Consider the following 223,276-nt stretch of genomic DNA (forward strand, 5'->3'; position numbering starts at 1 on the left):
GGCGGAGGTATTCGTCGTAGAGGCGCACGGCCCAGTCCGCGAGGTCGGTGGCGTCGATCGGGACGACGTTCACGATCCGCTCCAGCGAACCGAAGAAGATGGCGTCGAACAGCCCTTCCTTGCTGCCGAAGTAGGCGTAGAGCTGCGCCTTGTTGGTGCGTGCGGCGGCCACGATCCGCTCGATGCGCGCCCCGGCGATCCCGTACTCGGCGAACTCCCGGGTCGCGACGTCGAGGATGCGACCGCGCGTCGCGACGCCACGGGAGGTCAGAGGCTGATCGACCATGCGGCCAGGCTATCAAACAGAACAGTCGGTTTGCTTAGCGGTCGGCCCATGGCTAGTCTCAAATAGACCGAACAGTCTGTTTAAAGGAGTCGACATGAGGACCACAGTGGGCTGGCGAGCGGACGGCCCCGCGACAACGTTGCGGCGGGTGTCTCTCGAACGGCGCGACCTGCGTCCTGACGACATCGCGGTACGTGTGGACTATTGCGGCGTCTGCCACACCGATCTGCACGCCGTTCACGCCCATACCGGTGAGAGCAACGCGGTCCTGGTGCCGGGCCACGAGTTCACGGGGGTGGTGACCGAGGTCGGGTCCGAGGTCACCCGTTTCACCGCCGGCGACCCGGTCGCGGTCGGCAACATCGTCGACTCGTGTGGCGTGTGCGCCATGTGCCGGGCCGGCCAGGAGAACTTCTGCCACGAGTTCCCGACCCTGACCTACGGTGGCACCGACCGCCACGACGGATCGACCACTTTGGGGGGCTACTCCCGCGAGTACGTCGTCCGCGACCAGTTCGCCTATCTCCGCCCCCCACGATCTCGGCCCCTACCTGCGACTCGTTGCCATGGACGGGACGCTCAGCCACGTCGGCCACCTCGGACCGGTCACCGTGCAGATCACCGAACTGCTCGTAGGACGTAAGAAACTCAGCTCCGCGGGCAGCGGTGGCCGGCCCGCGACCGCCGCCATGCTGGACTTCTGCGCCGAGCACGGCATCACCGCCGACATCGAGCTTCTCCCCTCAGCGCGAGTGAACGAAGCCCTCGACCGCCTCCAGCGCAACGACGTCCGCTACCGCTTCGTGCTCGACCTGTCCGACCTGTCCTGAACGGGCTTGTGGGCACACGCTTTCTGCCAGAAGATCGATTCCCTGAACAGCTCCACCGGCTCGTCCGTCCGGAGAGGAAGCGCTGTGGGCATCGATCGACATCCGCTGAGTGATCTGGAGAGATCTCTCGTCACCGTCGCCGGCGAATACGGCTTCCAGCTCACGCACGTGGTGAAGTACTACTGCGAGCTGGAACAACCCGACCGAGGCATAGTCGTCTACCTCGACCGGAAACGCACGCCGTCGAACGTGATCGCGGTGCTGATCCATCCGGAGACCGACCTGGCCCGGCTGTTCGACCTGATGGGGGCGACGATCCCCGCCGACTTCAGGCATGGCACGAACATGCGCCGATTCCCGAAGAGGCTGCACACCGGCAAGCAGCCGATCACCTACGGATACTCCATCGAGTGTGATGATTCAGGCGTCTTCGGCCGCCTGCTCCATCGTCTCGCTTGACGCCGGACCCGCCGGCGACATGGCACCGATGCTCTCCGCGCCCTCCTGCCTTCCGGCGCGCAGGGCGTCCAGCAGGTAGTTGAGCAGACGTTCGACCTGATCGGCGTCCAGGGCCGCCATGGCCGCACCGTGCGCGGCGACCAGGACGTCCAGTGGCTCAACGCCCTGCCGGAGTAGGCCGTCCCGTACCCCTGCGTCGAGGAGCCGGCTCACCGCGTCGAGCGCACGGACCCTGGCGCCCGGGAAGGCGACGGCGTTCGCGCCGGTCGCCGCCGTGGCACCGCGGCTTGGGCCGCATGGCCTGGCCGGCGGGGTCGTTGCGCGCCGCAGAGCCTGCGCGAGGCCGTGCTTGGCGGTCAGGTAGTCCACCCATCGTCCGAGCCAGAGGCGTAGCGCCTCGTCCGCGGGCATCGTGCCGAGCACCTCGTCCGCCGAATCGCAGACCCGCGCGAGCTCGCTCGCGTGCGCGGCCTCGATGAGGTCCTCTCGCGTCGGGAAATGCCGGTACAGGGTGCCGATGCCCACGCCGGCCTCTTTCGCGATGCCTTTCAGCGAGGCCCCGGGACCTTCGCGGGCAAAGGCGCGGGTCGCGATCCGCAGGAGCCGTTCACGGTTCGCCCGGGCATCGGCTCGGGGCTGTCTGGGGTCCTTCGCGGCCATTGATCGCTTCCTGGGAGTATGTAACCGGAGCCGGGTCCGCTTATAGTGGAGCTAACCGGACCCGACTCCGTTTAATCCTATGCGAAGGAACATCCGCATGAACACCGACCACGTCACGACCCCTTTCGGACCGGCCACGACCGCCGAGGAGACCGTCGAGGGCGTCGACCTGTCCGCCAAGAAGGCCATCGTGACGGGAGCGTCGTCGGGAGTCGGCGTGGAGACCGCGCGGGTGCTCGCCAAGGCCGGCGCCGACGTCACCCTCGCGGTCCGCGACACCGCCCAGGGCGAGAAAGTCGCCGCCGGCATCATGGCGTCCACCGGAAACGCGCGCGTGCACGTCGCGTTCCTGGACCTGTCGGCCCGCGACTCGATCGACGCCTTCGTCGCCTCATGGCGGGGTCCGCTCGACATCCTGGTCGACAACGCCGGCATCATGGCCACCCCCGAGCGGCGCACCGCCGAGGGCTGGGAGCTGCAGTTCGCCACCAACCATCTCGGCCACTTCGCCCTCACTGTCGGACTGCACGACGCCCTCGCGGCCGCCGGGCACGCCCGCGTCGTCGTGGTGAGCTCCGTGGGCCACGTCAACGGGGACATCATCTGGGACGACATCAACTTCGAGCACCACCCGTACGACGAGTGGAAGGCCTACAGCCAATCCAAGACGGCGAACATCCTGTTCGCCGTCGAAGCCGCCAGGCGCTGGGCCGGCGATGGCATCGCGGTCAACGCGCTCAACCCCGGCCGCATCTGGAGCACCGGCCTGTCGCGGCACATGTCCGCCCCACCCGCATCATTTGAGCCCGAATCCAGCGACGGCGTGACGGTCAAGAACATCGCCCAGGGTGCGGCCACCTCGACCCTCCTGGCCGCCTCACCCCTCGTCGAAGGCGTGACCGGACAGTACTTCGAGGACTGCCGACCGGCCGCTCCGCACACACCCGGACTCCGGCGCGGCTTCGCGTCATACGCCGTCGACCCCGACGCCGCCGCCCGCCTCTGGCAGGTGTCCGTCGCCATGATCGGCAACGCCTGACGCTCCCGCTGCACCGGCGCTTGTCGGTGTCGGCTGGCATGATCTGCCGATGACGGAAAACAGTGCTTTGATCGCATCGTTCTGGGATGCTTCCGCCGTTTCCTTCGACGAAGAGGCCGATCACGGCCTTCGGGAGCCCCATGTCCGAGCGGCGTGGGCAGAACGCATGCGCTCGTGGCTGCCTCCTTCACCCGCCGATGTCCTGGACCTGGGGTGCGGCACCGGCTCGTTGTCCTTGCTCCTCGCCGAGCAGGGCCACCGGCCGATCGGGGTGGATCTGGCGCCGCTGATGGTCGAACAGGCCCGCCACAAGCTCACGGAGGCCGGCTTCGATGCCGTGATGATGGTAGGCGACGCGAGCAGCCCGCCCGCGCAGGCGGGAACGTCCTTCGACGTGATCCTGTCCCGTCACCTGCTGTGGACCTTGCCCGCCCCCGAAAAGGCGCTGCGCCGATGGGTCGATCTGCTGCGTCCTGGCGGGCGCCTGGTGCTCATCGAGGGCCGCTGGGCAACTGCCGAACCGAGTGAGGACCACTCCTATCCAGGAGAAACCGCAGGGATGCCGTGGATGGGCGGGGTCGAGGCCGAGCGGCTCATGCAGGCGCTGCGACCGATGGTACGGACTTCGCGCGTCGAGCCACTGCTCGATCCCGCTCTGTGGGGACGGTCCATCCAGGACGAGAGAAATGCCGTTGTCGCCTTCGCGTAGCCACCGCGTTTCTATCGCAGATGGCTCACCGAAGCGATCTCTATTGCGAGGTCCAGGAGGCCGCTCGGCCTGCAGAAGCCCGAGCTCCGTCAACCCGGGATCACCCGGTTGTCGCGTCTTCTCACCATGCTGGACCAGATAGAAGACCGGATCACGTCCGTGGCGGCCCGCGCGGTGTGCGGGCCGCCCGTGACGAAGGGGTCAGCGGCCCGGCAGCGTGAGGCCGAGGACGAGCGGGTCGTGGTCGGAGGAGCGGAAGGCGTCCGGCTTGTACAGGGACGGCGGGTTGTACTCGGTGTTGTAGTCGAGGATGCGCGGCTCGTCCGAGTTGATGTGCCAGATCGTCGCGCTGGTGACCCGCTTGAGCAGTTGCCGGCCGACCAGTGCGTGGTCGAGCTCTCCGGCCAGTCCGTCGAACAGGTAGCTGTACCGCAGCGGTGCCGGCACGAACTTCTTGGTCACGCTGGTCAGCCCGCCCGCCTCCAGCGTGTGGATCGGGTCCTCCTCGCCGTAGGCGTTGAGGTCGCCGAGCACCACCGGGTTCGGCAGGTCCTTCACCAGCGCGAGCAGCGTCTCGGCCTGCTTGACGCGGGTGGCGTTCCAGCAGCTCTGCCCGTCGCCCTGGTTGGCGTCGGGGCCGCTGGACGGGCAGGTGCCCTTGGACTTGAGGTGGTTGACGACCATGGTGAACGACTGGCCGCCCGCCGTCCGGCGGAACGTCTGGATCAGCGGCGGCCGGCTGAACACCGCGTCCTGCGACGCCTGCGGCGCGCCGACGGGTGTGAGCTTGGCGGGCTTGTAGATCAGCGCGACCTGGATGGCGTCCGTGCCGGGGTACGGGTGCTGGAGCGCCGCGTACGTACCCGCGCCGACCTCGGCGTTGACCGCGTCCACGAGTGCCTGGAGCGCCGTCTGGCCGTTGTTCTCGACCTCCATGAGGGCGACGGCGTCGGCGTTGAGGCCCTTCAGGGCCGCCACCAGCTTGGCGAGCTGCCGCTTCTGCTCCTCGGCGTTGGTGGCGCCGCGCGAGCCGAGGGTGGTGAACCAGTTGAGTGTGTTGAACGAGGCCACCTTGACGTTGCCCACGACCGGGAACGGCCGGGGCAGCCGCGGGTTGGTGTTGTGGTAGTTGATCGGCTTGGTGGGTTGCAGGCGGTAGGTGCCGAATCCGTAGCCGAGCACGCCGGTGATGCCCACGGCCAGGTCGCCGGTCCGTACGATCGGCGGCAGGGTGGCCGGGTTCTCCCTGCTGGAGCCGTCGTCGATGAGCAGCGAGCGGCGCGCGTTCAGCGCCGCGTCCACGCCGGGCCGGTCCGTCGGCTGGAACAGCCGCCCGCCGGAGGAGACGGTGACCTCGCCGTAACGGCCCAGGTTGTAGTGCTCGCTGACGGTCAGCGGCTGCGGGAAGGTGAGCAGCATGTTCTCGACGGGCTCCCGCCCGTCACCCGGCAGTTTGTACGGCTGAGCCGCCACCGACCCGGTGCCGCAGACGTCGACCGCGGTGACCGGAGACAGCTCCGTCCACCCGTTGTACTCCGTCACCTTGCCGGTCACGAGCACCCGGTCGCCGACCGCGACGTCCTTGAGCGTGTCGCGGGCGTAGGCGAACAGCCCCTCGGAGGTCTTCGGGTCGGCGTCCGGCTTCGAGTCCTGGAAGAAGAAGCCGCTCAGCTGGTCACCGCGCTGGAAGTCGCCGGTGACGACGCCTTCGACGGTGACCGTCTGCCCGGCCAGCGGGCTGGCGTCGCCGTCGCCCTGCACCTCCGCGATCCGCCGGCTCGGCGGTGTGTCACACGCCGTGGCCGGTGTGGCGAGCGCGGGCGTGGCGGGGAGGGCGGCGGCCACGACGAACGCGACGAGAAAAGCTCGGCTTAAAACATGCATGACCGGCACTTTAGAGCTAATTGCGGTCACATATTTCCACATGAAAGTGGCCAGAACATTAAATCATCCAACCTTGACATTGGGTGCTACCGGGTATGAGGACTGCATGGACTGGGTCACCTGCGCCTCTTCGGCAGCCTGCATGGGAATCGCCCGCCAGCCGTACGACCGATGCCTGGCACACCTGCAACCAGACGAAGTCGCCGTGACACTCGACGAAATTACCCCCGGACGCCTGCTGGACCTGCGCGGCACGCCGATCAACGGCCCACTGCTCGCCAGGATCATCGAGGCGACGGGCGGCAGACCCGGCCGGGCCCGGCTGGACCGGGTCACGTTCACCGGTGACGTGCGGCTGTCCGGCGTGACGTTCACCGGTGACGTGTCGCTGGACGGCGCCAGGTTCGAGCGGCTGGCATCGTTCTTCGGCGCCCGCTTCGAGGGCAACGTGTCGCTGGCCGGGGCCGGATTCGCCCGCGAGTTGTCGTTCCACGGCGTCCGAGTACGCGGCCACCTGTCACTGGACCGGGCGGTGATGTCGCGGGACGCGCTGTTCAGCCAGGCCGTGTTCGGTCACGGGCTGTCGTGCGAGCGGGCCAGGTTCGACGGCTACGCCACGTTCGACGGGGCCATGCTGGGCGACGGCGCGAGTTTCCGCAGCGCCAGGTTCGGCCGGACGCTGTCCTTCCGCAAGGTCACCGGCCACGCCAGGTTCGACACGGCGCACTTCGCGGCCGACGCCTATCTCTCGGCCACCGGCCGGCTGTCCGCCTCGCGGGCGCGCGCCGACGGCGCCTTCGACGTGGCCGTCGCGTCCGGCCGGGTGGACCTGCGGCGGATCGAGGTCACCGGCGGGGCGACGATCCGGCTCACCGACTCCCAGGCCGACCTGGAGGGCGCGGTGCTGCGCGGGCCCGCGATGGTGACCGGGCGCGGCTGGTCCACGCTGACCTCGCTGCGCCACGTCGACGCGGCCGACCTGGCGCTGTTCGGCCTCGACCTGTCGGGGTGCCGGTTCGCCGGGCTGGCCCGCCCGGCCGCGGTCCGGGTCAAGAACTGCACGTTCGCGCTGACTCCGCGAGGGGTGCGGGTGAGCCTGCGCTGGCCGATGCTGCGCTGGTTCTCCCGGCGCAGCGCGCTGGCCGACGAGCACACGATGCGCGGCTGGACCACCCCCGGCGACAGCCCTGCTCGTCATCCGGCCGCGCACGACCGTCCGACGGCGCTCGATCCGCCCGCCGGGCCCGATCGGCTGACGGCGCCCGACCGGCTGGCCGCCCTCTACACCGGGCTACGCGCCCAGGTCGACGACGTCGACACCTCGGCCGACTTCGCGTTCGCGGCGATGGAGATGCGCCGCCAGGCGGGTCGCCGGTGGCTGTTGTCGCTTTCGTGGCTTTTGTGGGGGTACGGCATGCGGATGGGCCGGGCGGCGGCCTGGCTCGCCCTGCTGATGGCGCTCACCGTCGGCGCCGTCTTCTGGACGTCGACCTCGCACGCGGAGCGCGCCGCCGACCCACCGCCCGCCGTACACCACTAGCTCGCCGTACACCCCTAGAGCGTGTCGAGGACCTCGGCGATCGCCGCGAAATGGGAGGAGCGCCAGCCGGCGTCCATGATCTTGCGGGCCAGCTGCTGCATCGCGTCGTCCGGGTCGAAGCCTTCGTGGTCGAGGAAGAGCCTGGTGCCCTTTCCCTCGGGCTCCAGGCGCCAGGTGACGGTCCAGTCGGCGTTCTTTCCGTCGGTCCAGCTGATCTTCAGTCTCTTCTCCGGCTCCAGCTCCAGCACCTGGCAGTAGACGACGCCCTCGAAGTCGGTCTGCTTCACGGGTTTGGTGGTGAAGGTGAACCGGTGCCCGACCTCCGGCTTGAAGTCGTTGGGCATGAGCCAGCGGGCCACCAGCTCCGGCTCGGTCAGGGCCCGCCACACCTTCGCGGGCGGATGCGCGAGGAACTGGTCCATCCGGATCGCGCGCCGATCGTGCGTCGTGGGTTCAGGCATCGTCGTCTTCCATCTCGTCCAGCAGGGAGTTCAGGTTGGTGAGCCGCTCTCTCCAGAAGCGTTCGTACGGCGTGAGCCAGTCACGGATCTCCATGAGCGGCGCGGCCTCCAGCCGGTAGAGCCGTTCCCGGCCCCGCCGGGTCTCGGCCACCAGGCCGGCGTCCTTGAGCACCTTGAGATGCTCCGAGACGCTGGGGCGGCTCATGTCGAAGCGTTCGGCCAGCCGCCCGGCCGGCTGCGTGCCCTCGTCGAGCAGCAGGCGCAGCAGCTCTCGCCTGGCCGGGCTGGCCAGCGCGGTGAACACATGGTCGGCGGATATGTGCATGTCGGCCACTATACGTAGGAATTTCCCTACATATCAAGGCATCGGGGGGATCCCTGATTACACAGGAGGATCTCCCTCCGTAAGATAAGGGGCATGCAGATCGACGACTACGTGGCCGAACTGGGCGAAGCCCTGTGCGGGCCGCCGGGCCACAAGCGCGACCTGGTCGTCGAGGCGCACGACAGCCTGACCGACACCGCCGACGCGCTGGAGGCCGAGGGTCTGGCCCGGGCCGAGGCCGAGCGGCTGGCGGTGCGGGAGTTCGGCGCGATCAGCGAGATCGTGCCGAGCTACCAGCGGGAGCTGACCGCCGCGGCCGGCCGGCGGCTGGGCCTGCTGATGCTCATCAGCCTGCCGATCATCGTGCTGATGTGGGCGGTGGTCTGGCGCTTCTACCCCACCACCGCCCTGGCCGCCTGGGTCGCCAGGCCAGACTGGTACGACACCGCCTCGCGGGGGCTCGACATCCTGCAACTGTCCACGGGCCTGTACGGCGGGCTGTCGCTGTTCGCGCTGGGCCGGGGCACCCGGTGGATCCGCAGGCCGCAACTGGTGACCAAGTGGCTGGGAATCATCGTCTGGCTGATGCTGCCGGTGACCGTGGGGCTGGGCCTGCTGCTCTCCTACGGGGCCGACATGCAGGAGAGCGCCCAGACCTTCCTGCCCGCCGTCCTCGCGAACCTCGTGACGGCGGCCTTCTGGGGCCTGCAGCTCTACGGCGCGACCCGCTGCCTGCGCGTCAGCCGGACTGCCTGACCCCCGGCTGCAGCACGCCACCGATCACACTCGCGAACTCGGCCCAGGCCGACCGCTCCCCTTCCAACTGCTTCCGCCCCGAATCGGTCAGACGGTAGGTGCGCCGCCTGCGCCCGCCGACCGTGGCCCACTCGCTGGCCAGGTAGCCGATCCGCTCCAGCCTGCGCAGCGCCGGGTAGACGGTGCCGGTCGGCACGTTGAGCGCGCCCCCGCTGCGTTCTTGCAGGGCCTCGATGATGGCGTAGCCGTGCAACGGCTCGCGCTCCAGCACGGAGAGCAGCAGAGCGTCCATATGGCCGCGCAGCGCGTCGGGGTTCATGGCTCCGATCCTAGATAACGCTTCATTGAGTAGCCAGTCTACAGGTAGGCCGTCTATATGTAGACTGTCTATAGGTAGACAGACACAATGAAGGGGGTCGGCGCATGGAAGCGCTGGAACTGGCCCGGTTGCAGTTCGCGGTGACAGGAAGCCTGCACTTCCTGTTCGTCGTGCTGACGCTCGGGCTGGCGCCGCTGGTGGCGATCATGCACACGCGCTGGGTGCTGGCGGGCAAACCGCTGCACGAGCGGCTGACCAGGTTCTGGGGCCAGATCTATGTCATCAACTACGCGCTGGGCGTGGTCACCGGGCTGGTGATGGAGTTCCAGTTCGGGCTCTCGTGGAGTGGGCTGTCCCATTACGCGGGCGACGTCTTCGGTGCTCCGCTGGCCATGGAGACGCTGGTGGCGTTCTTCCTGGAGTCGACGTTCCTCGGCCTGTGGATCTTCGGCTGGGGGCGGCTGCCCAAAGGGGCGCACCTGGCGTGCATCTGGCTCGTGACGCTCACCGCGTACGCCAGCGCCTTCTTCATCATGGCGGCCAACTCCTTCCTGCAGAACCCGGCCGGAGCCCTCGTCAGCGGCGACCACCTGGAGCTGGTCGACGTCGGCGCGCTGTTCACGAACAAGACGCTGGTCTTCTCCTTCCCGCACGTGATCGGGGCCGGGCTGTTCACCGGGGCCATGGTGCTGGTCGGGGCGAGCGCCTACCAGCTGCGCCGCCGTACGTCCGAGGTGGAGTTCTTCACCAAGTCGCTGCGTACGGGCGTGACCATGGCCTCGATCGGCATCTTCCTGACCATCGGCTTCGGCTACGCGCAGTTCGCCGGCATCCAGGACGGCAAGTTCAAGGGCGACTCGGGGGCGGTGCCGCTCGGGTTCATGATCGAGATCGGGCAGCTGCTCGCGCTCGTCGTGCTGTTCCTGATGCTGCCGCTGATCCGCTTCCTGCCACGCTGGCGGTGGACGCATCCGCTGCTCATGCTGATGACGCCGCTGCCGTTCGTGCTGGCCATCATGGGCTGGCTGGCCAGGGAGCTGGGGCGGCAGCCGTGGATGGTCTGGGAGAAACTCACCGTCGCCGACGCCATGACGCCCGGCCTCACCCCGCCGATGATCACGGGGTCGCTGGTCGCCTTCGCGGCCGTGCTGGGGCTGCTGGCGCTCGTCGACTACGTCCTCATCGCCAGGGTGGTCCGGCGCGGGCCACGTGACCTCGACCTCGGCGCCGTCCGCGAACCCGCGCTGACCTACTAGGAGTGAGATGGAACTGATCTGGTTCGCCTGCTTCGCCCTGCTGCTGGCCGGATACTTCGCGCTGGAGGGCTTCGACCTGGGGGTCGGGCTCCTGCTGCCGGTGCTGGGCAGGTCGGTCTCCGGCCGGGACCGCATGGTGGCGGCCATGGCCCCGTTCGTGCTGGCCAACGAAGTGTGGCTGGTGGCGGTCGCCGGAGTGCTGTTCGGTGTCTATCCCTCACTCGAGGGCGAGGTGCTGTTCGGGCTGTATCCGGTGGTGGTGGCCATGCTGCTGTCCTGGATCCTGCGGGACACCGGGCTGTGGTTCCGCCGCAGGGCCGAGGGCACGGCCTGGCGGGGCTTCTGGGATGCGATGATCACCCTCGGCTCGCTGGGGCTCTCGTTCGGCTGGGGCGTGGCCCTGTACGCGGCCGCCACCGGGTTCGGCTCGTCCCTGCTGAACCCGGTGGGGTTGATGCTGGGCGTGGTGGTGACGTTGCTGTTCGCCTTCCACGGCTGGACGTTCCTGGCCTGGCGCTCCCCCGGCCTGGCCGGCGCCACCCGCTCGGGCCGCTCGCTGGCCCTGTCGGGGGCGGTGGCCGCGCTCCCCGCTGCCGGGGTGCTCCTGGGCAGCATGCCGTACCTGCTGGAGCACACCGCGCCGGCCGGGACGCTGAATGTGCTCAGTGTCATGGCGCTGCCGTTCGCGCCGATCGTGGTCGCCGCGCAAGTATGGGTGTGGCGCACTTTCCGTCCTGGTAAGAACGCCGTCCGGATCCCGTCGTTCTTTTGAGGGCTCGTGCACAAAGATCTCCTGCGGCTCATGCGGGCCGAGCAGTCGGTACGCCGCCACCTGGCCGTCACCTTCGCGGCAGCGATGGCGGCCGGGCTGCTCGTGCTCGTGCAGGCGGAGCTGCTGGCCGGGGTCCTGTCGGGCCGGTTCACGGTCGTGGCGCTGGCGGGCCTGGCCGCCGTGGTGGGCGTACGCGCGCTGCTCGCCTGGACGCAGGGCATCTTCGCCGGCCGTACCGCGACGGGCGTCAAGTCCGCCCTCCGGCACCGCCTGCTGGCCAGGCTGCAGGAACTGGGCCCGGCCCGGCTGGCCGGCCACCGCTCGGGTGAGCTGGTCACGCTCACGGGACGCGGCCTCGACGGGCTCGACGCCTACCTGACCGGCTACCTGCCCGCGATCGCCGTCGCCGGGGTGGTGCCGGTGGCGGTGCTCGTCCGGCTGTTCGCCGCCGATCTGGCGAGCGCGGTCATCGTGCTGGTCACGCTGCCGCTGATCCCGCTGTTCGGCGCCCTCGTGGGGATGACCACCAAGGCCGTCACGGAGCAGCAGTTCCGCGCGCTGTCGCGGCTCGGCGGGCACTTCCTCGACGTCGTACGCGGCCTGCCCACGCTGCGTGCCTTCGGCCGGGCCCGCTACCAGGCGACGGTCATCCAGCAGGTGGCCGACGCGCACCGCGCCGCCACCATGCGCACGCTGCGGGTGGCGTTCCTGTCGTCGCTGGTGCTGGAGCTGTGCGCGTCGCTGTCGCTGGCCCTGGTGGCGGTGCCGATCGGGCTGCGGCTGCTGGGCGGGTCGCTGGACCTGACGACGGCGCTGCTGGTGCTGCTGCTGGCTCCGGAGGCGTACCTGCCGTTGCGGGCCATGGGCACCCGGTTCCACGCCTCCATGGAGGGGGTGGCGGCGGCGGACGCGGCCTTCGCCGTCCTGGACCCCGCCCACTCGGACCCTTCCGCCGGCCCCGCGTCTTCGGCCCCTTCCGCCCTCGCGCCCGACCTGGCCGCCGTTGGCGCGTCCGCGTCGCCGCCGGGTTCCGGGGCGCCGTTGATCCGCCTGGAGGACGTCACCGTCCGCTACCCCGGCCGCGACGACCCCGCGCTCGAACACGTCTCGCTCACCATCGAGCCCGGCGAACGCGTGGCCCTGGTCGGCGAGAGCGGCGGCGGCAAGAGCACGCTCCTGCACCTCATCCTGGGCTTCATCCAGCCGACCGAAGGCAGAGTCCTCGTCGACGGCACCGACCTGCGGGCCCTGGACCTGACCGCCTGGCGCGACAGACTGGCCTTCGTCCCGCAGCGCCCGCACCTGTTCACCACCTCGGTCGCCGACAACATTCGCCTCGGCGCCCCGTCCGCCTCCCTGGAGCGGGTACGCCAGGCCGCCACGGCCGCCCACGCGGCCGACTTCATCCAGTCCCTGCCCGACGGCTATGACACAGAGGTGGGCGAACGAGGCGCGAACCTGTCGGCCGGCCAGCGGCAGCGCGTGGCCCTGGCCCGGGCCTTCTGCCGCCCGGACACCTCGGTCCTGCTGCTGGACGAGCCCACGGCCCGGCTCGACGGCCGCAGCGAGGCGGCCGTGGTGGCGGCCACCGCGGACCTGGCCCGGGACCGTACCGCGATCATCGTGGCGCACCGGCCCGCCATGATCGACCTGGCCGACCGGGTCGTCCGCATCCACGAGGGCCGGGTGCTCGCCGACCACTCTGTTCGTACGGCTGTCAGGGGAGAGAGATGAACCGGCGAATGGGACTCCGGCTCACCTGGGCCGTGCTGGCCGGAGCGGCGGCCGATCTGGCCGGGCTCGGCCTGATCGCCGCTGCGGCGTGGCTGATCACGCGGGCCGCCGAGCAGCCGCCGCTGGCCGCGTTGAGCGTCGCCATCGTGGCCACCAGGGCGTTCGCTACCGGCAAGGGCGTGTTCCGCTATGCCGAGCGGCTCACCGGCCACGATGTCGCCCTACGCGCCCAGGCCGGCACCCGCGAACGCCTCTACCAGGCGCTCATCCCGCCGCAGCGGCCCAGGCACGGCGGCGCCGACCTGCTCAGCCGGATGGTGGACGACACGGAGGCCGTACAGGACCTCCTGGTGCGCTGCCTCCTGCCCGCGACGGCCGCCGCCCTCGCGGGCCTGGCCGCCGTCGTCATCGGCCTCACCCTGCTGCCCGTCGCGGCGCTGGTCCTGGTGGCGGGGCTGGTCGTGGCGGGCGTGGCGCTGCCCGCCGGTACGGCCGCCGCCGCGCGTCGCTGGTCGGCCAGGATCGCGCCCGCCAGAGCCGCCCTCGCCGAACGGGTGGCCGACCTGGTGCACGGCTCCGCCGATCTGGCCGCGTACGGCGCCGGCGACCGCGCCCTGGCCCGCGCCCGTGCCGCCGACGAGACCCTGGCCGCCCTGGAACGCCGCCAAGCCCGCGTCCACGCTCTCGCCCTGGCGGGCGGCACGCTGGTCCAGGGCCTGACGGTGGCGGCGATCGTGCTGCTCGCCCAGAGCGCGGGGACCGACCGCGTGGCCACGGCGGTCCTCGCCCTGACCGCACTGGTCGCCTTCGAGCCGGTGCTGCCGCTGGCGGCGGCGGGCGAACGCCTGGCGGGCATCATGGCCGCGCTCAGGCGCCTGCGCGACGTCGGCTCCGCCCCACCCGCCGTCACCGAGCCGGCCACCGCGTCACCTGCCCCGGCGTCGCCGCTGACAGTCGAGATCAACGACCTGGTGGTACGGCACGCGCCCCGCGTCCTGGGGTCGGCCGCCGCGGAGCACGCGTCCCGCGCCTCGGAGCCGGTCGAAGCGGCCACGGAGCCGGTCGGCGGGCGGGAGCGGGCGGCCGTCGACGGGGTTTCGCTGAGCCTGACCCCCGGCAAGCGGGTGGCCCTGGTGGGGCCGAGCGGGGCCGGGAAGAGCACGCTGCTGGCCGCGCTGATGCGCCTGGTCGAGCCCGAGTCCGGAACCATCCGCCTCAACGGTGTCGACGTGCGGCGGCTGGCCTCGGACGACGTACGGGCCATGATGACGGGGCTCACCCAGGACCCCTACATCTTCCAGACCACCCTGAGCGCCAACCTGCGGCTGGCCGGCCCCGAGGCCGACGACGAGGAGCTGCGGCAGGCCGTACGGGAAGCCAGGCTTGAGGAGTGGGTCGAGCGGGCCGGGTGGGATGCCGAGCTGGGCGAGGACGGCAGGACCGTGTCCGGCGGGCAGCTGCAGCGGCTGGCCCTGGCCAGGGCGCTGCTGTACGACCCGCCCGTGCTGCTGCTCGACGAGCCGGCCGAGGCGCTGGACGAGGAGGCCGCCGACGCGCTCATGGCCGACCTGCTCGACGTGACGCACGGCCGCACCACCTTGCTGGTCACCCACCGGCTCAAGGGCCTGGAGCAGGTGGACGAGATCGTGGTGCTGGAGGAGGGCCGGGTGGTGCAGCGCGGCCACCACGACGAGCTGGTGACCGAGCCGGGCTACTACCGCGACCTTTGGGAATCGGAGGTCCTCACCCGGCGGTGACCGTCGGGAGAGTCCGCTCGCGAGGGCTCTCCCAACGGGTGTCAGCGCACTTCGACCTCGACGATGCGGGTGTAGTCGTTGGCGCCGTTCGAGGCCAGCGCGACGATGCGGACGGCGTCCGCCGTGACGGGCGTGAAGTCCGAGCGGGCGCTGCCGGCGGTGTTGCCACGCACCTGGGCGACCGTCTGCCACTGGCCGCCCGACTGGACCTGGACGTCCCAGTCGCGCAAGCCGAAGGTCGAGGCCGGGTAGCGTTCGGTGTTCAGCGTGTAGAGGTCCACGCGGGAGACCTGCTTGGCACCGCCCAGCGCGATGGCCGCGGTGTCCGGCCAGGCCCTGGCGGTGGCGTCGTTCCAGCCGTTGCCGCCGGCCCAGCCGTTGGAGCCGTTGTCGCCGTCGGCGATGCTGCAGGGCGGGTAGTTGGCGTTGACGTGCTGGGAGGAGGCGGTGACCTGCCGCCGGAGCGCGAGGTTGCCGCCGTTGTCGAGTTTGTCCGGGGTCACCACCTCGACGGGCACGGCCAGCGTGCGGTCTCCGGCCTTCAGGCGCAGGCCGTACGAGCCTTCTGGGGTGTTGGGCGGGACGGCGACCAGCAGTTTCGCGCCGAGCTCATAGCCGGGCGGCAGGTAGCTGGACAGCATCGAGCGGGAGGCGCTGAGCGGCTGGTCGATCTCCACGGACAGGTCGGCGTACCCGGCCTTCTTGGCGTCGCTGCGCATGCCGATCTCGATCTTGGCCGGGCAGGCGGGGTCCACGCCGAGCGGGGCGATGAGCTTGTCGGCGCCCGCGATGGGGGTCAGCCGGCCGGTGCCTTTGGACTTACCCGGTCTGACCTTGATCGAGGTGACGGAGGCGGGTTCCTGTTCGGGTGGCTGGGCGGCGGGCGAGGGGTCCTGCTTCGAGGCGACGGCGTGCGCGCCCGGCCCGGTCAGGACCGTGACGGCGGCGGCGACGGCCAGCGCGGCGGTGAGGTGACGCATGATCATTCCTTCCGGGGTTCAGAGTGCCTGCAGGCCGGGGGTGCCGTCGAGGGTCACGAGGCTGGCCCGGGTGGAGACGGGCGCGCCTGGCTTGTCGACGTACGGGACGACCTTGAAGTCGGCCCGCCACTGACTCCGGGTGACCTCGCAGGAGACGTAACCGCGCTGGTAGCTGGAGAACCTGAGGTGCGGGTTGGTCGGGTCGCTGCCCCCGGCCGGCAGTCCGGTGGTGGCGCTGCCGTTGCCGCCGCTGCTGACCGAGGTGCCGACGAACTCCACGCCGACCGTGCGCGAGGCCGGGTCGTCGAAGTTCGCCTTGAGCTCGCCGGCCAGGTTGTAGTGGATGTCGCCGGTGAGCACCACGGGGTTGCTCACCTCGCGGTCGATCATGCCGTTCAGCACGCGGTCCTTGGCGGCCTTGTAGCCGTCCCAGAGGTCCATGCTGAGCTTCTGGGCCGGTCCGGCGTCGTAGTCGAGCTGCATCATGGCGATCTGCTGGGCCAGCACGTTCCACTTGGCGCGGGACTCGCCCAGGCCGTCGAGCAGCCACTTCTCCTGCTCGGCGCCGAGCATCTGCCTGGCCGGGTCGAGCCGGTCGGCGCAGTCGACCTGCTGCCCGTCACCGCAGACCTGGTCGTCGCGGTACTGCCGGGTGTCGAGCACGTTGAACTCGGCCAGGTCGCCGAAGGTGAACCTGCGGTAGATCCGGGCGTCGGGGCCCTGCACGGCGGGCACCCGGATGGGCAGGTTCTCCCAGTAGGCCCGGAAGGCGTTGGCCCGGATCACCAGGTAGTCCTGCTCGGTCACCTCGCCGCCGGGGCCGTACTTCCCCGCCCAGTTGTCGAGCACCTCGTGGTCGTCCCAGGTGACGATCCACGGCGCGCGCTGGTGCGCCGCCTGAAGATCCGGGTCGCTCTTGTAGAGGCCGTACTGGATGCGGAAACGGTCGAGGGTGTCGCACTGCACCCGGTACTGCTCCGGCACGGGGGTGTTGCGCAGGCCGCCGGTGGGCACGATGCCGTACTCGTAGATGTAGTCGCCGAGGTGGAAGACCACATCGGGCTCCTCCTCCGCGAGGTGGCGGTAGGCGCTGTAGTAGCCGTCCTGCCACAGCGCGCAGGAGGCGAAGGCCAGCTTCAGGGCGTCGGGCCTGCTCCTGAACGCCGGGGCGGTCTTGGTCCGGCCGACCGGGCTGATCTGGCCGCCCGTACGGAACCGGTAGAAGTACTCGCGGCCGGGCCGCAGCCCAGTGGCGTCCACGTGGACCGAGTGCCCGTACTCGGGGGTGGCCCACGCGGAGCCGTGGCCGACGCGGCGCGTGAACGCCTCGTCCTCCGCGATCTCCCAGTCGACCTTGATCCTGCCGTACGGCATGCCGCCGAGCGGCTCCATCGGCTTGACGGCCAGTCGCGTCCAGAGGATCACCCGGTCGGGCAGCGGATCTCCGGACGCGACGCCGAGCTGGAAGGGGTAGTCGACCCTGGCGGTGGCCTGGGCCGTCCACGGGTCGGCCAGGTTCGTGGTGAAGGCGAGAGCGAGCGCTGAACCGCCGATCCCGAGGAAGGATCGGCGTGAGGGACGGTGCATGGGCTTCCTCAGAGCTGGGGGGTCGAAAGCTCTCACTTTTTAGCAACCAGCCCAGCTCTTAACAAGACTTAGGTTAAAACTCACAGACAGTTGCGTTAAATCACACGCACAAGCCACCAAAGCGCTTCACTATTCACTCGATGTATGAATCGCATGTATAGTCGCGATCATGTCGACTGGACATGTGATGCTCGGGCTGCTCGTGGAGCGGCCCAAGCACGGATATGAGCTCAAACGCGAGCACGACCAGCGCCTGCCCGGCGCCAAGCCGCTGGCGTACGGCCAGGTGTACGCGACGTTGCAGCGCCTGCAGCGCGACGGATTCGCCGAGGTCGCGGAGACGGTGCAGGAGGGCGGCCCGGAACGCACGGTGTACGCCATCACCGAGGAGGGGCTCGCCGAGCTCACCCGGTGGCTGGACGGAGTGGAGCCGCCCGCGCCCCACCTGTCCAGCGTCCTGCTGTCCCGCGTGGTGGTCGCGGCCGTGGCCAACGGCGCCGCCGACGGCTACCTGTCCCGGCAGCGGGCCGCGCATCTGGCGCGGATGCGCGAGCTCACGGCGGAACGCTCGGCGGGCTCCCCCGCCCAGGCGCTGGCCGCCGACTACGCGCTCCAGCACCTCGATGCCGACCTGCGCTGGATCGAGACGGCCATGCGACGGCTGGCCGACCTGAAGGAGGAACCTCTTGCTTGAGGCACGCGCACTGCGCAAGACCTTCGCCCGCACCGTCGCCTTGGACGGTGTGTCCCTGGAGATCGGCGCGGGCGAGATCGTCGCGATCACCGGGCCGAGCGGCTCGGGCAAGTCCACCCTGCTGCACTGCCTGGCCGGGATCATCCGCCCGGAGTCGGGCGAGGTCCGCTTCGACGGCAACCGGATCGACACGCTCGGCGAGGCCGAGCGCACGGACCTGCGCAGGCGGAGCTTCGGCGTCGTCTTCCAGTTCGGGCAGCTCGTCCCTGAGCTGACCGCGGCGGAGAACGTGGCCCTGCCGCTGCTGTTCGACCGGCACGGCCGCCAGGAGTCGCTGCGCACCGCTCGCTCCTGGCTGGAACGCCTGGACGTGGCCGAGTGCGGCGACCAGCGGCCCGGCGGACTGTCCGGCGGCCAGTTACAGCGTGTCGCCGTGGCCCGTGCGCTGGTCACCGGTCCGCGGGTGGTCTTCGCCGACGAGCCGACGGGGGCACTGGACTCGCTGGCGGGTGAGCGGGTGATGGACGTGCTCACCGGTGCGGCCCGCGCCGACGGCATCACCTTGGTGATCGTCACGCATGACAACCGGGTGGCGGCGTACGCCGACCGGGAGATCGTGCTGCGCGACGGCGTGCTCGCGTCGGAGGTGGCCGCGTGAACGCCGTTCTGCGCGCGTTCTCGGCGGAGGTGGGCGGCGCGATCGCCGCGATGCGCGTGCTCATGACGGAGGTGGCCGCGTGATCGCGGTGATGCGCATGCTCGCCAGGGGCGGGTCGCGGCGCGAGCGGGTTCGGGGGCGTCTCATGGCCGCGGGGGCGGCGCTCGCGACCTTCCTGCTCTGCGTGGCGGTGAACCTGCTCCAGGCGCAGGTCGCCCGCCTCGGCCCCTTCTTCGCCGGGGACCGGCGCGCCGTCACCTCGCTGGCGCTGGCCCTGCTGGTCCTGCCGGCGGTGGCCTTCCTCTATCAGGTGAGCCGCCTGGCCGCTGCCACCAGGGAACGGCGGCTGGCCGCCCTCCGGCTGGCCGGCGCCACGCCGCGCCATGTACGTCTGCTCGGGGCGTACGAGGGCGGGTGGCAGGCGTTGCTGGGCGGGCTGATCGGCATCGCGGTGTTCCTGGTGATCGACCTGGCGCTGTCGTGGCCGCTGCCACTGACCTTTCCCGTTCTGCTGCCGGGGATCCTCGCCGCGGTGACGCTCAGCGGCGCGCTCTCCGGGGCGATGGCGGGACGGCACGTGGTGTCCTCTCCCCTGGGCGTGCTCCGGCGCGAGCGCCCCACCGGGCCGAGGGTGCTCGACCTGGTACTGGTCGCGGCGGGCGTAGGGGCGCTCGTCGCCGGACTGACCGGCAAGGGCCGCTTCCCGCTGGGCGGGCCGTACGGCGCGGCGCTGGCCATGACCATCGGTTCGGTGCTCCTGCTGTTCGGGCTGGTTCTCGCCACCACCTGGCTGATCAGGGCGGCCGCACGCTGGGTGGGGCAGCGCGCTCGCGCGGCCGAGACCCTGCTCGCGGCCCGGCTCGTGGAGGCCGACCCTCGTGGCTGGGCCCGCGCGCTGTCAGTGGTGGGGCTGACCGTGTTCTTCGGCGCGGCCGTGGGTGCCCAGCAGGCACCCGCCTTCACCCGAGGTGACGTCAGTCCCGACAACCTGACGGCTTACCTGCTGATAGAGGTCGCTCTGCTGGTCTCGCTGGCCACCTCGGCCGCCGCCCTCGTCGTGCATCAGGCGGAGGCGTCGCTCGATCATCGACGGTCGTTCGCGGCGCTGGCCGCCTCGGGCACGCCCGTGCCCGCCCTGGGCCGCGTCCTCATCCGCCAGGCGCTCACCACGGCGATCCCGGTGTGCTTGGTCGCCGCCCTCGCCGGAGCGGGCGTTGTGGTCGCCCTGGTCTCGGACGTTTTCCTGGGAAACCTCGGAGCACTCGGCTGGACGGTAGCGCGCGCGACTCTCATGGCACTGATCGGCGTACTGGCGGCCGTCCTGGTGGCCAGGGCCGCCCGCCCCCTCCTCCGCCGCACCCTCGACCCGGACGAACTCCGCACCGAGTGACGGTGTCGTGGCCGCGTTCGCCAGGGTGGAAGGTTCGCCGGGCAGTGTCGGCGTTGTGGGCGGTGTAGTAAACCGCGACCAACGCGGCCAAGCCGGTAGCGACCGCCAGAACGCGGCCGCGGACCGCGTCGACAGCGGACGCGAGCTTCTCACCCTTCGGGCCAGTCACGCCGCCGACGTGTTCCAGCCACCTTGAGGGATGGCCGACGCGTTCACCACGGCCATGGTCTCCAACGTGCCCCCTGCGTCCAGCCTCGGATCAACTGGCTGGCAGAGTCCACTTTCCGCCTTTGCAGGCGGGCGGGCCGAAGGTGAAACGCCGTCCACTGACCGTCTCGGCCACGATCACGTCTTCGGCTCCGTTACGTAGGCATCCTCCGGACACGACCGGAATCCGGTCCCATCCACCAGGGGGAAGCTGCCGACTGTAGATCGTGTCGCCGAGCCATTTCACCGACACGGTCTCACCTGTGCGGTTCTCGATGTCCACCCACCGGCTTGGGCGCGGCTGGCAGGCGGTGAGGGCGGCGATCAACACCGCGAGTGCCGCTGACCAGATGATTTTTCTCACGCGACTCCCTTGGCCGGCACATGCTTGTCATCAGGGTGATGCGGTGCAGTAACAGTTCTCGGCGTCGGGACGAAGCATGCCGAGCGCTGGTTCGGGAAGCCGGTTGCGCGGCTCCGATGCCTTCCGCGCTTCTTGCTGAAGCGCCTTCACCGTCAGTGGTGCCGGAGCGATGTAGCGGACCCTCATGGGCGCCGAAGGTGCCGCTTCAAGCGAGCCGTTGGCCGGGATGACGCGGAAGCTGTAGTTCTCGGCCCCGCTGAAGAGATAGCCAGCGGTGAATCCGGGTTGTGCTCGGTGTCATCAAGTGCGATTCTCTGCGCCGCCCCCTGCATGGACATAAAAAACGCCCGATCGTCACACAGGAGACTGGGCGTTCTTCTTCGACTGACGCCTTTGCTCAGGCGGATGGCAAGTCGAATTCACCCGCCTTGGCTCCATCGACGAACGCGACCCACTCGGACGCGCTGAACCGAAGGTGCAGTCCTTGAGGGTCCTTGCTGTCACGCACAGCAGCTCCACCTCCCGGCAAAGTGGCGACCTCTACGCAATCGCCGCTGGCGTTGCTGAACCTCGACTTGCGCCAGACGAGGACTGCGCCGTCATTGTCGATGCTGGGGGTGTCGCTCATCAGGCTTCCTTACCTAGCTTCGCGATGAAGCTCCGGCTCTGTCCCGGATTGAGAGCCTTTGCCATCAAATGGTCATAGACCAGGTTATACCTGTCTACATCGACCCGTTCTTCAAGGTAGAGACCACTGACCTCGTTCTCGATGTAGACCACGTCAGGATCAGGGGATGTGAAGCTCAGGAGGACGAAGCCGCCACCCATTCCAGCATGCATGGCGGCGCTGAACGGGAGAACTTGCAAGGTCACGTGGGGAAGCTGTGGTACCTCAGCCAGACGCTTGAATTGGGCCTGCGGACCCATGTTGGCGGCAGCGACCCGCCGCAGACTTGCCTCGTTGAGGACGAAGGAGAGCTTGCGGGCGTCGTCTTGGAGCATCCGCTCCTGTCGGGCCATCCGGAACGCGATTTTTCGGTCAATCTCATCATTGCCGAAACTGGTTGGCTGGGTCGCGAGGTATGCGCGGTAGTAATCGGCAGTCTGAAGTAGGCCGGGAATTAGCTCCACGTCGTAAGATCGCCGACTTTCCGCCTCGGCCTCCAAGCCGATCAAGACTTGGAACCACTCCGGAACGACGTCTCCGCAGGTGTGCCACCATCCCCGCTGGCGGGACTGGCGCGCGAGAGTGAGCAGTTCCTCTACCTTGTCGCCGCCAACGCCGTATATCTCAAGACGCGCCTGTAAAGGAGTAGTCTCATGGGCTGGAACGACAAGATCCCCGGCACGGCACGTACCGGGGATCGTACAAGTCGTTAGCGCCGGACTTGTTCGTCCTGCAGCAGCCAACTTGCAATTCGCCGTTGCCAGTTTAGCTCGCTGCGGACGTCTTGGCAGGTCCGGCGCTGAATCCCACCAAGCAAGATCAGCGACGGAAGGAGCGAACGTGATCAACATTCGGATGCTCGGGCTCTGACGTTCCCGGTGGGGCGGCCGGGATGCCGGGCGCCCCACGTCGCCTCCACGGTGAAATGCCGACGGCACAGAGAACGGCGGGCCACGTGGAGCCATCCGCCAGCGCCTGGGGCCGAGGCCCTTCGCCGCATGCGCTGCTGGTCGTTTGTGCACCGATTGGCGATCAGCATGGCTTGTCCTCGTCGGTGTCGTAGACGTCCTCATCGGTATCGGGGACGTCCTCGTTGCGCTTCCCCTCATACCGTGGGGACCGAACCTAAGGTGAGGTTGGGTCATGGGAGTGACCAGGAGCAGGTTTGATCCGGAGTTCCGGGCGGGCGCGGTGCGCATCGTCAAGGAGACCGGTGATTTTGCTGATGAGTAGCAGCAGCCAGGCCGGGAGTTCCAGGGTTTCGGGCGTTTCCCACGCCGTCAGATGCCGGCCGGGGTCTGCTTCCTGCGCGAACTGGTTGATCAGCTCGGCGAGGGTTCGCCGGTCCTGCTCGGACAGGGTTTGCAGGGGTCGATCACCGGCTCCAGCAACCGCATCGAGGGCTCGGCGATGGCGTCGTCCTCACCGAGATCAAGCCTGATGAGGATCTCCGTAAGGGGCTTTGGCGAGAGCGCGTTGGGGTGCCGTTAACCGACGTGTCATAGGCCGCCAAACCTCGAAGATCCCTTGCCTGACCTTCTGTAATGCCTAAGGGCCCGGCGCGGATCTATGGGGATGGAACGTCCGCCGCTTGGCATGGATGAACTCATCGAGCACTGGACTGCCTTGCCGTCCTCGATGTGGCTCTCGCTGACCGTGCCCGGCCACCAGGTCGCGAGGCCGTTGAAGTCGCGTGCCACGGCCCAGACCGTGGCGGTGTCGAAGATCGTGGTGAATGCCGATTGGGACATCGTTGGCCCTTCCTGAGGAAGCGGAGCACGGCTGGCTCATGCACTGTCGCATCGCGAGGCGCTCGGGTGATGGGTCAATCGCTGAATATTGGCCACCCGCCGACGCACCCCCGATACGGGTACGCGAAGAAAACCTTGGGGTCGGTGTTGGGGCTGCTCCCTAATGTTCGGGCGCCGCCGAACCCCGAATCTCAATAGTGGAAGGCAAATCCCAACCCTGATGGAGAGAACACGATGTCTACAACGTCAACGACCCGACGCCGTGCTGCCCGCTCCGGCTTCGGTCTCGCTGCCGGCCTGGCGCTCGCCGGCGCCGCCGTCCTGTCCGCCACTGCCGCCGACGCGGCCAGCACCGTGACCTTGGTATCCACCGCGAATGTGTGTGTCGACGACCCGGCGATCGGCCAGGTCGGTACCTGCACTACCAGCACCGTTACCGACCACTTCGGGGTCGGCTCGTCCAACGACCACACTGTGACCGTCCCGGGCACCCGGTTCGACGTCAAGGTCAAGTACCGGGTCCTCGGCCCAGCCTCCGGCCCTCGGACGCTGATCGTGCGCCAGGAGCTCATCTACAAGGCCAACGGACTGACGGCGAACTCCGTCCTCAAGCCGGTGGGTCAGCCGTCGGCAGGCGTGGACCTCAGCACGACCACCCCGTACACCTCGGTGTTCTCCGAGGACCTCAACGTCGGCAGCGGGGACCTGTCCACTCAGCCAACCCACCCGGCCAGCGGCAGCGTCGCGATCACGGGCTCCATGACCAGTCCGTGACCGCCTGATCGAACTACGCCACAACTCAGGCCGCGTCCGAAGCCGGCGCCGGTGCGAAGGCCGCGCAACTTCCCAGCGGCGCGACTAGGAATGGCCTGAAGATCTTGATGGGTGAGTCGGCATGAGCTGGCTCACCCTTCTGTTATGGAGTGATCGGGGCGAGAGTCCAGGTGCCGCTGGTGTGAGTGAGTCCGAGGTTGATCAGGCGGCGGAGGTTGAGGGCGGCGGCGCGGTGGTGGAGCCGGCGGTCGTCATCGTGGAGGGCACGCACGAGGGCCTGGCCGCCGCCCGCGCCCGCGCCCGTGGCCAGCGCCTGGGAGGACCGCCGACGATGACTGCCGAGCAGATTCGGCACGCCCGCGACCTGCTCACCCCGCCGGAGAACACCGTCTCCTCCACCGCCCGGCTGCTCGGCGTCAGCCGCGCCACGATCTACAAGTACGTTCCTGAACTCGCGACGCGGCGACCTGCCGTCGAACCGCCGACGGCGCGAGCCGAACTGGGCTCGGCCAGGAAGCCCATATAGCTCAACTGATCGCGGGGGGCGGCGGCCAGCTCGACGAACTGGGAACGGATGGTCGGCAGCCGCAACCGCTGGCAGGACTGGTAGATCGAGGCTTCGGCCGCTTCCTCGGTCAGGGCGCGGCGGTGAAAGGTGGTCATGGGCGGCTCTCCCTCGGATGCGGGCCGGCCGCCCGGGTGGCGGCGCAGTAGCTGGTCATAAACGGCCACCGACGGCGGCGGCCGGGTGTCGGGCGGCAACTGGGCCAGCCGCCGGATGGTCAGCGACACCACCGCCGGTTCATCCAGCCAGGCCAGTCGTTGCGGCCGGGCCGGCGGCGGATCCGACGCGGGCAGGTCGTCGACCTGGGCGATCTTGCGAGCCTCCACTGCGACGCCGTCAGCGGTCAGAGCGCCCGTCTGCGGTGCGGCGGCGATCCCGGCCACCACGTGCCGATGCAGCACCTCGATCAGCGCCCGGGTGCCGGCCGCGTCCCCGTGTTTGCGTCGCGCCGCGGCCAACCAGGCCTGATGGGCGCGTCGTCGACAGCGATCCCACGTGGCGGGGTTTTGGTACCGACCGCCGCTCGCATGGATGTGCCTCGTCCGCCTCCTCACGGAGATGGACGGGGCTTCTCTGGGTTCTGTGACGATCTCGGCTTTGCTCGCTGGGGTGATGTCTCGGCAACCGGCCCGCTGGTCGCCGGATTTGCATCAGGCGCGTCCATGGATCCTCTCGCGAGCTGGCCGCCATGAGTGCCAGGAATCGCAGGGTCGCGAACTGGATCACACTGGCGTACCTCGCCGACACAGCGATCACGGCCTGGGTGTTCTTCGCCATCTCGCTGTCCTTGTTGATCTCACTTGGTGGATGGGCGTGGGGCCGGCTCGCCAGTGCCGTGCTCGGCTCTTGTAGTCGCAAAAGGTGACGAATGCCACCGCGTCTCCTTGAGTGCGGTCATGCGCGCTGCCCTATCTTTGTACTGACTGGTCAGTTTAAAGAGGGGTGGTTACGGTGATCATTGCGGAAGGGCTGGCGATCGAGGGGGTGTACCCGGAGGTCTCGTTGAAGGCCAGGGCGGGCACGCTCACGGTGGTCGCGGGATCGGCGGGAAGTGGGCGGACGAGCCTGCTGTTGACGCTGGCCGGGCGGATGAAGCCCACGAAAGGCGCCCTGAAGGTCGCCGGACACGCCAGGGGCCGGGCCATCCGCAAAGCCGTGGCGTTGGCGCTGATCGACGGGGTGACGGATCTGGACCGGTCGCTGACGGTCGGGGAGCATCTGCGGGAGCGACGGCGCCGGCCGTACCAGGAGAGTCTTGGCCGGGTCGGGCTGGCGGGCCAGGAGCGAACACTGGTGCGGGAGCTGGATCGCGAGCAGCATGTGCGGCTGGGTCTCGCGCTGGCGCTGCTGGACGAGCCCGAGGTGATCGTCGCCGACAACGTGGACGCGGGTCTGCCGGTCGAGCGGCAGCAGATGCTGTGGAACCTGCTGCGAGACCTGGACCGCACGGTGGTGGCCTCATGCGTGACGCCTCCCGCCCGCTTCGACCAGTTGGTGGAGCTGTCATGAAGGGCATGTTGCGGTCGCGGCTGACGAGGGTGGCGCTGGTGGCGGTGGTGGTGCTGCCGCTCCTGTACGCAGGCCTGTATCTGTGGTCATTCTGGGACCCGCAGGGCAATCTGGACCGCGTACCGGTCGCCTTGGTCGTCGAGGACCAACCTGCCCAAGCCGCCGGCAAGACCCTGCACGCGGGCCGCGACCTGGCCGGCGAGTTGCTGAAGCGCGACGTGCTCGGCTGGCACGAGACCACCGCGAAGCAGGCGGCCGACGGGGTCGCGGACGGCACGTTCTACCTGTCGCTGACCGTGCCCCCCGACTTCAGCGCCAAGCTGGCCTCACCCGGCGACGACGACGCCGTACCGAGCCCTGCGCGGCTCGGCCTGCGCGTGGACACGGGCCGCAGCTACATCATGGGCAGCATCTCGGACGCGGTGTTCAACGAGGTCCGGGCGGCGGCCGAGCGTACGGCGATCCACGACTACTTCGACAACGTCTTCGTCTCGATCGGCGACATCCACGACAAGACCGCGGAGGCCGCCGAGGGCGCGGACAAGCTGCACGACGGCGTCGTGCGACTCGGTGACGGCGTCTCGCAACTCAGCAGCGGCCTGGGCACGGCCGAGAGCGGCGCCCGGCAGCTCTCCGCCGGCCTGAACACCGCCAACTCCGCCACGGGCCGGCTGAGTGACGGCTCGGCCCAGGTCACGCAGGGCCTCACGCAGGCGCAGCAGGGGATCGGGCAACTGCGCGACGGCCTGCACAAACTCCATACGGAAGGAACTTCTCCCCTCAGTTCCGGAGCGAGGCAGGCATACCAGCAGGTTCACGCTCAGACTCGCACGGTCAACCAGCTCGCCGACACGTACGTCCCCGTGCTGGACGAATGGGGCCCCAAGATCTCCCAGGCCGCCGAGGCGGTCGCGGCCGCCGCCGACAAGGTCGCCGACAGCGGGTCGGCGACCGGCGCGACGCAGGCGAGCGCGGCGGCCGACAGCGTTCGCGAGGCGAACGCCCAGGCGGGAAGCGCGGCCGACAGCGCCAGGGAGGCGAGCTCGCAGGCTCAGGCCGCGCTCGACCGCCTTGGCTCGGACGCCGACCCCGAGGTGCGCGGCCTGCTGCGGAACGCGGCAGCCGCCGCCCGCCGGGCCGCCACTCAGGCGGGCCAAGCCCAGGACGCCGCCCGGACCGGCGACAGCGGCGGTGTCGGCAGCGGTGCGGGAACCGGGACCGACGGCGTCGCGGACCTGCGAAACCAGGCGCGGGAGCTGGCGAAGCAGGCTCGCAAGATCGCGGCTGCGGCGCCCCGACTCGGCTCCAGGCTGGACCAGGCCAGAAACCAGCTCAATGCCCTGGACACCGGCCTGGGCAAGCTGGCCGACGGTGCTGCGAAGGTGAACTCGAGTCTGGGCACGGCCGCGACCGGCGCGGACCGGCTCTATCAGGGCGCGACCCAGCTGGCCGACGGTTCCCGCCAGGTCACGAACGGCATCGGACGCCTGGGCGGCGGGCTGGTCAGGCTGAGCGACGGCGCGAGCGCGCTGAGCACCGGTGTGGACCGGCTCCACGACGGCGCGGGCCAGGCGGACAAGGGCGCGACCAAGCTCGCCGAGGGATCGAAGGAGCTGTCAAGCGGGCTCGGCGACGGCGCCACCCGGATACCCGACTACGACGACAAACAGCGCGACGACCGCGCGGACGTGATGAGCGATCCGGTCCGGCTGGCCAAGACCGTCGACAACGAGGTGCCCAACTACGGCACCGGCTTCGCGCCGTTCTTCCTGCCGCTGGCGCTCTGGGTCGGTGCGATGATCGCGTTCATGGTGCTGAAGCCGCTGAACCAGCGGCGGCTGGCGGGCACGACGGGCGCGGTGCGGATCGCGCTGGCGGGCTGGCTGCCGGGGGCGGTGCTCGGGGCGGCGCAGGTGGGCGTGCTGGTGGCGGTCCTGCGGTTCGGGCTCGGGCTGGAGGCCGCGCACTGGGCCGGGCTCACCGCGCTGCTGCTGCTCGCGACCGCCGCGTTCATGGCGGTCGTGCAGGCGGTGAACGCGCTGCTCGGCCCGCCCGGGCGGGTCGTGGCGCTGGCGCTGCTGATGCTGCAGCTCACCTCGGCGGCCGGGACGTATCCCATCGAGACGTCGCCCGGATTCTTCCAGACGATCTCGCCCTGGCTTCCGATGAGCTGGGTGGTGTCGGCGCTGCGCAGGCTGATCAGCGGTGGCGATCCCACCGTGGTGTGGCAGGCTTGCGGCGTGCTGTCGGCTTTCCTCGTCCTTGGGCTCGCGCTCACCACGCTCGCCGTGGAGCGCGGCCGCATCTGGTCCGTCCAGCGCCTGCACCCGGAGCTGGCGCTGTGACCCAACGAAACGAGCGCACCGCCAGGCGCGGGAACCGGCAGGACACCCGGCAGAAGGTGTTCAGGGCGGCTGTGGAGCTGATCGCCGAGCATGGGTACGCGGCCACCACGGTCGACGCCATCGCCGAGCGGGCCGGGGTGGCCAAGGGCACCGTGTTCTACAACTTCGGCAGCAAGGAGGGGTTGTTCGAGGCGCTGCTGGAGCACTCGATCAACATGCTTGCCGAGGCGCTGTCCGACGCCGACACCGGGGAGAGCGCGCTGGACGCGCTCGACTCGGTGGTGCTCGGCCAGCTCAGGTTCTTCGAGGAGCACGGGGCCTTCGCCCGGGTGCTGCTGGCCGAGATGTGGCGGACGGTGTGGCAGGAGGCAGTGGCGCTGCTGCGCCAGAGCGCGCTCGGCGTTTACGCGAGCGTGCTGCGCAGGGCCGCCGCGAACGGCGAGATCCGGGCGGACCTGGACGTGGAGACGGCGGCGACGGCTGTGTTCGGCATGGTCCTGACGGTCGCCATCGAGCGTCGCGCGCTGTATCCGGACCGGCCCCTGGAGCGGACGCACGCGACGCTGGTCGAACTCCTGCACGGCCGCATCAACTAAGCCTTACCGCCTCCGCGAGCTGACGGCCTGGCAGGCCGTCAGCTCGCTCCCCGTACCGGAAACGTCTCAGCCGGCGTGTGGCCGCAGCAGCTCATCGATCTGCTCCATCTGCGCCTGGGCCAGGGGCCCGTGCCGCAGCGCGCCGGCGTTCTGCTCGGCCTGGCCGACCGTCCTGATGCCGGGGATCGGCACCGTGCGCCCGCTGCGGGCCAGCAGCCAGCCGAGGGCGCCTTGGGCGAGGGTACGGCCGTCGGAGGTCAGGATGTCGCGGATCGCGTCCAGCTTGGCGAGGAACTCCGGGGCGGGCCGGCCGTCCTTGAAGAAGGTCATCCACGCCGGAGAATCGCCGCGTACGTCGTCCATCGGCAGCCGCGAGTCCGGGCCGTACTTGCCGGTGAGCAGCCCCATCGCCAGCGGCCCCCGGTTGACGGAGGCGAGCTCGTGGGTGTCGCACACCGCCAGCATCGCCGGGGCGTCGTGCAGGACGTTGATCTCATGCTGCACGGCGGCGCAGTGCGGCCCCTTCGCGAACGCGGCCGCCCGTTCGGGGTCGTCGGTGCTCCAGCCGTAGGACCGGATCAGGCCCTCATCGACGAGCTCCTCCAGCGTGGCGATCATCTCGTCCACCCGCTCCGGCGGTGCGTCCCCGATGTGCAGCTGGTAGAGGTCGATGTGATCGGTGCCCAGCCGCTCCAGCGACGCCCGGCAGGCCTGCCGGATGTACCCGGGCGAGATGTCCTGGCCGGTGAGGGTCCGCGTCGCCGCGTCGAAGGTGTTGCCGAACTTGGTCGCGATCACGACCTCGTCCCACCGTCCGGACAGTGCTCTCCCGAGCACCCGCTCGCTGTGTCCGGTGCCGTACACGTCGGCCGTGTCGAAGAAGGTGACCCCCAGGTCGAGCGCCCGATGCACGGCCGCCACCGACTCCTCGTCGTCGACCTGCCCCCATCCGGCCGGCTTGCCACGGGCCATGAAGGGGCCCCCGATCGCCCATGCCCCGAACCCGATCGCACTCACCCGCAGGCCGCTACGCCCCAAGATCCGGAACGAATCTTTCATCTCGTGCTCTCCCTGACTCGGCGGAAATGGCTCCGGGGAAGACGCTGCCATCTGGAGTGGGCTCCAGGTCAAGCTCGAGTTTGCCGGTTTCCCACCCTCGAAGGTCGCGAAGCGTTCACCATCCCCTTGGCGTGCATTGCCTTGATTTGACCAGAGATGACGGCGACCATGACGATGTCTGTCACCCCCTTAGGAGGCTTCGTGCACACTCAGCCGCGCCCCCGCCCTTCCTGGCCGGTACGACTCACCGTCGTCCTCGCCGCCATCACCTCCCTTGTCGGCCTGGTCGGCATCACCCCCGCCAACGCCACGGTCTACAACTCCTGCACCATCTCCCGATGCTCCGACGCCCGCTCGACCAACGCGATCTGGGCGTCCAAGGGCTACCCCACCTCCGCCGGTTGGTACTCCTGGCCGGACGGCAGGTACAACTACACCGGCGGGCGCTTCTACAACCGTGAAGGGCAGTTGCCCAGCGGCGCGACCTACTATGAGTACGACGTGTACTCCCGGGCGCGGGGTGCCGCACGTGACGCGTACCGGATCGTCGTCAACCGCAGCACCGGGGTGACGTGGTTCTCGCCCAACCACTACACCGACTTCTACCGGCTCTAGGACCGCAATGACCTCCGCCGCGCATCCGCTGCCGCACTGGCTGACGGTGTCCACCGACCCAGCGCCGGCGCTGGTGGATGGGCGGTCCTGCCGGACCCGTGCCGCCTTCTTCGAAGAGGTGGCACGGGCCCTGCACCTCCCCGACCACTTCGGCCGCAACTGGGACGCGCTCACCGACTCCTTGCGCGACACCGGCGCCACCACCCTGATCGTGGCGCACGCCGAGGAACTGCTCAACGCCGAGCCCCCCGACCAGCTCACGACCCTGCTGGCCGTCCTCGCCGACGCCGCCCAGAACGGGCTGACCGTCACGCTGTGCACCGACCCCGGCCACGAAGCCCTGCTACGGCAACGGACCGCCGCCGCACTGACCTGAGTTCACCGCTGGCGTTCCATGGAGAGAGCCTGCCGCCAATGCTGGGCCGCCTGGCCCATGTCGTGGGCGAGGAGTTCGAAGAACTGGCTGGTGGTACGGAGCCGGTCGCCGGTGGGTGTGTCGGTGCCGAAGATCCCGGCGCCGTGCCGGGTGGTGTCGGCCCATATCGCTATCGACCTGGCACTGGCTGCCCAGGTGCGGTACCAGACGTCGACATCGACGAAGTACCGTACCCGGCGCGCCTCACGCTCCCGGGCGACCATCCCTCTCTGCCCGAGCCACTTGACGGCATTGGAGATCGTCGCCGGACTGACGTGGAGTTGCTGGACGAGTTCCGTGGCGGTCAGGCTGCCGCCCTCGCTGAGGAACAGCGCGGCGAACACCCTGGCGGTCATGGGTGCCATCCCGCCCTCGATCATCATGGCGACGAACCGTTCTTCGAACTCCCGGGCTGTAGGGACGTCAGGGTTGTCGGTGGTGTGCGGAACGTCGGCCTGGGGGGCGCGCTTGCGGCGGCGGGCGCGCCAGCTCGTCGCATGCTGCGCGCGGGCCGCCCGGTAGCCGTGCGGGCCGCCGTTCCTGGCGATCTCGCGGGTGACGGTGGACCTGGACCGTCCCAGCCGACGGGCGATCTCCGCGTACGCCAAGCCGGCCGCCAGCCCTTCGGCGATGCGGCGACGGTCCTCGGCGGTCAACCGGTCTCCTGGCATGCCATCCTCTCCCCGGTTGCACTCAGCTACAAGCTCATTGCACCAATATATGGCAGTCTACCTGCGCATATGAGTTTTGCGAGTTGTCTCGTCTCGGAACTCAAGCCTAGCGTTCACCCAGACCGAAGAGGAGATTCATCATGGAAAAGGTCGTTCTCGTCACGGGCGCCTCCGCCGGCATCGGCAAGGCCACCGCCCTCGAACTCATCCGCGCCGGCCACGTCGTCTACGGTGCCGCGCGCCGCGTACACAAGATGGACGACCTCCGCGACGCCGGCGGACACGTCCTGGCGCTGGACGCACGCCGGCCCGAGGACCTGGAACGCGTTGTCGCCGCTGTCGTCGAGGAGCGGGGCCGCATCGACGTCCTGATCAACAATGCCGGCACCGTCCTGCACGGTGCGGCCGAGGACATCCCCATCGACCTGGCGCGCGACCAGTTCGAGGTCAACGTCTTCGCACCGGCCCGGCTGGCTCAGCTCGTCCTGCCGTACATGCGCGAGCAGGGGTCCGGCACGATCGTCAACGTCTCCTCCATCGGAGGCGAGATCGCGCTCCCGCTCGGCTGCTGGTACTACGCGAGCAAGCACGCGCTGGAGGCCTACTCCGACTCCCTGCGCATGGAGGTGGAGCCGTTCGGCATCGACGTCGTGATCATCCAGCCCGGCATCATCAAGACCGAGTTCGAAGACCGCACGGCACAAGAGCTCCGTGAGATCTCCGGCGCGACCGCGTACGGGGTGATGGCCGAAGCCATGGCCAAACGCGCCGAGACGCAGCTCGGCGAGAACACCCAGGGCAGCGACCCCAGCGTCGTCGCCATCACCATCCGGCAGGCCATCGAAGCCGGCAAGCCCGAGACGCGCTACGCGGTCGGCTGGACGGCCGACAAGCTCCTGGAGCTCAACAGGACGTTGCCGGACCGCGAATTCGACAAGCTCATCATGAATGCCGCGAAGTAGGTCCCCGCCATGTCGCACCAACCTGACCCACGCAGATGGTGGGCGCTCACCGCGCTCGTGCTCACGTCGCTGGCCGTGGGTTTCGACGTGACCATCCTGAATTTGGCACTACCGAGCATGGCCAAGGACCTGCATGCCGACAACGCCCAGCTGCAGTGGTTCGTCATCGTCTACACGCTGGTGCTCGCCGCCGGCATGATCCCGGCGGGAATGCTGGGCGACCGCTTCGGCCGCAAGAAGACGCTCCTGGTCGCGCTGGTCATCTTCGGTATCAGCTCGCTGGCCGCCGCCTACGCGCCCTCGACCGGGATCTTCATCGCGGCGCGTGCCGTGCTCGGCTTGGGAGCGGCGCTCATCATGCCCACGATGCTGGCGCTGATCCCGACGATGTTCACCGCGAAGGAGCGGCCGAAGGCGATCGGAACGCTGGCGGGCGCCTCGATGCTGGCCTTTCCCATCGGCCCGATCCTGGGCGGCTGGCTGCTGAACCACTTCTGGTGGGGCTCGGTCTTCCTGATCAACATCCCCGTGGTCGTCCTGGCGATCCTCGCGGTCGCCGCCTGGCTGCCCGAATCGCAGCGGGAGCGCGGCAAACGAATCGACGTGGGCGGCGTGGTGCTGTCGAGCGCGGCGCTGACGGCGTTGACTTACGGCCTCATCGAAATCGGTGAGCGAGGCTGGACGGACGCCGCCGTGTTCGGACCGATCCTCGCCGGAATGGCCGCGCTGGTGCTGTTCGTGGTCTGGGAGCGACGGGCCGACGAGCCGCTGGTGGACCTTTCGCTGTTCACCAACGCGCGCTTCACCGTCGGCACCGCGCTGGCCACGGTCGTCAACTTCACCATGTTCGGCGTTCTGTTCGTGCTGCCGCAGTATTTCCAGGCGAACCTGGGCACGGACGCGATGGGCAGCAGCTTGCGGCTGTTGCCGCTCATCGCCGGGATGCTCATCGGGATGTCGGCGGCAGGCAGGCTGAGCGGGATGATCGGCCCCAAGCTCGCGGCCGCCCTGGGGTTCGTCCTGCTCAGCGGGGGCCTGTTCTGGGGGGCCAGCACTGGTACGGGCAGCGGCACCGTGTTGGCAGCCGCGTGGACGGCCATGTACGGCCTCGGGCTCGGCTGCGTCCTGCCCACGGCCATGGACGCGGCGCTGGGCGCTCTTTCGCCCGGCAACGCCGGCGTCGGCGCCGCGGTGACCCAATCCATCCGCACCCTGGGCGGCAGCTTCGGCGCGGCGATCCTGGGCTCGATCCTGACGTCCGCTTACCGCGCCGCGGTGCCGCAGCAAGCACGCGAGAGCGTCTTCGCGGGGCTGGCCGCAGCACGATCTGCTGATTCCGCGACCTTGGCAGATACGGTCCGCTCTGCCTTCGTCCACGGTCTGGACCTCGTCCTGGCCACCAGCGGCGGCCTCTGCCTCCTCGGCCTCATCCTCGCCCTGGCTTGGCTGCCTGGTACGCCCGAGCATCCCCGGCCGAGCACGGCCCCGGAACAGCGGGTCCACGTACCAGATATCGAGTGAGTGCTTGATCACGGGAGTTTCGCCTGCTCGGATCCGAGCAGGCGGAAGGGCGCGGTGCGACTACTGCGCGGAAAGGCGACAGGGTCAGTCGCAGGCCTGAGTGCTGACGGGTTTGGTGGTGCGGGCGGCGCGTCGGGCGTCGGAGGCGACCTCGGAGGCGGTGAGCACGTACCCGGTGTCGTCCTTGCCGACGACGGCGGCGAAGATCACGCCCAGCACCCGGCCGTCGCGGGCCAGGAGGGGGCCGCCCGAATTGCCTTGCTGGACCTTGCCCCGGATGAGGTACACATCCCGCGTCACCTTGGTCGTCCGGTAGATGTCGGGGATGGAAGCCCGCTGCCGCGCCGCGACCCGGGCCGGCTTCGAGGTGAACCCCTGGTTCTTGGGATACCCCGCGATGATGGCGTCATCGCCCCTGTCCGCCTCGCCGTCGAAGGTCAGGCTCGGCAACCCGAGGTTCGGCACGTTCAGCACCGCCACGTCCCGTCGCGGGTCGTAGTGGACCACCGCGGCGGGGTGCGATCGGCCTTCGTGATCGACGACGAGCAATTCTTCGTCGACCCCGGCGACCACGTGCGCGTTGGTCATGATGTGATCCGGCGCGTACACGAATCCGGTGCCGGTGATCTGTTTGCGGCAGGAGCTGGCCACCCCCTGCACCTGCACGATCCCTGTCCGTGCCGCTCGCAGGCCTGCGCTGTCGAACACCGCCGCGTCCGGCGGCGGAACGTTCACGGTCGGTTGGCCGGCGATCGCGTCCAGCACCGGCGGGAAGTCGGAGCGGTCGATGAACTGCTTGAACGGTTTCTGCCAGTCGCGTGCCGCCTGGGGGATCGCCTGGTCGACCGTGGCCAGGAGTAGCGAGCCGCGGATCTGCTCCACGATGGTGGTCAATGAGCTGGACAGCAGCACGCTGCCGACGAGCCAGGCGATGACCAGTACCGATAAGCCGGACACGAGCGTGCCGCCCAGCGCGTCCAGCATCCGCCCCGGCTCGTGCCGTACGTGGGTTCGGATCAGCACGCCCGCGGTGGAGGTACCGAATTGGGCGATCGACGCAGTCAGGAGCACGATGATGAGCGCCAGCAAGGATTCCGGGACGTCTCCATCCACGATCAGGCCGGCGATAGGCGGCGCGATGCAGATCCCGACCACGCATCCGCCTACGAAGCCGACGAAGCTCGCGGCCCCCACGATTAATCCCTGGCGATAGCCGGAGACGCCGAAGACGATGAGCAGGGTCAGCAAAACGAGGTCAAGAAGATCACCGGGCACCAGACAAAGGTAAGCACAACATCAGCCCCGGCGTAACAAGGATAGATCTGGTCGTATTGTGGTATTTCAGATTTCCTGACTGGCCTGCTGGATCTTGGACAAGAGCTGTGTGAAGATAAGTCCGCCCTAGAACTGTTACCGCACCACATCACCCTGAGAACAAGCCTGTGCCGGCCAGGGGAGTTGCGTGAGAAAACTCATCTGGTCAGCGACACTCGCGGTGTTGATCGTCGCCCTCACCGCCTGCCAGCCACGCACCAGCCAGTGAGGTGAAATGGCTCGGCGACGCGACCGCCGACCGACAGGTTCCCCCCGGAGAATCGACGCGGATTGTGGTCGTGTCCGGAGGCCCGCGTGGCTACCTGGTTACGGCGCCATTGACATACTCCCGGCACAGGATTACCACAATTACTCCGTAATTGAATTTCGTGTCGCGGATTATTCTCGGATTCTGGAACAGGAACGGATGTGCTGGGCACGTACAGGATGGGCGGGCTGGGCCAGCGGGCGGAGGGGTGCCGGGCGGCTACTGCGCGCGCACCACCGGCACGCCCTCGCTCGCCTGTACCAGCACGAAGCCCTGGCCCTGGAACGCGAGCTGCATCGCCTCCCCGCTCCCCCGGCCGATCAGCGCGCCCACCTTCATCGTCCGGTTGACGCCGACGTGCAGGCCGGTGCTCCAGCAGACCGCCGCCTGCCCGTCGGCGTACGTCGGCATGGCCGCCGCGTCCAGCAGCACCGGCGTGCCGTGCGTGGTGACCGCCACCCACCCGCTGCCGGTGAGCGTGGTGTTGAACAGGCCGCCCGCCGCGACACCCGCGCCCTGCACCCGCTGGATGTCCCAGGTGAGCTGCGGCTGGAAGGCCAGCAGGTTGCGCCCGTTGACGGTGAGGCCCTCGTTCTCCAGGTAGAACAGGTGGATGTCGTCGGCGTTGTCCGCGAGGTAGAGCAGGCCCTGACCGCGTACGCGCATCAGGGACGCGCCCTCGCCCGTCATCGCCTTCTTGAACAGCTTGCTGATGCCGCCCGCGCCCTCGTAGTCGAAGTCCATCTGCCCCTGGAAGGCGACCATCGAGCCCTGCTTGGCCAGCACCTCGTCGGGAAGCTGGACGCGGAGCATCTTGCCGTTCTCCAGCGTGAAGCCGGCGGGAAGCTGCCGCGGATCGAGGTTGCCGAAAACTGAGCTGCGCATGATCGACCTTTCGAAAGAGCGGTCCCGCCAGCCTAGATCACTTCGGTTCAGGCCAGCGGCTTCTGGTAGGCGCGTACCTGATCCACCACGAGCCGCGCGGGGAACACCGTATCGGCGTCGGGGTCGCCGACCCAGCCGTCGCCACCGCCCACGGCCAGGTTCAGGATCAGCGTGTGCGGGTGGCGGAAGGACTGCGCCCAGGCGGCACCCGCCGCGGCGGCGGTCAGCGTACGGGTGACCACTCCGTCGATCGACCACTTGATGTAACCGTTGGCACCGGCGTCCCAGTCCACGGCGTAGGTGTGCCAGTCGTCGATGCCCTCGCCTTCGGGCAGGGGCGTGCTGTCGCCGAAGTTGATGTCCTCCAGCCCGCCGTGCGCGTGCTGCTCCACGAGCGTGGGGTGGTCGCCGAGGGTCTCCATGACGTCGATCTCGCCACTGGCCGGCCAATCGACCTGGGCGTTGTTCCCGCCGACCGTCCAGAACGCCGGCCACAGCCCCTTGCCGAGCGGGGCCTTCATCCGCGCTTCCAGGTGACCGCCCGCCTGCGTCCAGGTGGGCAGACCGTCATTGCCCTCCCAGTCGAGCATGGTCAGCCGGGCCGTGGCGTACCGGCACGGCAGGTCCGGCTCCTCCCCGTGGTCCGTTCCCGGCTGCCAGCCGCACATGGCGCCGGGGGTCACGTTCTGGTCGGCCGTCAGTACGAGATGGCCCTGCCCGTCGAGCTGGGCGTGGTCGAGCTTGTACTCGGCGATGCTGCCGGTGCACGCCTGGTGCCAGCAGGGGTCGTTGAACCACACCGGGGCGGCCAAGCCGGTGTTCGGCCCGCCGCCGGCCGCGCCGGAGAAGTCCTGGTCGAACGTGATCGGGTTGGCCGCGACCGTGAACGTCTTGCGCGGCGTCAACTCCGTCCAGACGTTGCCCACCTCATAAGCGACGAAGTACGTGTAGGTGCCCGCCGGATAGGCCCGCGCGTCAGTCGTGAACGTCTTCGTGGCCGTCGTGAGCGTGGTCGCGATCGCGCCGGGGAAATCGACGACCTGCCCGGCGGAGTCGCGTACCGCGATGGTGAGCGCCTGGACGGCGAGCGTGCCCGACGCGCGCACCTTGGCGGTGGCGGTCATCGGGCGAGCGGCGACCGGGGCGGAGTTGCCGACGGCCAGCGCGTCCACGGTGACGGTCACCGCGGCTGACGCCGGGGACGCGGTAAGAGTGGCCGCGCCTAAGACGGCCGCGGCGACCAGGACGCGAAAGCGAGCAGCCATGATGCCCTTTCTGCGCTGTCTTGAAGATCGAACTCGACGCATCGTATAGGTGGGAGGTCGTGGTCTCCGGCGACTTGATCAGGATCCATGATTTTCTGAATTCAGGACTTCATGTATCGTTGGAGGCATGTTGACGATCGCCCCCGAGATCGAGGTGCTCGCCCGGTTCGGTCGCGCGCTGGCCGACCCGATCCGCTGCCGGATCCTGATCGCACTACGTGAAGCGCCGGCCCACCCGGCCGACCTGGCCGAACTGCTCGGCATCTCCCGCACCCGGTTGTCGAACCATCTGGCCTGTCTGCGCGACTGCGGCCTGGTGGTCGCCGTGCCGGTCGGCCGGCGTACCCGATATGAGCTGGCCGATCCCCGGCTGGGCCACGCCCTGGACGACCTGCGTACCGCGGTGGTGGCGGTGGCCGCCGACCGCACCTGCGTGGACGCGGCCGAGAAGGGCTGCTGCTGATGACCGTCCTGGGCGCGGACCGCCGCGTGACGCTGACGCGGCGGATCCGGCTGCTGGTCGCCGCCACCATCACCTACAACGTGATCGAGGCGATCGTCGCCATCACCGCGGGGAGCATGGCCTCTTCCGCGGCGCTGATCGGGTTCGGCCTCGACTCGGTGGTGGAGGTCGCCTCGGCGACCGCCGTCGCCTGGCAGTTCTCGGCCGCCGACCATGCTCGGCGTGAGAAGGCCGCGTTGCGCGTCATCGCCGTCTCGTTCTTCGTTCTGGCCGCCTACGTGAGCGTCGACGCCGTCCGCGGGCTGCTAGGCGTCGGCGAGGCGGGGCACTCCACGCCAGGTCTGGTGCTCGCCGCCCTGTCCTTGGTGGTCATGCCGTTCCTGTCGGCGGCGCAACGCCGCGCGGGCCGCGAACTCGGCTCGGCCTCGGCGGTCGCCGATTCCAAGCAGACGCTGCTGTGCACCTACCTGTCGGCGGTGCTGCTGGTCGGGCTCGGGCTGAACAGCGCGTTCGGCTGGTCGTGGGCGGATCCCGTCGCCGCCCTGGTGATCGCCGCCGTGGCGGTCAAGGAGGGCCGCGAAGCCTGGCGCGGGGACACCTGCTGCGCCTCGCCCCCGCGCACCGCCGCCGACCCGCCCGCTCGTACTGACGACACAGCCGCTTGTGCTGACGGCTGCTGTCGAATCGGCGAAACGGCGACGAATTGATCGGCCGCCGCCGGATATCGTGCCGCGCCACAGACCACGTACGTCGGCCGGCTGAACGCGGCCCGCGCCGCCCACGGCGGTGCGGTCGGACAGCGCAGATCAGAGATCGATGCTGCTCGTGGTGGTCGTCGTAGCGGTGTTGTCGTCACGGACAACACCGCAGGCCCTCTCGAATATCTCAAGCGCCTCGGCGGCATGCAGCGGGTCCAGGCGAGCCGCGAAGCCGTCAAGACTGAACGGCTTCTTCTCGTCGAACGGCGGATGGACGGCTGCTGTCGCGACCTTGTCGTAGAGCGGTTTGATGATTCCTTTGAAATAAGCGTCGGCCAGCTCGTCTCGGGTCACCTGCGCGTGTGCGACAAGCGCCTCGATCGCCTTGTACTGGGCGCTGTACTGCTGATCGCTCCTGACCAGCTTCCCGTCTTTTACCAGGCCGGTCACGAGCGAGCGGGTGAAGTACTCGGTGAGGCCTTCGCCGAACCAGTGGCCGAGGACGTGCTCCAAGGCCGGATGGGAGAGTTTGTGCATCGCCTCGTGATACTCCGTTCCGGTGCCGAGCTCGTTCAGCTGGACGTAGATGTCCGCACCGATTCGCAGGCCGGCCGTGCCCCTGCCCTCGTTGAAGACACTCTCGTTCGCCAGCTCCGCGGCTTGGACCTCATCCTGGCTTTCGGGCACTCTCTTCAACACGAAGACCGCACCCATCTGCTCCGGGGTGACGTAGTGTATTTGATCGTCGCTGAGCCAGTCGGGCGTGGAAAGATATGGCCTGAGCCAGTCGTCCGCATGGAAGACATCGAGGATTTCCCGCGCGGCCAGCTTCGCGTTGAGGTTCAGTTCTTTCGCCTTGTCCACATGGCCTCTTTCGACTCCCCACGACAGGTCGGGAGAGACGACCACCTCCATGCCGCCGACACTTATGACCACGCTGAACGGGGCATACTGGCCGTGGGCGACTGTCGTGTTCGGCATGAATCCGACAATGTCATACTCCGCAGCCGGAACCGTGACGTGGCCTCCCTCCTCGACCTGGCGGTCTTTTATCGCCTTCGTGTTGATCCCCGGCACGCTCTTCTCGAAGCTGATCTTTCCGACAGCTTGGAGCTCTTGCCTCTTTTGCTCCCAGAACCCGCGGCGGAGTTCCTTGGCGTTCCGCCCTGCGAGATCGTCTATTATCGCCGTCGTTGATTTATACGTCGACTCGACGAGGTCGGCGCGGTCGATGAAAACGCGGTCGCCTACCACTGAATTCCTGCCCATGACCATCGGCCGACCGTCCGCATGGTAGACCCACTTTGTGTCATCGAACTTATAAAGTACGAAAGAATCCGGGCCTATCGCACCGGAGATTTCCTGGCCGATCGTGTCGTCCGCCTGCACCCGATAGACTTTTATTTCCTTTGGATCGGAGTTGAACTTTGGATTCCAGGTGAGCCCGACTTTCGGCGTCGCGGGCTTGGCGAACACCTCGGCGCCGGACTTCAGGAAGCCGTCTCGCTTTCTCTTGGTGAAATCCTCCGGTTCTCCTTGCTCGGGCTTTTTCAGTTCACCCATCAGTTCTTCCAGCGTTTCCTTCGGCTTGGGTTCTTTTCTGACGCTCGGCGATGGGTCCGGGAGCTCTTCCAGGTCGAGCATTAATCGTTCCAGGTCGGCTATTGAGTCGGCCGTGTCGTCCCGCTCGACGTCGCTGTCCTGCTCGACGTCTTTGCGCCGCTCGATGTCCTTGTCGCGCTCGTCGTCGGAACTGCCGCTGCTGTTGCGAGATGTGGCGGGGGCGCTGCCGTCAGTCGATTTGCGCCGTGGCGATCTGGTCCTCTGGCGTCGCGGCATCCTGACTCCTCAGAAGGTGGCGCACCATGGTGTCACCGCACCGAGGCCCAGTACATGAACACCAGGGTGACGTTCCGCACGCGGACGTAGGCGCGCAAGGTGGCGTCGTTGCCGGCGACGCCGGTCGCGTCGACATATCGTGATCGGCGGGCTTTGTCGCCTTATGCCCGTGCGTACTCGGCCATGTCCTTTTGGGACCTCGGCAGCCCGTAGTGCGTGACGAACTCCAAGAAGTTACCCAGCTCCCAGACGCCCCGCGAGTCCGCGAGGCCCCGGAGGAGCCGCTGCTGACGGTCGTCCAGCGCGCTGAAGGGTGTGCCGGTCGGCAACGGTTCGGGATAAGCGATCCGCAGGGCGATGACGGCCACCGGCAGCGCCTGCGTTCCGGACAGCGCGGGCAGCCGAGCCAGCAGCGCCGCGAACAGGGCGTCGGCATGGGCGTCGCCGAACTCCCGCAACGCCAGCGCGGCGTACCCGCGGAGGTCGCCGTCGTTGAACGGGATCGCCTCGTACGACGCGTCGTCGCGGGTGATCCAGCCCAGCAACTCGTCCGCGACCCGGTCCCCCGCCTCCGGACCCCGCAGCCGGGACTCCGCGATGGCCGCACCCCAGCGCACCACATCGCGAGGACCGTCCAGCGCGGCACCCAGCACGACCGCCGTCTCGGAGGCCGTCTCGGAGGCCGTCTCGGAGGCCGTCTCGGACGCTGGTGTCGCGCCGGACGGGCCGCCGAGCAGGCCGATCGCGACCAGGGCGGTGGCGGCTACCGAAGGCTCCTCGTCCACCGCCGCCCTGAGCAGCGATGGCAGGCTGGCGGACCGCTCTTCCGGGTACCAGGCCAGGGCGTACGCGGCGGCGGCGCGCAGCCGGGCGTCCTCGTCGGCGAGCAGGCCGCGGAACACCGGCAGCCCGGCACCGACCGCGTCGTACGCCTTCAGCGCGAAGTACGCGAAGAGCCGCTCCTCGTCCTCGGGCTCAAGCGTCTGCAGGTAATTGAACAGACCGGGATCCTCGTCCCAGTCGTCCTCTTCGTCGTCTTCATCGTCATCGTCATCGTCGTCGTCCGCGAACTCCTTGCCGGCGGCCAGCAGCAGGTCCCCACCCGCGGCCGTAGCGCGATGGTCGTCGACGGGATAGCCGGCCGGCAGGAGCTGCTCACCATGACCAATGGCCAGCTGGGTCAGCAGCCCCAGGACGGCCGCCCGATCCGGCGTCTCGGGATCGGCGACCAGCTCCAGCAGGAACGGCACCGCGTACGCGCTCGCCTCGAAACGGGTGCCTTGGTGGAAGATGTTCCCGTACAGGCTGTGCAGCGCCTTGTCCCGGATGCCGGGATCGGCAGAGCGCAGGGCCCGAATCTGGTCCGGTACATCCGTCGCGCGGCCATAAGCGTGCGTCAGGTCAGCCCAGTCGATCACGTCGAGACTCGCCAGCATGCGGACATGTTGGCATATGGCCCACGCCGTCACCCGGTAGTTGGCACAACAAGGGTCCGTGACACCGCACCCGCTGAGGGCAGATGTCGAGTACGGCACCGACCAGTACAGGAGGGCATCATGCAGAGCAAAGAGTGGACCGTGCACATCTACATCAGCGAGGACGACACGGACAAGCGCACGCTGGCCCGCGCTGTCCTGTCCGCACAGGACAGCGAGTGGCATGAGAGCGTCGGCATCGCCAGGCGCAACCCCGACGACCGTGCCGTACCGGAGATCGGCGACGAGCTGGCCGCGGGCCGGGCGCTGATGGACCTGGCCGACAAGCTCCTCGGCGACGCCGCCGAGGACGTGGCCCGGCTCGGCGGCCCGGTCGAGGCACGTTGACCGCGCGCCGCGAGCACGCCGAACGAGTCGACGAGCACCGCGCGAAGGCGCCCGGCGGGAAGGCCGCCGGGCGCCCTCGTGCTCAGCCCGGGTCTCGCCCGTCTACTCCGCGCCCGACGGCTACGCGACCTGTATTGGATCTCCTCGCCGGCTGCCGGACGACGAGTTCGAGCAGCACGTGGACCACGCTTGCCGCGCCAGGTTCCCCGAGCAGCAGGTATTCCCCCGGGATCAGTTACGGGCACCCGCGTCGCTCCGCCTTTACCGGGCACTCGGTTCACGTCAGAGGCGGCGACCCTCTCCACGGCAAGGGTGTCGACTCCCGGCTCGTCGTGGATCTGAGGTAGTACCGCCACGGGCGCTCAGCACCTCATGCGCCCTGCTCAGGCGAATCACCGACGATCCGCGCTGAGCAGGGCCGCGATCGTGCTCAGGGACAGGTCGGCTCGCCGCTCTGCGCGGGTACGTTCACCCCGCTCCAGGCCGCCTTGATGACGTTGAACTCGACACAGCCGGTGTACAGCGTCTTGGCCGCCCGCAGCGTGGCCACGCGCGCCTTGGCGTGTGTCCACGGCGACGTCTTCATGTTCAGGCCGGTCATGAAGATCTGGCCCGCCTTGCGGACGCCGACGCCGGTGATGGCCGCGCCGCCGTCGCACCGGCTGCTGGCCGGCTTTCCGCTCGGGTTCGTGCCCTCGGCCAGCAGGTAGAACCAGTGGTTCTGCGGTCCGGCCGCCGCGTGCACCTCGGTGCTCGGGATGGAGGAGCTGTAGCAGTTCGGGTGACCCAGCGCCGACGGGTTGTACATGTTCCTGATCGCGCCGCTGCCCACCAGGTTGACCTCCTCGCCGACCAGGTAGTCGGGCGGGTCGAGGCTGGCCGGCTCGTTGGCGTACGCCTCGGTCAGCGCGCCGAAGATGTCACCCGTCGACTCGTTCAGGCCGCCGGACTCGTTGCCGCTCCCGCCGCTGCCGCCGGAGAACTGGAAGACACCGTGGCCGAACTCGTGCCCGACGACGTCCATCGAGGTGGCCTGCCGGGTGCTCGCGGAGTTGCGGCCGAAGGAGGCGTACGACCCGTTCCAGAAGGCGTTGGCCTGGTTCAGCCCGACCCTCGCGGGGTAACCGCGGCCCGAGCCGTTGATGCCGTTGCGACCGAGCCAGTCGCGGAGCATGTTCCACTCGTGCTGCTCCGCGAAGAGCGCGTCGACGCAGGCCGTCTCCAGGTTCGTGCCGCTGCCGTTGCCCCAGCTGTCGGTCGTTTTGGTGTACACCGCGCCGTTCTGGCCGCCGCACTGGACGCCGGTGCGCGTGGGGTCGACCATCCGGTACGACGGGGAAGTGTCGATGGTGACCGGGTTGCCGTTGTAGTAGCTGTTGCCGGTGCCGTCGACTACCTGGTCCCACTTGTCGATGACCTGGCCGTCACGCGCGTCCACGTACACGTGCAGGATGCTGGACTGGTCGTCGGTGGCGGCGACGACCTCCCACGCCAGGCGTGGCGTGGGAGTGGCGGCGTGCACCACGAGAGCCGGTGTGCTGATCGAGGTGGCCTTGGGCGCCACGTTGCGGGCCGTGTCCGCCGCCGCCTGCGCGGCGATCTGCGGCTTGGTGTCCAGGGCGATCTTCGCCTGCTGGCCGGTGTCGATCGTGCTGACGGCCTTGCCGGACTTGTCGGTCGTTACGACTACCTCGCCGCCGAAGACGGGCAGGCCGGCGTAGGTACGCGTGTACGTGAGGTGCTGTATGCCATTGACGCCGGCGATGGCCGACGACAGGGAGAAAGCGTCCTGGTCGGCGGCTAAGAGCTGCGTCCGGCTGGCGGCGATGACGCTCTGCGCGCTCGCCACCGCGGTGCCGCGCTCCGAGGATGAGGGCGGGTCGGCCGCCTGGGCGTTCGCGCTTGTGACGCCCGCCGGGGCGGTGATGGTCAGGGCTGACGCGAGTATGGCGGCAGCGCCCAACCTGAGCTTGGGGTTCACGCTCGTTGCTCCTCAGGGGGGTGGAGTGGACGAGCCCCGGCCGGCTGGGGTGCACTCAGACTGACATTCGAGTGACCTACGTGATACCTCCCAATTTGCCCATAACGCCGTGGTATGGATCGACAACACGCCCCCCGCATTCAGGAGCCGGCGTCGGCGCGTGAGACGAGGTCGGCGATGCGGGCCCACATGCGCAGCGGGTTGGAGTACATCGGGAAGTGGGCGCAGTGCTCGATCTCAGCGAGTTCGACGCCGCGTTCGGCCAGGGCGGGGAGATAGGACAGGGCGTTGTTCTGCCTCCCGTACATGAACATCTTCGGGGCGGGGAGCCGGAGGAATCGGTCCAGGAGCTTGCCGTGGTCGGAGAGGTCGACCATGGACTCGAAGATCGCCCTGACCGCTGCCGCCCGGACCTTGTGGGGAAGGCTGGAGGCGTACAAGGCGCCGCCGTAGAAGCGTGAATTGCCGACGCGTTCGGCGAACCGGGCCAGGAACTCGTCGGGATCGTCGTGGGAGTGGGTGAGGATCTGCCGGCTGAGGAAGCAGTCCTCGGGTGCGACGTTGCCCTCGATGTTGGTGAAGCTCGCGATCCTGCCGGGGTCGCTGTCGGCGAGTAGGAGCGCGGTCAGGCCGCCCATCGAGTGCCCGACGAGGTGGAACCGGTCGATCTGCCGGGCTTTGAGTACCTGCTCGGCGACGGAGACGAGGAAGGGGATCGAGACGGCGGCGAGGTCCGCGCAGGTGCTGCCGCCGCAGCCGGGTGCGTCGTAGGCGAGAACGGGGCGGTCGGCGAGCCGTTCATGCTGGATGACGTCCGCGTAGTCCTCCTTGGTCGAGCCGAAGCCGTGGAGGAACACCAGGGGTGTGCCGGTGCCGCCTCGGTGGAGGCCGGACACCTCGATGCGGGTTGCGTCGACGGTGAGGGGAAGCGTGAAGCGTTCGAGTTTCCTGACGGGGCTCATCGGGCCTCTCCCAGCTGCTGTACTGCCGGCTCGTACTCCCGCCCGGCCGTTTCGAAGTTGTTGTACAGGTCGAGGGTGCTACGGCCTTCCCGCAGCCGCTTCATCAGCGCGTTCTCGTGGATCACGCGCGCGTCGGCGCGGTCGAGGATCCGCTCGGTGTCGGACGCGGGAAGGGCCACGACTCCGTCCACGTCCCCGACGACGAGGTCGCCGGTGTGGACCGTGACGCCACCGACCTTGACGGGACGCCCGAGAACGCCGCGGAAGTCCTTGCGGGTGCCGAGGATCGCGTTGTTGCGCGAGAAGACCGGGAAGCCGAGCGCCTCGGTCTCCGCGGCGTCCCGGACGCCGCCGTCGATGAGCAGGCCCGCGATCCCGCGTTGCTGGGCGGCCACGGTGAGGATCTCGCCCCAGTGGCCGAAGCGGGCGCCGCCGACGTCGGCGACCAGGACCGACCCGGGCGGGGCCGGTAGTACGGCGTGGTGCAGGGCGAGGTTGTCGCCGCCGGCGCCCTGCACGGTGAATGCCGGGCCGCACAGCCGGGCACCGGCCCACAGCGACCGGATCTCCGGGGACAGGGCCACGGCGAGTCCGGACGCCTCGGACAGGGTCGCGCTGGAGTGGCCGCGGGCGAGGTCGGTTGAGCTCACGAGGGGTCCTTCCGGGCCTGGAGCGAGTGGTAGCCGTGCTCGGCCCGCGCCTCGGCGAGCGTGGCGCCGCACCGGACGGCCTCGATGACGGCCTCTTCGACGCGGTCGATACGCCGGGCGATGTCGGCGACCTCGTCCCAGCGTGTGGCCGGGACGACCACAGCACCGTCGTCGTCGGCCACGAGGATGTCGCCAGGGCGGATGGCGACACCGTCGATGGCGACGGCTGTCTGTACCGCGGCCACCCGTACGCGGTCCTTGCCGGTGCGCATGAACCGGGAGACCGACCAGATCGGGTATCCGGCGGCGGTCGCGACGGCGACGTCACGGCAGGTGCCGTTGATGACGGTGCCCGCGACGCCGCGCTGGTGGGCGGTCTGGCTCATGATGCCGCCCCACACCGTGCAGTCGGTACGGCCGGCGTTGTCGATGAGGATCACCGTGCCGGCGGGCACGTCGTCGAGGAAGTCGCCCACCGTGCCGCCGGCATCGTCGACCGGCTCGTAGGTCACCGTGAAGACCGGCCCGACGACCTGCTGGCCCTGACGCAGCGCGCCGATGCCGTGGAGGGATCCGGGGAGCCCGAGCGAGTCGAGGGCGTCGGAGACCGACGCGGTGGACAGGCCGGTGGCGGGGTTCGAGGTGGCGGTGGGGTCGCTCATCGGACCGGCTCCTTCTCTCCGGCGAGGCGGGCGTCGTGCATGGTCTGGGAGAGGGACGCGCCCGCACGCACCTCGTCCGCGATGGCGCGCTCCCGGGCGACGATCGCGGTGGCGATTTCCGCGACTTCTTCGGCCCGGTCCCGTGGGACGACGACGAGACCGGTCTCGTCGGCGACGAGGACGTCGCCCTGCTCGACCGTGAGCCCGGCGACGCTGACCGGCTCGCCGGTGGAGCGCTGCCGCAGCCTGCCCCGCGCCGTGACCGGGATCGAACCCCGCGAGAACACCGGGAAACCCAGCTCACGGGCCTCCGCCACGTCGCGGCACACGCCGTCGGCGACGACACCGCGGACCCCGCGCTGGGCCGCGCCCAGGCTCAGGATGCCGCCCCAGCACGACACGTCGGTGCGGCCCTGGTTGTCGACGACGATCACGCTCTGGTCGTCCGACCTCTCGACGGCCGTAGTGGCGATGTGGGCTCCGGCTGGGCCGTCAGTGCGCGGTTCGAGCCCCACGGTGACGGCGAATCCCACGACGGCCGCGGGGCCCCACAGCGGACGGATGCCGCCGACTCCGGAGGGAAGCCCGAGCTGGTCGAGCGCGTCGCTGACCGCGGCGGAGTCGAGCGCCGTGAAGCGGTCCAGGAGAGATGAGTTGCTCATGCTTCCACTTCAACAGCCTGCAGATATATTCGGAAGGTCTGATTTCATCTCTCAGTAAGAGGCTACGCGAATCATGGTCGAGATCCGGCAGGCCCGGTACTTCGTCGCGGTCGCCGAAGAACTCCATTTCGGCCGCGCGGCACAACGGCTGCAGATGTCCCAGCCACCGTTGTCCCAGGCGATCAAGCAACTTGAACAGCAGCTCGGCTGTGAACTGCTGCACCGTACCCAGCGGTCGGTCGCCCTCAGCCCCGCCGGAGCCGTGTTCCTGGACCACAGCCGCGCCCTGATCCGGCACGCCGAGGAAGCCGAAGCCGCCGCCCGGCGAGCCGCCACCGGGCGCGGCGGGCGACTGAGCCTGGGCGCGGTCGCCTCCGCCTTCTCCTGGCCTCTGCCACTCGTACTGGAGCGGTTCCACGAGGCCCTGCCGGACGTCGAGATCCGCACCCAGGAGATCGACACCCACGAGGCCGCGGCGGGGCTCCTGGACCGCTCGCTCGACTGGGCGATCGTGCGCCAGACTGCCCCGGTGCGCGGCACCACGGCGACCTCGCTGTTCGCCGACCGGTTCGTCGCGGCTCTGCCCCTGCTCCACCCGGCCGCCGAGGCCGCCGGCCCGCTGGATCTGGCGGACCTCGCGGGCGGCCCGTGGGTGTGGCTGCACCGCCTGATCTCCCCCGACTATCACGACGCCATGGCGGCCATGTGCCGAGCGGCCGGATTCAGTCCTGTCCCGGCCCACTGGGCCCGGTCGGTGACCTCGCAGATCGCCATGGTCGAATGCGGGCTCGGCGTCACCATCGTGCCCGCCGCGGCATCCGCGTCACGCCCCGCCGTCCGCTTCAGACCACTCCGTCACGCGACGGCGACCATCGACCTCACCGCCATGACGAGATCCAACCCCGATGCGCTGGCCGAGCGCCTCACAGCCATGGCGACGCAACTGACCACGGCGCAGGCACCACCGCCGCACGACTGACCATCAGGCAGGCAGGAGCAGCCGGAATTCTGTCCCGCCCGGACCGCTCCGTACGTCCACCGAGCCGTCGTGGGCGGCCACCACGGCCTGGACGATCGCCAGCCCGAGCCCAGCCCCTCCGGTGGCCCGCGATCGGCCCTGGTCGGCGCGGGAGAACCGTTCGAAGATCTCCAGGCCGGGCGGTATACCGGGGCCGTCGTCCTGGACGGTGATCTCCACCGCGGTAGGCAGCCTCCGTACGGCCACCACGACCATGGTGCCGTCGGGCGTGTGGATGCGGGCGTTGCTCAGCAGGTTCGCGATCACCTGGTGCAACCGGAGCGGGTCGCCGGTCACCGTGACGGGGTCCTCCGGCAGCTCAAGCTGCCAGCGGTGGCCGGGTCCTGCGGCCCGCGCGTCGCCGGTGGCCTCGATGGCCAGGCGGGACAGGTCGACCTCCTCCCTGGCCAGCGGCCGTCCCGCGTCCAGCCGGGCCAGCAGGAGCAGCTCGTCGACCAGCTCGCTCATCCGTGCCGACTCGGCGTCGATCCTGCCGAGCGCGTGCCGTACACCGTCCGCCATCGGCTCGTCGCCGCGCAGGGCGAGCTCGGCGTGGCCGCGGATCGCCGCCAGCGGGGTGCGCAGCTCGTGGCTGGCGTCGGCGGCGAAGGCACGCAGCCGCTGCTCGACGGCGTGCCGGCGGCCGAGGGCCGACTCCACGTGGCCCAGCATGCGGTTGAAGGCGGCGCCGACCTGGCCCGTCTCGGTGCGCGGGTCGGTGTCGGGTACGCGTTCGGCCAGGCTCACCTCGCCGCTGGCCAGGGGCAGTTCGGTGACCTTGCGGGCCGTCGCGGCGATGCGTTGCAGGGGGCGCAGCGCCAGCCGTACCCACAGCGCGCCCGCGACACCCGCGACGGCGAGCGCGACGGCGAACATGGCCAGCTCGAACAGCTGCATGCGGTGCATCGTCTCTTCGACACCGTGCAGGGACAGCCCACTGATCATGACATCGCCGTCCCGGCCCGCGGTGGCGACGAGCCGGTAGTCGTCCAGGGTGGACAGGTCCACGGTCTGCGGGGGACCCCCGACCGGCAGCGCCGCCAGCGTTTTGTCGTCATCCGAGCTGAGAGTGGGGTGGGAGCCATCCCGTTCCGACACCACGGCCGCGTGAGTGACGTGCCCGTCGACCAGCCGCGCGCCGAACGTGCCCCGCGCCTGCCCCCGTGTGTCCTCGCCGTGCTCCAGACTGGCGGCGAACCGCCCATGGTCGGCGGCGAGTTGCTGGTCGATGGGGCCGAGCAGGAAGCGCTCCATAGCCACCGACGTGGCCACGCCGACGGCCGCGCACGACAGTGCCAGCAGCACGAGCAACCCGGCGATCAGCCGGGCTCTGAGGGTGCGCGGGAGGAGGTTCACGGCTTGAGCACGTACCCGACGCCGCGCACGGTGTGGATCAGCGGCCGGCGGCCCGCGTCGATCTTCTTGCGCAGGTAGCTGATGTAGAGCTCCACGACGTGGGCCTGACCGCCGAAGTCGTAGGACCAGACGTGGTCGAGGATCTGCGCCTTGCTCAGCACCCGGCGCGGGTTGCACATGAGCAGCCGCAGCAGCTCGAACTCGGTGGGCGTCAGGTCGACCGGCGTGCCGGCCCTGCTCACCTCCCTGGCCTCCTCGTCCATGGACAGGTCGGCCACGACCAGCCGGTCTCCGGTGCCGGGCCGCGCCATGCCCGCCCGGCGCAGCAGCCCGCGCAGCCGCGCGAGCACCTCGTCCAGGCTGAAGGGCTTGGTCACGTAGTCGTCGCCGCCCGCCGTGATGCCCGCGACCCGGTCCTCGACCGCGTCGCGGGCGGTCAGGAACAGCACGCACAGCTCGGGCCACCGCGCCCTGAGCCTGCGCATGAGCTCCAGGCCGTTCAGGTCGGGCAGCATGACGTCCAGGATCGCGGCGTCCGGCGCGAACTCCTCGGCCGCGCGGATCGCGGCGGCCCCGTTCGGCGCGCTGCGGACCTGCCAGCCTTCCTGGCACAGCGTCTTCTCCAGCACCTCCAGGAGGTCCGGTTCGTCGTCCACGACGAGCACGCGGATCGGCGTACCGTCTGGGCGCAGCAAACTGCTCATTTAAGCAAAATACGTGCTTCGTCTGAGAAACAGGTGAAGTGCTCCGTTCATAGGGAAAACAGAAGATTGCCTGGCACGGTGGGCCCATGACCACTCTTCACGCTCCGGCACGGCGAGCCGCCGTCACGGCGCCGCCGCGCCACCGGGTCCGTCCCGGGCTGTTGCTGTGGGCCGTGGCGGCCGGCGCGCTCGGGGTCATCGGCCTGTGGTGGCGCGGCACCCCTTCCGTGTCGGGCCTGGACGGCTGGCTCACCGAGAGCGGCCGCATCACGGGCCTGCTGGCCGGGTACGGCATGGCCGTCCTGCTCGGGCTCATGGCCCGCGTTCCCGCTCTGGAACGCGGCGTGGGCAGCGACCGGCTGGCCCGCTGGCACGCCATGGGCGGCCGGTACGTCATCGGACTCGTCGTGGCGCACGTCCTGACCATCGTCTGGGGGTACGCGGTCGCCGACCAGGCCGGGGTGGTGGACGAGGCGGTCGCGATGGCGCTGTCGTTCCCGGATGTGCTGAAGGCGACCGTGGCCTGCTTCCTGCTGCTCGGGGTGGCCCTGGTGTCGGCCCGCGCCGCCCGCCGCAGGATGCGCTACGAGACCTGGTTCTACCTGCACTTCTACACCTACCTGGCGGCCTGGCTGGCGTTCGGGCACCAGCTCGCGACCGGCGCCCAGTTCACCGGAGACCGCGTGGCCCAGGTCGCCTGGTACGTCCTCTACCTCGGGGTGGCCGCGCTGCTGGTCTGGTACCGCTTCCTCGGCCCGGTCCGGGTGTGGGCGCGGCACCGCCTGCGGGTCGCCCAGGTCACCACCGACGCGCCGGGCGTCGTCTCGATCCACCTCACCGGCCGCCGCCTGGCCCGGCTCGGCGCCGAGCCGGGCCAGTTCTTCCGGTGGCGCTTCCTGACCCGCGACCTGTGGTGGTCGGCCAACCCCTACTCGCTGTCCGCCGCACCGGACCGTGGCGGGCTGCGCATCACGGTCAAGGCGCTGGGCGACCACAGCGCGGCGCTGGCCCGGCTGCGGCCGGGCACCAGGGTGATCGCCGAGGGGCCGTACGGCGGATTCACCGGACGCCTCGGCCGGAGCCCCCAGTCGGTGCTGATCGCGGGCGGCGTCGGCATCACCCCGCTGCGCACCCTGTTCGAGACGCTGCCCGGGCAGCTGACCCTGCTCTACCGCGCGCGTACGCCGGAGGAACTGCTGTTCCGGGACGAACTTGAGGAGATCGCCAGAGTACGCGGCGACGCCCGGCTCTACTGCTCGGTCGGCCCGAGATCCCCGGACCTGTTCACCGGGCTCGACCGCCTGCTGCCCGACCTGCGCGAGCACGACGCCTACGTGTGCGGGCCGCCCGAGATGACGCGGTCGGCGATCCAGGCGCTGCGGTCGGCGGGCGTGCCCGCTCATCGGATCCATCACGAGTCTTTCGAGTTCTAGGGGTTCCTCGCATGAAGAGAGCACTGCTCGCGGTGGTCACCACCGCCATCGGCCTGGTGCTGCTGCTGTCGTTCAAGCCGCACGACGTCACCGGGGCCGCCCAGCCACCCGCCGCCCTCGCCCAGACTCAGACGTCCGCGACGCCGGCGCCCACCTCGACCCAGCAGTCCGCGGCCACCAAGACGTTCGACGGCGACGCGGCCGACACGCGCTGGGGGCCCGTGCAGGTACAGATCAGCGTCACCGGCGGCAAGATCTCCAGCGTCCAGGTGCTCCAGGCGCCGAACGAGAACCGGCGCGACATCGAGATCAACAACGAGGCACTGCCCATCCTCCAGCAGGAGACCATGTCCGCCCAGAGCGCCCAGATCGACTCCGTCTCGGGCGCCACCTACACCAGCGACGGCTACGTCCAGTCCCTGCAGAGCGCCATCGACCGGGCCGGGCTGTGACCCGCCACGTCGAGCACGCGATGGGGACGGTCTTCTCCTTCGACGTACGCCACGACGCGGCCGAGGCGGTGGCGCGGGCGGTCGCCTGGCTGCACCACGTGGACGCGGTCTTCTCCACCTACCGGCCGGACAGCGCGATCAGCCGGCTCGGCCGGGGCGAGATCGACGTGTCCGCCTGCCCGCCCGAGGTGGCCCAGGTACTCGCTCTGTGCTCACAGACAGAGCACGACACGAACGGATATTTCACCATGTATCCCGGCGGGCGCCTGGACCCGACCGGCCTGGTGAAGGGGTGGGCGATCGAGGAGGCGTCCCGGCTGCTGTCCGAGGCGGGCGCGCCCCACCACTGCGTCAACGGTGGCGGCGACATCCAGCTCGGCCCCGGCCCCTCGCCGTGGCGGATCGGGATCGCGCACCCAGCCCGGCCAGGCGCCCTCTGCACCGTGGTCACCGGCCACGACCTGGCCATTGCCACCTCGGGCAACGCCGAACGGGGCCCGCACATCATCAATACCCACACCGGACGCCACGCCGCCGCGCTGCTCTCGATCACCCTCGTCGGCCCGCGCCTGACCGCCGTCGACGCCTTCGCGACCGCGGCGTACGCGATGGGCGACGCCGCCCGCGACTGGGTGGAGGAGATCGACGACCTTGAGGCCTTCGCGGTGACCGCGGACGGCGGCTGGCAGAGCAGCGGCTTCGGCGCCCTCACCGCCCAGAACTAACTTCTCCCCATCCCGCCATAGAGTTGGCGGTGCAAGCTGGTTTAAGATACAAACCAGTTTGACGGTAAGAGGAGTTGTGATGGTAGACGACGGCGAGCGGGTCCCCAGCCCGGAAGAGACCCTGCGCCTCATCGAGGAACAGCAGGCCGCCACCGTGCGACGCTTCAGGGGCGACCCCCTGTTCATGTACGTCCCCTGGGGCGTCGCCTGGCTGGTCGGCTTCACCTGCTTCTTCCTGCACTACGGGCTCGACGGCAAGCCGTACGCGCCGATCTCCCAGACGCAGGCGCTGACCGTCCTGATGATCTTCCAGTTGATCGCGGGCTCCCTGTGCGCGTACGAGATCACCAGGATGAACATCGGAGTCCGGGGCGACACCACGGCCAAGGGCGCGATGTATGGCTACGCGTGGTTCGCCGGGATGGTGGTGATGTCGGTCATCGCCATCCGGGTCTCCCCGATGCTGCCGGAGTCGGAGTCCGGCCTGCTCTGGGCGGGCATCTCCCTGCTGGTGGTGGGCGTGCTCTACATGACCGGCGGCGCGATCTTCCTGTTCTGGCCGATGTTCTTCATCGGCATCGGCATCAGCGCCGTCAACGCCCTGGGCGTGCTGCTCGGCCCCGGCTGGCACGCGCTGCTGACGGCGGTGCTGCTCGGCTTCGGGCAGATCGTCGTTGGCCTGTGGCTCCGGCGTAGGCGGTGCCCGTGACGGCCGGCAACGCCGTTCCTGAACTCGATCCGGTGATCCACGCGCAGGCCAGGCTCCGCGTCGTGGCCGCGCTGAACACGATGGGGTCGGGCGACGAGATCACCTTCCCGGCGCTCAAGGACCTGCTCGGCATGACGGCCGGCAACCTCTCGGTCCATCTGACCAAGCTTGAGGACGCCGGCTACGTCCAGATCACGAAGACACACAAAGGCCGTACCCCGGTCACCTACGTCGCACTCACCAAGCGCGGCCGGCTGGCCTTCGACGACTACACCAAGGCGATCCGCGCCCTACTCGACTCCGCAGGAGGCACACCATGACCATCCTCGCCAGAACGGTCGACGCCACCCGCCGCTACGGCGACGTGCTGGCCCTCGACCGCGTCTCGCTCGACATCAGGGCCGGCGAGCTGGTCGGCCTGCTCGGCCCGAACGGCGCGGGCAAGTCCACGCTGATCAACCTGTTCGTGGGCCTGCGCCGGCAGACGTCCGGCACGGTCGAACTGCTCGGCGGCTCCCCGCAGGATCCGCTGGTACGCCGGGGCATCGGCGTCACGCCCCAGGAGACGGGCCTGCCCGAGTCCCTGCGGGTCGGCGAGATCGTCGACTTCGTATCCTCACATTTTCCGGAAAAAGCGGATAAAGGGGAGTTACTCGCTCGGTTCGGCCTCGACGACCTCGTCAAGCGGCAGATCGGCGGCCTGTCCGGCGGCCAGAAGCGGCGGCTGGCCGTGACGCTGGCCTTCGCCGGCAACCCGCGGATGGTCTTCCTCGACGAGCCGACCACCGGCCTCGACGTGGAGGCCAGGCGCACGCTTTGGGACGGCATCAAGGACTTCCACGACGGCGGCGGCACGGTCCTGCTCACCAGCCACTATCTGGAGGAGGTCGAGGCCCTGGCCAAGCGGGTCGTGGTCGTCGGCCACGGCCGGGTGCTCGCCGACGACACCGTCCAGGCCGTACGCGACATGGTTAGGGTGCGGCGCGTCTCGCTGGTCGCCGAGAACCTGCCCGAACTGCCCGGCGTACTCGCCAGCAGCCATGAGGACGGCCGGATCAACCTGGTGACCACCGACCCCGACCGGCTGGTTGTCGAGCTGGTGCGGAGCGGCACGCCGTTCTCCGGGCTGGAGATCAGGCCGACCTCGCTGGAGGAAGCCTTCCTGACCATCACCTCGAACTCGAAGGAGAACGCACATGTCTAGCCTGATCGTGGCCCACACCCGCTACCAGATCCTGGAGCAGATCCGGGTGCCGATCGGCCTGGTGGCCAGCGCGTTCTTCCCCGCCGCGTCGATGCTGGCGTTCGTGGTGCCATTCACCGGGGACGATCCGGTGGCCTCGACTCGGGCGACGGGATCGATGATGCTCATCGGCGCGATGTCGGCGGCGCTCATGGGGCTCAGCATCACGGTCGCCCAGGACCGCGAGCAACCGTGGAACACCTACGTGCGCACCTTGCCCGCCGGGCCGTTCCCCCGCTTCGCCGGGCGGATCCTCACCACGATGGCCACCATGCTGGTGGCGACGATCCCGGTGCTGCTGATCGCGGCCCTGTTCACCGCGGCGACCATCACGCTGCCCAAGCTGCTCATCGGGCTGGTCGCGCTGCTCGGCGGGGCGGTGCCGTTCATGCTGCTCGGCCTGTTCCTGGGCTACCTGCTGGCCTCGAAGGCGGCCATCGGTGTGTCGCAGGTACTGTTCTTCCCCATCGCGATCCTCGGCGGGCTGTTCCTGCCGCCGCAGATCATGCCGGACTTCGTACAGGCGGTGTCGCCGTTCGTGCCGAGCCGCGGAGCCGGGGAGCTGATCTGGGCCGTGACGACGGGAAGCACCCCGAACACGGTGGCGGTGATCATGCTGGGCGTGTGGACCGTGATCGCGGCGCTGGCCGCGGGCTGGGCCTACCGGCGCGACGAGGGGCGCCGCTTCTCCTGACGGGGGGTGTGCCGCCGAGTCCGCAGCGATCTCGACGGCACACCCGTCCGTGAGGGGGTCCGGTGTTACTTCTTCTCTTGGAGGGTGACGGTGACGTTACTCGACTTTCCGTCCCTCATATAAGTGATCTGAACCTGTTGGCCCACTTTGAAACCTCTGACCTGGCCAACAACCGTATCTCCGCCCTCCACCGGCGTGTCGCCGATCTTGGTGATGAGGTCGCCCTGCTTCAGACCCGCCTTGTCTGCGGGGCTTCCGGAGGTGACCTGCCGGATCAGCGCGCCGGGCACGTCGCCGCTGGCGTCGGTGACACTCACGCCCAGGAACGCGTGGGTCACCTTGCCGCCGCTGATGAGCTGGTCCGACACCTGCTTGGCGGTGTTGACCGGGATGGCGAAGCCGACGCCGATGTTGCCGCTGCTGCCGCCGTTGGTGGCGATCGCGCTGTTGATGCCGATCACCTGCCCGGCCGCGTTGACCAGCGCGCCGCCGGAGTTGCCCGGGTTGATGGCCGCGTCGGTCTGGATGGCATCGCCCAGCGTCGTCGTCTCGCTCTCCTGGCCCTGCTGCTGTTGCTGACCCCAGCCGGGCGGCATCTGCTGCTGCTGTTCCTGCTCGCCGCCGACGGTGACCGTGCGGTTGAGCGCGCTGACGATGCCCGCCGTGACGGATCCGTCGAGGCCGAGCGGGCTGCCGATGGCCAGTACGGAGTCGCCGACCTGGAGCTGGTCGCTGTCGCCGAGCGAGGCCTTGGTCAGGCCCGAGACGCCGTCGGCCCTGATGACCGCGAGGTCGGTGGACGGGTCGGTGCCCACGACCGACGCCTTGGCCGTCTTGCCGTCGTTGAACTTGACGGTCATCTGCCCGCCCTGTCCCGCGCCGACGACCACGTGATTGTTGGTGAGGATGAGCCCGTCGTCGGACAGCACCACGCCCGACCCCTCGCCGGTCTGCCCCTGGATCATCACGACCGACGGCTGCACCTTCTGCGCGACCTGGGCCACGGTGAGCTGGTTGGAGGCCTGCTTGAAGACCGGACTCGGCGCGGAGACGACACGGGTGTCCTGGAACGACGTGGCGGCGACGGCCCCCACAGCGCCGCCTCCCACTGCCATGGCCGCCAGGGCGAGCCCGGCGATCGCCTTCCGCCCGACGGAGAAGCCCTGCCTGGGCGGCTTCGGAGGTGGAGGCTGGTTCATTATCACGGTGTCTCGCCGGGGAAAGCCCCCGGCGGAGGGCGGCTGGTCGCCGAACTGGCTCCAGCCGCCGGCGCCCTGCTCGCGAGGCTCGTTCGCGTTCATCGTCATCTCCTCAAGTACCGATGACTCAAGAGTGCCAAGAAGCCCGTAAGTGCAGGTTAAGCCGTTGATCAGAACTGTATGAGAGGGTTGACGGCAGCCTTATCACCCCTGGTCGGGGGCCGCTTACGTGGGTGGAAACCGCTCAGAAAAACCTTCTGAGTATGATCGACGCTTCCCAGCATAAGAGGCGCGTGAGCCACCGAGGTTGGCTACCGTCGAAACATGACCCTCTACTGCTACGTCTGCCTGGGGCAGAAGCGAGCCACCGAGGCATACACGATCATGCGAGGGTACGCCTTCTGTTTCGAGCACGCCCAGCAGATCTTGGGCGACAAGAGGACGGGTCATCCCAGCCTCGAAGGCTCGGCGTTTCGCAGAGACCTCGCGAGGCTCATCGATCTCGGCTGACCTGATGGGCCGGCTCATCTGTTCGCGTCGACCACTCCCGTCCCCCTGGCGATCCCTGCTCTAGGCTGTCGCAGTGACCACCGAACGCACGCATGACGATGCGCCGCAGCACGTCCCGAAAGTCGGCGACCGGCTGCGGAAGATCGCCTGGGGGGCGCTCGCCTTGTTCCTGGCCGCGTTCGCGGTTTTCGAGAGCGCCAAGTACGGCCTGCCGACCACGGCCGCCACGCTGGCGTTCTTCGCCCTGCCCGATCTGGCGCGGCTGGCCGGAGTCCGCCCGCCTGGGCCGCTCCACCAAGTGGTGCACCGCGTGTGGATCCCGTTGGTGCTGCTGGTCGGCTACAGCCTCGGACCGATCGTGTGGCCGCCACTTTTCACCGCGGGCCTCGGCTGGCTCACCCGCATCGCCGTCGACCGGGCGTTCGGGCGTGGGCTCGCCCGGAGCGAGGAGTAGCGGCGAAATCCCGTCGACAACGCTGCTCCTGGCCACCTATCGTGCGGATCATGGTGGACAGCCCTGTCGTGGGTCAGTGCGAGTGCGGCGCGGTCGCCGGCCCGTTGGGCACATGCGTGGACTACTACCACGCCATCCTCTCCGAAGAGCAGACCGATCCTCGGATGTACAGGTGGCACGCACTGGTGGTCTGTGCATATCTCCTGCAGCATCCTTCCAGAGCTCATGAGAAGTATCTCGATGCTCAGTTCCGCCAGCTGCAGCTTTACGTGGATCAGGGCCTTGACGCGCTGCTTCGCGTGGGAGCCCGTCAGGTAGCGCGGAACAAACACGGGGCGCGGTCGAACCACGGCATGGAGCCATTGGCGGCATACGCACCACTCCCCCAGGGCGGACCGCCCGGGTACTTCCGCGCTACGTTCTGCGGTCTCCCGGTCAGGGACGGCAGTTTCGTGTCTGACGGGCATCTGGCATACGGACAGCGTGTCGAGACCATTGCCGAAGCGACTGTGGAGTCCTGGAGATCTGTGGCACCGGGAGCATTGTGATGATCGTCGAAGGCGTTCTCACTCGGGCTTTGCGGCCACGATGATCGCGTACCCCACTTCCGGCGTTTCGATGAGCTGGGTCACGAACGGAGGCGGCTCGACGGCGCCGTCGAACTCCCCGAAAAGGTCGCGGATCCCGGCGATTCTGTCGACGATCCGACCCAGTGTCGGAGCCATCGTGTGCGGGGAGATGTCAGTGATCTCTCTCAGCACGAGTCCGCTTGCCGTGATGAAGCCGGGGTAATTCCGCAGCGGCATGATCGAGTGGATGTGAGACTGGTCGTAGGAAGCCTCCAGTTTGACGCGCCGCTCGTCGCTGAGGGGGGCGCGCTCGACCAGGTTGGCGATGACCAGCAGCCCGCCGGGCCGCAGTACGGAGTGCACCTGGCGGAGCACGCGTGCCTGGTCCGGCATGTGCAGCAGTGACTCGAAGAGCCATGCGCCGTCGAACGAGTTCGGCTCGAAAGGTAGTTCCAGCGCGTCGGCCACCTGGAACGTCACCCGATCCGCCAGCCCTTCGTCCTTCGTCCGGCGAGAGGCCAGTTCCACTTCCTTCTCGCTGATCGTCACGCCGACGACATCCACGCCGGCCGACCGGGCCAGGGCCAGCGCCGGTCTGCCCGTGCCGCATCCGATGTCGAGTATCCGTTGGCCCTTGCTCGTGTCCAGCTTGTCGATCATCAGCTCGGTCATGCGTTCCGAGGCCGCTTCCAGCGAAGCTTCACCCAAGGGGTCGTCCCAGTAGCCGTTGTGCAGGCTTCCCCCCATGATGTGCTCGATCAGCTCTGTGGTCCGGTCGTAGAGCTGCCCGATGGTCTCTTGGTGATGGCCGGTCATGGAGGGATCCCTTCATGCATCAGACTGCCTAAAAGTGATGAGCTTCTGTTGTCTGTAAACTTTAGGGAGTACTCTCGGAGAGTCGCAGATGCACATACCCCCGTCAACTAGGTTCCATAGATCGGGAAGATCTGAGAACATAGTTGATGAACCTAAGTGGTGAGTGATGACGGATGAGAACATGTCTGATCAGTTGACTGGGCAGTCGCAGGGCGAGCCGTCCTCGCCATCCCTGGCCGACAAGATCGACTTTCTGTTCCGGACGGTCTATCCAGCGGGCCGGGGACCCTACTCCTACGCGGAGGCGGCGGCCGGCATCGAAGAGCTCACCGGCGAACAGGTCTCCCACACCTCGTTGTGGAAGCTGAGCACCGGGCGCGCCACCAACCCGACCAAGCGCCTCATCGAGGCGCTCGCCGCCTTCTTTCAGGTGTCGCCGGCTTATTTCTTCGACGACGAGGCCTCGAAGCAGATCGGCGATCAGGTCGAGCTACTCGCACTGCTGCGTGACACGGGCATGAAGGGCGCTCAGCTACGCGCTTTCTTCGAGCTCTCTCCGGAGGCGCGCGACATGGTGGCTGAGCTGATCGAGAGAACGGCCCGGCTTGAGCAACGTCACCGCGAAAAGTAGGAGGAAAAGGAGCGAACGGCGGGGGGATTCCGCGAACCCCCTGCGTGCCATGAGCAACGACATCCGCACCGAGCGAGGGTACCGGACGGCATGCTGTGAAGAGGGAGCAGCGGACACCGCATGAGGTGTTGATCGAGGAGCTGGAAGCCGAGGGAGTCATACCCGACCCCTTCGACCTCGAGCTCTTCATTGAACGACTTGAAGGGCGACGAGGCCGCCCCATCCATATGATCCCCATCTCGGCACGCCGCGATGCTCCGTGCGGCCTCTATATCAAGACCGGCGGCGCCGACTATCTGTGTTACGTGCGCAGCTCGTCGCCTCTGCATGAGTGCCACATCCTGCTGCACGAGCTCGGCCACCTCGTGCTCGGCCATCAGGACAGCGGATGGCGGAGCGAAGAGCTCCAGCGCATGCTGCTGCCCGATCTCAACGCGGACATGATCCGGCGCGTGCTGTTCAGGACCGGTTACGCCGATCCCGCCGAGGACGCGGCGGAGGATTTCGCCGACCTCATCTTGGCGCCGCGGGTTCTGGGCTCGGGCAGATACACCGTCCCAGCCGCGAAACCACCCCCGGAAATAGCCGAGATAGTGCGGAATCTCGAACAGGCGTGGGGGTCCGGAAGGGGATTTTGACGTGGACGATGTGATGTATTGGAGGGAGGCTTCGATCATATGGACGATCGCCGCACTTGCCGCCGTGCGACTCGTCCGGAGACGTCGATCGCCCGTGGATCTCGCCTATTCGGCCCATATCGTCACGCTCAGCCTCAGCGTGCTGGTGCAGTTTCATAATATCCAGCCGAGGCTCGACGCCATCACCCATGTCAACGGGCTCGGGCGATGGCTGGTGTTCAGCTTCTCCATCGCCTCCATGTGCGCGTTCTGGATCGTGGTGACCTACCTGACGTCACCGGCGGACGTCCGGTCGGCGGGCGCTCGCGCGAAGATGGCATGGGCCGCGGGGGACATCACCGTGATGGGAGCCCTGCTGCTGGGCTCCGGAGTTCCGGACGACGCAGGCGCGGGTTTTCTCGTCGTGCACGGCGAGAACCTGCTCATCATTGGGGCCTACCTGGCCTTCCTCGCCTATATCGCGGCCGGTCTTTTCGACACGCTGCGCCGAACCTGGCGATACGTGAGATACACGCATCAGCCATATCTACGGCTGGGGCTGCGGCTTGTCGCGGCAGGTGACGCCGGCGGGCTCGTCTATGTGAGTTACCTGGGCGCCACCGCGCTGACCAGCTATTTCTCTCTGCCGACGCCTCCGGGCGCGTCCACCCACGCTGTGACGTATCTCGGGCTCGGCTGCACCACGCTGATCCTGGCCGGTCCCACCATCGGCGTCTGGGGGCCGAGGCTCGCCACGCCGCTGCGGTCCGCGGCCCAAAGGCGGGCGCTGCATCGTCTTCGCCCCTTGTGGACGACGCTGACCGCGGCCATGCCGGAACTCAGACGAGAACCGCCCAGGGTCGGCGACTCCGTGGGGTATCAGCTCTATCGCTACGTCATCGAGATCCGTGACTGTCTGCTCGTCCTCGAGTCCTATGCCGGAAAACCGTTTCATGACGGCATGAGCCCGGCCCTGCACGCCCAGACCGTGGCCCAAGCCCTCCATGCGTTCGCGGCCACGAAGAGACACGCGGCGTGGCCGAACATTTCTCCTCCTTCCGCGGCGGACCGGAAACCCGCGGTCACCCGTGACGTCACGTCCGGCGAACCGGTGCTCAGCCCTGGATTGCCGGCCATGAAGGATGAATTGTCGCACCTGACGCGGCTTTCACGCGCCTTCGCGCGGCTCTGAGAAGAGCATAAGAATCCGTGTGAGGTGGTTTTCGCGCGCGCCTGAATGGCTGCGCTGAATTCCTCATTTCACCACTTGAAACACGTCATAATTTGGCCGATAGGGGCAATAGGGGTGGTTTTAGGGGTTGTCGCTTTTATGCCTCGCTGAAAGCCTTGGATTATCACCGGAGAATATGTCTACGAGAAAGGTTCGCGGGCATGCACATCGAAGAGCTCGACATAGAAGGCTCCTTTTTGATCGAGCAGAAAATCTATCCCGACACACGGGGGATCTTCCTCGAACCATTCAGCCAGCCGACGTTCCAGAAAGCGGTGGGCCATCCGCTCTGGGTGGCCCAGGTCAACTGCTCGGCCTCCCATCGCGGCACCATACGCGGCCTCCATGTGGTGCAGCTGCCGGGCCAGGCCCGCTACTTCAACTGCGCGCACGGGGCCATGCTCTGCGTCGTACTCGACACCAGGATCGGCTCGCCCACATTCGGCGAGCACGTCGCGGTCGAGTTGACCGCTGAAAGCAGGAGGGCCCTTTATGTCGCGGAGGGTCTCGCCGCCGGATTCCTCGCGCTGACCAAGGAGGTGACGGTCTGGTATCTCTGCTCAAGTCTCTACGCGCCGAGCGCGACCGTCTCCATCAACCCGCTGGACCGCGACTTGAACGTGCCCTGGCCGCGGGAGCACGAGTTCATTCTGTCCGAGATGGACAGGACCGCTCCTTCCCTTCGGGAAGCCGCGGAACAGGGACTGCTTCCGCTCTATCGCGATTGCCAGACCCGATACGCGGAACTCGACGCGATGGCCGACGCTACTTGCGGCGGTTGACGGCCATCACGAGGAAAACAATTGCCGCGATGACCAGGATCACGGCCAGAATTATGAGCAGCTCGATAGGGCCGAGGTTCATCATGGGGCTCCAAGGTGAATGGGGTGACTACGTTCTGGCAGGCCAGTACTCGTCCTTCAGCAACCGCTTATACAGCTTGCCCGTGGGATGGCGCGGGAGCTCCGCGCGGAAGTCCACCGACTTCGGGCACTTGTAGTGGGCCAGCCGCGCCCGGCAGTACTCGATCAGCTCCGCCTCCAGCGCCGGCCCCGCCTCGGCCATCGACACCGGCTGCACCACGGCCTTGACCTGCTCGCCCATCTCCTCGTCCGGGATCCCGAAGACGGCCACGTCAGCGACCTTCGGGTGCAGGCACAGGACGTTCTCCGACTCCTGCGGGTAGATGTTCACACCGCCTGAGATGATCATGTACGAGCGGCGGTCCGTCAGGTAGAGGAAGCCCTCGGCGTCCAGGTAGCCGATGTCGCCGAGCGTGGTCCAACCCCTCCCCTGAGGGTCCTGGACGGAGCGGGTCTTGTCGGGGTCGCCGTGGTATTCGAAGCGGGCGGGGCTCTCGAAGAAGATCGTGCCGTGCTCGCCCGGCGGCAACGCGTTGCCGTCCTCGTCGCAGATGTGCACGGTGCCGAGCAGTGAGCGGCCGACCGTGCCCGGGTGCGCCAGCCAGTCCTGTGAGCCGGTGTAGAGGAAGCCGTTGCCCTCGGTGCCCGCGTAGTACTCGTGGATGATCGGGCCCCACCAGGCGATCATCTGCTCCTTGACGGGCACCGGGCAGGGGGCGGCGGCGTGGATGGCGCACTGCAGGGACGACAGGTCGTACTTTTTCCGGATCTCGTCGGGCAGTTTGAGCATCTTGATGAACATGGTCGGGACGAGCTGCGAATGCGTCACCCCGTACTTCTCGATCAGTTCCAGATAGCGTTCGGGGTCGAAGCGTTCCATCACCACGATCGTCGCGCCGAGCCGCTGGAAGGTCATGCAGTAGCGCAGCGGCGCCGCGTGATAAAGCGGCGCGGGCGACAGGTAGACGCTGTCGGGCGTCGGCGCGAACAGGGCTTCGACGAGCTTGAGCAGCAGGTTCGGCTCCGTCAGCGGCGTGCGCGGCAGGGCGGGCTTGACGCCCTTGGGCCGGCCGGTGGTGCCGGAGGAGTAGAGCATGTCGGAGCCCTGGCACTCGTCGTCGATCGGCGTGGGCGGCTGTCCGGCCACCGCCTCCTCGTACGACTCGAAGCCCGCGGCGGTGCCGTCCAGCATGAGGCGGAGCTCGACGCCGGGCGTCGCGGCGGTGATCGAGGTGGCGACCTCCGCCAGGCTCGCGTCCGAGAGGAAGACCCGGGCGCCGCAGTTGTTCACGATGTACGCGAGCTCGTCGGTCCCCAGCCGCGAGCTGATCGCCGTGTAGTAGAGGCCCGCGCGGTTCGCCGCCCAGGCGATGGCCAGGTAGAGCGGATGGTTGGCGAGCATGAAGGCGACGTGGTCACCCGGCCCCAACCCGGCGGCGCGGAACAGGTGAGCCAACCGGTTCGACTCCTCGTCCAGCTGACGGTAGGTGACGACCCGGCCGGAGCCCGCCATGATCACAGCGGGCTTGTCTGGCGTGACGGCTGCGATGGCTCCCGGATGCATGACCGAACAGTATTCGGCGAAGCGCGCGCGGCGCCAGGGAATGATGATCGAAAAGTACGGCGAAGCCGCGATCTCATCGTCGAGATCGCGGCTTCGCGGTCCGCTCAGGCGGCGGCGTGATACACGTCCTGCCAACCGGAGTGGAAGCCGGTCGGTTCGTGCCTGTTGCCTCTGCTCACATCCACGTAGATGTGAGCCGCGTTCTTACCCGAGAACGAGTAGTCGGCGGGGTGCTTGCGGCAGTTGGAGAAGGAGTTGAAGGTCGCGTGCCCGTCGTTGTCGACGACCTTGAAGGTCTCCCACGCGCACTTGTCGCGGCCCCACCACTTGTAGGTGGTGAGGGTGCTGTCGACGGTGTAGAAGTAGTTGAATCGCCACTCCCACACGTGCTTCTTGATCTTCTTGACGACGAACTCGCAGTGCTTCTTGTGGCTCTTCTTGTCGAAGGAGCACACTTTCTCCTTGACGAAGAACGTCTTCCAGTACCAGAACTTGAACCGCTTCTTGTCCACGGTCACGTGGCCCTCTGCCTTGGCCTTGTGATCGCTGGAGAAGTAGGGTCCCCAGTCCGCGTCGTAGAAGTGCGACGAGGTGGTGGTGACTGGAGTGACGGGTGTCGCCGTTGTGGCATTGGCCGATGCCGGTGCGCCGATGGCCACCATAGTGGTGGCCGCGACGCCGATCATGATTCGTGAGACGAATCGCACTGGGTCCTCCTCGGGAGAGGTATTGCTGACCCAGTCTTGGTACGTCTGACCGATTGCCGCCCGCTTTCAACCCACTTAACACCACAGGTGGCGAGATAAGAGGACTTTCCCGATCTTCCGGATTTGTCAGCTTATTCTCCGGCAGGGATCACGGAACCGGCGTACTTCTGCTTGATGAATTCCTTGACCTTCGGGTCCTGAAGGAGCTTGCCCAAGGTCACGATGTTCGCGTCCTTCTCGTGCCCGGCAGCCACGACCAGCCCATTGACGTACGGGTTCCCCTCGGACTTCTCCAGCGCCAGGGCTTGCGAAGCGGGCTTGAGCCCGGCCTCGATGGCGTAGTTGCCGTTGATCACCGCGGCGTCGACGTCGTCGAGCGAGCGGGGCAGCTGCGCGGCCTCCAGCGGCTTGAACACCAGCTTCTTCGGGTTGTCGGTCACGTCACGCTCGGTCGCCGCGGTGCCGGCGCCGTCCTTGAGCTTGACCAGGCCGTTGTCGGCGAGCAGCTTGAGCGAGCGGCCCAGGTTCGTGGCGTCGTTGGGCACGGCGACGGTGGCGCCCTGCGGCAGGGCGGCGAGCGTGGTCGCCTTCTTCGAGTACAGCCCCAGCGGCTCCAGGTGCACCGGGGTGACGAAGCTCAGCTTGGTGCCCTTGGAGGCGTTGAAGTCGTCCAGGTAGGGCTTGTGCTGGAAGAAGTTCGCGTCCAGCTGGCCTTCACTGAGCTGTACGTTCGGCTGCACGTAGTCCGTGAACTCCACGACCTCCAGCTTCAGCCCGGCCGCCGGGGCCAGGTTCTGCTTGACGAAGTTCAGGATCTCGGCGTGCGGCACCGGGCTGGCGCCCACCTTCAGCACGGTGTCGGCGGACTCGGCGGTCTTGCCGGTAGCGCCCTGCGACGTTCCGCATGCGGCGAGCAACAGGGCCAGGGCAGCAGCGCCCACAATGTTCCGAAATTTCATGATTTTTCCTTATCTATGTGACAAGCGGCGGGCGACCAGGTCGCCCAAGCTCTGGATCAGCTGCACCAGCACGATGAGCAGCACGACGGTGACGATCATGAGCAGCGTCTCGAACCGCTGGTACCCGTACCTGACCGCGAGGTCCCCCAGCCCGCCCCCGCCGATGGTCCCGGCCATGGCCGAGTAACCGATGAGCGCGACCACGGTGACGGTCACCGCGGCGACGAGGCCGGGCAGCGCCTCGGGCAGCAGCACCTTCCGCACGATGGTCGTACGGCCCGCGCCCATGGCCTGCGCCGCCTGCACCACGTCGGCTCCGACCTCGCGCAACGCCGTCTCCACCAGCCTGGCGAAGAACGGCACCGCCCCCACGGTGAGCGGCACGACCACGGCCGCGGTGCCGATGGTGGTGCCCACGACCAGCCGGGTGAAGGGGATGATGGCGATCATCAGCACGATGAACGGCAGGGACCGCCCCACGTTCACCACGACACCCAGCACCGACTTCACCGCCGGCAACGGCCGCAGCCCACCGCGATCGAACACGACGAGCGCCACGCCGAGCGGCAGACCGAACAGCACGGTGAACAGGGTCGACCAGCCGACCATCTGCGCCGTCTGTCCGGCCGCCTCCCAGAGCAGCGGCCCCATCTCATCCCAGGTCATAGCTGTTCCTCCCCCGAACGGTCTGGCGATTCCCGCCCTGAACTCCGACCCGGTGTCGCGGGCGGTCTGCCGATTCCGCCCCGAACACCGACCCGGCGTCCCGGACGGTCTGCCGATTCCGCCCCGAACACCGACCCGGCGTCCCGAACGGTCTGCGCCCTGAACGCCGACCCGGTGTCCCGGACAGCCGGCCGGGCGTCGCCCGCCGCGCCGAGACGGCGGGACGTCGGACGGTGGAGACCGGCGCGGAAGTCACGGTGGTCGGCCAAAGCCACGGATCGGGGCCAAGAAGACGCACGTCACGGCGCTCAGCCAGGTCCACCGGAGGAGCGTGCCCCTGGACAGGGCCCGGCCACGGACGGTGGGTGGGGCCCACCGTGCTGTGCCGTACAGCAAAAAAGGCTTTTCGCATCAGAGCACCACCCCCCGCGCGCGAAGGAAGGCCAGCGCGGCGGCCTCCTCATCGCCCGACAAGGACACCCGCAGGCGGCCGACCGCTCCCCCGGCGAGGTTCTCGATCGAGCCGCCCAGGATGCTCACGTCCACGTCGAACTTGCGCACCACCTCCGACACCACCGGCTGATGCGGGTCGCCCGTGAAGGTGAGCGTGATCGAGCCCGTGGGCGCCGGCTCGGGCAGGGGGAAGATCTCGCGGGTCAGTCGCGATCCCGGCGTCCTGATGAGGCCGGCGATCGTGCCCGACTCCTCGACGCGGCCGTCTGACATGATGGCGACCGAGTCGCAGATGCTCTTGACGACGTTCATCTCGTGGGTGATCAGCAGGATCGTCAGGCCGAGCTCGGTGTTGAGCCGCTTGAGCAGGGACAGGATCGACTGCGTGGTGGCCGGGTCGAGCGCGGAGGTGGCCTCGTCCGACAGCAGTACCGACGGGTTGCCCGCCAGCGCCCTGGCGATGCCGACGCGCTGCTTCTGGCCGCCCGAGAGCTGGTTCGGGCGGTCGGCGCCCCGGCCGCCGAGGCCGACCAGGTCGAGGAGTTCGGTGACGCGGCGTTCCCGTTCGGCCCTGGGCACGCCCATGACCTCCAGCGGGAAGGCGACGTTCCCGGCGACCGTGCGCGAGGAGAGCAGCGCGAAGTGCTGGTGGATCATGCCGATGCGCTGCCTGGCCCGGTTGAGGTCGCCGCTGCGCAGCGCGGTGAGGTCCTGCCCGGCGACGGTGACGGTGCCCGCGGTGGGGCGTTCGAGCAGGTTGACGCAGCGCAGGAGCGTGCTCTTGCCGGCGCCGCTCTGGCCGAGCACGCCGTAGATCTCGCCTTCGCGTACGTGCAGGTCGACGCCGTCGAGGGCGACGGTGTTCCCATACACCTTGCGCAGGCCGGACGCCTGTATCACCAAAAATCCCCACCACTAAGAGCGGCAGTACGCCGCTGGAATCGACATCGTCATCGTCGGAGGGCCCGCGGGCGGGCGGTCTAACGCGTGCCGGGGTGGAAGGGCAGGTGGCTCAACCTGCGCAGCACAAAACTGGGAGAAATCATGGGTGACCTTCGAGGTGGGGACGTCTGGCTATCGGTTCTGACAGTCCATGGCGAACATTCGCCCCATACAGCAACACCTGGCGCCGCTACCGGCGCTCTGGTCTGTCGCGTATGCCTCGTTCACGCCATTGCTAACGTCTACCTGACTTCCCGCTATTCCCTACCTCCTCGGTGACTTGGATCACGATGCTCCAGCCGTGCGCCGGAACGACGGCCGGGTCGGTCACGCCACGCTGCGGCTCGGCCACGTCGACCTGGCCGATCGGGAACCGGTGCGGCTCGTCGCCGAGGTTCAGCAGGGTGACGATCTCCGTCCCGCCACCGTCGCGGGGCCGGGAGCGGAGCGCCACGGCCGTGTTGGTCAGGTGTTCGGCGGTGGTGTGGGCTCTGACCAGCCACGGGTGACGCCGGCGCAGGCCGATGAGCCGCTGGTGCAGCCGGTAGACGTCGGTCCCGTCCGGGGCGAGGCCGCCTGGCTCCGCGGGGAACGCCGGCCTGATCGCGTCGTCACCGCCCGCCCGCTCCTCCTTCACTCCCCGGAACGCCTGCTCGTCCCCGTAATAGACGCTCGGCAGGCCGCCGACGGTGAACAGCACGGCCAGGGCGTGGCCGAGGTGCCGAGGGTCCTCAAGCCGGGTGGCGATCCTGGTGACGTCGTGGTTCCCGACGAACGTGAGGGGGACGAAGGTGTCCAGCAGCCCGTCGTGGCGGTCGAGGGCCCAGGCGAGTTCGAAGAGGTTGCGGTCGTTGAGCGAGCTCCAGATGGCCTTCCACAGCTCGTACTGGGTGACGGAGTCGAGCCCCGACTCGGCGACATATGTGGCGTAGTCGCCGTGGATCACCTCACCGCCGAACCACGCCTCCGGGTGCCGCGCACGCACCTCGGGCAGGACCTCCCGCCAGAACGACGCCGGTACGGCATAGGCAGCGTCGAGCCGCCAGCCCGCAGCGCCACGGTCGAGCCAGTGGTTCAGTACGGCGGCGACGTGGTGCCGCACGGCGGGTTCGGCGTGGTCGAGCGCGACGAGCCCATGATGCCCCTCGAACACCTCGTAGCCCTCGGTTCCTCTCCTGAACCATCGCTCGTCCGCCTGGAACGACCGGCCGACGTGGTTGAACACGCCGTCGAGGATGATCCGCAGCCCGCGTCGCCGCGCCTCGGCGACGAGAGAGTCGAAGTCGGCGTCGTCACCGAGGCGGGGGTCGATCCTGAAGTGATCGACGGTGTCGTAGCCGTGGGTCTCGGAGGCGAAGATCGGACCGAGCTGGAGCCCCGAACAGCCCAGCTCCACGACGTAGTCCAGCCACGCCTCCAGGTGGCGCAGCCGGTGCCGCACCTCCGGTTGGGCGGTGGCCGGTGCCCCGGTGAAGCCGAGCGGGTAGACCTGCCACCAGATCGCATGGTCAGTCCACGATGGCACGTGTGCTCCTCTCTCTGCGTACTGCCCAGGGCAGGTATCCCAAGCCCAGGGCCAGTACGCACCCGATGGCCGTGTCGGCCAGCCGGTACCCGATCGTGGCGGGGGCCACGCGTCCACCGCCCTCCATGAGCAGCAGGACGAGCGGCGTCATGACGGTCGCGTACAAGGTGTAGTCGCGATCCTTGAGCACCGGCCTGACCGCGGCCAGCCCGGCGACGAGCAGCACGAACAGCCATGGCGCCGGCACCCACAACAGTACGGCGGACCCCACCAGCACTCCGGCGCCGGTACCCGCGGCCCGCTCGATCGCCCGCCGCAGCGCGCCGTCCAGTTGCCGTCTGACGACGATCACGACGGTGACGGCGATCCAGGAGGCGGTCGGCTGCCGCCACACCAGGCCGATGATCTCGGCGGCGGCCAGGCAGGTGATCAGGCGGATGGGGTACTGCCAGCCTCGCACGGTCCCGAGCGTCCGCCACCAGCGGCGCAGAAGCGCTCTCTTGGTGGGTGCGGGGCTCGCCGGCGGAACGGCGACGGGCCGCGGTCGTTTCGTGCGTGACTGTTTTGTGTGGGCGCACAGCTTTGTGTGGGTGCACAGCGCGGTGACCAGTAGGCCCCAGATCGCCCCTTCGGCGAACAGTACGGCCGCGGCGACGGGAGCGGCGTGCTTGGCCAGGCCGGTCGAGATGACCATGAAGACGATGAAGCGCGTGGTGTGCTCGGCCATCGGACGGCTGAACCCGCCCACCACCGCCGCCACGGCCGCGACGAGCACGACGGTGACCGCCGTGATCCAGCCCTGCCCGCCGACGGCAGCACCGACGAGCCCCGCCACGGTCGTGGCCGCGACCGCGCAACCACCTCGCCCTAACCCTTCCGCCAAGGACGCGACCTTTGCGACCACGCCATCGACGGGTGCGGCGGCCCTGGAGACGCTGTCGGCGGATGTGGTGCCCGCGGGGACGCCACCAACGGGTACGGCGCCCACTGACCCGGCACCGGTGGGCCCAGCGCCCGTGGAGACGCCGCTGACGGCGAGGGCACCGAGCGCGGCCAGCGTGCCGAGGGCCGGGTGCCCGGAGGCGACACCCCAGGCGACCGGCCCGCCGAGCCCCAGCCCGGCGGCGATCATACGTCGCGTCTCGATCCCCACATCGGCACCTCCCGACGCCGGACCCTACCACCTTCCTACGCATTGCGTAGTAAATTTTCCGCTAACTACCTGGATATACAGACATTTAGTAAGTGCTACCGTAATAATCATGGACGACGAGGAACTACGAGCCACGGCCGTATCGCTCCGCCGGGCGGCCGTCGGCCTGGCGCGGCGCCTGCGCGAGGAGCGCCCCGCACACGGCCCCGGCGCCCTGGCCCTCTCCCTTCTCGGTCACCTGCACCGACGCGGCCCCATGACCGCAGGAGAGCTGGCCACGGCCGAACACCTGCAGCCGCAGTCCGTCACCCGCGCCCTCGCCGCACTGGACGAGCAGGGCCTGATCCGCCGCTCACGCGACGAAGACGACCGCCGCCGGCACCACATCGTCCTCACCGAACGAGGCACCGCGATGCTCACCGAACAGGCCGGCACCACGGACCTGTGGCTGGCCCAGGCGATGGCCCAGCGGCTCACCCCTGCGGAGTGCCGGATCCTGGCCGTGGCAGCCGACTTGCTGGACCAACTGCACGCGTAGCTGGGGTCAGCCCTACGGCGACCCGGTAGATCTGATTAGGCCAGCTTGATCTGGAACCTCACGACGGACGCACCATGAGCAGCGTCAGGCGATGATCGACAGCTCCCGCATCCGGACGTTCAAGGGCGGGAATGCGCCACCAATCACCTCGGCCTGCATGCGACGGGTAAAGCGGTTCGATGCCACAGGTGTGGAAGTGGCGAGGGTATGACCCAGCTCATCGCCCATGGGGCAGCTGAGGCATTCGATGTGGCAGCCCAGTACGGCATCGACGAGATCGCACAGGCCGTTGAGCACGCGGTCCGCCCGGGAAAGACCGGCACCGTCCTCGTCACCATCCCTTGACCCACGCCGCGCCCCGCCACAAGAACCCCCAACGCCGAAGGAGAGCCGTCAGACCGCCTACCTCCTACCGGCAGGGGTCGCGCAGCGGGGTCACGCGTTCGGCGAAGTCGGCCTTGATCCTGGCCATGCGCGGGCCCGGGGCGTAGAAGCGGCCCTTGGTCTCGCCGTACGGCTGGAGCCACCCCTTGGCCGCGAGGTCGCGCAGGTCGCGGGCGGCCTGGCCCTGGCTGAGTCCTTCGTCGGCCTGGTAGCGACTCCTGCGCAGGCGCCTGTTCACGAACACCTCGTAGAGGGCGGAGACGCTCCGGTTGTTGAGGCCGTCGGCGTCGACCTGCTCCTCCAGCAGCATCCAGATGTCTCCGGCCTCGGCGAGCCGCTGACTCACCCGCTGCGCCTGCATGTGATGGGCTTTCAGGCAGAAGCGCACCCACGGCAGGGTGTCCCCGTGCGGGCCCCACTGCCGGCCGCCCACCAGGCCGAGCACGTCGTAATACTCGATGGTGGTGCGCTGCTGGCCGAGCCACTCCTCGATGGAGGAGAACTCGGGCAGCATGATCTGCTCCCTGCCCAGGACGAGCGTCTGGAGCGCGCGCGACATCCGGCCGTTGCCGTCGCGCCAAGGGTGGATCTTGACCAGGTTGAAGTGGGCCATCGCCGCCCGGACATAGCTCGGGCAGTCTCGATCGCCCTCGTTGAGCCACCCGACCAGCTCGTCCAGGAGGCCCGGCACCAGGTCGGCGTCGGGTCCCTCATAGACCACGGCACCCGAGTCGGAGTCGCGGATGTAGATGCCGCCGGGCCTGATCGCGCCTGGCGACTTGTCGCGATGGTGACCGATGACCATGAAGTTGAGCCCGTGGAGCAGCCCCACGTCGAACCGGAACACCGGCACCCGCGAAAGCACCTGGATATAGGTCAGCGCCTGCTGATATCCCGCGATCTCCCGCGCCACCGGCACCGACGTCTCCAGCGGCTCCTCCCCCGCCATGATCGACTCGATGTCCTCCACGCTGGCCCGGTAACCCTCGATCGAGTTGGATCCCTGGATCGCCCGCGCCCGCAACTGCCTGCGCAGTTGCCCGTCCCAGCGATGCGTCTCGGCCAGCCGGTACTTCAGGTCCCGCCGCATGTCCTCGATCTCCGCGAGCACCGCCTTGTCGGCGGCTTCCAGCGCGGGCGTGCCGTACAACATGAGGCTCAGAAAAGCATGAGCGAATCATTCAGTCAAACGAACGGATGATTCGCCCAAAACGCCAAAAGCCCCGCCGTACCGGAGTACAGCGGGGCAGCTGGTCGGTCAGGCCGCGACCGGGGAGGCGACCTGGGCCGGGGACAGGGCGATGTCGAGGACCTCGCGTACGTCGCTGACCGGGTGGATCGTCAGCTCGTTGCGCACCTCCTCGGGCACGTCGTCCAGGTCCGGCTCGTTGCGGGCCGGGATGAGGACCGTGGTGATGCCTGCCCGGTGCGCCGCCAGCAGCTTCTGCTTGACGCCGCCGATCGGCAGCACCCGTCCGGTGAGCGAGATCTCGCCGGTCATGGCCACGTCACTGCGTACCGTACGACCGGACAGGAGCGAGGCCAGCGCGGTCGTCAGCGTCACGCCCGCCGAGGGGCCGTCCTTGGGCACGGCGCCCGCGGGGAAGTGGACGTGGACCGAGCGGTCCTTGAACGCGGTGACCGGCAGCTCCAGCTCCGCGCCGTGCGAGCGCAGGTAGGAGAGCGCGATCCGGGCCGACTCCTTCATCACGTCGCCCAGCTGGCCGGTGAGCGTGAGCCCGGTCTCGCCGGTCTCCGGCTCGGCCAGGGACGCCTCGACGTAGAGGACGTCGCCGCCCGCGCCGGTGACCGCCAGGCCCGTCGCCACTCCGGGCACCGAGGTGCGCTGGGTGGCCTCGGGCAGCGACGACTCCGGCACGAACCTGGGGCGGCCGATGTAGCCGACCAGGTCGTCCTCGCCGACCGTGACGGGCAGCTCGTTCTTGGCCGCGACCTTGCGCAGGATGCGGGCGACCGAGCGCTCCAGGGACCGTACGCCGGCCTCCCGGGTGTATTCGGCGGCCAGCTTGCGCAGCGCCGCGTCCTCGACGCCCACCTCGTCGGCGGTCAGTCCGGCGAGGTCGAGCTGCCGGGGCAGCAGGTGGTCGCGGGCGATGGCGACCTTCTCGTCCTCGGTGTAGCCGTCGAGCGTCACGACCTCCATGCGGTCGAGCAGCGGCCCGGGGATGGCCTCCAGGACGTTGGCCGTCGCCAGGAACAGCACGTCGGACAGGTCCAGCTCGACCTCGAGGTAGTGGTCGCGGAACGTGTGGTTCTGCGCGGGGTCGAGCACTTCGAGCAGGGCCGCCGTCGGGTCGCCGCGGTAGTCGGCGCCGACCTTGTCGACCTCGTCGAGCAGGACGACCGGGTTCATCGACCCGGCCTCGCGGATGGCGCGGACGATGCGGCCGGGCAGCGCGCCGACATAGGTGCGCCGGTGACCGCGGATCTCCGCCTCGTCGCGGACGCCGCCGAGCGCGACGCGGACGAACTTGCGGCCCATCGCCCGCGCGACGGACTCGCCCAGCGAGGTCTTGCCCACTCCGGGAGGACCGGCGAGCGCGAGTACGGCGCCGCTGCGGCGGCCGCCCACCACGCCCATGCCCTTGTCCTGACGGCGCTTGCGCACGGCCAGGTGCTCGATGACGCGGTCCTTCACGTCGGCGAGACCGGTGTGGTCGGCGTCCAGCACCTCACGGGCGCGGGTGATGTCGTAGTTGTCCTCGGTCCGCTCGTTCCACGGGAGGTCGAGGACGGTGTCGAGCCAGGTACGGATCCAGCCGGTCTCGGGAGACTGGTCGGACGTACGCTCCAGCTTGTCGACCTCCTTGAGCGCGGCCTCGCGCACCTTCTCCGGCAGGTCGGCCGCCTCGACGCGGGCCCGGTAGTCCTCTTCCTCGGTCTCGGTGGAGTCGCCGTTGAGCTCCTTGAGCTCCTTCCGGACCGCGGCGAGCTGCTGGCGCAGCAGGAACTCACGCTGCTGCTTGTCCATGCCCTCCTGGACGTCCTTGCGGATCGTCTCGGCCACATCCAGCTCGGCGAGGTGCTCGCGCGACCACTCGACCAGCTTGGCCAGCCGGTCGGCGGGGTCGGCGGCCTCCAGCAGCTCGACCTTCTGGGCCGTCGTCAGCCAAGGCGTGTAGCCGGAGCTGTCGGCCAGGACCGAGGGGTCGTCGATCTGGTTGACCTGGTCGACGACCTGCCAGGCGCCGCGCTTCTGCAGGATCGTGGTGGCCAGGGCCTTGTACTCCTTGGCCAGCTCCTGGGCGCGCTCGCCGGCGGAGACGGCCTCGATCACGATGGCCTCCACCCAAAGGGCGGCGCCGGGGCCGGTCGTGCCAGTGCCCACGCGAACCCGGTTGACGCCTCGCACCACGGCGGCGGGCTCGCCACCGGGCAGCCTCCCGACCTGCTCGACAACGGCCTGCACGCCGACCGCGCCATAACGGCCGTCGATCCGGGGAACGAGGAGGACCCGCGGCTTGTTGCCACCAGATGCCTGGGCCGCGTCTATGGCCGCCCGCACCTCGGAGTCGGACAGGTCCAGCGGAACCACCATGCCCGGCAGGACGACCTCGTCGTCCAGCGGCAGGACCGGGAGGATCAAGCTCTCACTCATACGAACTCCAAAGGGTTGAGTTATACCGACTCAATTCATTAGAGCCGCCGATTGTTCCCAGGCTTGCCGATGTTCGCTCACGGCGATCGTAATCATGTAAGCCAGTCATACCTGAGGATGACGACCCAGGGTTGATGCCCGCCCGGCCACGCGCCCGTAGGGTGGTCGCGTGTTCTCGGCAGTGGTGCGATCCGTCGCGCTGGCGCTGTTCCAGGGCGACGCGGACCCGTCGCCGCCCCGATCGCGCTGGCTGCGCTTCCGGCCGCCCCGCTGGCAGCCGCTGGCCGGCCATGTCGACCTGGTCCAGGTGGCGGACATCCTGGTGGCCCTGCTCCTGTTCGGCAGCACGTTCTCCCAGTTCGTCGGCTGGAACGACGAGGCCAAGCTGCCGGTCGACGACCAGCTGCTCTTTCTCGCCTCCGCCGCGTTCTCCCTGCCCGTGGCGCTGCGTGACCGGTGGCCGCTGGGCGCCTGGCGGGTGGCCGTCGTTCTGCTGCCCTCCGCGTTGTGGGTGATTGAGACGATCAGGCCGGGCCCCGGCGACCCGCCCTACACGGCCGCCATGACGGTGATGTACGTGCTCGTGGCCTACTCGGTCGCCGCGCGTTGCGATCGCCGGATCACCATCGTCGTGTGGGTGGTGGGCGCCCTGGCCGCGTGGATCATCCATCCCGACTCGATGGCCGTGGTCACCGTCATCGTGACGGTCGCCCTGCTGTTCGGCTACAACGTGCGCGTACGGCGTAACGCCACGGCGAGGCTCGTGGAGGAGGAACGGCGCACACGGCTCGCCGAAGGCGCCCAGGCCGTGCTCGAAGAGCGGGCCAGGATCGCGCGGGAGCTGCACGACGTGGTCGCCCACCACATGTCGGTGATCGCCATCCAGGCCGAGGCGGTGCCGCTCAAGGCGGCCGGCGATCCCGTCCAGCTGGAGGCGGGACTGGCCGAGATCCGCAGCTTGTCCCTGGAGGCCATCGCCGAGCTGCGGCAGGTGCTCGGCGTGCTGCGCGACCAGGACGGCCGCACCGACACCGCGCCGCAGCCCGGCCTCGACCGGCTCGACGAGCTCGTGTCCAACGCCCGCGCCGCCGGGCTCACCGTGCGGGTGGGGCGACCGGAGCCGCTCGGGCCGCTGCCACCCGCCGTGGGCCTGTCCGCGTACCGGATCGTGCAGGAGTCGCTGAGCAACGTGATGCGGCACTCGCCCGGCTCCACGGTCACGATCACCGTCGAGCATGACGGCCACGCCTTACGGCTGCGCGTCGCCAACGCCGGCGGCACCGCGCCGGGCGGCACCGAAGGAGCCGGTCAGGGGTTGGTGGGCATGCGCGAACGGGCGGCGCTGCTCGGCGGCACGTTGGAGGCGGGACCGGTCGACGGAGGCGGTTTCCAGGTGACCGCCACGCTGCCGATCGCGGTGGCGGCGACGGAGGAGACGACGTGATCCGGGTCCTGATCGCGGACGACCAGGGGATGGTGCGCACCGGGTTCACGGTGTTCCTGAGCACGCAGGCCGACATCGAGGTGGTCGGGGAGGCGGCCAACGGCGAGGAGGCGATACGGCAGGCGGCCGAGCTGCGGCCCGACGTGGTGCTCATGGACGTACGCATGCCGGTCATGGACGGGCTGGAGGCGACCAGACGGCTCCTGTCGGCGGGCGACGGCCCGAAGGTGCTCATCCTGACCACCTTCGACCTCGACGACTACGTCTATGAGGCACTGCGGGCGGGGGCGAGCGGGTTCCTGCTCAAGGACGCCTCGGCCGTCCAGCTCGCCGAGGCCGTGCGGGTGGTCGCGGCGGGCGACGCGCTCATCGCTCCGGCGGTCACCAAGCGGCTGATCCACGAGTTCGCCCGGCTGGGCGCGCCCCGGGCGCCGACGGTGCGGCGGCTGGCGGAGCTGACCGAGCGCGAGACGGAGGTGCTCGCGCTGGTCGCGCAGGCGATGTCCAACCAGGAGATCGCGGTGAAGCTGGTGGTGGCGGAGCAGACGGTCAAGACGCATGTGGGGCGGGTGCTGATGAAGCTGGGGCTGCGCGACAGGGCGCAGGCGATCGTCTACGCGTACGAGACGGGGCTGGTACGACCGGGCGAGTGAGCGTCCTCTGCGCGGACAGGCGGGGGTGACCGCGTGCGTGGACGGAAGGCAGGATCTACCGTCTGAGAAATGGATCCGCTTGCGCTTTTCCGTCAGGTGGCCGCGTCGGTGCCCGCGTATGGGGAGTTCCTCGCCGAGCATGGCGTCGACCCGGGCCAGGTGTCCACCATGTCAGACTTCGCGCGGTTGCCGCTGCTCACCAAGGACGGCTACCTCAACCGCCACCCACTCCCCCGGCTCTGCCGCGACGGCGTGATCGGCGACATGATCGCGGTCTCGTCCGGTTCGACGGGCACGCCGTCGTTCTGGCCGCGTTCCGCGTCCGACGAGCGGGTGATCGCGTCGCGGTTCGAGGAGGTGTTCCGGGACTCGTTCGAGGCCCAGGAACGCAGGACGCTCGCCGTCGTCTGTTTCGCGCTCGGCACCTGGGTGGGCGGGCTGTTCACCCTGGCCTGCTGCCGTCACCTGGCCGAGCGCGGCTACCCGATCACCGTGGTCGCCCCCGGCAACGACAAGCGGGAGATCCTTCGCGTCATCCCGCAGTTGGCCCCGCACTTCGACCAGGTGGTGCTGCTCGGCTATCCGCCCTTCCTCAAGGACGTCATCGACGCGGGGCTGCCCTGGGCCAGGTGGAACGTCAAGCTCGTCACGGCCGGCGAGGTGTTCAGCGAGGAGTGGCGCGCGCTGGTGGCGGACAAGGCGGGCATCGCCGACCCGGTGCGCGGCATCGCCTCCCTGTACGGCACGGCCGACGCGGGGGTGCTGGGCAACGAGACTCCCCTCTCCGTGGAGATCCGCCGGTTCCTGGCCGGACGTCCAGGGGCGGCGAGGGAGCTGTTCGGCGAGTCGCGGCTGCCGACCCTCGTCCAGTACGACCCCGAGGTCCGCTTCTTCGAGGAGCATGAGGGCACGCTGGTGTTCTCGGGCGACAACGGCATCCCGCTGGTCCGCTATCACATCGCCGACGAGGGCGGGATCGTGCCGTTCGAGCGGATGCTCCGTTTCCTAGGGAAATGCGGCTTCGAGCCGTCGGCGACCGGTCCCTCCCGGCCCTTCGTGTATGTGTTCGGGCGCAGCCACTTCACCGTGTCCTACTACGGGGCGAACGTGTTCCCGGAGAACATCTCCATCGGACTTCAGCAGCCGGCGGTCAGTTCGCTGGTCACCGGGAAGTTCGTCATGGAAGCGGTGGAGGACGACCGGCGCGACCGGAATCTCACGGTGACGGTGGAGCTGATGCCGGGCGAGAAGCCGTCGGAGGAGACGGCCCGGCTCGTGGGCGAGTCGATCCTGGCGCAGTTGCTCCGGCTCAACAGCGAGTTCGCGGCCTATGTGCCGATGGCTCGGCAGGCGCCGTTCATCCGGCTCCGGGAACTGGGCGATCCCGAGTACTTCCCGCCCGGCGCCAAGCACCGCTACACGCGCTGACCACCTCGTCCGCCAGGTGCCTGCCGATGGCGCTGTCACCGCCAGACATTTGCCTGCGGATGCGTCATCCCCGGGCATTTGACTTCGGCCGTGTCACCCCAGGCGCTTACCGACCGCCGCATCAACCCCAGGTACTACCGGAGAATTCAAACCCAGCGGTGACGCGGTCGACGGCCTCCCTTCCGTAACTTCTGATCATGCTCAGAATGCTCACGCTCGCCGGAAGTCTCGCGTTCGGCGCGGTCCTGGCACTGCCCAGCCAGCACAGTGGCCGGCTCGTGAAGGTCTACGGCGATCTGGCCACCGCCGATCGGGTCGCCATCGTGGTGCCGGGTGCCGACACCACGGTGGCCACCTTCGAGGCGAGCACGAAACGGCCGGGCGGCGCGGCCCGGGCGCTGCTGGCCGAGGCCGCCAAGGTGAGCCACGGCGAGCGACTGGCCGTGATCGCTTGGCTCGGCTACGACGCGCCGCCAACGTGGAGCCTGGGCGCCATCACGGACACGGCGGCCGTCGAGGGAGCGAAGGCGCTTCGCCGTACCGTCACGGAATTGCACGCGCGGACATCCGCGCCGATCGCCTTGCTGTGCCACAGCTATGGGTCCGTGGTGTGCGCCAAGGCCGGACCGGACCTGCCCGTGGCCGATATAGCACTGTTCGGAAGCCCGGGAATCGACGCACCATCCAGCCACACGCCATCCGACCCCACACTGCCCGACCCCACACTGCCCGACCCCACACCGTCCAACCCGACGCTGCCCAACGCCACGCCATCCAACGCCACATCCGACGCCGCGCCATCCGGCCCCACGCTGCCGGACCCCACGCTGCCGGACCCGACCCTGCCCAACGCCACGCCATCTGACCCCACGCTGCCCGACCGCGCGCCATCCGACCGCGCACCGTCTGCCACCAGAGTGTGGGCGGGTGTGGGTGGGAGCGACTGGATTAGGTTCGTGCCAAAAGTGAAGCTCGGGCCGCTCGGTTTCGGGGCCGACGCGCTGAGTCCCGGGTACGGCGCGCGGGTGTTTGAGGTCGGTCCCGGCGGGCACAGTGACTACTTCGCACCCGGCACGCCGTCGCTACGCAATCTCACGTTGATCGCCTTAGGTCGCCCCGGCGACGTGGTGGCTGCCGCACCAGCAGGACAGGGTCGGGTTTAATGACAGTGTGTCGTCATCAACTTGACGCGCCCATCCAGGGTTTGTGACACTTTGTCATGAAAGACCCGGCCACACATTGGGGTGAAGCGTGACGTCGTTCTCCGAGATCTTGAAGAACGCCACCTGGGGCGACCACGAGTCGGCCGAGGACGAGAGCTACCTCAAAGAGCTGATGAGCGGCCGGCTGAGCGAGCAGGACTACGGCGAGCTCGTCGCGCAGCACTACTTCGCCTACCTCGCTCTCGACGGCGCCGCCAAGACGCTGGTCGACCACCCGGTTGCCGGGCGGTTCGTCTTCCCGGAGCTCTATCGGGAGCCGGCGCTGGAGCGTGACCTGCGGACCGTCTACGGAGCCGGCTGGCGCGACCGGATCGCCCCCTCGAAGGCGACCCGGACCCTGGTGGCGCGGATCGAGCAGGTGGCCGACTGGCCGGGCGGCTACATCGCCCACCACTACACCCGCTATATGGGCGACCTGTCTGGCGGGCAGTTCATCCGGATGGAGCTGCAGAAGATCTACGGCTACCAGAAGGGCGGCGGGGTCGACTTCTACCTGTTCGACGAGGTCGGCAGCCTGCCCCGGTTCAAGAACGAATATCGCGCCCGCCTCGACACTCTGCCCTTCGGCGAGCGGGAGCAGCAGCGCATGATCGGCGAGGTCAAGCTGGCCTACCAGCTCAACACCGAGGTGCTCGGCGAGCTGCTCCACGTGATCAAGGCAGCCGCATAGGACGCCCTGCCGGCGAAATACGAGTGGCCGCGCCGCCACTGACCGATCGGCGCCCATTTCGAATATCGCCCTCTTTCCCGCACGGCCGACACAGGCGTTGACGCTGGTCGGCCGCATGCCGGGTCGCGAAGTACGCGCATTCGCCAACATTTACAGGAAAATTGAAATCGTGGCTTCGCCGCCGCGTGCGCGCTTATATTTGCTCGCGTCGCACGAAATTCTCGCACGTTTCAGGCGCGTTATTCACGCCTGACCGCACCGCACCGGAAGGCGAACCGTGACGCAGCCGACCACGTACCAGCAAGGAAGTCAGCAGGACGCGGCCACGCGCGCGCTGACCGCGCACGAGCACATCACCCAGATCCACAGCAGGCTGCTCCAGATCCCCGAGCAGCTCGGCGGCGCGTGGAAGGGCGAGTCGGCGACCGTCTACGCGCAGGTTCTCAACGAGTGGAACCCGCAGTTCAAGAAGGTCATCGACGCCCTTCACCTGATCGCCGAGAACCTCAAGGGCTCGGGGATCGAGTACGAGGAGGCCAGCACCTCCACGCAGGCCGTCACCCAGAACCTCATGGCCGCGCTCAACGGCGGCAAGCTCTGAACACCGACTGCTAAGGAGGGGTGGCCATGGGCAACCCGGACATCATTCTCGCTAATTTCGACCAGATGGAGGAGATCGCGGCCGAGCTCGGCCGGGCGTACGGCAGCCTGGTCGGCGAGCTGACCGACCTGGAGAACGACCTGAAGGTCCTGGAGACCTGGGACGGCTCGGCGAAGGGCGTCTATCTGGAGGCCAAGCGCAACTGGAACGAGGCCGTGGTGACGATGGGTGACACCATGCAGCGCTTCGGCCCGGCCCTGCATGACGCCACCGGGATCATGCGGGACGCCGAGCAGGCCAACGTCCGCCGCTGGGGCACCTGACCGCGGCGCCGTCCAGAGCGGCTCCGGCCTGACGCACCTTTTCCAGCACGTCGTCTCGACGCGCCTTTCCAGGACGTCTGAGGGGATTTTCCAGATGTATGCGCAGGCTGGAGCGGCCCCCACGTTCGTACGCCATACCAGACCTCCTGCGCACGAGTCGGCTTAAAGACGGATGACCACCGCCCTTCGAGCCCCCGGCCTACCATTGGACCCATGCCCCGCATCTCCGCCGCCACGATCGGTGAGCACCGAGCCCAGACGCGCGATCGCATCCTGCAGGCCGTCGCCCGCCTGTCGAGGGTGCAGGGGATCGACGCCATCTCGATGACGGACGTGGCGAACGAGGCCGTGATCACCCGGACCGTCCTCTACAACTACTATCCGGACAAGGCCGCCCTGCTGCTGGCCTTCACTGAACGGGTCACCAGCTACTTCATCGAAGACTACGAGCGGGAGTTGCCGGCAGGGGCGTCTCCCGCCGACCGGTTGCGTGTGTTCGTGAGGCTGCAGCTGACCGGTCTGCTGGCGCACCCGCATCCGGGAGCGGCCGATCTCAGCGCCGCGCTCGGTCCCGACGCCTACCAGCAGCTCGCCGAACACGTGGCGCCCATGCAGCGCATCCTCGTGGAGATCCTGGAGAGCGGGATCGAATCAGCCGCTTTCCAGGTACTCGACGTCGAGGCGACGGCCCGCATGATCCTCGCGGTGATCGGCGCGGAGCGGGTGCCCCTGATCAGCGGCGCGGTCACCGTCGAGACGGCGGGGGAACTGGTGACGGGCTTCGTGCTGAGAGCCCTGGGCAACACCGCTCCGTAACCCATGTGCGGCGCGGGTCAGCAGGGCGCGCTGTTGCCGGGCCCCACACCGGTCAACATGCCGGGAGCCATACCGGTCAGTACGCCGGACCAGGTCGGTCAGTACGTCGGGCGCCACACCGGCCAGTACGCCGGACCAGGTCGGTCAGTACGTCGGACCAGGCGACCACGTACGGCTCAGGCAGCCCCGGGCGCTCCAGAGCGGCGGCGAACAGCCGAAGCCGCCGCCGCTCCCGGGAAGGAGTCCCGACGACGACGAGGGGAGGCCCGCTCCCTCCGAAACCGCGATAGAACGCCAGTCGTCGAAGGTGGCGCAGCGCGGGCAGCCGGTCGGCGCGGGCAACGCGGGAAGCGCGGGCAACCGGTCGGCGGCTGCGGCCAGCGCCTCGACCGCCATCTCTGCCAAGGTCAAGGCCGCAGGCGGCAGTAGTCGAGCCCTCGCTGGCCGACCACGATCGCGCGGATGCGCGGGCCATCGACCCGGCTCAACAGGTCGTCGAGGTCTTTCTTGGGCTCAGCAGGTCGTCGAGGTCCTTGAGTGAGAGCGCGTCCGAGTCCCCGTACGAGGACATGGCGGTGATGCGCCAGGCGGCGTCGGCGGGCAGTCGCTGCACGGCCTCCCGCCTATAGACCGGTAAGTCGTAAAGGGACGGGAGATGTTCGTAGAACGAGAACATGGCTGCTTTTGTCGGGGGGAGCCCAGATGTGCCAGAAGGCGGTGACAAGATTGACTTCATGGACGACGATCACGTAGCGCTGAAATCCGCCCGTGGGCACTGGATCCTGGCGGCGACCGTGCTCGGCTCCGGCCTGGCCATGCTCGACAGCACCGTGGTGAACGTCGCGCTGCCCTTTCTCGGCAAAGACCTCGACGCCGACATGGCCGGGCTGCAGTGGACGATCAACGCCTACACGCTCACCCTGGCCGGGCTGATCCTGCTGGGCGGCTCGCTCGGGGACCGCTACGGCAGGCGGAAGGTGTTCCTGATCGGCACGGTCTGGTTCGCGCTGGCCTCGGCGCTGTGCGGGCTCTCGCCGAACATCGAGTTCCTGGTGGCCGCCCGCGGGCTGCAGGGCGTCGGCGGCGCGCTGCTCACCCCGGGGGCGCTGGCGATCATCCAGGCGTCGTTCATCAGGGACGACCGGCCGCGCGCGGTCGGCGCCTGGTCCGGGCTGGGCGGGGTGGCGGCCGCGATCGGTCCGCTGCTGGGTGGCGCGGTGGTGCAGACGGCGGGCTGGCGGTGGGCGTTCCTGATCAACCTGCCGTTCGCGGCGATCGTCGTGCTGGTCACGCTGCGGCATGTGCCCGAGAGCAGGGACGAGCAGGCCGCGGGCCGGTTCGACGTGCTGGGCGCGGTGCTGGCGGCGCTGGCCCTGGCCTGCCTCACCTATGGCCTGATCGAGAAGGGGGCGCCGATACCGCTGGTCGTGGGGCTGGTGCTGGGCGCGGCGTTCGTGGTGCTGGAGGTGCGCAGGTCCCCCGACGCGCTGGTGCCGGTGAGCATCTTCCGGGACTCGGTGTTCACGGCCGTGAACGTGGTGACGCTGTTCGTGTACGCGGCGATGGGCGTGGTGTTCTTCCTGCTCGTCGTGCAGTTGCAGGTGGTGTCCAAGTTCCCGCCGACGGCGGCCGGGCTGTCGCTGATTCCGGTGACGATCCTGATGCTGCTGCTGTCGGCGCGCTCCGGCGAGGTGGCCAAGCGGTACGGCCCGCGCTGGCCGATGACGATCGGCATCCTGGTGGCCGGGCTCGGGTTCCTGTGGATGAGCACGATCGGCGTCGGCGCCTCGTACGTGCTGCAGGTCCTTCCCGCGGTGACGGTGTTCGGGCTCGGCTTGACGGCGGTGGTGGCGCCGCTGACCGCGACCGTGCTGGCCACCGCGAGCGAGCGCTACGCAGGTACGGCCAGCGGCGTCAACAACGCGGTGGCCCGCACCGGCAGCCTGCTGGCGGTGGCCGCGGTGCCGCCCCTGGTCGGTCTGGTCGGCGACGCCTTCAAGAACCCGCCCGTCTTCAACGCGGGCTTCCACTCCGCGATGCTGATCAGCGCCGCGCTGATGGTCGTCCCCGCACTGATCACCTTCCTGACGATCAGGAGGAACGTCCTGGCGCCTGAGGAGCAGCTCAGAACGTGAACCCCTGGCTGCGGACGCTGTTGTCGAAGTTCGACAGCAGCAGGTCCGGCTCGCCGACCGCGCGGATCTCCGGCAACCGGGTCAGCAGCACCCGGAACATCGTCCGCAGCTCCTGCCTGGCCAGGTTCGCGCCGAGGCAGAAGTGCGGCCCCGGCCCGCCGAAGCCGACGTGCGGCTTGGTCTCGCGGGTGATGTCGAAGCTGTCGGGGTCGGGGAAGACCGTCTCGTCGCGGTTGGCCGAGCCGTAGAAGAGGACCACCTTGTCGCCTTTCTTCAGCTCCAGGCCGCGCAGGGAGTAGTCCTGGGTCAGCGTGCGCCGGAACTGCATGATCGGCGACACGTGGCGGACCATCTCCTCGATCGCGTTGCCGATGCGGCCGTCGAAGTCCTCCATCAGCAGCTCGCGCTGCGCGGGGTTGTCGGTGAGCAGCTTGATGCCGTGGGCCATCGTGTTGCGGGCGGTCTCGTTGCCCGCCACCAGGAGCAGGGCGAAGAAGGAACCGAGCTCGCGGTCGGTGAGCTTCTCGCCGTCGGGGTTGGCGGTGACCAGCAGGGACACCAGGTCGCCCTGCGGCTCGGCGGCCCGTTCGTGCCCCAGCTTGATCACCATGCGCTGGAGGGCGAGCAGTGCCAGCATGTTCTGGCCGGCGAGCTGCACGCTGCGGACCAGGCTGGGGCGTACGCCGGTGTAGGCGGTGGAGACGTCGACGTGTTCGTGGACCTTGGTCCGCAGGTCGTCGGGGATGCCCATCATGTCGCAGATGACGTGGATGGGGAGCCGGGCCGCGACCTGGTGGACGAAGTCACGCGGGCCCTGCTCGACAACGTCGTCGACGATCCGCTCGCAGGCGGCCTCGATGTCGTCCTGCAGGCCGGAGAGCATGCGCGGGCTGAACGAGCGGGTGACGATCCGGCGCAGCCGGGCATGGCGCGGGTCGTCCATGTTGACCATGGACTCACCGAACACCTGCTTGACCCAGCCGGGCGGCTCCGGATTGGTGACGGCCGGCTCGCTGGAGAAGACCTTGGCGTCGCGGCTGGCCTCGACCACGTCCGCGTGCCTGACCAGGGCGTAGAAGCCGCTTCCTGACCGGAGGAAAGGCACCTTCTTCTCCGGGAAGAACACCGGATGCTCCAATTGCCGGAGCCTGGCGAACGCCTCGTGCCGCTCCTTGAGGGGCCGGCGCCAGAAAGCCAGATCCGCGAGGTCGATGTCCACCCGCCTATCCTGGCACGTTCCCATGGCGTTAAGACCTGGTTCGGGCGGGGCGGACATACCTACCTGTGTCAACTACCACCGGTTGAAGCTGGTGGTTTGCTCTCACGGTCCCGTCTGGGTGAAGGGAGGCCGGTAGCGTGTGGCTGGTTGATGGCAGCCCAGCCCGCTGCGCCGCGTGTGGCGATGTTGCGGGCTGCGATGTGGTCGGCGTGCCCAGCGAGGCCGCACCGGGTGCAGGCGAACCGGCCCCGCGCCGGCCGATTCGCCCTGGCCACGTTCCCGCACTCCGGACACGCCTGCGAGGTGTACGCGGGGTCGACCAGCACGAAGGCGACCCCGGCGCGGGCGGCCTTGTAGCGGGTGAACGCGATCTGCTGGGCGAACGCCCAACTGTGCAGGGTGCGCCGCTGGAGCCGGTGAGCCCTAACCCGGCCACGGATGCCCTGCAGATCCTCCAGGGCGACACCACGGCCGGTGCGTTCGGCTTCACGCACCACATGCTTGCTGATTTGGTGGTTGAGGTCGGTCATCATCCGGTGCTCACGCCCGGACAGGCGGCGCAGCACCCGACGCGCCGCCGACGTGCCCTTCTTCTGCAGGCGTCGGCGTTGGCGGTGCCGCCGTTCCCGCAGCGCGCGGACGTGGCCGTTGCCACTGATCGGGCCAGGGAGGGCGGGGCCGGGCAGCACGACCCGGTCGGAGGTGAGCGCCAGGTTCGCCACCCCTTGATCCACCCCAAGAAAGCCGCCGACCGGCTCACGCACCGCCGGCTTGGGCACGGTGAGAGCGACCTGCAACAGCCACACCCCGCGCCGGCAGATCAGGTCCGCCTCCCCCATCGGCAGCGTATCCACCGCCTTGAGGTCTTCTGGGCGGCCGGTGTAGGGCACGGTGACGCGGCCGGTGGGAGTCCACAGCGACACCGTGCGGGCGTCACGATTACAGCTCATCAGGCGGGCGTCATAAGGGACGGCGCCGTGCGGGCGGAAGATGTGCGCGCGTTTCTTGGTGGCGCGCCGGTTGGCATACGCGCCGGCGACCCGGGCGATCGCCCGCACCGCCGCTTGCGCGCCGAGCCCGGCCACCTGCGCCCGCACCTCGTAGTAGGCCAGCCGGTGCAACTCCACCACGGCGAAGGTGCGATGCTGCCAGGCCAGCCGGGACACGACAGTGGCCGCCTGATTGCACACCAGCACCGCCGCCGCCAGCGCCTCAGCCTGGACCGGCGTCGGCGTGAGCCGCAACTGTACGACCGTGGGCAGGCCGTGGCGTTTGGTGACCGAGCGGCGGATCGCCATCGCGCACCTCCTGTCACAGCGCCCTCACCCACCGCACATATTACCGAACGTGACCGAGTCTTTCCATACTGTTTTCGAAAGGAGGGGTGGCGCTTCCTTCCGGCCCTGAAGGACCGGGTCCGCGCCACTATTTAGATGAACGCTCTGCTAGCCGCCTGCCTGGTTCTCCCCCTGGTTTCGGGTACGACCCACACCGCGGCTCCGTCATGCGGCGGATCCCCTTCCGACTTCGACGGCGACGGCCGTCCCGATCTGGCGGTGGCCGCCCCGTACGACAACCGGCGGGCCGGTTCTGTGACGATCGTCTACGGCAACGGCCACAAGGTGAAGCTGACCCAGGAGGGCGCCGAGCCGGGCGACTCGTTCGGCTCCGCGCTCGCGGTCGGTGACTTCGACGGCGACCGGTGCGCCGACCTGGCGGTGGGCGTGTCGGAGGAGTTCGCGGGCGAGCGCGTGCCGGGGGCCGACGGCAACGGCGTCGTCGAGCTGTTCCACGGCTCGTCCGCGGGCCTGCGGCCGGGCAAGGAGCTGGCGCCGGCCAAGCCGTCGAGCGACCGGTTCGGGGCGTCGCTGGCGGCCGGCGACCTCGACGGCGACGGGCGCGACGAGCTCGTGGTGGGCGCTCCCGGCCACCGTACGGGCGGGGGCGTCACGATCTACTGGATGAAGGGCCGCAAGCCGTACCAGATCACGCAGAAGACGCCGTGGATCCGGCAGGCGGCGAACGTGACGGACCAGTGGGGCGCGGCGCTGGCGACCGGCGACTTCGACGGCGACGGGCGCGACGAGCTGGCCGTGGGCGCGCCCGCCGACAGCGTCACCCAGGACGGCCAGGGCTCGGTCACCGTCGTCGACGTGCGGGCCAAGCGGGCCCGGCTCCTGACGCAGAGCAGCTCCGGGGTCAAGGGCGCCGCCGAGAAGTGGGACGCGTTCGGGGCGACGCTCACGACCGGCGACTTCGACGCCGACGGGCACTCCGACCTGGTCGTCGGCGTACCCGGCGAGGGGCTGAGCGCCAACCAGCGGGCGATGGACTACGGCGACGGAGCCGTGCACGTCCTGTACGGGAACGGGAGCGGGCTGCTGCGCGGCGCGCGGTCGGAGATGTGGACGCAGCGGCTGCTCAAGGGTGAGCCGCGCTACTACGACAGGTTCGGCGCCGCGCTGGCGGCCGGGGACTTCAACGGAGACGGCGACGACGAGCTGGCCGTCGGCGTACCCGGCGAGAAGGGGGTCCAGGTGCTGGCCGGAGCCAGGAAGGGCGGGCTGACCAAGGACGGCAACCTGCTGATCAAGGGCAAGGGGCGGGACTTCGGCGCGTCGCTGGCCGCGCTGCCCGCGCTCGGCGGGCGCTACCGGTCGCTCACCAAGGAGCGTCCGCTGTTCGGGCTGGTGGTGGCGGCGCCGGACCAGGGCAAGGTGCTGTACGTGCCGGGCTCGCGCCAGCCGGGCACCCGTCCCGGACTGCGACCGGGAAAGGTCCGCGAGCTCAGCAGCGGCCCCGGCCTGTACGGCTACGCCTTCGGCTGAGGCCGAGGCTGAGCGATCGGCCGAGGCTACGCGTTCGGCTGAGGCCGAGACTCAGGCTGGGGCCGAGCGATCGGCCGAAGCTACGCGTTCGGCTGAAGAGAGCCCTTCACCCGAGGTGGAGCGACCTGGGACGGGGCGAGCGGGAGCGTGACGCGGAAGGTGGCGCCCTTGCCCGGCACGCTCGACGCGGAGACGCTGCCGCCGTGCGCCTCGACGAGCGTGGCGGCGATCGACAACCCCAGCCCGGCACCGCCGGTGCTGCGCGCCGGATCGGCCCGGTAGAACCGCTCGAACACCCGCTCGGCCACCTCCGGCGAGAACCCGGGCCCCTCGTCTGTCACCTCGACGACGGCCTGCCCGTCACGAGCCCCCACCCCGACGGTGAAGGCCGTGCCCGGCGGGGTGTGCGAGAGCGCGTTGCCCACCAGGTTCCCCAGCACCTGCCCGAGCCGCAGCTCGTCACCGGTCACGAGCACCGGCCCCTCGCTCCCATACAGCATGACCAGCTCGATCTTCCGGTCGGGCGCGAGCGTCTGGGCGTCGATCACGGCGGTGGCGGCGACGCTGAGCACGTCGACGGGCCGCGCGTCGAGCTCGCGGCGCTGGTCGAGCCTGGCCAGCAGCAGCATGTCCTCGACCAGCAGGCCCATCCGCGCGGCCTGCCCCTCGATCCGGCTCAGCAGCCGGGTCGCCTCCGTCAGGTCCTTGTCCATCCCGAGCCGGAACAGCTCGGCGAACCCCCTGATCGAGGTGAGCGGGGTCCGCAGCTCGTGCGAGGCGTCGGCCATGAACCGGCGGGTCAGCTCCTCCGAGCGCCGCGCCGCCCTGGCCGACTCGCGCGCCGACTCGGCCGCCGCCTCGCGCTCCCGCACGGCCACCTCGATCCGGCCGAGCATGCCGTTCAGGGCCCGGCCGAGCTTGCCGACCTCGGTGGTGCCCGCCCAGAGCGGTACACGGCGTGACAGATCGCCGTCCGCGATGTGGCGGGCGGTCCGCTCGATCTCGCCCAAGGGGCGCAGGCTCCGCCGTACGAGCCAGTAACAGGCGAAGCCGAGCACCACGAGGGTCCCGCCGCCCCCGACCGCCACGATCAGCAGCAGCTGGGAGACCGTGTCGTCCAGGTCGCCCAGGCTGATCGCGATGATCCTGCTGTCGCCGTCGCGGCCCGGCATGGCGACGGCCCGCCAGGAGGGGCCGTCGGCGGCCTGCGATTCGACGGTGAAGGGCTGCCCGGCAATGCGCGCGACGTCGGCGGTGGTGAGCCTGGGCAGCTTCGGGGTGTGAGTCTCGGTCGACTCGGTCATGGTCCTGATCTTGGCGCCGGTCGGGTCGACGAGCACCGAGTGGAACAGGCCGTAGAAACGCTGCGGCTGCGGGCGCAGCTGCGGTTCGGGAGGCGGCGGAGCGGCGCGCCACGGCGTGCTGGCGGCACGTAGCTGCTGGTCGACGCGCTCGACGAGATAACCGCGCAGCAGCCGTACGGCGAACAGCCCGGTCAGCGTGATGGCCAGCGTGACCATCAGCAGGGTGGCCGAGACGAGACGCAGCCAGAGCGGCGTCCGCGCGAGATACCTCCTCATGTCATTTCCCGGCCGGGCTCAATCCTTGGGCGGGCGCAGGATGTAGCCGACGCCGCGCAGTGTGTGCAGGTATCTCCGCTCGCCGGTGTCGACCTTGCGGCGCAGGTAGGAGACGTACGACTCGACCAGCCCGACGTCGGTGCGCCAGTCGCCGTTCCAGACGTGGTCGAGGATCTGCGTCTTGGACAGCACCCGTCCCGCGTTGAGCATGAAGTACAGCAGCAGCCGGTATTCGGTGGGCGACAGCCGCACCTGGACGCCGTCGCGCCACACCTCGTGCGTCTCCTCGTCCAGCTCCAGGTCGGCGATCCGCAGCCGGTTCGGCGGCGGCGTGCCGCGCCTGGTCCTGCGCAGCACCGCCCGGATCCGGGCGATGACCTCCTCCAGGCTGAACGGCTTGGTCACGTAGTCCTCGCCGAGCCCGAGCCCGGCGAGCCGGTCCTCCGGCGTGTCCTTGGCGGTGACGAACAGCACCGGGACCCGTCGGCCACGCGACCGCAGCCTGCCCGCGACCGCCAGGCCGTCGAGGTCGGGCAGCATCACGTCGAGCATGACCAGGTCGGGCGTGGTCTGCTCGGCCACCCGCAGGGCCTCCTTGCCGTCGGCCGCCGTGAGCACCTCGAACCCGGCCATCCGCAGGCTGGCGGAGAACAGCTCCCTGATGTTGGGCTCGTCATCCACCACCAGCAGCCTGGCCTCCGGCTCGGTCATCTGCCGCCTCCCCCCTGACTGATCGAGGTGGCGGCCACCGAGCCGTCCCCGCCCTTCTCGCCGCGCACCACGACAGTGGTGCCGGTCTGCAGGTCGGCCAGCTTGCCCGGTTTGGTCACCTGAACCGTGGTCGCGTCGGTGGTGGTGACCGTGACCGTGGTGCCGTCCATGGTCTTGACGTAGATCTTGCCGCCTTCGACCTTCTCGACGGTGCCCACGGTGCCGCCGCCACCGGCGCCGCCCATCCTCTGACCGTACCCGCCCGGCATCTGTCCTCTGCCGCCCGGCTGCTGGCCGTAGCCGCCGGGCATCCCACCTTGCCTGCCGAAGCCCTGCTGGCCGGCGGCGGCCGTGGCGGGCGCGCCCATCGCCTTCTGTACCTGGATGCCGATCACCACCCCGGCCACCAGCACCACGCCCGCGATCAGCCCGAGCGTCACCTTCGACAGCGGCTTACGCGGCTGGACGGCCAGTTCGCTGTTCAGATCGTCGGGGTAGGGCGAGCCGTCAAGTTTGGCCATTTCTGTCTCCTTCGGGGGGTCTGTCACTCGTGGCGCAGGGCCTGGATCGGCCTCAACTTGGCGGCTCTGTTGGCCGGATAGCTGCCGAAGAACAAGCCGATGCCGACGGACACGCCCAGCGCGAGCGCGACCGAGGACGGGACGAGCACCGGCTCGATGCCCGCGATGGTGAAGCGGGTGCCCAGGAACGCCACCAGCACCCCGGACAGCCCGCCGACCAGGCTCAGCAGCGTGGCCTCCATCAGGAACTGACCCAGGATCGCGCTCCTGGGCGCGCCGATGGCCTTGCGGATGCCGATCTCCCTGGTCCGCTCCGTGACGGTCACCAGCATGATGTTGGTGATGCCGATGCCGCCGACCAGCAGCGAGATCGCCGCGACCGCGCCGAGCAGCACGGTGAACGTGCCGGTCGCCGCGCTGACGGTCTCCTGCAGGGTGGCCTGGTTGAGTATCCGGAAGTCGGCCGAGGCGGTGCCGGTGATGCCGTGCCGCTGGTTGAGTACGCCCGTGACCTCGGACTGCGCCGACTCCGTCGCCGTCGAGCCGCTCGCCTGCACGACGATCGAGTTGAGCGAGCCGAACCCGGTCAGGCTCTGCTGTACGGCCGGCAGCGGCGCGATGGCCACGTCGTCGGCGTCCTGCTGCCCGCCGGTCGACCCGCTCTCCTTCAGCACGCCGACGACCGTGAACGGCACGCCGGAGATCGTCACCTGCTTGCCGATCGGGTCGAGGGTGCCGAACAGCTCCTCGACCACGGTCTGCCCGAGCACCACGACCTTCCTGGCGGCCAGCACGTCGTCGTTGAAGAAGTACGTGCCCTTGGTCACCGGCTTGTTCGTGGCCTCGAAGTAGCTCGGGTAGGTGCCGATGAGCTGGGAGATCGAGTGGCTGGCCGCCCCGTAGGTGGTGGCGGCCGAGGAGGCGGTCACGACCGGCGAGACCGACGCGACCGACGGCGCCACCGTCTTGTCGGTCAGGGCCTTGGCGTCGGCGAGGGTGAGCTGCCTGGCCTGGGTACGCGGGCCGGTGTTCTGCCCGCCGCCGGGCGCGCCACCGCCGCCGCCGGCCCGCGCGAATCCGCCACCGCCCCCGCCACCGCCACCGCCCGAGAAGGACGGGGAGATCGTCAGCGTGTTGGCGCCGAGCCGCTGGATGTTCTTCTGGATGCTCTGCGAGGAGCCCTCGCCCACGGCGACGAGCAGGATGACCGCGGCGACGCCGATGAGGATGCCGAGCGTGGTCAGCGAGCTGCGCATCTTGTTGGCCAGCAGCCCGCGCAGGGCGAAGCGCAGGATCTCGAGCTGGTTCATCGGGCGACCTCCGCCATCCGCGGCGGCGGCCCCTCGAGCGGGCCCTGCCGGACGTCTTCCACGATCTCGCCGTCCACCAGCCTGATGACCCGCTTGGCGTGCGCCGCCACGTCGTTCTCGTGCGTGATGAGCACGATCGTGCGGCCCGACTCGCTGAGCCTGTCCATGATCTCCAGAACGTCCTGCGTGGAGGCGGTGTCGAGGTTGCCGGTGGGCTCGTCGGCCAGCAGCAGGGCGGGGGCGGTGATGAGCGCCCTGGCCACGGCGACGCGTTGCTGCTGGCCGCCGGAGAGCTGGTTGGGCTCGTGGTGGATGCGGTCCGTGAGGCCGACCTGCTCCAGCGCGGCCAGCGCGCGCCTGCGCCGTTCGGCCTGGCCGATGCCGCCGTAGACCAGCGGCAGCTCGACGTTGGCCAGCGCGCTCATGCGCGGGATGAGGTTGAACGACTGGAAGACGAAGCCGACCCGGCGGTTGCGTAGTTTGGCGAGCTGGTGCTCGTCGAGCTGCCCGACGTCCGCGCCGTCGATCAGGTAGCGGCCGGTGGTGGGCACGTCCAGGCAGCCGAGGATGTTCATCAGCGTCGACTTGCCGGAGCCGGAGGCGCCCATGATGGCGAGGTAATCGCCCTGCTCGACGTCGAGGTTCACCCCGCGCAGCGCCCTTACCCTGGCGTCGCCCTCGCCGTACTCCTTGACCAGGTTCTGCACGCTCAGGACGGGAGCCGTCATCGCCCGCCTCCCGGCACGCCGCCGCCGCCCGGGAAGCCGCCGCCGAAGCCGCCCTGCCGCTGGTTGCCGGTGCCCGTGGTGGTGGACGTGGCGGGCGGGACGATCTGGTCTCCTTCGGAGACGCCCGACTTGATCTCGGTCAGCGAGGCGCCCTGTACGCCCACCTCGACCGGGGTTCTGACCTGCTGGCCGTTCTTGAGCAGGGTGACCGTGTTCTGGCCGCCGCTGGTGGAGAGCGCGGTGGACGGGACGGTGATGACGTTCTCCGCCTCGCCGGTCACGACCTCGACGGTGGTGGTCTGCCCCAGGCGCACCTGTTTGGGGACCTTGGTGAAGGAGATCGTCACCGGATACTGCACGACGTTGTTGCTGGTGGAGGCGACCGGCTCGATCTGGGTGACCTTGCCGGTGGCGGTGACGCCCGGCAGCGCGTCGAAGGTGACGGTGGCCGCCTGGCCGACCTTGAGCTTGCTGACGTCCGACTCGGTGAAGGTGCCGACGAGCTGGAGCTTGCCGGTGTCGGCCAGGTCGATGAACCCGGACCCCGATCCGCTTCCGGACTGGCCGCTCTGCCCGCTCTGGCTGGTGCTCTGGGTCGAGGTGCCGCTGGAGGTCCCGGATCCGTTGGAGGAACCGCCGACGGCGCCGTTCACGGCCGTGACCGTGCCGGCGAACGGCGCTCTCAGCACTGTCGCCGTGGCCGTTCGCTGGGCCTCCCGGTAGGCGTTGCGCGCCTTGATGTAGGCGGCGTAGAGCTGGGCGGTCGAGGTCCCGTCGTCGACGGCGCTGTTGTACGTGGCGCGCGCGGCCGACAGGTTCTCCTCCGCCGCCGCGTCGTCGAGCTTGGCCAGGATGTCGTCCTTGCGGACCTTGTCTCCCGCCTTGACGTAGATGCGCTCGACGGTCCCGCTCGTCCCGAACGCGAGCGTTCTGCTCCTGGAGCTCTCCACCGCGCCCGAGGCGGACACCGAGGCGGTCACGGTGCCGCGCCCGGCGGTCACCGTCCGGGTGGCCGTCTCACTGGCCACCTCGTCCGTGCCGCCGAGCTGGGCGTACGCGAACGCGACACCGCCCAGCAGGAGCACGCCTAGGGCCCCGTTGGTTATCAGCGCTCTGCGCCTTGTCGACACCTTCACAGCCGGTGACCCTTGCACACCAGTCTGCGCTACAGCCGCGAGCTAGCTGAAGGTTCGCTGACAAAGTGGACACCTCTGGAGACACACAGACAACTCTGAGCTGCCTCGCAGCCCCGTACTAACCTGCTCACGCCATGATGGGCCTCCATGAGACCGACTTTCCCGCCTAAGGCGCTCAAGCTAGGCGGGCTCGCCCTTGCCGTCCTGGTGGCCGGCTCCGGCCTGGTGCTGGCGCTCCGCGACGATCCGGAGCCCGCCGCCCAGGTACGGCTGGCAGCCGCCAAGCGGGGCGTCGTCACCGCCTCCGTCACGGCCGCGGGCAACACCGTGGACGGCTCGCGGCGCGACCTGGGATTCGGTGGCTCTGGAACGGTGACCAAGATCTACGTCAAGGTCGGCGCCAAGGTGAAGAAGGGGCAGGTGCTGGCCCGGGTGGACGGCACGGCGGCACGCGAGGGCTACACGGCCGCCGCCGCCGACCTGGCCGCCGCCGAGGAGGCCCTGACCACCGCCACGACCGCCGCCACCAGTACGGCCACGTGCTCGCCGAGCAGCAGCGGCACGTCCACCTCGGTCGTGGGGGCGGTCGCCGCCAAGGGCGCCTTCGGCCCCTCGGCGGCGCCCATCGCCGCCCCCGCCACCGCGCTCACCCCGGCCACGACCCCGACCCCCCGGCCCACCTGGACGCCGACCCCGGAGCCCACGCCGAGCGGCCACGAGCCGCAGCCCACGGTCACGGTGACCGTCACGGCCACGGCCACCGTCACCGCGACCGTGACGGCCACCCCGGACGGCGGCCGGCCATCGGCCTCGCCGACCGGCACCGCCACCGCCAAACCCACCGCCAAACCCTCCGCCAAACCCACCGCCAAACCCACCGCCAAACCCACCGGCAAGTCCTCCGCCAAGCCGACCGGCAAGGCCACAGGGAAACCCACAGGTAAGGCCACGGGGAAACCCACCGGAAAGCCCGGTGCCTCGGGCAGGCCCACCGGAAAGGCCACGCCGGGAGCCCGCCAGTCCCAGGGCGGCAGCCCCTGCGGCGGCGCGAACGGCAAGGGCGGCATCAGCGAGGACCAGGCCAGTGCGAACGTGGACCGCGCCCAGGCCGCCCTTGAGCAGGCCGCCGACGAGGTACGCGGCACCCGGATCGTGGCTCCCGCCTCGGGCACGGTCCTGTCGGTGGCGGGAGGGGTCGGCGACACGGCGGGCACCAGCACGTTCATCAGCCTCGGCGACCTGAACGAGCTCCAGGTCGACGCGATGGTCACCGAATCCGACGTGAACAAGCTCAAACTCGGCCAGGAAGCGAGCATCACCCTGGCCACGCGCGGCTCGGAGAAGTACACGGGCAAGGTCACCCGCATCGCGCCGACCGCCACCGTGAGCGACAAGCTCGTCCGCTACTCGGTGACGCTCGCCTTCGACAAGCCGCCGCGCGGGCTGATGCTCGGGCAGACGGCCTCGGTGTCGGTGACGACGGGCACGGCCGACGACGGGATCTACGTGCCGGCCGAGGCGGTGAAGAGCCGCGCGGACGGTACGAGCGTGGTCACCGTGCGCTCGGGCGGGCACGACTCGGCGCGGGTGGTGCGTACCGGGGTGCGCGGGGACCAGTACGTGGAGATCACCTCAGGCCTCAGTGAGAGCGATCAGGTGGTGATGGCGGGCAGCGCCACGGGCGAGTTCCCGGACACCAGCTGGCCGGAGAGCTGACGACCCCCGGCCGGGCCACCTCGGTGGCTCGGCCGCTTCTGCGTTGAGCGAACCCTCAGCCCTTTCCCAGCAGACGTTCAGGTTCGGGCATGGGCGGTGGCGGGGATTGTCAGGCTGTGCGCGGTCTTGGCGGGGGCGCCCTTGCGGGAGATGTAATCCAGCGTCCGGTAATCCACCGAGATATCGTCACGAGTGACCTTGGCCATGATGTAGCCCCGCCGCTGGTCGATGTAGGAGATGTGCGGGTTCTCCTGCAACGCCTCGGCGATCCACGTCTTGTCCCGATACCCGTCCCCGTCGCTGGCGATCGACGAGGTCACCAGCTCTCTGGCCACCACGGGCGAGTCGGGGTCGTCGAAGTCGGTCTTGAGGTCGGCCAGGTGGTGCATGTGGGCGTCGCCGGTCAGCACGACCGGGTTCGAGGTGCCGGACAGCGAGCCCAGCAGCCGGGTCCGCTCGGCGGCGTACCCGTCCCATGAGTCCAGGTTCACCTCGCGGCCCGGCCCCACCTTGTAGTCGCGCTGCGCCATCAGGATCTGCTGGCCGAGCAGGTTCCACCGGGTGCCGGACTCGCGCAGGCCGTCCTCCAGCCAGCGCCACTGGTCGGCGCCCAGCAGCGTGCGCTTGGCCGCCAGCCGGTCGTCGCACCCGGCGCGTACCCCGTCCAGGCAGGCCTGGTCGTCACGGAACTGCCGCGTGTCGAGCAGGTGGAAGCGGGCCAGCGACCCCCACGAGACGCGCCGGTTCACCCGCAGCACCGCGCCCTGCACGCTGGCCCGGCGCAGCGGCATGTTCTCGTAGTACGCCCTGAAGGCGTCCGCCCGGCGCCGGGCGAAGCCGGGGGCGCCGGTGCTGGAGACGGACGCGGCCCAGTTGTTCTCCACCTCGTGGTCGTCGAAGGCCACCAGCCACGGCGCCACCGCGTGCGCCCGCTGGAGGTCGTGGTCGCTCTTGTACTGGGCGTGCCGCAGCCGGTAGTCGGCCAGCGTCTCGCACTTGCCCGGCGTGTGCGTGCGGACCCGCCCGGCCAGCGCGGTGTAGCCGCTGGGGCCGTACTCGTACATGTAGTCGCCCAGGAACACCACCAGCTCGGGCTCCTGCTCGGCCAGCCGCCGGTAGGCGGTGTAGTAGCCGTGCTCGTAGTGCGCGCACGCGGCGACCGCGAACGTCAGCGGCCGCTCACCCGTCGGTGTGGTCCTGGTCCGGCCGGCGGGTGAGAGCCTGCCTTCGCTCCTGAACCGGTAGAAGTAGTCGCGTCCCGGCTCCAGGCCCGCGACCTCGATGTGGACGGTGTGCGCGGCGCCCGGCCGGGCCTCGGCCGTACCGGATCTGACGATCGACGAGAAGCGCTCGTCGGTGGCGACCTGCCAGTCGACGTCCACGCCGCGAGAGGGCATGCCGCCGCGCCCGTCGCCGGACAGGGGGTTCGGGGCGAGGCGGGTCCAGAGGACGAAGCCGTCGGTCGACGGGTCTCCGGAGGCCACGCCGAGGGTGAAGGGGTCGGTCCTGAGGGTTCTGGTCTGCTGGGCTTCGGCCTGCTGGGACGGCGCGAGGAAGGTCACTGCCGCCGCGGCGAGGAAGGATCTGCGGTCCACGGTCCAGGTATGTCCAGCCCGACTGACACGGTCGTGACTGCGGAGTCAAGGCTGGATGAACAGCATCAGTCCTCCTCCCGCCGCAGCGTGTCACGCCTTGAGCGTCTCCCGCAGGGCCTCGGCGGAGGTGAACTGGACGCCCGTCATGCCCGCGCGCTCGGCCCCGGCCACGTTCTCCGCCCGGTCGTCGATGAACACGATCTCGGCCGGGTCGGCGTCGAGCTCGGCCGCCATCCGGTCGAAGATCTCCCGGTCCGGCTTCACCAGGCCCATCCTGCCGCTGTAGAAGCGCTGCTCGATGGCCGCGATCCAGGGCAGCCCGTCCAGGCCGTCGGCCACGCAGGCGGGCGCGTTGGACAGCAGGGCCACGTCGCCGCCACGGTCGAGGAGATCGTTCAGGATGGCGACCGTGCCCTCGTCGGGGTAGGCCCAGCTCGCCACGTCCATCGCGACCAGCCGGGCGATCTCGGCGATGGCGGCCGGCCGGCCGAGGACCGCCGACCAGTAGGCGGCCGGGGTCAGCGACGCCCGGTCGAACTCCAGGCGGTGCTCCCAGTAGCGCCGCTTGAACGCCTCGGGGTCGGTGTTGACCGCCCGGGCCATCTCGTCGGCGTCGGACTCGGGCTGAGGCAGGGACAGCACGCTGCCGTAGTCGAAGACAATCCACGTCATGGCAGGAATGGTCGCAGATGCGGGTCGAGTGCCGGGCAACCCAGGTACTTCTCGGCGGTGTGGAAGTCGATCCAGTCGAGGTTGACCCGTTCTTCCAGGTCCACGCCGGTGAAGCTGCCCCGCAGGTTGGCCGGGATGGCGGCGATGTCGTCCTTGTCGGCGATGTTCACCCAGCGCTTGACGCCCGTGGGCCGCCGGCCGAGGCCGTTGATCGGGGCGGGCAGGAGGCGCTCGAAGACCACGTTGCGCATGCCGAGCGGGCTGCCGAGGGTGAGCAGCAGGTCGACCTCAAGGTCGGGGTTGGCCCAGAGCGTCTCGTAGGCCACGACGCTGCCCAGCGAATGGGCGATCACCACCCGCGGACTGTTCTTCCTGATCGCGTCGCGCACAGCCTCCTGGCATCTCACGCGCCTGGCCGAATCGGTCAGGTAGGCCGCCACCTCCGGCGCGAACAGCGACGCGAACGCCGCCGACCTGCTGTCGAGCCGGGTGAGCAGCCACCCGGTGAACATCTTGAGCGCTCCGGTGAAGCGCTCGCCCATGTCCAGGTTCCTGGCCCAGTCGACGAGCACCTGCTGGGCGGGGGCCGGCAGGGCCGCGAACGCCTGCGGCCCCTGCTGGGGCTGCCGGTCGTGCAGCAGGTGGGAGAAGTAGGCCACCTCGCTGAAGTAGGTCCTGCTCTCTCCCCCGAGCGCCACCTGCAGGTAGCGGTCCCACTTGAGGCGCATCGCCTCCGCCGCCCCCGTCGCGGAGTTGCCCGCCGCCACGTAGTAGTTGTACTTGCCGATCCCGTGCACGCCGACGATGCCCGCCACAGCGCCTCCCCATTCACCCCGTGATTCCAGAGCGATAGTGACACACCTCACTTGCAGCGCGCCTTCAGGTTTAGTCTTGCCTAAAGGTTTAGGTAGAGCTAAAGTGAAGAGACAAGGAACCGAGCGCTGAGAGCGAGACCGTGATGGCCTTTCGCCGGAGCACGCCCGACGAGGTGAGTCCGGGCGGTCTCGCCCAGGACGCCGTCGACGAGATCACCTGGTACATGCGGGAGCACAAGATGTCCCGCGCCGATCTGGCCGCCTCGATGGGCGTTTCGCCGGGCAGGGTGAGCCAGATTCTGTCGGGAGACGAGAACCTCACGCTCCGTACGCTCGGTGCCGTCGTCAAAGCGCTCGGCGCCCGCATCGAGTTCACGCTCAGCGAGGCCGAGGAGGAGTCCATCCTGCTCGTCGAAGAGAATCATGGGTGAGGCCTGAGCGGCGCGGTGATCCGTGACCGCGCCGGCGGCACGAACCTGGGCAGCGACCGATACCCGGCCCGATAGGCCGAGGCCAGCAGCCGCAGGACGTCGTTCTCCGCGTCATGCCGGAGGATGCCGTGTAACCGGGTCAGGTCATTGACATACCGCTCATACCTTGCCAGCCGCGTCTGCCGGGAGCCGCGCAGCGCGGTGATCACCTTGGAGCGCGGCGCCCCGTCCTCGATCAGCGCGGCCACGTCCAGCCGCCGTTCGATCGCGTCCAGCCGGGCGTGCACCCGTTCCTTCCTGCGCTCCTCGGGCGAGAGCCGCTCGACGATGCGCTCGTGGTAGCGGTTGGCGGCCAGGCTCAGCTCGTACACGCTCCAGGAATCGTCGACCCGCCGCTCGCACCAGCGCCGCTGGTCCTCGGCCATCGCCTGGTCGAGCCGGGCCAGCAGCGACACCAGCCAGAACGTCGCCGCCTCCTTGGCCAGCGAGCGCCGCTCGTCCTCGCGGGAGCGCACCTGGCTCAGCCACAGTCCGCCCGGCGCGACGGCGCCCAGCACAGTGGACAGGTAATTGCTCAGCAGCCCACCGCTCACCAGCGCCACAGCGGAGGAGACCAGGCCGGTCAGCAGGATGATGATGACCGCCAGCCACCAGCCTCCGGGGCCGAAGGGCCGGCCCCTGCCCTGGCAGCGGAGCAGGAGGAATCCCGTGGCGGAGGCGATGGCCAGTGGCACCGTCAGCGCTATCTGTGCCGGTGTCACGTGCACCACGGAATCGGCCGCCGCCGTCACGTGCACCACGGAATCGGCCTCCCCCACAGATCGTTGTCTCCATAATCGCAGCGACCTCCGTTATTGGAAATGCCGTTGCATTAGGGATATGTCGCTCAGATACGGTGACATTCCACGTTGAAGGAACAGGAGTACCCCGACATGCCCGGCCCGCTGGTCGTCAACGACTCGGTCGTCATCCCGGACGCCGAGCTCGTCTGGCGTTTCTCCCGCTCTTCCGGCCCGGGCGGCCAGGGCGTCAACACCACCGACAGCCGGGTGGAACTCGTCTTCGACGTCTCCGCCACGACGGCCCTGTCACCGGCGCTCAAGGCCCGCGCCCTCGACCGGCTGGGCGCCCCCACGATCACCATCGCCGCGTCGGAGTACCGCTCCCAGTTGCGCAACCGCGAGGCCGCCGAACAGCGCCTGGCCCAGCGCCTCCGCGAGGCCATCGCGCCCCCGCCCAAGCGCCGCCGCGCCACCAAGCCCAGCCGGGGCTCGGTCGAGCGCCGCATCGCCACCAAGAAGCTCCGCTCCGACGTCAAGCGCCTGCGCCGCAGCCCCTGACCCGGCCACGGGCCGGACTACGCCGAACGACCCGTCAGGACGAGCTGGGCCGAGAACACCGGCTGTGCGGCGAGCGGCACAGGGCAGAGCTGGCCGACGATCTCCCGTACCTGATCACGCAGGTAGAGGGCCGTCAGACGGCCCTGGTCGTCGAAATGCGGGCAGGTGGGCGAGAGCACCAGTTCGCTGCCCATCACGACCGCGCCCGCCCCGGTGAGCTCCTTGAACAGCTCGGCCTGCGCCCACATGGCGCCGCAGGCGCGCACGCTCGCGCTCATCACGGCGACGCGCTTGCCGGCCAGGCGCCCGCCGGTCGCCATCCAGCGCAGCGCGTGGCCCAGCTCAGCCGGGAGCAGGCTGTGCTCGGGCGCGGTGAGCAGCACCGCGTCGCACTCGCCGACCTTGCGGAGCAGGCCTGCCACCTGCTCGGGTACGGGGCCGAGCGCGTAGGGCGGGACCGCGCCGAGTCCCCGCCAGCACTCCAGGCGCACCCCCCTGGGCAGCTCCCTGCCCGTTGCCTCCAGCAATTTGTTGATAAACGATCCCGCGTGGAGGCTCGCGGCGATCCCGAAGATTTTCACCCTTCACTCCTAGAGATGTTGATGTGTTGCCCGTAGTCGGGAACCTTCCCGATGTCAGGGATGTCCAAGACCATCTCAGAGTCAAGGGGAAGCACTGGCTTTGCCGGATGATGATCCCCATGGAATACACACGCGTGGGCAGCTCGGGTCTGAAGGTGTCGCGGATCGGCCTGGGCATGATGAGCTATGGCGATCCTGCGGACGTGCCCTGGTTCCTGCCCGAGGAGGCCGCAGAGCCGATCGTGCGCCGGGCGGTGGACGGCGGGGTGACCTTCTTCGACACCGCCGACATGTACTCCGGCGGCGTCAGTGAGGAGATCACCGGCAGCCTGCTGCGCAGGCTCTTCGACCGTCGCGACGACTACGTGCTGGCGACCAAGGTCGGCTTCCCCATGGGCGAGGGAGCCAACGAGCGGGGGTTGTCGCGCAAGCACATCCTGGACTCGATCGACGCCTCGCTGCGCCGGTTGGGCACCGACCACGTGGACCTGTACCAGATCCACCGCTGGGACGACGAGACGCCCGTCGAGGAGACCATGCGGGCGCTGCACGACGTGGTCAAGGCGGGCAAGGCCCGCTACATCGGCGCCTCCCTCATGTACGGCTGGCAGCTGGCCAAGGCGCAGCACGCGGCGAAGTCGGCGGGTCTGACCAGGTTCGTGGCGATGCAGACCCGCTACAACCTCGCCTACCGGGAGGAGGAGCGCGAGGTGCTCCCCTACTGCGCCGACCAGGGCCTGGGCGTGCTGCCGTACAGTCCGCTCGCCCGCGGTCTGCTGGCCGGAGGGGAGGGGCGGGCCACCACCAGGGCGGCCCACGAGGACCGGACGCCCGAGGACGAGGGGATCGTGGCGGCCCTGCGGGCCGTCGCCGGGGAGCGTGGCGTGCCGCCCGCGCAGGTGGCGCTGGCCTGGCTGCTCGGCAAGGGGCCCGGAAACGGCGCCGTCGCCGCGCCGATCGTGGGTGCGACGCGCCCCGGCCACCTGGACGACGCGCTCGCCGCCGTGGACCTCGTCCTCACCGCTGAGGAGGTGGCCCGCCTGGAGGCGCCGTACCGGCCGCGCGAGCCTTTCGGCTACGGCTGGTGATCACCCCGCGCACGATCATCGCGCGGCGGCGCGCGCCTCACGGGCGACGTGCACAGTCATCGCGCGGCGGCGCGCGCCTTGCGCTCGGCCCTGCGCTCGACGAACCTGGCCGCCGTCGTCTCGGTCTTGGCCAGGAACGCGGCCAGTTCCTCGCGGGCCTGCTCGCCACCCGCGTCGAGGCCGGTCTTGTCGAACACGGCCCACTGCTTCAGCACCGGCATGAGCACGTCGTCGAGGTGCAGGCGCAGGTCGTAGATGCCCTCGTGGGCGATGATCATGGCCTTGCGGGTGAAGCCCTCGATGCTGGAGCCGGGCATCTGGAAGGTTTTGACGACGTCGGTCACGGCGCGCATGGTCTGGTTGGGGTCCAGCTCGAAGGCGGCCTTGAGCAGGTTGCGGTAGAAGAGCATGTGCAGGTTCTCGTCGGCGGCGATCCTGGCCAGCAGCCGCTCGCAGCCCTCGTCGCCGGAGGCGCGGCCGGTGTTGCGGTGCGCGATGCGGGTGGCCAGCTCCTGGAAGGAGACGTAGGCGAGCTGCTGGAGCATGGTGCCGTACTCAGTGACGTAGCCCGCCTCCATGTGCCTCATGCGGGCGCGCTCCAGCGCGACCGGGTCGACCGCGCGGGTGACGGTGAGGTAGTCGCGGATCGCGGTGCCGTGCCGGTCCTCCTCGGCGGTCCAGCGCTGCACCCAGGTGCCCCAGGCGCCGTCACGGCCGAACGTCGTGGCGATCTCGTGGTGGTAGCTGGGCAGGTTGTCCTCGGTGAGGAGGTTGACGATGAGCGAGATCCGGGCGGGCTCGGGGAGTTTCGAGTCGCTGTCCTGCCAGGCCTCGCCGCCGTAGATGCCGTCGAAGTCACGGCCCTGGCTCCACGGAACGTACTCGTGCGGGAACCATTCCTTCGCCATCGCGTTGTGGCGGTCAAGCTCCCCGGCGACCACGGGCTCGAGCTCGTGCAGCAGTTCCGTCTGAGTCATCGCCATCAAGATCGTCTCCCTGTAGTTACGGTACCGTAAGTTAGGCTACCCGAAGGTCACGGCGCCAAATAAGGTGACCTTATGCGACCAAGTGTCCGGGGCGTCCTACTCGATCACGACGAGCGACTGATGATCTTCCGGCGGACGGTGCCGGGCCGCCAGGTCTACTGGTCGGTGCCCGGCGGCCACGTCGAGCCGCAGGACGCGACCCTGGAGCACACGCTGCACAGGGAGCTGCTGGAGGAGCTGGGCGCGACCGTCTCGAGCGTGACGCCACTGACCACGGTCACCTATCCGTGGCAGGGCGGGATCAAGACCCAGCACGTGTACGGCTGCCGACTGGTCGCCCTGGATCCGGCCCTGCGCCACGGGCCCGAGCTCGAGGACCCCTCGCGCGGCGAGTACGAGGTCGTGCGGTTACCGCTGCGCGAGACGGAGATCACCTCCCGGCACGTCGTCCCCGAGGCCGTGGCCGCCTACCTGTCGCGCAACATCAGCGCGCTGCCGCGCCTCATCGGCGATCCTCGATCTCCCACAGATGGTCGATGACGTGCCAGGCCGTCCGCCGCATGGCGTAGGCGGGCGGCCAGCCGGTGGTCTGCGGCGGCTGCCAGGGGCGTGACAGCACCTCGGCGAGCTCCTCGCGCATCGCGTCACGGTCTTCCCGGCTCTTGTACGGCTTGTGCCTTACGTCCACCTTCCTGGCGTAGGCGCGCTCGGCGTTCGCGACGTGCTCCACGACCTTCGACAGGTCGCGCCCGCCGCCCCGCGGCCCCTTGCGCAGGTCCTCCGGCGACTCGGCGGCGACCTCGTCGAACAGCTCCCAGGCGGCGCGCAGCAGCGCCACCCAGCGGCCCGCGGTCTCGGCGTCGATCGGCGCCTGGTCCAGCTCGGGGATCGCGAACGGCGCGCCGAAGTCGGTCATGTCGCTGCCCGGCTCACGGGCGACCACGACGGGATCACCCGGCTCGAACCGGAGCCCGGCCCGCCCGGCGATCACCCGGTAGCGCGGCACGTACTCCATGAGCAGGTCGATGGCCGCCTCCTCGCCCTTGGCCACGCGGCACCAGCCGGGCCACTCCAGCGAACAGGCGAAGACCTTCTTCGGGCCGACCTCCAGGTAGATGCGCGTCATGCGGACCACCTTCCCAGGCGTACCTGTCAACCGGCGTCAGGTTCAGATCAGCTCGATGAGATCCGCCACCGAGTCGACGACCAGCGACGGCCGGTAGGGGAAGCGGTCGATCTGGTCGCGCTGGGTCACGCCGGTGAGCACTAGGATGGTGTAGAGCCCGGCCTCCATCCCGCACACGATGTCGGTGTCCATCCGGTCGCCGATCATCGCGGTGGTCTCGCTGTGGGCCTCGATCTCGTTGAGCGCGCTGCGCATCATCCGCGGGTTGGGCTTGCCGACGAAGTAGGGGTCGACGGAGGTGGCCTTGGTGATCATCGCGGCGACCGCGCCGCAGGCGGGCAGCGAGCCCTCGGTGGACGGGCCGACCGGGTCGGGGTTCGTGGCGATGAAGCGGGCGCCGCCCTCGATGAGGCGGATGGCCCGGGTGATCTGCGTGAAACTGTAGGTGCGGGTCTCGCCGAGCACCACGTAGTCGGGGTCGAGGTCGGTCAGCACGTAGCCGACCTCGTGCAGCGCGGTGGTCAGCCCGGCCTCGCCGATCACGTAGGCGGAGCCGCCCGGCCGCTGGTCGTGCAGGAACTGGGCGGTGGCCAGCGCCGAGGTCCAGATCGACTCGGCGGGCACCTCGAGGCCGGCGGCGGCCAGCCGTACAGAGAGGTCGCGCTGGGTGTAGATGGAGTTGTTCGTCAGCACCCGGAATTTCTTGCCGGACTCGCTGAGCTTTTTGATGAACACGTCGGCGCCCGGGACCGGCCTGCCCTCGTGCACGAGCACGCCGTCCATGTCGGAAAGCCAGGAATCGATCCGTTTACGCTGAGTCACCCGGCCCATCGTACAGAGTGTCCTATATCGACTTCCTGACCGGCACATGAAGAATGTTCTTCATGTCGTTCACTGAATCCGCGCGGGACATGCGGGACGAGCTCGTCCGGCTGCGCCACTCGCTGCACACCACTCCGGAGATCGGCCTCACGCTGCCGCGTACCCAGGAGAAGGTCCTCACGGCGCTCGACGGGCTGCCCCTGGAGATCACCACCGGAAAGGCGCTCAGCTCGATCACCGCCGTGCTCAGGGGCGGCCGGCCGGGCCCCGCCGTACTCCTGCGCGGTGACATGGACGCGCTGCCGGTCGCCGAACGCAACGACCTGCCCTACCGCTCGCAGATCGACGGGCAGATGCACGCGTGCGGCCACGACCTGCACACCACCATGCTCGCGGGCGCCGCGCACCTGCTCAGCGCGCGGCGCGAGGAGCTGGCCGGGGACGTCATCTTCATGTTCCAACCGGGCGAGGAGGGCCACGACGGCGCCAAGCACATGATCGAGGAGGGCGTGCTGGACGCGGCGGGCGCGCGGCCCGTGGCGGCGTACGGCCTGCACGTGGTCTCGTCGATGCTGCCCCAGGGCCTGTTCGCCTCCCGGCCCGGGCCGCTCATGGCCGCGGCCGACGTGTTCGAGGTGACGGTCAAGGGGCGCGGCGGCCACGGCTCCAGCCCGCACCGCGCGCTCGACCCGATCCAGGCGGGCTGCGAGATGGTGGCGTCGCTGCAGTCGATGGTGACCAGGACGTTCGACGTGTTCGACCCGGTGGTGGTCACGGTCGGATCCTTCCACGGGGGCACGACCGACAATGTGATCCCGGACGAGGCGCGCTTCGAGGCGACGCTGCGCACGTTCTCGCCGGCCAACCGGACGCTGGCGAAACGGCGGCTGGTGGAGGTGGTCGAGGGGGTCGCGGCCGCGCACGGGCTGTCGGTCGAGGCGTCGTTCGGGATGGGGTATCCGGTCACCGTGAACGATCCCACCGAGGCGGAGTTCGTCTCCAGGACGGCGGAGGAGCTGTTCGGGCCCGGGCGGTTCCTCGTGACGCCGCAGCCGGTGATGGGGTCGGAGGACTTCTCGTACGTGCTGGAGAACGTCCCGGGGGCGTTCGCCTTCTTGGGGGCCTGCCCGCCGGACCGTGATCCGGCGATCGCGCCGTACAACCACTCTCCCGAGGCGCAGTTCGACGACTCCGTCCTGCCGGACGGCGCCGCCCTGTATGCCTCCCTCGCGCTGTCCCGGCTGGCGTCCTGACTCCGGGGCCGTCCCATTCTTTACGGCCCGATTCTTTTTACGGCCAGCATGGGCCGGCCCCACCCACCGACCGTGGCGGGGCCCTGTCCAGGGGAACGCTCCTCAGGTGGGATGAGTTAGGCGCCGTGACGTGCGCGTTGCCGACCGTCTGAGGAGGTCTCGATGAAGGCGTGGATTCCGGACCCGGCCCGGCTGCTGGTCATGGTGGACAAGCCCGTGCCGGAGCCGGGGATGGGTGAGGTGCTCGTCCAGGTCGAGGCCTGTGGCGTGTGCCGGACCGACCTGCACCTGATCGAAGGGGACCTGGCGCCCCGGCACCCGGGGATCTCGCCCGGCCATCAGGTCGTCGGGCGGGTGGTCAGCGGCGACGGGGACGTCGGCGGGCGGGTCGGGGTCGCCTGGCTCCGGTGGACCTGCGGCGCCTGCCGGTACTGCCTGGCGGGTAAAGAGAATCTTTGCCCTTCGTCCGCCTACACCGGGTGGGATGCCGACGGTGGTTACGCTGAGTATCTGACCGTGCCCGCCGCATACGTCTATCCCCTGCCCGAAGAACTGCCCGCCGAGACGCTGGCGCCCCTGCTGTGCGCGGGGATCGTGGGCTATCGGGCGCTGCTGCGAGCCGAGGTGCCGGAGGGCGGGCGGCTCGGGGTCTACGGGTTCGGCGCGTCCGCCCACCTGACCGCCCAGGCGGCGATCGCCCATGGGGCCGTCGTACACGTGGTGACCAGGTCAGCCGCCGCCAGGGAGCTGGCTCTGCGACTGGGCGCGGCGTCCGCCGGAGACCGGCCGCCCGAGCCGCTGGACGCGGCGATTCTGTTCGCGCCCGTAGGCGATCTGGTGCCCACCGCGCTGGAGGCGCTCGACCGGGGCGGCACCTTGGCCGTGGCCGGGATCCACCTCACCGACATCCCCTCGCTGAACTACCAGCGCCACCTCTTCCAGGAGCGGACGCTACGGAGCGTGACCGCCAACACCCGGGCCGACGGACGGGCCTATCTCGACCTGGCACTCGGGCATCCGCCTCACGTGACAACGGCGCCCTACACCTTCGACAGGGCCGACGTCGCACTCCGCCGGCTGGCAGACGGGCAGGTCAACGGGGCTGCGGTACTTATGCTGGGTTGATGGCGCCGAGCTACACCAAGAAGCCTATGAAGAAAAATTACATTAGCCTCACAACATCTGGAGATTATTGACGTGACCTGTGCGTGACCGTAGGGTCCGGGCTAATCCCCCGCGATCCTCAACAGGTCCGAGACATCCCCCGGAGCGGTACATGAAGCGACTAGCAGCGGTAGTAGCGTTGCTGGGCCTGGCCACTGCCACAGCGTGCAGCAGTGGCTCCACCAACAAGTCCAGCTCGGGCGGTGGTGGCGGGCTCTTCACCACAATCGACGTCAACAGGCCGGGCCTCGATGCGAGTGCGCCGGCGAACCCGTACAACCCGAAGGGCAACTCCTTCTCGGGCTTCAACGCGATGCGCATCGCGTGGGTGAAGAACCACTTGACGGATCCCAACCAGGCTCTGCCCGGCATCGCCGCGAGCTGGGAGATCGCCCCGGACAACTCGTCCATCACGCTGAAGCTTCAGCCCAACGCCAAGTGGTCGGACGGCAAGCCGGTCACCGCCGAGGACGTCAAGATGTCCATCGGCATCGCCTACACGCAGGGCAGCACGGCCTTCTCGGTCACGCCCGGCGCGGCCGGCGCCGCCGCCGAGGTCACCGTCGTGGACCCGCAGACGCTGAAGATCACGCAGGACATGGCCAACCCCAGTCCGAAGTTCGCCCGCGGCGTGCTCGACACGGCGGTCCTGCCCGCCCACGTCTGGAGCAGCGTCCTTCCCGCGGACTTCTGGGACAAGCTCAAGGCCGCCCGCGGCGAGGGCGCGGATGCCGAGAAGGCCCGCGCGGAGATCACCACCCTGGGCCAGAAGGTGCTCACCTTCGCGCCGCCCAAGGACGTCTCCGCGGGCCCGTTCGTGCTGGAGCGGGTCAACCCCGGCGAGGCACTGCTGGTCAAGAACAAGAACTTCTACAACGCCGCCAATGTGGCTCCGGCTCAGGTGAAGTTCCTCAACTACACCGGCAACGAGCAGATCTGGAACTACCTCACCGCCGGCAAGCTCGACGCCTCCGGGTTCGTCGCCGCTCCCACGGACGTGATGAACCGGATCAAGGCGGCCCCGGGCAGCGAGGTCATCAAGGGCTATTCGCCGGTGGCCGTGAGCATGGCCTTCAACCAGTCCAAGAAGCCGTACGACAACGTGCACGTGCGCCGGGGCCTGGCCTACCTCATCGACCGCGACCAGGTCACCAAGGTCGCCTCGCCCGAGGGCGGCACGCCGGCCATCACCACCACCGGCATCCACCAGAAGGCCGCGCAGGCCTGGATCCCCGACACGCTGCCGAAGCTCGAGCCGTACAGGCCGGACGTGGCCAAGGCCGAGGCGGAGTTCAAGGACGCCGGTCTGACGAAGAAGGACGGCAAGTGGATGCTGGCCGACGGCAAGGCGTGGAAGGTCTCCATGCACGCGCCGGCGGGCTTCTCCGACTGGCTCTCGGCGCAGGAGAACATCAAGAGCCAGCTCATCAAGGCCGGGATCGACGCGGAGGTCGTGACCACCACGGACTACCCGCTCTACCTCGAGGAACTGTCAGCGGGCAAGTACGACGTGGGCTTCTGGCTCATGGCGCTCGGCCCCGCGCCGTATGACATCTTCCAGCGCCTCTACGGGGCCTCCAACGGCTGGACCAACGTCGCGGGCAAGATCGAGCACTCCCCGGCGGGCAAGAACGGCAACTGGATGGGCGACCCCGAGCAGATCGAGGTCGACGGCGCCAAGATCAACCCGGGCGAGCTGACCGGCAAGCTCAACTCCGCCACCGAGGACCAGGCCAAGCCGATCATGGCGCAGCTCGCGACGGCGGCCAACCAGGACCTGCCGGTCATCCAGCTCTGGGACTACGTCAACAACCAGTTCGTCAACAACAGCCGATTCACCGGCTGGCCACACGACGACGAGATCCTGCGCCTCGGTACCGGCGTGCTCGCTTCCGGTGTGTGGATCCAGCTCGGCATGGTCAAGTCGAAGCAGTAAATTTATGATGATCATCATCCGGCGACTCGCGGGCCACCTGGCCCGCGGGTTCGTCATGATCCTGGTAGTCGCCACGATCAGCTTCTTCATCATCAACAACATCCCGGGCGACCCCATGGCCGCCCGTTACGAGAAGCTGATCGAGGGGGGCATGGCGCCCGAGGCGGCCGCGCAGGCCGTCAAGGTGCTGTACGGGTTCCAGCCGACGGGCACGCTCTGGCAGCAGTACACCGACTTCATGGGCGGCCTGCTCCACCTCGACCTCGGCGTCTCCGTCAGCAGGCCGGGCACTCCCGTGCTCGACGTGCTGACCGAAGCGGCCAAGTGGACCGTTCTACCGGTACTGGTCGGCACCCTGCTCAGCTTCCTCGTCGGGGTCGTTCTCGGCGTGTACGCGGCGATCAAGCGCACGGGCAAGCTCGGCGACGCGCTGGCCATCTCCGGCTCGTTGCTGCACGGCATCCCGCAGTACGTGCTCGCGCTGCTGCTCGTGGTGATCTTCGCGACGCTCATCCCCATCCTGCCCGCGGACGGACCGGTGGACATCCTGTTCGATCCGGGCTTCAACGCCGGCTACATCGGCTCGCTCGTCGAGCACGCCGTGCTGCCGGTCGTCACGTACGCGCTGTCGGCCTACGGCGGCTGGGTCCTGGCGATGAAGTCCAGCGTGGTCACCGTGCTGGGCGACGACTTCATCCTGGCCGCCGAGCTACGGGGCATGAAGAAGTCGATCGTCTTCCGCTACATCGCGCGCAACGCGATCCTGCCGCTCTTCACGATCCTCGCCCTCTCCCTGGGGCTGCTCCTCGGTGGCGCCGTGTTCATCGAGAAGATCTTCAACTATCCGGGGCTGGGGCTGATGCTCATCGACAGCGTCAACGATCGCGACTACGCGCTGATGGGCGGCGCCTTCCTGCTGATCACCGCGTCGATCATCGTCGCGAACATCGTGGCCGACCTGTTCTACACGGTCATCGATCCACGGGTGCGGAGCGGAGAGGACGCGTCATGAGCGACACGCTGATCCCCGAGACCACGATGTCCACCTCCGCGACCATGCGCCGCAAATTCTGGCTCGGCGTCTGGCGGGTGATGAAGCGCAAGCCCAGCCGGATGGTCGGTGTGATCATCATCGTCGGCTTCGCCTTCATGGGCGCCTTCGGGCCGATGTTCTTCCCGGCCCAGTTGCCGGACAATCCCAACGCCATCACCCAGCCGCCGAGCTGGGCTCACTGGTTCGGCACCGACCCTCAGGGCCGGGACGTTCTCGCGCTGGTCATCACCGGCTCGCGCTACGTCCTGCTGAGCGCCGCGGTGACCGCGCTCATCACGGTCGTCTTCGGTACCTCGCTCGGCCTGTTCTCCGGGTTCAAGCGGGGCCGCTGGGACACCGTGCTCATGCGGATCACCGACATGAAGCTCACCATCCCCGGCCTGCCTCTGCTGCTGGTCCTGGCGACCGTCTGGAAGTTCGGCAGCCCGATCCAGATGGGCCTGGTGCTCGGCCTGCTGGGCTGGGGCGGCGTGGCGCGGGCCGTGCGCGCGCAGACCCTCTCCCTGCGTGAACGCGGCTTCATCGAGGCCGCGCGCGGCCTCGGCCTGTCCACCAAGCACATCATCAGCAAGGAACTGCTGCCCAGCATGGCGCCCTACATCGCGATGAACATGCTCATCGCGGTCACCGGCGCCGTCTACGCGCAGGTCGGCCTGTTCTTCCTCGGGGTCCTGCCCTATGAGTCGGACAACTGGGGTGTGATGCTCAATCTGGCCGTGTTCCAGGCAGGCGCCATGATCACCACGAACGCGCTCGGGTACCTGCTGGCGCCCCTGCTGGCGATCCTGCTGCTCACCCTCGGCATCGTGCTCGTGGTCGACGCCATGGACGAGATCTTCAACCCCCGGCTGCGTGAGGAGTAGCAGTGGCGGACCAAGCGCCGGGAGTGCGCATCGACGGCCTCACGGTCGTCTACAAGACACCGGCGGGCGAACTGCCCGCCGTACGCGACATCAGCCTGACCCTGGAACCCGGCACGATCACCGGCATCGTCGGCGAGTCGGGGTCCGGCAAGTCCACGCTGGCCCTGTCGCTGCTGAACGCGGTCCAGCCGCCCGGCCGGATCGCGGCGGGCAGTGTGGAGATCGACGGGCTCGGCGACGTGGTCGGGTTCGCGGGCGAGCAACTGCGCAAGGCCAGGGGCGCCCACATCGGGTACGTGTTCCAGGCCGCCCAGAACTCCCTGAACCCCCTCAAGACCGTCGGCAAGCAACTCCTCGACCTGGGCCGCTCCCACGGCGTCGAAGACCCGCGCGGCCTGGTCCGCGAGGCCAAGGAGCTGCTCGGCCGGATGGGCCTCGACGGGGCCCGGGTGCTGGACTCGCACCAGCACGAGCTGTCCGGCGGCATGCGGCAGCGGGTCGGCATCATGCTGGCGCTGGTGCTCAACGCGCACCTGGTCGTGCTGGACGAGCCGACGACCGCGCTCGACATGATCACCCAGGCGAACATCCTCAAGATCGTCCGCGAGGTGCACGCCGAACGCGGCCTGACCACCCTGGTGATCACGCACGACATCGGCGTGGTGGCCGAGGTGGCCGACCGGCTCGCGGTCATGTACGGCGGCCGGCTGGTCGAGCAGGGCCCCACCAGGCAGGTGCTGGGCTCGCCCCGCCACCCCTACACCAGGGGCCTGATCAGGGCCATCCCCCGGCTGGTCGGCGACATCGACGAGGCCCGGGCGCTGCCGGGACGCCCGCCGACGCTGGTGACGGTGCCGAAGGAGGGCTGCGTGTTCAGGGAGCGCTGCGAGCTGCGGATGGACGTCTGCGACACCGTCGACCCCTCGGTCGTGGCGGACGGAGCCAGGGTCGTGGCCTGCCACGCGGTGACGGTGAAGGAGCACGCTTCGTGATTACCGGAACGGGCATCACCAAGACGTTCAAGCAGCGGGGCAATGTCCTCGGCCGCAGAGAGGTCCCGGCGCTGCGCGGTGTGGACTTCACGATCGCCAAGGGCGGGTCCGCCTCGTTCATCGGCGAGTCGGGCTGCGGCAAGACCACGCTGGGACGCATCATCGCCGGGCTGGAGACGTACGACTCGGGTGAGATCGAGATCGACGGCACGCCCATGTCACCGCTCAAGCACAAGCACCGGCAGCCGCACTTCCGCAAGATCCAGATGATCCACCAGGACCCGTACTCCGCCCTGAACCCGACCCGGACGATCTACCAGACGCTCCAGGCGCCGCTGGCGCTGCGGGCCGGGCAGACCGGCCGGTCCAAGGGGTGGATCGACGAGCGGGCCGCCGAGGTGCTGTCGCTGGTCGGCCTCGATCCGGGAACGGTCCTGTCGCGCTACCCGCACCAGCTCTCGGGCGGCATGCGGCAGCGCGTCGTGATCGCCCGCGCGCTGACCGTCGATCCCGAGATGCTCGTCGCCGACGAGGCGGTCTCGATGATCGACGTGTCGCTTCGGCTCGGCATCCTGGCGCTGCTGAAGGACCTGCGCGAGCGGCTGGGGGTCAGCGTGCTGTTCATCACGCACGACGTGGCCACCGCGCGCTACATCGGCGGCGACGGCGAGCTGTACGTCATCTACCGTGGCCAGGTCGTGGAGCGGGGGCCGGTCGACACGATCATCGCCGACCCGGTGCATCCGTACACGCAGTCGCTGCTGTCGGCGATCCCCGTGCTGCACGGGCTGGAGCTGCCCGGTGAGGAGCCGGTGGTGCCGCTGGAGTCGCTCGCCGAGGGCCAGTCCGAGAGCGGGTGCCTGTTCGCGGCCCGGTGCCCGTTCCGCGGGGACGGGTGCGTGGACGAGCGGCCGCTGCTCCGGGTGACGGAGGGTGTTCCGCAGGAGCACGCCTGCTACTACCCGCAGCGGCGCAGCGTCATCGCCCGCCCGATGAGCGAGGTGTGAGCCCGTGCCCCAGGCCGGCGACGCCGTGACGCCTGTCCGCCGGGCGAGCGGCTCCGCGGAGTTGCGGGCGGCCGCGGAGGTGGCGTGGGCGGCGCTCACACTGGACCCGGGCGAGGGGCCCGCCCTCGTCGACCGGTTGGCGAACCCGCCCGCCGGTCGGCGCTGGACCGCCCTGGTGATCGATGGCGGGGTCGTCATGGCCTCGGTGTCCGGCAAGGATTCGGCCGTCGGACATGTCGACCTGCTGGCCGTACACCCCGAGGTACAGGGCCGGGGACACGGCCGGGAGCTGGTCCGCGCGGCCGAGGAGTGGCTGCGGTCGGCGGGCGTGACGCAGGCGCGCTTCGCCGGGAACCCGCCCTGCTACGCCTGGCCCGGCATCGACGTGCGCTACACCGCCGCCGCGTGCCTGGCGGAGAGCCTCGGCTACGAGCGCTACCACATGGCCTGGAACATGACCGCCGGCCTCGACACGGACCTGTCCGTGGACGACGACCTGGTACGGCTGGCCCAGCGGGGCGTACACGTCCACACGGCCGAGCAGGGACGCGAGCGGGTCGCCGCGTTCGTGCGTGAGCACTGGAACGAGAACTGGGCCTGGGAGGCCGTCAACGCCACCGGGCTGCACTACGCCGAGCGCGACGGCCGGATCCTGGGGTTCGCCGCCTGGGGGTCGCGCCCCGCCTGGTTCGGGCCGATGGGGACCGCGCCCGAGGCGCGCGCCCTCGGCGTGGGCGGCGTGCTGCTGCGCCGCTGCCTGGCCGACATGCGCGCCGCCGGGCAGTCCAGCGCCCAGATCAGCTGGGTCGGGCCGCTGCGGTTCTACTCGCGGGCCGTGGGCGCGCGGGCGGAACGCGTCTTCTGGCTCTACCGACGCGATCTGGCGTGATGTCACGCATAGAGCAGTCGTCCTTCGGGGTGGACGGGGTCGGGGCAAAGGGCGCGTGGGTCCTCCCCGGCGTCCAGGCACCGCGTGAGCGTGTCGGAGCCCCACAGGTGGTCCATGAACAGCTCGGGCCCCCACCAGGCGAGCTCGCCGGGGTAGAGCGTACGGGCCACGTGCAGCATCGACAGCCCGGTCAGCACCGGCCGGTACGCGACCCGGTCGTACACGTGCACCTGGACCCCGTGCACGGTCGCGCCCGCGTGCTTGTGGAACATCGGCGTGAACCACGTCTCCCTGAACCGCACCCCGGGCAGGCCGAGCGCGTTGAGCGCCGGCGCGAACCGGTCATCGACGTACGGCGCGCCGACCAGCTCGAACGGCCGGGTGGTGCCGCGCCCCTCGGAGAAGTTCGTGCCCTCGAACAGCCCGGTGCCCGGGTAGGCGTACGCGGTGTCGATGGTCGGCATGTTGACCGACGGCATCACCCAGGGCAGCCCGGTCTCGGCGAACGTCATGCCGCGCCACCAGCCGTCCATCCGCACCACCTCAAGGTCCAGGTCGAAGCCGAACAGCATGGCCAGTTCCCCCGCGGTCCTGCCGTGGCGCACCGGCAGCGGAAACCTGCCGACGAAGCTGGCGAACGCCGGGTCGAGCAGCGGCCCCTCCTCGACGGTCCCGCCGAGCGGGTTGGGCCGGTCCAGCACCACGAACCGCACGCCCAGCCGGCTCGCGGCGGCCATGAGGTCGTACATGGTCCAGATGTAGGTGTAGAAGCGGGTGCCCACGTCGGCGATGTCGAACACCAGCGTGTCCACGCCGGATCGCGCCACCACCTCGTCCAGCGCCGCGCCGGAGACCTTGTGCGTGTCGAAGACGGGCAGGCCGGTTCTGGCGTCGATCGTGTCGTGCTCACTGGCGTTCGCCTGAGCGGTGCCCCGCATGCCGTGCTCAGGGCCGAACAGCGCCGTCAACGGCACACCGGCCGCTCTGAGAGCGTCCGTCGTCGGGGTCAGATCAGGCAGTACGCCTGTGGGATTGGTGATCAGGCCCAGCCGGTCGCCACCCACCAGGGTGGGATCCGTGGCCAGCCGTTCAGCGCCGGTGCGTACGTTCGTCATTAACCCATTGTCTGAAAGATATTTACAAGAGAGAAGTAGAGGGTGGAAATTAGCGTCATGATCAATCCGCTCCCTGAGCCGCCCACCGAACAGAGCGATCCCCGCTACAGCCAGATCGACCGGCTGCCGACGGAGCAGGTCGCCCGGCTGATGAACCAGGCCGACGCCGCCGTGCCCGCCGCGGTCGCCGTCGTGATCCCGGCCATCTCCGCCGCCATCGACGCGATCGCCGCGCGCATGGCCGACGGCGGGCGGCTGCTGTACGTCGGCGCGGGTACGTCGGGGCGACTGGCCGTGCTCGACGCCTCCGAGTGCCCGCCCACGTTCGGCACCGATCCGTCGCTCGTCCAGGGTGTCATCGCGGGCGGACTCGACGCGCTCACCCGCTCCGTCGAGGGCGCGGAGGACGACGCCGAAGCGGGCGCCGCCTCGCTCACGGCGCTGGAGGTGGACGCGCTCGACTCGGTGGTGGGCGTGTCGGCCAGCGGGCGTGCGCCTTTCGTCCTCGGTGCGCTGGCGGAGGCCACCCGCCGGGGCGCGCTGACCGTCGGCCTTTCGTGCAACGACGGCGCGCCTCTGTCGGCCGCCGCCGAGCACGCGATCGAGGTGGTGGTGGGACCCGAGGTAGTGACCGGCTCCACCCGCCTGAAGGCGGGCACGGCCCAGAAGCTGGTGCTCAACATGATCTCCACCATCTCGATGATCCGGCTCGGCCGTACGTACGGGAACAAGATGGTCGAGATGTCGGCGATGAACAGCAAGCTGGCGGACCGGGCGCTCCGCATGGTGAGCGACATCACCGGCGCCGACCACGACACGGCGGAAAATGCGCTGGACGCGGCGAGCGGCCAGGTGAAGATAGCGGTGCTGATGATCCAGCACGGGCTCGACGCCGGTGGGGCGCGGGCTCTGCTCGAATCGCACGGCGAGCGGCTCAGCGACGCGCTGAGCAGCTGACCGCGCGGGGGTGCCCGCTCAGGAGTGACTGCGCGGGGGGTGACCGTGCGGGAGTGACTGAGCGAGGGTGACCGTGCGGGGGTGCCTGCACGGGGCTGTACTCACGGGGAGGCTGAACGATGTCCGACCGGTTGGAAGCGATCCTGGCGGACGGCGTGCCGCGCGTGTGCTCGGCGGCGGTGGCCCTGATCGCCGTGGACGGCTCCGTCGCGGCCTCGGCCGCGACGGGGGAGCTCGTCCGCTACGCCGACGCCGAGGGGACCCTGGCCGCCGATCGGCCGCCGGCCGGCCGGGACTCGGTCTTCGACCTGGCGTCGATCAGCAAGCTGTTCACCACGGCCGTGGTGCTGTCGCTGGTCGAAGAGGGCCGCCTGGACCTCGACGAGCCGGTGGCGGCCTGGCTGCAGGACAGCGACCCGCGAGTGACGCTGCGGCGCCTGCTCACCCACACGGCCGGTCTGCAGCCCACCCGCCGCATCGACCTCGAACTTCCCGACGCCGACCCGGCCACACGCATGGCGGCGATGATCGGCACTCCGGTCACCGGCCCGATCGGCGGTCCGTACCTCTACACCGACGTGGGCATGGTCATGGTGGGCCGCATCGCCGAGTTGGCGGGCGGCGCACCGCTGGACGCGCTGGTCGGCGACCGGGTCACGGGCGTGCTCGGCCTGGCGGACACCGGCTACCGGCCGGGGCCGGCGACCCTGCCCCGGGTCGCCGCCACCGAATGGAAACCGGAGCGCCAAGGGGCCACCGACGCGACGTCGGAACACCGGGAGACCGTCGCGGGCTGGACGCCCGAGCCGCAGGTGCCCGGTTGTGTGCGCGGCGAGGTGCACGACGAGACCGCGTACGGACTGGGTGGCGTGGCGGGGCACGCGGGCGTGTTCGCGACGGCGGACGACCTGCTGGCGTTCGGCGAGACGCTACGACTCGACGGCGGCGGGTTACTGCGCCCGGAGACCGCGGCCGAGATGCTCCGCGACCAGGGAGCGGAGGGCGCGGCGTTCCGGCATGGTCTCGGCGTACGGATCGGCGACCCGGCCATCGTGGGACCGCTGGGCGCCGCAGCCTTCGGCCATTCCGGGTTCACCGGCACCTCGCTGGTCGTCGATCCCGCGCGCGGGCTGACCGTGGTGCTGCTGACGAACGCCGTACACCCGGTACGCGGCCGCGACGGTATCCGCGGCCTGCGTCACGCGGTCGCCGCGGAGGCACTGCGGCTGGCGGGCTGAAGCGCCGATGCGGCAGCGCTCCGCGACCGTGGTGGCGCACCCGGCTCCGAGGTGGCGGTGGCGTCCATGATGGCCCGCATGTCGGCGGGCAGGTCGTGCCGGGTGACGGCTCAGGCCGGGAGTTCTAGGAGGACCAGGGCGCCGAGGTCACGTAGCTGGTGGAGCTCGGCGGGACGATCGGCGCCGAAGGGGCTGAGGACGACGGGGCATGCGGTGCCCAAGGGGAATCTCCTGGCTGATCGGGGCGGATAGGGGTGAAGCGCACCGGCAGGTGCGCCAGCGACCGGTGGAACGGGCCCGGCCGCCACGGCAGTTCCTCACGCGGCACGGTCAGTTCGAGGTCGCACAGGTGAGAGGTCAGCCGCTCGATCGCGGTCACGGCGATGAGCAGGGCCGGGTCGCTGGCCGGGCAGCGGTGCGGCCCGGCGCCGAAGCTCAGGTACGCGCCGCCGTCGGAGCGCAGTTCCTCAGGCACGTTGGTGGGCTCGGTGTTGGCCGCGGCGTAGGAGACGAGGACCAGCTCGTCCGGCTGGATCCAGGTGCCGTGGAAGTGCACGGGCTGGCGCACGAAGTACGGGCCGAAGTTCGCCATGGCGGGCTCGGCGCGCAGGGCCTCCATCACGGCGTCGTACGTGCTGAGCGCCCCGTTGGACAGGGAACTGTAGTAGCGGTCGTCACTGACCATCCGGGAGATCGCGTTGGAGATCAGGCTGGACGTGGGGTCGAAGCCCGCGGCCATGACGAGCACCACGGACTGCACCAGCTCGTCGCCCTCCAACCCGGCTGGATGGTCGATGAACCAGGAGGTCAGGTCGTCGCCCCGCTGGGCGTACTTGGCCTGGATCAGCTCGCCGATGTACTGGCTGAACGCGTCGCTGCCCCGTTTGCCCACCTCGCCGTCCGCCTCCATCATGTCCGACAGAGCCTTGCTCAAGGTGGCGCTGTCGGAGTCGGGGCGCCCGAAGAGCAGGTTGAAGACGCGCAGCGGGATGGGCCGGGCGAAGTCGGCGGCCAGGTCGGCCTCGCCCTTCGCGGCGAACTGGGCGATGAGCGAGTCGGCCACCTCGCTCACCATCTGGCGCAGCTTGTGCGGTTGGACCAGCGCGAAGCAGTCGGAGGCCACCTTCCGGTAGCGGGCGTGCTCGGCCCCGTCGGCGAACAGCGCGCTGGGCCGGTATCCGAGCATGGCGATCATTCCCGCGGCGTCGGGAGTGTCGGGGAGCTGGGCCTGCCAGGCGCTGGGATTCTTGCTCCAGACGCCGCCGGCGTTGGTGAGCACGTCCACGGCGGCCTGATAGCCGATCACCAGGTGGGCCCCGATGCCCGGGGAGATCTCCACGGGCGCGACCGCGCCGTGCTGCCGGCGCAGCTCCGCATAGATCGCCTGGGGGTCCCTGGCGTACTCGTCCCCATAAAGGCGCCCGGCGTCGGGCAGGTAGCGCAGGGTCATGACAGCACCAGCTCTCTGATGTGCTCCACCAGCGCGATCAGCGAGGCGCGGGCGGAGGCGGGGTCACGGGCGTCGCACACCACCAGCGGCGTGCTCGGGTCCAGGTCGAGCGCCTTGCGCACGGTTTCCAGCGGGTAATCCGGCGAGTCGGGGAAGTGGTTGACGGCCACCGCGTAGCGGATGCCGGCATTCTCCACCAGGTCGAGTACGGCGAAGCTGTCGTCGATGCGGCGGGTGTCGGCCAGCACCAGCACTCCCAGCGCGCCGCGGACCAGCTCCTTCCACAGGACCTGGAACCGGGTCTGTCCCGGCGCCCCGAACAGGTAGAGCACCACACCCGGCAGGGTGAGACGGCCGAAGTCGATCGCGGTGGTCGTGGTCGTCTTCTCGTTGACGCCGGTGAGGTCGTCGACCAGCGTGCCCGCCTGGGTGAGCACCTCCTCGGTGTTGAGGGGCTTGATCTCCGAGAGCGCGTCCACGATGGTCGTCTTGCCCACGCCGAACGGCCCTGCGATGACCAGTTTGACCGGGATGTGTTCGGTACTGATACGGCTGTCAGAGAGCGCGGAGGCCACTGAGCACCAACTCCAAGATCTCGATGTCGGGCAGGTCGGCGGCCGGCGGATCGCGGGTCAGCAGCGTTCCGCCGCCGACGAGCCCGGCGACCAGCAACCGCACCACGCAGTACGGCAGGCCCAGATGCGCGGCGCATTCGTACACCGACAACGGCCCGTCCCCCAGCAGGGCCAGCAGATGCGACCCCGGCGGGTCGAGCCCGTCGGTGGCGGCGTCGGGCACGATGGACACCAAGGTCGTGCGTTCGACGGTGATGTGGTCGGGCACGGTCAATCTCGCGGCGGCCATGTAGTCCGGGACGACCCGCCGCCGCTGCCGTCCGGAGGTCATGTCCGGACGCCTGGCACCCTGGCCGCGCTGGCCTCGTTCAGAGCCTTGATCAGCTTCTGCACCTGGAGCTGCACCTCGTAGGCCAGCGAGCCGATGTTGACCGCTCCGGTGGCCGCGACGACGATGGCGGCACGGTCGCCGGCCGGGGCGATGTAGTAGTAGCCGCTGCCGGCGGAGATGACGATGTCGACCACCTCGCTCTCGGCGCCGTCGCTGAGGCCGTCGCACAGGGCGCGGGCGGCCCCCAGGACGGAGCTCGTCATGGCGGCGGAGCGCTCGCCGGTCTCGGCGCTGACATCGGCCGAGCCGCCGAGGATGAGCCCGTCACGGCTCAGCACCACGCCGCGGACGACGCCGGGCAGTGCCAGCAAGGGCGACAGGACCCAGGACACGTCGAGGGACAACGGGCGGCCCCTGGTCTGAACACGACCGGAAGCACTGTGAGTGTCCATGGAGCGGTCAATTCCCTTCGGTGATGTCATGCTGCTGCGGCGGGAGCGCTTCGCGGCGGCCCGCTTCGGCTCCGACCTGGAAGTCTCCCCACCGCTTCTGAGCCTCCTCCGGAGTGGTGAGCGGCTCTCCGCCCGAGCCGTCAGCACCGCTGGAGCCGCCCGGTCCGCCGGTGGGCCTGGAGCCGGACGCGGCACGCGTCGTCTGGCGGCGGCGCTGCGGCAGCGGCGCCAGCTCCTCCGTGTGGTCACGCCCCGTCGCGGGTTCCGGGCGGCGCGCTTGCGCCGGCTCGGACCGCACGGGCTCCGGTCGGAAGGCGGCCGCGGGTCCCGATCGGATGACCGTGGCGGCGGTCGGGACGCCGGCCCGGACCGGCTCGGGCGCCAGCACCGACGGCCTGCTGTCCTCGGGCATCTCCACCAGCAGGGCTGTGGGAATGCTCAACACGGCCTGGACACCGCCGAAGGCGCTCTTCTTGATCGTGACCTGCATGCCGTAGTGCGCGACCTGGCGGCCGATCGCGGCCCAGCCGGTGCGGGGCGGGTTGCCCAGGTCGACCAGGCGAACCGGGTGGGTGCCGCTCAGCAGGCGGGTCGCGCGGGCGTACTGCTCCTCATTGAGACCGACGCCGGCGTCGTCGATGACGATGGCGGCGCCGTTGTTGGTCTCGTGCACGGCGATGGTCACCTTCAGCGTGCCGTGGGAGTGGTGGACCGCGTTGGCCAGCAGCTCCGCGGTGATGAACAGGATCGACTCCGCGGCGCGGGCGGCGATCCCGATCCGGCGGCGCAGGTGGTTGGCCGGGCCCTCGATGCGCTGCTCGAAGTTCTCCACCCGTGAGATGGCGCCCACCATGAGGTCCACCAGGTAGGTGTCGTCACGCGACAGACCGGGTGTGGCGCCGCAGGCGATGCCGGTGACCTGCACGCGACGGATGATGAGTTCGTTGAACATGTCGAGCCCCAGCACCTCGCGCAGCAGTGTGGTGTGCTCGTCGCCGCTGTAGCGCTGTTGCAGGTCCGCGAGCAGGTCCTGGGCGCGCAGTGCCTGGGTCTGCACCCGGGATATCGCGCCTCTGACGACCGCCTGGGCCGCCTCGTCGATGCGCTCGCCCTCCTCGCGGACACCGCGGGTGAGCGTGTCGAGGATGGCGCGGTGCAGCCGGTCGACGTTCGTGCCGGCGAGCGCCGGATTCTGTACGCCGGGCACGATCACGTGCGGGGCGCGCAGGTGCGACAGCAGGGCGGGGATCCGCTTCGAGACCAGGTACTCGGTCTCGGCGTGCACGAGGTCCTGCTGGGCTCGTGCCTCGCGCAGCAGCTCCGCGCTCTCCTTGGCCTGGTGCTCCGCGCGCACCAGCCGCTGGTCCCTGGCACTGGACTCGCCCGTCAGGTGCACTTGGGCCTGACGGGCCTGAACGAGCTGCCCACGGGCCTGGGCGAGGTCGCGGCGTACCCGCGTGTGGAGGATCAGGACGCCCACGAGGGCGAGGGCGAGAACGGCGGCGCCGATCACTATCGGGACGCTGAAGGAGTCTGACGGCATGGCGATCCTGGGGTCGGGGGAAACCGGCGGAGAGCTATTGACCGCCGGAGAGCCTGCGCTAGCGGCGCGTGGGGGTCTCGCGCAGCGGCCGGCTGGGATCGCGTCGGTGCGACGCGCGCCCTTCCGCGACGCCGGCACGGTTGAGTGCCTGATGCGGTTCGGACTGAGGCATGGCCGGGCCAGGCGACATGGGCATCCTCGGTCTCAGCGGAACGATGGGCAAACGGGAAACCGGAATTTCCAGAACGTCACGATAGTCTACGGTGCGTAAGATCGTAACTGCGTTCGGCCATATATCATGAGATTTGTCGGGATCGATGCCGCTATCCGGCCTCGCCAAGGTCGAAGGCGACGTCGGCGAGGCGAACCGTCCGCACCTCGGGGTCGTCGAGGAGCTTGCGCAGGTCGGCCAGTTTCCAGCGGTCCACGACGAGCCCGTGCACGACGCCCTCCTCGGCGTCCTCGGTGAGCCACTTGTAGTCCAGGTCGAACTCCTTGAGGTCGTCCCCCTCGTTGAGCAGCCCGACCCACCGGCGGAACTCCGCCAGCGCCGCCGTGGGCTCGGTCTCGCACTGATAGCTGACCTCTGTCGAGAAGCCGTCCTTGGTCATGTCGCGGTTCCAGACGACCGCGTTCGCCGAGGGCGGGTCGCTGGAGTCGTCGTAGTAGGACAGCGAGTAGATGTAGGAGACGTCCGCCCCTCCGCAGATCCTGTGCCTCCGGTTGAAGGCGACGAGCCGCTCGGCGGTCATCGAGTCCGCGAACTCCACGACCGCGACGGCGTCGAGCGTTTGGGGAAGTGCGTCGATGGTCTTCCGGGCCTCCTCCGTCAGCTCTTTGTCGACGTCGGCGTCCTCCTCCACGGAATCGATCGCGCGGGCCAGGCCGCCGGACGGCCCTCCGAGGGAGGGAGCCCGGACGGACCCGAACGAGTTCTCCTCGATTGCGTACTCCTCCTCACCCTCGCCGCGACCGGCCTTGCGCGGCTCCCCCAACAGCGTGTAGGTCGTCCCCCACAGTGCCCCGCCATCGCTGTAGCCGCTCGTCAGGCGCTTGTCCGGGTTCACGACGCGGGCGGCCGTGCCGTACACCTGGGCCACCCGCTCGTCGCCGAAGTCGGTGAACAGCCACAGAACCCGCTCGGCCACGCCGAGCACCAGTAACAGCGCCGCGGTAACGGCCACGACCTTGACCAGGGACTTGGCCACGTACGCCCAGTCGGGCTCCCTCACGTTCATCGCCGCGCACTCCTACGATCTAGATCAACTCGGGTACGGCGCACCATAGCGGCCTTGCGAGCGATCGTTGAGCGCCCACCAATGATCCTGCAAAGGAGGTCGCTTATTCCTTGATGCACAGGGTCCGGACGAACCGTCCATACCGGGACCCCTCATATCTAGGAGCACCCGATGAAGCGCACCCTGCTCGGTCTTACGGCCGCCGCCGTCGCGGGCCTGGCCACCGTCGTTCCCGCCGCCACGGCCTCCGCGGCCGCCGGCCCGGACTACTGCCTCGACGGCTATGTCTGGCGCCAGGCCGGACCCACGGACTACGTCTGCGTCAGGGCGAGCGCCCGGTCCCAGGCCGCCGCCGACAACGCGGCCGCAACTCGCCGCTGGATCTCCGGTGACGATGGTCCGCACACCTGCGTCGCAGGCTACGTGTGGCGCAAGGCCTTCGCCGGAGACGAGGTCTGCGTGACGCCGGCCGTACAGTGGCGGGCCGCCACGGACAACGCTCAGGCATCCACCCGCTGGGTGACCACCCGGCTGACGGTCACCTCGTACGTCGACCCCGTGGAGCCCGGCAAGCCCGTACTCTCGGACTCCGACCTCCCAAAGATCATGATCAAGGGCGACCATTTCAACTACGGCACCACCAAGCTGTACATCTACCGGCCCAACCACCAGATCATCTGGCAGGGCACGGCGAAGGCCGCCGGCCACAAGGGAATCGCCGGAGGCAGCTTCAGCGTGAAGACGGGGGTCATCGACTGCCAGAAGCTCGGGAGCACCGATGGCTTCCTCGCCTACGCCCAGGCGCAGGACGGGCTGTCCGGGCGCTGGTCGGACAGGCACCAGGTCAAGGTCGGCTGCACGGTGGCCTGAGTTCATGCAGTAGGCAAGACTGCGGTGTGGACTCCGAAGAGCGAGCCGAACAGGCAGAAGACGAGTTGATGGGCCGCATCTACCCGGCCGTCGAGCCGACCTTCGCCCTCGAACCCCGCCTGTGGACGACGCTGGAACGCGCGCTGGAGGTCGTGGAGCGCGACGTTCGCACCGGAGGGATCACCGGTACGCTCCGCCTGACCACCCACGAGGAGGACAGCAGAAGTCTTGCCTGGGTGGAGTTCCAGGGTCGCTATCACGGCAACGGCATCCCAGCCAACGCGGGAAGCGACCCTCAAGGGGTGCTCTGGGAAGTCGCCGATGCCGTCCAAGAAACGATCATGGCGTTGATCTGGAGAGTCTGGCCCGTCTGCGCCACGCACGATCGTGGCCTGCACGCCGGATGGGAACACGGGATGGCTGTTTGGCGGTGCGCCGGCGATGGAACGCATACTGCCGCGCCCGTCGGTGAACTGTCTTGATCGCGCCGACGCATCCCGAAAAGCGGGAGATCATTCCGCTGGCGCGCCCTTTGGCGGGGCATGCGAGGGCGATAGACCATATATCGGGGCAATTCATAATAATAGCGACAGCAACACACAGCGGCGAGTCGGCGACAATTCGCCCGTAGGAGTCATTCATTCCCTCACGAAACAGACCAGATCATGTGAAAGCCCTTTCCGACTCAGAGAATCTTGGAGCGCGTAGCCAACGGCGTTATATTGCATGATTTCTCCGGTCATAGAGGTTTATGATGGCCTCCTGTTCGCGGGACCCGGGGAATCCCGTTGTGGAGGTAGCAGGGGGGCATGAGGCATGGAGTGGTTTCTGGGTCTCATCGGCGGATCTCTGATCAAGGGCTTCGTCAACTTGATTCCGCAACTCATCGGCGACGAATTACGCACCCGCGGCGTCATCCGTACAATGAACCACCAAGACGGGCTGAGCCGAGTCGCCGATGAACGGCGGCAGGCCGCGCGGATGGCCTATCTGGACGAAGAGCACCGGCGACAGCTCCTGTTGGAACGTTACAAAAGCCTGAACGCGCACTATCCACTGGGCACCATCGGACGGCTGCGCTCGATGACCACCGATCAGCGGCCGGCGGTGCTGGTCTCGCCGATGAGCTTCGCCGGTGGCACGAGTGGCCGGGTCACCGGTCTGGTCCACGACGCGTTACGCCAGATCCCGGACTTCTCCCGGCATGCCGCGCTGCACACAGGGGCGTTCGTCAGCGACGGCGGAGTGAGCCGGCTGATCGAGGGCTCGACGGGCGCGGCGGAGATCAGCGCCCTGGAGTTCCCCTCGCACCCGGCGGTGGTCGTCTACTTCGAAGCCGACGGCGATCAGCTCAACGCGTTCGCGTATCTGAGCTCTCTCTTCCCGACGGTCGACGGTCTGACAGGCTTCCCGATCCGGATCGCGTGCTTCGGCTGGGACGACCGGACGACCATGGGCCAGTCCGGCGAGGGCGCGCTGCCCATCTGGCAGTACATCAACATGACCGAGCTGGACCACCCGGACGAGCAGATCGTCGCGGCGATCGTGGCCTGGTTCGTACTGACCTGCGTGGAGACCTACTGGCAGCTTCGCGGCGCCGTGGTGAGCCTGCGCCCGGACACAGCCGGGCCCATCGGCGGTCCCGCGCCCGCGCCGGCCGACGCACCGGCTCAGGCCATCGGAGCCCAGGACGTCGGCGCCCAGGACGTGTTCGCCTGCCGGGTGGAGATGGAAGTCATGGAACTCGAGCGACGTGGCTTCACCGTGGACACCCTGGAGCTCGATCGAGATCGCGTGGCGCTGATCGTCTCGACGAACGCCCTGGGGGTCTCCTTCGTGCTCGACGCCGGCTTCCCCGCCACCCCGCCCGACGTCTTCTACGTGGAGGACACCGGACCGGAGCACCTCGAGCTCGACTCATCCATCTGGTCACCGGAGCGGACCCTGCTCGACATCGTGGAGGTGCTCGGATGAGCGAGCATTTCGTGGTCCGCATCTATGAGTCCGAACTCGCGGTGATCACTGACGAGACCTTGGACCATCACGAGCTGGAGACCGGTGGCAGCCTCTTCGGCCTCTTCGGCCACGGCGGCGGGCCGACCGTCTTCCTCGCGACGCGTCCGGCGGGAGAGGTCCTGAAACGACAGACCTCACTGGAACTCGACCCGCAGGTGACCCGCGCGCTCGAGCAGGTCGCCTGGGACGGGTTCGGGGTCCAATGCATCGGCATGTGGCACTCCCACCATTGGATCGGTCTGATGGAACCGAGCAGTGGCGACCGGGAGCGCACCCGCAGGTACGCGCAGAAGTATCACCGTCCGCAGTACACCGAGATACTCGCCAACTTCGTCAGCAAGGACACGGCGAATTCCCGGCATGGCCGGGGCAGGCCCGGGAGCGACTACCGCGTCCAGCTCACGCCCTTCTTCTATCTGGACGCCCGTAACCTCACCAGGGCGGAGACCTTCTTCCACGTGCTCCCCGGGGAGAGCCCGCTGCGCGGCACCCTCGCCAGGCTCGTGGGCGGGCTCGTGGACAGACCTGGCCTCAGCACGGCCATGCGGCCCGCTTCGCGGCTGCCGCAGGAGTCCTACCGGCTTGCCGGATCGGCCGCGTCGGCGGTGTCCGGGTGGCGGCGTTTCGTCTCGGGCGTACGGTCGGACTCCGGGGACGTCGACGAGGTCGCCGACGACCACCGCGCCGACGATTCACTTGAGGCATCGGACGCCAAGCCGGTAGCCGAGGAGCTCGCCGGCAGCTCGGCGGTCTCCGAGAAACGGCCGGACGATCCGGAGGAGCGGCCGCGAGAGGCAGCGGCTCCCACGAAGCCGTCACCTCCCTCGGAAGGGCGGATCGCGCTCCTGCCGATCCCTGATCTCCCCGACTTCGTCACCCAGTACATCGAGCCCGCGGTGCGGCCGCTGGCCGGCCGTTACGACGTCGAGATCAAGGTGATCCATGCGGACCGCATCGCCGTGATCGTGAGAATTCCCGGCCGCGCGACGCGCCTTCTCCTGTTCGCCGCCTGGGACGGCGAACGCGCTGTCATCGCCGACTGCAGAGTCGCGGTGGCGCGCGGGAAGTCGCACGAGGTCGTGGAATGGCGCGCGCGGCAGCGGGCGGACCTGTACGACCTGCGCGTCCCGCTGAATTGGGGAGTCCTGCTTCTGGAAAAGCTTCGTTGAATTCTAGGGGGGAACTGTGGCCTGGGATTACTACCAGAGAATGCGACTCGTCGAAGACTCGAATGGGCTGCGGACGTACTTCCCGTCCTTCAGCTTCTACGAACCGACCGGTCACACATATGTCAGCGGTTACTGGACGAGCAACATGGGCAACGGCTACGGGGTGACGATCACCGTCCCGCCCGGCTATCCGGACGAGTGCCCGAGCACCTACGTCAGCTATCCCAGCCCGTTGCAGGGCTATATGGGGTGGCGGACGATCGAGTCTTACGGCACCAGCCACGATATGCACACCTGGAAGACCGATCAGCCGGGGTGGGTGAAGATCTGCACCTATCGTCCCGAGCACTGGTCGGTCGAGCACTCGATGCTGAAGATAGTCGAGAAAGGCCTGCTGTGGATCGTCGCGTATGAATGCCACCTGCAAGACGGCAAGCCGATCAAGAATTTTCTCATAGACGCGTGAAAGAATCGAAACCGCAGGAGGCCCCCATGGCCACGGATAAACACAACGACATCCGGGCGTTCATGGAACAGATGAAGGCATCGGGGGGAAACCCGCCGTCCGGCAAGCGGATGGTGCTCAACCCGCAGACCGGCAAGTTCGAAGTGCGCTCGGTCGGCGACCGGCCCGGCGACCAGATCCCGAACGTGTCCGCCGAGGACATGAAGGCGTTCGCTCATGACTGACCAGGCGACCGTGCCCCGCCATGTGGTGTTCACGGACAGCGCGCTCGCCGTCATCGCGCGAGTCGCGACGCCCGGCCCGAAGAGGCTGGGCATGCGGCTGCGCGACCAGGGTGACCTGGCGACCGTCGAGGGAGCGGCCGGCAACGACGTTCTGGTGCTGCCGGAACAGCCCGCGGACGACTGGGTCCTCGACGAGCCCGGCCCGCTGATCGTGTGCTGGACCGAGGACGACGGCATCCGCGCGCATCGCACGTCCGGCTTGGGCCTGCCGGTCGGGGAACGGATCGGGACCTCCGTGGTCCCCGCCGCCGCGGACGCCTTCGAGCGCGTGCACGGCATCTTCGAGACCGACGTGCTCCGGAAGAAGTCCGTCGCGGTGCTCGGCCTGGGCTCCGGCGGCAGCTTCATCGTGCGCGAACTCGCCAAAGCCGGAGTCGGCCGCTTCCTGCTCCTCGACCACGACCGGCTCGAGGTGGGGAACGTCTCGCGGCACGAGTGCGGGCTCGCGGACGTCGGCCGGCTGAAGGCCAACGCGATGCGCGACGTCGTACATCAGCACCATCCTGCCGCGCGGGTCTTCACCAGCGGCCTGCACCTGAACGGTGAGACCCGCCGGCAGGTCAAGGACCTGATCAGGTACGTCGAGGCGGATCTGGTGATCTGCGCGACCGATACCCGGGAGAGCCGGCTGCTGATCAACCGGATGTGCCTGCAAGAGGGGCTTCCGCTGATCCTCGGGGGTGTCTACCGTCGCGCGTACGGCGGCATCGTGCAGCGGGTCATCCCTGGTCTGACGCCCTGTTACCAATGCTTCGTACAGGCGCTTCCCGAACAGGCCGCCGACAACGAGATCAGCAGTGCGGAGGACGCCGCGCGCGTCTCCTACACCGACCGCGCGGTGGCCCCGCAGCCGGGACTGTCCACCGATATCGTGCCCATCGCCCTCCACATGGCCAAGCTGGCGTTGCTGGAGCTGCTCGACGGCGAGTCGCCCGCGTTCGCCACCCTCGGCGCCGACCTCGTCGCCCCGATCCACCAGTGGATCAACCGCCGGGAGCTGGCCCACGCGGGACTCGAGCCGATGGGGGTGTCCATCGACCAGCAGAGCGTGCTCCGCTGGTACGGAGTCCTCCTCCACCAGCTCGAAGACTGCGCGGTCTGCGCGGCCGGCTCCGCCGTGGCCAAGTCGGAAGACGACGAGTACTTCGGCGGCCCCGAACCTGCCTGACCGGTCATGCCCTGCTGGTCGCCGTCTCGTGCAGGAATGAGCGCAGTTCGGCGGTGTCGATGATGTGCGCCAGTCTCGGGAGAACGCTGGTCATCAGGGTGTGGTGGGCTTGCGGGTCCGGGTCGGTGACGCCGTCGGACAGGATGTAGAGCTGGTAGTCGCGGTCGGCGGCGTCGATGACGGTGGACAGGACGACGCCGCTGGTGGTGATGCCGGCGATGACCAGGGTGGTGATGCCGCGATCTCGTAGCCGCCGGTCAAGGTCTGTCGTGGACAGCGCGCCGTAGCGGGTCTTGCGGACGGTGATGTCACCGGGCTCGGGGGCGAGCTGATCGTGAAAGGCGGTGACGGGATCCTCGTGGTGCATGAGGCGTTGCCGGCCGATGAAGGAGAAGGTCTTGTTGGCCGGCGGGATCGCGGCCCAATCGGCTTCGGTGAAGCCGACCCGTACGTAGGCGATGGCAGCGCCGTGCGCTCGCATGTCGGCGATGGCGCCGGCCACCCGTGACAGCAGTGCTTCAGGGTCGGCCGACTCGGGGAGCGAGGCCAGGATCGCCGGCTGGTAGTCCATGACGAGCAGTGCGGTGGTCCGAGGGTCCAGCGCCGGGGTGGTGACGGTCATGTCTCTCCTTTTGGATGATGAGGGGGTTCCGGGGCCGGATGAGGCGTCTTTCGCGCTCGCGGTGGCTTGTAGTCCCTTGGCGCCGCTCATCAAATCGGAGCCTGTCGCGGGGTGTCCAACAACCGACACGCCGAGGGAAACAACCAGGAGTTGTTCATGGAGCTGGACCTCGGTGCCGTCAGGACCTTCCTCGCCGTCGTCGACGACGGGCATTTCACCGAGGCGACCGCGACCGTCCCGGCGGCTCGCGCTTGAATCACCAGGCTTCCAGCGATCGTCTAATCTTTCGGAGGTGGCGAACACATCCGAAGACCTCGCATTGCCCACCGCCCTGGCCGAGGTGGCCGAGGTCGGCTTCGAGTGGGAGTGGGACGAGGAGACCGACGAGGCCAGCGGCTGTGATTTCGAGCCGTACGACCAGTTCGAGGAGCCCGACCGGACAGCGTGGTGGTTTCGCCTGTGGACCGGCAACCAAGAGGTCGACGGCAGCGAGTTCCGCTTCTTCGGCACGACCGGGGCGGGTGACTACACCGGCTTCTGGCTGGTACGGCCCGATGCGGCGATCATCGACCAGCCCGTCGTGTACATCGGTTCCGAGGGTGAGTACGGTGTGATCGCCCGCGATCTCGGCGACCTCCTCTGGCTGTTCGCCGCCGGTCTGGGCCCCGCCGAGGCCTTCACGGACCCGGACTCCCCGGCACAGCCGAACGAGGCCTTCCATGCCATCGCCGAGCGACACGCACCCGGCCGCCGCCGTTCCCCCAGTCAGATCGTGACCGCCGCACGAGCGGAGTTCCCGCATTTCCCGGATCTCATCGACGCGATGTGCCGCTGAACGGCACTCACCACTGATGCCCCCTCATGGCACAGCGCGTGTAGGCATCTCCGTCGTGAATGACTGGGAACTGCCCGGAACCGATTGCGGTGCGCTATAGGGCCGGTCGTTCAGAGGTGCCGAACAGTGTCGCAAGCTACAAACGGGCGCTTGTCCTTGGGCACGGAGCCCAAGAAGGCGTGACCGATCACGGCGCGGGACCCGGTAAGCATGTGGTGGACGGACGATATCGACTGAGAAAGCAGAGGCGCCGCGATGCGCGATGAGCTGGTTGTGCGGCCGATGGGCAGGCTCGGGTTGCCGGTCACGCCGGTGGGGATCGGGCTGGCCGCGCTGGGCCGGCCGGCGTACATCACACTCGGCCGGGAGGAGGATCTCGGCGGTGATCGCAGCGTCGCCGCGATGCGGGCGCGGACCTGGGCGGTGCTGGATGCGGCGCTGGCGGCCGGCGTACGGTACTTCGACGTGGCCCGCTCCTACGGCAGAGCCGAGGAGTTCCTCGCCGGCTGGCTGCGTGAGCGCGCCATCGCGCCCGGGGCCGTCACTGTGGGGTCGAAATGGGGGTACGCCTACGTCGGCGACTGGCAGATGGACGCCGACCGGCACGAGGTGAAGGAACTGTCCGCTGACCGGCTGCGACACCAGCTGGGCCAGACCCGAGCGCTGCTGGGCGAGCATCTTTCGCTGTACCAGATCCACTCGGCCACCGTCGAAAGCGGCGCGCTCGACGACGAGGACATCTTGGCCGAGTTGCGTGAGTTGCGCGCCGGGGGCGTCTCGGTCGGCCTGTCCACGACCGGTCCGCGCCAGGCGGACACCATTGATCGGGCGGTCGAGATCGGCCTGTTCGACACGGTCCAGGCCACCTGGAACCTGCTGGAGCGATCCGCCGGCCCGGCCCTGGCTCGGGCGCACCGTTCCGGCATGGGGGTGATCGTCAAGGAGGGCGTGGCGAACGGCCGCCTGACCTCCCACACCGCCCCTGCCGCGCTCGCCCATGCCGCCCGGGAACGCGGCCTCACGCCGGACGCCCTGGCCTTGGCGGCCATCCTCGCCCAACCGTGGGCCGGCGTGGTGCTCAGCGGGGCCGCCTCGGTGGATCAGTTCCGCAGCAACCTGACCGCGATCCGCGTCGACTGGGATACGGAACTGGACGAGCGTCTGGCCGTACTGACTGAGAGCCCTCAGACGTACTGGACGACACGAAGCTCGCTGAAATGGCAGTGATCGCTCCGTTGCGGGGACTGTTCGTGGCTGGGTTGTGAACTTTTCGCGGTGACTCGTAGAGGGTTCGGCGTCCTCCACCTCGCGCGCGCAGGCGACGCCGCAGGAAGGCACCTCATGCTGGCAGACCGGTCGGGTCCCAATGAGGTGGCGGCTATGTCGATCCCCATGATGCGGCGTATGCTGGGCCTTTTCATGGCTTTGAGCGGATCATTTATTTTGGACGGAGCCGAACGTAATGCAGGTGTACTATCCCAAGCTCATTGCGCCGGTGCGGAGAGTGGGAAGGCGAGAATTCGACCTGTCCCGGCACGTGGTCGTGATGGGAATTGTGAATCGTACGCCAAACTCGGGCCTGGATCCGAATCGGTCGATGGAGGCCGGTGAGGCGATCAGGACGGCGGAGCGGGCACTACGGGATGGCGCGGAATGGCTTGATGTAGGGGGCCGGGCGTTCCGCTCTGATCAGCCGCCGTTGTCGGGGGCGGAAGAGATAGACCGAGTGGTGCCCGTGATCAAGGGTATCCGGGAGAAGAGTGACGCCGTGATCAGCGTGGACACCCATCTGCCGGAGGTCGCGGAGGCGGCTTACAAGGCGGGTGCCGACGTTATCAATGACACGAACGGGCTCCGTGCGCCGGGAATGGCGAGCCTTATTGCCGAAACGGGGATGAGCGTTGTCATCACGCACAGCATCGGTGGGCCAGGGGAGGTGGTAGCGAGTCCGCAATATGCGGATGTCGTTGGCGAGGTGGCGGAATTCCTTCGGCAACGGGCGGACACCGCAGTCGGCTGTGGCATCAAACCGGAGAAAATATTCATCGATCCGGGGCATGATCTGAACAAGACCACCGAGCACTCGAACACGATAACCCGCCGGCTGGGAGAGATCGCGGCAATGGGATATCCGGTGCTCGTGGCGTGCAGCAACAAGCATTTCATCCGGGAAAGCCTCGGGGTGGTGCCGGGCAGCGAAGCACTGAAGGCCGGAACGATTGCGGCGAACACGATGTGCGTCTATCGGGGCGCGAGGGTCGTGCGGGTCCATGATGTCGCCGGGAATGTCGCTGCGATGAGGACAGCGGAATCAATGCTCGGCATGGCGTAAATCTGTGCGGTAGGAGCCAAGCCCGTTATTGGGGCGGCGAAGGGTCCTGCTTGGACGGGCGTTCCTCAGGTTTCGGGGTGCGCGGGGGCCGCATCATCGACGGGTCGGCGTAGGCGAGATAACCGTACTGGGAGTACTGCTCGGCCCGCCGTAGATCCTTTTCCCGCCTCTCGAGGTCACGCAGCGCCCTGCGCGCGAGCTGCTCCGTCTCCGGGTGCCCGCTGGCGATCGCCTCGCGGTACCAGCGGCGGGCCTCGTCCTGGTTTCCCTGCCGCTCCTCCAGCCACCCGAGATTGTGCATCGCGCCGGGCGCCTCGTTCGGATGACCGGAGGCGATGGTCTCCCGATACCAGCGCCGGGCTTCTTCCACATGCCCCTGCTGCTTTTCCATCAGTCCGAGGTCGTGCATCGCGTTCGGCGCGTGATCGGGATGGCCTGAGGCGATCGTCTCCCCGTACCAGAGCCGGGCGGGAGCAATCTCGTTCTTCTCGTGCAGCAACGCGCCCAGATGGATCATGGCCCAGGGCGCGTGTTCGGGATGACCGGTGGCGATCGCCACACCGAACCAGTGCCGGGCCTCGTCCAGATTGCCCTGCTGCTTTTCCATCAGTCCCAGACTGCATTTGGCACGGGGCGCGTGTTCGGGATGACCGCTGGCGATCGCCTCGCCATACCAGTGCCGGGCTTGCTCGACATTGCCTTGGCGCTTTTCCATCAGGCCGAGCTCGTACATCGCGTACGGCGAATGGTCGGGATGGCGGAGGGCGATCGCCTTCCTCCACCAGCGGCGCGCCGCATCGAATTCCCCGGCATCTTGTAACTGACTGGCGGTTCGCCCCCACACGTCCGCCTCGATGTCGGTGTCGGGGTGATCCAGCAGGGAGAACGCCGCCGGGTACGCCTGCTGCTGCAGAGCGGCATAACCGATGTCCCGGCGCTGATCCCCATCGAAGTACTCGTCGGCATAAGCCCATAAGGCGTCGTGCACGGGCCAGCGGGCCGGTTCGCTCGCGTCCTCGGCGAACACCGTCAGCAGCGAGTGCGGACCATAGAACCGGCCCGACCCCGAAGCCTTGAGATCGATCAGCCGCGGTCGGCTGCTGTCGGCGGTCATGGCCCACTTCAGGGCCGAGCGGTAGCCGGTGACGGGTACGGGAGCATCGGGCGGGAGAGCGGCAATCTCGCGCCGGTAAGTCTGGAAGAGATGGTCAAGAATGTCGCGGGTGAGCAAGCGCTGGGTGTCCAGGTGCAGCCGGTACCAATCGGTGACGGCGTGCAGCACCGCCATGCGGTCGGTGAAGTGTTCCCCGTCACCGGCCAGGGCACGGCGGAGCTCTTCCCAGGCCACCATGAGGCGGCCCATCAGCACATCATGGCCTTCGGCCAGCACCGGCCGCAGAGCGGCGTAGGCGTTACAGGACTCGAGGGCTCGACGCTCGACCGGCGTGATGGTCCCCAGTTCGACCCGCACCGCGTTCTCGTCGAGGAATCTGGCCGTCCGGCCGGAGAGCGGCTCTTCCCGAGGCCCTCCGTAGGCCAGGGTGACCGCCACCCACAAGCCTGGCGTGAACCGGTCCAGCGGAATCGCCGCCAGATCATCCAGGCGCTGCGGAACCAGGCCGTCCAGCCAGAGCAGCACAACACCACCACGATCGGCGCGATGACGGGCCGCGTGCTCGATCATCGCGCCGACCGGCAGGCGGGGATCGTCGTGGTAGGCCACCACCCGACAGTGACCGGGCAGGTGAGTGAGCACCGCGTGCGCGAGTGTGGCGGTGGCTCCCGCGAGCCGAGGCCCGTGGACGATCACGAGACGCGGGCCGTCGTCGTCGCTGAACGCCGCTGCCAGCAGATCGTCGGCGGCACGCGGAATGTAGGGCTGCTGCCCGTCGGCGGCGAACCGGTTGACGTGTACCCCCAGATCCCGTGGACTGATCTCGTTCAGCTCTTTCGGGCGGCCGCTGCCGTCAGTGAGATCCGGCCACAGGACCGGCTGGAGCTCGGCGTAGCACCGCCAGCACCAGCCCCAGGACCAACCACAGCGGCTCAAAATCGCCGCCGTTGAGCACCTGGTTGGTCGCCACTCCCAAGCTGATCGTCAGCACCGCGGCGGCGATGACGTACGCCACACTGCGCGCCGTCTTCACGGTGGGGCGCCGGCGACGTGTGGCACTGCGCTGAGGGGCCATGCTCGGTCCTCTCCAGAGCTGCAGGGTCCCACAATGGCTTAATAGTGCACCCGGAGATGCCGAAGAGCCCGCACAGGGCGGGCTTTTCGGGGTTGGATACTTCCGAATTAAGACATCGTCTCCAGTTCGGCACGCGTCAGCTTGAGGGGGTTATCCGGCAGCGACGCGGGGTTGCTGGAGGTGTCCAGCGGATACTTCGCCTGGACGGGGTTGAGCAGTGCGGCGGGCGAGTCAGGGTAGGTTTCCAGGAACAGGACGTAGCCGCTGTCCTCGTTCATCGCAGTGGTGTGTTCCTCCGCGTAGGTCACACCTTCGAAGTTTCCCCCGAGCTCTTTGACCTCGATGGACTGCCCCGCCTGAGCCTGACCTTTGAAGACCTTTATCACCTGGGCGGTGTAGACGGTGATGACCGTCGGTGGGGCCTCGGGCTCAGCGGCCACCGCGGCAGGGGCTCCCGCGTTGGGATTCAGGTTCGGATCTGTCTCTGCCGGATCGGGCGCTTCCGCCTGTTCCTGGAGATAACGCGGCTCCCCGACGATGCGGGCTTCGACGACCAGGGTCGCCTTGTCGAAGAGCGCATCGGCGCTCTGGTACTGGGGATAGTCGGCTCGATAGAGGACGGGTTCCTCATGCGCCGAGCATGCGGTCACGAACACCGCGGCGAAGACAATCGCGCCAAGACGCCGTAGCACTGGTCGGCCTCCTTTAGTAGTAGGCGTTGACGTCGGCGACATCGTGCGACTGGGGCTTGGTCATCGAGTTGCGGTTCCTGCTCGAATTCATGATCGAGGTGCCCGAGTTGTGCGCGAGGTTCAACGCGTGCCCGAGCTCGTGAACCAACGTGCTCGTGACGAAGTTCGAGAAATTCGACGCGTCCCTGTTGATCGTCCGGGAGTTCAGCCGGATGTACATGCACATCCCGCCGCACCGCTGATAGTGCCCATAATAGGTGTTGCTGTAGGACTTCACCGTGATCGTCGAGCCGGAATTCGAGTTCTTGTAGAAATTGGCCGGGCTCGAGGTCGCGTTCCAGTTGGCCAGCGCCTTGTTCATCGGCGTCTGCCAGGTGCCGTTATAGCTGTAGGGGTAGATGTGAATACTGGCGATGTCCTGGCCGGTGCCGTTCCAGTGGGCGAATGCCGGCGAGATACCCACCGTCCCCACCAGCATGACGGCGAGGACCAGGAAAAATCCTCGCCGCGCGTTACGTCCTAACGTTCCCGGATGCATTTTCGAGACGTCACTCCTTGCGTTCTGGAGTTGCCGTGCGTGAACACAAAAGGGGGCTGATCGAAGCGCTTTGAACGGAGTATGAATGCCAGAATGATCACGTGTCAAGGATCGTTGAGCGGGATTTCAGAGGCATGGGCATGAGGGCGCGAAATGAGGTGCGCCGGAGCGTCCTGGAGGGTTGAGCAAGCATGATTTCTTCCCTGCGAAGAGTCCACACACACGTCCTCGGCGCAATCGCATGCCGAGCGATCAGAATGGAACGTGCCACATAATCGCGACCGTAGGATCACGCGAATCGTCGACGAAAGCGACCGATGGATGCCGGGCAGGCGGTGGCGGTTCCTAGGCGGAGGGGGCCAGAGCCTCCAGCGCCTCCTCCGCGCGGCGCATCGCCTCCTTGGCGTCGGACGTGACGATCTCCGGGTCGAAGTTCAGGTCGTGGAAGACATCTGTCACGCCCTTCGCCGCCAGCTCCCCCACATCCGCCCGGATCTGCTCGAAGGTCCCGGTCAGCGGCTGCCGCTCCTCAGCCCCGCCAGGGCGTACCCGGGTCACCCCCCGGCAGACGAAGCGGAACCCGTCGGCGTCGCGGCGACCCGCCTCCACGGCCGCCGACTTGATCAGCTCGATCCGCCCGGCGACCGCCGACAGGTCCTCCCGGCTCGAACTGATCCAGCCGTCCGCGAGCCGCCCGGCTCGGCGCAGTGCCACGTCGGCGGTGCCGCCGAGCAGGATGGGCGGCACCGGCGACGGCTTGGGGTCGATGTGGGAGCGCGGCACCTGGTAGAACTCCCCGTGGTGCTCGACCACCCCGTCCCTCCACGCTTTGCGCAGGACCTGGACGAACTCCTCGCCCCTGCGCCCCCGGTGTTCGAAGCCGACTCCCGCCGCCTCGAACTCCTCCGGCAGCCACCCCAGCCCGAGCCCGGCCGTCAGCCGGCCCATGGAGACGTTCTGGAGGGTCGCGAGCTGCTTGGCCAGCAGCACCGGCTGGACGAAGGCGTTGATGATCGCCACGCCCAGCCTGATCGTGTTCGTCACCCCCGCCAGGTAGGCGAGCGTGACGAGTGGGTCGTGCACGCTGCGATATGTCGGACCCATCGGGTGCCCCACCGGATAGAGCACCCGCTGGAAGGTCCAGAGCTCGTGGTATCCCAGTTCCTCGGCGCGGGCGGCGACACGGCGCATGTTGCCCGGCGTGGCCCACGGCCCGGACTGCGGCACGGCGAAACCTATCCTCATGCCATCTAGTCTGTACCAGTGGCTCTGGAGGAAGAGCTGGCGGGGATCGCCGGCGCTTATGGCGGCAGGGGCGACCTCGTGCGTCACCCGACGCGTACGGACGTGGTGGTCCTGCGCCGGGGCGAGGTGGTGGTGAAGGCGCACTCTGTGCGCGACCAGGTGGAGTCGCTGCGACCGAGGCTGCGCGCGGCCGCGTCGGCGGCGTTGAGCGGCCTGATGCTGGCGCCGCTGGACCCCGAGGTGCTGACGGTGGCGGGCCGCGCCGTCACAGTGTGGCCCGCGGGCCGCCCGGTATCCCAGGACGACCCCGACGCCGCGCCCTGGGAAGAGGGCGCCAGGCTGCTCGCCCGGCTGCACGCCGTACCCCTGACGTTCTTACCGGCGTTGCCCGCGGCGGGAGGGCCGGCGCGGGCCGCCCGGGCGGTGCGGCGGATGCCCGGCGACGGTCCCGTCGAGCAGCTCATACGGCGAGCGTTCAGTGAGCTACCCGAGCCCGAGCCGGGGCCGGGGCTGCTCACCCACGGCGACTGGCACCTGGGTCAGCTCGTCTGCCGCGACCGCTGGTTACTCATCGACGTCGATGACCTCGGCGTCGGCGACCCCGCTTGGGACCTGGCCAGACCGGCCGCCTGGTACGCCGCGGGGCTGCTCGACCCGGTCATCTGGGACCGGTTCCTCGGCGCCTATCTCGCCTCCGGCGGGCCCGCGCTCGGCCGGGGCGACGACCCGTGGCAGTGGCTGGACCTTCCGGCGCGGGCGCTGACCGTCCAACTGGCCGCCGTAGCGGTGCTCAACGCCGAGCGGGAGGGTCGGGAACTGGACGAGGTGGAGCATTCGTTGGTCGAGTCGTGCAACAGAATCGTCCGAGCGTGACGGGGTCACGCGCGGTAGGTTCTTCCCTAAACTCCAAAGCCGAGGAGAGCGCGACATGCAGTGCCCGAAGTGCCGCGGCAATATGCGGACATATGAGCGTAATGGCGTCCACATCGAGCAGTGCGACAACTGCCGTGGGATCTTCCTCGACTACGGCGAGCTCGAGACGCTGACCCGGATGGAGTCGCAGTACCACGCCGCTCCCCCGCCCGCGCCCGGCCCGGCGTGGGGCGCACCCCACGGCGCTCCTCACGGAGGCCACTACGGCCACCACCGCGGCCAGCGCAGCTGGGTGGGCATGCTGTTCTCGACCTGATCCGGTTCGAGCGCCTTAAACGGCGGGCCGCGCACTCCAGGTGCGCGGCCCCGGCCTGTTCAGCTGGGGAACTGCTCCGGATCCACGTCGGAGGTGCGGGCGTTGCCGCCGGAGATGGCGTGCAGCGTGACCCGCCAGTCGTGCCAGAGGATCTGCGTCGAGGTGAACGTGGTCTTGAACTTCACCGACTTCTGGAACCGCTCGAAACTGCACTCACGGGTGAACGACTTGCTCTTGCCGTCCCAGTCCACGCCGTGCGTGAAGAAGATCTTGTACGTCCCGTCGCGTACGCCCCTGACCTTGAACTTCGACTTCTTGCGCACGTACACGCTGAACGCCCTGGACTTGCCCTTCATGACGGAGACGACGGCGTCGCGGGTGCCGCCATTGTCGATCTGCAGCGAACTGCGGCCCGTCATGCTGCCCTTGCGCAGGTAGTGGCCGTTGCCGAGCCGCCTCGTCTGCTTGCCCTTGGCCTTGACGGTGACGACGTCGGCCGGATAGCCGCCGGCGCCCTGGAGCGCCTCGCCCGCCTTGTCGAGGGCGTTGAGCCGGCTGCCCAGGTCGGTCAGCACGGCCGACGAGGTGCACAGGTTGCGGCTGCCGACCTTGCCCGCGGTGGTGCCGAGCTGGGTGGCGAACTCGCGCAGGCTGCTCACGTACGCGTCGTGCTGGGCGCGCACCTCCTGGGGCGGCGTCATGGCGGCCAGCTCGTTGGCGGCCCCCAGCAGCTGCTCTTGGGCGCGCTGCACACGCTGGTCGAGCGTCTTGTAGGTGCGTGCGCCGGCCATGGCGTTGATCGCGTCGAGCATGGCCTTGTGCTTGGTGCCCAGCTCGCTCTTGTACGCCTCGGCGGTCAGCGCGGTGGGGCCGGTGCTCTGGGGGGTGGCGGGGCCGGAGTTCGCGGTGATCGAGCCGGTGCCGCCGCCGACACCGCTCACGCTGGCCTCGCCGCCACTCGGCCGCTGCGGCGTGGCGGAGCACGCGGCCAGCGTGAGGGTCGCGAGCGCGAGCGCGGAAGAGATCAAGCGAGGGGCAGCCACCTGCCACACTATCGCCGGATTGATCCCCGCCCGTCAATCACGATTCAGTCAGTCCCTCGTCGCGGTCCTGGCGCAGCCACCTGGTCAAACCAAGCATTTCCAGGAATGGCAGATCATGGCTGGCCACGATCAGCGCGCCCCGGTAGGCGGCGAGTGCCTGAGCGAGCTGGCGGACGCTGGGCAGGTCGAGGTTGTTGGTCGGCTCGTCGAGCAGGAGCAACTGCGGCGGGGGCTCCGCCGACAGCAGCGCCGCCAGGGTCGCGCGGAACCGCTCCCCACCCGACAGCGTGCCCGCCGGCCGCGAAACCCGGTCGCCCCTGAACAGGAACCGCGCCAGACGACCGCGCACCTCGGGCACCGGGGCGGCCGGCGCCAAGGCGCGGACGTTGTCGAGCACGCTGAGTGAGTCGTCGAGCAGGTCGAGCCGCTGTGCCAGGTAGCGGACCGGGACGTTCGCACCGTGCTCGGCGATCCGGCGCAGCAGGGTGGTCTTGCCGGACCCGTTCGGGCCGAGCAGCGCGATCCGCTCGGGGCCACGGACGACCAACTCCTCCAGCGCCCGGCCCGGCCCGCCGCCGGCACCTTCCGGACCAGCGCCTGCCGGATCGGTGCTGGTCCGGAAGGTGTCACGCAGCGGGAGTTCCAGGACCACGCGCCCGGCGGGCACCGCGGTGCCCGGCAGTTCGATGCGGATCTCCGCGTCGTCGCGGACGGCCTGCTCGGCCTCGGTCAGCCGGTCACGGGCCTCCTCCAGTTTCTCGATGTGCATGTTGCGGTGCTTGCCGGCCGACACCTGGGCCTGACGTTTGCGCGCCTGCATGATGATCTTCGGTTCGCGCTTGTTCGCGTACATCTTCTTGCCGTACCGCTGGCGGCGGTCGAGCTTGGTGCGGGCCTCGACGAGGTCGCGTCGCTGCCGCTTGACGTCGGCCTCGGCGACCCGGACGCCGCGTTCGGCGGCCTCCTGTTCGGCGGCGAGCATCTCCTCGTAGTCGCTCAGGTTGCCGCCGTAGCGGCGGACCGTACCCTCGCGCAGGTCGGCGATCTGGTCGACGAGTTCGAGCAGCGCCCTGTCGTGGCTGACGATCAGCATCACGCCGGGCCAGGCGGCGACCGCGGCGTAGAGCCGCCGCCGCGCGTCGAGGTCGAGGTTGTTGGTGGGCTCGTCGAGCAGCAGGACGTCGGGCCGCTTGAGGAACTGGGCGGCCAGCGCGACCATGACGGTCTCGCCGCCCGACAGCGTGGCGACGGTACGGTCGAGCCCGACGTGGTCGAGGCCGAGCCGGTCCAGTTCGGCCCGGGCGCGTTCCTCCACGTCCCAGTCGTCGCCGACGGCCGCGAAGTGCTCCTCGGCGACGTCACCGGCCTCGATGGCGTGCAGCGCCGACCGGGCCGCGCTGATGCCGAGCAGGTCGGACACGGTACGGGTGGCCTTCAGGGAGAGGTTCTGCGGCAGGTGGCCCACCTCCCCCACGACGGAGACCGACCCGGTACGCGGGACCAGCTCGCCGGCGATGATCCTGAGCAGGGTGGACTTGCCGGAGCCGTTGGCCCCGATCAGGCCGGTACGCCCGGCCGGGAAGGCGGCGTCGAGGCCGTCGAGCACAGGGGTGCCGTCGGCCCAGGCGAAGGACACGCCGTCGACGACAATGGAAAAAGACATGAGGTGGCTCCCGTCACAAAGATCGAAATTTCGTGACTTGGCGGGAAAACACCGCTGAATACGCCAAAGGATCGTACGCCGAAGGAATCGGCCAGGTGCGGTGCCCGCGACCTCAGATCCTCACGTCAACTGCCCCCAGGGCTCGGCGATACGTCGCAGAGGAGAGTACCCTCCCCGAACCTACCCGGCAAGACCCCTGGCCCGATGGGCCGCCACGTTCACCCTGTTGGAGCAGGCCAGCGAGCAGAACCGGCGGCGCCCGTTGCGCGAGGTGTCGACGTAGACCGTGTCGCACCCGGCCCTGTCGCACCGGCCGAGCCGGCGCCCGTCGGAGAACGAGATGGCCATGGCCAGCCCGCCCGCGGTGGTGTCCTTCGTCCTGCTGACGATGTCGGCGTCGACGGAGAAGAAGTGCAGGTGCGGCTCGCGGCCGTCGTGCGCGCTCACGTACGGCTTGGAGGCGGTGATGTCGAGCAGGTCGTTGATCAGCTTGATCTGGGTGTCCTGGTCCCGCTCGCCGAAGAGGGGGGCCAGCCGGTGCCGCCACTCCGCCAGCTCGCGCGCCTGACCGGCCGTGACCTGCGGGCGGAGCATGCCGTGCTCCGTGAGCATCGGCTCGATCGCCTCCGGCCGGAAGTCGGTGCCGTTGACCAGAGCGGCCGCCAGGGCGGCGCCGTTGCCTCCGTAAGCATTGAAATGCATAAGACCATTACATCAGGCTGGAGTCATGCCTTCCAGCCATGTTCACGATCCGCTGGCTCTCGCCGTCGTCTCCTCCCACTCCACTTCCGAGGGTGTCGTGTCCTACCTGCGCTGCGCCTGCGGAGCGTGGGAGGTGCGGACCGCGCACATGGTCGCCATCACCCGGCCGCGTGGGGACGTACGGCGGGGCTGAAGGGCATCGACTGGCGTGGGGCGCGGGATCTAGAGTCGGCAGCATCACCCCCACCAGGAGGTCAGGCATGTCCAGCATCCCCGCCCTGCTACGCGACCGGGTCGCGGCCACTCCCGACGCGGAGGCCTATCGGGTGCCGTCGGAGGCTGGCTGGACCTCGCTGACCTGGCGGGACGTCGGCGAACGCGTACGCGGGCTCGCGCTCGGCCTGGCCGCCCTGGGCGCCGGTCCGGGCACCCGCGTGTCGATCCTCTGCTCCACCCGGCTCGAATGGGTGCTCACCGACCTCGCGGTGCTGTCCACGGGAGCCGCGACCACCACGATCTACCCGTCCAACACCGCCGCCGAGTCGGCCTTCGTCATCACCGACTCCGGCAGCACGATCGTCGTCGCCGAGAACGACGACCAGGTGGCCAAGCTCAGGTCCGTACAGAAGGAGCTGCCCGACGTCACCCACGTGGTCGTCATCGACGGCGAGCCCGCCGACGACGGCTGGGTGGTCACGCTGGACTCACTGACCACCCAGGACACACAGAGCGACTATGACGCGATGGTCGACGCCATCGGCGAGCACGATCTGGCGACGCTCATCTACACCTCCGGTACGACCGGCCGCCCCAAGGGCGTGGAGCTGACCCACGACAACTGGCTGTACGCCGCCGACGCGGTCCGCAAGATCGACCTGATCTCCGAGGCCGACCTGCACTTCCTCTGGCTGCCGCTGTCCCACTCGTTCGGCAAGCTGCTGCAGGTCGTGATGATCGACCTCGGCGTGGCCACCGCGATCGACGGCCGGCTCGACCGCATCGCCGAGAACCTCGGCACGCTCAGGCCGACCATCATGGCCGCCGCGCCGCGCATCTTCGAGAAGATCCACAACACCGTGGTGTCCACCGTGCAGCGCGAGGGCGGCGTCAAGGCGCGCATCTTCGCCTGGGCCCGGGAGACGGGCATCCGGGTCAGCAAGGCCCGCCAGCGGGGGGCGGCGATCCCGCTCACCACCCGGCTGGAGTACGGGCTGGCGGACCGGCTGGTGTTCGCCAAGCTGCGGGCGAGGTTCGGCGGCCGGATCCGCTACTTCATCTCCGGCTCGGCGCCACTCAACCAGGACATCGGCGAGTTCTTCGACGGGGCGGGCCTGACGATCCTCGAAGGTTACGGACTCACCGAGTCGTCGGCGGGCAGCTTCCTGAACCGGCCGGACTCGGTGCGGTTCGGCACGGTCGGGCCGCCGCTGCCCGGCACCCGGGTGCGGATCGCCGACGACGGGGAGATCCTGATCGGCGGGCGCGGTGTCATGCGTGGCTACCACGGCCTGCCGGAGGAGACGGCCGCCACGCTGTCCGACGGCTGGCTGCACACCGGCGACATCGGCGAGCTCGACGAGGCCGGGCGGCTGATGATCACCGACCGCAAGAAGGAGCTGATCAAGACCTCAGGCGGCAAGTACGTGGCCCCCACCTACCTGGAGGGCCGGATCAAGGCCGCCTGCCCGTACCTGTCGCACGTCTTCATCCACGGCGACCGGCGCAACTACGTCACGGCGCTGGTGACGCTCGACATGGAGGTCGTCAAGCCGTGGGCCCAGGCCGAAGGGCTGCCCACCGACCCGGAGCAGCTGCGCGAGCATCCGCGCATGCGCGCCGAGGTCGAGAGCGCGGTCAAGCAGGTCAACGCCGACCAGGCCAGCTACGCGACGGTCAAGAAGTTCGCCATCCTGGCCGTGGACTTCACGGTGGAGACGGGCGAGCTCACGCCGAGCCTGAAGGTCAAGCGCAAGGCCGTCGAGGAACGCTATGGCGACACGCTCGACTCGTTCTACGACGGCCCCGCGTAGACCTGTCACAGCACCCGTTTGGCGCCCGGCAGCGACCGCACCAGGTAGGCCAGCCCCCAGCAGACCGGCACCGCGATGACCGCCGCCACGGCGAACTTGACGACCGCGATCGCCTGCAGCCCGGCCAGCGCGTAGGCGATCGGCACCAGGACCAGCGGGTGGATGATGTACACGGTGAACGCCTGGGCCGACAGCCACTTGCCGCGCGGCCCCTGGTGGTTGAACCGCTCCCTGAAGATCACGGTGAGCCCGATGATCAGGCTGACGGCGAAGGCCGACTCCCAGGTGGCGGTCACGGCGGTCGACAGCAGACCCGTGGTGAGCTGCCCGAGCGGCAGCAGTACGACGGTCACCAGGCCCGCGCTGACCAGCCCGAGCACTCCGGCCTTGGCGGGCAGGGCCAGGAACCAGCCGCGCCTGAAGGCGATGAGGCCGACCACGAACATGGCCGCGTACTGCGGCAGGTAGTACGGCGTGGGCAGCCCGAGCACCGGCACGTAGGAGCCGACGGGCACCGGGATCCGCCACAGGGTGGTCGCCACCGCCAGGCCGACGGTGAACAGCACGATCCAGCGCAGCCGCAGCCCCGAGGCCCGCGCTCCGACCTCTGCCTCCGCCGGTGCGCGGAAGCGCCGCCACAGCGCGTAGAGCGCGGCGAACACGATCAGCACCTCGACGAACCACATCGGTCCCGGGTCCCACGACCCGAGGTAGTACTGCCAGTACGGCACCGAGGCGTATTCGGACTTGTAGGAGCCGAACGTCACCAACGGCCGCAGCAGCAGCAGGAACACCAGCAGCGGAATGCCCAGCCGGACCAGGCGGTCCCGCAGGAACGCCCGCCCGCCCTTGCGGTCGTAGGAGCCGGGTGTGAAGAAGCCGGAGATCAGGAAGAAGAAGCCCATGAAGAACGCCTGGTTGAACACCACGAGGATGTCCAGCATGACCCCCGACGGGTCCTTGGCGGGCTCGGTGTAGTACCAGAGCGGGATATTTCCGTACGTGACCGCGACATGATGGATGACCACCAGAGCGGTCAGCACGATGCGCAGGTTGTCGATGGCGAAGAGCCGGGTGGTCGTCCTCAGCTCGGTCTTCAATGAACAGCCCTCTCGAATAGGTCGGCCAGCTCTCTGGCGTGCGCGTCCAGGTCGTGGTCGGGGTAGGTCACCCAGTAGCCGAACATGCTGTCGATGGCCGACGACATCGTGACGGCCATCACCCGCACGTCGAACTGCCGGAACTCCCCGCTGCCCTGCCCGGCGAGGTAGATCCGCTCCAGCGCCGCGTAGGTCTCCTCGTTGGCCTTGATGCCGTAACGCGGCTGGCCGTCGGCGGTGCGCAGGTTGTAGAAGATCTGGCCGAGCGCCCTGAGCTGCGTCCGATGCGCCCTCATGTGCTCGGCGATCGACAGGATGTACGTCCTGAGCAGGCCCGTGGCCGATTCCTCACCCTTCATCTCGGCCAGCACGTGCTCACCGATCCCGGTGTAGACCTGGTTGACCACCTCCTCCATCAGCTCGTCCTTGCCGGCGAAGTGATAGGAGATGACGCCCTTGCTGATGCCGGCGTGCTTGGCGATCTGGGCCAGCGACGCCGCGGCGAACCCCGACTCGGCGATCACCTCGATCGCGGACGCGACGATCTGGGCCCGCCGCGCCTCCTCGATGAACGAGCGCGCCTTCTGGCCGCCCGACTCAATTTCTGACCGCATGGCCAAAATTTAACACATGCGGCCAGAATGCGCGCATCGCTCTGGTCAGAGCGGGAGCCAGCCCGCCCGGACGTACCAGTTGCCGCCCGTGGCGAGGTGGTCGGCGATGGCCCGCTCCAGCCGCGTGCGGCGGGGCAGTTCGGTGGCGGCGGCCTCGGACCCGAAGACGAAGTCGAGCACGTCACGGGAGTCGGTGCGGTGCAGCAGGTGGAAGCGGCGCTGGAAGGCGACGATGTTGGAGTCCGCGGGCAGGTATCCGGCGAGCTGCTCGTCGAGCAGCCACGAGTGGCACGTCGCGACCGGGAACCGCTCCTCCGGGAAGCAGCGCGGGAAGAACTCCCTGGCCTGCTCGAACGACGCGTCGCAGGCCGCGGGCGTGATGGAGCCCTTGAAGTCGGGAATGTGCACGCCCAGCGCCAGGTCCCCCGGCCCGGCCACCCGGACGCCCTCACTGGTCCTGCCACCCATCCTGGTGCGTTCGAACTGCAGCCGGCCCAGCTCGTACAGGAGGCCGCGGGCGTGCCGCATGAACCACTTGGGCACGTTCAGGCCGCCGGTGCCGTGCCGCTTGCGGTGCACGGCCAGGTTCCGGCCCAGGTCGGCGAGGGTGGCCCGGGAGACCTCCGCGGGGACGCCGCGTTCGCGGTGATACTCCCTCGTGTACGGCAGGGCGGCGACGAACACATGCACGAAGAAGTACGGGCCCAGCTCGGGCACCTCGGGAAAGGGCGGGGGCGACACGTCGAGGCTGCCCATCGCCGACACCAGCGAGCGGACGCACCGCTCCGCCAGCCACCACAGCGGGCCGCCCGGCTCCGGCAGCGTGGCCAGGACGGCGCCGATGTCCTCGTGCGGCACGGCGAGCCTGACCAGCTCGTCCGCGAGGTCTTCGGGGAAGGCGATCGCGATGCCGCCCCCGGACTCGAGGTGGCCGAGCCAGTCGGGGTGGCCGCGGAGCAGGGTCTCGATGTCCATCGGCCTCAGCGTACGCGCGACCGGTAGACCGCCCTGGCCTGTCGCAGCACGGCCAGGTGGTCGGCGAGCTGGTCGCGGCCGGTCAGCCTGGCGTGCTGCCTGATGAGCCCTTCGAGCAGGTCGAGCCAGTCCAGGCACCACCGGACGTCGGCCGGCCTGGCGACCCGCTCGCCGTCGACGTCCACGTGCACGGGGCTGGTCAGGGCGTAGCCGGTGTGGTTGAGCGTGCGCGGGTGCGGGTCGCACAGGGCCTCGGCGATCACGTACGTGGGATCGCCTGCCTCCAGCTCGACCGTCACGCTCAGCACCTCCTCCTCGCCGCGCCGGTGGAGTGTCGGCGGGCGGCCGCCTGCCTCGGCCCAGTCGCCGGGGCTGGTCGCGGGCTCCAGGCCGCGTACCTCGCCGCCCCACCGCTCGCCCGACGGGAGGCGTTCGGCTCCGGCGTGGACGCCTTCGGCCGTGCGGACGCGGACCGCCGTGACCTCCGGGCCGATGGCGGTGGCGGTGACCGTCAGCCGGTCGCCGGGGCGGGCGTCGATCGTGTCACCCGGCCCGTACCCGTCGACCGACAGCTCCAGCCAGGGTCCGGTGGTGGCGAACGTACGGCCGGCCCGCACCGCGCCGGCGAACGACGCGGCGGTCAGCGTCCCCTCCACCTGCGCGTAGACGCGGGCCCAGCCCGGCGGGTTCGACTGGTTGCCGGCCCGGGTGAAGGAGATCATCGAGTCGGTGCCCGCGGTGACGGCCAGCCGGTTGCCCGCCCCGATCAGCCGCCGGTACACCGCCGCGGTCCCCGTGATCGAGGAGTGGGTCAGCACGTCGAGGCTGTCGACGAGCCCGAGTGCGGCGTCGGCGACCAGCTCCCTGGCCGCGCAGTTGCGGGGCGCGGGCCACACGATGGACTTGGGCGAGTCGCCGTCGCCGATCGGCTGGTGGAACGGATGGCTGTAGCCGACCAGCGCCCCCAGGCCGCGCAGCTCCCGCAGCCCCTCGGCGTTGGGCGGCCAGTCGGCGTCGCCGTCGAACCCGGTGTGGAAGCGCTCCGGCGCCGCCCGCGGCGCGAAGGCGTAGACGTGGCCGAGCAGGTCGTTGCGGTACTCGGCGCCCATCCTGGCCACGTGGGTCGCGTCGGACCAGGGCAGATCTTCGCCGCCCCAGTGGTCGAGCGCCGCCCGGTCGTAGACGCGGGTGCCCGACACGTTGCCGGCCAGCAGGTTGAGCACGTGCAGGTCCTCGCCGTGCTGCGCCGCCGCCGCGTCGGACGGGCCGCCTACCACGTCGCCGGCCCAGTTGAGGTGTACGTGCAGGTCGCCGCCGTACCAGCCGAGGGCCGCGGCGTCGTAGATCCGTTGCGGGACCAGCCGTACCAGGCGCTCCTCGCCCGGTTCCGGGGTGAGCTCCGTGGTGGCCTCGCCGTACTCCATGCCCCTCGTCACCGTGATGGTCAGCGGCTCGGCCGGGACGCGCAGGACGAGGTCGTCGCCGTGGAAGTACGGGCGGCCGTGGAAGTCGTGGCGGTGCGGGACCGCCTCGGGGAACCAGCCCTGGCCGTCGGCGCCGGTGACGCTCCACCGGCAGGGGAATCCGGCGCTCAGCCGTACCGTGGCGGCCGGGGCCGTCCTGACCAGCCCGTCGATCGGCACGGGCGCTCCGTCCACAGTGACCGTGCTGTCGCGGTCGATCTCGACCAGCCAGGCGCCGCGCGGCGCGACGACCCGTTCCGCGCCGTCCACGACGACGGTGCCGGCGGCGTCGCGGCGCGAGTCGACCAGCAACGCGATCCGTGTCCTGGCGTGGTCCACCACCGTCATCGGTTCGCAGTCCAGGACGGCGCCCATGGCCGTCAGGCGCAGGGCGGCCAGGTGGGCGGGCAGTTCGCCGTCGAGCGTGTCACGCAGGAGCTCGTCGAAGTCCGGCTCCGCCAGACGGGTGGCGAGCTGGTCCAGGGCCTCGCCGGGGTGACGCTCGGCGAGGCGGCGGAAGGCCAGCCGCCAGAACAGGTCCATCTGCGCGGGAGCCAGGATCCTGCGCCTGGCGAAGAGCTTGACGTAGGGAATCTCCGGCTCGCCCCACGTGATGCCGTGCTCGCCGAGCAGCCGCTCGTACTCCTCCAGTGCTCCTGTGACCGCCTGCGGCAGCTCCGATTCCATGGGCCCCTCCCCGCGTTCGATGTGCGCCATGGTGGCATGGATCACGTCACTGATCGGTTACGGCGCGTAGGAGCGGATGGGATATTCCACTCAGCGGAGGAGGAATCTCAACCCGAGGATCACTCACCTCAGCCGGTCGTCGGTCAGGGGCGCTGGAAAGCCTTCAGCAGGCGATCGGCGGCGAGCGAAGGGGTGAGGGTGCCCGCGAGGACGTCCCGTTCGACCTCGTCCGCGATCGCCGCCACCTCCGGCGCGTCCCGGAGCTCGGTGAGCAGCCGGTCGCGGACCAGTGTCCACGTCCACTGCACCTGCTGGCCGCGGCGCTTGGCGGCCAGGTCCAGCGACTTCTGGTGGGCGAGTACCTTCCGCCACAGCTCGTCGAGCCCCGCGCCCGTGAGGCCGCTGCACGTCAGGACCGGCGGCGGCGCGGAGTCGGAACGCAGCATGCGCAGCGCCCCCGCGAGCTCCCGCGCCGCCTTACGCGCCGCCAGCTCGTGCTCGCCGTCCGCCTTGTTGACCGCGATGACGTCGGCCAGCTCCAGCACGCCCTTCTTGATGCCCTGCAGCTGGTCCCCGGTACGCGCCAGGCTGAGCAGCAGGAACGTGTCGACCATGTCGGCCACCGCCGTCTCCGACTGGCCGACGCCCACGGTCTCGACGAGCACGACGTCGAACCCGCCCGCCTCCACCACGACCATGGCCTCCCTGGTCGCCTTGGTGACCCCGCCCAGAGTGCCCGACGTGGGCGAAGGCCTGATGAACGCGCCGGGGTCCACCGAGAGGCGGGCCATGCGCGTCTTGTCGCCCAGGATGCTCCCGCCGGTCCGGGTGGAGGAGGGGTCCACGGCCAGTACGGCGACCTTGTGGCCCTGGCCGGTCAGCATGGTGCCGAGGGCGTCGATGAAGGTGGACTTGCCGACGCCCGGCACCCCGGACACGCCCACCCGGGTGGCATGGCCGGACAGCGGGGTGAGCTCGACCAGCAGCCGCTGGGCGAGCGCGATGTGGTCCGCCCTGGTCGACTCGACGAGCGTGATCGCGCGGGCGATCCACGTACGCGACCCTTCTCGCACGCCGCGGGCATAGTCCTCCAGCGAACGCACTCGTCCCTCCTTTTCTACGCTCGGTAAGCGTAACTTCCACAAATCCTGACTTTTGGCGCTAGGGTGCTGGACGTCTATTCTCGCCTGTCACAGGAGTCACTCCCCTTATGCCCAATGTCGAACCCTTGCGTGCGGGCGACCCGGCAGTGGTGGGGCGCTACCGGCTCGTCGGGCGGCTGGGCGCGGGCGGTCAGGGTGTGGTCTACCTCGGTCAGGCGCGCAACGGGGCGCCGGTCGCGATCAAGGTGCTCCGCGAGGACATCGCGGGCGACGACCGCTTCGCCAAGGAGGTCGCCGCCGCGCGGCGGGTGGAGCCGTTCTGCATCGCGCAGGTGCTCGACGCCTCGACGTCGGGCCGGCCGTACATCGTGACCGAGTACGTGGACGGGCCGTCGCTCCAGGACGCGGGCCGGCACAGCGGGGCGGACCTGCAGCGGCTCGCGGTCGCGACGGCCACCGCGCTGGCCGCCATCCATCAGGCGGGCGTCGTCCACCGGGACTTCACGCCGTCGAACGTGCTGCTCGGACGGGACGGCCCTCGCGTCATCGACTTCGGCATCGCCCGCGCGCTCGTCTCCGGGGTGACCTCGACGAGCAGCATCGTCGGCACGCCCGCCTACATGGCGCCCGAGCAGCTGGCCGGCCAGGTGGTGGGGGCTCAGGCGGATGTGTTCGCGTGGGCGTCGGTGATCGTGTACGCGGCGTCGGGGGTGCCGCCGTTCGGCGACGACTCGCTGCCCGCGGTGATCAACCGCATCGTGCACAGCGAGCCGCAGGTGGGAGAGCTGCCGGAGCCGCTGCGTTCGGTGGTGCTGAGCTGCCTGACCAAGGATCCGGCGCGCCGCCCGTCCATGCAGGACGTGCTGCTGCACCTGCTCGGCGGCCAGTCCCGCCCGGCGACACCGCCGCCGGGCCAAGCCGCGCACGGCGCTGAGGCGAGCTATGCCGGGTACGGCGCCGAGCCTGGCCAAGTCGGGTACGGCGCCGCTCCCGGCCAAGCGGGGCATGGCGCCGAGCAGGACCAGACCACCGCACAAGGGCAGGCGGCCGGGCGCGACGGCGGGCCGGGAGCCGGGCGGGCGCGGCGGCGAGGGAAGACCGCCGTCATCGCGGGCGCCTCCGGCATCTCGGTGCTGGCGCTGGCCGGGGCGATCGTGTGGCTGACCCCGTCGACCCCGCAGCCGAAGAACAAGAACCAGTCGGGCACCTCCACCAGCACACCGAGCCCGTCCGCCTCGCCGACACGTACGCCACGCCCGAAGAAGACGGACACCTCCCAGCCGACCATGGACCCGGCGAGCCAGAACGGCACCGCCACCGCAAGCCCCGCGACCACGTCCGGGCAGCTCAAGGTCCGGTACGTCCGCGTCGGCGGCGCGCTCGGCAACGGGTGCTACACCGGCGGCCAGGTGACGCTGACCGGCCTGGTCCAGCGCCAGGGTAAGGCGGTGAACTTCGGCTTCACCTGGATCATCGACGGCAAGCCGGTGTCGCGGTCGACGGCCGTCATCCCGAAGGACGGCGAGCTGTACCTGACCTCGCCCCGCACCCTCAAGGGCACCGGCGGCACCCATTCCGCGGCTCTGCGGATCACCTCTCCCGTGGCCAGGCAGCGGAGCGTCTCCGTCACGTTGTGCCCGCGTGAGACGCCCTGATGCCGAACGTCGAACCGCTCCTGCCGGAGGATCCCGGCGCCGTCGGCCCGTACCGGCTGGTCGGGCGGCTGGGTGAAGGCGGTCAGGGCGTGGTGTACCTGGCCGAGGCGCCGGGTGGCGGGCCGGTCGCGGTCAAGGTGCTGCAGGACGGGCTGGCCGGGGACGACCGCTTCGCCAAGGAGGTCGCGGCCGCGCGGCGGGTGGAGCCGTTCTGCATCGCGCAGGTGCTCGACGCTTCGCTGGGCGCCCGGCCGTACATCGTGACCGAGTACGTGGACGGGCCGTCGCTCCAGCAGGCGGGCCGGCACACCGGCGGCGACCTGCAACGGCTGGCCGTGGCGACCGCCACGGCGCTGGCCGCCATCCATGCGGCCGGGATCGTGCACCGCGACTTCAAACCGGCGAACGTGCTGCTCGGGCGGGACGGGCCGCGCGTCATCGACTTCGGCATCGCCCGCGCCACGGACTCCGCGCTGACGGTCACCAGCAGCATCGTCGGCACGCCCGCCTACATGGCGCCCGAGCAGCTTGCCGGGGCGGCCGTCGGGCCGGCGGTGGACGTGTTCGCGTGGGCGTCGGTGATCGTGTACGCGGCCGGCGGGGAGCCGCCGTTCGGGCAGGACGCGCTGCCCGCCGTCATCAGCCGCATCCTCAACAACGAACCCCAACTCGGCGACCTGCCGCACGGCTTACGGCCGATCGTGTACGCGTGCCTGTCCAAGGACCCGACCCGCCGCCCGACCATGCAGGACGTCCTGCTCGGCCTCCTGGGCGGCCAGCCATCCGGTACTACAGGCACCGGACCCGGCTTCCCGGCGCCCGCAGCGCATGAACCGCCGGGCACCGGACCGGGCTTCCTGGGATCCGCCGCCCATGGGCCGCTGGGCCCCGGCCATGGCACCCAGCCCAGCGGGCCGATCGGGCCCGGTTCGCCAGGCGGGCATGGACATGGCGCGTCGGGCGGGTCCGAACCCGGCGCTCCGGGCGGGTCCCGGCACGGCGCGCAGCCTTGGGGGCCGGTTCCGGTTGGGGCCGGGCCGGGCACGCAGCCGGGCAGGCGGGCGGCCGGGCACGGGCATGGTGCGGAGCAGGGGCAGGCGGCGGGACGTGGGCGGGTGCTCATCCCCTTACTCGCCGGTGGGGGCAGTGTGGCGATCATGGCGTCCATCGCCACCGCCGTGACGCTCGCTTTCCCGCCGGGCACGGGGACCCAGCCGCCGGCCGCCGCCCCCTCCTCCAGCACCTCCGTGACCGAGGCAGACGTCCCCACCTCGGACGGCACCCCGTCGAAGAGCCACCGGCCGCGCCCGCGCAAGACCACCCACAAGCCCACGCCGAAACCCAGCGCGACCCCCACCCGGACACCCACGACGAGCCCCACGCCCTCCCCCGAACGCACGACACCCACGCCCACCCGCACCACGAAGAAGCCCACCACCACGAGGGCCAACCTCTCGATCCTCGCCATCACCGTCCACGGCGCCCATCCCACGAACGGCTGCCTCATGCCGCCGGTCAACTTCGAAACCCAGGTGGAGACGGACAAGACGCCGGCGGGCGAGTACGGCACTCTGAAGTACAACTTCGCCTGGGTCATCGACAGCAAGACCGTCATGCGCCGCGGGGGCCTGATCGGCCATGGCGAGTACACCGGCTGGGAGGGCTCGCTGGGCTACATGGTGTCGGCCGGCACGCACACGGTCACGTTCAAGCTGACGTCGCCGGTCGCCAAGAGCAGGTCCACCTCGTTCACCGTCTGCTCCATCGAAGACTGATGACGCAGGACGATCCCACCGAGATCGGCCCGTACCGGCTGGCCAGGCGGTTGGGCGCGGGCGGTCAGGGCGTGGTTTACCTGGGGTACGCCCCGGACGGCACGCAGGTGGCCGTCAAGGTGTTGCGGACGGGTTCGGCCCACGACGACCGGCTGGCCAAGGAGATCGCGGCGGCGCGGCGGGTGGAGCCGTTCTGCATCGCGCAGGTGCTCGACGCTTCGCTGAGCGGCCGGCCGTACATCGTGACCGAGTACGTCGAGGGCCCCTCGCTCCAGGAGGCCGGCCGGCACACCGGCGCGGGCCTGCAACGCCTCGCGGTCGCCACGGCCACGGCGCTGGCCGCCATCCACCGTGCGGGCGTCGTGCACCGCGACTTCAAACCGGCGAACGTCCTGCTCGGCCCCGGCGGCCCCCGGGTCATCGACTTCGGCATCGCCCGTGCCTCCGGCGCGGCGCTCACGGTCACCAGCGGCATCGTCGGCACTCCTGCCTACATGGCGCCCGAGCAGCTGGGCGGGACGGCTGTGGGGGCTGCGGCGGACGTGTTCGCGTGGGCGTCGGTGATCGTGTACGCGGCGTCGGGGGTGCCGCCGTTCGGCAACGACGCGCTGCCTGCCGTGATCAACCGCATCCTCAACAACGAACCCCAGCTCGGCGACCTGCCGCACGGCTTACGGCCGATCGTGTACGCGTGCCTGTCCAAGGACCCCGCCCGCCGCCCGACCATGCAGGACGTCCTGCTGCGACTGCTCGGCGGTACGGCGAACCCGTTGCCAGGCGGTCACGCACCGGGTGCCGGGAGCGGATTCCCGACCCCCGGACCGGCCGGGACCGGCCATGCGGGGCCCGAGCCGGCCGGAAACGGATATCCAGCCGCATACGGCCTACCCGGCCAACCCCGCTGGCCCAATGCGGCCGGTGCGCCCAACGCGGCGGGACCGCAGGCCGAAAGCGGGCCGTCCAGCGGAGGCGAGCAGTGGAACGGGGGCGGGCCCCAGAACGCGGCCGGGCCGTGGAACGGGGCCGGGCCGTCCAGTGGAGGCGGGCCGCACCGGGGGCGCAACCGGGCGCTGCTCGTGGGCGGTGCGGCGGTGGCCGTGGCGGGAGTGGTGGTGACGGCCGTCGTCTGGGTGGTGCCATCCTTACGCCTCCCGAACATCATCGGCGCCTTCACCACCCCCACGCCCAGCCCCACAGGCCCCTCCCCCACCGGCGCGTCTCCCACCAAGTCCACCGGAGCCAAGAGCAGGCCGTCCACCACGCCCTCCCCCGGACGCAAGCAGCCCACCCGAGCCACGACGACCACCCCGCCGACGACCAAGCCCTCCACCAAACCGAGCGCCAAGCCCAGCACCACCGCGACCGCCACCAAACCCACCGCCGAGCCGACGACCGCGAGCGGCGGGGTCCGGTCCGTGAGTCTGCGCACGGAAGGCGTCGACCTGGGCGGCTGCTGGCGTAGCGACCTCAACGTGTACGCCGTCATCGACGGTCCCAAAGGCCACGCCTTCACCTACCGCTGGCTCGTCGACGGCCAGAACCTGGGCCGCACCCCGGCCGTGACCCCCCACAAGGTCTACCTGCCGGCGGGGTCGTTCAAGACGCAGGGCACGCACCGGGTCGCCTTCAACGTGGTCAGCGGGGGCAGCCGGCAGAGCGCCATCTCCGTGAAGATGTGCGCCCTCGACCGGATGGAGTGAGCCCGGCTCAGTGCCCCAGGCGGGACGCGAGCTCCTCCAGCAGGTCCATGGCGGCGTCGGCGATCACCGTACCGGGAGGGAAGATCGCCGAGGCGCCGGCCGCGCGCAGTTCGTCGAAGTCGCCCGGCGGGACGACGCCGCCGACCACGATCATCACGTCGTCGGCGCCCAGCCCGGCCAGGGCCTCCCGGAGCGCGGGCACCAGGGTCAGGTGGCCGGCCGCCAGCGAGGACACGCCGACGATGTGCACGTCGGCCTCGACGGCCTGCCGCGCCACCTCCTCCGGCGTCTGGAACAGCGGGCCGACGTCCACATCGAACCCCAGGTCGGCGAACGCGGTGGCGATCACCTTCTGGCCGCGGTCGTGGCCGTCCTGGCCCATCTTGGCCACCAGGATGCGCGGGCGACGGCCCTCGGCGCGCTCGAAGGCGGCGCACGCGTGCCGTACGCGCTCGATGTTGGCGGTCGGGCCCGCCTCGTCGCGATACACGCCGGAGATGGTACGGACCTGCTCGGCGTGGCGCCCGAAGACGCGCTCCAGCGCGTCGGAGATCTCGCCGACGGTGGCCTTGGCGCGGGCGGCGTCGACCGCCAGCTTGAGCAGGTTGTGTTCGAGGCCGGGGGCGGGGTCGCCGGCGGCCTTGGTCAGGGCGTCGAGCGCGTGGGTCACGGCGCCCTCGTCGCGTTCGGCCCGGAGTCTGCGGAGTTTGTCGAGCTGCTGCGCCCGTACGGAGCTGTTGTCGACCTTGAGCACCTCGATCGGCTCGTCGGCGTCGCTGCGGTACTTGTTCACGCCGATCACGGGCTGGCGGCCCGAGTCGATGCGGGCCTGGGCGCGGGCCGCGGCCTCCTCGATGCGGAGCTTGGGCAGGCCGGCCTCGATGGCGCGGGCCATGCCGCCGGCGGCCTCGACCTCCTGGATGTGGGCCCAGGCGCGTTCGGCCAGGTCGTGGGTGAGGCGTTCGACGTAGTAGGAGCCGCCCCACGGGTCGATCACCTTGGTGGTGCCGGACTCCTGCTGGAGGAGGAGCTGGGTGTTGCGGGCGATCCGGGCGGAGAAGTCCGTGGGCAGCGCGAGCGCCTCGTCGAGGGCGTTGGTGTGCAGGGACTGGGTGTGGCCCTGAGTGGCGGCCATGGCCTCGACGCAGGTGCGGGCGACGTTGTTGAAGGGGTCCTGCGCGGTGAGGGACCAGCCGGAGGTCTGGGAGTGGGTACGGAGACTCAGCGATTTCGGATTTTTCGCGTTAAATCCGGAAACGAGGTTGGCCCAGAGGAGGCGGGCGGCTCTCAGCTTGGCGACTTCCATGAAGAAGTTCATGCCGATGCACCAGAAGAACGACAGCCGGGGCGCGAACCGGTCGACGTCCATCCCGGCGGCGACGCCCGCCCGCAGGTATTCGACCCCGTCGGCCAGGGTGTAGGCCAGCTCAAGGTCACAGGTGGCCCCGGCCTCCTGAATGTGGTAGCCGGAGATGCTGATGGAATTAAACTTCGGCATCTTTTCACTGGCAAAAGCGAAAATATCCGAAATTATGCGCATTGATGGGGCCGGGGGGTAAATGTAGGTGTTGCGGACCATGAACTCCTTGAGGATGTCGTTCTGGATGGTGCCGGCCAGTTGCTCGGGCGCCACCCCCTGCTCCTCGGCCGCCACGATGTAGAGCGCCAGCACGGGCAGCACCGCGCCGTTCATGGTCATCGACACCGACATCCGGTCCAGCGGGATCCCGTCGAACAACTGCCGCATGTCATAGATCGAGTCGATCGCCACCCCGGCCATGCCCACGTCCCCGGCGACCCGCGGATGATCGGAGTCGTAGCCCCGGTGCGTGGCCAGGTCGAACGCCACCGACAGCCCCTTCTGCCCAGCGGCGAGGTTGCGGCGGTAGAAGGCGTTGGAGTCCTCGGCCGTGGAGAAGCCCGCGTACTGGCGGATCGTCCAGGGCTGGTTGACGTACATGGTCGGATAGGGGCCACGCAGGTACGGCGCGGCGCCCGGATATGTCCCCAGGAAGTCGAGCCCGCCGAGGTCGTCGGCCGTGTAGACGGGCTTGACCGCGATCCCCTCGGGTGTCTCCCAGACCTGGCCCTCACTGACCCCGGCGGGCTCGTCGGGGTCAGGGCCGGTCAGCGGGATGGCCGAGAAGTCCGGGATCATCGCGTCACCTCCAGGTCGTCGAAGGTCGTGCGGAGCACGGCGAGTGCGTCGCACCCGGCGTAGAGGCGGTCGTCGACGCCCTCGTAGTCACCCTTCCCCGCCAGCCAGACCTTTCTCGCGCCCGCCCGTCTCAGCGCGGCGGCGACGGCCTCGGCGTGCAGGCCGTACATCTTGTCGCTGGAACACAGGCAGGCGACGGTCGAGCCGCTGACGGCGAAGGCGGTGGCGATCTGGTCGGGGTCGGTGCCCGGCCCGGCGGACTCGGTGGCGAGCCCGCCCGCCTGGAACAGGTTCGCGGCGAACGCGGCACGGGCCGTGTAGGCGGCGACGGGGCCGATGGTGGCCAGGAACACCACGGGCCGCTCCGGCCGCGCGTCAGCGAGGTCCCGCAGCGCCTCGAACTCCTGGGCGTACCGGATCTCCGGCAACCCCTCAAGGCCCGCCTCACCCTCGGAAACCCGTTCACGCGAGGGCCGCCCGCCCGCGCCGGCGCTCGGGACGGGCTGTCCGCGGACCGGCTTCTCGGCGAGGTCGGGGAACTCGCTCACGCCGGTGATCGGGAAACGCCGGTGGGCGATGTCGCTGGCCCGGCGCTGCCTGGTGTCCGCGATCCGCTCGGCGACCAGCCCGGACGCCGCACCGATCCCGCCGGCCGCCTCGATCTCCTGGAACCAGGCCCAGGCACGGTCGGCCAGGTCGGCGGTGCGGCGCTCGACGTACCAGGAGCCGCCCGCCGGGTCGGCCACCCTCCCGGCTCCGGCCTCCTCCAGCAGCAGCGCCTGCGTGTTGCGCGCCATCCGCCGGGCGAAGGCGTCCGGCGGACCCAGGCACGCGTCGAACGGCTGCACGGTCACCGCGTCCGCACCCCCCACCCCGGCGGCGAAGCAGGCGATGGTGGTGCGGAGCAGGTTCACCCAGGGGTCGCGGGCGGTCATCATGGCGGAACTCGTCACCGCGTGCTGCCGCTGCCCGCCGTCCGCCGCCCCGCACACCTCGGCCACCCGAGCCCAGAGCGTACGCGCGGCCCGCAGCTTGGCGATGGTGGCGAACTGATCGGCGGTGGCGGCATAGCGGAACTCCAGCTGCCCGAACGCCTGCCCGACACTCAGGCCCGCGCCGGTGAGCGCCCGCAGGTGCTCGACCCCCAGCGCGATCGAGCAGCCGAGCTCGTCGGCGTCGCTCCCGCCCGTGTCGTGGTAGGGCGTGGCGTCCAGCATGACGGCCCGCATCCCGGGGAAGCCCTCCGAGCACCGCACCGCCAGCTCGACCGTCGCGTCCCGTCCCGCCGCCGTACCGATCGAGGCGCCCAGGTTGCCCATCGGCGAGACCTCGCGCTCCGCCGCCAGCCCGAACAGGACCTCGGCGGCCTCCCGGGTCTCGGCCCCGGCCTGTAGAACGATCGGCGCGAGGTCCAGATAGACCTCCCGCAGGACGTCGGGGAGCCGCCCGACCGGGATCGCGCCGTCACCCAGGACCAGCCAGAGCGAGGTGACCCCGTGTTCCAGGTCGGCCAGCACGGCCTCGGGGTCGGCCACGGAGTGCCGCTGCCGCACGTCCCACCCGGCGCCCGCCGCCCGGCGAGCGCGCGGCAGGTGCTCGGGCAGGTCGGCGGCGTCGTAGAGCGGAGCGAGCGTCACCCCGTCGTAGGTGAGGCCGGCCAGCGCCTCCTCCGGCGACCCGGCCTCGACACCCGACTTACGCAGAACCTCGAGCGCCAGGGCCCGCCAATCGTCCCGGTTCGTGGTAGGAAAGCCCGCTGCGAGATGCATGTTTCGGATAGTAGGCGTTGCCCGCCGAACCCAGGAACCCCGGGCTCGCCCCTGACCGACCCCACCATCAGGTCAGAGGTGCCTCCCATGACAGCCGCCAGGTGGTCGGCCCGACGATGCCGTCGTCGTCGATGCCCTGTTCACGCTGGAAACGGAGGCATACGTCGCGGGAGCCGCTGCCGTAGGCGCCGTCGACGTCGATCTCCATGCCGCGTACCTTCATCTGCTGCTGCCACGTACGCACGTCTTCGCCACGCATCACGGGCGGGTATTTCAACAGCCGCCCGGGGAACGGCGGCGCCGTCGGCGGGTTGGGCGGCGGGGTGGTGCCACCCGGCCGGGGCGCGCCGCGCTTGACCCACGCGTAGAGGGGTTCGCCCGGGCAGTCGGTCGAGTAGCCGTCCCGGTGTCCCTTGATCTCCTTGCCGGCGTTGCCGCGTTCGCGGACGTACTCGACCGCGTCCAGGATCGCGTGGAGCACTCCGTCGGGCGGCTCCACCAGCCCGGCGTTGCCGACCAGGCCGAGCACGGCGTAGTGGCCGGAGTTGAGCCCGGCCCCGTTGGCCGCGGGTAAGTGGTGGAGCCCCCGCCCCTCGAACACCTTGCGATGCGGACACGCCACGAACGAGTAGCCGATGTCGATCCAGCCGTTGCCGTCCATGTGGTAGCCCTGGATCGACCGCACCAGCGACACGCAGACCGCGTGGTCGCCGACGATGCCCGGATCGACCCGGCCGCCCGTGTAATGGACCTTGACTCCCTTGGTGGAGTCGAGCTGTGTGTAGTCGCCGTGCCGCTCACGGGCCTGCCAGTCGCGCCGTAACACGAGGTCGATGGCCACCTTGTGCTCTCCGGGGGTAGGGGAAATGTGACCACTGAGCGTAGCCCGGAGTGCGCGGAAAGGTGGGTAGATCTGGTTATTTTGGCACCTATACCGGCTTACGGCCTGATCACCCGCTTGTCGGTGACGATCGCGGTGATGAGATCGTGCGGGGTGACGTCGAACGCCGGGTTCAGCGCCCGCGTGCCTTCCGGCGCCACCCGCGTGCCCCTGATGGTGACGATCTCGTCGGCGCCTCTGTCCTCGATCTCGATGTGCTCGCCGGACGGGGTGGCTTGGTCGATGGTGGTCTCGGGCGCGACGACGATGAACGGCACCCCGGCCCGCTCCGCCCCGAGCGCCAGCGCGTACGAGCCGATCTTGTTGGCGGTGTCGCCGTTGGCGGCGATGCGGTCGGCGCCGATGAGCACCGCGTCGATGCCGCCCTTGGCCAGCAGGTACGGTCCGGCGGAGTCGGCGATGAGCCGGTGCGGCGCGCCCATCCTGGCCAGCTCCCAGGTGGTGAGCCGGGCGCCCTGCAGCAGGGGGCGGGTCTCCAGGGCGAGCACCTCGGCCAGCCGTCCGCGCTCGTGCAGGGTCTGGACGACGCCGAGCGCGGTGCCCCGTTCGACGGCCGCCAGCCCGCCCGTGTTGCACACGGTCATGATGCGCAGCCGGTCGCCTTCGAGGAGGTCGGCGCCCCGCTTGCCCATGGCCTCGCAGGCCGCGATGTCGTCGTCGCGGATCCGCAGCGCTGCCTTGAGCACGGCCTGCCGACCTTGGGACAGGTGGGCGGCGGCCTGGTCGACGCCCCAGGCGAGGTTCACGGCGGTGGGCCTGGCGGCGCGCAGCCTCGCCATGGCGTTCTGGTCGCCGGCCGCCAGCACGACGCCGAGCGCCCCGGCCACGCCGAGCGCGGGCGCCCCGCGCACGGCCAGTCGCCGGATGGCGTCGATCAGGTCCGCGACGGTCTCGATCCGTACCATGACGCACTCGTCCGGCAACCGCGTCTGATCCACCAGCTCGACCGCGCCGTCTACCCAGTCAATCGTCCTCACGCCCAAACCGTAGCCGTCCGCGCGGGGTGCCGGTATGGCCCGGTTCGCAGAGCTGTGTCCGCCGTCGCTGCCGGCCAGGTGATAAAACGTGCGTCACCCGGTGAGTTGACGTGAGGGAAGGTCATGGAGCTGCGTGACATCGAGATCTTCCTGACGCTGGCCGCGGAGCTGCACTTCGGCCGGACCGCCGAGCGGCTCCACGTGACTCCCGCCCGGATCAGTCAGGCGATCAAGAAGCAGGAACGCCAGATCGGCGCCCTCCTCTTCGACCGGACCAGCCGGACGGTCCGGCTGACACCGGTCGGCGAGCAGCTACGCGACGATCTCCGGCCCCTCTACGCGGGACTGATGGACAGCATGCGGCGGGCCAAGCTGGCCGCCCGGGGCAAGACCGCACGGCTCCGGATCGGCATGATGCCGGTCAACACCCACGACCTGCGTCCCTACTGGGCGACCTTCCGCACCCACCATCCGTACTGCGAACTCCAGCTCCGCCACGCCGCCTTCGTCGACCCCTTCGGCGTCCTGCGGCGTGGCGAGGCCGACCTCCTGGTCACCTGGCTGCCCGTCGAGGAGCCCGACCTCACGGTCGGCCCGGCCCTGTTCGCGGACCCCCGCCTGCTGGCCGTCGCCGCCGACCACGAACTGGCCGGGCGGTCGGCGGTCTCCGTGGAGGACATCGCCCACTTCCGGCACTCCGGAGCCAGGCCCGTTCCCGCCTACTGGGAGGACGGCTTCGTCCCCTTCCAGACCCCGCGCGGCTATCCGATCGAACGCGGCCCGCTCGTCACGAACATGGACGAGCTGCTCTCCCTCGTCAGCATCAGCGAGATCGTCAACGTCCTGCCCGCCCACTCCGCCCGTTACTTCTCCCGTCCCGACATCACCTGGTTGCCCATCACCGACCTGCGGGCTCTCACCTTCGGCCTGGTCTGGCGGACAGAGGCGGAGAACGACCTCATCCGGGCCTTCGCCCGGGTCGTCACCGATCTCGGCACCCTCCCTACCCGCCTCTGACCCGACCGGCCGCACGCGGGCCAGGGAGGAGACCAGGGTGTCCCACGGGTGCCACCTGCCGCCTTGTGCGCAAACCTGAATCAGACGGCACGGACGCCGGCCTCGGACGGGAGGAGCGATCGATGGCGAAGCTACTTTTCGTGGTCACCGGAGCCACGTACCTGACGTTGAAGGACGGCACGAGATACGCGACGGGTTACTGGGCCGAGGAGTTCGCGAACCCGTACAAGGCGATCACAGAGGCAGGCCACGCGGTCGTGGTCGCGACACCCAACGGTGTGACGCCGAACGTCGACATGATGAGCCTGCGTCCGGAAATGGCGGGCGGTGTGCAGGGCGCCCTCGATCTGGAGGCCATCATCCGTTCCGCGGAGACGATGCGGCGGCCGATCAGGCTGTCGGACGCCCGCCTCGAGGACTACGACGCGGTCTACCTGCCCGGCGGCCACGGTCCGATGCAGGACCTGTGGCAGGACGCCGACGCGGGCCGGCTGCTGACGGCGGCGCTCGCCTCGGGCAAGCCGCTCGCGATCGTGTGCCACGCCCCGGCCGCGATGCTGGCCACCAGGATCCACGGCGAGTCGCCCTTCAAGGGCTACCGGGTCACGGGTTTCACCAATGATGAGGAGGAGGGTGTCGGGCTGGCCTCCAGGACGCAGTGGCTGCTGGAGGACGAGCTGAAGGAGAAGGTCGGCGTCGAGTTCAGCCGCGGCGCGATCTGGGAGCCGTACATGGTGGAGGACCGCAACCTGATCACCGGGCAGAATCCCCATTCGGCCGCGGTCCTGGCGGAGCGGCTGTTGAAGGCATTGAAGTAGCCCGGGGAAGAGCATCGCGCAGTTGCCTGCGGGAGGTGATCGACAGCTTGGTGAAGATCTTGCGCAGGTGCCACTCGACCGTCCGCGGGCTGAGGAAGAGCCGGGTGCCGACTTCCGGATTGGAGAAGCCGTCCCGCACGAGCAGCGCGATCTGCTTCTCCTGCGGCGTCAGCTCGTCACTGGACGACGCCTCGTTCGTGCGCTTGCGGACGGTTTCCCCTGTGGCGAGCAGTTCGTGGCGGGCGCGTTCGGCGAACGCCTCCATCCCGATCGACACGAACATCTCGTACGCCGTACGCAGGTGATCCCGCGCCTCGATCCGCTGACGCTCCCGGCGCAGCCACTCGCCGTACAGCAGGTGAGCACGCGCGAGTTCGGGACGCAGCAGCGTGCGTGCCAACCGCTCGATCGCCCCGCGATAGAGGCGGTCCGCAGGCGCTCCGTCGCTCAGCAGCGCCCGGGAGCGGGCCAGGATTCCCTGCGCCCAGTCGGTGTCGCACGGCTCCGCCGCGTCCGCCAGTCGTTCGAGCGCGTCACGGGCGACCTTCTCGTCACCGACGCGCGCCGCCGCCTCGACGAGTTCGGGCAGCGCCCAGACCGAGATCCACGGCTGCGGGAGCCGCGTACTGGCCTGGGCGGCCGGCATCGCCTGCTGATAGCGGCCGAGCCCGTTGTAGAGGATCGCGGCCGCCCACTGGGCGACCGCGACCCCCATCGACGGGCCACCCGCACCGGCCTCCTCGATCGTGTCGGCGATGAGCGCCTCGGCCTCGGCGCTCCGGCCTCGCAAAGCGCTGAGCCGGAGCCTGACGTGCGGCGCGCCGGGAACGCCGGTTGCCGCCGCGATGGCCTCGGCCTCGGCGACGGTCGCGGCCGAGGCGGCGAAGTCGCCGGTCCACGTGGCCGCCATCCCCAGCGACGCGAGGCAGAGCGGGAGATCGGTCAGGGCCCCCGCGGCGCGTACCACCTCGACCGCCCGGCTGCCCATCATGCGCATGGCCTGGTCGTCCCAGACGGCGGAGCCGACAACGTCGGCCACCCAGCCCCACTTCAGGACGTCGCGCGCCGGAAGGTCCGCGAGCGCGGTCGCTGCCCGCCGCAGTACGGGAACGGCAACGGCCCGGCCGTCGGTGACGAGCAGCGCGCAGCCCTCGATCACGAGATCGAGGGCGTGAGGGGCTCCCGTCGCCGCCGGAAGAGCTCTCATCGCTTGGGAGATCGCCTTGAGGCCGTCCGCGTCCGCGAGCAACGCCGAGGTACCCCAGGCGATCAGGTAGGTCTCGCGCGCGAGGTCCCTGTCGAAGGGCTCCAGCCGCCGCGCGGCCGTCAGCAACGTGCGCGGCGCCTCACTGTCGAGGTCGGCCGCGAACGCGATCCGGCTCCGTACGAGGTGGGCTCGCGCCCGCTGGAACTCGCTCCGGGCGTCCCGCTCCGCGATGTCGGCGAATCTCCGTGCGGCGTCGAGGTCGCCGGCCTCGAAGGTGGCGTCCGCGGCCGCCACCGCGCGGTCCGCGCGCCGCGAGGTGTCGACGGTCAGCGCCACGGAACGCTGCAGGAACGCCGCCGCGGCGGCCAGCCCACCGCGCGCCTGCGCACGGCCGGCGGACCGTTCGAGTTCGGCGGCGACGGACTCGTCCGGCTCGGCCGCGGCGCACGCGAGGTGCCAGGCGCGGCGGTCCGGGTCGACCTGCCGGTCGGTGACCTCCGCCAACGCCAGGTGGGCCGCCCAGCGCTCCTCTTCCGTCGCCGATCGGTACACGGCCGACCGCACGAGCGGATGACGGAACGTCACGCGTACGTCGAACGACAGCAGCCCGTCCGTGCCGCCGGCCAGGGCCGTCGCGGGCGTCACGCCGAGCCGGCCGGCGGCACGCCACACCAGGACGGGGTCGCCCACCGGCTCGGCGGCGGCGATCAGCAGGAGCAGCCGGGTCTGCTCGGGCAGCTCTTCGATCCGGCTCAGGAAGCTCTGCTCGATCCGGCCCGGCAGCGTGTCGGCGTGCAGGAGGCCGAATCCGCCGGCCAGCTGGGTGACGGTCAGGCCGCGAGGCAGTTCCAGCAGGGCGAGGGGGTTGCCTTCGGTCTCCGCGACGATCCGATCGCGGATCTGCCGGTCTAGCCGGACGTGCGTGACCGAATTCAGCAGGGTGTCCGCGGCGGCGTCACCGAGCCCGGTGACCTCCAGTTCCGGCAGTCCGAGCAGGTCCTGAGCCCGCTCGCGGGCGCCGAAGACGAGGGCGACCGACTCCGCCAGCAGCCGGCGAGCGACGAAGCCCAGGGCCTGCGCCGAGGCCCGGTCCATCCACTGGGCGTCGTCGACCACGCAGAGCAGCGGGCGTACCTCCGAAGCGTCCGACAGGAGACCGAGTACCGCCAGCCCGATCAGGAAGCCATCGGGCGCGGTCCCCGCTCGTATCCCGAACACCGTCTCGAGCGCGGTGCGCTGCGGTGCGGGCAGATTCCGCAGCCGATCGAGCAACGGCACGCACAACTGATGCAGCGTGGCGAACGGCAGCTCCATCTCGGATTCGATGCCGACCGCACGGAGCACGCGCAGGCCGTCGGCCGAATCCTTCACGTAGTCGAGCAGCGCCGACTTTCCCACGCCAGGCGGGCCGCGGACCACGAGCGCGCGGCTCTCCCCCGTGCGGACGGCGCTGATCATCCGGTCGAGGAGGGCGCACTCGATCCGGCGCCCGAGCAGGCCTACTTTTTCCCCGTTACCTGAGCTATGCACCGGATATGCCACCTTTGCCCGCCTTTGTCGCGGTTTGGCCCCCGTACACGCTACAACGGCGTTATCGAGGCCCGCATCTTCGCCCGACAAAGGTTTGCTCAAAGCGAGCACACGATCACGCGTTGGCGTCCGACCGGCGCACGACCAGGGCTTTTCCCTGGCTCGACCGACCGCCGAACGCGGGACAGTGGCCACCAGGCCCCAGACGACACGATCTCGATTCCGAAAGGGCGTATTTCCATCATGCACTCCACGAAGAAAGTCGCCATCGTCACCGGAGCTTCCCAGGGCATCGGCGCGGCCGTGGTCACCGCGTACCGCAAACTCGGCTACGCCGTTGTGGCGAACTCCCGCTCCATCCACCCGTCCGACGACCCCGAGATACTCGCCGTGCCCGGCGATCTGGCTCGGCGGGGCACCGGCGCCCAGGTGGTCGAGCGGGCACTGGCCCGGTTCGGCCGGATCGACACGCTGGTGAACAACGCCGGGATCTTCATCGGCAAGCCGTTCACCGACTACACGGACGCGGACTACGACGCCGTGACCGGCATCAATCTGTACGGCTTCTTCGACATCTCGCGCAGCGCCGTCGCCGCGATGCTCGCCCACGGCAATGGCGGCCACCTCGTGAACGTATCCTCGTCCCTGGCCGACTACGCCGACTCCCAGGTGCCCTCGGCACTCGCCTCACTGACCAAGGGCGGTCTGAGCGCGGTGACCAAGGCGCTGGCCATCGAGTACGCGACCCGTGGCATCCGGGCCAACGCCGTGGCACTCGGCGTCATCCGCACCCCGATGCACCCGCCCGAAACGCACGAAGCCCTCGACGGCCTGCACCCGATCGGGCGGATGGGGGAAATCGACGACGTCGTCGAGGCCATCGTCTATCTGGAGCAGGCCCAGTTCGTCACCGGCGAGATTCTGCACGTCGACGGCGGCCAGAGCGCCGGACACTGAACACGGCCCGGAGGTTTCGATGGACAGCACGACGCGCGACGTCGACTTCACCTTCACCTTCACCTTCACCGACCAGCCGACTCGATCGATGTACTTGTCCATGCTGGTGGTGGAGTCGCCCGGCCTCAATCAGATCAACCATTACCAGGTGTCCGAACTCGACTAAGCAGGCTCCTGCGGGTGGAACCGCTCGCCCTGCGTGCTGGTGATGGCCTGCTGCACGCCCGCGTGGATGTTCAGGGTCATCCACACGCCGGTGAGCTTCAGGAGGCGGGCCGGTGTCTCGTGCACCGCCGCCAGATGGAGCGCTCCGCCTTGTTCGCGCAGTGCCGCGTTGAGGCGTATCAGCACGTACAGGCCCAAGCTGTCCAGGAAGGTGAGCCCGCTGAGGTCGAGCAACAGCGGCTCCCCGGGCCGGATCTGCTGGGCGAGGTAGGTCTCCAGCCGGGCGGCGTTGGTGGCGTCCACCTCACCGGCCACGGTGGTCAGTGTGCCGATGATCAGGCGCCGGCTGTTCAGGCTCAAGGGCGGCATGGTGGCTTGGCGAGCTGCTCAGCGGGCCGGCGGCGGCACGACGGTCATGGCGTCCTCTCGGGGTTGGACCGGGGGTCTGCCGAGTGCAGGCGGAATGCCTTCCTCTCTTCTAAACTGTAATCCCCGAAGGCGGTTACCGGAAAGGCACTTCCGTATAGGATCTCCTGAAAGAGGGTTCGGTCCGCCCCGCCGCCGCTGACAACCGCGCCGGGGGCGGAGAAGGTGAGACCCGTGAGCGCATCCGACGACCGTTCGTCCGCCTGGACATTCCTCACCCATCACGCCCGCGTGCTGCTGGAGATCGCCCGCAACCCGCAGGCGCGGATGCGCGACATCGCCGACGGCATCGGCATCACCGAACGCACCGTGCAGGGCATCGTGACCGACCTGCATCAGGCCGGCTACCTCACCCGCGATCGGGTCGGGCGACGCAACCACTACAAACTCAACCTTGATGAGCACTTCCGCTATCCGACCGAGGCCGGCCTGCCGATCCGGCTGCTGATCGACATGGTCACCCGCCACGACCAGCCGGATCCCGACACCAGTCCACCCCCGCGATAACCGGGAGTGCGGTGCTGCCTACGGCCGCCGGGCGAGGTTCCGCTCGGCGGCCGGGTCGTGCCTGTCAACGCTTGACGGACAGCCCCGCCGTGGGGAACAGGACGAGCGGGGACGACGCCTGCGACGTCCTCGCGCCGCTCTGGCCGCACAGCGCCAACAGCACATGATCCACGAGGGCGTAGTCGATCGGGCTCGGTTCGATGTTTCCGTTGTCGTCGAGGTGCTGGTACTTGGCCAGGTTGAGCCCGAAGGACAGCTGCCGCTTGCCGTCCGGGCTGGACAGCGACTGCGTGAGCATGCCGAACACGCCACCGTCGTGCCCCCAGAACCGCCCGCAGGGCAGGTCGATGGAGTAGATCCCGAGGCCGTAGTCGATCGCCACGCCGCCCGCCAGGACCGGCACCGTCTTCCGCATCTCGGTGAGCTGGGCGTCGCCGATCAGTTCGCCACGCAACAGCGCCCGGTAGAACCGGTTGAGGTCGTCCATGGTGGACACGACCGCGCCCGCGGTGCTCGCCCACGACATGTTGTAGACGCTGTAGTCACGTGGCGGGTCGATCCAGCCGAACAGGGACTCGTAGGCCTTGGAATGCGGTCCGGGGATCTGCGGCGTGCGGGGGAAAGAGGTGTGCCGCAGGCCCGCCTTGCGGATCACGTTGCGGGTGATGTACTGCTCGGCGCTGACGCCGGTCACCTTCGCCAGCAGCAGGCCCGCGATCACGTAGTTGGTGTTGGAGTAGGACCCGGGCGTCGTGCCCGGCTCCCCGGTCGGCGGCGCGGCGAGACCGAACTTGACCAGCTCTTCCGGGGCGATCTCACGGAACCGGTTGTCGTCCAGGCTGGCGGCCGAGCCCTCCAGCAGCGAGGGGAACGCACCCGCGATGTAGTCGCCGATGCCGCTGGTGTGGTTGAGCAACATCCGTACGGTGGTCTTCTGGCCACGGTCGCCGGGGATGAGGCCGGGCAGGTAGCGGTTCACCGGCGCGTCCAGCTCGATGGCGCCGCGCGCCACCTGCTGGAGAATCGCCACCGAGGTGAAGGTCTTGGTGATGCTGCCGATCCGGTGGACCATGTCGGGTCGCACCGGCCGGCGGGTCACCACGTCGGCGACGCCCGCCGCTCCCTGCCACGTCTTGTCTCCGTCGCGTACGCCGGAGTAGATGCCGAACATCCCGGCCTGGTGGACGGCATCGAGGGACTGCCGGAGTGCCTGCCGGTCGAGCCCCGGATCGGGCGCCGCCGAGGCTGTGCCGGGCGTGGCCAGAACCCCTGCCACGACCAGCGCGGTCACCGCGGCCATGACCCGCTTCGTGCGGCGCGCCGCCGCAGGTAACTTGTCGATCTGTCTGGGATGGCGAGAAATCATAGCCATCAGCCTGATCCAGGAGCGCCAACAGCGTCAGTCGGCATTGTCACCGGCTCGGGATGACACCAATCATGCGAAACCGATGACAGAGGCGCCCACATCGCCAAACCACCCGACCGAAGCCCGTCCCGCCCCGGCCAAGGGACCTCGCGCGTGGGCGTCCACCCGCCGGTTTGGGGGTCCACCGTCCGGGGCGGAGGTCCACCGTCCGGGGTGGGTCACCGTCCGGGGTGGGAGTCCGCGTCGTTATCCGCCTGCCTTCGGCAAGCTCTCCCTTCCTGTACGGCACAGCCAACCTGCCCCCACCCGCCGCAGCGGGCGGGCGTCTGTCCAGGGAGACGGCCGCTGAACCGGGTGCCACGTCCCGCCGTTACGGCCCGCGCTGCGACGCCTACGTGGTTTTCCCGGAACTGTTCAGCGTTCGGCCAGGACGATGACCGCGTCCTGCCGGTTCAAGACGATGGGCTCGGACTTCGGTGGGTTGAGGACGATGCCGTAGTGCGGCGGGATGTTGATGGCCGAGGTGTTGCGGTACCCGATGGCGGTCTCCCCCCGGCGGCGCGCCGCTTCGATGACCGTCGAGAACGTGACCCGCGTACCCGACGCGACGTAGGACCCGGCGGGGCGCGGATAGATCTCCGACCCGTGCGAGTCGAACAGGTAGCCGAACACGTCCGCCAGGTGGCGGTTCTCCGCGAGCTGGGCCAGCAGGAGGCCGATCACCGTGTCGCTGATCACGATGTCGTCGGCCTCCGTCACCTCCGCGAGCGCGCGGTTGTTCTCGTCGTGCATCTCGCTGACGATCGAGTAGTGCTCGCCCAGCGCGCTCTGCATGTCGCGGAGTTGCAGCAGCGTCATGAGCGTGCGGGTGTCGGCGTGGTGCGGCTTGTAGCGGTCGTCCGACAGGACGATGACGTGCTGGAAGAGGCCGACGCCGAGCGACTCGAGCGCGTACCGGTCCGTGGTGTCGCACTCCTTGACGTTCACGGTGAGGTTCGCCAGGTCCGACAGGCCGGACCCGGCCTTGGGGTGGTCGGCGGCGATCTCCAGGACGGAGCCGGGAGCGACGTAGGCGTCGAGGTAGTGGACGATCTGGCCGGCCCGGCCGTTCCAGTTGAGCAGCAGCGTGCGCTCGGGTTCGGCCTGGGGGCTGTCGGCGACGGCGATCGCGGTCTCGTCGAGGGCGGGCGTGCCGGTGGCGAGCCGGATGGCGGAGTCGTCGTGCGCGATGACGACGACCTGGTCGCCGGCTTCGATGACGGTGTCCATGGGTGGGTTCAGCACGACTCCGGTGGGTCTGCGTAGCCCGATGACGGTGGCCGTCTCGTAGGCGTGCAGCGCCTCGCCGTACGTGCTGCCCGCGAGTTCCGTTCCGGAGCGCAGGTAGATCTCGCCGCCGTCGAAGTTCAGCAGGTCCATGCAGACGACGGACATGCCCGACTGGCGCGACGACTGGACGATGAGCCGGGCGGCGGTGTCGTCGGAGTCGACCAGGTGCACGTCCTTGCCGCCGGCCAGGCGGGCGGCGGCGATGTTGCGGCTGGCGGCGATGGCGGCGACGACCGGCGGGCGGATTCCCGGGCGCTTGGCCAGGGCGAGCAGGATCTTGATGACGTGCGCGTCGGGGTCCTCGCCCTCCGGGGAGAGCACGACCACGGACCTGGCGGCGGCCAGGTTCATCAGGTTGAGGTCACGCGACTCGGTGGGACGTCCCGTGCGGCAGACCAGGCGGGTCTTGCCCAGGTCGCCGATGTGCTCGCGGATGTCCTCCTCCATGGCCAGCTTGTCGTGTTCGGCCAGTACGGCGATGATCGAGCCCGGCTGGCTGGCGTGTGCCTTGACCAGCTCGGCGACGATCGTGAACACCTGGTCCGACCAGCCGAGCACCACCGTGTGCCCGGACTCGACGATGCGGGAGCGGCCCCTGCGCAGCCGGTCGACCTTCTGCTTGAGGCCGTTGGACAGCAGGCCGACGAGCATGCTGACGATGAAGATGCCGCCGAGCGACCCGGCGAACATCACCGCCATATAGGCGACCGACCCCTTGTCGCTGGCCACTTTGCTCGGGGTGAGCGCGTGCATGAGCGCGATCCACAGCACCTGGCCCGGGCCGCCGACCCCGTCGGGCTCCTCCGGGGCCAGCCAGAGTGTGAGCCCGGCGACCACCGCGATGAGCCCGAACGACACCACGGCCAGCCAGCCGATCAGTGAGACCGTGCCCCTCGACATGGTGTTGTCGAACCAATACCGCGCCCGCTCGCGGAACGTCACCCTCGCCACTCCGAATACCTCCACGTTGGTGTCAGTTGACCAAGGAGACAAGGTACCGGCCCAACCGGGCGCAACGCATGGTGAGCGGTAACGTAGCCGCCATGGCGACCCCCCTGGCCCCGGACGATCCCCTATCGCTCGGTGCGTACCGCCTCGCCGGGCGGCTCGGTAAGGGCGGGCAGGGCGTCGTCTATCTGGCGCACTCCCGCGACGGCGAGGCGGTCGCGATCAAGCTGCTCAGCACCGGCGACGAGGAGACCCGCGCGCGGCTGGCGCGGGAGCTCGACGCGCTGGAGAGCATCGCCTCCTTCTGTACGGCGCGCGTGCTGGACGTCTCGATCGAGGGGCCGCGGCCCTACGTGGTGAGCGAGTTCGTGGAGGGACTGTCGCTGGCCGACCGGGCTCGCGAACGCGGCCCGTTGCGCGGCGGCGAGCTGGAACGCCTGGTGGTGGGCACCGCCACGGCCCTCGCGGCCATCCACGCGGCGGGCGTCGTGCACCGGGACTTCAAGCCGGCCAACGTCCTGCTCGGCCCCGACGGCCCCCGGGTGGTGGACTTCGGCATCGCCAGGGCGGAGGGCGCGGCGACGATGACGTCGGGGCTGATCGGGACGCCCGCCTATCTGGCGCCCGAGCAGATCGCCGGCTCGCCCGCCACCCCCGCGTCGGACGTGTTCGCGTGGGCGGCGACGATGGTGTTCGCGGCGACGGGCCGCAGTCCGTTCGGCGCGGACACGGTGCCCGCGGTGCTGCACCGGGTCCTGCACGCCAACCCGGACCTGTCGGAGCTGCCGCCCCGGCTGCGGGGGCTGCTGGCGTCGTGCCTGTCGAAGGACCCCGCGCACCGGCCCACGGCCCGGGACCTGATGGTCTCCCTGGTCAACCCCACCTCGACACCGCCTGCCCCTTCGCCGGGCCGCCCCGCCGGAGCGCCGGGCGGCGTCCCCCATACGGGCGCCGCGGAGCATACGGGGCCGCGAGCCGCGGCGCTCACCACCGACGTCTCCACGCGTAACCGCTCGCGTGGCCTGCTGATCGGCGTGCTGGCGGCCGTGCTCGCCCTGGGCGCCGCGGCAGGCACCCTCCTCTGGATCAACCGCGCCCCGACCGGCACCGGAGCCCAGACGTCCACCAGCCACACGCCAAGCGCGCGCACCACCGCCGGGAAGACCGCCGACCAGGCGACCGAACCAACCCACGCCACCACCGATCCGACACCCACCACCGATCCGACACCCACCACGGGCCCGGCGACCACCACGGAGCAGAAGTCTCAAAGCGGCTCGCTGAAGATCCCCGCCGCGTTCGCCGGCACGTGGTCCGGCCGCACCACCTCCACGAACCCGATCGACGCCGACGGCGCCACCAACACGATCAAGCTGACGAGCGGCCGGTCCAGCGCCCGGTGGGAGGAGAAGGACAGCAGCGACAGCTGCACCGGCAAGATCACACTGACCAAAGTGGCCGGTACACGGCTGACCTTCACCCTCCAGCCCGAAACCGGCGGTTGCATCCCGGGCACGGTCTCGCTCACCCTCATCGGCGACAAGCTCACCTACCTCTGGCGCGACGTACCGGGCCTCGGCTTGGTGGAGGAAACCGGAGAGCTCAGCCGGAGCTGACACCCGGAGCGCCAGCAATACCTCCGGAATTGCGCAAATCCCGTCGACAGACCGGGCCGCGAACCGGGATCATTACTGTTATGTCTGTGATTAAGGAGGTTCCGTTCCCCAGTCCGGACTCCCCCGAGCTTCCGATGAACATCTGGATCGACGACGCCGACTCCGCCATCGACGTCATCGACGCTCTGGCGCTGTCGCCGTTCGCGACCGGGGTGCAGCCCTGGTCCCGCCTGGCCAACCTGGAGCGCGTACGCCCCGACGCCGCGCTCCGTCCCGAGCAGGGCCGGATCGTCCGCACCGCGCAGGTGCAGGACGGTTCCGAGTCGCGCCTGATCTGCGGCGAAGGCTGGACCTTGCGGATCATCCGGCACCGCAACCGCACCGCGACCGTCAGCGTCACGGCCGTCAGCGACGAGCTGGCCCGGTCCGTGCTGAAGGAGTGCACCGACGGCGCCGAGGAGCCGGAGCCCGACACCGACCACGTCGAGATGGGCTTCTGGTGGCGCGGCGCGCACGGCGGCACCCGCTCCGAGAAGCCGATCACCGCCTCGCCGTGGGACGAGATCAGCGGCAACTACTCCGCCCGGGTGCGCCGGTCGCTCGACGGCCTGATGACGGTCACCCCGGCCGACATCGGCGGGCGCCTCATCCTGCTGCACGGCCCGCCGGGCACCGGCAAGACCACGCTTCTGCGGTCGCTGGCCAAGCAGTGGCAGGACTGGTGCCAGGTCGACTGCGTACTCGATCCGGAGCGCCTGTTCAACGAGCCGGGCTACCTGATGGAGGTGGCGGTCGGCTACGACACCGATGAGGACAAGCAGCGGTGGCGGCTGCTCGTACTGGAGGACTGCGACGAGCTGATCAGCTCGTCCGCCAAGGCCCAGACGGGTCAGGGGCTGTCACGGCTACTGAACCTCACCGACGGCCTGCTGGGGCAGGGCCGTGACGTGCTGGTGGCGATCACCACGAACGAGGACCTGACCCGGCTGCACCCCGCCGTCGTCCGGCCTGGCCGATGCCTGGCCCAGCTCGAGATCGGCGCGCTGACCAGGGACGAGGCGGTCCGCTGGCTCGGCTCGTCACAGGGTGTCGGGCCGTCGGGGGCGACGCTGGCGGAGCTGTACGCGCTCCGCTCGGGCCGCACGATCCCGCCGCCCACCGAGGGCGAGTCCACCGGCCTGTACCTCTGACCGACCACACCGCCTCACCGGCCGGCACCACTGACGGACTCCACCGCCTCACCGGCCGGCACCTCGGACCGCCGAGCCGCCGGCTGGGCAGCGGCCCGCCGGGCGGAAGCCGGTCAAGGCGACGTGCCCCGGCCGGCGGACCCACTCAATGAGCCGGGCGGACAAGCGGATCAGGCGAGCCGAGCGGGCAAGGGATCGGCCGAGCCTGACGTGCAAGCGGATCAGCTGAGCCAGGCGTACAGGCAGATCAGCTGAGCCGAGCGTGCAGGCGGCGCGCCTCACGGACGAAGCCGCTGCTCCCCTTGCGCCGCGCGATCTCCGCGACGCACGGCAGCTCGCCCCTGGCCCCCGCCCATGCCGCCACCCGTACGGCGAAACCGAGCGCCTGCGTGTGGGCGGTCCGCGGACTCTCCCCCGGCCCCGGCAGGTAGACGGCCAGGAACCCGGCCACCACCTCCCACACCTCCACGTGCGCCCCGTGCCGAGCCGCGCTCTCCAGCGACTCGACCACCGCGCCCAGCTTGAACCAGGCCCTGCGCAGCAGCAGCGCGAGCTGCCGCCCCACCTCGGCGGCGGGCAGGTCGCCACGCTCGGCCATCCCGACCAGCGCCCGGACCCCCGCGTTGGGCTGAGTCCCGCCCAGCCGGGAGTCTCGCTCGACCAGGAAGTACGCCAAGAGCAACGCCACCCCCTCCCCCGCCACCCCGTCCGCCCGAACCAGCGCCCGCAGGATGCCGGACTCCACCCCGAGCGCGTTCCACTGGTAGAGCAGGAACGGCAGGCAGTGCAGCGCCACCACCTCCCGGTCCGACGGCAGCACGGCGGGCCACCACGGCATGTAGACGCTGTGGCCGTCCCACCGATGCCGGTCCGGGTCGGAGAACAGGTCACGGAGCGGACCGGCCCCGCCAGACGAGAGGTCGAGCGGCAGACCGGACTCGCCGTGCCGGAGGTCGATCCTGGGCACGAGGTCGGGATGCTCCCCGCCGGAGGGCTCGCGGTCGCCGGCGTAGGGCGTGATGTCGCGCGTCCACCCGACGGCGGTCACCGGCGAGGGCCGGTCGCTCATCCAACGCGCCGCCGTGCCGCCCGCCCCGGACGTCAGCCCGCCCGCACGCGCCGCCACCTCGGGCGCGATCGATCGGGGCAGCCGCAGGAGCGCCTGCCACAGGTCGGTGTCCATGGCCTTGGCACCGGTACGTTCGTAACCTTCGAGCCGGTCGACCAGCACGCCGGGATCCAGGTGCCAGGTGCCGCTCGTCGGGGTGGCCAGCAGGTACGGCGGCAGCGTGCCCGCCCGCAGCGCGGCGTGGACCTCGGCCCACCGCCGCAGCAGGAACAGGTGCTGCGGCGACACCCTCGCGGGCAACGGCAACCGCGACGACAATGACGGCAACCGCGACGACGACGGTGACGGTGACGGCACCGACGAGGACAGCGAGGGCGGCGGGCCGAACCGGATCTCGGGGGTGACGATCTGCCTGGCCATCGCCTCGGACCATTGGTCGAGGTAGCGCCACTCCGGCTGCACGTCCAGGCGCGTCGGCCAGCTCGTCCCGCGCGCCAGTACCGAGCGGAGCAGGTCACGGTCGTCGGCGCAGAACCGGACGAACGCCGCCAGCCAGCGTTCGGCACCCTGCCAGTCCTCGCGGTCGGGGAAGACGCCCAGCTCCCGGATGTCCTCGATCAGCGGAAAGCCGGCGTCCAGCGAAGGAGACTCGGGCAGCGGCACGGGCACGAAGTCGTCGTCCTCGTCGGCCGCCACCTCACCGCCGAACACGGTGACGAGCTGTTCGCCGAGGTCCGGCGGCAGCAGCCCGAGCGCGTCACGGATGACCTCCGCGCCCGCGAGGGTGAACCGCGCGCCGTGCTTGAGCGCCAGCCGTGCGGCCCGCACCTGGATGTCGGGGGACTCGCAGGCGAAAGCGTACGCCAGGGCCAGGGCGTACTCGTCGGCATTGTCATCGGCGTCGCGGGCGGCCTGGTCGAGCCAGGTCAGTCCGACGGACACCAGCTTCCGCTCGGGCCTGAACAGCAGCGCCTGCAGGGCCTCGGCCACGTCGGCGGGATCGAGGGCGTCGAAGCGGCGCAGGTGCCGCAGCGCCAGCTCGGCGACCACGCCCGGCGCGGCGGGCAGCAGCCGCAGGTAGTCGCGGGCCCGTGAGGCTACCTCGGTGTAGGTGGGTTCGACGAGTTCGTGCAGACGGACGAAGAAGCGCAGGTCACCGGCCGAGCCGCCGCGCAGGAAACGGCGGAGGCAGCCGTCGATCAGCAGCCCCCGGTCGATCGTGCCCTCGCTCTGGAGCACCGCCAGTGACTCCAGCCAGGTGCCGGGCTGGAGTGGCGCGGCCTGTTCTCCTTGCAGCGCCCTGCCCACGCCTTCCGCCTCGAAGATCAGCGGCAGCAGGTGGTCGCGGAGCGGATCCTCGCGCAATCGCCCGGGCCATTCGCCGACCCAGGCCACCACGAGCGGATCGTGCGCGGGCGGGACCGCGCCGCTCTGGCAGAGCAGCAGAAGCGCCAGCCGGCCGCCCTGCTCGGTATTCGGGCGCAGGCTCTTGAGCCGCCGCGCCGCGCGGACCGCCAGGTCGGCCTGCCATTCCGGGGGCCGGATGGCGACCACGCGGCGCAGCGACTCGAGCTCGTCCGGCCTGGCCCACCGGTCCGCGAACTCGCGACGGTTGAGCCAGGCGACGACGGCGGCAGCGCCGCCGATGGTGCCCGCCCCGGCCACCCGCATCGGCGCGATCCAGTCATCGTCCGACTGCCAGGTCCCGTCGCCTCTGTCCGTGCGCTGGAGCCGCCGGGCCACGGGGAGGTGGCCGGGCAGCCGGGCGGCCACCTCCTTCCTGCCCTGGTCGTCGAGCCCGAGCACGATCTCCGCGGCCTTCGCCGGATCGCGGGTGGCGATGGCTTCCTCGACGGCCTCCCAAGCGCTCACGCCTCAGCCTCGGCCCCGGCACGGGCGGCGGACTCGGCCCCGGCACGGGCGGCGGACTCGGCCCCGGCACGGGCGGCGGACTCGGCCCCGGCACGGGCGGCGGACTCGGCCTCGGCACGGGTCCGGGCGGCGATCCGGGCGGCGAGTACGTGCTTGCACGGCCCGCGCGACCCGGCATGGTCGAACCACCACGGGCAGGTGCAGGACCCCTCGGCGAGGCGCACCAGCCGTACGCCGCCGTCGGTCGTCACCTCGGCCGTGTCGCCGTCGAGGCGCACCGCGCCGGAGCCGGCCAGCGCGCGGGCGGCGGTGAGGCGCGGGTTGAGCTCGGCGACCTGGTCCCGGTCGTAGGGGAGCTCGCGGTGGAAGTGGGCGGCCTCGTGCAGGTCGTAGCCGACGCGCCCGGACGTGCCGAGCTGGGTCAGCGCGGCGCGTACCCGCGACGGGGGCAGGCCCGAGCGGTCGGCCAGCAGCCCGAGCTCCACGGCGGGCTCGAAGTTGAGCAGCATCCCCACCACGTCGGCGTCCTCGGCGGCCTCGTCGGTGGCCAGGTCGTCGAGCACCGCGCCCTCTCCGGAGAAGCCGCGCCACGGCTGCGGCGAGATCGCCAGCGTGTAGCGCATGCCGGGCAGCTCCAGCTCCCAGGCGCTCGCCTGATGCTCGGCGCCGCCTGCCGGGCCACTCGTCTGGTGCCCGGCGCCGCCCGCCGGGCCGTACACGCGCAGTGCCTTGGCGAACCTGAGCAGCGGCATCAGCGTGGCGACCCGGCCGGCCCCGGACAGGCAGACGCCGCCGGGCGCGGGCGCGGTCGCCACCCGCAGGTCGCGGCCCGCGGGGACCGCCCAGACGGTCGCGTTCGCCCGCTTCGGCAGCGAGCGCAGGAAGCGTACGGCCTGCGGTCCGCGCAGCTCGGCCCGCAGGTCGAAGGCGGCCGCGATCACCTGCACCTCGGCGAAGCCGCGCAGCCAGCGTGACGGCAGCGGCACCTTCTTCTCCACGACCGCGCCGTCGAGCGTGGTCACCGCCATCTCGTCGGGCCCGACGCCCAGGTGGAGCGGGTCCCGGCCGCCCACCCTGGCCAGCGCCTCGCGGAGCGGGCCGTTGACGTCGACGTTCGTGGTGCCGCGGTCGAGCACGTCGCCGTCGAGGGCGAGCACGTCGAGCCGGGCGTAGACGCCGCCGCAGGCGGAGAACGACTCGAACCTGAGCCGGTCCCCGTCGCAGGTCACCACCGGGTCGCGGGTCCAGCCGGGGCGGGGCTGGTGGTAGCGGGTGAGCGCCACGTCGGCCACGGCCAGCAGGCCCGCGGCGGCCGGCGCCGCCTGGGTGAGCAGGCCGCTGAAGAATCGGGGATGGGTCTGGGGACCGGATAACGCCGTCCCACCGGACGTCGAGAGACCGAGTCTGCCGTCGGCGAGCAGGGAGGGTCCGGCGTAGGAATACGCCTGCACTGCTTGAGTCATGGCCGGAACATTAGAGATCACCACCGACAAGATCACCGCAGTACGTAAACCATCCGATGCGCGACAACCGGTGCGAAACCACAATGTGTTCGGTGCTCACCGTGGACCTGGCTCGCGTCGCCTTCGCCCGCTTCGCCATGCCGGCCACCCCTTTGACGTCATGGACCAGCCCGGAACACCGGATCGGCTTCACCGCCACCCAGCTCGTCCCCTCGTGGACGGCGCTGACCCCGCCCGGCACGTGGATCGAGGTGGAGCTGCAGGTCAGGGTATCGACGGGCGAGCTGTCGAAGTGGTACGTCATGGGCCGCTGGGCCGAGCACGGCGAGGTCCGCACCTCGATTCCCGGCCAGGGCGACGAGGACGGCGACGTGGCGGTCGACACGTTCGTGGCGCGGCGGCCGGTCACGGCCTACCGGGTGCGGGTCACGCACCACGGAGCGGGCGCCCGCGTGGACTGCCTGGGCGTGATGGCCTCCGCCCTCTCCCAGCGTCCGCCCGTCCTGAGCCGTCCCGGTAAAGCCGAGGCCGTCGAACTGGTGGTGCCCCGGCACTCCCAGTACACCCACGCCGGTCACCATCCGGAGCTGGACGGCGGGGGCGCCAACTGGTGCAGCCCCGCCTCGGTGGCGATGGTCGTCGGCTTCTGGGGCCGCGGTCCCGGTCCTGAGGAGCTGGCCTGGGTGGTGGCCGGCGACCCGAGTCCCGTGGTCGACCACGCCGCGCGCGGCACGTTCGACCACAGCTACCAGGGCACCGGCAACTGGCCGTTCAACGTGGCCTACGCGGGCCGTTTCGGGCTGGCCGGGTTCGTGACCAGGCTGCGGTCGGCGGCCGAGCTGGACCTGTTCGTCCGGGTGGGGATCCCGGTGATCGTGTCGCTGGCGTTCAAGGCGCACGAGCTGCCGGGGTCCGGCTACTCCTCGGGCGGGCACATCCTGGTCGTCACCGGTGTCACCGCCGAGGGCGACGTCGTCGTCAACGACCCGGCCGCGCCGAGCGACGCCGACGTGCGCCGGGTCTATCCGCGGGCCGCGTTCGAGAACGTCTGGCTCAGGAGCTCGGGCAGCGGCGGCATCGTGTACGTCATCCACCCGCCCGAGCATTCCTTGCCCCCTTCCCTCGGCAATTGGTGACATATGAGCATTCGACCGATCGATGTGGCCCGTACGGATGGCGGACCCCAGTGGGTGGAGGCCGTCGCCACGCCCGCCGGGCTGGAGGTCTGGTGGGACGAGCCGCGCCCGCATGAGGGCGGCCGGCGCTGCGTGGTGCGCCGCCTGCCGGACGGCTCGCGGGTCGACGCCCTGCCCCAGGGGTGGAACGCGCGCAACCGCGTGGTCGAGTACGGCGGCCGGTCCTGGCGCCCGCTGCCCGGCGGCGGCCTGGTCTTCACCAACTGGACTGACCAGCGCGTCTACCGCCTGGACAGCCCATCCATGAGCGAGATGGCTGGTGAGCCCGTGGCGCTCACGCCTGAGGGGTCGGCGCGCTACGCCGATCTCTACCTGCCGCCCGGGCGGGACGAGGTGTGGGCCGTGCGCGAGCAGGACGACGTGCGCGACCTGGTCGCGGTGCCCCTCGGCGGCGGCCCGCTCCGCGTGATCACCAAAGCCCAACATTTCCTGATGAACCCCCGCATCTCCCCCGGCGGCGGATATGTCGCCTGGATCGGCTGGGACCACCCGAACATGCCCTGGGACGGCACCGAACTGTGCGTCGCCCCTCTCGACCAGGACGGCGCCGCCGGACCGTACCAGGTGATCGCGGGCGGCCCGGCGGAGTCCGTCATCCAGGCGGAATGGCGTGACGAGCACACCCTGTACGCGGTCACCGACCCCACCGGCTGGTGGAACATCCACCTCATCGCCCGCGACGGCTCTGGCGCCCGCAACCTCACCCCGATGGAGTCCGAGGTCGGCGCCGCGCCCTGGAAGCCCGGCAGCACCTTCTTCGCGATCGCCGGCGACCGCCTGGTGCTCGTGCACGGCACCGCCGGCCGCCGCCTCCTGAGCGTCCTGGACCCGGAGCGCGGCGACCTGCGCGAGCTCGGCGGCGAGGCGACGTACTGGGCTCCGACGATCTCGGCCGCCGAGGGCAAGGCCGTGTCGGTGTCCGCCACGCCGTACACGCCGGCGGAAGTGACCGTGGTCGACCTCGACAGCGGCGCGCACGAGACGGTGTCGGCGCCGAAGCCGCTGCCCGACCGGGCGCTGCTGCCGACTCCCGAGACGGTCACGATCGAGGGCGTGCACGCGCACCTGTACCACCCGACCGGCGTCGAGGGCCCCGCGCCGTACGTGATCTTCGCGCACGGCGGGCCCACCGGCACCTACACGATGACGCTCGACCTGGAGGTCGCCTACTTCACCAGCCGGGGCCTTGGCGTGGCCGAGGTGAACTACGGCGGCTCCACCGGCTATGGCCGTGCCTACCGCGAGCGGCTGCGGCACGAGTGGGGCGTGGTCGACGTGGACGACTGCGCCAGGGTGGCGCGCGGGCTGGTCGAGCTGGGCCGCGCCGACGCGGCCAGGATCGCGATCCGCGGCGGCAGCGCCGGTGGCTGGACCACGGTCGCGGCGCTGGTGCACAGCGACGTGTTCGCGGGCGGCGTCGCGCACTACGCGATCACCGACCCGGAGAGCTGGGCGGCCGAGACGCACGACTTCGAGTCGCGCTACCTCGACGGCCTGATCGGGCCGCTGCCCGAGACCCGGCAGCGCTACACCGACCGCTCGCCGCTGCTGCACGCCGCGCGGGCCTCCGGGCCGTGCCTGATGCTGCACGGCCTGGAGGACGCGATCGTGGACGTGGGCCAGGCCGAGCGGTTCGTCGCCGAGCTGGACCGGCACGGCAAGCAGTGGGCCCTGCTCACCTTCGCCGGTGAGCAGCACGGCTGGCGCCGGGAGGAGACTATCGTGGCGGTCCTGGAGGCTGAGCTGGCCTTCTACGGATTGATCTTCGGGTTCGAGACGCCCGAGGTGGCACCGCTTGAGCTGAAGGGACGGCCGTGAAGAGCGTCGGCGAGATCTGCTCGGACCTGATCAGGTTCGACACCACCAACCCGGGGTCAGGCGAGCGCCCGGCGGCCGAGTACGTGGCCACGTTGCTGGCCGACGCCGGTCTGGAGCCGGTGGTGTTCGAGTCGGCGCCGAAGCGGACGACCGTGGTCGCCAGGATCGACGGCGACTCCCGCGACGCGCTGCTCATCCACGGCCATCTCGACGTGGTGCCCGCCGACCCGGCCGAGTGGCGGATGCACCCGTTCTCGGGTGAGATCACCGACGGCTGCGTCTACGGCAGAGGCGCGGTCGACATGAAGGGGTCGTGCGCGATGACGCTCTCGACCGTGCTCGGCATGGCGGCGAACGGTCTGCGTCCCAAGCGCGACCTGGTGCTGGCGTTCCTGGCGGACGAGGAGGCGACGGGCGACTACGGCTCGCGGCACGCCGTCACCGAGCACCGGGAGCTGTTCGACGGCGTGACGGAGGCGATCAGCGAGTCGGGCGGTTTCAGCGTCGCCGACGGCGACCACCGCGTCTACCCGATCGCCGTGGGCGAGCGCGGCACGGCCTGGATGAAGCTCACCGCCCACGGCGTGGCCGGCCACGGCTCCAGGCCCGCGGTGGACAACCCGGTCGCGACGCTGGTGCACGCCCTGTCGCGGGTGGCCGCCCACCAGTGGCCGGTACGCCTGACGCCGTCGGTCGCGGCGCTGCTCCATAGCCTGTCGGAGATCACCGGCCGGTCCATCGACCTCGACCGCCTCGACGAGGAGGCGGCCCGGCTGGGGCCGCTCGGCCACCTGTTCAGGGCGCAGATCCGCAACTCGGCCAACCCGACGATGCTCGACGCGGGCTACAAGGTCAACGTCGTGCCGTCCACGGCCCACGCGCACGTGGACGGCCGCTACCTGCCGGGGCTCCAGGAGGAGTTCCTGTCGACCATGGACGAGCTGCTCGGGCCGAAGATCACCAGGGAGTTCGTCAATCTGGAGGACGCGCCGGCCGCGCCGTTCCCCTCGCCGTTCTTCGACTCGCTCGCCGGCGCGCTCGTGGCCGAGGACCCGCTCGCCCGGCCGGTGCCGTACGTCATGAGCGGCGGCACCGACGCCAAGTCGTTCGCCGGCATCGGCATCAAGGGATACGGCTTCGCGCCGCTCATGCTCCGGCCGGATCTGGACTACTTCGGGATGTTCCACGGGAAGGACGAGCGGGTGCCGGTGGAGGGGCTGGAGTTCGGCACCCGCGTGCTGACCCGGCTGCTCACCTAGGGCCGAACCAGGTGTCGAGCGCCTCGGCGAGGCCGTCCCCACCGGCCCAGGCGACGTAGCCGTCCGGGCGTACCAGCAGGTCGGCTTGATCCGGCGCGCCGTCAAGCACGCGGAGGTGGTCTTCACGGCCCTTGGCGGCCGCGCGGGTTTCGGGCGAACCCGTCAGCAGGCCGCGGCCGTCCACCAGCAGTTCCCTGATCCAGCCGGCGCCCTCGATCTCCCAGTCCGGCATGAACCGCCCGGCCAGCGGACGCGACGCGTCCGGCGCGTAGTCGATGTCCGTGCCGTTGACCATGTCCATGAAGTGCCGCTTGGCCTCGGGGAGCTCCAGCGTCTCGGACAGCACCTCGCGCAGCGCGTCGACCTGCGGCCCCGGCCGCATCAGGGCGACCTGGGCCCTGGTGTTGCGCAGGACGCGGGCCGCAACCGGGTGCCGTTCGGTGGTGTAGGTGTCCAGGAGCCGCTCGGGCGCCTGGCCGCGGACCACCAGGGCGAGTTTCCAACCCAGGTTCGCCGCGTCCTGGAGGCCGAGGTTGAGGCCCTGCCCGCCGAGCGGCGAGTGGACGTGCGCCGCGTCCCCGGCGAGCAGAATGCGGCCTCGGCGGTAGGTCTCGGCGTGGCGGGTGTTGTCGCTGTAGCGGATGGCGGCCTCCAGCCTGGTGACGACCGCGTCCGTGCCGCTGGCCCGCCGGATGCTCTCCTGCATCTCCTCCGCGGTGACCGGCAGGTCCCGCTCGACGGGACCGCCGTCGAACTCGATGGTGGCGATCTCCCCCGGCACCAGCGACAGGTTCACCAGGCCGCCGGGGCCGCGCAGGGACGAGGTGATCGCGTCGGGGTCGGCCAGCTCGGCCAGCGCGGTGCGCCCGGTCATGGTCGCGGACGTGCCCGAGAACGGGATGCCGGACCGCTTGCGCACGAAGCTCCGGCCGCCGTCGCACCCCACCAGGTACCCGCCTCGTACGGTCCCGCCGTCCGTGAGCGTGGCCACCACGCCGTCGCCCTCGTCGGCGAGCTCGACGACCCTGCACCCGGACCGCACCGTGACGCCGAGCTCGGCCGCGCGGTCGGCCAGGACCTGCTCCAGCTGGTGCTGCTTGAGCAGGAGTATCTCGGGGGTCCTGTTGCCGGGCTCGCCGACCAGCGGCAGGCCGCTGAAGTGCCCGCTGCTCACGCCCTGCCGGAGGGTGCTCACGAGTCCGGCGACGATGTCGCCCTCCGTCGGCTCGCGATCGGTCGCCAGCTCGTCGAACAGCGCCCACTGCGCCTCGGCCAGCGGCTCCACCAGACCACGTAGCCCCAGCGTGTGCATGGTGCGCCCGTTGAGCGAGCGCATCCCGAGGCTGCGCGTGACCCGTTCCCGGCCGGTGGCCGCCTCCAGCACCAGCGGATCCACGCCCGCCAGCTTCAGCTCGCAGGCCAGCAGCAGGCCGACCGGCCCACCGCCGACGATCAGTACGTCCGCGTCCACGGCATCTCCCTACTTACGGTGTATGCTTACGCCGTAAGTAGAAACATACACCGTAAGCTCTGTCAACCGGAGAGCTACGGCAAGAGGAGCGACCATGGCCCGGCGCGAGCCGCTGAACAGGGAGAAGATCCTGGACGCGGCCCTGCAATTGGCCGCGGAAGAGGGCCTTGAGGGGCTGTCCATGCGGCGACTGGCGAAGACCCTCGGCGTCGAGGCGATGTCGCTCTACAACCACGTCTCCAACAAGGCCGACATCCTGAACGGCCTGGCGGAGCGCGCCTTCAGCCAGGTGGAGCCGCCCGACCCTGCGCTACCGTGGCAGCAGCGACTCCGGGCCATGGCGCTGAGCATGTACGAGGTGTTCGGCCGCACCCCGGTGGTGCCGATAGCCCTGATGACCGACCAGGCGAACCCGACCTCCGTACGGGCGCTGACTCCGCTCGACAGCCTGGTCGGCGCCCTGTACGAGGCCGGTTTCGACGACGCGGGGGTGTGGCGCGCGCTCGGCGCGGTGAACGGCCTGCTCTTCGGGTCGCTGCTGATGTCCACGGGAGGGTTCACCGGCGACTTGAGCGAGTACGCGGGCCGGCAGGAGGTCGGCGTCTACATCCGGGAGATGGACCCGGCCCAGCTCCCCCATTTCAGCAGGCTGCTGCGGAACATCCCGCCGACCGGTCCGGCCAAGGACTTCGAACAGGCCCTGGACATGCTCATCCTAGGACTGGAACAAAGCATTCCGTTCTGATACTATGGAGACATAACAACACGAACGGAAGGATCTCTGATGAGCGGCTGGAACGTCATCGATGCTTCGCACGAGGCACTCCGCCAGGCCGTCCGCGGCGTCCCGGCCGGCGGCTGGAACCTCCCGACGCCCTGCGAGCAGTGGAACGTCACCCAGGTGCTCCAGCACGCCGCGGGCGACCAGGTGGGCTTCGCCGCCTTCCTCACCGGCGAGCCGGGACCCGCCGAGAACCCGTTCGAGCCGTCGGGCGAGCTGACCGAGGACCCGCTGGCGTACGTAGAGGCCGCACTGGAGCGCTCGGCCAGGGCCTGGGCCGGTGTCGACAAGAACGCCGAAGAGGTGCCCGTCCCGGTGCCGCCGAACAAGATGGCGCCCGCGCTGGGCGCGGGCGCCTGCGCGCTCGACGCGGCGGTGCACGCCTGGGACATCGCCCTGGCCACCGGACAGCCCTCGCCGCTGACCCCGGAGCTGGCCGGAGAGCTGCTGCCGGTGGCCAGGAGCATCGTCGAGCCGCTGCGCCAGTGGGGCGCCTACGCCGCGGTGGTGCCCGCCGAGCCGGGCGACGACGAGGTCGCGGAGCTCCTCCGCTACCTGGGCCGCAACCCGGCCTGGACCGCCTGACCGCCCGGGACCGTGCGCGTCAGCGGAGCTTGCCGCGCACGGTCCGCCGCACGACCAGACCGAACATCGCCACCGAAGCCACCGTCAGGATCCCCGCCTCCGTCCACTGGAAGCGCCAGAAGCGGGCCGACGGGTGGTAATAGACGACGAACCGGTATCCCTTGCCGAACAGGCACCGCTCCCACGCCTCGGCGTTGCGGTTGCTCTGCCCGACGTCCACCCGGCGCGGGCACACCCCGGCGGCCGGGCTCTCCACCTCCCTGCCCGACGGCTCCTCCCACGCCACGCCGACCAGCCGTACGTCGGGATCGTCCATCACGACACCGTTCGTCAGCTCGGCCCGCGCCGGCTCCGCGTAGTAGTCGCTCACCGCGAACAACGTGAACATGCTCGCCACGATCCCGGCCACGACCAGCGCCATGGCGGGCACCGTCCGCCGGAACAGCGACCCGGCCAGCGTGCCGAGCGCGAACGCGAACAGCCACCACGCCGCCGGCGCGACCCCGACCATGTTGAACACGCCGATGTTGCCGAACGACGAGTCGATCCCGCTGCGGAACACCGGCCGCCACAGGCTCACCATCAGCGACAGCACCAGCCCGCCGGCTACCGCCGCCCCGCCCAGCACGGCGAGCTTGACCGCCAGCCAGCGCCCCACCGGCAGCGACTGGGTCCAGGCCAGCCGGTGGGTGCCCCGCTCGTACTCGCGGCCCAGCAGCGGCGCGCCCCAGAACGCGCCGATCAGCGCGGGCAGCACCAGCGGCATCCAGCCGAAGATCGTATAGACCGCGTCGTAGCGCTGGCCCAGCACCACGTCCAGTTCGCCGCAGGCCGCCGCGGGCCCCGGACAGCCGGGCGGGGCGTGGCCGGCGATGTAGAGCTTCGCCTCCACCGCCGAGCCGAGCAGCAGCAGCCCGAGCGCGGCCAGGAACCCGGCGGTGATCACCATCTGCGACCGGTGCTGTCGCCAGGTCAGCCAGATCATCCGCGCACCCCCGCCAGCCCCGGCAGCGCCGCCGACTCGGGACTGCGCAGGTAGGCCATGACCAGCTCTTCCAGCCCGGCCGGCCGTACGTTCCAGCGCGGATCCAGCACGGGCTCGCCCCGTACGAGCAGCGTGGCCTGCCGTCCGGTACGCGTGGCACCGACGACCCGCGCCCTGGCCGCCAGGCCGTCGGCCAGCTCGGCGGGGCCGGACAGCACGCGGTGCTCGGCCAGGAGCTCCTCGACGTCGCCGCTGACCTGCAGCCGCCCGCCGTTCAGCACGACCAGCCAGTCGCAGGTGTCCTCCAGGTCGGAGACCACGTGCGAGGACAGCAGCACGCTCAGCCCGCGGTCCGCGACCTCGGCCATGATCGACCGCATGACGTCGTGCCTGGCCAGCGGGTCCAGGTTGGCCAGCGGTTCGTCCAGCACGAGCAGGTCGGGGTGCCTGGCCAGCACGAGCGTGAGCGCGACCTGGGCCTGCTGTCCGCCGGAGAGCTTGCCCACCTTCCCGTCGAGCCCGATGCCGAGCTCCTGGAGCCTGCTCCGTGCGGCCGCGTCGTCCCAGCCGGGGTTGAGCCGGCGGCCGAACGCGAGCATCTCGGCGACGGTGAAGCCGTCGTACAGCGGCTTGTCCTGGGCCATGAAGGCCGCCTCGCCGTACACCGTAACCGAGCCCCGGTCGGGGGTGATCAGGCCCGCGGTGGCGTGCATGAGCGTGGTCTTGCCCGCGCCGTTCGGCCCGACGAGCGCGGCGACCCGCCCGGCCGGGACGGAGAGCGAGCAGTCGCGCAGCGCCCACGTGCGCCGGTAACGGACGCCCAGCCCCGTCGCCTCCAGCACGGGCCTCACGCCACCCCCTCCTTCATCGCGTCGGTCACGACGACGTTGAACAGCGCCCGAAGATCATCCAGATCGAGCCCCGCCTCGCGCGCCTCCCCCACCCACCCCTCCAGGCTCCGGCGCAGCCGGGTATGGTCGGCGAGCGTCGCCCCGGCGATCGACTGGAGCACGAACGTCCCCTGCCCGGGCCGCCCCTCGACCAGCCCTTCGCGTTCGAGCTCGCGGTAGGCCTTGAGCACGGTGTTGGGGTTGATCGCCAGTTTTTCGACGACCTCGCGCGCGGTGGGCAGTTGGTCACCCGGCCGCAGCGTCCCGAGCCGGAGCGCCTGCTTGACCTGGTGGACGAGCTGCAGGTACGTCGACACCCCCGAGCCGCGGTCCAGAGAGAACTCGATCACCAAAAAACACCCTTTCCCTAATTCAATAGGGAAAGGGTGTTGGACAGAGGCGCTCCTTGTCAACCGAACGCGGCCACATCACGTTCCGCCACTACTGCTACCTTTATGCGCTTTAGTCCGTCTATGTAGGTTGAGGTGCAGGGGTGCGGCGGTTCGGGACAGTGATCGGTAGCGTGACGGCAGGATGCCTGCTGGCGGGATGCTCCGCCCTGCCCAGCCTGCCAGGGCTCGGCAAAGCGGCGGAGCCGAAGGCGGCACCGACCTCCGCCACGACCTCACCGGGGGCCGGCCGCTCGGTGTCGGACGAAGAGGGCCGCACGATCATCGCCGAGTACATCAAACGCAACAACGCCGCCAACCGGGCCAGGAGTGAGAAGCTGCTGGCCGGGTTCGAGGGTGGGTCCAGCTTCGCCATCGACAAGGCCGCCTACACCTCCAGCCGGCTGCTGACCAAGCAGGCCGACTACACCTACAAGCCCTTCGCCTACACCAAGCCCACCTACTACGCGCCACCCGCCGGCGGCGCGTCCTGGTTCCTCACCACCGCGCACTGGCAGCGCGGCAAGGAGACGGCCAAGGAGGTGACGTACCTGCTGTTCGCGCGGGAGGCGGCCGGCTGGCGGCAGGTGTACTCCCCCGACTCCTACGAGGACACGGCCGACAAGCTGCCGAGCCTCAAGACCGACGGCGCGGGCGCCGCCGCCGAGGTGGCCCAGGCGGACGGCAAGGGGCTGCTCATGGCGCCCGGCGACCTCGCCCGGCGCTACGCGGCCCACCTCAGCGGCAAGGGCACCGCGGCCGACAAGACCCTCTTCGCCGCCGACGACATCTCCACCGGCGCGGCGTCGAACCGCGCGAAGATGGCCAGGTACGCGAAGCTCACCGAGGTGGTCCGCCCCGCCACCGGCTACCCGTCGTACGCGCTGCGCACCGCCGACGGCGGCGCGCTGACCTTCACCACGCTCCAGCGGGACAGGCGTTACGACGTACGGCAGGGCCCGGAGCGCAACTACGTCTTCCAGAAGGACAGCGGCCTGCTGCGTGGCCACTACTACAACTCCATGAAGATGACCGAGCTGATCCAGGTGGCGGCGCACATCCCGCCCAAGGACGGGAAACTCGCCCAGGTCCAGGTGGTGGCCGGCTACTCCGGCCTGACGGCCGGCAGTGGCCGCTGATGACCGGCCTCAGCTGAACTCGCTCTTGGGCCGTTCCTGGAACTCGCCGTCTCCCCGGCGAGCAGGATGCTACCCCGGCGGTAGGTCGCGGAATGCGCCACAATGCCTGATGTGATTGTGGACAAGGCGATCTACTGCAACGGCGTGCGCGAGACCATCAGCGGCGACATCAGTGACGCCTTCGGTGACGCCCGGGCCAGAGGCGACTGCTTCTTGTGGATCGGCCTGCATGAGCCCACCCAGGAGGAGTTCGACCTCATCACCCAAGAGGTGAAGCTGCATCCGCTGGCCGTGGAGGACGCCATCCACGCCCACCAGCGGCCCAAGCTCGAACGCTATGACGACACCCTGTTCATGGTGCTCAAGCCGCTGCTGTACGTGGAGGAGAGCTCCGACATCGAGGTCGGTGAGATCAACCTGTTCCTGGGCCGCGACTTCGTCATCAGTGTCCGGCACGGCCAGGCCAACCCGCTGGCCGGGGTGCGCCGGCGCATCGAATCCGATCCCGAACTGCTGGCCACCGGGCCCGCCGGGGTGCTCTACGCGATCTGCGATCAGGTCGTGGACACGTACTCACAGATCTCCCACGAGATCGAACACGACCTCATCGTCCTGGAGCGACGCGTCTTCAGCGGCGAGCAGGCCGATGTCACCGAAGACATCTACTCCCTCAAGCGCGAGGTGCTGGAGTTCCGCGCAGCCCAAGATCCTCTGGTGCCGGTTCTGGAGGAGATCGTCAAAGGCCGGGTGGAGTTGTGCACGGTCGCCCGTGACCAATTCCGTGACGTCCTGGACCACCTGCTCCGCGTGGACGCCCAGGTCGACGAGCACAACGAACTGCTCACCAGCGCCCTGAGCGCTCATCTGGCCCTGGTGAGCCGTGAGCAGAGCGCGGCGGCCATTCAGCAGAACGTCGACATGCGCAAGATCTCCTCGTGGGCGGCCCTCATCGCCGTCCCCACCATGATCGCCGGGATCTATGGCATGAACTTCGATCACATGCCCGAGCTGCACTGGCTGCTCGGCTATCCCCTCAGCCTGAGCCTCATGGTCATCGTCACGTTCATCGTCCACCGGTTGCTGCGCAAGAGCGGGTGGTTGTGAAGAGGTACTTACGACCGGACATGACAGCCCCGTCAGAGCGTGGTGGCGAGCGATCGGAGCTCGGCGATCACCTCCGCGCCGGTGGGTGAAGCGGATGACTTTCGCCTCGACCTGCCAGATCCACCTGGACCACTGGTCATCCGGCCGGATCACGCTGGTCGGCGACGCGGGGAACTGCGCCGCGCCGACCAGCGGCATGAGCACCTCACAAGCGCTGATCGGCGCGTGGACGCTCGCCCGCGAGCTGGCGTCGGCGGGCGGCACAGGCGTCACCGTGGCCCCTGTGGCGCGCGGGCCGGAGTGACAGGGCGTGGGCTATGAGGGCCTCAGCCGAAATCGCGGTGGCGGAGGGCGAGTAGCCCGCCACCGAGCAACAGCGCCGACAGCGCGACCATGGTGAGGGCGGGCGCCGGGTCGAAGGGGGCTCCGGCGACGGTGTTGGGGATGTAGTGGAAGGGCTCGAAGGGAGTCCCGCCCCAGAGTCCGTACAGGGGGCCGGCGGCCCGTCCCATGACCGCCACCGCGATCCAGATGATCCAGCCGATCACCACGGAGGCCCTCGGGACCAGGCCGTAGGCGAGCACGCAGACCGCCCCGACCAGCCAGGCGGCGGGGATGGTGCCCAGGGTTCCGGCGAGGATGCGGGCGATGTCCACCGCGGGATCGCCGACGAGGAACGCGTAGAACGTACCGAAGACGACTCCGGCGACGGCGAGCAGGGCTGCCGTGCCCAGGCCGGTCACCACCAGTTGCCCGGTGGCCCAGCGCAGCCGGGTCATCGGGGTGGCCTGTACGGCTTCGGCGCGGCCGGCGGTCTCGTCGGCGCGCAGCCGCTGGACCATGAGGACCGGGTAGAGCGCGATGACGTGAGCGAAGATCAGGATGATGGCCCAGAGCGCGAAGTCGACCGCCCCGCCTCCCGGACTGCCGCCGAAAGCCTTCAGCAGGTTGTCGACCGTTACGCCGGGCGCCTCGGTGAACTGGTACACCAGGGTGCTGACGCCGCCGGCCGCTGCCGCGAAGCAGGCGATTCCGGCGGCCCAGGTGACCAGCAGGCCGCGGTGGAGCCGCCAGGACAGGCTGATCGGGCCGCGCAGGCCGGGGGCGGTCGCGGGCCCGCGACGCTCGTGGATCAGTCCGGCGCCGAGGTCGCGACGGCCGGCCAGGCGGTAGGCGATGGCCGTCAGCGCGGCGGTCACCGCTGCTGGAATCGCCAGCAGCCACCAACGATCACTCCAGTACGGCTCCACCAGATGGCTCCAGCCGATCGGGGAGATGTACTTCATCCAGTACTGTCCGGAGGCGTCGCCGGCGTAGCGCAGGATGTAGGCGAGGCCGAGCACGGACAGGCTGATGGCTCTGGCCATACGGGCGGTCTGCGCGAGTTGGGCGGCCACGGCGGCGATGGCGCCGAACACCCACCCGGCCATGGTGACGGCCGCGCCGTAGTCGATCGACCCGGCCGGATCCAGCCCGATCCCGATCAGCGCGATCGTGGTCGACGCGCCACCGGCGAGGCTGACCCCGCCCGCCACCAGCAGGGCCGCGGCCAGGGGAGCCTGGCGGCCGAGCACACCCGCGCGCAGCAGTTCGATCCGGCCGGACTCCTCGTCGGCGCGCGTGTACCGGACGACGGCCATCAGGGCGGCCAGCCCGTTCAGCACGTAGAGGAAACCGCCGCTGCGCCAGGCCGCCATATAGCCCAGGTCAGGCACGACGAAGCCGCCGCCGAGCGCCCGGAAGAAGCTGTTGCGGTTGATCATCGTGGTGTAGGTCGTCATCAACTCGGGGGTGGGCATGGCCCGGTTGATGTAGGAGACCAGCACCAGGGCCAGGGCGACGAGCAGGATGATCCACCACGGCGCGATGCGTCTTTCGCGGCGCAGCGCCAGCCGTGCCGACCGAGCCGTCCCGGTGAGCGCGTTCATCGGACCGCCTCCGCGCGCGTCGCGCCGGCCCTGTCGTAGTACCGCAGGAACACCTGCTCGAGCGTGGGCGGTTGGCTGAGGAGGCTACGGACACCGAGGGAGGCGAGGCACCGCAGCGCCGGGGCGAGCGTGTCGGCCTCGACATCGAAGCGCACGAGCCCGTTCTCCGTCCGCAGATCGTGCACTCCCGGCAGCTCGGCGAGCTCGCGGGGAGAGCCGGCGGGCGCGCCGGGAGCGGCGGAGAGCTCGGCCTGGATGGAGGTGCGGGTCAGGTGGCGCAGGCCGGGCAGGCCGCCGGTGTCGATCCTCCGGCCGTCGCGGATGATGGTGACCCGATCACACAGCTCCTCGACCTCGGTGAGGATGTGGCTGGACAGCAGCACGGTACGGTCGCCTCGCCGCCGCGTCTCACGAACCACGTCGCGGAACACCGCCTCCATCAACGGGTCCAGGCCCGCGGTGGGCTCATCGAGGATCAGCAGCTCGGCGTCGGAGGCGAGCGCGGCGATCAGCGCCACCTTCTGCCGGTTGCCCTTGGAGTAGGCGCGGACCTTGACCCTGGGGTCCAGGTCGAAGCGTTCGATCAGCTCTTGACGTCGGGCACGGTCGGCGCCGCCACGCGACTGCAGGAGAAGGTCGATGACCTCGCCGCCGGACAGGCCAGGCCAGAGCGTGACGTCTCCGGGCACGTAGGCCAGCCGGGAATGCAATCTGGTCGCGTCGTCCCACGGGTCGCCGCCGAGCAACCGGGCGGTGCCCGCGTCGGCGCGCAGTAAGCCGAGCAGGATCCGGATCGTGGTGCTCTTCCCGGCACCGTTCGGTCCGAGGAAACCGTGCACCTCGCCGGTGTTCACGGTCAGGTCGAGCCCGTCCAGCGCCCTGGTGCGGCCGAACGTCTTGACCAGACCGCTCACTGAGATGGGAGCCGTCATCGTGAACCTTTCTCGTGGGCGCCGATCCTCTGTTCGCGGCGCCGCGTCCCGGATCCGAGCGTCAGCGGCCCGATCAGGGCCGTGCTCCTATCCACACGTATATCTGACTACGCAACGAGAAAGCCTACTACACGCACGTGTAGCCGACCAGCAGCCCTCCTGACAGGCTCAGCAACAAATGCACTATCTGGTGGTATCTCGCCGATGATCGGAGAACCGGCGTGCGGAGACGACAAGGTGGGCCGCCAACGACGTCCTCGTGGGCGAGCAGTCGAAGGTCGAGACGGACTTCACCGTGCCCGCGCGAGAGGCCGCCTACCGCCTCGTCTTCGAGACCGAGCGCGGTGCGCCCGCGACGCTGTCCACGCGCGTGTCCGCTATGTGGGGACGTTCCGGTCTGAGGCAGAAGCACACTACCGACACGCGCGGCCTCGCGGGCGTGTCGCCCGAGACCTACCACAGGTCGGCGGCCGCCCTACGGCGCCAGGCCGAGATCAACGGGTCGGCGGCCGTTCTAGGGCGCCAGGTCGGGATCAACGGGTCGACCGGAGCCGCTCCAACGGGTCGACCCGGGGCGCGTCAGCCGAACTTGCTCTTCGGCCGCTCCTGGAGCTCGCCGTCGAGGTAGATGTCGAGCTTCTCGTTGTAGAACGCGACCAGCCCCGCGACCCGCTCGCTCTCCGGCAGCGGCGTCCGGTACGACCAGGCGAGGTCCTTGCGGCCGTTGACCGTCCAGTACTCCGCCGTGCCCTTGTACGGGCAGTGGGTGGCGGTGTCGGTGTGTTCGAGCAGGTCGAACCGGACATCCACCTTGGGCAGGTAGTAGCGGGCAGGCAGGCCCGTCTCGAAGAGGATGCGGGGGCTGCGCGAGTCGGCCACCGTCACGCCGTCGACCTCGACGCGTACGTGCCGCGAGCTCGGCAGGATGTCGACCCTGGTGTACGGGTCGCGCGGGTGGAAGAAGACCTCCTCGTCCTCCTCGAACCAGGCGTCCATGGCGTCCCACTCGAAGCGGATGTGCCCGCGGATGTCCTCCAGCGGCGACTCCGGGTACGCCAGGGCCCCCTCCGGGGCCTCCGCGCCTCCCGAGGTGACCGTGTAGACCACGCCGTCCCCCCGGCTGGGCGAGTGCTTGGTCGCGCCCGTCTGCTTGAGCGCGGCCTCCTCCACGTCCGCCAGCGGGAAGTAGTACGTCGGGTAATAGGGGATTTCCCACACCAGGAGGGCGTGAGTGGTGTCGGCCACCACCCGGCCGCCGAGGTAGGTCCTGATCCGCTTGGCGGAGCGCTCGACACGCACCCGGCCGCGGCTCGTGGCTTCCTTCGCTTCCATGCTCGCGGCAACCACCAACCAGTCGCGGCTATTCCACCCGATTACCCGGTAATTGCCCGCCCTCTGGCGCGGGCCCAACGCCACGAAGCTCTTATGACAGGCCGAAAGCCGCCAGCGTCGCCCAAGTCGCCGCCGTGCCCACCAGCGTCCCCGCCGCCACCTGCGCCCACGTGTGGTGGGCCAGTCGTACCCGGGCCCAGCACACCAGCGCCACGACGGCCGCCCCGACGAGCGCGGTCGGCGCCACGGGCAGGACATGGGCCAGCACCACCACGGTCCCCGCGCAGACGGCGGCGTGGAAGGAGATCTTCCAGCGCATCGTGACCGGCACGGTGACGGCCAGGGCGACGAGCATCGCGGTCACCGTGGCCACCAGCAGGGTCGGCGCGCCCAGCGCGACGAGCAGCACCAGGGCGACCAGCACGGCGGCGACGGCGGCCAGCAGCGGCCCGGTGCGGCGGGCCCGGTCGACGATGTGGTGGGAGTCGAGCCGCCCCGACCGGACGCCCAGCGCGATCACCCCGGCGGGCACGCCGCCGCACAGCGCCGAGGCCGCCAGGCCCCACGCGCCACCGCTCCAGCCATGGGCGATCAAGCCCACGGCCGGGGGCATGGTGATCACCAGCACTTGCGGGGCCAGCAGGTCGGTCACCCGCTTCGCCACCAGGTCGGCCGTCATGACAGCAAAGACTAACCGATCATGAAGAGGTCAGCCCATGCCCGCCGCGTTGACGATCCTGGTGGTCGATCGGCCGGGGATGGCCTCCAGCTCCCAGCATTCGGCGCCCAGCAGCGCGGCGGCGGCGCAGCGGCCGCCCGCGTGCGGGTCGCCCGCGGTGTGCGCGAGCGCTCCGGGCCGCATGGGGGCGAGCAGGTCGATGTAGTCCTCCGGGCCGTGCGCCTCCGAGGGTCCGGTCACGATGAACACCCCGCTCACGAAGCGGAGCGCGGCCAGCACCTCGGCGCGCTCGACGGCCGGGTTGACCGGGCGCGTCGGTCCCTTCCACGCGCGTACGCGTGGATCGTCCTCCACGCCGACCACCAACGGCAGCCCCCGCCCGGCCACGGCACCCAGATAGCGCACGTGCCCGACGTGCAGGATGTCGAAGACTCCGGTCACGAACACGGCCCCCGGGTGGTCGTATGGCTGCACCCAGACGGCCTCCAGGCTGCTCACGCAGGCACCCCTCCTAGTCGACTCGTCGATCGCAGCGTACTCGGTCGGCCGGAACGGGCGCGCAATCGATCGCGGGAAAGGGCATTCCTACCTTTTCGCGATAACCTCTCGCACCCGTCTGACGCGTCTCATGACGCAGCCGTCATCGGGGAGGTCGCCGTGGCACCGCCGGACTTTCACAGCGTCGAAGGGGGCGAGGAGCCCGGCAACGGCACGCTCGTCGTCCGGTTCCCAGGGGCTCCGTCCCAGGTGGCGAGGGTGCGGGGGCTGGTGACGGCGGCGCTCGGCCGCGACCATCCGCTGTACGACGACTGCGTGCTGCTCACCAGCGAGCTGGCCACGAACGCGATCCTGCACTCCCGCTCCGGCGAGGGCGGCTGGTTCACGGTGTCGGTGCTCTCCGCGGGGCCCCTGGTGCGGGTGCTGGTGAAGGACGGGGGGTCGAGCGGGGCGCCGTGCGCGTGCCGTACCGGGCCGCAGGCGACCAGCGGGCGCGGACTGCCGCTGCTCGATGCGCTCAGCCACCGGTGGGGGGTCGTCCGCGAGAGCGGCGCGACGGCCGTGTGGTTCGAGATGCGCATGGTGACGGTCCCCGCGCAACGGTCCGCTGAGGCGGTCTGACCTGCGGTCATGCGATAACCGATATGGAGATGTTCTCGATATCGATATTAGACATCACCTGATCAGATCTGCTGTGCTCCTCTCCTCTGTTGGACGAGAGCAAGGACATGGCATGCGAAACCCCCGCGCCCGCCGCTTCCCGGCCGCGCTGCAAGCGGCCGCGCTGACGATCTCCCTCATCGGCGGCGGCGTCTATGGGACGGGCACCGCCTCGGCCGCGACAAAGGCGGTGAGTGACCTACGGGACGCCTCAAGCGCCCAGAAGGAGCTGCGCGCGCTTGAGGCGTCTTTCAAGGGCCGCATCGGCGCGTACGCCCTGGACACGGGCACAGGGAAGACGATCGCCTACCGATCGGGTGAACGCTTCCCGCTGCTGTCCACCTTCAAGGCGATGATCTCCGCCGCCGCGCTGCACAAGGCCCGCACCTCGGACCCGGGGCTGATGGAGCGGGTCGTGCACTGGACGGCCGACGACCTGAAGTCGAATTCGCCGGTGACCGAGAAGCACGTGGCGGACGGGCTGACCGTCGCCGAGTTGTGCAAGGCCGCGATCACCTACAGCGACAACACCGCCGGCAACATGGTGCTGAAGCAGATCGGCGGGCCGGCGGGCCTGACCCGCTACTTCCGTACGCTGAAGGACCCGATCTCCCGCCTGGACCGCTGGGAGACCGAGCTCAACGACTGGACCCCCAAGGAGCGGCGGGACACCACCACTCCCGCGTCCATCGCCCGCGACCTCCGGAAGGTCACGACCGGTGACGCGCTCGACGCCAAGGACCGGGCGACCCTGAACGGCTGGCTGAAGGCGAACACCACCGGCGGCGCCCGCATCCGCGCCGGCCTGCCCAAGACCTGGACGATCGGCGACAAGACCGGCACCGGCTCGACGTACGGGACGGCCAACGACATCGCGGTCATCTGGCCGGCCAAGGATGCCGCCCCCATCATCATGGCGATCTACACCAACCGCCCGGCCGCCGACGCCGCCAACGACGAGAAGGTCGTCGCCGGCACCGCCACCATCCTCGCCCGCGGCCTGGGCAGACTTCCGTAACGCGGTCAGACGTCGAGACGGCACAGGCCCTCGGCGAGGGCCTTGGTCGTGAGGCGGGTGCGGCTGTCGCAGCCCAGCTTGGCGAAGATGTGCTCCAGATGGGTCGTCACGGTGCGGACGCTGAGCACCAGGGCGGCGGCGATCTGCGGGTTGGAGTCGCCGGCCGCGACCCGGGTGAGCACGTCCACCTCCCTGCCGGTCAGCTCGTACGGCAGGGAGCACGGGCGTTCGGCCACCACCGCGCCCTGGAGCGAGCCCTGGAAGCCGACGCCGGCCCGCACCACCCGCACCTCGTGCCAGCGACCGGCTCGGTCGAGCCAGAGGCCGCGGCGGCTCAGCTCGCGCGAGTCGATGAAGGCCCGGGCGAGTCCCGCGATGGCCGGTTCGTCCCACAGGGCGGCGGACTTCGCGACGCCGGGGACCTCGCGCCGGACGCCCAGCCGGTCGAAGGCGGCCGCGAGGAACCCCGGCGGCAGCCCCACCGGATCGATCACGCACCGGGTCAGGTCCGTGACGTGCGCCAGCATGGGCGCCACCGCCGCCACCAGCGGGCCGGTGAGCTCGGGGAACGCCTCCCTGGCCGCCAGGTGCAGCAGGCCCGTGTAACGTCCGTCGGCCAGGAACAGCGGCGCGGTCAGCCCGGCGCGCCACCCGTATGGGGCGAGATGACGGCGGAAATAGCGCTCGGTGCCCGGCTCGGGCATCGGCACCGGCGCCCGCGTGGCCATCGCCGTGCGATAGGCGTCGAGCCCGGCGTACTCCTCCGCGGCGTCGCCGTCGATGCGCCGGTGGCCGTCGGAGACGACGCTGTGGTGCCGCCCGCTGGCCGGGTCGAACGCGACGAACTCGTAGGCGTCCACCGGGACCACCCGGCGCAGCGCGGCCATCGCGCCGCGCGCGCCACCGCCGCCCGCCGCCTGGTAGCCGACCTCGGCGAACGCCTGCAACTGGCGGACGTTCAGGGTGATCTCGGCCACGGTTCTTTATATCAGTGCGCGAACTCGCGCACCGAGACCGCCTGACCACGCCCTGGCACTCCGGAACATTTACCGAGCGCCGTGATCGGCGCGGATGCTAAGGTCGCGGGCATGCAGCGCGCTTACGTCACGACGACGCCGGACACGGTCCCGGCGCGCTGATTCCATGCTCCCCGGGCGAACGCCCGGGGTTTCTGGTCGTTCGCCCTTTCCCGCGAAGGACGATCATGAACGACCACCGCAGGCTCGGCCGTGAGCTGGGCATCTTCGACACCGACCCGATGATCGGCTCCGGGCTGCCGTTCTGGCTGCCGGCCGGCTCGGCGATCCGCAAGGCCGTCGAGGACTACGTGTACGAGCTCGAACGCCGCCACGGCTACCAGCACGTCAACTCGCCCGTGCTGGGCAAGCGCGAGCTGTACGAGAGATCCGGCCACTGGGCGCACTACGGCGACGACATGTTCCCGGTCATGGAGGTGGGCGGGGAGGAGTTCGTGCTGCGGCCGAGCCTGTGCCCGCACCACGCGCTCATCTACCGCTCACGTCCGCGCAGCCACCGCGACCTGCCGCTGCGCCTGGCCGAGCTGGGCGGCATGTACCGCTCGGAGCTGTCGGGCGTGCTGGGCGGCCTGACCAGGGTGCGGGCCATCCAGCTCAACGACGGTCACGTCTTCTGCGCACCGCAGGACGCCGCCGCCGAGGTGTCGGCCGCGCTCGACCTCATCGAGGCCGCGCACGCCCAGCTCGGCATCGAGGCCGTCCGCTACCGGCTCTCGCTGCGGGGCGAGGGCGGCAAGTACGTCGACGACCCGGCCCTGTGGGCCGAGTCGGAGTCGATCCTGCGCGAGGTGCTGCGCGAGCGGGGCCGCGCGTACGACGAGGAGCGGGGCGAGGCCGCCTTCTACGGCCCGAAGATCGACATCCAGATCGCCGACCCACTGGGCCGCGAGGCGACCCTGTCGACCGTTCAGGTGGATCTCTACCAGCCCGGCCGCTTCGACCTCTCGCACGCGGGCGGCGGGCGTCCGGTCATGGTCCACCGCAGCGTCGTGGGCGGCCTGGAACGGCTGGTCGCGCACCTGATCGAGGTGCACGGCGGGGCGTTCCCCGCCTGGCTGGCGCCGGTGCAGGCCGTCGTGCTGCCCCTCACCGACGCCGAGTTGCCGGCTGCCAGGGAGCTGGTACGGAGCGGCGTCGCGGCCGGGCTGCGGGCCGAGCTGTCCGCGCCGGACAAGGGCAGCCTCGGGGCCCGGATCAGGGCGCATCGGCTGGTGCCGTACCAGCTCGTCGTGGGCCCGCGCGAGGCGGCGGGCGGTGAGGCGTCGGTGCGGTTGCGCGACGGCAGCCAGGCGGGCGCGCTGCCCGTCGCCGAGCTGGCCGCTCGATGCCGTCCGGAATTCTGACCGAAGATCGCGAGGGGTCTTCCCAGCCGTGTAAAGGGCTCGTAAAGTCCCCTCAAGCGCGCTGTCAGGGAGGACCACTTGACCGAACTGAGCGACCGTGACGCGGAGCTGGTGTCGGCCCACGAGCAAGAGCGTCCGGCTCGGCAGCTGACCGGCGTGCTGCGGCTCGGCGTGTGGATCGTCGGCGGGCTGCTGTCGGTCTACTCGCTGGTGGTGGTGTTCAGGCCGGTCGAGGCGCTGGAGCATCGGCTGACGTTCCTGGCGGTGGCGCTGCCGCTGGTGTTCCTCTGCTATCGCTCGGGGATCTCGTCGCGTCGCGAAGCCGTCGATCGGCCCGGGGTGGGTGACTGGGCGCTGGCGGCGGCTTCGCTCGCGGTGCTCGTCTATCCGCTGCTCGACATCGACGCGTTCCGCGACCGGGGGTCGGGTTCGGCGCTGACCGAGCTCGACATCGTGGCCGGCCTGGTGCTGACCGTGCTGCTCCTGGAGGCGGTCCGCCGCACGGTCGGCTGGTCACTCACCATCATCTGCCTGCTTTTCCTGATTTATGCCTATTTTGGCGCGTATCTGCCGATTGGCTGGACGATCGGTCATCGGGGCTTCGATCTCGGGCAGATCGTGTCGCAGCTCTACACGGGCACCGAGGGCTTCTTCGGTGTCCCCATGCAGGTCGCCGCCAGCTACATCATCCTTTTCACGATTTATGGTGCGGTGCTGGATTATTCGGGCGCGAGTAAGTTCTTCATCGACCTGAGTTTCGCCGCCTTCCGCAAGTCCCGGGCCGCCCCCGGCCGTACGGTCACCACCGCGGGCTTCCTGCTCGGCACCGTCTCCGGATCGGGCGTGGCCACCACGGTCAGCCTCGGCAGTGTCGCCTGGCCGGTGCTCCGGCGGGCCGGCTACCCCAAGGAGGCGGCCGGCGGCATCCTCGCCTCGGGCGGCATCGGCGCGATCCTCTCACCGCCCACGCTCGGCGCGGCGGCGTTCATCATCGCCGAGTATCTCAAGGTCAGCTACCTTGAGGTGCTCATCTACGCGACAATCCCCACGATCCTGTACTACCTGGGCATCTTCCTGGCCATCGAGATCGACTCGCGCCGCTTCGGCACCCACGCCGTCCCGGTGGACGCGCCGAAGGCGGGCCGGCTGCTGCTGCGCTTCGGCTACCACTTCAGCTCGCTCGTCCTCATCATCGTGCTGATGGCGCTGGACCGGTCGGCGTTCCAGTCGGTGGTGATCGCCACCGCCGTCGCGTTCGTCCTGTCCTTCCTCGATCCCGAGCACCGGATGGGGCCGAAGCGGACCGCGCAGGCGCTGGCCAAGGGCACGCTGGAGGTGCTGCCGGTGACGGCGGTGTGCGCGGCGGCGGGCATCATCGTCGGCGTCATCACCCAGACCGGGCTCGGGCTCAACCTCAGCGGGATCATCGTGGACGTCGCCGCGGGCAACCTCATCCTGACGACGGTCATGTCCGGGGTCGCGGTCATGCTGCTCGGCCTGGCCGTACCGGTGACCGCGAGCTTCATCATCGCGGCGGTGATCATCGGCCCGGCGCTCACCACGCTCGGCGTCACGCCCGCCGAGGCGTACATGTTCGTCTTCTACTACGCGGTGCTGTCGGAGGTGAGCCCGCCGACCGCGCTGTCGGCCGTCGCGGCGGCTGCCATCACCGGCGGCAACACCTACAAGACGATGATGATGACCTGGCGCTACACGCTGCCCGCGTTCCTGGTGCCGTTCGCGTTCGTGCTCACGCCCAACGGCCAGGCGCTGCTCGGCCAGGGACCCTTCGGCACCGTGCTGCTGATGACCGCGGTCTCGGCCGTCGCGGTGGCCGCCCTGGCCATGGCCACCGGCGGGGTGACCGGGTGGCCCGAACGGCTGCTGGCCGCCGCGGCCGCCGTGTTGCTGCTGTTCCTCGAACCCGTCCCCATCGTCGCGGGCCTGGCCGTCCTGGCCGTCGCGGCGGCCGTGCACCTCATCAGGAGAAGGAGAGTCCCAGCGTGAAGCGGATTCTTGCGGTACTCGCCGCGACGGCACTGGCCGCCGGGGTGGCCGCCTGCGCCAGCGTGAGCGGCTCGGGCCACCGGCTGTCGATCGCCACGGGCGGCACGACCGGCGTCTACTACGTGTACGGCGGGGGCCTGGCCAAACAGCTGACCGACAACATCGCCAACACCCAGGCCACCGCGTCCGTCACCTCCGGCTCCGTCGAGAACATCAAGCTGCTGGCCGGCGGCAAGGCCGACATCGGTTTCTCGCAGACCGACACCGCCACCGACGCCGTCAACGGGACCGGGTCCTTCACCGCCAAACAGCCGATCAAGGCCATCGCCCGCATCTACGACAACTACGCCCATGTCGTCGTCGCCCCCGGCCTCAACGCGAGCAAGGTCGCCGATCTGGCGGGCAAGCGGGTCTCGATCGGCCCGCCCAACTCGGGCACCCAGGTCCTGGCCAGGCGCCTGCTGGAGGCGGCCGGGCTGAACCCCGACTCCGGCATCTCCAAGCAGCAGCTGTCCATCAACGAGTCGGTGCAGGCCGTCAAGGATGGCACGATCGACGCCTTCATCTGGGTCGGCGGGCTGCCCACGGCCGGCATCGTGGACCTGGCCACCAGCAAGCCGGACATCAAGCTGCTCGACACCACCGACGTGCTCGGGCCGATGCAGGCCAAGTACGGCAAGGAGTACGTCGGGCTCGACATCGACATGTCCCTCTACAAGCTGCCGGGCACCATCAAGACGGTCGGGGTGGCCAACGTGCTGCTCGTGCCGGACAAGATGGACGAACAGCTCGCGTACGACATCACCAAGACGCTGTTCGAGAAGAAGGCCCAGCTCGCGGCCGTGCACCCCGAGGCGGCCAAGCTCGACCTCAAGATCGGCCAGCAGGTGGAGCCGGTGGCCCTGCACCCGGGCGCGGCCCGCTACTACAAGGAGAAAGGCTGACTACAGCCAGTCCTTCTTCTTGAACACCACGTACAGCGCGACGGAGGCAACGGCCACCAGCGACGATGACAGCCAGACGCCCCAGGGCTGACCTTCGCCCGGATAGGGCACGTTCATGCCGTAGAAGCCGGTGATCGCGGTCGGCACCGCGATGATCGCCGCCCAGCTGGTGACCCGCTTCATGATCTCGTTCAGCCGGAACCCCTGCTGGGCGAGGCGGGTCTCCCGCATGTTGGCCAGCAGGTCGCGCAGCGACTCCGTCCACTCCGTCACGCGCACCACGTGGTCGTAGACGTCCTCGTAGTAGGGCGCCATCACCGGGTCGGCGATCAGCTCCTGGTCGCGGCGGAGCAGGCCGCCGACCACCTCGCGCATCGGCATGGTGATCTTGCGGAAGCTCGCCATGTTCTTCCGCAGGTCGTACATGGTGCGCTGCAGGTGCCTGCCGTCGATCGGGGCCTCCTCGAACAGCAGGTCCTCCAGGTTCTCCACCCTGCCGTCGAACTCCTGGACGAGGTCGTACTGCTCGTCGACCACATAGTCGAGCAGACCGTGCAGCAGGAACGCCACGCCGTGCCCGGCCAGCCGCTTGCCGGCGTCCCAGCGCTTGAGCACCTCGCCGATGTCGAAGTGGTCGCTCTCGCGGACGGTGACCAGGGCGTTCTTCGTCACGAAGGCGTTGACCTCGACCGGGTCGAGCCGCCCGTCGTCGAAGTGCACCCCGTACACGGTGAGGAACAGGTGATTCTGGTAGATGTCCACTTTGGGGCGCTGGTGGTCGGACAGCACGTCCTCGACCGCGAGCTCGTGCAGGCCGAGCTCCTCGCCGACGGCGGCGAGGTCCTCCGGCGTCGGCGAGCACAGGTCGAACCAGACGGTGTTGGCCTCGTCGTCCACGTAGTCGGAGACTTCCTCGATCGGGAAGCCCTCCTTCTCCAGGACACCGTTCCTGTACAGGCGGGTATGCACTAGACGAGTTTGGCAAAGCGTCGCGCGTTGCGCACAGCCGCTCCCCCGACATCGTTGTTGAAGTAGACGTAGGCGTCGCCCCAACCGGCTTCCCCGACCCGCCTGGCCCAGGTCTTCAGCGACGTGTCGCCGTACGACGGAAAGGGGGTGGCCCTGCCTTCGTGCAGCCGCACGTATCCCCAGCCGGCGGTGCGCCAGAACGGGTTCTGCGGCCTGCCGAGGCGGTCGGCCCAGCACAGAGCGGCGTCGCGGGCCGCCAGGATCTCGCGGACCTCGTCCGTCCACCACGACGGATGCCTGGGCTCGACCGCGACGCGCACGTGCTTCGGGAAGCAGTCCAGGCAGCGGGCGAGCCGGTCCGGATCGGCCTTCAGGGTCGGCGGGAGCTGGACGAGGATCGGGCCGAGCTTGTCCTTGAGCGCCGAGGCGGCGTTCATCAGCCGCTCCACCGGTTCGGCCGGATCGGCCAGCCGCTTGATGTGGGTGAGGAACCTGCTCGCCTTGACGGCCATCACGAACCCGTCTGGCGTGCGGTCCCGCCAGCCGGCGAAGGACTCGGGTGAGGGCAGGCGGTAGAAGGCGTTGTTGCTCTCGACGGTGCCGAACGACTCGGCGTAGGTCTCCAGCCAGAGACGCTGCGGGACCTCCTGCGGATAGAGGATGCCGCGCCAGTCCTTGTACTGCCACCCGGACGTGCCCACCAGCGTCGCCATGCCCGTGCGCCTACCCCGTGAACGCGCCCCTATCCCTGGGCTCAGTCGACCTCGGCGCTGCCGTCCACCCGCAGCTTGCGCCGGGCCCGCTCGTAGAACGTCGTCCCCAGGCGCACCACCATGGCCGCGCCCGGCAGGGCGGCCACCGTGATGCGGTCACCGGGACACAGATGCCCCAGCACCGCCCCGTCCACCTCCACCGCCAGCCGCCCGCTCGACGGCAGCAGCTCCAGCGTCACGTCCTCGTCGGCGGGCAGGACCAGCGCCCGGTTGAACGAGGAGTGAGCGGCGGCGGGCACGACCAGCAGCCCTTCCACCCGCGGCGACACGATCGGCCCGCCCGCGGCGAAGCTGTAGGCGGTGGACCCGGTGGTCGTGGCCACGATCACGGCGTCGGCCGCGTAGCGCACGAACGGATCACCCTCCGGCATGACGCTCACCGCGGCCATGCCGTCGCCCGGGATGCGCACCAGCGCGATGTCGTTGAACGCGATCAGCTCCGCGCCCCCGTCGAGCTTGGTCCGCACGGCCATGCGCGGCTCGACGGTGTAGCGGTGGTCGTCGATGGCGGACAGGGTCGCGGGCAACTCCTCGACGTCGATCTCGGCCAGGAACCCCAGCCGCCCCAGGTTCACCCCGAGCACCGGCGTGGGCCGTCCGGCGATGAGCCGCATGGTGCGCAGCATCGTCCCGTCTCCGCCGAGACTCACCAGCAGGTCGGCCCGCTCGACCAGCATGTCGGCGTCGACCGCCACGGCGCTGCAGTCGATGCGGCCGACCTCCTCGGGCAGCCCCATGACGGTGGCTCCCTTGCCGGCGGCCCAGCTCAGGATGGTGTCGATCGCCTCTTTGGAGTCGCGCCTGGGATGCAACACCAGCCCGACCGTACCGACCATGCCCATGTGGCCAGCTTATGGGTGGCCTCGGATCAGCCTTGACGCGCCTGTTCACGGAGGGGCATCATCTACCTCAATCTGAGATCGATCTCACATGGTGGAGTGGACCACGCTGGTGCGGCCCCGGATCTCGGTGGTCGTGCAGTCCGCCTACGACATGGGACGGGCCGCCGCCGACCAGCTGTTCGCGCAGATCTCCGGCTCTTCGGGGGCCGTACGAGGCCGGCGCACCGTGATCCCGACCCGGTTCCTCGACCGGGACAGCGTGCGCTCCCTCGGATAGCCGGTCCCGTCAGACGATGTTGAGCTCGGGCCTGGCCCCGGCCAGGACGAAGCGGCTCGCGTCGAAGGCGGTGACGTCGACGAACGGCGCCCGTTCCAGGTAGAGGTCGCGGACCACCTCTCCGACGGCCGGGCTCATCAGGAAGCCGTGGCCGGAGAAGCCGGTGGCGTAGATGAACCTGTCGACGTTCGGGGCGGTCCCGATGAGCGCGTTGTGGTCCGGCGTGTCTTCGTACAGGCCGGCCCAGCCGGTGGCGATGCCCGTCTCCATCAGCGCCGGGGCGCGGCGGGCCATGGCCTCGCCCAGCCGCGGCAGCCAGGCGTCGGACCGGTCGAACTTGAACCCCGGCGTCTCGTCCGGATCGGACATGCCCAGGAGCAGGCCGGGACCTTCCCGGTGGAAGTAGAACGTGGTGCCGAAGTCGATGGTGAACGTCATGGGCGGCAGGTCGGGGACCGGCTCGGTGATCAGGATCTGCCTGCGCAGCGGGCTCACCGGCAGGTCGACGCCCACCCACGCGCCTATGGGGCTCGACCAGGCGCCGGCCGCGCAGATCACGGTGTCGGTCTCGATCCGGCCGCCCTCGGTGTGGACGGCTACGATGCGGCCGTCCACCGTCTCGATGCCGGTCGCGGCGCAGTTGGGCAGCAACCGGGCGCCGAGCCGGCGGGCCGCGCCCGCGTAGCCGAGCACCACGGATTCGGGGGTGCAGTGGCCGTCGGTGGGCGAGTAGGCGGCGGCGAGCAGCCCGTCGGTGTCGATCAGCGGCGACAGCTCCGCGGCCTCGCGCACCGAGATCATCCGGCTGGGCACACCCAGGTCGTTCTGGACCGCGACGTTCTTCTCGAACTCCGCGACGGACTCGGGCGAGTCGAGCAGGAACAGGTAGCCCACCTGGTGCAGGTCGATCTCCTGCCCGAAGCGGCCGGCGAAGGTCTCGAACGTCTCAAGGCTGCGTACGGCGAGCTCGATGTTGACCCGGTCGGAGAACTGGGCGCGCACTCCCCCGGCGGCCTTCGAGGTCGAACCGGAGCCCAGCGGCCCCTTGTCGACCAGGACCACGTCGGTGACCCCGGACGCGGCCAGCGCGTAGGCCGAGCTGACGCCCATGGCGCCGCCCCCGATGATGACCGCTGAGGCCCGCGCGGGCAGCTCGCGTCCGGTTTCGTTCATTGACCGGTTCCTCCTTCGACAAGTCTAGGATCGCCGAACGCGCGGAGCGGGAGGAAGCGGTCGAGCACGGTCATCTGTGGGCGTAGCCGAAGAGCTTCTTACGCTGCCGTGATCGACGAAGGACCACTCCCTACCCGAAGACCTCGCTGGCCGAGGCCACCGAGGACCAGGTGCGGGAGCTGCTCGTGGAGGTCAGGCGGGACGGGATCGAGCAGCCTGCGCAGGCGGGCCGGCCCACGCGCGCGGCGACCTGCTCCAGCGCCTCGTCGGTATCCAAGCGAGCGCTGAGATGTATGTCCTGTCGCTTCATCTGAGCTCCTCCCAGGTCGGGCAGAGGGCCCCTTCATGGGCAAGTTGCTCGCGGGCCTTGGCCAGTGCCGGGACGCGCGGGTCGTCGAGCCGGATCTGCGGCAGCGACACGGCGCTCCTCCAGAGGGGGCGAGGCTGGTCAGCGGGCGTTGTCCCCGGCGGCCGCGACGGCGCGTTCAGCAGCGCGGGCCGGTCGTCGGTGGCGAGCTTGCCGCTGATCTTCTCCTCGAAGATCTTCAGGCAGATCGGATTCAGGCGGCTCGTGCCCCGGCCCGGTCGCGAGCGGCGATGGTGCCGAATGTGCGCGCGTTGTCTGCCGCACGTCTCGGTTTGTCGACGGCCGCCCCCGTCGGTTGCGGCCGTGACACGACCATGACACGGCGCGGACGAGGCGGGGACACGGCTGGCCGACAGTGGACAGGGTCGGCCGGCGGGCGAGTTACGGAGCGCGCTGCGAAGCGACCCGGCCGCCCGCATCGGGACGACGCTGTACGGCGTGGCCCCGGCGCCTCGACGTCGCCCTCATCGAGCAGAGCGAGACGAACCAGCCGGAGGTTGTGCCCGTCCGTCGGACAGAAAGTCACGGCGAAGGTGATCACGAAAAGGAGAAGACGTGGCTGATGACAGGCAATGGGACCGGCGTTCGCTACTGCGGGGCGCCGCCGTGCTGGCCGGTGCCGCCGCGGTCGCGCCGCTGGGCAACGCGGCCACGGCGGCCACCGCGTTAGCCGGCGGCGGTGACGCCGACGCGCTGTTCAAAGCCGGCAAGTTCGAGCAGGCCGGCCGGGCGTACGAGGAGATCCTGAAGACAGACCCCACGAACCTGCGGGCGGCCCGCCAGCGCGGCTATGTGGGGCTGCTGTCCAACCGGTTCCCCGAGGCTGAAAAGTACCTCAGGATGGCCCTCCATCTGGCGCCCGACGACAAGGACACCAACTACTTCCTGGCTGACTGCTACATGCGGCAGGACAAATTCGCCCTGTCCGCACCATGCTGGCAGGCGGCCGGCGACGCCAGCTACGCCAAGTGGTTCGCGGCGATCAGCGGCGAGGCGTATCAGATCCACGGCGACACCGCGCGGGTGGAGTTCAAGCAGATGGACCCGTTTCCCCTGGTGGAAGCCTCGCTCAATGGCGGACCGGCGAGGCGCCTCCTGCCCTACACCGGCGCCCCGAATCTGAACCTGCGCGGGTCGGTGGCCAAGGAGGCCGGGCTGAGCCCCGTTTTCAGCGAGGAGGCGGATTTCGGGCAGGGCACCGTATGGGCGCACTACGGGATACTGGACTCCTTCAAGCTGGGCGACATCGAACTGCGCAACATCCCTGTCGGCTGGTCGGAGACCGAATCGGGCGAAGACGTCGACACTGACAGCGACGGCCTGATCGGCACGTGGGTGTTCTACCACCTGCTGACCACCTTCGACTACGCGGGCCGGTCGCTGATCCTGCGCCGCCCGACCCCCGCGGCGGCCGGCAAGGCACGCGCCGCCGCCAAACGGGCGGGCGCCGAGCCCCTGCCGCTGTGGCTGGCCCGTGAGCACCAGCTGCACAGCCTGGGCAGCATCGCCGGCATCGCCGACTCCGGCCCACGGGTGGTGGGCGTGAACTTCGGCGGAATCGGGGAGATCGTCGCGGGTATGCACGGGGACACGGCCAAGCAGTTGCAGATCCGCACCGACTACAACCGCCCGGTCGAGACTGCTGCCCACAACCACCCAGTCGTCGCCTACCCCTGCTACCCGAAGGAGATCCGCCTCGGCGACGCCGTAGCCAAGGACGTCTACTGCTTCACGAACCCACAAGCCGCGCTCGCCCCCTTCGGGTTCGACCTGCTGGCCCACTTCGCCCACTGCTTCTGGAAGCCCTACAACATCACCCTCGACTTCACCGACATGAACCTCTACATCGCCCGCGGCGCGGCCGCCTGATCACCGCGACCTCATCCTCCAGGGCCTCCCGGGAGCCCGTCAGGCGCGGTCGAGACGCTGGTACAGGCCGTACACGAAACGAGCTCGATAGTCCGTGCCCTCGTGCACGAAGTCGACCACCCAATGATGCGGAGCCGACCCCTCGCCCTGGGCGGCCCCGGGGAAGCTCGCGGCGACGTCGGCGACCACGCACCCCCACGGCACCAGGTCCGCGAAGGCCAGCGCCTTGTCGCCGTGGGGACGGACGAACCACTGGTTCCACACCGCGCCATCAGGCCCGAGCAGGACCTCGAACTCCAGGTCCGGCCAGGACGGCAGCGCCCAGCGAGCCACGTCGCAGGTCAGGCTCCCGATCATGGTCTTGCCCTGGTACGGGGGCGGGCCGAGCACCGTCCGCAACCCGGCCAGCCCTTTGCGAGTCCGCACGGAGTGGGCCAGCTTCGTCCATTGGGTGTGGGCGGCGCGCAGCTCGGCCCGGGACGCGCCCATCTCGATGAGCGCGTCCTCCACCCGCTCGGCGTTGAGATCACGCATCCGATGCATCAAGGTCAGCTCGAACTGACGAACCCCGAATCCCATAACCGCAAGCCTGTCACGAAGTCCTGCGTCTCAGGGCCAGGTAGAGGGCGGCCGAGATGAGGAAGCCCACCTCGAAGGCGATGTCACCGACCGCCGGGACCTGCTGGGGGATCAGGCCGACGTACTGCTGCTGGTTGGAGAAGAGCCAGACCGACACGACGACCCCGACGATCATCGCGATCGGGCCCGCCCAGTTGGTGTGCCGCTTGTCGAACAGCACCTGAGGGGGCTCCCCGCCGCGGCGCAGGAACAGATCCGTCAGCACCACGCCCAGCCACGGGCCGATCCAGTAGGCGATGACCAGGAGGAACGCCTCGTACTTGTGCCCGGCGTCGGCCAGCCCGGACAGCGCCACGGTGAAGCCGATCGCCCCGCAGGCCAGGGCCATGATGGCTCTGCGGAGGTGCAGCGGAAGCCGTAACCCCAGCGCGAGCAGCGACATCGCGCCCGAGTAGACGTTGAGCGCGTTGGCCGCCACCGCACCGAGAGCGATCGCGAGCAGGGTCAGGCCGGCCACCGGGCCGGGCAGGTGCTGGGTGAACGCGGTGGTGGGCTGGCCGAGCGGGTCACCTCCGCCGATGGTCACGGAGGCCGCGCCGACAGTCTGCAGGATCACGCAGGAGAGGAACACGCCGAGCCCGGCCGAGAGGCCGACCGCCCGGCGAGAGGAGCCTGGCGGCAGGTAGCGGGTGTAGTCGGCGGCGTACGGGTTCCAGCCGGCGGCGTAGCCGAAGGAGGCGCCGACGGCCAGCAGGAAGCCGCCCGTGCCACCGCCCTCGCCCGCGTAACCCAGGTCGGCCTGGGACACGATGATGACCGAGGTGACGAGCAGGATCACGGCGAGCACGGGGAAGGCGAAGCGTTCGAAGGCCTGGACGAGGTTGTGGCCGAAGAAGCCGAGCGCCACCATGGCCGTGACGGCGATGGCCAGGCAGAGCCAGGCGGGCAGGCCGGTCAGCGTGTTGAGGGCGAGCGCGGCGCTGACGCTGTTGACCGCGAACCAGCCGATCCCGGCGGCCACCGAGTTGAACGCGGCAGGCAGGATGTTGCCCCAGTAGCCGAAAGGAAGCCGTCCGAGCACCATCTGCGGCACTCCTGAGGCCGGGCCCTGGGCCGACAGGATGCCGTGCGTGATCGCGCCGAGGCCGCTGCCCACGGCGCAGGCCAGGACCGCCTGCCAGAAGCTGAGCTTGAAGGCGGCCACGGCGAGCACGCCGAGGAAGATCGTGGCGAATTCCAGGTTCGGCGACATCCAGGTCCATAACAGGCCTGAGGGCTTGCCGTGCCGCTCCGACAGGGGGATGAACTCCAACCCGCCCGGCTCGATCGCGGCGACTTTGTCGCCGTAGGTCCCTTCGCGTACGACGGTCATAGCGTGATCGCCCTCAGCTTCTCCATGAGGTAGTCGGATGCGATGACAGGCTCGGCGTCACCGGTGAACGGCACCACCTCGGTGAGAGGGTTGCACTCGTAGAAGTAGATGAGCGACACCAGCTCCTCATCGGGGGCCGACGGGTCGGGCGGCAGGACGCGGTGGCGGGTCGAGCGCCAGCGCTCACCGGTCCAGCGGGCCAGCAGGTCGCCGATGTTGATCGTGAGGGCGTCCGGCACGTAGGGGGCGTCGATCCACTCGCCGTCGAGGGTGAAGACCTGGAGGCCGCCGACGCCGAGCTGACGGTCCAGGATCGTGACGGTGCCGAAGTCGGTGTGCGGGCCGATCCTGAACTGGCCCGGCTCGGGCGGCCCGATCTGCGACAGCGGCGGGTAGCGGTTGATGTTCATGGTGAAGGTCGGGTGGTCGGCCCTCGATGTGAAGAAGTCGTCCTCGACGCCGAGGGCCCGCGCGCAGATCAGCAGCAGCCGGTCGGCGAGCGCGCGCATCTGGGCCAGGTACGCGGTGACCAGCGACTCCAGCTCGGGCACCTCGGGGGGCCACACGTTCTGGAGGAACCATTCACGGTCGATGCGTGGGTGGCCGATCGGCTGGTCGGCGCCGACCGCGAAGGTCTCCTTCAGATCCGGTGGGGTGGGCGTGCCTTCGGCGTAGCCGTTGGCCTCCACGCCTGGTGGCAGCCAGCCCCGCTCTCCCACGGTGGCCGCGTACCGCTCCTTGACCTCCCCCGGGAGGGCGAAGAAGCGTTTGGCCGCCCGCCGGACGTCGGAGCGGAGTTCGGCCGGGACGCCGTGGCCGGTGATCAGCAGGAATCCGAACTCGCGGAGGGCAGCGTCCACCCGCTCCGGCACGGACTCGCCTTGAAGGTCGATGACGGGGATCATGTGCCGATGTCCTCATTCCACAGTGCGGGGTTGGCGGCGATGAAGGCGGTCATGAGGTCGACGCATTCCTGGGAGTCGAGCACCACCACGTCCACGCCGTGCCGGGCGAGCCACTCGTGCTGGCCCATGAAGGTCCGGCACTCCCCCACGACGAGATGCGAGATGCCGAACTGACGGATCAGCCCGCTGCAGTACCAGCAGGGCGACAGTGTGGTCACCATGGTCGTACCCCGGTAGGTGGGCTGCCGGCCGGCGTCGCGGAACGCGGCGGTCTCCCCGTGCACCGACGGGTCGCCGTCCTGGACCCTGCGGTTGCGTCCACGGCCCAGCAGCGTGCCGTCCGCCGCGAACAACGCCGCTCCCACGGGGACGCCGCCTTCGGCGAATCCCTTCCTTGCCTCTTCTAGCGCTACTTCCAGCATGTTCCGACTATCCCCTCAGGCGGGTGACGGTCACCGTGATTTCCTGACGGCTTTCCCGCGGGCCCTGGTAGACGCCCTTCAGGGGAGGGACGTCGGAGTAGTCGCGGCCACGGGCCACCACGACGTGGGCCTCACCGACCGGGGAGCCGTTCGTGGGATCGAGGGGGAGCCACTCCCCCGCCCAGTACTCCACCCAGGCGTGGCTCTGCCCCTCCACCGGCTCGCCGATCTCGGCGTCGGGCTTGGGATGGAGGTAGCCGGAGACATAGCGGGCGGGCAGGCCGGCGGCGCGGAGCATGCCGACGGTCAGGTGGGCCATGTCCTGGCAGACACCCTTGCCCTGGTCCCACGCCTCCTGCCCGGAGGTCCGCACGCCGGTCGAGCCCGGCATGTAGGCCACGCGGGCGGCGACCACCGCGCAGATCGCCTCGGCGCCCTCATGCGGGTCGCGCCCGCTCGCCTGTACCGTGGCGAGCTCGGCCAGCTCATCGCTGACGGAGGTCGCGGGGGTACACCCGAGCAGCTCGCTCATGGACGGGTCGGGCGTCCCGGCAACGAACCGGGGCCTGCGGGGCCCGTTCGTCTCCACCCGGCTGACCGCCTCGACCGACAGCGAACGGTGCGGATGGGACACGTCGAAGGCGCTCACCGTCGTGCCCCAGTAGTCCTGGTAGGTGTAGATGTGGGCGGCGGGCTGTACGACGATGCGGCTCGACAGCACACCGGTCGCCGGCGTCATCCGCACCTCGTTGAAGGAGGACCGCGCCTCGTCGGCGTACTCCATCAGAGTCACGTGACGGACCATCAGGCGCCAACCCATGCCAGCTCCTCCCTCTGCTGGAAGAACCGCTCGCCGATCGCCTCACAAGCGGACGCGCACGCCTCCTGCAGGGTGACGAGCAGCTCGGGCACCCGGTCCTGCAACTGGGCGAGATCCGTGTACTGCAGGCCGGTGCGTACCCGGCCGATCGCCGCCAGCGCGGGATCGGCGACTCCGGCTCTGACCCTGGCGGGCGTCAGGGCCTGCAGGCATTTCTCCGCCGTCAGCAGCGAGTAGAGGACCGAGCGCGGGAACAGGTTGTCCAGCAGCAGGAACTCCAGGGCGTGGTCGGCGTGGGCGCCGTGCGTGCGGGTGAAGGACTCGTCGGCACCGCTGGCCTGCAGCAGCAGCCGCCGGTCTCCGGGCAGGTGTACGGCCAGCAGCCTGGTCGTCATGTCCACCCGCTCCAGGCTCCGGCCCAGCACGATGAACCGCCAGCAGTCGTCCCTGCTCATCGTCGCGTCGGCCAGCCCGAAGAACAGCGCGGCCCGCTCGCGGACGAATGCCAGGTAGCCGTGCGGCGCGACCGTCGGGAGACGGCGGAGCTGGTGCCAGGTGACGTTGAGACATTCCCACGCCTCACTGGAGATCACCTCTCGCACGCCACGGGCGCTGTCCCTGGCCGCTCTGACCGACGCGGCGATCGAGGCGGGTTCGTCCAGGTCGTAGGCGAGCCGCCGGATCATCAGGGTGGCGCTCAACGGCTCAGGCTGCAGGATGCCGAGAGTGGCGCAGATGGAGCGGCACGTCTCGGGCTCGTCCAGCATGCGGTGCGCGGACACATCGAGGATCCGGGCGGTGTCGTCGGCGCGTTCGATGTAGCGTCCGATCCAGTACAGGGTCTCGGCGATGCGGCTGAGCAACGGGCGGGTCATCGCGGGTCCTCCTCGTACGGGCGGGTCATTGTTCCTCGGTCCCCGCCGCGACCCTGCTCGGGCTCCACTGGGCGACAGGCGAAGCGGTGACCGAGGCCATCGGAGCGTGCGCGTTGCCGAGCACCCACGTGTCCTTGGAGCCGCCGCCCCGGCTGGAGTTGACCACCAGTTCGCCCTCCGGCAGCGCGACGCGGGTCAGGCCGCCGGGCAGCAGCCACACGTCGTCGCCGTCGTTGACCGCGAAGGGCCGCAGGTCGATATGGCGCGGCACCGGCCGCTCGCCGATCCAGGTGGGCGAGGTGGACAGCATCACCGGCCGCTGGGCGATCCAGCCTCGCGGATGGTCCCGTACGGCCTGCCGTACGGAGGCGAGCTGGCCCGCGGTGGCCACCGGACCGATCACGATCCCCTTGCCGCCCGCCCCGTCCACCGGCTTGAGCACGAGCTCGGCCGCCGACTCCAGCGCCCAGTCCCGCACGTCGGGATTGTCGAGCCGGTAGGTTTCCACGTTACGCAGGAGGGGCTCCTCACCGAGGTAGTAGCCGATCAGCTCGGGCACGTAGGTGTAGACGAGCTTGTCGTCGGCGACCCCGTTGCCGACGCCGTTGGAGATCGTGACGTTGCCGGCGCGGGCGGCGTTGACCAGGCCGGGGCAGCCCAGCACCGAGTCGCCGCGGAAATGCAGGGGGTCGAGGTAGTCGTCGTCGATCCGCCGGTAGACCACGTGGACGGGCCGCCTGCCGTACGTGGTGATCATCGAGATGCGGTTGCCCTCGCAGATGAGGTCGCGCCCCTCGACCAGCTCCACCCCCATGAGACGGGCGAGCAGCGCATGCTCGAAGTAGGCGGCGTTGTAGACGCCGGGCGTGAGCACGACGACGGTCGGGTCGGTGACCCCGGCGGGTGCCGCTTTGCGCAACGCGGCCAGCAGCCTGGCCGGGTACTCCTCGACCGGGCGGACGAACTGCTCGGCGAACAGCGACGGGAGCGTCCGGGCCATGGCCAGGCGGTTCTCCAGCACGTAGCTGACCCCGCTGGGGGTGCGGACGTTGTCTTCGAGCACGCACAGGGCGCCCTGCTCGTCGCGGATGAGGTCGATGCCGCCGACGTGCACACGCACCCCGTTGGGCGGGCGCCAGCCGTGTGCGACCCGGTGGTAGTGGGGGCTGGAGTGCAGCAGCTGCCAGGGCATCACGCCGTCGCGGAAGACCTGGCGCGGGCCGTACACATCGTCCAGGAACGCCTCGAGCGCGCGGATCCGCTGCCGGACGCCGCGCGCCACGAGATCCCATTCGGCCGCGTCGATCACCCGCGGGATCAGGTCGAGCGGGAAAGGCCGTTCCTCGCCCGCGTAGTCGAAGGTCACGCCACGATCGGTGAACATCCTGGCCAGCTGGTCGGCTCTGGATCTCAGCTCGTCCACGCCGAGCGGTTGGAGGGCGGCGAAAAGCGCCTGATACTGCGGCCGGGGGATGCCCGACCGCTCGAACATCTCATCCCATGATTCGGATCCGAGGGAGTAAGCGTCGAATATGTCCGCCATGTCCGGAGATTAAGGACAGTATGTTTCGCGCAATCGCTTCGCGTGTTACAGGGCTGCCACCTCGGGGGCCGGGCGCGGGGCTTCGCGCTCGACCCGGCTCTCGAGGGTCGATGCCGGTTCGGCCGAGGAGCGCCCGTCCACCCCGGCGAGCGCAGCCACGCGACATCCGCCCATGATCCCCGCCGACTAGACGTGTTCATACCCCCGGAGCCCCTTGGCGCGAACCAGCACAGAGAGGATCATTGTCCACATAAACCCCCCGGCTGGTCGGATCCGCTTGCTGAGCCAGTTCGTGGGTGTTATCCACAGTGAGTAGCTCCGTGCAGATATCGAGGAAACCGACGAACCCTCTCCAGCAGATGCCGATACAGTTGAACGATCCTCACGATTTCCGGGAATTCCTTGTCATGAATGTCGACAAACTGGATGTCTCAGGATGAAGTGACGTAGAGCCGTCGATTGACGGGGCCAGATACGGCCAGTTCGCGACATTGAAGAATATCTCAGCTGCTTATGTGAAAAGATGTAGGCGGTCGCAGAGTAGCGATTTGCCGAATTGGGAGCATAAATGCCGACTGCTCGCGGTAGAGGCGACTCGACCGGAATCTCTGGCGAGGCATTGCGTCAATCCGGACCGACGGCGCTGCGGATGCTGGTCGGCGTACGCCTGCGCCGGCTGCGCGAGTCGAGCGGCACCACCCGTGCGGACGCGGCGTCCGCCATCGGCTGCCCGCCTTCCACGATCAGCCACTTGGAGAGCGGACGTACCGAGCTCCCGCTGGACGACGTGGCCGAGCTGCTCAGCCTGTACGACGTCGACGAGGCCGAACGCCAGGTCGTGCTCACCTTGGCCGCGCAGGCCGACGCCCCCGGCAGGTGGCAGGACTACCGAGACGTGATCTGCGACGAGTTCGCGGCGTTTCTCGGGCTGGAGCAGGACGCGACGGTCATCCGCACCTACGAGGTCCAGCAGGTCCCGGCCCTGCTCCAGACCAAGGACTACGCCAAGGCGCTCATAGCCCATAACCGCGAAGGCCAGGCCGAGCTGATCGAACGCTGGGTCGCCTTGCGGATGCACCGCCAGCAGCTTCTGCTGTCCCCCCAGCCACGTAAATTATGGGTGGTCATGGATGAGTCGGTGCTGCGCCGCCAAGTCGGCGACAGCGCGACGATGCGCGCCCAGCTCGAGCATCTCCAGGAGATGGTCGCCCTCCCGCACGTCACCCTCCAGATACTCTCCTTCGGTCCCGGTAAGGGCGTGGACCCCTTCACGATCCTGCGCTTCGCCGAGGCGGACCTGCCTGATGTGGTCTATCTGGAACAGACCGCCGACGCCCGGTACCTCACCAAGGACGCCGACGTCCGGCCGTACCGGCATCTGCTGAATCAGCTCAGCGTCTACGCGCAGCCCGCGACCGCGACCCCGGAGATCCTCCAGCAGGTCATCAGCACGTTGTGGTCGGCGCCTCCGCTGCCGAAATAGGCGAGCCATCCCCGGATCCGGGGATGGCTCGCCTGACGGTTGGGCCTCAGTAGCCCAGCTTCTTCAGATCGGGCTGCTCGAAGCCCGACTGCGGGACGTCGCCCCGGAACGGTCCGGTGATGACCGGCGGAACGAAGGTCTCCTTGATCGTACGGGCGTTCACCCAGCGGATCAGGTTGAAGATCGAGCCCGCCTTGTCGTTGGTCCCCGAGGCACGGGCGCCGCCGAAGGGCTGCTGGCCCACGACCGCTCCGGTCGGCTTGTCGTTGATGTAGAAGTTGCCCGCCGCGAAGCGCAGCCGCTCCGAGGCCGAGGCGATCGCGTAGCGGTCCTGGGCGATGATCGACCCGGTCAGCGCGTACGGCGAGACGCTCTCCATCTGGTCGAGCACCGCGTCGAAGTCGCCGTCCTCATACACGTGTACGCCCAGGATCGGCCCGAAGTACTCCTTGACGAAGATCTCGTCGGTGGGGTCGGCGCACTCCAGGATGGTCGGCTTCACGAAATATCCGGTGGAGTCGTCGTACGAGCCGGTGAGCAGGTCGATGTTCGAGGCGCCGCGAGCCCGGTCGATGGCCGCCTTGTGCTTGGCGAAGGCCCGGTCGTCGATGACCGCGCCCATGAACGTCGACAGGTCGGCCGCCACGTCGCCCACGGTCAGCGACTCGGCCGCGGAGACGAGGTCGTCACGCAGGCGCGACCAGATCGACCGCGGCACGTACGCCCGAGAGGCCGCCGAGCACTTCTGGCCCTGGTACTCGAACGCGCCCCTGATCAGCGCGGTCGAGAGCACGGCCGGGTCGGCCGACGGGTGGGCGAGGACGAAGTCCTTGCCGCCGGTCTCGCCGACGATGCGCGGGTAGCCGCGGTAGGTGGAGATGTTCGCGCCGATCGTGCCCCACAGGTGCTGGAAGGTCGCGGTCGAGCCGGTGAAGTGGATGCCCGCCAGCGCCGGGTGCGTGAGCGCCACCTCGGAGATCGCCTGGCCGTTGCCGGTGACCATGTTGATCACACCCGGCGGCAGACCGGCCTCCTCCAGCAGGCGCATCGTGAAGTGCGCCGCGAACTGCTGCGTGGGCGACGGCTTCCAAACGACGACATTTCCCATCAAAGCCGCCGACGTCGGCAAATTTCCGGCGATGGCGGTGAAGTTGAACGGGGTGATCGCCAGGACGAAGCCTTCGAGCGCCCGGTACTCCATCCGGTTCCACACCCCGGGCGAGGACATCGGCTGGTCGGCGTAGAGCTGCCGCGCGTAGGCCACGTTGAACCGCAGGAAGTCGATCAGCTCGCAGGCCGCGTCGATCTCCGCCTGCTGCGCCGACTTCGACTGCCCGAGCACGGTCGCGGCGTTCAGCGTCGCCCGCCACGGCCCGGCCAGCAGGTCGGCCGCCTTGAGGAAGATCGCCGCCCGCTCGTCGAACGACAGCGCCCGCCAGGCCGGAGCGGCCCGCAGCGCGCTGTCGACGGCCTCCCGCACGTCCTGGGCCGTGGCGTCGTGCGTGCGGCCGAGGACGGAGGCGGTGTTGTGCGGCTGCACCACGTCGATCGGAGCGCCGCCGCCGAGCCGCCGCGCGCCGTCGATCGTCATGGTCAGGTCGATCGAGGAGCCGGACAGCTCCTTGATCCGGTTCTCCAGCGTCGTACGCTCCGGGCTGCCCGGCGCGTAGCCGTACACCCGCTCGTTGGCGGGAACGGGCACGTTGCTGATGGCATCCATTTACTTACCCCCAAGGGCACGAAGGAAGAAGGCGACGTTGGCGGGGCGCTCGGCCAGGCGCCGCATGAAATAGCCGTACCAGTCGTCGCCATAGGGAACGTAGACGCGGACGGTGTGACCCGCTCCGGCGAGATCCTCCTGCCGGTCGGTGCGGATCCCGTACAGCATCTGGTACTCGTAGGACCCGAGCCCGCGGCCGAAGCGGTCCGCGAGCAGCTCGGTGATCGAGATGATCCGGTCGTCGTGCGTCGCCACCATGGGGTACCCCTGCCCCGCCATGAGGATCCGCAGGCATCGTACGTACGCCTTGTCGACGTCGTTCTTGCCCTGGTGGGCGACCGAGGCGGGCTCCCGGTAGGCGCCCTTGACCAGGCGCACCCGCGAACCCTCGCCGGCCAGTTCGCGGCAGTCGTCCACGCTGCGGAACAGGTAGGCCTGGATGGCCACGCCGGTCGCCGGGAAGTCGGCGCGCAGCTTGCGCAGGATCCCGAGCGTCGAGTCGACGGTGGTGTGGTCCTCCATGTCGAGCGTCACGGTCGAGCCGTTCGCGTCGGCGGCGGCGCAGATCTCGCGGGCGTGCTCCAGCGCCATCGCGTCGTCGAGCCGCTGCCCGAGGGCCGACAGCTTGACCGACACCTCGCCCCGGCGGCCGAGCTCCAGCGGGCGCAGCGCGCCGAGCAGCGTGATGTACGCCTTGGCGGTGGCCGCCGCCGCGCCGGCGTCGCGGGTCTCTTCGCCGAGATGGTCGACGGTGACCGCGAGATTGGCGTCGCGCAGCCGTTCGATGGCGGTCCGGGCCTCTTCCACGCCCTCACCGGCGACGAACCTGTCGACGACCTTGCGCGTGAGCGGGAAGCCCGACACAGAGCGGCGTACCAGCGCGCTCCGGGAGGTGGCGAGGAGCAGTTGACCCAGCATGTTCTCAGCCTAAAACCGCAGCTCATAACAGGGCCATCGACGCGCGTAACGGCGGTTGTGGCAGGCTGTCATACAAATGCACAATTCGGCAGATCTACAGGAGACCGTCGACGAGCTCGCCCGCCTGCTGGGGGCGTCCGCGACGCTGGAGGACCGCTCGTTCCGCCTGCTGGCGTACGGTGCGCAGCACGGCGACATCGACACCGTCCGCCAGGAGTCGATCCTGCGCAGGCGCGCCACGGGCGAGGTCCGCGACTACTTCGAACGCTACGGCATCGCCCGGGCGCACGGCCCGGTGAGGATCCCCGCGGACGCCGACCTCAAGGTCCTGGCCAGGGTCTGCTGGCCACTGCGCCACGGCGAGGTCACCTACGGCTACCTGTGGCTGCTCGACTCCGGCAGCCTCACCGACGAGGTGCTGCTGCGGGCGGCCCCGCTGGTAGCCAGGGCCGCCGCCGCGCTCGCCCAGGAGGCCAGGAGCCGTCAGGACCTCGGCCACGGCCTGCGCGCGCTGCTCTCGGCGGACCCGGAGGAGCGGGCCGGCGCCTCCATCGAGATGCGCGGGCCCGTCGCCGCGATCGCCGTGCGCGAGTCCGAGGAGCGCGTCGCCGCCCTCTGGACGCTGCCGCGCGGCGTCCTGGCCCGCGCCGGCTCGCCCGTCGCGCTGCTCGCCCCGGCGCACCTGGCCGCCGAGGTCGCCCAGACCCTCCAGAACGCCTACGGTACGGCGGCCGGCCTCGGCGCCCCGCGGGCGGACCCGGCGGACGCCTGGCAGAGCTGGCGCGAGGCGCGGCAGGCGCTGCGCGTCGCCGAGCACTTTCCCCGCTTCGCACCCGTCGCCCGCTGGGAGGACCTGGGCGTGCACCGGCTGCTGGCCAGGCTCGGCCAGAGCGACCTGCGCGAGCTGGCGGCCGAGACCGCGGCGCTCGACCACGAGCTGGCGCACACCGTGGAGGTCTACCTGGACCACGGCGGCCACGCCCAGAAGACGGCCGCGGAGCTGGGCATCCACCGCCAGACGCTGTACTACCGGCTGGGCAAGGCCGAGCGAGTGCTGCACCGGGACCTGTCGGACGGCGACGACCGCCTGACCGTCCATCTGGGCCTCAAGGCGGCCCGCCTCCTGCCGGTCAGAGCTGGCTGAGGGCCGACGAGTCGCCCGGCCCGGCACGCTCGGTCAGCCCCTTGGCGACCCGCTCCCGGTGGGCGGCGTCCTTGTGACCGTCGTACTTGAACTTGCCGCGGATCTCCTCGATCGCCAGCCGGACCCCCTGGATGCCGGACATCAGCCGCGGCATCCGGGCCGGATCACCGTGCCCGGGTTCGAGGTCGTCGAGCTGTTCACGCAGGATCTCCATCTTGCCCTCGGCCTCAGTGACGACCTCGGCCCGGCAGACGAGCTGGACGGAGGAGTAGTACGTGGTCGGCACGCCGAGCTCGGGTTCGATGCCGGGCTCGGCCCGCCACCGGCCGGGGATGTAGGCCCAGGGACCCGCCACCGACATGATCACCTTGGGGTTCTCGCCGATCGCCGCCCAGACGGGATTGGGCCTGGCCAGGTGGAGCACGATCGTCCGGTCGTCCACGAGCAGGAACTGCGTCGGCACCACGACGGGCACCTCACGACCGCGGCCCGCGGCTATGAGATGCCCGAACTGGTGGTCCTTCACGTACGCCAGGGACTGCTCGTCGGTGCCGGCGTCCCAAGGATGAATCAGCATAAAAGGAACTTTAAGCGCAGGCGAGCTCGTACACCCGCACGAGCTCCTGGCTGACCCGCTCCCACGAGTAGCGCGAACGGGCGCGGTCGGCGCCCGCGTAGCCGAGCGCGGTGCGCAGCGTCGGGTCCGTCAGCAGCTCGCGGGCCAGGCGCGCGGTCCGCGCGGGACGGTCCGGCGGCACCAGCAGGCCGGTGACGCCGTCGATGATCGAGTCGAGGTGCGCGCCGACGGCCGAGGCGATGACCGGTACGCCGCAGGCCATGGCCTCCAGCGCGACGACGCCCGTCGTGGCCTCGCGCGGCACCGACACCACGGCGTCGGCGCTGCGCATGAGCTTGGGCACCGCGGCCCGCTTGACCTGGCCGAGCAGGGTCACGCGGTCGGCCACGCCGAGCTGCTGCGCCAGGGCGCGCAGGCGGCGCGCCTCCCGGTCCTCGTCGAGCAGCTCCGGCTCGGGGCCGCCCGCCAGCACGAGCTCGACGTCCTGGAGGCCCTGCAGCGCGCGGATGATCGTGGGGGCGCCGCGTTCGGGAGTGAGCGGGCCGAGGTGCAGCAGGCGCTTGCGGCTGCCGCGCGTGGCCACCGGGCCCTGGCGGTGGAAGCGCTCGGTGTCCACGCCGTACGGCACGACGGCGATGTTGTGGCGCGGGACGCCGAGCCGGATCAGCGCCGACTCCTCGTCACCTGAGCCGACGATGACCGCTCTGGCGCTCCGGCCGAGCGCGAGCTCCAGCTTCAGGTGCGTGGTGTCGATCGAGTGGAAGGTCTGCGTGACCGGCACCTGCAGCCCTTTGGCGCCGCTGACGGCGGCGAGGCCGCCGGTCCAGGAGTGGGCGTGGATCACGTCCGGCGTCTCCTGGTTCCACCGCCGGCTGAGGTACTGGCCGACATCCTTGAGGTACGGCATGACGTCGGTGGAGGTGAGATCGCGGAGCGGGCCCACGTCGATGTGCTCCAGCATGACGCCCGGGGCCACCCGCGTCCTGGGCTTTCCCTCGGCACTGTCACGCCGGGAGTAGATCGTGACGTGATGATCGCGTCCCAGCTCACGTGCGACGGAGAGAATCTGGTGACGCTTGTTGCCTGTGGCGGAAGCGACGATCGCGATATTCATGGCACACCTCAGCGTTAAACCAGCCTTCAAGGTGTGCCTGCGTCTTAGGCACGTCGTTCTCTGGTCATGACCTTACCCGTAGATGGCTCATCCGCAAACCCCCGCAGATCAGACACCACGGAGAGCCAGCACCACGATCTCATCCCAAACCTGCCCACCGGAGAACGCGTGCCGGTCCGCCTCGACCGCCTTCACGATCGTCGTCGGCGCCTGACCCGCGCATCTGCCCAGCACATCGGCCAGCCGCTCCT

At 69.6% G+C, this 223,276-nt stretch carries 224 protein-coding genes and 1 pseudogene (2 of these 225 only partly in view); 110 read left to right on the forward strand and 115 right to left on the reverse strand.

Going from position 1 to position 223,276, the window contains the following annotated elements; genetic code table 11:
• Positions 1-286, reverse strand: the beginning of a protein-coding gene (locus ACGFNP_RS06660; RefSeq protein WP_358326580.1) for a TetR family transcriptional regulator. 302 nt of this gene lie to the left of the window's left edge; the window shows 286 of its 588 coding nt (coding positions 1-286); the start codon lies at positions 284-286; the stop codon falls past the left edge of the window.
• A gap of 94 nt (positions 287-380) precedes the next feature.
• Here ACGFNP_RS06660 and ACGFNP_RS06665 point away from each other — a divergent pair, with 94 nt between their 5' ends.
• From ACGFNP_RS06665 to ACGFNP_RS06675, 3 genes are all read left to right on the forward strand, one after another.
• On the forward strand, positions 381-929 hold the full coding sequence (locus ACGFNP_RS06665; protein WP_393315606.1) for an alcohol dehydrogenase catalytic domain-containing protein: 549 nt from the start codon (positions 381-383) through the stop codon (positions 927-929).
• A complete protein-coding gene (locus tag ACGFNP_RS06670; RefSeq protein WP_393316648.1) occupies positions 853-1,116 on the forward strand; it encodes a hypothetical protein in 264 nt (87 codons plus the stop codon). Before ACGFNP_RS06665 ends, ACGFNP_RS06670 begins: the two co-directional genes overlap by 77 nt.
• A gap of 84 nt (positions 1,117-1,200) precedes the next feature.
• A complete protein-coding gene (locus tag ACGFNP_RS06675) occupies positions 1,201-1,575 on the forward strand; it encodes a hypothetical protein (RefSeq protein ID WP_358326574.1) in 375 nt (124 codons plus the stop codon).
• Here ACGFNP_RS06675 and ACGFNP_RS06680 read toward each other — a convergent pair.
• Positions 1,537-2,235, reverse strand: coding sequence for a helix-turn-helix domain-containing protein (locus tag ACGFNP_RS06680; RefSeq protein WP_358326571.1), 699 nt, complete (start codon positions 2,233-2,235; stop codon positions 1,537-1,539). The genes ACGFNP_RS06675 and ACGFNP_RS06680 overlap by 39 nt on opposite strands.
• Positions 2,236-2,332: 97 nt before the next feature.
• Here ACGFNP_RS06680 and ACGFNP_RS06685 point away from each other — a divergent pair, with 97 nt between their 5' ends.
• Both ACGFNP_RS06685 and ACGFNP_RS06690 read left to right on the forward strand, forming a co-directional pair.
• The gene (locus ACGFNP_RS06685) at positions 2,333-3,274 is read left to right on the forward strand and encodes an SDR family NAD(P)-dependent oxidoreductase (RefSeq protein WP_393315610.1); all 942 of its coding nucleotides are present in this window, start codon (positions 2,333-2,335) and stop codon (positions 3,272-3,274) included.
• 49 nt (positions 3,275-3,323) lie between these two features.
• Positions 3,324-3,983, forward strand: coding sequence for a class I SAM-dependent methyltransferase (locus tag ACGFNP_RS06690; protein ID WP_393315613.1), 660 nt, complete (start codon positions 3,324-3,326; stop codon positions 3,981-3,983).
• A gap of 201 nt (positions 3,984-4,184) precedes the next feature.
• Here the strand turns inward: ACGFNP_RS06690 and ACGFNP_RS06695 are convergent, their stop codons facing one another.
• The gene (locus ACGFNP_RS06695; protein ID WP_393315616.1) at positions 4,185-5,867 is read right to left on the reverse strand and encodes an ExeM/NucH family extracellular endonuclease; all 1,683 of its coding nucleotides are present in this window, start codon (positions 5,865-5,867) and stop codon (positions 4,185-4,187) included.
• A 205-nt stretch (positions 5,868-6,072) separates the two neighbouring features.
• On the opposite strand from ACGFNP_RS06695, the gene ACGFNP_RS06700 reads away from it, so the two are divergent.
• Positions 6,073-7,407, forward strand: a complete 1,335-nt coding sequence (locus tag ACGFNP_RS06700) for a pentapeptide repeat-containing protein (RefSeq protein ID WP_393315619.1) — start codon at positions 6,073-6,075, stop codon at positions 7,405-7,407.
• Positions 7,408-7,421: 14 nt separating this feature from the next.
• Here the strand turns inward: ACGFNP_RS06700 and ACGFNP_RS06705 are convergent, their stop codons facing one another.
• On the reverse strand, positions 7,422-7,868 hold the full coding sequence (locus ACGFNP_RS06705) for an SRPBCC domain-containing protein (protein WP_393315622.1): 447 nt from the start codon (positions 7,866-7,868) through the stop codon (positions 7,422-7,424).
• Positions 7,861-8,193 (reverse strand): metalloregulator ArsR/SmtB family transcription factor, encoded by a 333-nt coding sequence (locus ACGFNP_RS06710; protein ID WP_358326555.1) that lies wholly within the window; start codon positions 8,191-8,193, stop codon positions 7,861-7,863. Before ACGFNP_RS06710 ends, ACGFNP_RS06705 begins: the two co-directional genes overlap by 8 nt.
• Before the next feature lie 93 nt (positions 8,194-8,286).
• On the opposite strand from ACGFNP_RS06710, the gene ACGFNP_RS06715 reads away from it, so the two are divergent.
• Positions 8,287-8,949, forward strand: coding sequence for a permease prefix domain 1-containing protein (locus ACGFNP_RS06715; protein ID WP_393315625.1), 663 nt, complete (start codon positions 8,287-8,289; stop codon positions 8,947-8,949).
• Here ACGFNP_RS06715 and ACGFNP_RS06720 read toward each other — a convergent pair.
• Complete coding sequence (locus ACGFNP_RS06720; protein ID WP_219534206.1) at positions 8,933-9,268, reverse strand: PadR family transcriptional regulator; 336 nt, start codon at positions 9,266-9,268, stop codon at positions 8,933-8,935. The two genes, ACGFNP_RS06715 and ACGFNP_RS06720, sit on opposite strands and share 17 nt — an antisense overlap.
• A 104-nt stretch (positions 9,269-9,372) precedes the next feature.
• On the opposite strand from ACGFNP_RS06720, the gene ACGFNP_RS06725 reads away from it, so the two are divergent.
• Genes ACGFNP_RS06725 through cydC form a run of 4 tightly spaced genes read left to right on the forward strand, consistent with a single transcriptional unit; the run spans position 9,373 to position 14,787 of the window.
• The gene (locus tag ACGFNP_RS06725) at positions 9,373-10,524 is read left to right on the forward strand and encodes a cytochrome ubiquinol oxidase subunit I (RefSeq protein WP_358326549.1); all 1,152 of its coding nucleotides are present in this window, start codon (positions 9,373-9,375) and stop codon (positions 10,522-10,524) included.
• A gap of 7 nt (positions 10,525-10,531) precedes the next feature.
• Positions 10,532-11,296: a cytochrome d ubiquinol oxidase subunit II gene (locus ACGFNP_RS06730; protein WP_358326546.1), complete on the forward strand. Its 765-nt coding sequence runs from the start codon at positions 10,532-10,534 to the stop codon at positions 11,294-11,296.
• 6 nt (positions 11,297-11,302) lie between these two features.
• Complete coding sequence (gene cydD, locus ACGFNP_RS06735; protein ID WP_358326543.1) at positions 11,303-13,030, forward strand: thiol reductant ABC exporter subunit CydD; 1,728 nt, start codon at positions 11,303-11,305, stop codon at positions 13,028-13,030.
• Entirely contained in the window at positions 13,027-14,787 is a 1,761-nt protein-coding gene (gene cydC, locus ACGFNP_RS06740; RefSeq protein ID WP_393315630.1) for a thiol reductant ABC exporter subunit CydC, read from the forward strand. The genes cydD and cydC overlap by 4 nt, the downstream gene beginning before the upstream one ends.
• 41 nt (positions 14,788-14,828) lie before the next feature.
• Here cydC and ACGFNP_RS06745 read toward each other — a convergent pair whose 3' ends face one another.
• Together ACGFNP_RS06745 and ACGFNP_RS06750 are read right to left on the reverse strand one after the other, a co-directional pair.
• The gene (locus ACGFNP_RS06745) at positions 14,829-15,767 is read right to left on the reverse strand and encodes a discoidin domain-containing protein (protein WP_393315633.1); all 939 of its coding nucleotides are present in this window, start codon (positions 15,765-15,767) and stop codon (positions 14,829-14,831) included.
• An 18-nt stretch (positions 15,768-15,785) separates the two neighbouring features.
• Positions 15,786-17,354 (reverse strand): alkaline phosphatase D family protein, encoded by a 1,569-nt coding sequence (locus ACGFNP_RS06750; protein WP_393315636.1) that lies wholly within the window; start codon positions 17,352-17,354, stop codon positions 15,786-15,788.
• Positions 17,355-17,523: 169 nt separating this feature from the next.
• Here ACGFNP_RS06750 and ACGFNP_RS06755 point away from each other — a divergent pair, with 169 nt between their 5' ends.
• The 3 genes from ACGFNP_RS06755 (at position 17,524) to ACGFNP_RS06765 (ending at position 20,096) form a co-directional block, all read left to right on the forward strand.
• Positions 17,524-18,048 carry a PadR family transcriptional regulator gene (locus tag ACGFNP_RS06755; protein WP_358326532.1) on the forward strand — a complete coding sequence of 175 codons (525 nt, stop codon included), beginning with the start codon at positions 17,524-17,526 and terminating at the stop codon, positions 18,046-18,048.
• A complete protein-coding gene (locus ACGFNP_RS06760; RefSeq protein WP_393315639.1) occupies positions 18,041-18,706 on the forward strand; it encodes an ABC transporter ATP-binding protein in 666 nt (221 codons plus the stop codon). Before ACGFNP_RS06755 ends, ACGFNP_RS06760 begins: the two co-directional genes overlap by 8 nt.
• Before the next feature lie 79 nt (positions 18,707-18,785).
• Positions 18,786-20,096 carry an FtsX-like permease family protein gene (locus tag ACGFNP_RS06765; RefSeq protein WP_393315642.1) on the forward strand — a complete coding sequence of 437 codons (1,311 nt, stop codon included), beginning with the start codon at positions 18,786-18,788 and terminating at the stop codon, positions 20,094-20,096.
• 259 nt (positions 20,097-20,355) lie between these two features.
• Here ACGFNP_RS06765 and ACGFNP_RS06770 read toward each other — a convergent pair whose 3' ends face one another.
• The 3 genes from ACGFNP_RS06770 to ACGFNP_RS06780 all read right to left on the reverse strand — a co-directional run bounded on the left by ACGFNP_RS06770 (position 20,356) and on the right by ACGFNP_RS06780 (position 21,843).
• Positions 20,356-20,667 (reverse strand): hypothetical protein, encoded by a 312-nt coding sequence (locus ACGFNP_RS06770; RefSeq protein WP_358326523.1) that lies wholly within the window; start codon positions 20,665-20,667, stop codon positions 20,356-20,358.
• A 397-nt stretch (positions 20,668-21,064) separates the two neighbouring features.
• Positions 21,065-21,295, reverse strand: a complete 231-nt coding sequence (locus tag ACGFNP_RS06775; RefSeq protein ID WP_219534215.1) for a DUF397 domain-containing protein — start codon at positions 21,293-21,295, stop codon at positions 21,065-21,067.
• Positions 21,295-21,843 (reverse strand): DUF5753 domain-containing protein, encoded by a 549-nt coding sequence (locus tag ACGFNP_RS06780; RefSeq protein ID WP_393315646.1) that lies wholly within the window; start codon positions 21,841-21,843, stop codon positions 21,295-21,297. The genes ACGFNP_RS06775 and ACGFNP_RS06780 overlap by 1 nt, the downstream gene beginning before the upstream one ends.
• A 1,087-nt stretch (positions 21,844-22,930) precedes the next feature.
• Here ACGFNP_RS06780 and ACGFNP_RS06785 point away from each other — a divergent pair.
• From ACGFNP_RS06785 to ACGFNP_RS06795, 3 genes are all read left to right on the forward strand, one after another.
• Entirely contained in the window at positions 22,931-23,101 is a 171-nt protein-coding gene (locus ACGFNP_RS06785; RefSeq protein ID WP_358326519.1) for a hypothetical protein, read from the forward strand.
• 218 nt (positions 23,102-23,319) lie between these two features.
• Entirely contained in the window at positions 23,320-23,859 is a 540-nt protein-coding gene (locus ACGFNP_RS06790) for a hypothetical protein (protein ID WP_393315650.1), read from the forward strand.
• 181 nt (positions 23,860-24,040) lie between these two features.
• Positions 24,041-24,385, forward strand: a complete 345-nt coding sequence (locus ACGFNP_RS06795; RefSeq protein ID WP_393315653.1) for a helix-turn-helix domain-containing protein — start codon at positions 24,041-24,043, stop codon at positions 24,383-24,385.
• Here the strand turns inward: ACGFNP_RS06795 and ACGFNP_RS06800 are convergent.
• Positions 24,292-24,882 carry a hypothetical protein gene (locus ACGFNP_RS06800; protein WP_393315656.1) on the reverse strand — a complete coding sequence of 197 codons (591 nt, stop codon included), beginning with the start codon at positions 24,880-24,882 and terminating at the stop codon, positions 24,292-24,294. The genes ACGFNP_RS06795 and ACGFNP_RS06800 overlap by 94 nt on opposite strands.
• A gap of 493 nt (positions 24,883-25,375) precedes the next feature.
• Between ACGFNP_RS06800 and ACGFNP_RS06805 the strand changes: the two genes are divergently transcribed.
• Genes ACGFNP_RS06805 through ACGFNP_RS06815 form a run of 3 tightly spaced genes read left to right on the forward strand, consistent with a single transcriptional unit; the run spans position 25,376 to position 28,874 of the window.
• Positions 25,376-25,933, forward strand: a complete 558-nt coding sequence (locus tag ACGFNP_RS06805) for an ATP-binding cassette domain-containing protein (protein WP_358326513.1) — start codon at positions 25,376-25,378, stop codon at positions 25,931-25,933.
• Positions 25,930-28,278, forward strand: a complete 2,349-nt coding sequence (locus tag ACGFNP_RS06810; protein ID WP_358326512.1) for a YhgE/Pip domain-containing protein — start codon at positions 25,930-25,932, stop codon at positions 28,276-28,278. Before ACGFNP_RS06805 ends, ACGFNP_RS06810 begins: the two co-directional genes overlap by 4 nt.
• Positions 28,275-28,874 (forward strand): TetR/AcrR family transcriptional regulator, encoded by a 600-nt coding sequence (locus tag ACGFNP_RS06815; protein ID WP_393315660.1) that lies wholly within the window; start codon positions 28,275-28,277, stop codon positions 28,872-28,874. The genes ACGFNP_RS06810 and ACGFNP_RS06815 overlap by 4 nt, the downstream gene beginning before the upstream one ends.
• A 66-nt stretch (positions 28,875-28,940) precedes the next feature.
• On the opposite strand, the gene ACGFNP_RS06820 is transcribed toward ACGFNP_RS06815, so the two are convergent.
• Complete coding sequence (locus ACGFNP_RS06820) at positions 28,941-29,933, reverse strand: aldo/keto reductase (protein WP_393315663.1); 993 nt, start codon at positions 29,931-29,933, stop codon at positions 28,941-28,943.
• Between the two features lie 201 nt (positions 29,934-30,134).
• On the opposite strand from ACGFNP_RS06820, the gene ACGFNP_RS06825 reads away from it, so the two are divergent.
• A complete protein-coding gene (locus ACGFNP_RS06825) occupies positions 30,135-30,548 on the forward strand; it encodes a ribonuclease domain-containing protein (protein WP_393315666.1) in 414 nt (137 codons plus the stop codon).
• A gap of 7 nt (positions 30,549-30,555) precedes the next feature.
• Entirely contained in the window at positions 30,556-30,924 is a 369-nt protein-coding gene (locus tag ACGFNP_RS06830) for a barstar family protein (protein ID WP_358326508.1), read from the forward strand.
• 2 nt (positions 30,925-30,926) lie between these two features.
• On the opposite strand, the gene ACGFNP_RS06835 is transcribed toward ACGFNP_RS06830, so the two are convergent.
• Positions 30,927-31,346, reverse strand: a complete 420-nt coding sequence (locus ACGFNP_RS06835) for a MarR family transcriptional regulator (protein WP_393316612.1) — start codon at positions 31,344-31,346, stop codon at positions 30,927-30,929.
• A gap of 153 nt (positions 31,347-31,499) precedes the next feature.
• Positions 31,500-31,634 (reverse strand): annotated as a pseudogene (locus ACGFNP_RS06840) (helix-turn-helix domain-containing protein); the annotation flags it as partial.
• A 140-nt stretch (positions 31,635-31,774) separates the two neighbouring features.
• Here ACGFNP_RS06840 and ACGFNP_RS06845 point away from each other — a divergent pair.
• Positions 31,775-32,596 carry an oxidoreductase gene (locus tag ACGFNP_RS06845; protein ID WP_358326506.1) on the forward strand — a complete coding sequence of 274 codons (822 nt, stop codon included), beginning with the start codon at positions 31,775-31,777 and terminating at the stop codon, positions 32,594-32,596.
• 9 nt (positions 32,597-32,605) lie between these two features.
• On the forward strand, positions 32,606-34,117 hold the full coding sequence (locus ACGFNP_RS06850; RefSeq protein WP_393315670.1) for a DHA2 family efflux MFS transporter permease subunit: 1,512 nt from the start codon (positions 32,606-32,608) through the stop codon (positions 34,115-34,117).
• An 84-nt stretch (positions 34,118-34,201) separates the two neighbouring features.
• On the opposite strand, the gene ACGFNP_RS06855 is transcribed toward ACGFNP_RS06850, so the two are convergent.
• The 3 genes from ACGFNP_RS06855 to ACGFNP_RS06865 all read right to left on the reverse strand — a co-directional run bounded on the left by ACGFNP_RS06855 (position 34,202) and on the right by ACGFNP_RS06865 (position 37,849).
• The gene (locus ACGFNP_RS06855) at positions 34,202-35,392 is read right to left on the reverse strand and encodes a MarP family serine protease (protein ID WP_393315673.1); all 1,191 of its coding nucleotides are present in this window, start codon (positions 35,390-35,392) and stop codon (positions 34,202-34,204) included.
• 526 nt (positions 35,393-35,918) lie between these two features.
• Positions 35,919-36,584: an AIM24 family protein gene (locus tag ACGFNP_RS06860; RefSeq protein ID WP_393315676.1), complete on the reverse strand. Its 666-nt coding sequence runs from the start codon at positions 36,582-36,584 to the stop codon at positions 35,919-35,921.
• Between the two features lie 47 nt (positions 36,585-36,631).
• A complete protein-coding gene (locus tag ACGFNP_RS06865) occupies positions 36,632-37,849 on the reverse strand; it encodes a glycoside hydrolase family 16 protein (protein WP_393315679.1) in 1,218 nt (405 codons plus the stop codon).
• Positions 37,850-37,976: 127 nt separating this feature from the next.
• On the opposite strand from ACGFNP_RS06865, the gene ACGFNP_RS06870 reads away from it, so the two are divergent.
• Both ACGFNP_RS06870 and ACGFNP_RS06875 read left to right on the forward strand, forming a co-directional pair.
• On the forward strand, positions 37,977-38,312 hold the full coding sequence (locus ACGFNP_RS06870; RefSeq protein ID WP_214641542.1) for a helix-turn-helix transcriptional regulator: 336 nt from the start codon (positions 37,977-37,979) through the stop codon (positions 38,310-38,312).
• Entirely contained in the window at positions 38,312-39,019 is a 708-nt protein-coding gene (locus ACGFNP_RS06875; RefSeq protein ID WP_393315682.1) for a cation transporter, read from the forward strand. Before ACGFNP_RS06870 ends, ACGFNP_RS06875 begins: the two co-directional genes overlap by 1 nt.
• Before the next feature lie 99 nt (positions 39,020-39,118).
• Here ACGFNP_RS06875 and ACGFNP_RS06880 read toward each other — a convergent pair whose 3' ends face one another.
• Positions 39,119-40,849, reverse strand: coding sequence for a hypothetical protein (locus tag ACGFNP_RS06880; RefSeq protein WP_393315685.1), 1,731 nt, complete (start codon positions 40,847-40,849; stop codon positions 39,119-39,121).
• A 161-nt stretch (positions 40,850-41,010) separates the two neighbouring features.
• Entirely contained in the window at positions 41,011-42,285 is a 1,275-nt protein-coding gene (locus ACGFNP_RS06885; protein WP_393315688.1) for a HEAT repeat domain-containing protein, read from the reverse strand.
• A 120-nt stretch (positions 42,286-42,405) separates the two neighbouring features.
• On the opposite strand from ACGFNP_RS06885, the gene ACGFNP_RS06890 reads away from it, so the two are divergent.
• Positions 42,406-42,672, forward strand: coding sequence for a DUF1876 domain-containing protein (locus ACGFNP_RS06890; RefSeq protein WP_358326486.1), 267 nt, complete (start codon positions 42,406-42,408; stop codon positions 42,670-42,672).
• Between the two features lie 430 nt (positions 42,673-43,102).
• Here ACGFNP_RS06890 and ACGFNP_RS06895 read toward each other — a convergent pair whose 3' ends face one another.
• The 5 genes from ACGFNP_RS06895 to ACGFNP_RS06915 all read right to left on the reverse strand — a co-directional run bounded on the left by ACGFNP_RS06895 (position 43,103) and on the right by ACGFNP_RS06915 (position 47,589).
• Complete coding sequence (locus ACGFNP_RS06895; protein ID WP_393315691.1) at positions 43,103-44,653, reverse strand: M4 family metallopeptidase; 1,551 nt, start codon at positions 44,651-44,653, stop codon at positions 43,103-43,105.
• Positions 44,654-44,793: 140 nt separating this feature from the next.
• The gene (locus tag ACGFNP_RS06900; RefSeq protein ID WP_358326480.1) at positions 44,794-45,615 is read right to left on the reverse strand and encodes an alpha/beta fold hydrolase; all 822 of its coding nucleotides are present in this window, start codon (positions 45,613-45,615) and stop codon (positions 44,794-44,796) included.
• Positions 45,612-46,265 (reverse strand): RraA family protein, encoded by a 654-nt coding sequence (locus ACGFNP_RS06905; protein WP_393315695.1) that lies wholly within the window; start codon positions 46,263-46,265, stop codon positions 45,612-45,614. Before ACGFNP_RS06905 ends, ACGFNP_RS06900 begins: the two co-directional genes overlap by 4 nt.
• On the reverse strand, positions 46,262-46,927 hold the full coding sequence (locus tag ACGFNP_RS06910) for an RraA family protein (RefSeq protein WP_393315698.1): 666 nt from the start codon (positions 46,925-46,927) through the stop codon (positions 46,262-46,264). The genes ACGFNP_RS06905 and ACGFNP_RS06910 overlap by 4 nt, the downstream gene beginning before the upstream one ends.
• On the reverse strand, positions 46,924-47,589 hold the full coding sequence (locus ACGFNP_RS06915; RefSeq protein ID WP_393315701.1) for an RraA family protein: 666 nt from the start codon (positions 47,587-47,589) through the stop codon (positions 46,924-46,926). The genes ACGFNP_RS06910 and ACGFNP_RS06915 overlap by 4 nt, the downstream gene beginning before the upstream one ends.
• Positions 47,590-47,662: 73 nt before the next feature.
• On the opposite strand from ACGFNP_RS06915, the gene ACGFNP_RS06920 reads away from it, so the two are divergent.
• Positions 47,663-48,568 carry a LysR substrate-binding domain-containing protein gene (locus ACGFNP_RS06920; RefSeq protein ID WP_393315704.1) on the forward strand — a complete coding sequence of 302 codons (906 nt, stop codon included), beginning with the start codon at positions 47,663-47,665 and terminating at the stop codon, positions 48,566-48,568.
• A 3-nt stretch (positions 48,569-48,571) separates the two neighbouring features.
• Here the strand turns inward: ACGFNP_RS06920 and ACGFNP_RS06925 are convergent, their stop codons facing one another.
• Positions 48,572-49,963, reverse strand: coding sequence for a sensor histidine kinase (locus tag ACGFNP_RS06925; protein ID WP_393315707.1), 1,392 nt, complete (start codon positions 49,961-49,963; stop codon positions 48,572-48,574).
• Positions 49,960-50,667: a response regulator transcription factor gene (locus ACGFNP_RS06930; RefSeq protein ID WP_358326461.1), complete on the reverse strand. Its 708-nt coding sequence runs from the start codon at positions 50,665-50,667 to the stop codon at positions 49,960-49,962. The genes ACGFNP_RS06925 and ACGFNP_RS06930 overlap by 4 nt, the downstream gene beginning before the upstream one ends.
• An 86-nt stretch (positions 50,668-50,753) precedes the next feature.
• Between ACGFNP_RS06930 and ACGFNP_RS06935 the strand changes: the two genes are divergently transcribed.
• The 7 genes from ACGFNP_RS06935 (at position 50,754) to ACGFNP_RS06965 (ending at position 55,923) form a co-directional block, all read left to right on the forward strand.
• Entirely contained in the window at positions 50,754-52,100 is a 1,347-nt protein-coding gene (locus tag ACGFNP_RS06935) for a ferric reductase-like transmembrane domain-containing protein (protein ID WP_393315711.1), read from the forward strand.
• 11 nt (positions 52,101-52,111) lie between these two features.
• Positions 52,112-52,552, forward strand: a complete 441-nt coding sequence (locus ACGFNP_RS06940; protein WP_393315714.1) for an FMN-binding protein — start codon at positions 52,112-52,114, stop codon at positions 52,550-52,552.
• Entirely contained in the window at positions 52,549-53,277 is a 729-nt protein-coding gene (locus ACGFNP_RS06945; RefSeq protein ID WP_358326454.1) for an FAD:protein FMN transferase, read from the forward strand. Before ACGFNP_RS06940 ends, ACGFNP_RS06945 begins: the two co-directional genes overlap by 4 nt.
• Before the next feature lie 79 nt (positions 53,278-53,356).
• A complete protein-coding gene (locus ACGFNP_RS06950; RefSeq protein ID WP_358326451.1) occupies positions 53,357-53,986 on the forward strand; it encodes a hypothetical protein in 630 nt (209 codons plus the stop codon).
• On the forward strand, positions 53,983-54,306 hold the full coding sequence (locus tag ACGFNP_RS06955; protein WP_308168733.1) for a transcriptional regulator: 324 nt from the start codon (positions 53,983-53,985) through the stop codon (positions 54,304-54,306). Before ACGFNP_RS06950 ends, ACGFNP_RS06955 begins: the two co-directional genes overlap by 4 nt.
• Positions 54,303-55,190: an ABC transporter ATP-binding protein gene (locus ACGFNP_RS06960; protein WP_358326448.1), complete on the forward strand. Its 888-nt coding sequence runs from the start codon at positions 54,303-54,305 to the stop codon at positions 55,188-55,190. Before ACGFNP_RS06955 ends, ACGFNP_RS06960 begins: the two co-directional genes overlap by 4 nt.
• Entirely contained in the window at positions 55,183-55,923 is a 741-nt protein-coding gene (locus tag ACGFNP_RS06965; RefSeq protein WP_358326445.1) for an ABC transporter permease, read from the forward strand. The genes ACGFNP_RS06960 and ACGFNP_RS06965 overlap by 8 nt, the downstream gene beginning before the upstream one ends.
• Before the next feature lie 65 nt (positions 55,924-55,988).
• Here ACGFNP_RS06965 and ACGFNP_RS06970 read toward each other — a convergent pair whose 3' ends face one another.
• Positions 55,989-57,224, reverse strand: coding sequence for a trypsin-like peptidase domain-containing protein (locus tag ACGFNP_RS06970; protein WP_358326442.1), 1,236 nt, complete (start codon positions 57,222-57,224; stop codon positions 55,989-55,991).
• 222 nt (positions 57,225-57,446) lie between these two features.
• On the opposite strand from ACGFNP_RS06970, the gene ACGFNP_RS06975 reads away from it, so the two are divergent.
• From ACGFNP_RS06975 to ACGFNP_RS06985, 3 genes are all read left to right on the forward strand, one after another.
• A complete protein-coding gene (locus ACGFNP_RS06975; RefSeq protein WP_358326441.1) occupies positions 57,447-57,632 on the forward strand; it encodes a hypothetical protein in 186 nt (61 codons plus the stop codon).
• A gap of 73 nt (positions 57,633-57,705) precedes the next feature.
• Positions 57,706-58,086, forward strand: coding sequence for a hypothetical protein (locus ACGFNP_RS06980; RefSeq protein ID WP_393315721.1), 381 nt, complete (start codon positions 57,706-57,708; stop codon positions 58,084-58,086).
• A 50-nt stretch (positions 58,087-58,136) separates the two neighbouring features.
• Positions 58,137-58,634 (forward strand): DUF5946 family protein, encoded by a 498-nt coding sequence (locus tag ACGFNP_RS06985; RefSeq protein WP_393315724.1) that lies wholly within the window; start codon positions 58,137-58,139, stop codon positions 58,632-58,634.
• Positions 58,635-58,652: 18 nt separating this feature from the next.
• Here ACGFNP_RS06985 and ACGFNP_RS06990 read toward each other — a convergent pair whose 3' ends face one another.
• Positions 58,653-59,471 carry an SAM-dependent methyltransferase gene (locus tag ACGFNP_RS06990; protein ID WP_393315727.1) on the reverse strand — a complete coding sequence of 273 codons (819 nt, stop codon included), beginning with the start codon at positions 59,469-59,471 and terminating at the stop codon, positions 58,653-58,655.
• Positions 59,472-59,637: 166 nt separating this feature from the next.
• On the opposite strand from ACGFNP_RS06990, the gene ACGFNP_RS06995 reads away from it, so the two are divergent.
• The 4 genes from ACGFNP_RS06995 (at position 59,638) to ACGFNP_RS07010 (ending at position 62,732) form a co-directional block, all read left to right on the forward strand.
• On the forward strand, positions 59,638-60,102 hold the full coding sequence (locus tag ACGFNP_RS06995) for an XRE family transcriptional regulator (RefSeq protein WP_358326430.1): 465 nt from the start codon (positions 59,638-59,640) through the stop codon (positions 60,100-60,102).
• A gap of 128 nt (positions 60,103-60,230) precedes the next feature.
• Positions 60,231-60,740: a hypothetical protein gene (locus ACGFNP_RS07000; protein WP_393315729.1), complete on the forward strand. Its 510-nt coding sequence runs from the start codon at positions 60,231-60,233 to the stop codon at positions 60,738-60,740.
• Position 60,741: 1 nt separating this feature from the next.
• A complete protein-coding gene (locus ACGFNP_RS07005; RefSeq protein ID WP_393315732.1) occupies positions 60,742-61,911 on the forward strand; it encodes an MAB_1171c family putative transporter in 1,170 nt (389 codons plus the stop codon).
• Positions 61,912-62,111: 200 nt separating this feature from the next.
• Positions 62,112-62,732: a dTDP-4-dehydrorhamnose 3,5-epimerase family protein gene (locus tag ACGFNP_RS07010; RefSeq protein WP_358326421.1), complete on the forward strand. Its 621-nt coding sequence runs from the start codon at positions 62,112-62,114 to the stop codon at positions 62,730-62,732.
• 109 nt (positions 62,733-62,841) lie between these two features.
• Here ACGFNP_RS07010 and ACGFNP_RS07015 read toward each other — a convergent pair whose 3' ends face one another.
• The 7 genes from ACGFNP_RS07015 to ACGFNP_RS07045 form a co-directional block, all read right to left on the reverse strand.
• Positions 62,842-64,377 (reverse strand): AMP-binding protein, encoded by a 1,536-nt coding sequence (locus ACGFNP_RS07015; RefSeq protein ID WP_393315735.1) that lies wholly within the window; start codon positions 64,375-64,377, stop codon positions 62,842-62,844.
• Between the two features lie 104 nt (positions 64,378-64,481).
• Complete coding sequence (locus tag ACGFNP_RS07020; RefSeq protein ID WP_393315738.1) at positions 64,482-65,084, reverse strand: hypothetical protein; 603 nt, start codon at positions 65,082-65,084, stop codon at positions 64,482-64,484.
• Positions 65,085-65,215: 131 nt separating this feature from the next.
• Positions 65,216-66,043: a MetQ/NlpA family ABC transporter substrate-binding protein gene (locus ACGFNP_RS07025; protein WP_393315741.1), complete on the reverse strand. Its 828-nt coding sequence runs from the start codon at positions 66,041-66,043 to the stop codon at positions 65,216-65,218.
• Between the two features lie 9 nt (positions 66,044-66,052).
• Positions 66,053-66,709 carry a methionine ABC transporter permease gene (locus ACGFNP_RS07030; protein WP_219534282.1) on the reverse strand — a complete coding sequence of 219 codons (657 nt, stop codon included), beginning with the start codon at positions 66,707-66,709 and terminating at the stop codon, positions 66,053-66,055.
• 411 nt (positions 66,710-67,120) lie between these two features.
• Complete coding sequence (locus tag ACGFNP_RS07035) at positions 67,121-68,062, reverse strand: methionine ABC transporter ATP-binding protein (protein WP_393315745.1); 942 nt, start codon at positions 68,060-68,062, stop codon at positions 67,121-67,123.
• Positions 68,063-68,339: 277 nt separating this feature from the next.
• A complete protein-coding gene (locus tag ACGFNP_RS07040; RefSeq protein WP_358326406.1) occupies positions 68,340-69,629 on the reverse strand; it encodes an alpha-amylase family glycosyl hydrolase in 1,290 nt (429 codons plus the stop codon).
• Complete coding sequence (locus ACGFNP_RS07045; protein WP_393315749.1) at positions 69,613-70,782, reverse strand: FUSC family protein; 1,170 nt, start codon at positions 70,780-70,782, stop codon at positions 69,613-69,615. The genes ACGFNP_RS07040 and ACGFNP_RS07045 overlap by 17 nt, the downstream gene beginning before the upstream one ends.
• 109 nt (positions 70,783-70,891) lie before the next feature.
• On the opposite strand from ACGFNP_RS07045, the gene ACGFNP_RS07050 reads away from it, so the two are divergent.
• A complete protein-coding gene (locus ACGFNP_RS07050) occupies positions 70,892-71,320 on the forward strand; it encodes a MarR family winged helix-turn-helix transcriptional regulator (RefSeq protein WP_393315752.1) in 429 nt (142 codons plus the stop codon).
• A gap of 84 nt (positions 71,321-71,404) precedes the next feature.
• On the opposite strand, the gene ACGFNP_RS07055 is transcribed toward ACGFNP_RS07050, so the two are convergent.
• From ACGFNP_RS07055 to lon, 3 genes are all read right to left on the reverse strand, one after another.
• Positions 71,405-71,617 carry a hypothetical protein gene (locus ACGFNP_RS07055; RefSeq protein WP_393315755.1) on the reverse strand — a complete coding sequence of 71 codons (213 nt, stop codon included), beginning with the start codon at positions 71,615-71,617 and terminating at the stop codon, positions 71,405-71,407.
• Positions 71,618-71,729: 112 nt separating this feature from the next.
• The gene (locus ACGFNP_RS07060; RefSeq protein WP_393315758.1) at positions 71,730-72,857 is read right to left on the reverse strand and encodes a Fic family protein; all 1,128 of its coding nucleotides are present in this window, start codon (positions 72,855-72,857) and stop codon (positions 71,730-71,732) included.
• 105 nt (positions 72,858-72,962) lie between these two features.
• The gene (lon, locus tag ACGFNP_RS07065) at positions 72,963-75,323 is read right to left on the reverse strand and encodes an endopeptidase La (RefSeq protein WP_393315761.1); all 2,361 of its coding nucleotides are present in this window, start codon (positions 75,321-75,323) and stop codon (positions 72,963-72,965) included.
• A 169-nt stretch (positions 75,324-75,492) separates the two neighbouring features.
• Here lon and ACGFNP_RS07070 point away from each other — a divergent pair, with 169 nt between their 5' ends.
• The 8 genes from ACGFNP_RS07070 (at position 75,493) to ACGFNP_RS07105 (ending at position 82,481) form a co-directional block, all read left to right on the forward strand.
• Positions 75,493-76,767, forward strand: coding sequence for a sensor histidine kinase (locus ACGFNP_RS07070; protein ID WP_393315764.1), 1,275 nt, complete (start codon positions 75,493-75,495; stop codon positions 76,765-76,767).
• Positions 76,764-77,420, forward strand: coding sequence for a response regulator transcription factor (locus ACGFNP_RS07075; protein ID WP_358326386.1), 657 nt, complete (start codon positions 76,764-76,766; stop codon positions 77,418-77,420). The genes ACGFNP_RS07070 and ACGFNP_RS07075 overlap by 4 nt, the downstream gene beginning before the upstream one ends.
• A 69-nt stretch (positions 77,421-77,489) precedes the next feature.
• Complete coding sequence (locus ACGFNP_RS07080; RefSeq protein ID WP_393315768.1) at positions 77,490-78,848, forward strand: phenylacetate--CoA ligase family protein; 1,359 nt, start codon at positions 77,490-77,492, stop codon at positions 78,846-78,848.
• A gap of 197 nt (positions 78,849-79,045) precedes the next feature.
• Positions 79,046-80,011, forward strand: a complete 966-nt coding sequence (locus ACGFNP_RS07085; RefSeq protein ID WP_393315771.1) for an alpha/beta hydrolase — start codon at positions 79,046-79,048, stop codon at positions 80,009-80,011.
• An 88-nt stretch (positions 80,012-80,099) separates the two neighbouring features.
• A complete protein-coding gene (locus ACGFNP_RS07090) occupies positions 80,100-80,741 on the forward strand; it encodes a heme oxygenase (biliverdin-producing) (protein ID WP_393315774.1) in 642 nt (213 codons plus the stop codon).
• 277 nt (positions 80,742-81,018) lie between these two features.
• Positions 81,019-81,342, forward strand: a complete 324-nt coding sequence (locus ACGFNP_RS07095; protein ID WP_214641864.1) for a WXG100 family type VII secretion target — start codon at positions 81,019-81,021, stop codon at positions 81,340-81,342.
• A 26-nt stretch (positions 81,343-81,368) separates the two neighbouring features.
• Positions 81,369-81,665: a WXG100 family type VII secretion target gene (locus ACGFNP_RS07100; RefSeq protein ID WP_358326373.1), complete on the forward strand. Its 297-nt coding sequence runs from the start codon at positions 81,369-81,371 to the stop codon at positions 81,663-81,665.
• A 213-nt stretch (positions 81,666-81,878) separates the two neighbouring features.
• Positions 81,879-82,481 (forward strand): TetR/AcrR family transcriptional regulator, encoded by a 603-nt coding sequence (locus ACGFNP_RS07105; RefSeq protein WP_358326371.1) that lies wholly within the window; start codon positions 81,879-81,881, stop codon positions 82,479-82,481.
• 144 nt (positions 82,482-82,625) lie between these two features.
• On the opposite strand, the gene ACGFNP_RS07110 is transcribed toward ACGFNP_RS07105, so the two are convergent.
• Together ACGFNP_RS07110 and ACGFNP_RS07115 are read right to left on the reverse strand one after the other, a co-directional pair.
• Positions 82,626-82,892 (reverse strand): hypothetical protein, encoded by a 267-nt coding sequence (locus ACGFNP_RS07110; protein WP_393315778.1) that lies wholly within the window; start codon positions 82,890-82,892, stop codon positions 82,626-82,628.
• A gap of 73 nt (positions 82,893-82,965) precedes the next feature.
• Positions 82,966-83,094, reverse strand: coding sequence for a hypothetical protein (locus tag ACGFNP_RS07115; protein ID WP_393315781.1), 129 nt, complete (start codon positions 83,092-83,094; stop codon positions 82,966-82,968).
• 121 nt (positions 83,095-83,215) lie between these two features.
• On the opposite strand from ACGFNP_RS07115, the gene ACGFNP_RS07120 reads away from it, so the two are divergent.
• Entirely contained in the window at positions 83,216-84,616 is a 1,401-nt protein-coding gene (locus ACGFNP_RS07120) for an MFS transporter (protein WP_358326363.1), read from the forward strand.
• Here the strand turns inward: ACGFNP_RS07120 and ACGFNP_RS07125 are convergent.
• Complete coding sequence (locus tag ACGFNP_RS07125) at positions 84,606-85,835, reverse strand: cytochrome P450 (protein ID WP_393315784.1); 1,230 nt, start codon at positions 85,833-85,835, stop codon at positions 84,606-84,608. The genes ACGFNP_RS07120 and ACGFNP_RS07125 overlap by 11 nt on opposite strands.
• Positions 85,836-85,903: 68 nt before the next feature.
• Positions 85,904-87,133, reverse strand: a complete 1,230-nt coding sequence (locus ACGFNP_RS07130) for an RNA-guided endonuclease InsQ/TnpB family protein (RefSeq protein WP_393315787.1) — start codon at positions 87,131-87,133, stop codon at positions 85,904-85,906.
• A 135-nt stretch (positions 87,134-87,268) separates the two neighbouring features.
• Here ACGFNP_RS07130 and ACGFNP_RS07135 point away from each other — a divergent pair, with 135 nt between their 5' ends.
• Positions 87,269-88,663, forward strand: a complete 1,395-nt coding sequence (locus ACGFNP_RS07135; protein WP_393315790.1) for an FG-GAP and VCBS repeat-containing protein — start codon at positions 87,269-87,271, stop codon at positions 88,661-88,663.
• A gap of 80 nt (positions 88,664-88,743) precedes the next feature.
• On the opposite strand, the gene ACGFNP_RS07140 is transcribed toward ACGFNP_RS07135, so the two are convergent.
• The 6 genes from ACGFNP_RS07140 to ACGFNP_RS07165 are packed head-to-tail and all read right to left on the reverse strand — an operon-like array spanning position 88,744 to position 94,598.
• On the reverse strand, positions 88,744-90,243 hold the full coding sequence (locus ACGFNP_RS07140; protein WP_393315793.1) for an ATP-binding protein: 1,500 nt from the start codon (positions 90,241-90,243) through the stop codon (positions 88,744-88,746).
• 18 nt (positions 90,244-90,261) lie between these two features.
• Entirely contained in the window at positions 90,262-90,954 is a 693-nt protein-coding gene (locus ACGFNP_RS07145; protein ID WP_358326351.1) for a response regulator transcription factor, read from the reverse strand.
• Complete coding sequence (locus tag ACGFNP_RS07150; protein WP_358326348.1) at positions 90,951-91,475, reverse strand: hypothetical protein; 525 nt, start codon at positions 91,473-91,475, stop codon at positions 90,951-90,953. The genes ACGFNP_RS07145 and ACGFNP_RS07150 overlap by 4 nt, the downstream gene beginning before the upstream one ends.
• A gap of 23 nt (positions 91,476-91,498) precedes the next feature.
• Positions 91,499-92,785, reverse strand: a complete 1,287-nt coding sequence (locus ACGFNP_RS07155) for an ABC transporter permease (protein ID WP_358326345.1) — start codon at positions 92,783-92,785, stop codon at positions 91,499-91,501.
• On the reverse strand, positions 92,782-93,513 hold the full coding sequence (locus tag ACGFNP_RS07160; RefSeq protein WP_358326342.1) for an ABC transporter ATP-binding protein: 732 nt from the start codon (positions 93,511-93,513) through the stop codon (positions 92,782-92,784). Before ACGFNP_RS07160 ends, ACGFNP_RS07155 begins: the two co-directional genes overlap by 4 nt.
• On the reverse strand, positions 93,510-94,598 hold the full coding sequence (locus ACGFNP_RS07165) for an efflux RND transporter periplasmic adaptor subunit (protein WP_393315798.1): 1,089 nt from the start codon (positions 94,596-94,598) through the stop codon (positions 93,510-93,512). The genes ACGFNP_RS07160 and ACGFNP_RS07165 overlap by 4 nt, the downstream gene beginning before the upstream one ends.
• A 198-nt stretch (positions 94,599-94,796) precedes the next feature.
• Here ACGFNP_RS07165 and ACGFNP_RS07170 point away from each other — a divergent pair, with 198 nt between their 5' ends.
• Positions 94,797-96,365, forward strand: coding sequence for an efflux RND transporter periplasmic adaptor subunit (locus tag ACGFNP_RS07170; RefSeq protein ID WP_393315801.1), 1,569 nt, complete (start codon positions 94,797-94,799; stop codon positions 96,363-96,365).
• A gap of 77 nt (positions 96,366-96,442) precedes the next feature.
• On the opposite strand, the gene ACGFNP_RS07175 is transcribed toward ACGFNP_RS07170, so the two are convergent.
• The 3 genes from ACGFNP_RS07175 to ACGFNP_RS07185 form a co-directional block, all read right to left on the reverse strand.
• Positions 96,443-97,960, reverse strand: coding sequence for an alkaline phosphatase D family protein (locus ACGFNP_RS07175; protein WP_393315803.1), 1,518 nt, complete (start codon positions 97,958-97,960; stop codon positions 96,443-96,445).
• Between the two features lie 90 nt (positions 97,961-98,050).
• Positions 98,051-98,632, reverse strand: a complete 582-nt coding sequence (locus ACGFNP_RS07180) for an HAD family phosphatase (protein WP_358326330.1) — start codon at positions 98,630-98,632, stop codon at positions 98,051-98,053.
• Positions 98,629-99,447, reverse strand: a complete 819-nt coding sequence (locus ACGFNP_RS07185; RefSeq protein WP_393315806.1) for a hypothetical protein — start codon at positions 99,445-99,447, stop codon at positions 98,629-98,631. Before ACGFNP_RS07185 ends, ACGFNP_RS07180 begins: the two co-directional genes overlap by 4 nt.
• Positions 99,448-99,590: 143 nt before the next feature.
• On the opposite strand from ACGFNP_RS07185, the gene ACGFNP_RS07190 reads away from it, so the two are divergent.
• The gene (locus ACGFNP_RS07190) at positions 99,591-99,878 is read left to right on the forward strand and encodes a helix-turn-helix transcriptional regulator (protein WP_358326325.1); all 288 of its coding nucleotides are present in this window, start codon (positions 99,591-99,593) and stop codon (positions 99,876-99,878) included.
• Here the strand turns inward: ACGFNP_RS07190 and ACGFNP_RS07195 are convergent.
• On the reverse strand, positions 99,869-100,696 hold the full coding sequence (locus tag ACGFNP_RS07195) for a hypothetical protein (RefSeq protein ID WP_393315810.1): 828 nt from the start codon (positions 100,694-100,696) through the stop codon (positions 99,869-99,871). The genes ACGFNP_RS07190 and ACGFNP_RS07195 overlap by 10 nt on opposite strands.
• Positions 100,697-100,810: 114 nt before the next feature.
• Here ACGFNP_RS07195 and arfB point away from each other — a divergent pair, with 114 nt between their 5' ends.
• A complete protein-coding gene (arfB, locus tag ACGFNP_RS07200) occupies positions 100,811-101,218 on the forward strand; it encodes an alternative ribosome rescue aminoacyl-tRNA hydrolase ArfB (protein ID WP_358327079.1) in 408 nt (135 codons plus the stop codon).
• A 17-nt stretch (positions 101,219-101,235) separates the two neighbouring features.
• Here arfB and ACGFNP_RS07205 read toward each other — a convergent pair whose 3' ends face one another.
• Positions 101,236-101,799, reverse strand: a complete 564-nt coding sequence (locus tag ACGFNP_RS07205; protein WP_393315813.1) for an NADPH-dependent FMN reductase — start codon at positions 101,797-101,799, stop codon at positions 101,236-101,238.
• 119 nt (positions 101,800-101,918) lie between these two features.
• Between ACGFNP_RS07205 and ACGFNP_RS07210 the strand changes: the two genes are divergently transcribed.
• Positions 101,919-102,887, forward strand: coding sequence for an aldo/keto reductase (locus tag ACGFNP_RS07210; protein WP_358326317.1), 969 nt, complete (start codon positions 101,919-101,921; stop codon positions 102,885-102,887).
• 56 nt (positions 102,888-102,943) lie between these two features.
• Here ACGFNP_RS07210 and ACGFNP_RS07215 read toward each other — a convergent pair whose 3' ends face one another.
• Entirely contained in the window at positions 102,944-103,870 is a 927-nt protein-coding gene (locus tag ACGFNP_RS07215; RefSeq protein ID WP_358327077.1) for an acyl-ACP desaturase, read from the reverse strand.
• 75 nt (positions 103,871-103,945) lie between these two features.
• Between ACGFNP_RS07215 and ACGFNP_RS07220 the strand changes: the two genes are divergently transcribed.
• On the forward strand, positions 103,946-104,413 hold the full coding sequence (locus ACGFNP_RS07220) for an NUDIX hydrolase (RefSeq protein WP_358326314.1): 468 nt from the start codon (positions 103,946-103,948) through the stop codon (positions 104,411-104,413).
• On the opposite strand, the gene ACGFNP_RS07225 is transcribed toward ACGFNP_RS07220, so the two are convergent.
• Together ACGFNP_RS07225 and ACGFNP_RS07230 are read right to left on the reverse strand one after the other, a co-directional pair.
• Positions 104,376-104,999 (reverse strand): hypothetical protein, encoded by a 624-nt coding sequence (locus ACGFNP_RS07225; RefSeq protein ID WP_393315817.1) that lies wholly within the window; start codon positions 104,997-104,999, stop codon positions 104,376-104,378. The genes ACGFNP_RS07220 and ACGFNP_RS07225 overlap by 38 nt on opposite strands.
• A gap of 42 nt (positions 105,000-105,041) precedes the next feature.
• On the reverse strand, positions 105,042-105,830 hold the full coding sequence (locus tag ACGFNP_RS07230) for an HAD-IIA family hydrolase (RefSeq protein WP_358326309.1): 789 nt from the start codon (positions 105,828-105,830) through the stop codon (positions 105,042-105,044).
• Between the two features lie 53 nt (positions 105,831-105,883).
• Between ACGFNP_RS07230 and ACGFNP_RS07235 the strand changes: the two genes are divergently transcribed.
• The 8 genes from ACGFNP_RS07235 (at position 105,884) to ACGFNP_RS07270 (ending at position 114,979) form a co-directional block, all read left to right on the forward strand.
• A complete protein-coding gene (locus tag ACGFNP_RS07235) occupies positions 105,884-107,074 on the forward strand; it encodes a M20 family metallopeptidase (RefSeq protein WP_393315820.1) in 1,191 nt (396 codons plus the stop codon).
• Between the two features lie 162 nt (positions 107,075-107,236).
• Positions 107,237-108,199: a zinc-binding alcohol dehydrogenase family protein gene (locus ACGFNP_RS07240; RefSeq protein ID WP_358326303.1), complete on the forward strand. Its 963-nt coding sequence runs from the start codon at positions 107,237-107,239 to the stop codon at positions 108,197-108,199.
• 151 nt (positions 108,200-108,350) lie between these two features.
• Positions 108,351-110,174, forward strand: coding sequence for an ABC transporter substrate-binding protein (locus ACGFNP_RS07245; RefSeq protein ID WP_393315823.1), 1,824 nt, complete (start codon positions 108,351-108,353; stop codon positions 110,172-110,174).
• Between the two features lie 4 nt (positions 110,175-110,178).
• Positions 110,179-111,186: an ABC transporter permease gene (locus ACGFNP_RS07250; protein ID WP_358326297.1), complete on the forward strand. Its 1,008-nt coding sequence runs from the start codon at positions 110,179-110,181 to the stop codon at positions 111,184-111,186.
• A complete protein-coding gene (locus ACGFNP_RS07255) occupies positions 111,183-112,091 on the forward strand; it encodes an ABC transporter permease (RefSeq protein WP_393315826.1) in 909 nt (302 codons plus the stop codon). Before ACGFNP_RS07250 ends, ACGFNP_RS07255 begins: the two co-directional genes overlap by 4 nt.
• A gap of 2 nt (positions 112,092-112,093) precedes the next feature.
• Positions 112,094-113,083, forward strand: a complete 990-nt coding sequence (locus tag ACGFNP_RS07260; protein ID WP_393315829.1) for an ABC transporter ATP-binding protein — start codon at positions 112,094-112,096, stop codon at positions 113,081-113,083.
• Positions 113,080-114,090 (forward strand): ABC transporter ATP-binding protein, encoded by a 1,011-nt coding sequence (locus ACGFNP_RS07265; RefSeq protein ID WP_358326287.1) that lies wholly within the window; start codon positions 113,080-113,082, stop codon positions 114,088-114,090. The genes ACGFNP_RS07260 and ACGFNP_RS07265 overlap by 4 nt, the downstream gene beginning before the upstream one ends.
• Positions 114,091-114,094: 4 nt before the next feature.
• Positions 114,095-114,979, forward strand: coding sequence for a GNAT family N-acetyltransferase (locus ACGFNP_RS07270; protein ID WP_393315833.1), 885 nt, complete (start codon positions 114,095-114,097; stop codon positions 114,977-114,979).
• 2 nt (positions 114,980-114,981) lie between these two features.
• Here ACGFNP_RS07270 and ACGFNP_RS07275 read toward each other — a convergent pair whose 3' ends face one another.
• Positions 114,982-116,094, reverse strand: coding sequence for an exo-beta-N-acetylmuramidase NamZ domain-containing protein (locus ACGFNP_RS07275; RefSeq protein WP_393315836.1), 1,113 nt, complete (start codon positions 116,092-116,094; stop codon positions 114,982-114,984).
• Between the two features lie 57 nt (positions 116,095-116,151).
• Here ACGFNP_RS07275 and murQ point away from each other — a divergent pair, with 57 nt between their 5' ends.
• Positions 116,152-117,051, forward strand: a complete 900-nt coding sequence (gene murQ, locus ACGFNP_RS07280; RefSeq protein ID WP_358326278.1) for an N-acetylmuramic acid 6-phosphate etherase — start codon at positions 116,152-116,154, stop codon at positions 117,049-117,051.
• A 119-nt stretch (positions 117,052-117,170) separates the two neighbouring features.
• A complete protein-coding gene (locus tag ACGFNP_RS07285) occupies positions 117,171-118,289 on the forward strand; it encodes a serine hydrolase domain-containing protein (protein ID WP_393315839.1) in 1,119 nt (372 codons plus the stop codon).
• A 124-nt stretch (positions 118,290-118,413) separates the two neighbouring features.
• On the opposite strand, the gene ACGFNP_RS07290 is transcribed toward ACGFNP_RS07285, so the two are convergent.
• From ACGFNP_RS07290 to ACGFNP_RS07315, 6 genes are all read right to left on the reverse strand, one after another.
• Positions 118,414-119,739: a cytochrome P450 gene (locus tag ACGFNP_RS07290; protein WP_393315842.1), complete on the reverse strand. Its 1,326-nt coding sequence runs from the start codon at positions 119,737-119,739 to the stop codon at positions 118,414-118,416.
• Positions 119,736-120,314 (reverse strand): ATP/GTP-binding protein, encoded by a 579-nt coding sequence (locus tag ACGFNP_RS07295; protein ID WP_358326271.1) that lies wholly within the window; start codon positions 120,312-120,314, stop codon positions 119,736-119,738. The genes ACGFNP_RS07290 and ACGFNP_RS07295 overlap by 4 nt, the downstream gene beginning before the upstream one ends.
• Positions 120,295-120,645, reverse strand: coding sequence for a DUF742 domain-containing protein (locus ACGFNP_RS07300; RefSeq protein ID WP_358326268.1), 351 nt, complete (start codon positions 120,643-120,645; stop codon positions 120,295-120,297). Before ACGFNP_RS07300 ends, ACGFNP_RS07295 begins: the two co-directional genes overlap by 20 nt.
• Positions 120,642-121,049, reverse strand: a complete 408-nt coding sequence (locus tag ACGFNP_RS07305) for a roadblock/LC7 domain-containing protein (RefSeq protein WP_393315846.1) — start codon at positions 121,047-121,049, stop codon at positions 120,642-120,644. Before ACGFNP_RS07305 ends, ACGFNP_RS07300 begins: the two co-directional genes overlap by 4 nt.
• A gap of 55 nt (positions 121,050-121,104) precedes the next feature.
• Positions 121,105-122,640 (reverse strand): hypothetical protein, encoded by a 1,536-nt coding sequence (locus ACGFNP_RS07310; RefSeq protein WP_393315848.1) that lies wholly within the window; start codon positions 122,638-122,640, stop codon positions 121,105-121,107.
• Positions 122,641-122,963: 323 nt separating this feature from the next.
• Positions 122,964-123,878 carry a hypothetical protein gene (locus ACGFNP_RS07315; protein WP_393315851.1) on the reverse strand — a complete coding sequence of 305 codons (915 nt, stop codon included), beginning with the start codon at positions 123,876-123,878 and terminating at the stop codon, positions 122,964-122,966.
• A gap of 171 nt (positions 123,879-124,049) precedes the next feature.
• Between ACGFNP_RS07315 and ACGFNP_RS07320 the strand changes: the two genes are divergently transcribed.
• The 7 genes from ACGFNP_RS07320 (at position 124,050) to ACGFNP_RS07350 (ending at position 129,851) form a co-directional block, all read left to right on the forward strand.
• Positions 124,050-124,748: a hypothetical protein gene (locus ACGFNP_RS07320; RefSeq protein WP_358326256.1), complete on the forward strand. Its 699-nt coding sequence runs from the start codon at positions 124,050-124,052 to the stop codon at positions 124,746-124,748.
• Between the two features lie 26 nt (positions 124,749-124,774).
• Positions 124,775-125,230 carry a hypothetical protein gene (locus ACGFNP_RS07325; RefSeq protein WP_393315854.1) on the forward strand — a complete coding sequence of 152 codons (456 nt, stop codon included), beginning with the start codon at positions 124,775-124,777 and terminating at the stop codon, positions 125,228-125,230.
• A gap of 442 nt (positions 125,231-125,672) precedes the next feature.
• The gene (locus ACGFNP_RS07330) at positions 125,673-126,722 is read left to right on the forward strand and encodes a hypothetical protein (protein WP_393315857.1); all 1,050 of its coding nucleotides are present in this window, start codon (positions 125,673-125,675) and stop codon (positions 126,720-126,722) included.
• Positions 126,719-127,933, forward strand: a complete 1,215-nt coding sequence (locus ACGFNP_RS07335) for a hypothetical protein (protein ID WP_393315860.1) — start codon at positions 126,719-126,721, stop codon at positions 127,931-127,933. The genes ACGFNP_RS07330 and ACGFNP_RS07335 overlap by 4 nt, the downstream gene beginning before the upstream one ends.
• Positions 127,934-127,973: 40 nt before the next feature.
• Entirely contained in the window at positions 127,974-128,399 is a 426-nt protein-coding gene (locus tag ACGFNP_RS07340) for a hypothetical protein (protein ID WP_358326244.1), read from the forward strand.
• A 26-nt stretch (positions 128,400-128,425) separates the two neighbouring features.
• Positions 128,426-128,623, forward strand: coding sequence for a hypothetical protein (locus ACGFNP_RS07345; RefSeq protein ID WP_219534339.1), 198 nt, complete (start codon positions 128,426-128,428; stop codon positions 128,621-128,623).
• On the forward strand, positions 128,616-129,851 hold the full coding sequence (locus tag ACGFNP_RS07350) for a ThiF family adenylyltransferase (protein WP_358326242.1): 1,236 nt from the start codon (positions 128,616-128,618) through the stop codon (positions 129,849-129,851). Before ACGFNP_RS07345 ends, ACGFNP_RS07350 begins: the two co-directional genes overlap by 8 nt.
• A 4-nt stretch (positions 129,852-129,855) precedes the next feature.
• On the opposite strand, the gene ACGFNP_RS07355 is transcribed toward ACGFNP_RS07350, so the two are convergent.
• A complete protein-coding gene (locus tag ACGFNP_RS07355; RefSeq protein WP_393315864.1) occupies positions 129,856-130,473 on the reverse strand; it encodes a cysteine hydrolase family protein in 618 nt (205 codons plus the stop codon).
• A gap of 111 nt (positions 130,474-130,584) precedes the next feature.
• Here ACGFNP_RS07355 and ACGFNP_RS07360 point away from each other — a divergent pair, with 111 nt between their 5' ends.
• The 4 genes from ACGFNP_RS07360 (at position 130,585) to folP (ending at position 133,640) form a co-directional block, all read left to right on the forward strand.
• A complete protein-coding gene (locus tag ACGFNP_RS07360; RefSeq protein WP_358326235.1) occupies positions 130,585-130,728 on the forward strand; it encodes a hypothetical protein in 144 nt (47 codons plus the stop codon).
• A gap of 37 nt (positions 130,729-130,765) precedes the next feature.
• Positions 130,766-131,308 (forward strand): SMI1/KNR4 family protein, encoded by a 543-nt coding sequence (locus ACGFNP_RS07365; RefSeq protein ID WP_358326232.1) that lies wholly within the window; start codon positions 130,766-130,768, stop codon positions 131,306-131,308.
• 255 nt (positions 131,309-131,563) lie between these two features.
• Positions 131,564-132,535, forward strand: coding sequence for an aldo/keto reductase (locus ACGFNP_RS07370; RefSeq protein WP_393315867.1), 972 nt, complete (start codon positions 131,564-131,566; stop codon positions 132,533-132,535).
• 241 nt (positions 132,536-132,776) lie between these two features.
• Entirely contained in the window at positions 132,777-133,640 is an 864-nt protein-coding gene (folP, locus tag ACGFNP_RS07375; protein WP_393315870.1) for a dihydropteroate synthase, read from the forward strand.
• A 25-nt stretch (positions 133,641-133,665) separates the two neighbouring features.
• Here the strand turns inward: folP and ACGFNP_RS07380 are convergent, their stop codons facing one another.
• From ACGFNP_RS07380 to ACGFNP_RS07395, 4 genes are all read right to left on the reverse strand, one after another.
• Positions 133,666-135,363 (reverse strand): tetratricopeptide repeat protein, encoded by a 1,698-nt coding sequence (locus ACGFNP_RS07380; protein WP_393315873.1) that lies wholly within the window; start codon positions 135,361-135,363, stop codon positions 133,666-133,668.
• Positions 135,364-135,936: 573 nt separating this feature from the next.
• A complete protein-coding gene (locus tag ACGFNP_RS07385; protein WP_358326220.1) occupies positions 135,937-136,521 on the reverse strand; it encodes a hypothetical protein in 585 nt (194 codons plus the stop codon).
• Positions 136,522-136,534: 13 nt separating this feature from the next.
• Entirely contained in the window at positions 136,535-137,059 is a 525-nt protein-coding gene (locus ACGFNP_RS07390; protein WP_358326217.1) for a hypothetical protein, read from the reverse strand.
• A 345-nt stretch (positions 137,060-137,404) separates the two neighbouring features.
• On the reverse strand, positions 137,405-138,304 hold the full coding sequence (locus ACGFNP_RS07395; protein WP_358326214.1) for a TIGR03619 family F420-dependent LLM class oxidoreductase: 900 nt from the start codon (positions 138,302-138,304) through the stop codon (positions 137,405-137,407).
• 18 nt (positions 138,305-138,322) lie between these two features.
• On the opposite strand from ACGFNP_RS07395, the gene ACGFNP_RS07400 reads away from it, so the two are divergent.
• The gene (locus ACGFNP_RS07400; RefSeq protein WP_358318857.1) at positions 138,323-139,177 is read left to right on the forward strand and encodes a phosphotransferase; all 855 of its coding nucleotides are present in this window, start codon (positions 138,323-138,325) and stop codon (positions 139,175-139,177) included.
• Positions 139,178-139,232: 55 nt separating this feature from the next.
• Complete coding sequence (locus tag ACGFNP_RS07405) at positions 139,233-139,493, forward strand: zf-TFIIB domain-containing protein (RefSeq protein WP_214641807.1); 261 nt, start codon at positions 139,233-139,235, stop codon at positions 139,491-139,493.
• A 59-nt stretch (positions 139,494-139,552) separates the two neighbouring features.
• Here the strand turns inward: ACGFNP_RS07405 and ACGFNP_RS07410 are convergent, their stop codons facing one another.
• The 3 genes from ACGFNP_RS07410 to ACGFNP_RS07420 all read right to left on the reverse strand — a co-directional run bounded on the left by ACGFNP_RS07410 (position 139,553) and on the right by ACGFNP_RS07420 (position 142,901).
• Positions 139,553-140,536 carry a hypothetical protein gene (locus ACGFNP_RS07410; RefSeq protein WP_393315878.1) on the reverse strand — a complete coding sequence of 328 codons (984 nt, stop codon included), beginning with the start codon at positions 140,534-140,536 and terminating at the stop codon, positions 139,553-139,555.
• Positions 140,537-140,573: 37 nt separating this feature from the next.
• On the reverse strand, positions 140,574-142,199 hold the full coding sequence (locus tag ACGFNP_RS07415; RefSeq protein ID WP_393315881.1) for an ABC-F family ATP-binding cassette domain-containing protein: 1,626 nt from the start codon (positions 142,197-142,199) through the stop codon (positions 140,574-140,576).
• 180 nt (positions 142,200-142,379) lie between these two features.
• Positions 142,380-142,901 carry a CGNR zinc finger domain-containing protein gene (locus tag ACGFNP_RS07420; RefSeq protein ID WP_358318854.1) on the reverse strand — a complete coding sequence of 174 codons (522 nt, stop codon included), beginning with the start codon at positions 142,899-142,901 and terminating at the stop codon, positions 142,380-142,382.
• A 25-nt stretch (positions 142,902-142,926) separates the two neighbouring features.
• On the opposite strand from ACGFNP_RS07420, the gene ACGFNP_RS07425 reads away from it, so the two are divergent.
• On the forward strand, positions 142,927-143,094 hold the full coding sequence (locus ACGFNP_RS07425) for a hypothetical protein (protein ID WP_358318853.1): 168 nt from the start codon (positions 142,927-142,929) through the stop codon (positions 143,092-143,094).
• Positions 143,095-143,161: 67 nt separating this feature from the next.
• Entirely contained in the window at positions 143,162-144,931 is a 1,770-nt protein-coding gene (locus tag ACGFNP_RS07430; RefSeq protein WP_393315885.1) for an AMP-dependent synthetase/ligase, read from the forward strand.
• Positions 144,932-144,936: 5 nt separating this feature from the next.
• On the opposite strand, the gene ACGFNP_RS07435 is transcribed toward ACGFNP_RS07430, so the two are convergent.
• From ACGFNP_RS07435 to meaB, 5 genes are all read right to left on the reverse strand, one after another.
• Complete coding sequence (locus tag ACGFNP_RS07435) at positions 144,937-146,031, reverse strand: acyltransferase (protein WP_393315888.1); 1,095 nt, start codon at positions 146,029-146,031, stop codon at positions 144,937-144,939.
• On the reverse strand, positions 146,028-146,645 hold the full coding sequence (locus tag ACGFNP_RS07440) for a TetR/AcrR family transcriptional regulator (RefSeq protein ID WP_358318850.1): 618 nt from the start codon (positions 146,643-146,645) through the stop codon (positions 146,028-146,030). Before ACGFNP_RS07440 ends, ACGFNP_RS07435 begins: the two co-directional genes overlap by 4 nt.
• Positions 146,646-146,690: 45 nt before the next feature.
• Positions 146,691-147,620, reverse strand: coding sequence for an acyltransferase domain-containing protein (locus tag ACGFNP_RS07445; RefSeq protein ID WP_393315891.1), 930 nt, complete (start codon positions 147,618-147,620; stop codon positions 146,691-146,693).
• Positions 147,621-147,625: 5 nt separating this feature from the next.
• On the reverse strand, positions 147,626-149,770 hold the full coding sequence (locus ACGFNP_RS07450; protein ID WP_393315894.1) for a CehA/McbA family metallohydrolase: 2,145 nt from the start codon (positions 149,768-149,770) through the stop codon (positions 147,626-147,628).
• Between the two features lie 143 nt (positions 149,771-149,913).
• On the reverse strand, positions 149,914-150,873 hold the full coding sequence (meaB, locus tag ACGFNP_RS07455; RefSeq protein ID WP_393315897.1) for a methylmalonyl Co-A mutase-associated GTPase MeaB: 960 nt from the start codon (positions 150,871-150,873) through the stop codon (positions 149,914-149,916).
• 107 nt (positions 150,874-150,980) lie between these two features.
• Here meaB and ACGFNP_RS07460 point away from each other — a divergent pair, with 107 nt between their 5' ends.
• The 3 genes from ACGFNP_RS07460 to ACGFNP_RS07470 are packed head-to-tail and all read left to right on the forward strand — an operon-like array spanning position 150,981 to position 156,003.
• Positions 150,981-152,528: a serine/threonine protein kinase gene (locus ACGFNP_RS07460; protein ID WP_393315900.1), complete on the forward strand. Its 1,548-nt coding sequence runs from the start codon at positions 150,981-150,983 to the stop codon at positions 152,526-152,528.
• Positions 152,528-154,303 (forward strand): serine/threonine protein kinase, encoded by a 1,776-nt coding sequence (locus ACGFNP_RS07465; RefSeq protein WP_393315903.1) that lies wholly within the window; start codon positions 152,528-152,530, stop codon positions 154,301-154,303. Before ACGFNP_RS07460 ends, ACGFNP_RS07465 begins: the two co-directional genes overlap by 1 nt.
• Complete coding sequence (locus tag ACGFNP_RS07470) at positions 154,303-156,003, forward strand: serine/threonine-protein kinase (RefSeq protein ID WP_393315906.1); 1,701 nt, start codon at positions 154,303-154,305, stop codon at positions 156,001-156,003. Before ACGFNP_RS07465 ends, ACGFNP_RS07470 begins: the two co-directional genes overlap by 1 nt.
• Before the next feature lie 7 nt (positions 156,004-156,010).
• Here ACGFNP_RS07470 and scpA read toward each other — a convergent pair whose 3' ends face one another.
• From scpA to mtnA, 4 genes are all read right to left on the reverse strand, one after another.
• Entirely contained in the window at positions 156,011-158,161 is a 2,151-nt protein-coding gene (gene scpA, locus ACGFNP_RS07475) for a methylmalonyl-CoA mutase (RefSeq protein WP_358318843.1), read from the reverse strand.
• Positions 158,158-159,930, reverse strand: a complete 1,773-nt coding sequence (locus tag ACGFNP_RS07480; RefSeq protein ID WP_393315910.1) for a methylmalonyl-CoA mutase subunit beta — start codon at positions 159,928-159,930, stop codon at positions 158,158-158,160. Before ACGFNP_RS07480 ends, scpA begins: the two co-directional genes overlap by 4 nt.
• 67 nt (positions 159,931-159,997) lie before the next feature.
• Complete coding sequence (locus ACGFNP_RS07485) at positions 159,998-160,771, reverse strand: N-acetylmuramoyl-L-alanine amidase (protein WP_393315913.1); 774 nt, start codon at positions 160,769-160,771, stop codon at positions 159,998-160,000.
• 98 nt (positions 160,772-160,869) lie between these two features.
• A complete protein-coding gene (mtnA, locus tag ACGFNP_RS07490) occupies positions 160,870-161,808 on the reverse strand; it encodes an S-methyl-5-thioribose-1-phosphate isomerase (RefSeq protein ID WP_393315916.1) in 939 nt (312 codons plus the stop codon).
• Between the two features lie 123 nt (positions 161,809-161,931).
• On the opposite strand from mtnA, the gene ACGFNP_RS07495 reads away from it, so the two are divergent.
• Together ACGFNP_RS07495 and ACGFNP_RS07500 are read left to right on the forward strand one after the other, a co-directional pair.
• Complete coding sequence (locus ACGFNP_RS07495) at positions 161,932-162,825, forward strand: LysR family transcriptional regulator (protein ID WP_393315919.1); 894 nt, start codon at positions 161,932-161,934, stop codon at positions 162,823-162,825.
• A gap of 122 nt (positions 162,826-162,947) precedes the next feature.
• Positions 162,948-163,643 (forward strand): type 1 glutamine amidotransferase domain-containing protein, encoded by a 696-nt coding sequence (locus ACGFNP_RS07500; RefSeq protein ID WP_393315922.1) that lies wholly within the window; start codon positions 162,948-162,950, stop codon positions 163,641-163,643.
• Here the strand turns inward: ACGFNP_RS07500 and ACGFNP_RS07505 are convergent.
• On the reverse strand, positions 163,579-166,380 hold the full coding sequence (locus tag ACGFNP_RS07505) for an AAA family ATPase (RefSeq protein WP_393315925.1): 2,802 nt from the start codon (positions 166,378-166,380) through the stop codon (positions 163,579-163,581). The two genes, ACGFNP_RS07500 and ACGFNP_RS07505, sit on opposite strands and share 65 nt — an antisense overlap.
• 243 nt (positions 166,381-166,623) lie before the next feature.
• Between ACGFNP_RS07505 and ACGFNP_RS07510 the strand changes: the two genes are divergently transcribed.
• Positions 166,624-167,337 carry an SDR family NAD(P)-dependent oxidoreductase gene (locus ACGFNP_RS07510; RefSeq protein WP_393315928.1) on the forward strand — a complete coding sequence of 238 codons (714 nt, stop codon included), beginning with the start codon at positions 166,624-166,626 and terminating at the stop codon, positions 167,335-167,337.
• A gap of 19 nt (positions 167,338-167,356) precedes the next feature.
• Positions 167,357-167,503 carry a hypothetical protein gene (locus tag ACGFNP_RS07515; RefSeq protein ID WP_393315931.1) on the forward strand — a complete coding sequence of 49 codons (147 nt, stop codon included), beginning with the start codon at positions 167,357-167,359 and terminating at the stop codon, positions 167,501-167,503.
• On the opposite strand, the gene ACGFNP_RS07520 is transcribed toward ACGFNP_RS07515, so the two are convergent.
• Positions 167,500-167,862 (reverse strand): STAS domain-containing protein, encoded by a 363-nt coding sequence (locus tag ACGFNP_RS07520; protein ID WP_358318834.1) that lies wholly within the window; start codon positions 167,860-167,862, stop codon positions 167,500-167,502. The genes ACGFNP_RS07515 and ACGFNP_RS07520 overlap by 4 nt on opposite strands.
• Before the next feature lie 240 nt (positions 167,863-168,102).
• Between ACGFNP_RS07520 and ACGFNP_RS07525 the strand changes: the two genes are divergently transcribed.
• Positions 168,103-168,435 carry a helix-turn-helix domain-containing protein gene (locus tag ACGFNP_RS07525; protein ID WP_358318833.1) on the forward strand — a complete coding sequence of 111 codons (333 nt, stop codon included), beginning with the start codon at positions 168,103-168,105 and terminating at the stop codon, positions 168,433-168,435.
• 64 nt (positions 168,436-168,499) lie between these two features.
• Here the strand turns inward: ACGFNP_RS07525 and ACGFNP_RS07530 are convergent, their stop codons facing one another.
• Both ACGFNP_RS07530 and ACGFNP_RS07535 read right to left on the reverse strand, forming a co-directional pair.
• Positions 168,500-169,801, reverse strand: a complete 1,302-nt coding sequence (locus ACGFNP_RS07530; protein ID WP_393315934.1) for a serine hydrolase domain-containing protein — start codon at positions 169,799-169,801, stop codon at positions 168,500-168,502.
• Positions 169,802-170,215: 414 nt separating this feature from the next.
• Positions 170,216-172,081 (reverse strand): TrkA C-terminal domain-containing protein, encoded by a 1,866-nt coding sequence (locus tag ACGFNP_RS07535; RefSeq protein WP_358318831.1) that lies wholly within the window; start codon positions 172,079-172,081, stop codon positions 170,216-170,218.
• A gap of 92 nt (positions 172,082-172,173) precedes the next feature.
• Here ACGFNP_RS07535 and ACGFNP_RS07540 point away from each other — a divergent pair, with 92 nt between their 5' ends.
• Both ACGFNP_RS07540 and ACGFNP_RS07545 read left to right on the forward strand, forming a co-directional pair.
• Complete coding sequence (locus ACGFNP_RS07540; protein ID WP_393315937.1) at positions 172,174-173,694, forward strand: serine/threonine-protein kinase; 1,521 nt, start codon at positions 172,174-172,176, stop codon at positions 173,692-173,694.
• 80 nt (positions 173,695-173,774) lie between these two features.
• Positions 173,775-174,884, forward strand: a complete 1,110-nt coding sequence (locus tag ACGFNP_RS07545) for a DUF5925 domain-containing protein (RefSeq protein WP_358318829.1) — start codon at positions 173,775-173,777, stop codon at positions 174,882-174,884.
• A gap of 247 nt (positions 174,885-175,131) precedes the next feature.
• On the opposite strand, the gene ACGFNP_RS07550 is transcribed toward ACGFNP_RS07545, so the two are convergent.
• Positions 175,132-177,825: a DUF6493 family protein gene (locus ACGFNP_RS07550; RefSeq protein WP_393315940.1), complete on the reverse strand. Its 2,694-nt coding sequence runs from the start codon at positions 177,823-177,825 to the stop codon at positions 175,132-175,134.
• Positions 177,822-179,288 (reverse strand): SWIM zinc finger family protein, encoded by a 1,467-nt coding sequence (locus ACGFNP_RS07555; protein WP_393315943.1) that lies wholly within the window; start codon positions 179,286-179,288, stop codon positions 177,822-177,824. The genes ACGFNP_RS07550 and ACGFNP_RS07555 overlap by 4 nt, the downstream gene beginning before the upstream one ends.
• Positions 179,289-179,371: 83 nt before the next feature.
• Between ACGFNP_RS07555 and ACGFNP_RS07560 the strand changes: the two genes are divergently transcribed.
• The 3 genes from ACGFNP_RS07560 to ACGFNP_RS07570 are packed head-to-tail and all read left to right on the forward strand — an operon-like array spanning position 179,372 to position 183,561.
• The gene (locus tag ACGFNP_RS07560) at positions 179,372-180,424 is read left to right on the forward strand and encodes a C39 family peptidase (RefSeq protein WP_393315946.1); all 1,053 of its coding nucleotides are present in this window, start codon (positions 179,372-179,374) and stop codon (positions 180,422-180,424) included.
• 3 nt (positions 180,425-180,427) lie between these two features.
• On the forward strand, positions 180,428-182,302 hold the full coding sequence (locus ACGFNP_RS07565) for a prolyl oligopeptidase family serine peptidase (protein WP_393315949.1): 1,875 nt from the start codon (positions 180,428-180,430) through the stop codon (positions 182,300-182,302).
• Complete coding sequence (locus ACGFNP_RS07570) at positions 182,299-183,561, forward strand: M20/M25/M40 family metallo-hydrolase (RefSeq protein WP_393315952.1); 1,263 nt, start codon at positions 182,299-182,301, stop codon at positions 183,559-183,561. Before ACGFNP_RS07565 ends, ACGFNP_RS07570 begins: the two co-directional genes overlap by 4 nt.
• Here ACGFNP_RS07570 and ACGFNP_RS07575 read toward each other — a convergent pair.
• Positions 183,554-185,032 carry an FAD-dependent monooxygenase gene (locus tag ACGFNP_RS07575; protein WP_393315955.1) on the reverse strand — a complete coding sequence of 493 codons (1,479 nt, stop codon included), beginning with the start codon at positions 185,030-185,032 and terminating at the stop codon, positions 183,554-183,556. The genes ACGFNP_RS07570 and ACGFNP_RS07575 overlap by 8 nt on opposite strands.
• 94 nt (positions 185,033-185,126) lie before the next feature.
• On the opposite strand from ACGFNP_RS07575, the gene ACGFNP_RS07580 reads away from it, so the two are divergent.
• Positions 185,127-185,777, forward strand: coding sequence for a TetR/AcrR family transcriptional regulator (locus tag ACGFNP_RS07580; protein WP_393315958.1), 651 nt, complete (start codon positions 185,127-185,129; stop codon positions 185,775-185,777).
• Positions 185,778-185,816: 39 nt separating this feature from the next.
• Positions 185,817-186,398 (forward strand): TIGR03086 family metal-binding protein, encoded by a 582-nt coding sequence (locus ACGFNP_RS07585; RefSeq protein WP_393315961.1) that lies wholly within the window; start codon positions 185,817-185,819, stop codon positions 186,396-186,398.
• Positions 186,399-186,417: 19 nt separating this feature from the next.
• Here the strand turns inward: ACGFNP_RS07585 and ACGFNP_RS07590 are convergent, their stop codons facing one another.
• Genes ACGFNP_RS07590 through ACGFNP_RS07600 form a run of 3 tightly spaced genes read right to left on the reverse strand, consistent with a single transcriptional unit; the run spans position 186,418 to position 188,623 of the window.
• Positions 186,418-187,383, reverse strand: coding sequence for an ABC transporter permease (locus ACGFNP_RS07590; RefSeq protein WP_393315964.1), 966 nt, complete (start codon positions 187,381-187,383; stop codon positions 186,418-186,420).
• A complete protein-coding gene (locus ACGFNP_RS07595; protein ID WP_393315967.1) occupies positions 187,380-188,234 on the reverse strand; it encodes an ABC transporter ATP-binding protein in 855 nt (284 codons plus the stop codon). The genes ACGFNP_RS07590 and ACGFNP_RS07595 overlap by 4 nt, the downstream gene beginning before the upstream one ends.
• Positions 188,231-188,623 (reverse strand): GntR family transcriptional regulator, encoded by a 393-nt coding sequence (locus ACGFNP_RS07600; RefSeq protein WP_393315970.1) that lies wholly within the window; start codon positions 188,621-188,623, stop codon positions 188,231-188,233. The genes ACGFNP_RS07595 and ACGFNP_RS07600 overlap by 4 nt, the downstream gene beginning before the upstream one ends.
• Before the next feature lie 173 nt (positions 188,624-188,796).
• Here ACGFNP_RS07600 and ACGFNP_RS07605 point away from each other — a divergent pair, with 173 nt between their 5' ends.
• From ACGFNP_RS07605 to ACGFNP_RS07615, 3 genes are all read left to right on the forward strand, one after another.
• Positions 188,797-189,801, forward strand: a complete 1,005-nt coding sequence (locus ACGFNP_RS07605) for a hypothetical protein (protein WP_393315973.1) — start codon at positions 188,797-188,799, stop codon at positions 189,799-189,801.
• A 102-nt stretch (positions 189,802-189,903) separates the two neighbouring features.
• Positions 189,904-190,905, forward strand: coding sequence for a magnesium and cobalt transport protein CorA (locus ACGFNP_RS07610; RefSeq protein ID WP_393315976.1), 1,002 nt, complete (start codon positions 189,904-189,906; stop codon positions 190,903-190,905).
• A gap of 94 nt (positions 190,906-190,999) precedes the next feature.
• Entirely contained in the window at positions 191,000-191,209 is a 210-nt protein-coding gene (locus ACGFNP_RS07615) for a hypothetical protein (RefSeq protein WP_393315979.1), read from the forward strand.
• 22 nt (positions 191,210-191,231) lie between these two features.
• Here the strand turns inward: ACGFNP_RS07615 and ACGFNP_RS07620 are convergent, their stop codons facing one another.
• The 5 genes from ACGFNP_RS07620 to ACGFNP_RS07640 all read right to left on the reverse strand — a co-directional run bounded on the left by ACGFNP_RS07620 (position 191,232) and on the right by ACGFNP_RS07640 (position 196,274).
• Positions 191,232-192,833 carry an ABC transporter permease gene (locus tag ACGFNP_RS07620; protein WP_393315982.1) on the reverse strand — a complete coding sequence of 534 codons (1,602 nt, stop codon included), beginning with the start codon at positions 192,831-192,833 and terminating at the stop codon, positions 191,232-191,234.
• Entirely contained in the window at positions 192,830-193,765 is a 936-nt protein-coding gene (locus ACGFNP_RS07625; RefSeq protein ID WP_393315985.1) for an ATP-binding cassette domain-containing protein, read from the reverse strand. Before ACGFNP_RS07625 ends, ACGFNP_RS07620 begins: the two co-directional genes overlap by 4 nt.
• Before the next feature lie 579 nt (positions 193,766-194,344).
• Positions 194,345-195,097: a DUF427 domain-containing protein gene (locus ACGFNP_RS07630; protein WP_358318812.1), complete on the reverse strand. Its 753-nt coding sequence runs from the start codon at positions 195,095-195,097 to the stop codon at positions 194,345-194,347.
• A 91-nt stretch (positions 195,098-195,188) separates the two neighbouring features.
• Positions 195,189-195,776: a hypothetical protein gene (locus ACGFNP_RS07635; RefSeq protein WP_358318811.1), complete on the reverse strand. Its 588-nt coding sequence runs from the start codon at positions 195,774-195,776 to the stop codon at positions 195,189-195,191.
• Positions 195,777-195,806: 30 nt separating this feature from the next.
• On the reverse strand, positions 195,807-196,274 hold the full coding sequence (locus tag ACGFNP_RS07640) for an adenylyltransferase/cytidyltransferase family protein (protein ID WP_358318810.1): 468 nt from the start codon (positions 196,272-196,274) through the stop codon (positions 195,807-195,809).
• A 159-nt stretch (positions 196,275-196,433) separates the two neighbouring features.
• On the opposite strand from ACGFNP_RS07640, the gene ACGFNP_RS07645 reads away from it, so the two are divergent.
• Complete coding sequence (locus ACGFNP_RS07645; protein ID WP_358318809.1) at positions 196,434-196,895, forward strand: ATP-binding protein; 462 nt, start codon at positions 196,434-196,436, stop codon at positions 196,893-196,895.
• 112 nt (positions 196,896-197,007) lie between these two features.
• Positions 197,008-197,952, forward strand: coding sequence for a class A beta-lactamase (bla, locus tag ACGFNP_RS07650; protein ID WP_358318808.1), 945 nt, complete (start codon positions 197,008-197,010; stop codon positions 197,950-197,952).
• Positions 197,953-197,957: 5 nt separating this feature from the next.
• On the opposite strand, the gene ACGFNP_RS07655 is transcribed toward bla, so the two are convergent.
• On the reverse strand, positions 197,958-198,929 hold the full coding sequence (locus tag ACGFNP_RS07655) for a LuxR C-terminal-related transcriptional regulator (RefSeq protein WP_358318807.1): 972 nt from the start codon (positions 198,927-198,929) through the stop codon (positions 197,958-197,960).
• A gap of 227 nt (positions 198,930-199,156) precedes the next feature.
• Here ACGFNP_RS07655 and thrS point away from each other — a divergent pair, with 227 nt between their 5' ends.
• The 3 genes from thrS (at position 199,157) to ACGFNP_RS07670 (ending at position 203,283) form a co-directional block, all read left to right on the forward strand.
• Positions 199,157-200,332, forward strand: a complete 1,176-nt coding sequence (gene thrS, locus ACGFNP_RS07660; protein WP_393315991.1) for a threonine--tRNA ligase — start codon at positions 199,157-199,159, stop codon at positions 200,330-200,332.
• Positions 200,333-200,410: 78 nt separating this feature from the next.
• Positions 200,411-202,339 carry a TRAP transporter fused permease subunit gene (locus ACGFNP_RS07665; protein WP_358318805.1) on the forward strand — a complete coding sequence of 643 codons (1,929 nt, stop codon included), beginning with the start codon at positions 200,411-200,413 and terminating at the stop codon, positions 202,337-202,339.
• The gene (locus ACGFNP_RS07670; protein WP_393315994.1) at positions 202,336-203,283 is read left to right on the forward strand and encodes a TAXI family TRAP transporter solute-binding subunit; all 948 of its coding nucleotides are present in this window, start codon (positions 202,336-202,338) and stop codon (positions 203,281-203,283) included. Before ACGFNP_RS07665 ends, ACGFNP_RS07670 begins: the two co-directional genes overlap by 4 nt.
• Here the strand turns inward: ACGFNP_RS07670 and ACGFNP_RS07675 are convergent, their stop codons facing one another.
• Genes ACGFNP_RS07675 through ACGFNP_RS07685 form a run of 3 tightly spaced genes read right to left on the reverse strand, consistent with a single transcriptional unit; the run spans position 203,284 to position 205,867 of the window.
• Complete coding sequence (locus ACGFNP_RS07675) at positions 203,284-204,252, reverse strand: magnesium transporter CorA family protein (protein ID WP_393315997.1); 969 nt, start codon at positions 204,250-204,252, stop codon at positions 203,284-203,286.
• Entirely contained in the window at positions 204,252-204,965 is a 714-nt protein-coding gene (locus ACGFNP_RS07680) for a DUF72 domain-containing protein (protein ID WP_393316000.1), read from the reverse strand. Before ACGFNP_RS07680 ends, ACGFNP_RS07675 begins: the two co-directional genes overlap by 1 nt.
• Before the next feature lie 41 nt (positions 204,966-205,006).
• A complete protein-coding gene (locus ACGFNP_RS07685; protein ID WP_393316003.1) occupies positions 205,007-205,867 on the reverse strand; it encodes an NAD(+)/NADH kinase in 861 nt (286 codons plus the stop codon).
• Between the two features lie 88 nt (positions 205,868-205,955).
• Between ACGFNP_RS07685 and ACGFNP_RS07690 the strand changes: the two genes are divergently transcribed.
• The gene (locus ACGFNP_RS07690) at positions 205,956-206,144 is read left to right on the forward strand and encodes a substrate-binding domain-containing protein (RefSeq protein ID WP_358318800.1); all 189 of its coding nucleotides are present in this window, start codon (positions 205,956-205,958) and stop codon (positions 206,142-206,144) included.
• Positions 206,145-206,153: 9 nt separating this feature from the next.
• On the opposite strand, the gene ACGFNP_RS07695 is transcribed toward ACGFNP_RS07690, so the two are convergent.
• Together ACGFNP_RS07695 and ACGFNP_RS07700 are read right to left on the reverse strand one after the other, a co-directional pair.
• Entirely contained in the window at positions 206,154-207,317 is a 1,164-nt protein-coding gene (locus ACGFNP_RS07695) for an NAD(P)/FAD-dependent oxidoreductase (RefSeq protein WP_393316006.1), read from the reverse strand.
• 130 nt (positions 207,318-207,447) lie between these two features.
• Positions 207,448-207,627 carry a hypothetical protein gene (locus tag ACGFNP_RS07700; protein ID WP_393316009.1) on the reverse strand — a complete coding sequence of 60 codons (180 nt, stop codon included), beginning with the start codon at positions 207,625-207,627 and terminating at the stop codon, positions 207,448-207,450.
• 612 nt (positions 207,628-208,239) lie between these two features.
• Between ACGFNP_RS07700 and ACGFNP_RS07705 the strand changes: the two genes are divergently transcribed.
• On the forward strand, positions 208,240-209,553 hold the full coding sequence (locus ACGFNP_RS07705; RefSeq protein WP_358318797.1) for a tetratricopeptide repeat protein: 1,314 nt from the start codon (positions 208,240-208,242) through the stop codon (positions 209,551-209,553).
• 39 nt (positions 209,554-209,592) lie between these two features.
• On the opposite strand, the gene ACGFNP_RS07710 is transcribed toward ACGFNP_RS07705, so the two are convergent.
• The 8 genes from ACGFNP_RS07710 to ACGFNP_RS07745 form a co-directional block, all read right to left on the reverse strand.
• Positions 209,593-210,087 carry a hypothetical protein gene (locus ACGFNP_RS07710; protein WP_358318796.1) on the reverse strand — a complete coding sequence of 165 codons (495 nt, stop codon included), beginning with the start codon at positions 210,085-210,087 and terminating at the stop codon, positions 209,593-209,595.
• Between the two features lie 58 nt (positions 210,088-210,145).
• Entirely contained in the window at positions 210,146-211,504 is a 1,359-nt protein-coding gene (locus tag ACGFNP_RS07715; RefSeq protein WP_358318795.1) for a cytosine permease, read from the reverse strand.
• Positions 211,501-212,409, reverse strand: coding sequence for a 2-oxoglutarate and iron-dependent oxygenase domain-containing protein (locus ACGFNP_RS07720; RefSeq protein ID WP_358318794.1), 909 nt, complete (start codon positions 212,407-212,409; stop codon positions 211,501-211,503). Before ACGFNP_RS07720 ends, ACGFNP_RS07715 begins: the two co-directional genes overlap by 4 nt.
• Positions 212,406-212,831 (reverse strand): nucleoside deaminase, encoded by a 426-nt coding sequence (locus ACGFNP_RS07725; RefSeq protein WP_358318793.1) that lies wholly within the window; start codon positions 212,829-212,831, stop codon positions 212,406-212,408. The genes ACGFNP_RS07720 and ACGFNP_RS07725 overlap by 4 nt, the downstream gene beginning before the upstream one ends.
• A 7-nt stretch (positions 212,832-212,838) precedes the next feature.
• Entirely contained in the window at positions 212,839-213,624 is a 786-nt protein-coding gene (locus tag ACGFNP_RS07730; protein ID WP_393316015.1) for a transglutaminase domain-containing protein, read from the reverse strand.
• 11 nt (positions 213,625-213,635) lie between these two features.
• Positions 213,636-214,526 (reverse strand): alpha-E domain-containing protein, encoded by an 891-nt coding sequence (locus ACGFNP_RS07735; RefSeq protein ID WP_358318791.1) that lies wholly within the window; start codon positions 214,524-214,526, stop codon positions 213,636-213,638.
• Positions 214,527-214,551: 25 nt separating this feature from the next.
• A complete protein-coding gene (locus ACGFNP_RS07740; protein ID WP_358318790.1) occupies positions 214,552-216,069 on the reverse strand; it encodes a circularly permuted type 2 ATP-grasp protein in 1,518 nt (505 codons plus the stop codon).
• 196 nt (positions 216,070-216,265) lie between these two features.
• Complete coding sequence (locus tag ACGFNP_RS07745; protein WP_393316615.1) at positions 216,266-216,436, reverse strand: SAM-dependent methyltransferase; 171 nt, start codon at positions 216,434-216,436, stop codon at positions 216,266-216,268.
• 252 nt (positions 216,437-216,688) lie between these two features.
• Here ACGFNP_RS07745 and ACGFNP_RS07750 point away from each other — a divergent pair, with 252 nt between their 5' ends.
• Positions 216,689-217,552 (forward strand): helix-turn-helix transcriptional regulator, encoded by an 864-nt coding sequence (locus ACGFNP_RS07750; protein WP_358318789.1) that lies wholly within the window; start codon positions 216,689-216,691, stop codon positions 217,550-217,552.
• Positions 217,553-217,598: 46 nt separating this feature from the next.
• On the opposite strand, the gene pruA is transcribed toward ACGFNP_RS07750, so the two are convergent.
• Together pruA and ACGFNP_RS07760 are read right to left on the reverse strand one after the other, a co-directional pair.
• Complete coding sequence (gene pruA / locus ACGFNP_RS07755; RefSeq protein ID WP_393316019.1) at positions 217,599-219,272, reverse strand: L-glutamate gamma-semialdehyde dehydrogenase; 1,674 nt, start codon at positions 219,270-219,272, stop codon at positions 217,599-217,601.
• Positions 219,273-220,190: a proline dehydrogenase family protein gene (locus ACGFNP_RS07760; protein WP_393316022.1), complete on the reverse strand. Its 918-nt coding sequence runs from the start codon at positions 220,188-220,190 to the stop codon at positions 219,273-219,275.
• A gap of 76 nt (positions 220,191-220,266) precedes the next feature.
• Between ACGFNP_RS07760 and ACGFNP_RS07765 the strand changes: the two genes are divergently transcribed.
• Positions 220,267-221,334 carry a PucR family transcriptional regulator gene (locus ACGFNP_RS07765; RefSeq protein WP_393316025.1) on the forward strand — a complete coding sequence of 356 codons (1,068 nt, stop codon included), beginning with the start codon at positions 220,267-220,269 and terminating at the stop codon, positions 221,332-221,334.
• On the opposite strand, the gene ACGFNP_RS07770 is transcribed toward ACGFNP_RS07765, so the two are convergent.
• From ACGFNP_RS07770 to ACGFNP_RS07780, 3 genes are all read right to left on the reverse strand, one after another.
• A complete protein-coding gene (locus ACGFNP_RS07770) occupies positions 221,321-221,911 on the reverse strand; it encodes an FMN-binding negative transcriptional regulator (RefSeq protein ID WP_393316028.1) in 591 nt (196 codons plus the stop codon). The two genes, ACGFNP_RS07765 and ACGFNP_RS07770, sit on opposite strands and share 14 nt — an antisense overlap.
• Positions 221,912-221,921: 10 nt before the next feature.
• Positions 221,922-223,025 carry a glycosyltransferase gene (locus tag ACGFNP_RS07775; protein WP_358318784.1) on the reverse strand — a complete coding sequence of 368 codons (1,104 nt, stop codon included), beginning with the start codon at positions 223,023-223,025 and terminating at the stop codon, positions 221,922-221,924.
• 108 nt (positions 223,026-223,133) lie between these two features.
• On the reverse strand, positions 223,134-223,276 hold the 3' end of the coding sequence (locus ACGFNP_RS07780) for a SpoIIE family protein phosphatase (RefSeq protein ID WP_358318783.1). Its footprint extends 1,690 nt past the window's final position; 143 of the gene's 1,833 nt are visible here — the last part of the coding sequence; its start codon lies beyond the right edge, outside the window; the stop codon is at positions 223,134-223,136.

It is taken from the genome of Nonomuraea sp. NPDC049269 (assembly GCF_043197155.1).
Lineage (GTDB): Bacteria > Actinomycetota > Actinomycetes > Streptosporangiales > Streptosporangiaceae > Nonomuraea.

Coding starts and splice junctions, on each gene's coding strand:
- ACGFNP_RS06665 (WP_393315606.1), top strand. CDS start 381: ATGAGGACCACAGTGGGCTGGCGAGCGGACGGCCCCGCGACAACGTTG.
- ACGFNP_RS06670 (WP_393316648.1), top strand. CDS start 853: ATGGACGGGACGCTCAGCCACGTCGGCCACCTCGGACCGGTCACCGTG.
- ACGFNP_RS06680 (WP_358326571.1), bottom strand. CDS start 2,235: ATGGCCGCGAAGGACCCCAGACAGCCCCGAGCCGATGCCCGGGCGAAC.
- ACGFNP_RS06685 (WP_393315610.1), top strand. CDS start 2,333: ATGAACACCGACCACGTCACGACCCCTTTCGGACCGGCCACGACCGCC.
- ACGFNP_RS06690 (WP_393315613.1), top strand. CDS start 3,324: ATGACGGAAAACAGTGCTTTGATCGCATCGTTCTGGGATGCTTCCGCC.
- ACGFNP_RS06695 (WP_393315616.1), bottom strand. CDS start 5,867: ATGCATGTTTTAAGCCGAGCTTTTCTCGTCGCGTTCGTCGTGGCCGCC.
- ACGFNP_RS06705 (WP_393315622.1), bottom strand. CDS start 7,868: ATGCCTGAACCCACGACGCACGATCGGCGCGCGATCCGGATGGACCAG.
- ACGFNP_RS06710 (WP_358326555.1), bottom strand. CDS start 8,193: ATGCACATATCCGCCGACCATGTGTTCACCGCGCTGGCCAGCCCGGCC.
- ACGFNP_RS06715 (WP_393315625.1), top strand. CDS start 8,287: ATGCAGATCGACGACTACGTGGCCGAACTGGGCGAAGCCCTGTGCGGG.
- ACGFNP_RS06720 (WP_219534206.1), bottom strand. CDS start 9,268: ATGAACCCCGACGCGCTGCGCGGCCATATGGACGCTCTGCTGCTCTCC.
- ACGFNP_RS06725 (WP_358326549.1), top strand. CDS start 9,373: ATGGAAGCGCTGGAACTGGCCCGGTTGCAGTTCGCGGTGACAGGAAGC.
- ACGFNP_RS06730 (WP_358326546.1), top strand. CDS start 10,532: ATGGAACTGATCTGGTTCGCCTGCTTCGCCCTGCTGCTGGCCGGATAC.
- cydC (WP_393315630.1), top strand. CDS start 13,027: ATGAACCGGCGAATGGGACTCCGGCTCACCTGGGCCGTGCTGGCCGGA.
- ACGFNP_RS06745 (WP_393315633.1), bottom strand. CDS start 15,767: ATGCGTCACCTCACCGCCGCGCTGGCCGTCGCCGCCGCCGTCACGGTC.
- ACGFNP_RS06750 (WP_393315636.1), bottom strand. CDS start 17,354: ATGCACCGTCCCTCACGCCGATCCTTCCTCGGGATCGGCGGTTCAGCG.
- ACGFNP_RS06755 (WP_358326532.1), top strand. CDS start 17,524: ATGTCGACTGGACATGTGATGCTCGGGCTGCTCGTGGAGCGGCCCAAG.
- ACGFNP_RS06775 (WP_219534215.1), bottom strand. CDS start 21,295: ATGAGCGACACCCCCAGCATCGACAATGACGGCGCAGTCCTCGTCTGG.
- ACGFNP_RS06785 (WP_358326519.1), top strand. CDS start 22,931: ATGGATGAACTCATCGAGCACTGGACTGCCTTGCCGTCCTCGATGTGG.
- ACGFNP_RS06790 (WP_393315650.1), top strand. CDS start 23,320: ATGTCTACAACGTCAACGACCCGACGCCGTGCTGCCCGCTCCGGCTTC.
- ACGFNP_RS06810 (WP_358326512.1), top strand. CDS start 25,930: ATGAAGGGCATGTTGCGGTCGCGGCTGACGAGGGTGGCGCTGGTGGCG.
- ACGFNP_RS06820 (WP_393315663.1), bottom strand. CDS start 29,933: ATGAAAGATTCGTTCCGGATCTTGGGGCGTAGCGGCCTGCGGGTGAGT.
- ACGFNP_RS06830 (WP_358326508.1), top strand. CDS start 30,556: ATGACCTCCGCCGCGCATCCGCTGCCGCACTGGCTGACGGTGTCCACC.
- ACGFNP_RS06835 (WP_393316612.1), bottom strand. CDS start 31,346: ATGATGATCGAGGGCGGGATGGCACCCATGACCGCCAGGGTGTTCGCC.
- ACGFNP_RS06845 (WP_358326506.1), top strand. CDS start 31,775: ATGGAAAAGGTCGTTCTCGTCACGGGCGCCTCCGCCGGCATCGGCAAG.
- ACGFNP_RS06850 (WP_393315670.1), top strand. CDS start 32,606: ATGTCGCACCAACCTGACCCACGCAGATGGTGGGCGCTCACCGCGCTC.
- ACGFNP_RS06860 (WP_393315676.1), bottom strand. CDS start 36,584: ATGCGCAGCTCAGTTTTCGGCAACCTCGATCCGCGGCAGCTTCCCGCC.
- ACGFNP_RS06865 (WP_393315679.1), bottom strand. CDS start 37,849: ATGGCTGCTCGCTTTCGCGTCCTGGTCGCCGCGGCCGTCTTAGGCGCG.
- ACGFNP_RS06870 (WP_214641542.1), top strand. CDS start 37,977: ATGTTGACGATCGCCCCCGAGATCGAGGTGCTCGCCCGGTTCGGTCGC.
- ACGFNP_RS06875 (WP_393315682.1), top strand. CDS start 38,312: ATGACCGTCCTGGGCGCGGACCGCCGCGTGACGCTGACGCGGCGGATC.
- ACGFNP_RS06880 (WP_393315685.1), bottom strand. CDS start 40,849: ATGCCGCGACGCCAGAGGACCAGATCGCCACGGCGCAAATCGACTGAC.
- ACGFNP_RS06885 (WP_393315688.1), bottom strand. CDS start 42,285: ATGCTGGCGAGTCTCGACGTGATCGACTGGGCTGACCTGACGCACGCT.
- ACGFNP_RS06890 (WP_358326486.1), top strand. CDS start 42,406: ATGCAGAGCAAAGAGTGGACCGTGCACATCTACATCAGCGAGGACGAC.
- ACGFNP_RS06900 (WP_358326480.1), bottom strand. CDS start 45,615: ATGAGCCCCGTCAGGAAACTCGAACGCTTCACGCTTCCCCTCACCGTC.
- ACGFNP_RS06910 (WP_393315698.1), bottom strand. CDS start 46,927: ATGAGCGACCCCACCGCCACCTCGAACCCCGCCACCGGCCTGTCCACC.
- ACGFNP_RS06915 (WP_393315701.1), bottom strand. CDS start 47,589: ATGAGCAACTCATCTCTCCTGGACCGCTTCACGGCGCTCGACTCCGCC.
- ACGFNP_RS06920 (WP_393315704.1), top strand. CDS start 47,663: ATGGTCGAGATCCGGCAGGCCCGGTACTTCGTCGCGGTCGCCGAAGAA.
- ACGFNP_RS06930 (WP_358326461.1), bottom strand. CDS start 50,667: ATGAGCAGTTTGCTGCGCCCAGACGGTACGCCGATCCGCGTGCTCGTC.
- ACGFNP_RS06935 (WP_393315711.1), top strand. CDS start 50,754: ATGACCACTCTTCACGCTCCGGCACGGCGAGCCGCCGTCACGGCGCCG.
- ACGFNP_RS06940 (WP_393315714.1), top strand. CDS start 52,112: ATGAAGAGAGCACTGCTCGCGGTGGTCACCACCGCCATCGGCCTGGTG.
- ACGFNP_RS06950 (WP_358326451.1), top strand. CDS start 53,357: ATGGTAGACGACGGCGAGCGGGTCCCCAGCCCGGAAGAGACCCTGCGC.
- ACGFNP_RS06960 (WP_358326448.1), top strand. CDS start 54,303: ATGACCATCCTCGCCAGAACGGTCGACGCCACCCGCCGCTACGGCGAC.
- ACGFNP_RS06965 (WP_358326445.1), top strand. CDS start 55,183: ATGTCTAGCCTGATCGTGGCCCACACCCGCTACCAGATCCTGGAGCAG.
- ACGFNP_RS06970 (WP_358326442.1), bottom strand. CDS start 57,224: ATGAACGCGAACGAGCCTCGCGAGCAGGGCGCCGGCGGCTGGAGCCAG.
- ACGFNP_RS06975 (WP_358326441.1), top strand. CDS start 57,447: ATGACCCTCTACTGCTACGTCTGCCTGGGGCAGAAGCGAGCCACCGAG.
- ACGFNP_RS06985 (WP_393315724.1), top strand. CDS start 58,137: ATGGTGGACAGCCCTGTCGTGGGTCAGTGCGAGTGCGGCGCGGTCGCC.
- ACGFNP_RS06990 (WP_393315727.1), bottom strand. CDS start 59,471: ATGACCGGCCATCACCAAGAGACCATCGGGCAGCTCTACGACCGGACC.
- ACGFNP_RS06995 (WP_358326430.1), top strand. CDS start 59,638: ATGACGGATGAGAACATGTCTGATCAGTTGACTGGGCAGTCGCAGGGC.
- ACGFNP_RS07010 (WP_358326421.1), top strand. CDS start 62,112: ATGCACATCGAAGAGCTCGACATAGAAGGCTCCTTTTTGATCGAGCAG.
- ACGFNP_RS07015 (WP_393315735.1), bottom strand. CDS start 64,377: ATGCATCCGGGAGCCATCGCAGCCGTCACGCCAGACAAGCCCGCTGTG.
- ACGFNP_RS07025 (WP_393315741.1), bottom strand. CDS start 66,043: ATGAAATTTCGGAACATTGTGGGCGCTGCTGCCCTGGCCCTGTTGCTC.
- ACGFNP_RS07030 (WP_219534282.1), bottom strand. CDS start 66,709: ATGACCTGGGATGAGATGGGGCCGCTGCTCTGGGAGGCGGCCGGACAG.
- ACGFNP_RS07050 (WP_393315752.1), top strand. CDS start 70,892: ATGGACGACGAGGAACTACGAGCCACGGCCGTATCGCTCCGCCGGGCG.
- ACGFNP_RS07060 (WP_393315758.1), bottom strand. CDS start 72,857: ATGTTGTACGGCACGCCCGCGCTGGAAGCCGCCGACAAGGCGGTGCTC.
- lon (WP_393315761.1), bottom strand. CDS start 75,323: ATGAGTGAGAGCTTGATCCTCCCGGTCCTGCCGCTGGACGACGAGGTC.
- ACGFNP_RS07080 (WP_393315768.1), top strand. CDS start 77,490: ATGGATCCGCTTGCGCTTTTCCGTCAGGTGGCCGCGTCGGTGCCCGCG.
- ACGFNP_RS07085 (WP_393315771.1), top strand. CDS start 79,046: ATGCTCAGAATGCTCACGCTCGCCGGAAGTCTCGCGTTCGGCGCGGTC.
- ACGFNP_RS07100 (WP_358326373.1), top strand. CDS start 81,369: ATGGGCAACCCGGACATCATTCTCGCTAATTTCGACCAGATGGAGGAG.
- ACGFNP_RS07105 (WP_358326371.1), top strand. CDS start 81,879: ATGCCCCGCATCTCCGCCGCCACGATCGGTGAGCACCGAGCCCAGACG.
- ACGFNP_RS07120 (WP_358326363.1), top strand. CDS start 83,216: ATGGACGACGATCACGTAGCGCTGAAATCCGCCCGTGGGCACTGGATC.
- ACGFNP_RS07130 (WP_393315787.1), bottom strand. CDS start 87,133: ATGGCGATCCGCCGCTCGGTCACCAAACGCCACGGCCTGCCCACGGTC.
- ACGFNP_RS07135 (WP_393315790.1), top strand. CDS start 87,269: ATGAACGCTCTGCTAGCCGCCTGCCTGGTTCTCCCCCTGGTTTCGGGT.
- ACGFNP_RS07140 (WP_393315793.1), bottom strand. CDS start 90,243: ATGAGGAGGTATCTCGCGCGGACGCCGCTCTGGCTGCGTCTCGTCTCG.
- ACGFNP_RS07145 (WP_358326351.1), bottom strand. CDS start 90,954: ATGACCGAGCCGGAGGCCAGGCTGCTGGTGGTGGATGACGAGCCCAAC.
- ACGFNP_RS07150 (WP_358326348.1), bottom strand. CDS start 91,475: ATGGCCAAACTTGACGGCTCGCCCTACCCCGACGATCTGAACAGCGAA.
- ACGFNP_RS07155 (WP_358326345.1), bottom strand. CDS start 92,785: ATGAACCAGCTCGAGATCCTGCGCTTCGCCCTGCGCGGGCTGCTGGCC.
- ACGFNP_RS07160 (WP_358326342.1), bottom strand. CDS start 93,513: ATGACGGCTCCCGTCCTGAGCGTGCAGAACCTGGTCAAGGAGTACGGC.
- ACGFNP_RS07170 (WP_393315801.1), top strand. CDS start 94,797: ATGAGACCGACTTTCCCGCCTAAGGCGCTCAAGCTAGGCGGGCTCGCC.
- ACGFNP_RS07180 (WP_358326330.1), bottom strand. CDS start 98,632: ATGACGTGGATTGTCTTCGACTACGGCAGCGTGCTGTCCCTGCCTCAG.
- ACGFNP_RS07190 (WP_358326325.1), top strand. CDS start 99,591: ATGGCCTTTCGCCGGAGCACGCCCGACGAGGTGAGTCCGGGCGGTCTC.
- arfB (WP_358327079.1), top strand. CDS start 100,811: ATGCCCGGCCCGCTGGTCGTCAACGACTCGGTCGTCATCCCGGACGCC.
- ACGFNP_RS07210 (WP_358326317.1), top strand. CDS start 101,919: ATGGAATACACACGCGTGGGCAGCTCGGGTCTGAAGGTGTCGCGGATC.
- ACGFNP_RS07215 (WP_358327077.1), bottom strand. CDS start 103,870: ATGGCGATGACTCAGACGGAACTGCTGCACGAGCTCGAGCCCGTGGTC.
- ACGFNP_RS07220 (WP_358326314.1), top strand. CDS start 103,946: ATGCGACCAAGTGTCCGGGGCGTCCTACTCGATCACGACGAGCGACTG.
- ACGFNP_RS07225 (WP_393315817.1), bottom strand. CDS start 104,999: ATGACGCGCATCTACCTGGAGGTCGGCCCGAAGAAGGTCTTCGCCTGT.
- ACGFNP_RS07230 (WP_358326309.1), bottom strand. CDS start 105,830: ATGGGCCGGGTGACTCAGCGTAAACGGATCGATTCCTGGCTTTCCGAC.
- ACGFNP_RS07235 (WP_393315820.1), top strand. CDS start 105,884: ATGTCGTTCACTGAATCCGCGCGGGACATGCGGGACGAGCTCGTCCGG.
- ACGFNP_RS07240 (WP_358326303.1), top strand. CDS start 107,237: ATGAAGGCGTGGATTCCGGACCCGGCCCGGCTGCTGGTCATGGTGGAC.
- ACGFNP_RS07245 (WP_393315823.1), top strand. CDS start 108,351: ATGAAGCGACTAGCAGCGGTAGTAGCGTTGCTGGGCCTGGCCACTGCC.
- ACGFNP_RS07250 (WP_358326297.1), top strand. CDS start 110,179: ATGATGATCATCATCCGGCGACTCGCGGGCCACCTGGCCCGCGGGTTC.
- ACGFNP_RS07255 (WP_393315826.1), top strand. CDS start 111,183: ATGAGCGACACGCTGATCCCCGAGACCACGATGTCCACCTCCGCGACC.
- ACGFNP_RS07275 (WP_393315836.1), bottom strand. CDS start 116,094: ATGACGAACGTACGCACCGGCGCTGAACGGCTGGCCACGGATCCCACC.
- murQ (WP_358326278.1), top strand. CDS start 116,152: ATGATCAATCCGCTCCCTGAGCCGCCCACCGAACAGAGCGATCCCCGC.
- ACGFNP_RS07285 (WP_393315839.1), top strand. CDS start 117,171: ATGTCCGACCGGTTGGAAGCGATCCTGGCGGACGGCGTGCCGCGCGTG.
- ACGFNP_RS07290 (WP_393315842.1), bottom strand. CDS start 119,739: ATGACCCTGCGCTACCTGCCCGACGCCGGGCGCCTTTATGGGGACGAG.
- ACGFNP_RS07300 (WP_358326268.1), bottom strand. CDS start 120,645: ATGACCTCCGGACGGCAGCGGCGGCGGGTCGTCCCGGACTACATGGCC.
- ACGFNP_RS07310 (WP_393315848.1), bottom strand. CDS start 122,640: ATGCCGTCAGACTCCTTCAGCGTCCCGATAGTGATCGGCGCCGCCGTT.
- ACGFNP_RS07315 (WP_393315851.1), bottom strand. CDS start 123,878: ATGAACGTGAGGGAGCCCGACTGGGCGTACGTGGCCAAGTCCCTGGTC.
- ACGFNP_RS07320 (WP_358326256.1), top strand. CDS start 124,050: ATGAAGCGCACCCTGCTCGGTCTTACGGCCGCCGCCGTCGCGGGCCTG.
- ACGFNP_RS07330 (WP_393315857.1), top strand. CDS start 125,673: ATGAACCACCAAGACGGGCTGAGCCGAGTCGCCGATGAACGGCGGCAG.
- ACGFNP_RS07335 (WP_393315860.1), top strand. CDS start 126,719: ATGAGCGAGCATTTCGTGGTCCGCATCTATGAGTCCGAACTCGCGGTG.
- ACGFNP_RS07340 (WP_358326244.1), top strand. CDS start 127,974: ATGCGACTCGTCGAAGACTCGAATGGGCTGCGGACGTACTTCCCGTCC.
- ACGFNP_RS07345 (WP_219534339.1), top strand. CDS start 128,426: ATGGCCACGGATAAACACAACGACATCCGGGCGTTCATGGAACAGATG.
- ACGFNP_RS07350 (WP_358326242.1), top strand. CDS start 128,616: ATGACTGACCAGGCGACCGTGCCCCGCCATGTGGTGTTCACGGACAGC.
- ACGFNP_RS07355 (WP_393315864.1), bottom strand. CDS start 130,473: ATGACCGTCACCACCCCGGCGCTGGACCCTCGGACCACCGCACTGCTC.
- ACGFNP_RS07370 (WP_393315867.1), top strand. CDS start 131,564: ATGCGCGATGAGCTGGTTGTGCGGCCGATGGGCAGGCTCGGGTTGCCG.
- ACGFNP_RS07390 (WP_358326217.1), bottom strand. CDS start 137,059: ATGCATCCGGGAACGTTAGGACGTAACGCGCGGCGAGGATTTTTCCTG.
- ACGFNP_RS07395 (WP_358326214.1), bottom strand. CDS start 138,304: ATGAGGATAGGTTTCGCCGTGCCGCAGTCCGGGCCGTGGGCCACGCCG.
- ACGFNP_RS07405 (WP_214641807.1), top strand. CDS start 139,233: ATGCAGTGCCCGAAGTGCCGCGGCAATATGCGGACATATGAGCGTAAT.
- ACGFNP_RS07415 (WP_393315881.1), bottom strand. CDS start 142,199: ATGTCTTTTTCCATTGTCGTCGACGGCGTGTCCTTCGCCTGGGCCGAC.
- ACGFNP_RS07420 (WP_358318854.1), bottom strand. CDS start 142,901: ATGCATTTCAATGCTTACGGAGGCAACGGCGCCGCCCTGGCGGCCGCT.
- ACGFNP_RS07425 (WP_358318853.1), top strand. CDS start 142,927: ATGCCTTCCAGCCATGTTCACGATCCGCTGGCTCTCGCCGTCGTCTCC.
- ACGFNP_RS07430 (WP_393315885.1), top strand. CDS start 143,162: ATGTCCAGCATCCCCGCCCTGCTACGCGACCGGGTCGCGGCCACTCCC.
- ACGFNP_RS07440 (WP_358318850.1), bottom strand. CDS start 146,645: ATGCGGTCAGAAATTGAGTCGGGCGGCCAGAAGGCGCGCTCGTTCATC.
- ACGFNP_RS07445 (WP_393315891.1), bottom strand. CDS start 147,620: ATGGACATCGAGACCCTGCTCCGCGGCCACCCCGACTGGCTCGGCCAC.
- ACGFNP_RS07450 (WP_393315894.1), bottom strand. CDS start 149,770: ATGGAATCGGAGCTGCCGCAGGCGGTCACAGGAGCACTGGAGGAGTAC.
- ACGFNP_RS07460 (WP_393315900.1), top strand. CDS start 150,981: ATGCCCAATGTCGAACCCTTGCGTGCGGGCGACCCGGCAGTGGTGGGG.
- ACGFNP_RS07465 (WP_393315903.1), top strand. CDS start 152,528: ATGCCGAACGTCGAACCGCTCCTGCCGGAGGATCCCGGCGCCGTCGGC.
- ACGFNP_RS07470 (WP_393315906.1), top strand. CDS start 154,303: ATGACGCAGGACGATCCCACCGAGATCGGCCCGTACCGGCTGGCCAGG.
- scpA (WP_358318843.1), bottom strand. CDS start 158,161: ATGATCCCGGACTTCTCGGCCATCCCGCTGACCGGCCCTGACCCCGAC.
- ACGFNP_RS07480 (WP_393315910.1), bottom strand. CDS start 159,930: ATGCATCTCGCAGCGGGCTTTCCTACCACGAACCGGGACGATTGGCGG.
- ACGFNP_RS07495 (WP_393315919.1), top strand. CDS start 161,932: ATGGAGCTGCGTGACATCGAGATCTTCCTGACGCTGGCCGCGGAGCTG.
- ACGFNP_RS07500 (WP_393315922.1), top strand. CDS start 162,948: ATGGCGAAGCTACTTTTCGTGGTCACCGGAGCCACGTACCTGACGTTG.
- ACGFNP_RS07510 (WP_393315928.1), top strand. CDS start 166,624: ATGCACTCCACGAAGAAAGTCGCCATCGTCACCGGAGCTTCCCAGGGC.
- ACGFNP_RS07515 (WP_393315931.1), top strand. CDS start 167,357: ATGGACAGCACGACGCGCGACGTCGACTTCACCTTCACCTTCACCTTC.
- ACGFNP_RS07530 (WP_393315934.1), bottom strand. CDS start 169,801: ATGATTTCTCGCCATCCCAGACAGATCGACAAGTTACCTGCGGCGGCG.
- ACGFNP_RS07540 (WP_393315937.1), top strand. CDS start 172,174: ATGGCGACCCCCCTGGCCCCGGACGATCCCCTATCGCTCGGTGCGTAC.
- ACGFNP_RS07545 (WP_358318829.1), top strand. CDS start 173,775: ATGTCTGTGATTAAGGAGGTTCCGTTCCCCAGTCCGGACTCCCCCGAG.
- ACGFNP_RS07555 (WP_393315943.1), bottom strand. CDS start 179,288: ATGACTCAAGCAGTGCAGGCGTATTCCTACGCCGGACCCTCCCTGCTC.
- ACGFNP_RS07560 (WP_393315946.1), top strand. CDS start 179,372: ATGTGTTCGGTGCTCACCGTGGACCTGGCTCGCGTCGCCTTCGCCCGC.
- ACGFNP_RS07565 (WP_393315949.1), top strand. CDS start 180,428: ATGAGCATTCGACCGATCGATGTGGCCCGTACGGATGGCGGACCCCAG.
- ACGFNP_RS07580 (WP_393315958.1), top strand. CDS start 185,127: ATGGCCCGGCGCGAGCCGCTGAACAGGGAGAAGATCCTGGACGCGGCC.
- ACGFNP_RS07585 (WP_393315961.1), top strand. CDS start 185,817: ATGAGCGGCTGGAACGTCATCGATGCTTCGCACGAGGCACTCCGCCAG.
- ACGFNP_RS07590 (WP_393315964.1), bottom strand. CDS start 187,383: ATGATCTGGCTGACCTGGCGACAGCACCGGTCGCAGATGGTGATCACC.
- ACGFNP_RS07610 (WP_393315976.1), top strand. CDS start 189,904: ATGCCTGATGTGATTGTGGACAAGGCGATCTACTGCAACGGCGTGCGC.
- ACGFNP_RS07615 (WP_393315979.1), top strand. CDS start 191,000: ATGACTTTCGCCTCGACCTGCCAGATCCACCTGGACCACTGGTCATCC.
- ACGFNP_RS07620 (WP_393315982.1), bottom strand. CDS start 192,833: ATGAACGCGCTCACCGGGACGGCTCGGTCGGCACGGCTGGCGCTGCGC.
- ACGFNP_RS07625 (WP_393315985.1), bottom strand. CDS start 193,765: ATGACGGCTCCCATCTCAGTGAGCGGTCTGGTCAAGACGTTCGGCCGC.
- ACGFNP_RS07630 (WP_358318812.1), bottom strand. CDS start 195,097: ATGGAAGCGAAGGAAGCCACGAGCCGCGGCCGGGTGCGTGTCGAGCGC.
- ACGFNP_RS07635 (WP_358318811.1), bottom strand. CDS start 195,776: ATGACGGCCGACCTGGTGGCGAAGCGGGTGACCGACCTGCTGGCCCCG.
- bla (WP_358318808.1), top strand. CDS start 197,008: ATGCGAAACCCCCGCGCCCGCCGCTTCCCGGCCGCGCTGCAAGCGGCC.
- thrS (WP_393315991.1), top strand. CDS start 199,157: ATGAACGACCACCGCAGGCTCGGCCGTGAGCTGGGCATCTTCGACACC.
- ACGFNP_RS07680 (WP_393316000.1), bottom strand. CDS start 204,965: ATGGCGACGCTGGTGGGCACGTCCGGGTGGCAGTACAAGGACTGGCGC.
- ACGFNP_RS07685 (WP_393316003.1), bottom strand. CDS start 205,867: ATGGGCATGGTCGGTACGGTCGGGCTGGTGTTGCATCCCAGGCGCGAC.
- ACGFNP_RS07690 (WP_358318800.1), top strand. CDS start 205,956: ATGGTGGAGTGGACCACGCTGGTGCGGCCCCGGATCTCGGTGGTCGTG.
- ACGFNP_RS07695 (WP_393316006.1), bottom strand. CDS start 207,317: ATGAACGAAACCGGACGCGAGCTGCCCGCGCGGGCCTCAGCGGTCATC.
- ACGFNP_RS07700 (WP_393316009.1), bottom strand. CDS start 207,627: ATGAAGCGACAGGACATACATCTCAGCGCTCGCTTGGATACCGACGAG.
- ACGFNP_RS07710 (WP_358318796.1), bottom strand. CDS start 210,087: ATGCGTGATCTCAACGCCGAGCGGGTGGAGGACGCGCTCATCGAGATG.
- ACGFNP_RS07715 (WP_358318795.1), bottom strand. CDS start 211,504: ATGACCGTCGTACGCGAAGGGACCTACGGCGACAAAGTCGCCGCGATC.
- ACGFNP_RS07720 (WP_358318794.1), bottom strand. CDS start 212,409: ATGATCCCCGTCATCGACCTTCAAGGCGAGTCCGTGCCGGAGCGGGTG.
- ACGFNP_RS07725 (WP_358318793.1), bottom strand. CDS start 212,831: ATGCTGGAAGTAGCGCTAGAAGAGGCAAGGAAGGGATTCGCCGAAGGC.
- ACGFNP_RS07735 (WP_358318791.1), bottom strand. CDS start 214,526: ATGACCCGCCCGTTGCTCAGCCGCATCGCCGAGACCCTGTACTGGATC.
- ACGFNP_RS07740 (WP_358318790.1), bottom strand. CDS start 216,069: ATGGCGGACATATTCGACGCTTACTCCCTCGGATCCGAATCATGGGAT.
- pruA (WP_393316019.1), bottom strand. CDS start 219,272: ATGGATGCCATCAGCAACGTGCCCGTTCCCGCCAACGAGCGGGTGTAC.
- ACGFNP_RS07760 (WP_393316022.1), bottom strand. CDS start 220,190: ATGCTGGGTCAACTGCTCCTCGCCACCTCCCGGAGCGCGCTGGTACGC.
- ACGFNP_RS07765 (WP_393316025.1), top strand. CDS start 220,267: ATGCACAATTCGGCAGATCTACAGGAGACCGTCGACGAGCTCGCCCGC.
- ACGFNP_RS07770 (WP_393316028.1), bottom strand. CDS start 221,911: ATGCTGATTCATCCTTGGGACGCCGGCACCGACGAGCAGTCCCTGGCG.
- ACGFNP_RS07775 (WP_358318784.1), bottom strand. CDS start 223,025: ATGAATATCGCGATCGTCGCTTCCGCCACAGGCAACAAGCGTCACCAG.